We start from the raw sequence: 230,686 nt of genomic DNA, 5'->3' as shown, positions 1-230,686 counted from the left end.
GTAAAGCAGCTGCGGAACTCGCTCGCAAACAGGAACAGGAAGCCGCTGCCGCACAACTTGCGGCCCAACAAAAAGCAGATGCCGATGCGGCCAAAGCTAAGCAGGCAGCAACTGTTACTGTTATGGTAGCTCAAGCAAATCGCGATGTTGAAGCGCCCAGGGCAATTGAGTCTTACACCATAGCTGTAGGCAGTGTAGACGGTTGGCGTGCAGTCGTGGAATATTATCTGACCAATAGCGGTGCCAGCGCGGATGGACTAGGAAAGATCAAGTTGGAACAGATGGCAAGCTACGCCGAACGCCAAGCGAAAGCTACTGGAGAAATGATCACGCATTCTGATGTGACGTACGAACCGAAATACAAAGCCGTTGCTCGAGCCACAAAAAGAAAGGTCGCGTAATGGTATTCGCGATAAAAGTGATTGTTGTGATGGCGGTTTTTCTAGCGATCGGATACCGAGAACGTAAAACGGATAAGAATAAGTAAACATCAGGTGCGAACTGAATGTTCTACCAATAACAGAATTGTATAATTAAAAACCAAATAGAGATGTCGAATAGAACATTAACAGGGTCAATTGCCCTAACAAAATTGCCTCAGGCTGTTATCGTTGACAAAAAGAATAAGGCCGGAGAGATGGTGAAATGTGTTTTGCTTCCAATCGAAGGAAACAGCATGACCGAAAAGGATGGGGCCGTGTACATGGATGTGCGTGTCGTTCTTCGTGAAGAACAAGATCAGTATGGCCAGAATGGATTTATCGCCAAGTCACTTCCCACTGAGGTTTACAAGGCCAATAAGGACAACGAGAAATGGATCAATGATCACCAGCCGATTTTGGGTAACGTGAAAGATTGGTCGCAAGGCAGTAACTCCGCTCCGGCAGAGACGATTGATGACGACGACGACTTGCCGTTTTAATCGCAAAGCATAAGCAGTGAGAGTGGAAGGCAAACCCTTTCACTGCTTCTTTTAATTAATCTCTAACAACCATCCCTGTCGCGTTCATCTGCGGTGGGATAAAAGAATTATACAATGCAAAATCATCAGATTTTTTGCACGCCATCCACGTGGAAGGGGGTAGCGGCATGAAAGTGACTACACCAATTAAGTTACGTCCATATCAGCAGTCTTTTGTAAACAACCTTGCTATTGCTTTGCGTGATCATCGCAGAGTAATTGCGTGCGCGCCTACAGGATCCGGAAAAACCAAGATGTTTATTGAGGTTGCTCGCAAGGCGACTGCCAATGGCCGCGCCGTGGTGATCATCAGTGAGACGTCCAAGATATATGATCAAATCATCAATGAGGCTGGAGGTCACGAGATTGCCAAGGGTGTTAAGCATGTCTCAATTCAGGGAGGTGAGCTTTATATTGCTATGGCGCAAACGCTGACCAGACGGCCGCTCATCCTGCATCAACTTGCTGCGCTTGAATTTCCTCCACTGATCATTGTTGATGAAGCGCACATCGGCACGCCTTCTAACATCATTCGTCAATTGATAGAGGTAAGCAATCCCTACATCCTCGGATTTACTGCTACTCCAGATGGTCGTGTAGCTAAGCACTTGGCTGAGTTATACAACACCTGTGTTACATGCTGCCAAGTCGACGAATTGATCCAGCAGGGCTTTCTGTGCTCGTACCAGCATCTCGCTCGGACTAAAGCAGATACTGATATTCTGGAATTGCGCAATGGTGAGTATACCGAGCAATCACAGGCCGCTGCTTTCTCGACCGCTGCTGTCTACGACGGTATTTTCGATGATCTACGCACCACCCCATTCACCAAGTGCATGATTTTCGTTGCATCAATCAAGCATGCGCGGGAAATGAACCAGCGTCTGCTAGCGGAAGGTTTTGCTTCTGTTGAATATCATAGTCAGCTGGAGAATGGAGCGTATCAGCTTGCAAAATTCACGCAACTAGGCGAGGCCAATATATGTGTTTCAGTGGCTAGCCTTACTAAGGGATTCGACTGCCCATCTGTGGATTTGGTAATCCTTAACCGAGCCACTACCTCGTTGCCACTATATCTTCAAATGATTGGACGTGGGTCACGACCGGTATGGTCTGAAAACGGCACTCAGGTGAAGAGCCACTTTCGTGTTCTTGATTATGGCGGGAACTGGGAACGCCATGGTTTATACTTCGAGGATCGTGATTGGGAAAACATGTGGGAAGTAAAAAAGCGTAGCAAAAAAGGTGAAGGTGTTGCGCCGGTGGCCCTATGTCCGCAGTGTGAATCGATCATACCAACTACGCAGCGCATTTGCCAGTTCTGCGGACACGAACGTCCACTTACCGCAAAAGAATTGGAGCAAGGTGAGCTCGTAGAGGTTACGCGCCATTATACTGATCTGGTTGGTCGTAGAGTAAGTGAGCTTTCGGCTAATGAACTCGCCGTGTATGCAAAAATGAAAAAGAAGCAGCCTTTCGCCGCGCGCGTAGCTCGAGCAAAAGATCAAGAGCGTCAAGGTTTCCTTGAAGCGTTCACCGCTGCTATGGGATACAAGGCCAGCTGGGTTGATCATCAGCGCAAAATGATCGGAGCAAGTAAGGTAGAGTTTGTAGATATAACATTGGTATAGGGATGGCTGTTGAGTTGGCGAATATTTGGGCTGAAATACTGCCATTAATTAAAGATGGCGTTTCTCTGATCGCAGTAAGAGAGAAAGAAGAAAAGGGGAGGCCGGCAAAAACTCCGTACGGATTCTGGAGTGAATACCAGTCGCGTAGAGCAGACGAGTCCGAGTTATGGCAGATTATGGAGAGCCATGATACTAATGCCGTAGCTGCGGTATGTGGGGCGATTTCGGGGAATCTGGAATGTATTGATATCGATAGTAAGTACTATCCAGGTATCGATGCGCAGCTGCTTGCGGACATCAATAAATTCTATCCTCATCTATTCACACGCCTACGCATTCACCGCACGCCAAGTGGAGGGTACCATATCCTGTACCGTATCAAAGATGGTCTTGCCGAGGGCAATCAAAAACTTGCTGGACGGCCTGCAACGGATGCGGAACAGCAGGCGCAACGTGATCGCGGAGCCAAAAGGCCAAGTAAAACTGTAAACTTTCTTGAGACTCGGGGAGAAGGTGGGTATTTCCTATATCCGCCATCGATGGGGTATAGCGTTCATCAATCCAATCCTATTCCTGTTATAAGCTGGGAAGAGCGGTGCAGTTTAATCAACCTATGCAGAACATACGATGAAGTGGTGCGCATCGCACCAATGCCAAAGCCAACCCAATCGCAAGAATCGTATTACACAACAAATCCATTCGAAGATTATAACTATCGGTGTGATCCGTTGGAATTAATGCAATCACAAGGATGGTCCTTTCTTCGCGAAAATCAGAGGTTCATATGGTTTACGCGTCCGGATAAAACAGAGGGTGTTTCAGCCAGCTGGAATAAAGACAAACGTGTCTTCTATATTTTCACCACTTCTACGGACCTAGAAGGAACGCGCGGTTATAATCCTGCGACCTTATTGGCAGAGTTCACCTTCGATGGCGATAAGAAGAAGGCATTCCGCTATTTAATAGATAATGGATTCGGTAAGGTCAAGCGTGCGGTTGAACAGTCAATTATTAAAAAAGCTGCTATCAATGGCACGGCGGCAGTTCCTGCTAACTTCTCACCAGAAGCTCATTTGGAGTTTGCCCAACTTCAACAACAATATCAACAGCAGCACCCACATGGCATATTTTGGGAGTATGATGATAAAGGTAAATTCGTAATTAGCCGACAAGATTTTCTCCACGTAGCTCGAGAGCTGGGCTTTAGAATGTACAAGTCTGAAGCTGTTCAAATTAACGGAAACTTTGTAGAGCGCGTATCACTTGTACAGTTTTTCGATTTAATGAAAGACTATATTCAGGAGGAAGAAGTTGACGTATACACCGATATCTGCAACGCCTATGAAAAGTTTATTCAAGCTTCAGGTAGGTTCATACTTGATTCGCGATTAGAAAAATTCGATGACACTGATTGTGTCCAGGATTCTAGCGACATGTGCTACAAATTCTATAATAACGTTGCGGTGCGGATCACCGCAAGTTCAATTACATCAATCGAGTATGATAAAATCGAGGGATATATTTGGGCAGATAAGATGCTCTCACGGAACTACCAAAAGGACGCTACTGCGAGCGATCTATATGAGCGATATCTAAAAAATGCTACTGGCGTTGGAGACAATGGCCGCGTCAAGGACTACGTTCGTAATATCATTGGCTTTCTATGCCATGACTATAACTCCCCAATTAGCCTGTATGCAATCATCCTTACGGAAATGGTTAATGATCCGCGCAAAGGAGGAGGGAGTGGTAAAAACATATTTGTCAACCTATTAAAGAATTTTATTGGTGTAAGTACAGCGTCTGGAGCTATGATAAAGTGGGATGATAAGTTTTATGCCGTTTGGAATGACGCCTCTAGAATTTACTTTATACCCGATATTCCGCGCAAAATCAATTGGGAATTTATCAAAAGTACAATCGAGGATCCCTATATAAATAAGAAGTACAAAGGCGAGTATTCGGTAAATATTCAGGATTCCCCAAAGGTAGTTTTCAATACAAACTACTCGTATGAAGATAGCGATGGTGGACTTGGTAGACGTTTCCGGCCCGTAGAGTTCACCGATTACTATACTGTAAATGGTGGGGTAGATGTGGTGCACGGTAAACTATTTCCTGACGGTTTCGACAATGCGGAATGGAAAGGTTTTGATGATTTCGTGCTTGGATGCATTAGGTACCATCTTAGTCAGGGATGTAAAATAGAAAAGATTGATCTGTCTAATAATGGATGGGAAAAGAAATTCACGATTCAGTATGGCGAAAAAACTTTAGAGTTTATCAGTGATAATATCACCTCGTGGCTTGCTTCCGATTATGTTGAGGTGTCCAGCTTCCAGAAGTCATACGATGATTATGTGGCTACTGAATTGAAAGAAAAATATAAGTTAAGCCAACGAACTCTGAATAGTGCTGTTCGGGATTTTTGCGATCGGCATGAAATAAATTTTGACCAGTCGGTCGTGAAAAAAATAAATCATACCACTAAAAGGGTGCACGTCTTCCAGGGAGAACTTAAATGCGTGATTGAAACATCTGGGGAGAAGTACCCATTTTAAATAAAATATAAAAAAGTACAAAAATGTTTAAAATTGTTTAAAATTTTAATATATTTGTATCATAACAAAGAGATAGAAGGGGGAGGCAACCCCCAACTATCAAAAATGTATCAATCTCTAACAAAGAATAAATACAATGCAAAGTAAACAAAATCTAACAAAGCAAACAACTCCGGAGGCAAACGGGGTTGTTTTACAAAATGCAGATCTGCTTCCAGAGCTCAATGCTGAAGAAATCCAAATGGTGGTTGCTGACTACCAGAGGGACACCCACACCAAGATTTGTCCGCAATGTGAAGTTGAAGTATCAGCTGACAATCTAGTATATAAGACAGATCATCCTGCTTCATCTGATGAGCCAGAATATGGACATACTGAATGTCCACACTGTGAAACCGACGTCAGCTCATCTGATTTAGAAAAGCCGACTTTTGATTACTGGTTAAAGCTTACCGCATAACCATGCCATCTCCAAAGGTTATTGTTGGTCATCTTCATAGTGAGGGTGGCCGGCAGGATGGCGCGCGTCGTGTTGCAAGGGATTTTGATCGCGGTATTAATAGGTATCAGGAATTAAACAAAAGACGGGCAAAGATCCAGCAGCGCACAATTGGTGAGGAGCTAGATGCCGAGGCAGACGTTCTCGAGTTTATAAAGGGAATCTTGGTGTTTGTGTTGATTGTTGCGGCTGCTGTTACCATTTTCTACTACTTTAGCAAATACACTTCATAGCTATGGACACATATACACAGTGCCCAGAAGCGTTCTGCAAATGCGGGCTAACCATTTTATATGTTTCTGGCAAGCCACACCGAGGGTGTAAACTAAACTGTGTCAAGTATAGATTTTTTATATTAGACACATAACAATGGAAAAAGAGGGATTTGACTTTGAGCGCTTCAAAGAAGAAGCAATGAAAAGCCTGTATGAAGGCAAGAAAATGGGTGGTACTGATGGTGTTTTTGCTCCAATGCTGAAACACCTTCTTGAAAGTATGCTTGAAGGTGAGCTGAATCACCATCTACAAGAAAATAAAGCATCTGGCGAGCTCAATCGTAAAAACGGGAAGACCAAAAAGACGGTACGAAGCCTTCAGTCTGGTCATTTTGAACTGGAGAGTGGCCGTGATCGAAACGGCACTTTTGAGCCTAAGATAATTCCCAAGCGCCAGTTAATCATTACTGATGAACTGGAAGGAAACGTGATTGCCATGTATGCTAGAGGCATGAGCACACGAGATATTTCGGGCTATGTGAAAGAAATGTATGCGATGGACATATCTGCTACGGAAATATCCAACATCACCGACAAGGTCATTCCTGCGATGAACGAATGGCGCAATCGCCCACTTGAATCAGTATATCCCTTTGTTTTTCTGGACTGCATGCATTATAAAGTTAAAGACAACGGCAGTGTTCAAACCCGTGCAGTATACAATATACTTGGGGTAAATCGGGACGGACGAAAAGACCTAATCGGTATTTATCTTTCAGAAAATGAGGGTGCGAAGTTCTGGCTTTCGGTACTGACCGATCTGAAGCAGCGGGGCGTAGAGGATATCCTAGTTGCCTGCATCGACGGCTTAAAGGGTTTTCCCGATGCTATCGAAGCGGTATATCCCAAAACCCAGATCCAACTTTGCATAGTTCATCAGATACGTTCAAGTCTTCGATATGTCCCGGAAAAGGATAAAAAGGCTGTTGTTGCAGATTTAAAACCTATCTATCAGGCCATCAATCAGGATCAAGGCTACGAAAAGCTCTTAGAATTTGATGAAAAATGGGGCAAGAAGTATCCACTTTCGGTAAAGGGGTGGTTGGATAATTGGGGGAATCTTTCTACTTATTTTGAGTATTCACCCGAGATTCGAAGAGCTATTTATACGACAAATGCTATCGAGGCAATGCACCGGCAGGTTAGAAAAATCACGAAAACGAAGGGAGCATTCACCTCGGATCAGGCACTGTTAAAACTAGTTTATCTCACCATTAAGGATATATCCAAGAAATGGACTATGCCTATTCGAAACTGGGGTTTGACAATGCAACAATTACATATTAAATTTGGAGATAGAATTAAGGCCTTCGGCAACTCTTTTTAGGGTTCGCACTCGAGGCTTTCAGCCTCTGAGCACGAACCCTAAAAAGAGTGACGTGACACAGTTCGCTTTACACTCCCGCCACACCTTTTCAATGGCCGTAAATTAGTACGCTTGCCAAGAGCTCCGTGATCAGCGGAGTTTTTGCGTATAGTGGTTTTTGTTGAGTTTGCGGTGAGGGTGTAATAATTAGTAGACAGATTATTGACTCGTTAATTGTTTTTTTATTTGACGGTATTTCGTTATTTTGCAATGTGGAGGAACAAGGATATATAGAGTTGAGGATAGATAACCTTCAAAAAGGACTATCTCCTAAAGATATCGATATTAGCGACGTTAAGTCAATATTGTTTGATATTGAAACTTTCTTGTATCCTACAAAAGAGGATAAGAAAACTAGACCGCACATCTCTTATGACCTCGAAGAAGGTTCCGCTAAGCATAAGTTCTTCTTGCCAATATCGGCTATTATACTCTTTAATGGACTAACATCGGAGATACAAAAGCGGGGCAGCATTGACTTCCTTGATTACAAAAGACAAGAAGTGATCGACCGTTTTCAACGATATGCAATTCAAAAGGGATTGACTATTGAATTTAATTCATCTCTTAGTTCAGATACGACGCTTGTTGTGGGAACAAATACTGACTTTGTATTAGTTTCTCCCAAATTCTATGAAAGTGAATTTTATCTCTATGGAGAGATATATCAAGAAGGAGGGAAGACTCCAAATATTCATATCTCCACGTCTGAGTATGGCAATTTAGCGGTATCAGCTACAAAGGCACAGATAATGCAAGGGGACAAAAAGGCATATAAGCCTTATGGAATCAAGGCAAGCGGAAAAAAAAGCTTGGAGGATGGAAAAGTTTATGATCTGAAACTGCTAGAATTTATTGATTATAAACCAGTGTATAATAAATCCTTGTTAGATAGAGCTATTGAAAGTGCCTCAAATAATCTGAGTAAAATCAAGGATTTGGATAAATGGATAGAGAATTTACGAGCAGATGGTATTTAGACTATGATAAGTACGATAAAGTCAGTTTTGCTTGATAATTCATTTGTTACTAGGCTTCTCAAAAAAGACGATGACTATCATGATCGCGTAGTTCAATACTTCAAATATTTCGCGGATCATGGAATAACAATGTATTTATCTACTATTGTTGTAAGTGAGTATTCAGTAGCCGATGATCCAGCAAATTTATTATCACTAAGTACTTTTCGATTGCTGGAATTTGACTATCATGACGCTAAATTGGCTGGTGAACTACGAAGTTGTCTAAAAGGCGACACTACTGCCAACACGCCTGGCGAAAGAAACATTGTTATAAATGATCTTAAGATTTTTGCGCAGGTTGAAAATAGGGGGATAGATGCCTTCATTACGAAAGACGCTAAGGCACATAAGAAAATGTATACTCCATTAAAAAATGCGGGGAAGATCAGTTTTCAATATCTGGATCTTACGACTCCTTTAAATGAACTTTTAGGTGAACTTTTCTAGTAGGTATATCAAGTCGAAGAACTCGAACTATTTGCTAATATCCAATTTGATGTCAGTCGTGAGATGATTGCAACCTTCCCTAAAGACTTTAAGGTGTAATTTTTTATAGTGTCGCACAGACATGATGTGCCACTGCCACCCACCCTTCCCCAAATATTCATCTATCTATATAAAAAATTATGGTTCTATGCAAGATTTTCTTGAGGTCACTTTGTTATGGTAAACCGTAAAGTACAGTGCGACCTATTTTCCTATATTTGCTGAAATTATGAAGTTATGAAATTAGCAAATTACCTGATGTTGGCGAGTATAGCTTTGTCTATATCCTCGTGTAATTCTGTGTCACAGGACGAATACGAAAAGGTTGAATCCGAAAATGTAAAATTAGCGCTGGAGAACAACAACCTAAAGAAAGAGTTGGATGAATTACTCAATGGTTCAGAGCGTCTTTTGAAAGAAGGGAAGAGTGCATTTGAAAAATCAGAGTTTAATATCGCGAAAGACAAATTAAGCAAACTTGTATCTAAACATCCTATGTCTTCTGAACACCGTGAAGCGACTATTTTGCTTGCTAAAGTAGATGAAGCGATCTCGGCTCAATTGAAAAAAGAGCAGGCCGAGAAATTAGCTAAAGAAAATGCAGAAAAGCAAAGGCTAGCAAATGCTGTCAAAAAGCTTCGAACTTCCAAAGATGATATGAAAGATATCACTTGGTATTATGATAGGTCTACGCCAAAGAGTGCCAATTATAACAGCTTTCATATATATATGGGATCTAAAAATGGTGGAATACCTTGGCTCAGATTATGTATTCAATACACGTCTGATGATTGGCTATTTATCGAGAAATATTTAATAAAGACTGATAACGCTACCCATACAATTTACCCTGGTCGGGAAGTTGAAAGAGACAATGGCTATGGCGATATTTGGGAATGGTATGATTCAGAAATGACTGCTGAATATTATAAGATTATAAAGGACATTATTGCAAGTAAATCAACTCGTTTACGTAGCGAAGGAAAGCAGTACTATAAAGATCGCACGATTACAGCAAAAGAGAAAGAGGGACTCAAAAATGTCCTATATGCATACGAGGCTTTGGGTGGTAAACTTCAGTTTTAAATAATGAAAAGAATAAAAGGAATAGTATTGGTGGTTGTGGGGGTGCTGTGTTTTGGTGAGATGTAGCATTACGGGAAAGCGTAAGCCATACTGATATATAATTTCTTATATTCGCCAAAAATCAAACAAACATTATGAAATACAACCTACAATTTAAAGTACTTACACTTATCGCATTATTATTTGTTGGCTGCTCGAAAAGCGAGGAGACCAGTAGCGTAATTAATCAATCCGAAGTTAAACTAAAATTCGACCAAGAATTTGTTTTCACCGTTTCAAACGCAGCTTCAGTTCAGTGGACTTCAAGCGATCCATTCGTTGGAACGATTGACAATTCTGGAAAGTTCACTGCTGAGCACATTGGCGAGACAACTATAACAGCAAACTTTGGTGGACGTTCAACGATGGCAAAAGTAATAGTTGAACCTTACGTAGCGGGCATTACAGAACCATTATATGGTCAAGCTATTTCTAAAGGTGATGTCAAAGCATTTGAAACACGGAGTCTTACTTGGGAAACCTCCACTAGCTTAGCCTATGCTGGGGGATCTCCAAAAGAAAGTGACCTAATGTATCTATGGCAAGACAGGGGTGTTTGGAATGGGAGTTATATAACTTTTAACACTACATTTAGTGAAGCTGATGCAGATACTTTCTATTCTGAGCGGTATATTAAAGTGTCAATGACTTCCTCGGAATCTAATTATAAAACTCAAGATAATAAAACTATTATCAGGTTGAGGATAAACAAATCAAACGGTCATGACGCGTATTATCACGTCAATTAATGTTAAAGATATCGAAGAAGCATAGAATTTTTATGAAGTAGTGACCGAATAAAATCTTAATCCCATAGCAAAATATTGATTTATGTTACAGAATTTAATTAAAAACAATGCTCTTGTAATAATCATTTGGTTAACTGCTTTTACAGCTAGTGGACAGGAGCTTGACAGTTTGGCAATTATTGAACGATCAAAGGATCTATTCAAAAAAGTTCATGTAGATTTAACATTCAAAGATCCTTATAGCTATGAATTGCTGAAAATTGAAGCAAGTCCTGTTAGCTTAAAGGAGAAACTTGAATTCGACATATCAGTCCTAAAGCGCGTTCGAAACTCATATGAAGTTGATAGCACTTACACTTATTCTGATATTTCAGAAGCGAAAAGTAAACTCGAAAAACAACAAAAAATACTAAAAAAGGGAGAGAAACTGAAAGCTAAAAACCCTGAGAAGTATTTTGAGAAGTATAGCTCAAATATTAGACTATACGAGGATGCGCTTAAAGATGTGGAGAGCTTAAGATCTATGATTACGGATTCAGATAAGCAAATTAGTATTAAAGGAGATATTCTTCGTAATGGTGGTTTAGAGCTTAATAATACCGAGCAATGGCGCATAAGTCTTGACTGTTACGGCGCAAATAGCTACGGAAATAAGGTTTTAGGACAGTATATTTTCAAAGTCAGCACTAGCGGTGCGCTTATCGGAGAGTTTATTAAAACTAATTAAAATATGATAATTTTGGAACGTTTTATTGAATAGTAATATGAGAACAGTAGTCTTTTTGATTGCAATACTTGTCTGTAATGGATTAAGGGCACAAGAAATCACAGATCGTTATAAGATATACGGCGGTCCGTACGTGTCAATAGATGGTGTCCGTCCAATCGGTTACTCAGTTTCTGATGGGGATATCACTGTGGTAATAGAAGAAATAACAACACATTCTATTGAGCTTAAAATTCACAATAAAGGCTCAAAAGTAGCGGAGGTGAATTTTGAAGAAAGCTACTTTGTTTCTGGCGGCGAATCGGGTAAAGCAATACCTGGAGAAACAATGGGGTTTGAGGTAAACCAAATTATACAACCTCGGAAAGTGGCCCCAGATAGCTGGGTGAAAATCGGATTGTACAGTAAGACTTCACATGACCGAAACCAATCTACGCCTATATTCAGCGATTCAAGAGCGAAAATGAAGTTTAATAATGGATCTGAACGTGATCACGTTTATCTCAACATCGTGGTCGACATTATAGAAGGCAAATTCGATCATAAGTTCGATTTTACTGTAGTTTCTAAAGGTGAGTTTAAAAATCTAAGTAAAAAAGGTGATAAAATATTTTGATATAAAAAAATCAAACCTATACTTAGCATATTGCTAATGGAATTACTTAGATACATGGAAATGAGTAGTAAGCACAAGCGATTACAGTAACGATAGCAATTTATTACAAGCCCCTTTTTAGGGGTTTTTTTATGCTTCAAACTATCATAACTACCGCACGTTTTTTTTGGCAAAAGTTACAGGTTTAGCTTCAAGGTTACAGGAAGGTTACAATTAAGGTTGTAACCCCAAACAGACCTTAACACTTATTAAAAACACTTTTTTTTAAGGTTACAGGAGTTACAGCATTTTTAATAGGAATACTCTAAAAAAATAAATGCAACAATGTAATGTTTATAAAACATCAATATTCCTATAGGGTAAACGTTATCACATTAATGTTTTTATAGAGGTTTGTATAAATAGGGGTTTTTCTGTAACCTTTTTTCAATCGTCATATATTCAGGGTTTTAGATCGTTATTTTTCTGTAACCCACATCGCTGTTCCTGTAACACCACAACATTTCATCATTTATTTTGACATGTCACGACATGTTCTTATATTTACACCGTGTATATGTGTTCATGCAGGGTGGCTTTAGGGTCATTCTGCATCTTTTAAGCCACAGCACGTGTAGTTATGACAGAGATCCAATTGCAAACAGCCGCGAATACCTGGTTGTGGAATACCTACCCACAAACAAGACGTAAATTCTTCCATGTTCCTAACGGTGGAAGCAGAAATGCAGTAGAGGGGATGCAACTTAAAGCCTCAGGTGTTGTAGCAGGTATTCCTGATTGTATCCTAATCCACAAAGGTCTAGCCTACGGTTTTGAATTTAAAACTACCACCGGTACCGTATCACCAGCGCAAGCAAAAGTCCATTTAGTTTGGCAGCAGGATGGCACACCGGTATACATCATACGCAGCTTGGAGGAATTCCAGCAAGCCATTACGGCAATACTAGGTCAACCCCAATCACAACAATTAGCAAAGGAGGTAGCGGCATGATCCCAACAACCATCAACCTACAGCAATACCTTCAGCAGTATCATCCAGATATCGCCGAAGAAGTATACTCACGTTTCAAATCGATTCCATGTACGCCTGAGGTAATCCATCAGGTCCACAATCACACCTTGACTATTGCCTCCGAAACATGGCAAGTGCAAATCGTATCAATAGCAGCAGCTTTACTTCTTGTATCTCCTGAGACGATCTATACTGATTGTGGTATTCGACGTAACAGTGGAGTAGCAACTATGCTTGGTAAGCAGATCGGGGTATCACATCAGGTGATCAGCAAGAAGGTGGAAAGAGCTCGTCATTACTACACTCATGTGAACTGGGTACGTGATGCGGTAGATCAAATTGTAAAGGAGGTGAAAGGGAATGGGTAAGTTGACAGCAAAGCAGGAACAATTCTGTCAGGAGTATTTGATTGATTTGAATGCAACGCAGGCAGCGATACGTGCTGGGTATAGTGAAAGAACTTCCCGACAGATAGCTGAACAGAACATGTCAAAACTTGACATTCAAGTTCGTCTAAAGGAATTGCAACAGGTTCGCAGCGAACGCGTGCAGATTGATCAAGATTACGTTCTTACTACTATCGTTGATACGATCGAGCGTTGCAAGCAAGCTGAGCCTGTGATGATCAAGGAAGATGGTGTTTGGGTTGAGTCCGGAGAATATAAATTTGATGCTCAAGCGGTACTGAAAGGCGCGGAGCTCTTGGGTAAGCACCTAGCGATGTGGACTGAAAAGATGAAGCTGGACGCCAACATCAACGGATCGATCAGCCCGGAGAACTGGCTTAAATTACAAGGTGAGTAGCTATGGTTGTTGCAAAGCCTCAATTCCAACCAATGTATACGGACAAGGATCATTTCATTGTCTTGGTTACTGGTGGTCGAGGTTCTGGAAAATCTTTCGAAGTATCCACTTTCATCACCAGGCTAACATTTCAGAAGGGACATAAGATTTTATACAGTCGATACACAATGAAGTCGGCGGACATCTCGGTAATCCCTGAGATACGTGGAAAGATTGAACTGGATGGCGTTTCAAAGCATTTCTCTGTCAAGTCCGAGGATATCATCAACGAATACTCGAAGAGCGAGATCATGTTTCGTGGTATCAAGACCTCTTCTGGAAACCAAACGGCTAATCTGAAATCTATTGAGGGTCTTACTACATTCGTTGGTGATGAGATGGAAGAATGGCAAAGTGAGGATGATTATGATAAGCTGATTCTTTCCATTCGTAAGAAGGGGATACAGAACCGCGTGATCTTGATCATGAACCCATCCAATGATGAGCATTTCGTTTACAAAAAGTACATCCAAGACACTCATCGTATCGAAGTAATCGACGGGGTAGAGGTTCAGATCTCAACTCACCCTAACGTCCTGCACATCCACACAAGCTATCTAGACAACATCGATAATGTCAGTGATACATTTCTGGCTGAGATCGCTGAGATCAAGCAAAAGAGTGAGAAGCAGGCACACTTAGCAGCTATTTCGGAATATCCGGACACTAGTAGCGGAGCATACCACAAAGCTTATCACAAAGCATTTCAGAAGACCAAGTATGCATATGTAGTTATTGGGCGTTGGGCTGATATTGCTGAGGGCGTGATCTTCACAGATTGGGAAGAAGGTGAGTTTGATCAAAGTTTACCTTATCTGTATGGTCAGGATTACGGATTTTCGATTGATCCTACGACGCTAATTAAGGTGGCTATTGACGAGCGTCGCAAGCGCGTGTACGTGCAGGAGAAGTTCTATAGTAAAGCGCAGCTTAAGCTTCAAAACGTCTACAACATGAATACGACCTACATTGATGCTCCGAATGATCTTATTGTAGGTGATAGCGCCGAAGATCGACTGATAGCGGATCTGGCAGCAATGGGATTAAACATTGAGGAATGTGACAAAGGACCTGGAAGTGTGAAAGCTGGTATCGCGGATCTTCAGGATTATACGATCATAGTTAGTCCTGACTCCCCAAACATCAAGCGAGAGCTGAAAACATACGTCTGGAGCGATAAAAAGGCAAATATACCCGTAGACTCCAATAACCATACAATCGATCCTATACGGTACGCAAAGCGCCGCCACAAGAAAGGATTGACCAACATCGACGATTCAATCATAGGAATGTTTGGGTAGCACCAAGCAACCACCACACGCAATATTATGAAGCAGACAAAACAAGCACAAGCACCAGTTCAGCCCCAAATCATCGAAGAGATGGGCAAGAAGGCAGCGCCTACCTATGAGGTGAACCTAGAAATCAATCCAGATGATCACGCTATTCACGATGAGCAGATTCGTAAGAAGAAGGCTATAGTCAAGAAGGTGATGGGCACGGATGGTAAGCCGGTGATGATGGCTGATGGTGTGACGCCGTCAACGCAAACTGCTTACGTTGATCCTGCGCGTTTATCCTTATCGCTCCAGGACATCATTGTAACGCGCCGTGTGGCCTTTATGAACCTGGGCAAGGTAAAGCTGTTCTCTGAGCCGCAAGGGCAGCAAGAGGAGCGCGCGTTCTCGTTACTACAACGCCTTCGTGAAAATAATAAAGTTGCCTTCAAGGAATCGGAACTAGCTAATCTAATGAACCGTGAGCTGCAATCTGCTAAGCTTTGGTACTCTGTTGATACGATGGATGCAAGCCATTGGGGCGGCTACAGTGCAGTCAAGAAGAATTTTAAGGTGCAGATCCTTGCGCCAAGCAAAGGTGATACGCTTCTTCCAGTCTTCGATAATCATGGTGACCTAGTCTACTTTGGTCGTGGCTATGAGATTGAAAAGCAAGCAGGGGAGGAAACAGGCGGCACCGGCGGTGGAGGTGATGATAAGGTTAAATGCCTTGATGTTTACAGCCAGGATAAACTGCACCGCTTTCAGCAAGGTGGTGGATCCGGAGCAGGTGAGGGATGGGCATTGATTGATACGGTTGATCTTCCATATGGAAAGATACCAGTGATCTACTACAGCAAGGACCGTCCAATATGGGCGAACGTGCAACCGCTGATTGAACGTCTCGAAACGGTGATATCCAACTTTGCAGATACCAATGATTACCACGCATCACCAACGCTTATATTCAAAGGAGCAACTGGAGCGCAGGCTCAGGAGAAAGGGGAGAGTGGTAAGGCTGTTTTGCTTACTGGTGAGCATGCTGATGCTAAATACGTAACTTGGGATCAGTCAGTCGATGCGGTTAAGCTCGAGATTGATACGCTGGTCAACTTCATCTACTCACTAACCCAAACTCCAAACATCAGCTTTGAGGAAATGAAGGCTTTAGGGAACCTATCTGGAGTGGCTTTTGATCGCGTGTTTATTGATGCGCATTTGGCTAGTCGGAGGGAAATTGAAGGCGGCTACGGTGAGCTGATCCAACGAGGAATCAATCTGGAGATGGCATTGCTGGCAAGCATGGATACGTCTGTATCTGGCGCTATGCAGACGCTTAGCGTCACATTCGAAGCGCCGCACTTTCAGTTAGAGGATCTAGATGCCGACGTAGGCTTAGCTATTAAAGCGAAAGATGGTGGATTGATCAGCGTTGAGACTGCAATGGGTATCAGTGGACTTGTGACCAATGTTCAGGATGAAATGGATCGAATGAAGGGTGAGGTGACGGCTGCAAGTAAGGATGATAAAAATATTTAAAATAATTATGACATGTCGTGACATGTTATTATATTTGAATATGCAAGGGAAAGCATGCAGCATGCCTGTGAAAGCATGATAGTTCTTTTTACAACCGTTACCCGATAGGGGTGAGCTAATCAAAAAGCAATAAGGGATCGCAAATGCTCGATCATGGATGTGTTACCACGCATCCTATTAACCTGCGACGGTTGTTAATTAATCATGGGGCGTTTCTGCATAGGGCAGGTGGTGGCGGTTCGAAACCGTTGCGCTCCACTTCATAATTTAGGTTAATTGGTTAGTATGGCCGTGGGACTCCCCCCGTTTCTCACGGCTTATTTAAAAACAGGGGACACAATAAAGAGCCATGATCCACGCCATCTATATATACTTTATCATTAATGCATTCTTAGCTGGTGGAGTTTCGGATAATTGGAAGCAATTAATACTTTACTTCTTTTTTGGGTTACCATATGCAATTTGCCTGATTCTATTCGAAAGAGTAATCAAACCTGTATTGGAATCACTAGAATTGATCACACTATATCGCTTGTATTTCACCAAGCACTTTGAAGGTGAAAACCATACTACATGGAAAGAAATCCTATTGGACATTTATCCAAAATCGTCACGCTACCGCAAATGGGTGATTAGGAGGATTGCTAAGAAGTATGGGTGGGATAATTTTTAGTTTCTAAGTATATTCAAGGTAGTTCGCGGTAAATATTATATATTTATTGATATTTGTGTCAGATGCGCAGCTTTGGTGCGGAGTCTCTCAATTTAAAGTTAAATGGCTAGAGCAGATTTAATATTAAAATTAGTTAAAGCAGGTGCCGGTGGAGATAACGCCCTATTTAAAAAGGTAGTAGAATCTTTGATTGCGGAGGAGCGTGGAAAGCAACATAATGTTGTTGCAGCCCAGCTAGAAGATGCTTTACATAGCAAAAATTATCCGCTGCAACGGCAAGTAAACGGTGACCGTAAAGAGTATGAAAAAATTGAAAGCTTTTTATTAAGAACAATCCCTAAAAAAAACTTCTATGACATTATTTTAAACGACGAAAATAGAACTGTAATTTCTGAAATGATTGAAGAGCATCACAGAAGCGAGCTTTTAAGGTCATATAATTTAGAACCAAGAAATCGAGTTCTTTTGGTGGGGCCTCCAGGAAATGGAAAGACTTCTTTGGCCGAAGGCATTGCTGAGCAATTGATGGTGCCGATGTATACTATAAGATATGATGGTATTGTAGGGAGCTATTTGGGCGAAACAGCGAATCGGTTAAAAGTCATGTTTGATTATATAAAAACGCAAGAATGCGTACTTTTTTTTGATGAATTTGACGCGATCGGTAAAGAACGAGGCGACATACATGAAACTGGTGAAATTAAACGAGTTGTTAGTTCCTTGTTACTTCAAATAGATAGTTTGCCTAGCTATGTGGTAGTTATAGCTGCAACAAATCATTCAGAATTATTGGATAGGGCAGTTTGGAGACGATTTCAGATCAAACTACAAATGGATAAGCCCGATAAAAAGATGATTGAGCACTGGATTTTTAATTTTTTACAAAGGTCCAACCTTGATGTGAACCTTATTACATCATCATTAGCATCAAGATTGGTAGGGTTGAGTTTTTCTGAGATTGAAGAATTTATTTTAGATATACAAAGAAAATATATACTTTCACTTCCAGAAGGAAATATTGATCGTATTATCAAAAAATCCATCAACCAAATTAACCATAAGTTTCACATAAGTGATGGCTAAAAAACCGATACTGATCTTTTCAGAACCTGCAATCGCATCTAAAGATGCTCTTCCTTCTGGGCGAACAACTACCCATTATCCCAATAAAAATAGGCAAATTGAAAGGCTTAATAGGGAGATTAATAACCTTGAAACAGTATTAGAAAATCAAACTGCTTTTTTGGCACAAAGTCCTGAGAATCTTGTTTCCGAGATGATTCTAGTGCTAGAGATTGCAGGAACGCTGAATGATTTTTTCGGAGCTGTCAGCAAAACTGAGGGTATGGAATTTTTGTCTGAATTACAGCAGACCTTTAGCGCTGATGACGATTTTTTTACTCTGGACAAATCGGGGGAACGCACTGATAAACCGGTATTATCTCGTTTGTTTCTAACTATGACAAACGAAAGGGCAATTTCAGAGCTACAGCAATACTGGCGTAAATATAAGAATGAAAACAATCAGGAAGAATTTATTCGGGGCACAAGTAAATTTAAAAATCTATTTGACCAACTAAATGATTTGCGACCATATAGTATTGAAGATAGATTAAAAGATACTGGTTTCATCGATTATTTGAATGAGTTTAGATCAAATCAAATAGAGCGTATAAATTTTGAAATTGAACTTGTTTATCACAGAGATGATGCCAGGAATCAGAGAAATTTTGAATTGGTTAGCAGGCTACTTCAGGAAAATGGAGGAGAAACAAAAGCTAGATCTAGATGTGTAATTCCAGAAATATCATACCATGCATTTATCGCCGAAGCGCCATTAAATTGTTTTGATATATTATCTGAGGATACGAATGTTAAATTTTTAAAAGCTCAGCAGATCCTATATTTTCGACCAGTCGGACAAGCTATTTTTTTTCCTAAGCAAGATGCTGATTTACAGGACGTAGAAGATGTAGTTTTTGACGATAGAAATTTTAGACCTGAAGAGCCAATATTAGCACTGTTAGATGGATTACCTTTAGAAAATCATAATAAGATACGAGATCATATTATAGTAGACGATCCCGAAAATTATGCTCAGACGTATATATCTTCTGAACGAAATCATGGTACAGCTATGGCTTCATTAATAATAAATGGAGATTTAAATAGCAATGAAGATCCACTAAATCGACCTATTTATGTACGCCCAATTTTAAGATCTTACGGCGGCATCGAGTGCTTGCCGGAGGACAAACTACCTATTGATATTGTTCATCAAGCTATAAGACGAATTATTGAAGGCGATGGCGAAATTGGTCCAGTTGCTCCCAATGTCCACATTATAAATTTTTCAGTTTGTGATCCTTATCGTCCGTTTAATACAAATATAAGTTCTTGGGCAAAATTGATAGATTGGCTGTCAAACAAATATAATATTTTGTTCATTATCAGCGCTGGAAATTATACTGATGATTTGTATCTAAATATACCTTCTTTAGATTTTGATCAATTGTCCTCTGATGATATTGAAGAGAAAACACTGATGAGTATTGTGGAGAGTAATTTTAATAGAAAAATACTTACTCCCGCTGAATCTATTAATTCAATAACAGTTGGATCAACTTATACTGATGATTTCGAAGGCGATGAATTTGAGCCAAGAAAAAGCGTAATTATCAATAGAAATACCCTGAGCCCATTAAGTAGGATTGGATTTGGCTTCAATGGTTCTATAAAGCCTGATATGTTAATGCCAGGTGGACGACTAGCGTACCGAAAACCTTATCTGCAGAGAGATAGAAACCTGACTAAATTAACCTTTGATTCTAACACATTAGCCAGCCATCCCCCAGGGCATCTATGTGCAATTCCGGGGAATGAAGGAAATTTGAATAAGGCCGGCTACTTGCACGGTACAAGTAATTCTGCAGCGTTAACGAGTAGATTAGCATGCCAGTTATATGAGATGTTAGAGAACTACAACGTTGATCGTCTTAACCCAGTCTTACCCTCAGAGTACTTCACTGTCTTAATAAAATCACTGCTAGTTCATGGTGCAAACTGGCAAGATGCGCAAGTTAAGTTGTCGTCAATACTTCGTGATACTGGTCAAATAGCGCCGAATTCGCTAAAAAAACATATTCATCCATACCTTGGATATGGATCGGTGGACTTTGAAAGAATATTGTACTGTACTGATCATCGAGTAACACTTTTAGGATTTGGTAAACTCACTTGTAGAGAGGATGCTAATGCACATTTATATTCGTTCCCATTACCTCCATCTTTAGCAGGAATTAATATTGAAAAAAAACTGACTATAACTTTAGCGTGGTTAAGTCCTCTTAATTTTAACAGCAGCAATTATAGACAATCTCATTTATTTTTCAATAACTTATCCGAAAATGAGTTAATAGACTTGGAAAGGGAAAATAGTGATTATCGCATGTCCAAGAAAGGCACAGTCCAACATGATATTTTGATTGGCAATCGCGCGGATGCATTTATAGATGGTGATACACTAAGTATTAAAATTAGTTGTAGAAAAGATGCTTCAGGCCTTTCTATTAATACCGAAACTAGATACGGCCTTTGCGTGACTCTGGAAATAAGAGAAAATGTTCATACTGAGATTTACGAAGAGGTTAGAGAGAGAATTAGAGATAGAGTAAGACCGCGCGCCTAACAAGGGACTATTTCAATTAATAATTTTTTTAATTTCTATTCTTTGTATCTAATCCTTTTACGCACGCCCGTACTTCACACAATCCACCACCACCAAATACCCGAAACCAACAGCATAGGAAACTATCCATCGCAGCACATGTTGTCCTATTAAACAGATAGTTCAACTAAAACATGTATAGATATGGTAAGGATTAAGAATAAAATAGGATCAGCAATGTTAGCTGCAATAGAATCATTCGTTAGTGGCATCTCAACTACCATGCAGTTATTAGGTCAGGATAAAAATACACTAGTTGTCGTGAGACTGACAGATCCTTTGAGATATAAAAAGTAGAATAGTAGTACAATTGAATAGTAGTACGTGATTATTGAGCCTTCCTTCGGGGAGGCTTTTTTATTACTCAAGGTGATCCGATATGTCAATCAAATTATCAACGACTGGCTTAAGATTGACCTTTATAACGTGAAGATCATTGATAACCCCGTCCTGTTGAATAACTTCAAGTTGTATATCTGCATTTTTGCTTGTCATAGAAATCGCATGTTCTGATGTTCTTGGTAGTGATTCGTAACCACCAGTCGTAGTGTTTTTAATCATTAGTTTCCGGTCTTGAGAATCATATACGAAAAGGTAAAAAGGTAATACAGTAGGTGAGGTCCGTAAACCACTCTTGTCATTCCAAGATTCTAACTTCCTTAGAATAGCAGTTTGCAATTTGTTCTGTTTGACCATCTCCTTCTTCATGCTTGCGGTGTTAGCACAAAGGACAAAAAAGCAAATTAAAATGGCTACTGATAAGACGAAGGCAAGTAATTCTATCATAATTTTTGGTTTTTTAATAAAGATACAACTCTTTAATCATCCAAAATACGGAAAGCCATAATGCATCTTACCAGTTGCAACCGACCCCCGTTGCAACCCCTAACACTTTAACCCACCATCACCCCTCCATACTTTTGTAATCAGGCGTACACGTATGAGCAGCGCAGCTCTATACGGTTATAACTAAATCACAAAGAAATGGACTTCAAAAAACTAATTAGAGCATTACTTCAAAGCAAATTTGGAGGCGCACAACTCTCAGAGGCTCGTGTGAATGAGCTGATCGAAAAGGTAAAGGACAAGGTAACCACGGAAGAGGAACTGGAAGCAAAGTTGGTTGCATTCAATGAGGCTTATGCATTCACTGAGATTGCAAAAGACGACGACCGGTACCGCACAAAGATTGCGGAATTGGATAAGTTGAAAAAGCCGGCCGACGATCCAGCACCAGTAGATCCTGCTAAGCCAACAACGACCGATGATATGCCCGCATGGGCGAAAGCTTTGATCGAAGGGAATAAGACCGTTACAGAAAAGCTTGCTGCTCTTGAGGGAAACAAGGTCGTTAATGACCGTCGCTCCGCAATCTTAGCTAAGATCAAGGATGCGGACGAATCGTATTCTGGCAAAGTACTTCGCGATTTTGGCAGAATGTCTTTCGCAGACGATGCAGCCTTCAATGAGTACCTGGGCGAGGTAGAAACAGACTTCACCACGCATACCCAAACCGTAGCTGAGAGTAAATTAGGGAATGATGCTCCATTTCGAGGCGTCGGTAAAGACGGCAAAATAACCGAGGCAACTAAGGAAGAGTTGGATTCGGTAATGGGAGAAATTGGATTATAAATAATCAAATGGGAACAGTAATAAATTTAGACAACGACGGTACCATCGTCGACGCTTCCAAGGACACGGTGATTGTCACCAAGAATTTGGAGTCTGTCCGTGGTGGCCGCGCGCTTGATGTCACAGGCTTCGCGCCGAAGGTTATCAATGCAGGTCATGTGATCATCACAGACACCGCGACAAAAAAGATTTTCAAGCCAATGCCAGTAAATCCGGCTGGTGATGCATATTTAGCTTTGCCTGCGGATCATGAGTATGCTCACGTGCAGATCAATACGGTCTTAAAAGCGAAACCTGCCGCTGGTCTGTTAGTGCGAGGTACAGTAAACCACAAAGCGTGTGTCATTGAGCCTACAGCAGAGGCGATGGAGGCTTTAGGGCCATTAATCATTTTCAGAGAGGACTAAGAACTTATGGAAAAATCATTATTTATTCAGTGGGTACAAAAGTTCTTTCCGGGAATTATTGTGCGTACGGTCGAAACATTAAACGATACCAAGCGGCCATTGGCTTACTTGCATACGACAATGTTGCGTCCGGTTTTCTCTGTAACAGGGAAATGGGAGAGCCTATCAGCATCCTTTAGCTTAGTTGCTGCAGATGTGGTGGCCATGGATTCGGAATTACCATTAAAGTCACGTGATCAGATCTCGCAGGCGAGCGGTGACATCCCTAAAATGGGTATCGAGCTTGCATTAAATGAGACTGAACTTACTCAGCTTGATACGTTGATTGCCAATGGCGCAACCAATGGGCAGGTGATTGCGAAGCTATTTGCTGATACGCCGCGTGCTATCGGTGCAATTTACGAGCGTAACGAAGCCATCTTCTTGCAAGGGTTTTCTACCGGTATTACCATCGTAGATGATCCGGAGAATGTCGGTGTTGGTGTTCGCTGTGATTACAAGTACAAGGTTGATCATAAGTTCGGAGCGGAAGCTTTGTATACCGATAAGGTAAATGCGAAGCCATTTGATGACTTCCAACGTATTGTTGACAAAGCCACGGAAGACGGTAATACCATTGTTGCAGTTTACACGGATACGCCAACGATCAACGCTATTGCAGCGACCAACCAAGCTAAGGAGTATTACTCATTTAACCAAAATAGTACTGGCAACAAAGAGATTCCAAACCTTGATTTCGATCAATTGAACTCTCTAGTGAGCAAACGTTTCGGTTTTACCTTCATTAAGGTGGATCGTACTGTTAAAGTGGAGCGTAACGCTAAGCGCACAACGATCAAGCCTTTCGCGGCAGGTGCTATGGTGTTTGTTTCTACTACTACCGTAGGTGAGTTGGTTTACGCACGATTGGCAGAGGAAAACCATAAGCAAGCTGGTGTGGAGTACAGCAAAGCCAATGAGTATATCTTGGTGAGCAAGTTCCGTCAAACAACACCATCCTTGAAAGAGGTGACGCGCGCTCAGGCTCGCGTGGTACCGGTGGTTACGGCCATCGACGAAATCTATTTGTTGGACACTAAAACTATTCAAGCATAATGGCAGAGGATAATACAAAAGCAGGAGCGGAGGCAACTGCTCCTGCGTCTACTGCGCAAGGCGCAAATGAGGCAGCGGCAACAGTAGATGCAAGCAAGTCTAAAGGTAAGGCAAAACCAGCGAAACACACCGTCATCACTCCATTTGCTGATAAAGACAATTTCGGCAAGATGTGGAAGGAAGGTGATGATGTTTCTCATTTCGACGAGGGGCGTTTGGCTAGCTGTGTGAAACGTGGTTTAGTAAAGAAGGGATAGCATATGGCAAGCGTTAAGGAAGTCTTGAAGGCATCGATGGGATATAAGTTCCCGGATGCTACGGTCACATTAATTTTGGAAGAGCACGGTTTGGCGCCAGACGCACCACGTGAATCAAGTAACAACGATCAGACTAAATCTATGGATCTGTCTCGCGCTGCACTTCTTGACTTTCTTATCACGCTACCAAAAGCTGTTCGCGAACTCGATTACCAGATTACTCAGCAGGATGCACAAGCATTAGCAGATATGCGCAGGCGTATCCTAGCCAAATGGGGTATCATTGAGCCCTTAGGTGACTCAGGTTTCGTTGATTTATCAAATACACATTAGAAGATGTATCCAGACCAATATCCAGATAAGCTTGTTAGGCAGGGAGAAACGATCGATCAAGCATTGCCTTGTAGATTCTATCCCAACTCGCGAAGTCGCGGTATGAAGAAGGTAAAAGACGGTAACGAAGTTGATGTGCAATATACGATCGCCATGCCAGAGGAGACGCCAAATCTAGCTATCGGGGAGCTGGTCACCGGATATGATGAAAGAGGACAGGTTATAGTTTGGAACGACACGGTAGCAATATTTCACCATGGACAGTTTCATTGTGTAGCGTATGTATAATCACGAAGGATATGCGGAATGTTTAGACTTGAATTAGATATGACACCTGCGGAACTTGATGCATTGTATCTCGAGCAGATAGAAGAAATGGACCGTCAAACGCTAGATGCATTCAAAAGGGTGCTTGCAAGAGCATTGGAGATTCAGCGCGCTAAGATGCGCCCAGACGATGGTTACGATGATCAGACGGGTCAACTGCGGTCTTCTACTGGAGGCATTATCTATCGTAATGGTGTGATTCTGCATGAGGACTTTCAGTTAGCACCTTATGGCACGGATAAAGCACCGGGAATGGATGCTGGCCGTGAATTGGCATTGCGTGAAGTAAAGCTTGCGCGGAGTAGTGGTGATTCTTCGGGTTGGGGGATTACAATAGTGGCAGGTATGGATTACGCCAGCTGGTTAGAGAATGCTCATGGTAAGTCAGTCGTGAGGGATGCGCTTCGAGAAGTCGAAAAGAGTTTGGATCAAGCGTTCAATGAAATAGAAGTATGAGCAAGCGAGAATTGAAAAGTTCAGTCGATGGGATGGAAGATGTGAAGCTTGTGCTTTTTAGCGTTGGCATTGCAGATATGCTTTCTGGTGAAATTAGACTTCTACAGCGCAAGTTGAACAGCACTAAGGAAGATTGTGTAATCAATACGCTCATCTGGGATGCCGATCAAATTCAAGGCGGCATATTGAATGTCAACTTCCATGTTCCTAATCTTACTGGCCAGCGCGGAGATAATCCGACAGCGATTGATAACACACAACCAAATATACCGCGATTGCATGAACTGGGAAAGGTTGCGGCAGCTGCTCTTGATGGCTTTGAAGGTTTTGACTTTTCATTGAAGCTGCGTGATCCTGGGCAAGTGGATAATCACGGCAATCAGTGGATTTATAATATTCAGGTGGAGTATACCTTTCTACGGAAAGATATCATATAGGCGTGGCGGCATATCGCTAGGGTGGCGACCATTCGCTAGTTAATTAACAGAATTACACGAGGAGGCAACCTCGTTGGTCTCTAACAAAGAATAATATGTTTCCAGTAAAAGGAGTAGAATCTATTGAGTTTGCACCGGTTGGTGCAGATGGCACTTTACCAGCCGCCGGTTGGGTAAAGTTTACCGACATCGAGGATGGATCGGTATCATTCAACGTTCCAGAAGCGACGCTTACCAAAGTTCGTGTTGAGGATAAGGATGGTGTTTGGGCAATTGTCGGCGAAGAAGGAGATGGCGCAAGCGTTACCGGCAAGTCGTTGAACCTTGATCCAAAGATTGCTGATTTGCTTTTCAAAGGTATTGCAAATTCCACGGCTACCAACAAATTCGAAGCGCCAATCAATAGCGCCAATGTAGTCAGTCTTGCTGTGCGTGTTACCTCACGTCCTAGATTAGGTCATAAGATGGTGTTCGTCATTTTGAACGGAGCTGTTGTGGCTCGTATTGAAAACCCATTGACCAAGACTGGTGCTGAGTTCCTGTCATTAGGATTCACAGCAGAAGCAACGGCGGTGAGCGATGCAGATGGCGATCCAGTATCACCTTGGTACTACGAGAAAGTTGCGGTAGCTTAATGAGCTAAGTATTAAAGTTTACATGCCCCTACTTGCCAACGTAATCAAGTAGGGGTTTTTTACATCTGAAAAATGACACAAAGAGAAATTGCAAATACATTTACTGACCAACCTACCAAGATAGGCGTGGTTCGCGTGCCGAAGTGGGGTGTTATTGGCCGCGTGTTGGGATTGTATCGTACGAAAGAATTGTCCATACCTGGACTTCCGCTTGGTAAAGTTCAGCTAATTGCCGCAGAGTTTGACGATATGTTAGGTGGTGAGGAGGTTGAAGGGATGATTCAATCTGACCAGATCAATGTGCTGTTAAAGAGTAATCTACCTAAGCTAACTAAAGTGATTGGTATGGCTGTGAGTCGGGGAGCAAAAATGCCAAGCCGAGACTTACTAGCTGCATTGAGTGAACAATTTACGATGCCTGAATTAGCAGAGGCGATATCGGAAGTCTACCGGAGGTTGGACTTATCGACTTTTTTCGGCATTTTGGCTTTGACCAAAAGTCTGAATCTAAGCGATACCCAGGATCCGCAAGCCCATGGGCAACCATCATCAACACCGCCATCGCTACCAAAGGATGGTCCGAGCATCAGCTAGTCTGGGAGACTTCCTACCAGAACTTACTATTGTACACATTATGCATGCCGTCCGCCACAGGAGATTCCGATGATACGCCAAGCAAACGACGTAGCAGTGATGGTAAAGTGATTGACATGTTTGCCATGTTTGAAAGTAGGGATCAGTAAGGTAGTGGTTGCAACAGGCATCCGTTGCAACCCCCTTTGCTTGCCCTGCCTATCCTGAATAGGGAACTTTGAAATACCCACAAAACTCGGGTATACATGGCTGATTTAAGGTATAGGGTTGTTGTTGATGATGCTGAAGCTCGCAGAAGATTACGTGAGCTTTTGTCGAATACGGGTGTTTCGTCTCAAGCAGGATCTGGCGGCGGAGCAGATGATGCAAAGAAAGCTGCTGCTGGTATAGAGGACGTACGCCGGGCACAAATTAGCCTTAAAGATGCTCAGGAAGCTGCGGTTAATTCGCTAAAAAATCTCCGTCAAGAAAGAGCAAAGGAGTTGAGCGAACTTACAACGCTCAAGCAAATTGAATCTGAGGCCGCTACCGTTTTAGCTGAAAAGAAAGCGAAGACCGAAGCACTAACCCAAGCTCAGCAAAAAGCCAACATCGAACTTCAAAAAAGCCGTAAGGATGCGGTAGAATATAACCTTGCCCTTAAACAACAAGCTGAGGAACGCCGTAAAGCTACCGAGGAAGAGCGAAAGGCTGAAAAGGTTCTTCGTGATGCCCAGAAGGTCCTTAAAGATGCGGAACGCCAACAGGCACAGCTGGAGAAAGCGGCTGCCCGTCGGCGCAAGCAGCTACAACAAGAAAGCAGCGAATACTATCAACTAAATCAAGCCCTTGGCAAAGTTCGCAAGGAAACTAAAGATTTACTTGCTGAGATGTTTCGTCTTGAGCGCCAAGGCAAAAAGAACTCTGCTGCTTATGAGTTTTTACGCCAAAAGGCTGAAGCTCTAACTAAACAAACGCAATACCTCGATAGTGGCATCAAAAAGATCGATGCAACTTTAGGACTTCACCAGAGGCATGTGGGAGACTACGGTCGCGCAATGGAAGAGATGAGCCCTATCATTATGGACATCAACCGTAAGCTTGGGCTGTTCGGCACTTCCATAGATCAATTGGCAGGTAAGCCTGCGGCTATTAAAGAGCTAGGTGCTGCATTTGTCACCATGGGCCGTGGCATCGTTTCCTTCCTACTTTCCCCGATCGGCCTTCTCATCATAGCAGTTACTGCATTATTTAAGTTATTTACTGGCAACAAACAGACGGTAATTGATTTTAACAATGGCTTGCTGAATGTGAGCAAAACTACTGGTTTAGCTGGCGCTGAATTGCAAAGCTTATCTGATGCGATCATTAAGCTTTCCCGTTCACTTAAGACTGTAAGCACTGATAAACTATTAGAATACGCTACTGTTGCTGGTCAGTTAGGTGTTAAGGGATCTGCTAACATTCTTGCATTTACCGAGGCGCTTGCCAAATTGGAAACAGCATCTGATATCAGCGGTGAAGAAGGTGGCGCACAGATCGCTCGTTTGCTAACGCTTGTGGATGGTGGTGTTCAGAATGTAAAAGCCTTTGGTGATGAGATTGTCAATCTAGGTAATAACTTCCCAGCAACTGAGGCAGAGATATTGGCCAATGCTACTCGTATTGCGCAGGCAACAGGTGTGTACAAGATTGGCCGCCAAGAAGTGCTTGCCTACGCAACAGCTACCAAATCAGTCGGTGTAGAGGCCGAGCTTGTTGGATCTACTATGGGTCGTACGCTTGGTATTCTAGAAAAGGTAATTCGTACTGGTAAAGGAGTTGAGACAGTTTTAAAGTTAGTAGGTGGAACTCAGGCTGAACTAGGAGCGAGATTCCGAGCAGATGCAGCAGGCGTACTGACTGATTTTATTGGTGGGCTGAATAAAGTTAAAGGTGGTGCATCTGGAGTTAATCAGGCTCTTTCTGCGATTGGTATTAGTGCCATCAGAGATAGGACAGTGCTTGGCGCACTCGCAACTAATGGTTACGATGTATTAACAAATTCCTTAGAGAAAGTTCGTGATGCCACTGGAGCTATGGATGATGAGTTTGGTACGGCATCTCAGAAGTTGGTGAATCAATCCGCGCGCGTTGGGATCGCTTGGGACAATCTTGTGCTAAGCATCGAGAATGGGCAGGGAGTTATTGGTAAATCATCAATTGCTATTGTAGGATTCTTTGCGGACATCATTGAAGCTATCACACCTGCTGGTTCGGCAACTCAAGCTCTTACCGAGGAATACATCAAGCAGCGTAATGAAGTGGCTGCGACAGAAGGTAAAATAAAGCCGCTTTTAGAACGCTACGATGAATTAAAGCATAGCGGTCACTTAAACACCAAGCAACAGAAAGAATTGAAGGATATCATTCAGCAAATTGCTGCTGTAATGCCGTCGGCAGTATCGGGATGGAACAGTTTGGGAGAAGCCTTGGATATTAATCGATCGAAGGTTTTAGGGCTTACAGAAGCGCACCGTGAGTTACTAAGAGAAATGAACCTGTCAACCACTCGTGAACTGAATCAGCAGTTCGAGCAGCAGGCTAAAATGGCCGATAGAGCATATAAAATTCTAAACAATAACAAATTCGATGAACTTGGATTAGAAAGGCATCGAGAAAGATTTGCCACTGTTAAGAACGAACTACTGAATACAGCTGAAGAACTTCGAAGCATTGGTAACACACTTACTAGCGAGCAGCGTGATGTCCTAGATAGATATGGATTCTTTAATGCTGGTATAGTGGATGCTGAACTACCAGCACGTTTTAAAAAGGTAGATAATACAGTAGTTGGTGATGTTGATGAAGCAGCTCGTAAAAAAGCCGAGGATGCCGCTAAACGAGCTGAAGAGCAGCGCAGACAAGCATTCGAACGCCAGCGTGCGTTGCAGTTGTCTATTGATGCGATTAATGAGCAGGCTTCACGAAATAATCTAACCCGTGATCAGCAGGAGATTGCATCGATTAAAGACAAGTATGCAAAGATTGAGGAAGAGGTTCGAAAATTCTACGATAATCCAAAGAATAAGGATTTCAAAGTTGATATGAGCGGATTGCAGCGCTCAAAGGATTTTGAGGTTTCTGAGGCAGAGACTAGGCAAAACTCTACCACATTAGCCAAGTCACTTGACGCGCAAAAAGCGTTGGTTGATGAATACAATGCATACGCCGAATCAACTTCAATTGAAGCTGCTGAAAAGCGATTTGCCAAGGAACTAGAACTCATCAAAAGCTACCGCCAACGGATCGAACAGGAGCGCGCAAAAATTGGTGCGGCACAAATGACCGCTTCAGCCTTTGGGATGTTCGGTGCTCCGGCAGCATTGACGTTGGCGCAGCAAGAAGCTGATAAGGCTTTAAAGGAGCGAGGCGAGGCGTTTGATAAGGAGGAGGTTCGGCGTCAAGATCAGAAGTTTATCAAACTAATAAATGCTTATCAAACTTTCGAACAGAAGCGAAAAACGGTTTTACGTGAATCAAATGAAGAGATAACAAAGCTTGAGTCTGCTGGAGAAAATGAACGTGCTGAGGTAGCGAGGAAGGAACGTGATAAAGCGTTGGCTGAAATTGGAAAATCCAATTTGATGTCTTTGGAAGAGTTTAAAAAATTGACAGAAGATTTCGAAGACTTATCTGTAAAAGCTGGTAGAAATGCAGCCAAGCAAGCAAAAAAGATGTTCGAAAATTACATACACGGCTCAAAGTTAACTCAAGGAGAGATCAACAACTTACGAAGTTTTTTCACAAAGTTCTTTGTTGAAATAGATGAGGCATTAGACAACAGGATAGTTGCAAACTTTGACGCTTTAGCAGCTTCGATTGGCAGAATATCATCATCGCTTGGCTCTATTGATGATGCTCTAGGTAAGAATTTGCAAAATGTAACGAATCTAGTATCAGGACTTTCAGACGTTAGGGCTGGTCTTGTCGGGATGAAACAGGCCAGTAAAAATGGTGATATAATGTCCGGACTAGCTTCATTTGGTGGAGCGTTTGGAGGGCTGGTCGCGGCCGTCGGCGGAATTTTCAGCAATGTACTTTCCAAGCAAGAAGATAAGTGGCAAGAAAAGCAAGCCATGGAGCAAAAGCAGATGGAAGCTCGGAATCGTGCTCTCGAACATCAGCTAAATCTTCTTAATGACATATACGGTACAGATCGATTGGATAAATACCGCTCAATTTTGAAAGAACTAGATGACCAAGAAAGGGGTATAAGAGATTCTTTGGAAGGACGCGTTCAATATACTGGGGACAGGAAGACTGACGGTTACATCGATCAATATAACGCAGGTAAAATCACAGAGAAAAGCTTAGAAGAAGCCGAAAAACATGCGCGTTGGATGTTTGAAAATTCTAAAAATTCTGGGACTGGACCAAACTATACTTGGTTAAATCAAGCAGAGGAGTACAAAAAAGCTTTAAAAGCTATACGTGAGTCGGCAAAGCTAACAGGCGACGAATCTATTGAGTGGCTTCTTGAGAATGCTAATCTAGACGATGATACTATCAAAAAGCTGATAGAATTAAAAGATAAAACGGAAGAATACAAAAATATTTTAAAGCAATTAAAGGCTGAGTTAACAGGTACATCTATTAGTGCGTTGGCAGACGAAATAGCATCCATGTTCGAAAACGGAACTATAGCCGCAGAAGACTTTGGGAACAATTTCGAGAAGATAATGCAAAAAGCTTTGGTGAATTCTTTCAAGCAAAAACTGATGCAAGAGCAGTTGGAACCATGGTTTGATAGTTTTTACAATATGTTAGAAGGTAGTGATGGATTGCCGACAAAAGAGCAAATTGATAAAAAAAGGCAAGAGTATTTGAAAATCGGAGAAGATAGCCAAAAGAGGTGGGAAGCAATTGAAAAAGCAACGGGAATTGATATGACTGGCCAATCCTCGTCATCTCTCAAATCAGAATCAGTAGCTAGGCAGCTAACTGAAGCAACTGGAGGCGAGATTGTCGGCATGTACCGCGCTGGCTATGATATTGCCAAGCAGCAGCTTAATATTTTGCATAGCCAGCAAGCAACACAAGTCAATCTACTGGCGGTTGCGCAAAATAAATTGATCGCTCTAAATGCTATTCAGGTGAATACCTACAATACCGCCTCAGAAGCACTGAATATCGCTAATAACACTGCTAATATGCTGAATGAGTTAAAAGCCGTCAACCGAAACTTAGGAGGTAAGTATGTCAACTAACCTCAACACCACTCCAGCAACATCGCTTGGCCTGTACTTCCGCAGAGGATCGTTGTACAGCGAATTGCTAAAGCTTCCGAAACCCAAAGAGCGCTTTTACAACGAATGGCCTGATCAGCACGGTAGAGAGTACGACACGACATCTCCGACAGTGTACGAGCCATTAGAGTATAGCATCGCTTGCTATTTGACAGCTGATAGCATCGGTGATCTCCAGCAGAAGCGTTCGGACATTTTGGAGCTAATATCCAAACCAGAAGGTTTCACTCTTTTCAGCCAAACGCTCGGAAGAGGCTTTGCATTGAGATACATCGAGAGCGGTTCATTCAATACGCTAAATCCGATCTGGAGCAAAGGCAAATTGTACTGCGAGTTTACCCTAACGCTAGAAAACAACTTCGCACCTACCGAGCAGCTTTTTCGGTTAGAGGATATCAACAACATCGTATTGACAGAGCAAGGCGAAGAAATATATGTAATGGACTACACAACGCAATTCTAATGAATATTCAAGTATACAGACGTAACGTATCAACAATAGAACTGCCTTTAAATGCTGCTACCTTCACTCGCAAGCTGATGGCTGAGCATGAATTGGTATTCTCATTTGCTACGCCGGTAAATCTTGATTTGCGTGTTGGAGATACGCTCACTTATAAGGGCGAGTTAATGACGCTCAATAATGATCCAGAGCGAACGCTAACACATCTGAAAGAATACAACCTCACATTTCAAGGCCAGCGCCATACACTCGAAAGATTCATTTTAAAGGATGAAGGGAAAGCTACGTTTGATTACTTCGGGGAATTGGATGTGTTTATGTCTATGTTTTTGGAGTACGTCAATAGCGTGGATGCAGGTTGGTCGATAGGTGAGCTGGATGCAACAGAGCCAATATCATTACGTTTTGATAAAGTAGATTGTTACTCCGCGCTTAACGATATTGCTCAAGCATTTGCTTATGAATGGCAGATCAAAGGAAAGGTAATCAGTATCAAAAAGACGATCGGGACAGCTACGACATTATCTTTTAGCTACGGCATGGGTAATGGCCTATACAGCCTTACTAGAAATCTGCTAGAGAATAGCCGTATAATCACAAGAGCATACGCGTACGGTGGCACGCAGAATTTGCCTAAAGATTATCCGTACCAGCAGCTTACCGTTCCTGGTTATTTGGAGGATTCGGCACTCATTCAAAAGTACGGCTTGCGAGAAGGCTATGTTGAAGATTTGGAAATCTATCCAAATCGAACGTCGTCCGCAACCGAGGTTGGTCAAATCAATGAAGGTACGTTTCAGATCATCGATACAGCACTGGATTTTGATTTGAATGGCCTTCGTATAGCCGGAGAGGATGCGTACATCGTTTTTAAATCTGGCATTCTTTCGGGCATGCAGTTTAAAATTCTATCATACAATCCCACTAGGAAATCTATCCGTTACGAAGCCAATAAAGAAAGCAACGGTACTTTGATGCCTAGAGCAGGTTTAGTTGCAGAGGTAGGCGATCAATATACGCTGATTGGCATTCGTATGCCAGAAACATATGTTACGGCAGCACTTGCTAAGCTAGACGAAAAGCGTCAGGAATACTTTGCAGACAATAGCGTGCCGCGCTTGGCTTACGATCTAGATATCGATGTTTTGCATTTGAAACGCCTAGCAGTTGAACCTGGGGAAGGTGATATCATCAACATAAAAGATGCAAGTGAAGGGATCGATGAAGATATCCGCGTGACATCCATTTCATATCCAGCCCATTTTCCGGACGTACTAGAGCAGGGTATGCAGTTTACGTGCGAAGTAGGCAATGATATTACCTACACCCGGGTGCAGAAGATCGAGAAGGATATCAGAGACACGCGGAACGTCGTGACGCAAGTCAGTCGTGAGAGCTGGGAGAATGATCGTCGCAACATATTGGCGTTAAACGAATTTAAGAGCATGGTTTTCGATCCTGATGGCAACTTGGAGAATCCATTGATTCAAGCGATCGCCGGACTCTTTGGTACCGATAGCCAGTATTATGATTTAGTGGATGTGGTGATGGATGTCAATGCCGGCGGTGATCCGAATGCTTTCACAATGACCGGTGGCCGTTTGGTGCATAAGCGATACATTATCGAGGGACTAGGTTACATCTGGCAATTGGCGCCATTCAGCGCGACAGGACTAGATCCATTGAAAGCATATTACCTCGCTGCCAAATGTAGTCGCACATCCCTCACAGGTGAATGGGTGCTGAGTGAGGAACAGATCGCGACGGATGGTGGACTTGGCGACACGCATTGGTACTTCAACCTAGGCGTACTTTCAAGCGTATTAGATGGATCGCGCAGCTTTCGCCCAACCAAGATGTTCACGATGATCAGCGGCGGCAACATTGAGACAGATACCATAACCGCCTACTTCATCAATGTAGTGCGCCTATTCGCTCAGGTGATTACTGTCGGATCTGAAGGCTTTGTCAATGCTGGTATTTCCGGATTATCAGATAAAGAGAATCAGTCAGTGAGATTTTGGGCTGGTGCAGATGCACAAGGGAAAGACACGGCGCCTTACCGTGTGCTCAACAATGGCAGCCTATATTCCACACGTGGCTTTATAGGTGGGTTCGATATTAATCAAGATTCACTTCGTATCGGTAGAGATGATACTTGGGAGGTAAATGAGCAATCCGTATTCATGACACCAAAGTACTTTCTACTTCGAGACAACGGTACTATCAGAGGGCAACGTCGTGAGTTCGCATGGAATCTATACAAGGAAGTTATGGGAGCAAGGAGTTCGGCAGCGGCTTCCATTTTCAATACTATCGCCACTGCGGATGCTCAGTTTCCGTACACAAACATCGCATTGCAGCTCGAGGCTCGAAATGGTAATCATAATTATGCATTAGTAATTGCCAATGGCACTTCAAAGTTCCGCGCGGTATGTCATGATTTTCAAAATATAACAGCGGCAAATCAGACGATTGATGATGGGGTGTCTACGGTTTTTGTAGCAGAAAGCACTATTCCTGTTAGGTTAAACCTACCCACATTTCCCAAGCTAGGATATCAAGTAACAATTAAAAATCTAAGTCCTAACGATTTCGAATTACACTCAACGAATGGATCAATAATTCAACTGGATGGATCACTAACACCATCTAATTTTTTTAGGCGACGAGCAATCAAAACATTCTTTAATAACGGACAATATTGGATCGAAATGTATAGTCAATCAACACAATAAAAATGGCAAAACAAGGCAAAGCATGGCCAGCAGGCTACAAAAAAATACAATCTACCAAGGTTGATAATTTCATGGTTTCAGACAAAGACACTAAGGAGATTGGCTACATCGATCGGAATGAATTGGTCAACAGTATTGAAATAACAGGCGAGCTTATAGACCCTATCGCTCCAGGTACGGCGCAAGCTCCCGCAGTTATTCCAGCAGGACCAGCAGGACAGAAGCGGAAGTTTACACCGGCGCCGGGGTTTTATCAAGGATTTCCAGAGGTGACCAGTGATAAGAGGTGGGAGTTCTATTGGAACGGTACGCCTCCTTGGCAGATGATAGATCTAGGTGCTCTACCCGATAAAACTAAAATCGTTTCTTCTACTGCAAAAATAGATTGGTCGGTCAGTGAACCAGTTGTCTCCGAAAAGGGTAATCTCTTAGTTGCTACAAAGAACACCAATCAGCCACCGGTTGAAGAATCGATGGAATGGCGCGAAGTGGGTGCGGATCGCAGTATGTATGCAAAAAATGAAGATGATTCAATCTACACTCTAACGGACAATGATGGAAATATTTTGCTCAAAATTGATAAAGATGGCATTGTCTCGCTCATGGATTACCCCGATTTGTTACACTATTTTCAGACTCTCTCTCTGGGTGTGGATTCAATTGATGACAAATTAGGAGACTCATTAACCGACGAGGACTATCATTTATTATTGACTGATAATAATGGAAATACCCTAATAAGAATTGATAGCGACGGAAATCCGACTGTTGGTAACATCGACCTTAAGTCCCTTAAAGACATTGTCAATGCATTGGCTTTTAAGACCGACAACGCCCAAGGTGTTGAGGTGGACAATCCCTATACATCGGGGGTTTTATTATCCAATTCCAATTCGACCAAAGAAGCGAGAAATTTATTCTATAATCTAATAGCTATCGGACAAAGTGATAACGTTATAATTGGTCAACAATCCGCTAATACGTTAGGTTTTGGTCGTTCAATAACCGATCCAAGCCAGTCCGATGTAAAGGCTATTGCCGGGCAAATGCCTGCATTGATTGGCTATGATATAGGATGGATTGAACGTCAGAGTGGCAATGTTTGGCTTGATGGGTCAGTAGCCAAGGTTCTCGATGCGATTAAGTACAACTATGATAACGGTCTTATTACTACAATTTCGTGGCACACAAGAAATCCAATTGATATATCGTTAGACCAAAAAAATAGAGATGCCTCGGGTGCAATAGTAGAAGTCGGTAACACCGTTGCTAGAATCCTTACTGACCCCGTTGTGGCTAAGACTTATTTTTCCTGGCTGGATATGATCTGCGAGTTTTTCGATTCATGCGTAGGTTCAGATGAAAAGAAGATTCCGATTCTATTTAGACCATTTCACGAATGCACCGGCGATTGGTTTTGGTGGGGAGTAGGAATGTGTAGTGATGAGGAATACAAGGCGCTTTTCCGTGTTACTTGGGAATATGTAACTAAGACACGCGGCGTTAATAACCTAATTTGGGTGTACAATACCGATAAAGTTTATTCAACTGCTGAATTTGAAGCTCGCTATCCTGGTAATCAATATGTAGATCTTTTGTCATTCGACTTTTACGACTCCGAAAATTATACATCCACTCAATTGGAGAGCTTGCTGACCACTTGTATCTCAGCAATCGCCAACAGTGCCGATAAATTTAACAAGGGATTCTTTTTGGCTGAATGTGGTCTGCGGAAATATACGAGCAACAGTTACTTTACCGATAAGGCTATTAAATTCTTTGATCGCCGTCTGATTAGCGCATCCTTCTGGTGTAACACGGCAGACGTGTATTATTTGCCATACGTAGGAGGAATTGGCGAAAATAACTTTGGAACCATGTTAGCGCAGAATCCTAATATGATCCTAGAAAACTCAGTCAAACAATTAAACTTATACAATTAATCGAAATGGGAATTTTAGTTAAAGCAAATAGAAACTTATTATCAAACAAAGGACTGTTCCAAGACGGGAAATTAGTCTTTGAGTTGTTAAAAAACAACGATACTGGGCGCTTGTATAGCTTGTCGTATCTAGCACTTACTAATGCTGTAATGTCTTTCAAAATTGAAGGTGGTAATTTCTTTAATTCTGCTGGTACATCAAATTTGGGTACCGAGGTGTTCATAACTTCAACAGCTAACACCACAGCCAATAAAGTTTTTTTTAAAATTGACATCGACGGCCAGATCGCAATGGGCGGACAGTTGAGTAGGCTTCTGTCAATGGGTCTTACAGATAACACGTCTTTCTTCAATATTGAAGGCGCTATTACTGATATTACGAAGACCTCTCACATGTTGTTCAACGTAATCCAAATGCCATACTTAGACGCTTTGGTGGCTTCTGTAAATAATCGCGTTGTGTTCAATAACATTACGATCCCTTACGGCAATTCGCTAACCTTCAAAAATAGCAATCTAAAAGTGTTTCGTTGGGATATGTCAAGCGCCCCTTTTTTGGCAAATTACGCCTTTCTTCCGAAGTTGTATGGCCGATTTTCTACCGGTGAAGGCTTGTTAAATCTTATTATCGTAAACGTCCCTTATCTGGATATGTCGTTAGACGGTGGCAATATTAGGGGCTCTTTACAGTACGACATTCGTAATAATACAAATCTAACAGTCAATTGTAATTATGTAGACTTGTCTCAAGCAGCTACAACAAACATCCTTATGGAAGGTAATAAGAAAACTACTATCTCTGGTTCCTTAAACTCCCTGCCAGAGTCATTATCATTCCTCCAGATAGATGCTGACTATACAGGAACTTATAGTAGTAGGAATTGGGGGATGACTATGAACACCTTTTCTTTTAGAGGGTCAGGACTAACGACTGCCATGATTGATCAATTATTGATTGATTTGGCACGCGTAGCAACGTGGACTGGTTCTCGTGTTGTCAGGCTAAAAGGTGCGCGCTCAGCGACTAGCGATACGGCTTTGTCTTCATTACAATCAAAAAATGTAACGGTAAGTTTCTTGTAACACCAACTTAACCCTAATCAAAAAATACGAGGTCGAGTAGTAATGAGAAAGATAAATAGAATAGTCCTGCATACTACTGCAGGTATAAAAGAGGAGGAACTATGAAAACATCAGCAAAGGGCTTAGCCCTAATCAAGAAATACGAGGGATTCTACAGTAAACCTTATCTGGATCCTGTGGGCATCCCAACTATTGGCTATGGAGTAATCCGATATCCAAACGGTAAGCGCGTAACAATGAAGGATCCTGCAATGACCGAGAAGCAAGCAAGTGACATGCTTGCGAAATTACTTGAGCAGACCTACGAGAAGGATGTAAACCGCTTGGTGAAATCTAAATTGAACCAAAACCAGTTCGATGCGCTTGTAAGCTTCACTTATAACCTTGGCGGTACCAATCTTGGTAATTCTACTTTGCTCCGGAAACTCAATGTTAATCCCAATGATCCGACGATCAGATCGGAATTTCCCAAATGGAATAAAGCCGGTGGGCGCGTATTGGCAGGATTGACGCGCAGGCGTAATGAAGAGGCACAATTGTACTTCACTCCAACGGCTGGTAATAGTATTGTGCCAGTGAAGCTAACTACTGCAGATGTGAACTTGCGCCAAGGTGCAGGAACAAATCACACCGCTATCCGTGTGCTACCGCGCGGCACAGAGGTAAATGTATTATCAACTTCCGGCGATTGGAGTGAGGTGTTTATCTGCGAAACAAAGCAAAAGGGTTGGGTTCATTCTCAATATGTAAACTAAATGAAAACAGAAGAGCAAGGCAAACAGCCAACTTTCATGCAGATTGTAAAGCATCCGGTAACCTATGCGCTTATAGTGGTAGTTTCTGTGTTCTGGTATGTGCTTTACTACGTAACTGACCGTAGTGATACGCACACCAAGCAGATGACCGAGATGCAAGACAAACTGTACAAGCAGATGATCGAGGAAGTCCGCAAGCAAGTAACACCTGCAGTAGATAAAGTGAAGGAAGCGGCTATTAAAGTCGATAGCGCAGCAGTAAAGGTAGACAGCGTTGCTCAACAACAGAAAGGGAAAAGCAAATGAAATGGTTAATTCTAATTGCGCTCATCGTCACAGTTGGCGATGAGCCGCAGAGCAGACCAGTACCTACGCAAAGCATTGCCCAGCCTTTGGATGAGCTCGTGCCGTTACTGGATTCGCTGTCTATCAAATTAACAGATGTATCAACTAAGATTGAAAAGTTATGATTAAAGTAATATTAATCGCGTTGGCATGCCTAATGTTATCGAGTTGTGGCATCTTCCGGAAATCCAAGCGATCGGAAAAGACTTTGGATAAAGTGGAGTCTACTAAGGATGTTAAGGTGAGCACAGATGTTAGTGTGAAAGAGACTGGCAAGGTGGAAGAGAATACGCGAGTAGTGAGTTCAAGTGATAGCCAGACGACGGTATATCCGAAGTCGGGTGCCCAGACTACTATTGCTCCAGATGGCACCATCACCACCGAAGCGGATAGCGTAGTTCAGAATACCAAACGGCAAACGGACGAAGCTAGAAATATCGTTGGGGAGGTGACCCGCTCTTTAGATCACAAGAAAGATAGCGTCGAGCAGGAAGGGAAGAAGGAGGAACAGCGAAAGGAAGAGAAGGAAAGTGAAAGCAAACCCAGCTTCTGGGGGATATGGGGAATGTGGATTGGGATTGCGTGTGCAGTGGTTATTGTGATTGGTTTTTTGATGTGGCGATTTCAGGTTTGAAATATTAATTCACTTAATAATTATTAGATGATGTGTATTATATTTGTTAGCCATAAAACATTAAATTATGATACCACTAATTCATTCTATAGATAAGTCGCTGGAAACCGAAAATTGGTTAGGTGCATTATTCGTAGCTTTAACATTGCCTGATATAGCTGGTAAAATAGATAATCCAGATAAGGGTTCTAATTTTCGATATGCTAAATGGTTCGAAACGTATTGTGGTGATAAATATAAAGTAGAAATTGGAGGTGTGACACATGTATTTTTAAGTGGAAATGATTGTTATGCATTGAGATGCTCATATTTACATGAAGGACATTCTAAAATTGACCATCAAAGGGCTAGAGATGTGCTAGATGATTTTCAATTTAACACGCCTGATCCAGCTAAAGGATTTATACATAATAACAAATTTGGAAATAGTCTGCAGCTACAAATCGATACTTTTTGCTTAGACATCCGTGATGGAATAGTACATTGGTTAGAAAGCTTAGATGAAGAGAGTAGAAAGCTTTTAAATGAATCTCTTCATCTACAACCAATCTTCACCTAAAATATGCAATTATTTGGGATTCGTTTTCTATAAATTTGAATTAAAAATTTTTAGCCTTGGCCGCCTCTCTAAACTCCAATAGCCACTTCCATACAGCAGATCTTAATAATTCTCGTTCATAACGTTTGACAATATCAAACTGAACAATCACAAATGTATTGACGTCAACAATAACAGCTCTGGTATTAACTCTGATATTAGGAGAATATTCTTTGTTCATTAATTCATCTTTGAGTTGGTCTGGTGTAATTTCCAAACGGCAATGTTAACATAATACTTTTAGATTTTATGATGCTAATCATATATATTTGCTAATATTATTAGTAAATATATGTCAAGTAAAGAACAGTTCATACCATTGTGGCATCGTAAAGAGCCAGAAGTGATAGAAGTGCCTAGTCACATTCTTGCTACCTATAAGAATGCACACGTAAATGGCTGTTGGATATATGATTCGAAAGACCGTAAATTCTATACGCCATTAGAATTCATTGATCAATGGAAAAAGATCTATTCGGGTTTAGATCACGATAAGCCGAATCCAAAATTAAAGATAATGAATCCAATGGCCGCAGTTCGCCAGCGCGCCCAATGGGTGAAGCGAGCAAGCGAAGAGTTACAAGCCGTACTTGAGAAGCTAGAAAAGTATAATGCTTCGTTTGAGCGGAAAACTAAGTGATGAACTAAATCCCATCTATAATGTCTGACAAGTATTTTCGATTAACTTCCAAGTCATTTTCTAAGTTAATTATACCATCAATTACCTGTGGTACGAATCTATTATATGTAATTTGATATGAAGAATTCGGTATCATCAGGTACAACTTACCATCGTATTTAGTTCTGAGATTTAGTAGATCGCCATCTTGTAGAAGTTCAATATTTACAAAGAGGATCGAGATATTTTGGGATTTGAGAATCTGACGTATGTGCAGCAAATTTATTGCTTTAAAAACTTCAATATCACTCCGACACTCCCTAACAATATTACTAATGCCGCGGATTGTCAACTTTTTTGTTTCGGCAAATAATACTTTCAAAATCAGTGGATTATATCGTTGGTCAAAGGTGAACATTAATATCTATACTTTGGGCAGTAGATATACCTTAATCAATAGCATAAATACGTCAGTTATTTACATCTCTGCTAAACTCGCCTAGACACTCTGCCTTGAACTTAAATAATTCATCATTTATCTCAATAGTAATATCATGATATTGACGATTTTGAGGGGCTTTTTTTATATGTCACCCTGAATTCCTTTTTTCGGAAGTGGCTGTATGATAGTACATAAGTAGTATATTTATATATAAAAAAAGCTACATATGCGCTTCGTAAAATTAAGATCCTATATCCTACGCAGATTGCGTAGTCAGGGTTATAATATTCTCCGGTCTACTTCACTAATAAGTAGTAAGAACCCGTCTTGGTATCCAGATATCGTGGATCTGGAAAAATTCCTACATTTGGATAGTGAGGGTGTGCAAAACCTTAGCGTGTCTTCGAATAAAACACACTTGCTTGTTATTGCTGATGCTTTGGATAATATTCGGGACGAGGATCTGATTGGTGAGGTGTGGGTGTAGAGTGAAACCGTGAAATTACTGATTATAAAATCACGTACCACTTAATTCCAATAAGTCCCGTTCAATCCTAAAATAGCTCCAACCCAAATAGAAATAGCCAACAATAGCGCTCCCAGTCCTATAAGCAACCACTTTGGAAGCATATGCTGCAAGTATCTAGTTGAAAGATAATACAACGCCCCACCAACCGCGCCCGATAAGGGAATGATAACTAGTGGTTTTATGAACCAAAAAAATCCCCAGTCATCATTATGTGGTGTATTGCCGTATATAAAGGGGCTAACTAAGATAATACCAAGGGCCGCCCCAAACATCATCTTAGTTTTGAGATCTGCGGAACTGATCGGAAATATCCTTCTACGTGTCATATTAGCTCATAATTTACACTTTGAATATACGATAAAATTTATCTTATATTAAATGGATGCCGAATATGAATGCGATGTTAACACAGTTTGGGCATCATCATGAATGGATTAAGTAATTGGTTTGACGTATTTGCCCCACTTTAGCGTACTACCTTTTATCGGATCATATTGGCATAGTGTTAGCCGGCTTTATTACTATGAAACGACCTAAAATATTTAGATCATGGAGCAAGCGGCAATACTCGGCGTTTATATGGTTTTTCCTTTTGCCAATGGGGATTTATATTCTCGGAAGGCTTATTATTTTGATTGTATTATTGTTGGATAACCAATAAAGTAATTAGATAGTTAACACCAATCGAACGGTATTAAGTTTTCATTTTACCCACCATGACCCCCAAATGAAACATCGTCTTAGCTCCAAACTTTGCACGTATTGCGACAAGATTTTTTTCAATTGAACTTAGGCTGTGCGGTTTGATGCCTTCAGTATAGAACTCTTCGGCAATCTCTCTTTGAGATTTATAATACTCCCCAAATATTGGACAGCTGATTAAATTCGATAATTTAACAGTTGAAAATGAAAAAAGAGCGTAGAAAATTCAGTCCGGTTTTCAAGACCAAAGTAGTCTTAGAAGCCCTTAAAGAAGTTAGTACCATGCAGGAACTTGCTTCCAAATACAGCCTTCATCCCACACAGATCACCGCTTGGAAACGGGAATTTCTGGAGAAAGCTGACACGGTGTTCGGTTCAGAGAAACCTACACAGAAAGAAGAGTCTAAAGAGAAAGAACTTTATTCCAAGATTGGTGAACTTCAGATCCAAGTTGATTTCTTAAAAAAGGTATTGGGGAAATGAGCATGATTGAAAGGCGCGGACTTGTTTCCCCAGGATATAAACCGCTAAGTATTGTGGGGCAGTGTAAGCTGCTGAATCTTCAGCGTAGCTTCTATTATTTCAAGCCTAAAGGTGAATCCTTGTTGAATCAGTCCATCATGAAGCTAATTGACCGCAAGTTTCTGGACTGTCCATTTTACGGTGTGGAACGGATGACTGCGTATCTCAACAAAGATCTAGGGTATCGTATAAATGCCAAGCGCGTACGGCGTTTATATCGGCTAATGAGCCTTCGGACCATTTACCCAAAGAAGAACCTAAGTAAAGCAAATGCAACACATTACAAATACCCGTACTTACTCAAAGGCTTAAAGATAGAGCGGCCAAGCCAAGTTTGGCAGGCCGACATCACTTATATTCCTATGTTTAGAGGCTTCATGTATATGTTCGCCATTATAGATGTGTATAGTCGAAAGATTGTGGGGTGGAGTATCTCTAATACCATGACGGTGGAATGGTGCAGGGATGTGCTGTTGGAAACAATAGCAGAGCACGGCACTCCTGAAGTATTCAATACCGATCAGGGTTCACAATTTACCAGTCCGATCTTTACCAAAGTCCTCAAGGATAATCGTGTGAGTATATCAATGGATGGAAAAGGAAGAGCGCTGGACAACGTGTTTATCGAAAGGTTCTGGAGGTCATTGAAGCAGGAATACATTTATTTGAACCCACCTAACGGTGGCATGGAGTTATTCCAAGGTGTGAAACGGTATGTCGAATTTTACAATACGGAAAGAAGACATCAGTCTATGGACCATTTTACCCCAAATCAGGTATTCTATCAAAATAATAAAAAAGTGTCGTAAATAAACTTAAGTTTGAACTATTGCTGTCCAGCAAAAAGGGAGTACTATAATTTCCCTTCGCTTAATTTCATGATCAGCAGTTTTTCGAATTTAGTTAGTGTGGGCATGGTGTGAAGGTAGGGAGAAATAAAACACAGAATATTCTAAATTTGCAAAAGAGCACCTACTTGTTATAGCAGATGTTTTGGATAATATAAGTGAAGAGGATTTGATTGGGGAGGTTTGGGTATGAGAAAACACACCAAATCAAAATTTCTAACAAAAACAGATTTAAAACACTAGTAATAGTCTACAATTTTGCTTTCTTCACTAATTGTAAAAACTTCAGGAATTGTCAACTTCAAAATTTCCTTCCCTTGACTGTCCATAGTTTTTGATATTAAAGAGTCGTCTATAACTGCCATAGAATCGATTTCAGATGTAATTAATGGAAATATTACACTTAAATCTTTTTGGTCATCTACTTTTACAACACCACTTAATTGAATTATACCAAACGTGGACCATTTATTTCTAATTTCAAATTCTTGATCATCCAAAGATTCTAAATCAGCTTGCCTAATTTCTGATCGTTCAAGGTGTAACTTACAGTGGCCAACTATTTTTTTGTCAATAACAAAGTCTTTTGCATTTAGTATATCCAATACGTGTAAGACTAGTTTATCTTTGTTAAGAGTCTCGGCGTCTATTGTTACTCCAATTTTATGCTTTAGTGAATCAATAGATTTAACAAAATCTCTTACAATTTCCTCAGCATCAATTTCAGAACCTGGGGCTAGTAGACCAATACACTCACTCACTAAAGTCAGATTCTTTGATGTACAAAAATCTTTATTTAGTTTTCCTTGAAAATTATCAGGCAATAATTTCTTAAAGATATTATACGCCTGGTCTCTACTAATTCCCAATTTTGAATTTACATTTTCATAGATTGGTTTCCTTTTTAACGCAAGAGTTAAAAGTTTTTTGAAGTAATAAGGAAAAATTGTGTCTTCTGATAAAGCAGGAGAATCTTCCATTTGATAATTCGTGAAGAATAACATTCGATAAAACATGTATGAAATTGCATCATGTAGAGTACCTTTTGTTTTCCCCTCAGAGTGGTTTATAAAGTCACCAAGCTCCCTTGTAAATGTTTCATGACCAACATAAAATCTTAAGTTAGTCAGTAAAAGTTCCAGATCTTCGGTTCCATAGTTCCCACTGTTAATTTTATTTACGGCTGATTCGATCTTTAATACAGTTCTTTTATTCATTAGTAATTATAAGGCCATTGGTTTGTAGCTGCCTGCAAAATACATATTTTAAACCGTTAATTACATTGAGCACGACTTGCTAACAGATTATTACAATAATACCAAACAACCGAAAAATTAATTTAATCCGTGTACGCGACCCATGATCGCAGCTCGCGTAGTCAATAAATTCCATTTTAATCTGCAACAGTGGATCTTTGATCCACTCCATCGATGCTGGGTAAGTACGCTTTCCAACTTGCCGACGTTTATCATTGTATTTACTGATATTACATGTTATCACTCATATTACTGATACTAGCCAATTCCTCTGGTCAGTTCATTTTGCTTTGGCGCATCACCACGATATTGTGTGCATTGTAATGGCCGCTGTGAAAAGTCATCACCTTTGCCGATAGCTGCGCCAAATCTCTGACCGTGCATCCGCACAAGCTTGCTACCTCAACATGAGACATGCCCATGCCGTGTAGTAGTTCAAGTGCGGATGCTGCTTCTTTAACTGTCAAAATTTTCCCTTCCTTCTAATTTTCCTACCTTTGAAATTATGATGCACATATATCTTCTTATTGCTTGTATATTCATTTCATCCGCATACAAACAACATAAAAGAGGCAACTAATTTTATGCGATTAGCATATCAAACAAAGTCGGTACAGATAACTTGTATTCTAAGGCTTTCAGGTAAAATAATCCGTCATCGTAGTAGTTCGGGTTTAATTCCGCTGAAACCTCCCTGCTGGTAATTTAGTTAGCACTCTGAAGCTGTTCGTAAATCTTGCGCACCTGACCGATGTTGCGAGCAACTAGTTTCTGTATATCCTCATTGTATTCCGAAGCTTTGTTGTGTAATCCTCGAGATTGGACGATCTGCATTTCCTTCAGTGATAACTCGACAGTCTCAACCGGCACGCCTTTCACGAGCGCGCTAAAGATTAAAGAATCTTGCTTCTTGAAATATTCACCAGTAAAAACGCAGTGATGATGTACGCTACTTTCTTTGACAAATTCCTGAACTGATTCCAACACCTTCACGGTAACATCACCGCTAACGAAACATAGGCCGAAGAAAGCCTGCTTATCTTTTAGGTACTGCGCTTCGTTTTCCTTTGCCCTTGCGATCTTTCTAGCTTCTGATTGGCGCCTATCTATCTCACGCACTTTCCTGACGTAGCGATCATGTTCTTTGGTGAGATTTTTAGGGCAAACGTATTTTGGACTATGGAGATCCTTTCCGCAGCGTGCCAGTAGTCCCAGGTAATCGTAATACATTTGCGCATCCTTGACTTTATACTTATTGCGTATGCAGATTTTGATTGAATCCCAGAATCTATAGGCATAGCCATTACCTCTTTGTATCTCTTGAAAGAACATAGAAGACTGGCCGACTTTGAGCAAAGTCTCGGCACGGTTGTTATTTTCAATACGAGTAAAGAATGTATACGGAGAAACCCAGTGCAAATCGCCTTTAAATCCGAGCTTCTTAAACACAGGCAAAACCTTGTAGCCAGTACATACTTTGTCAACACTGTATTGATAGCTGTAGGCATCTGCATTTCGTCTTACTTCTAAATTACCAGTGAACGAATCATTGAAGCTATTACGCATTTTAGCTACGATATGATGTTTGCCTTCAACATCGAAAAAGTGCTGATAAATTTCATCGATGAAATGGCGAACGGGTTGACCTGCGCGGTGGTGACCGTAGATCTCGACAGTTCTTGATACTTGGATGCCCTCAATCACATCAAGTATCGCCATAAACCTGCGCTGACTGAACTTTCGTTTTCTGGTGACCTCGATGGTAAGCTTTGTATTACAATGCGGACATGCGCAGCGTTTGCGCGTGGTAGTGTCCTCAAAAAATTCTCCGCAATCCATACAGGTGATGCCCTTTTTCGATCGATGGCCAATATGGTCTAATATTTTGCTATAAGCGAATTCTTCTTGCTGTTTACTGATAGGGGGAAGGTTCTTGCTCAATCCCCAAATGCGATGTTGTATTTTCGTTTTTGGTTGCATAGCTAAAATATGGTTAATTGATTTTTAGATATAGTTGGATCATCCTTTTTAATCGGCTTTTTGGCTTTCGCTTGTTGCACCGGCTTTTCCGAAGGTGCTGGCTTTTCAATACTGCGATTGACAATCACTTTACCGCTGATAGGCTTGCCGACTTCGATCTTTTCCTCATCGTAGTAGTGCATGGCCATGCCGAAGATCTCGTCATCTGCAAAGCCCATTTTGCCTGAAGACTTCACGGTATTTAAGATGTAGGTGATGCAGTGCTCGATCTTTTTTTCGGGATTAGCGAAGGACTTGGCGAAATTGCTGTCGGTATTGGCTAGACCAGTTAGGTGACTTTGAATGATGTTCTTGAATGCGTCTGTTACTTGCATGATGCACCTCCCTTAACTAATTCCAAAACATCCTCTGATGCTTCCACTTCTTCAAGCCATGAGACGTAGCCAATGTCAAGAAGATATTCTTGCTGATTTGCTATATCTTCAATTCTGTAGATGTGCTTTACAGAGCAATTGTCTATAAGCACTACTTTTTGCAAACGACGTGGCGTGCTCTTGGTAACGACCGGCATACGCTCAGCGATTGGTACTTCTATGTATATTTTAGGCATTGGTAGAGTCTCCTTTCAGTCTTTGGATTTCTTTATTGGCAATACGTAGCGCTTCCTTCATTTGTCGAAACTTCCCGATGTATGATGCTTTTGAACGCCGTAAGCTTTCGATTTCCAATTGACGATTGTTAGCTAATGTCCTGTAATATTCTAGATCTCGTTCCAACTTTAAACGATCGACGCACATCTTTTCGGTAGCATCCGCTATACGAAGTATGGCACCTAGCTGAATTTGATCAATGTTCAATTGCCCGCCGCGTCCATCTTGATCATCTTGACCCCATCTAGTGCGTGATTCGTCTCTATAATCTTTAAATGCCATTGGTTGCCTCGCTTTCTTTTTTAAGATATGATTGTAGTTTCGGCAGAAAGTTGCTTAGCCAAACATTTACTTCTGGCGTTTCGGTCTCAATGAAATCCCATGGTTCGCATTGTAATTGGGAAATCATATCTTTCCATTCGGTTTGATGCATTGACTTATCCATATAGATTACAGGATCCAAATTCATCATAACATCAATAAAATGATTCTTATCTCTGCATTCATTCTGAATTGAATTAAGTTCAGTTCTCAGCTCTTTGTCGGCTTCAACATTCATCCAGAATTTCCAATCGGTGTAATCGCGGATATGTCGTCGAACATTACGCATAGTCTTTTTCATATCAATAGGTCCATCGCTATCACGTGCGCCAAGTTTTCCTATAAGATATCCGATACTTATCTTTTGAATGAATTTTGATAGGTCATATCCTTCGCCCATTGAACCCCAATAATACGACACGTTATGATCGTAGTCATCATCGGAAATAATGATTTTACCTTTTCCATCGGCATAGTCCTGTAAGACTACATCGCAGGTGCCAATTCGTATGATTCGATTACTCTGCATCTTTTCCTCCTTTCCCCTTCACCAGCTTAGCCAGATAAGGTGATGTGAATAATTCTATTTCCTCTCGTTCAGGTGCTATATCATAGATACCTGGTGCCAATTCGATAGCCGGCGCTTCGATCTGATCGAGCGCTGAAATGGTTTCTTGATTTCTCATGATAGCATTTCGATGAAAAGGGTTAGCATTCTTACGCTATTTATCCGATCGAGGTGATCTTCTTTATTGCTGTGTATAAGCAGTACTTTGGCAAATCCAACAACGCATAACGTGCCTAGCTGAGTTTCTAAGGAATGGTATTGCTCGTTTGTATTCGACCATGCATATCCACGGTCAGTGAAGCCAAGTTCACGAAGTGCGTATGGATGAAAGATATTATTCGCTGCTCTACCAGTAGCTTCTACCGGTCGCGGCTTGATTTGATTTGTGTAATTTGCTGTGTTCATTTCTTAAAGTTTTGAAATGGTCACTCGCAAAATCGGGGAGGTCTAATCGGCGAATAGCGGAATAATCGTTTGAGAACTCATATTCGCACCATCCTGATCTTATAAGCCGTTTGACACCATCTGAAAATCCTTTCGGATCCTTAATAGCCAACTTGCTTATGGCAATCGTTTCGCCAACTTTAATCGTCATCAATTTTTTGAGAACCAGTTTGTCATAGTCAAGCCTCATAACATTTTAATTGTGACGTACTGATGCAAATGTATAAACATGTCGTGACATGTCAAAATAAATTAAGATAATTTTTGTGACGGTAGGGAGGTAGCAACGAAAAAAGCATCACTAAAATTAGTGATGCTTTTAACCAAAGACTTATAAATGACTTACATAAGATAAGTCTTTTTGCCGCAAGTTCCTACTAGATAAGGGCTTACAAACATATTTGATTTATTAAACAGAAAAACTCTCTCCGCAGGCACAGGTGCGTGAAGCATTGGGATTGTGGAATTCAAAGCCTTTGCCACCCAGACCATCGGTGTAATCCAACTCTGTACCGGCCAAATATAAATATGATTTGATGTCCAAACAGATTTTTACGCCGTTATCTTCAAAAAACTGGTCGCCTTTTTTCTCCTCGTTATCGAAATCCAATTTGTAGGAAAGTCCAGAGCAGCCACCACTTTCTACTGCAACGCGAACAAAGTATGAGCCATTGTACTGCTCATCTTGTAAAATTTCGTCAATCCGTGCTTTTGCTTTCTCTGTGACCGTCACCATGGTATACCTTTATTAGTGTTTATACAAATAACCGTAATTTTTAGAAAAAATACAATGCAGTGTCGTTTGATTTGTGTCATTTCATCTTCAAAAGTTTTCTATCACATATCATCAAAACTTATTTTGCTGAACAAGAATACCTTATTGTAATAATTACAACACATTAAACGGAATTAACGATTTTTAATAAATTTTAACCTGCCGATTTCGTAAATTGTCTTCAAGTAGTCAGTAAAAGGATTTATTACTTTAAATAGAGAAAGATATGACAACAACTTTAATTGAGAAAGAAGAGATTGAGAAATACAAATTTGTTCCTGCTGAAGTGGATCGTACTGTAGAATTTGCATCTAAATTATCCGATGCGCTACGTTTGGGGAACGAGTTTAAATCAAAAACAGCCATGACATTTATGACAGAAGATGGTCCAAAACGGGTTGAAACCACCGTATGGTCATTGACGGAAAAATACATTGTATTAAAAGCGAGCGTATTAATTCCTATGCGTTCATTAATTGATATCAGTTACTAACAAATACAAATCCACTAAATCAACACTGATTTTAACATAAAATGCACAAAATACTTGTAGCCCTTGCTACGTTTGGGCTTACGTCTTGCGCATTTGCGCAAACAGATACCACCATGATGCGCGAAATATATCGACAATCGCTCACCAATGGAGAAGCATACGATGATTTACGTTATTTGACAAAAGAAATCGGCCACCGAATTGCTGGTTCGGATCGCGCGGAGAAAGCCGTGAAATGGTCCGAATCTTTGATGAAGACATTACCATTTGACCGCGTCTATTTGCAAAATGTCATCGTACCATACTGGGATCGCGGCACGCCGGAGAAAGCCATCGTGCAAGACAGCAAAGATACCTTGCAAGTATTAGCTTTGGGTGGTTCTGTCGGCACACCGCAAGGTGGATTGGAAGCCGAAGTCCTCGAAATAGAATACTTGTCGGAATTGCAAGATCATGGCGAATCTGTGCAAGGCAAGATAGTTTTTGTCAATAAACCCTGGGACGAATCGTTGGTAGAAACCGGCATGGCGTACGGATTGAATACCGCACAACGTAGTCGCGGTCCAGCCGCCGTTGCAAAATTTGGGGGCGTGGCATATCTATTTCGTTCATTGTCCTCGTCTACGCGTGATGATTTTCCGCATACTGGCGGCACGAGATATGTGGAAGGAATTGATAGCATTCCGGCGATGGCCATTTCCGTCGTGAGTGCCGAGCGTTTACATACCGCGTTGCAGCAAAATCCGAAAGCAAAAGTGTATTTGGAGCAACATTCGGGATGGAAAGATCCTGTGCAAACACATAATGTGATCGCCGAATGGCGAGGTACGGAAAAACCAGATGAAATAATCACTATCGGCGGCCACATCGATTCTTGGGATGTGGGTGAAGGGGCGCACGATAACGGCACCGGCACGATGGGAACATTAGATGCGATTCGTACACTCATGAACTTGGGGTACAAACCCAAACATACGATCCGACTCGTATTCTATATGAATGAGGAAAATGGCGTACACGGTGCAAGTAGATATGGCGAATTAGCGGCTCAAAACAAGGAAAAAATAATAGCGGCAATTGAGAGCGATGCCGGAGGATTTGCACCACGTGGTTTTGATATCAAAGCTTCTCGTGAATCTGTAGACTGGATTCAAGCAACTTGGAAACCCTTGTTCGAGCAGCAATATTGGGTTTCGCGTTTCTTGCAAGGTAGTCCGGGGGTAGATTCTGGTATTTGGGCCGAGCAATTTCCAAATACCGTGATGTTCAACTTCCGTCCAGATCCGCACCGTTATTTTGATTTACACCACACGGCTAAAGATGTCTTTGAAGCGGTGGATCGACGCGAACTCCAATCTGGTGTGGCGGCGATTGCTTCCTTGTTATACCTTGTGGATACACAAATAGATCAATTACCTAAATAGCTTACTGCGATGGTGGAACTCATGAAGGCAATTAAGTTGGACTATACCAACGACTCACCGCAAATGAGTTGGGAAAATGTGCCTTATCCACATCCAACCGCAGAAGGACAAGTGCTTATTCGTGTAAAAGCGGCCGGCATCAATCGTCCAGATATTCTGCAACGTGATCGCCTATACGAACCGCCCGCGGATGCTTCCCCAATTTTAGGATTGGAAGTGGCTGGCGTGATAGAACAGGTTTTTGGCGAAAGCCAATGGCAGCCGGGCGATGAAGTCTGCGCGCTGACGCATGGCGGTGGCTACGCCGAATATGTTTGGGTAGATGAGCGGCATTGTTTGCCAAAGCCCGAAGGTTGGTCTTTTGTAGAAGCGGCTTCCTTGCCAGAAACGTATTTTACTGTGTGGTTCAATGTCTTTATGCAGGGCGAATTGGGTCGCAGCGGCACAGAGACGTTATTGGTACATGCAGGCGCAAGCGGTATTGGCGTAGCGGCCATACAAATGGCCAAAGCGCTTGGTCATCGCGTGATCATCACCGCGCGCAAAGAAGCGCAATTGAACTTGTGCAAAGAAATTGGCGCCGATGCGGCCGTGCTACTGGATGATGAATGGATTGCGAAGGTGAAAGCCTTACGCGGATCCGTACAAGTAGTATTGGATATGTTGGGAGAGAAAACATTTCCCGGAAATATCCAAGTACTAGGCAAGAAGGGAAGATTGGTCTGGATTGCCTTCCTCACGGGTGCTAAGGTCACCGTAACTATTCCTCAAATGATGGAAAAGCAAATCCGTGTGACTGGCAGTTTTCTCCGTCCGCAATCCTTCGATGTAAAGGCCAAAATCGCCGGCGGTTTGCGGAAGCATATTTGGCCACAAATATCCTCTGGGAAAATTAAGCCCATCATCGAAAAAACGTTTCCTATTCAAGACGTACACCAAGCACACGCTTGGTTAGAAAAAGGTGGTCATATCGGTAAGATTGTACTCACATTTTAACTACTAAAATCTTACGTCATTTCTATCTAATGATCTGCGCAAATTTCCCTTCAACCGATAGTAGTTATTTCAAAAATTGTATATTGGCCGCATTCTACCGAATACATGAAAGAAATTTCGAACGATCATCTGAAAAGATTATGGGATCAGGTCTGTCTCCAAGACGATTTGAAATCGTTTGAGCTGTTGTTTTATCAGCTAAATCGCAATTTGCTGATTTTTTGCGATACGATCATTCACAACGAAGCTGCCGCCGAAGAATTAGTTTCCGATCTATTTGTGCATGTTTGGAATAATCGCGCCACGCTAGCGCATGTACTCGCGCCGCGATCTTACCTATATGCCGCCGTCAAAAACAAATCATTAAATTATCTCAAGCAATTTTCACATTTACAATTGCAGGTGGACCTTTCCGACAATGTCAAAGTCATGGATAGCACAGATCCCAATACGTTGCTGGAGCGTAAAGAGTTTTTTGCCAAGATTGATAGTATCATTGCCCGATTACCGACACAGACCTTATTAGTATTTCGATTGGTGAAAGAGGATGGTATGAAATACCATGAAGTGGCCAAGCTCCTCAACATCTCTCCACGCACCGTGCAGACGCACATGCGTTTGGCATTTCAGAAAATATCTGGTCTGTTAAAATCTTTTGTAGATCGCGATAAAGCCCGTTTATCCAATAAGTTTTATTCGTTGGCTGGCCTAATTTCACTTTTTTTCCAGAATTTTTAAATTTCTTCTACGCCTTTTTGTTGGAAATGTTGTCATACGCTTGGAAAGGCTTCCTATGGCCACCTATGATATTCCATGCAACAAGAAAGATTTGAGTATTTAGCCAGCAAACAGTTGGGAGATCAGCTCAGCGAAGAGGAGTCGCAAGAGTTTGATGCGTTGGTACAACAGCATCCGGATCTGCTCAAGCAATATCGGCTGTTACAGCAGTATTGGTTGGACAAACACAGCCAGAATCAACGCGATCGGGAACTCTTTCAAAATGTGTTGCAACGCATCGAGCAGAGCGACTTACCACGCAAACACGGTTTCCAGAAGTTATGGATGCCGGTGGCACTTGTCGCTAGTTTGTTATTGGCCGTAGGCCTGTTTATATTTTATTATGGCGGACCAGAAGAGCATAAATTTGCGGCCGATCGCAAACAGCAGAAAGTCATCTTAGATGATGGTACTGAAGTCATCTTAAATTACAAAAGCACCTTATATTATCCGGATAAATTTGCAGACGAAATCCGAGAGGTAACCGTGGTAGGAGAGGCATTCTTTCGCGTGGCGAAAGAACACGATCGTCCATTCATTGTCCATACCAAAAATGCGATACTGAAAGTACTAGGAACCAGCTTCAATGTCCGTGCATATCCAGATGAAACTACGACGGAAGCCAGTTTGATCGAAGGTGCGTTAGAAGTGACTGCTCAGGACAAACAGGCAACGCCCATTCTCCTAAAACCAGCGGAAAAAGTTGTTATTTCCAATCATCAACCCCAGAAAATAGCTTCACGCGGAAGAATCGCACCTAAAAAATTAAAAATTACCTTTTTCAAACCGACTGACGTGCAAGCGGTAGAGACCACTTGGCTAGAGAATAAGTTGGTGTTTAAAGACCAAACCTTCGCCGAATTGGCCAAAGCGCTGGAACGCAAGTACGATACGCCCATCGAATTTACAGATGCTAGCTTAGCCAAGCTGCGCTTTACGGCGCGATTTGAGCAGGAGAATTTAGAAGAAATTCTCTCTGCCTTGCAGCTGGCAGCCACATTTCAATACCAGATCTATGATAATCGGATCAGCATATCCAAATACTAACCAAGCCTAATCATAATGAGAATTTCTAAACACCCCACATAAAATGATGAAAGCTGCTAGGCAGCTTCCATCGCGTATAATAAAACAAACAAGAATCGGGTCAGCATTTGCCGATGCTGGCCTTTATCCAATTCGTATTAAATTTATGATTTTTTTTCAACACCCAAGTGGTGCTATCAGAAGGCATGGGCTTCGCCAAAAGTTCATGACTAAGCAATTGATTGTGCTTTTTATGGTGCTTCTGCACTTGCAAAGTTATGCCAAGGTGCAGGCGCAAGACAAGATCACCCTGCAACGTCGGGCGATATCTATTACAGAGTTTTTGCAAATTGTAGAAACGAAGACAGACTATCGCTTTGTCTTTAATCAGGAGGTCTTAGCCAGCAAAGGAACGGTTAATGTCAATGCTAAAGACGAATCTGTCACCTCGGTGCTCCAAAAAGTATTGGGCGCCAAAGGAATTTCCTTCACAGAAAAGGAGAGCAACTTAATCGTGATTAACAATCCGGCGGCTCAGCAACGCGTTTCTGGCGAGGTGAAAGATGCCGAAGGCAATGCCTTAGTCGGCGTTAGCGTGCGTATCAAAGGTACCGATCGTGGTGCATCGACCGATCAGAATGGTGGTTACACGTTGGAAGTAACCAACGGGGAAACCTTGACGTTCTCTTACATCGGATTTCAAGGTGCAGAAGTGCGCTACACCGGACAGCAAACGATCCAAACTACGCTCGAGGTTGCTGCCGAAGGATTGGACGAGATTGTCGTAGTCGGTTATGGTACACAACGCAAAGTGAACTTGACAGGTTCGGTTTCTACGGTGAAAGCAGAAGATATCGACCGTCAGGTCGTGGGTCAATCTACGCAGGCCTTACAAGGACTATCTGCAGGTTTAACAGTCACGAACGGCAGTGGACAACCAGGTCGCGATCAAGGAACGTTGAATATCCGGGGTGTAGGTACGCTGAATACAAGTAGTCCTTTAATTCTAGTAGATGGTATTCGCTATGATAATTCCATCAGTTTGAACGATATTGATGCGAGTGACATCGAGAGTATTTCGGTATTGAAAGATGCAGCAGCTGCATCCATTTACGGTGTTCGCGCAGCGAATGGCGTTATCTTGGTAACGACCAAACGCGGCGCACAAGGCGGTACGCAAGTAACGTATGGCAACTATTTTGGTTGGCAAGAGGCGATTCGCACACCAGACTACGTTGGTGCGCAAGATTTTATGCGGTTAGTAAACCAGTTGAATACCAATGTAGGTAATAATGCGGTGTACAACCAAGATCGTATCAATGCTTATAATGATCCGAATCGCGATCCAAATCAATTTCCAGACAACTACTGGTACGGCGATATTCTGACAGGTTCGGGCTTTCAACAAAAGCACAGTATGTCATTAGCTGGTGGCAATGAAAAGAATAAATACCGTTTTTCGGCCAACTACTTTGATCAGGCAGGTTTGGTACGCAATATGGACTTCAATCGGCTAACGGTACGGTTGAATACCGATTTCAAAATCTCCGATAAGTTGAATTTCAACGCGGATATCTCCGGTCGTTTATCTGGTACAGATGAACCACAGGCATCAGACGGTTCGGCTTGGTTCCAGTTTGGTCAAGCATCCAAGATCAATCCTTTAGAATCTGCTAAAGATGAGAATGGTAACTGGCGTGCGCTCCGTGGAGAGCACAATGTATTGCGTTTGCAGGAAGAGGGCGGCATATTTTCGAACAACGACCGTTTGTTTACCACCAATTTTCGGTTAAACTATTTACCGGTGGAAGGATTGACGTTGAGTGCGGTGGCTTCCAACAATTTCCAGAACCAATACCTCACCAATCACACGAAACGTTTCAATTATTCCAACGCTTCATCGCCGATTGGCCGTGATCAAATCACGAAGAATGCAATCGGTTACATAAACCAAAATTACCAAGGTTTGGCGGAGTACACGAAAGTGATTAATGATCATGATTTTAAAGTATTAGGTGGTGCATCTTATCTAGGGCAACGCACCGACGATTTGTTGGGTACGCGCTTTGACATGCCCAATAATAATTTGACGGAGATCGACGCCGGTTCAGAAGCGACGCAGCTAACGAGAGGTACTGCCCGTGAGTACAACTTGGTGTCTTTCTTCGGAAGATTGAATTATGCGTACAAAGGTAAGTACTTAGTAGAAGCCAATATCCGTCGTGATGGTTCATCTCGTTTCTCACAAGGACAACGTTGGGGCTGGTTCCCATCTGCATCCGTAGGCTGGCGCGTTTCTGAAGAAGCCTTTATGCAAGATGTGACCTTCATTCAGGATCTGAAAATCCGTGGATCGTATGGTCGTTTGGGTAATGATGCGATCGGCGATTATCCATATCAGTCGAATTACATCTTACGCAGTTACCCTTTTGGCGGTATCCTCAACCCAAGTACGGGCTTGCAGATTTATCCAAACTCAGGACTTACTTGGGAAACGACAGACATTGCTAACATCGGTTTGGATTTTACGCTATTTAATCGCTTGAATGTAACCTTAGATGTCTTCGATAAGCAAACGAACGATATCTTATTGCAACTACCTATTCCGGAAGCAGTAGGATTGGAAGCGAGTTTCCAAAATGCGGCTTCGGTACGCAACAGAGGTTGGGAACTGACTATGAATTACAATCATCCAGTGAACGAAGATTTTCGCTTCAATGTAGCGTTAAACCTTTCTGACGTGAAAAATGAAATTCTTGATTTGAAAGGAACGGATTTCAACTCCACAGATAATAATGGTCTCAACCTAGGTAACTATGTTGGGCGTCCGATTCTAAGTTATTACGGTTACTTGGTAGACGGAATTTATCAAAATGATGCGCAAGTTGCGAATTCTACTACCTTATCTGGACAAGTTGGTCCGGGTGATTTAATCTATCGTGACATTAATGGCGATGGCGTTTTTGACAATACCAATGACTTTACTTACTTGGGAAGTAATATTCCACGTCTTAACTATGGTCTTACTTTAGGTGCTAATTATAAAGGATTCGATTTCAGTGCATTCTTCCAGGGTGTGGCCAAAGTAGATATCAATACCTTAAACTTAGAAAGAGCGCCAATCAATCAAGATGGTAATTTCCGTTCGAATTGGTTAGATGCTTGGACGCCAGAAAACATGGGTTCTGATTATCCCCGTCTAACGCCATATGCGACCAACTATCAGCCATCTCAGTTTTGGGTGCAAAGCGGTGCATACCTACGTCTAAAGAACGTTACGTTAGGTTATAAACTACCTAAGAGCGTGATCGGTGATTCATTCATCCGTAATCTCCGTGTCTTTGCTGGCGCGCAAAACTTATTCACTCTTACGTCACTTCCAAATGATTTAGATCCAGAGTCGCCAAACGACAACCGATACTATCCGCAGGTGCGTACTATTTCGTTTGGACTTAATGCTAATTTTTAATTGTAGAATCGAATCAACATGATTAGAAAAAATATAACCTATACCTTGGCTGGTTTGCTCCTCATGATGTCTTGCGAAAAGACCTTAGATAAGCAGCCATTGGATTCTTTGGGAAATACCACTTATTGGGCGACCACAGCAGATGCCGAACGTACGGTAAATGATATATACCGTTTTCTGGGTTCAGATGAACGCTTTTTCATGTCTTGCGCCACAGACGACAGTTATTCTTGGAGCAATTGGCCAGTCGATATTCAGTTTGCTGCCAATGGTAGTGCTACGCCAAATACCGACGTCTTTCTGAAAAATTGGCGTTACATGTATCAGATGATTGCTAAGGCAAATGATGTATTGGACAATATTGACAGGGTGCCGAATATGGATGCCGCAGTAAAAGCAGAGCTAACAGGCGAAGCTCGTTTCTTACGCGCTTTTGCCTATCAGCAACTCGCTGGATTGTATGGCGACGTGGTTTTGTATACGACCACACCAACTCCAGAAGATTTTCAAGTGGCCAAAACACCGAAGAACGAGATTGTCGCTTTCGTAGTGAACGAGCTGACGGAGATTGCGGAAAGCTTACCAACGACGCGCGAAACTGCTAAACAGGGTAGAGCGACGCGCGGTGCAGCATTGGCGCTGAAAGCGCGTACTTTATTGTACAATGAGCAATGGGCAGAAGCGGCCGAAGCAGCGGAACAAGTAATGGATTTAGGTGTGTACACGATCGACAACAATTACCTAAGCCTGTTCAATGGGACCAATGAAAATAGTACCGAGATTATTCTTTCTGCACGCTATTTAGAAAATTTGTATACCAATCCCAATGCCACCTGGATCGGTGGGCCGAGTTTAGCAGGCTGGGGACAAATTGTTCCGCTACGCTCTTTGGTAGATTCGTATGAGTGTGTCGACGGACTAACCATCGACGAATCGCCTTTGTACGATCCAGCAACACCATTTGCGAATAGAGATCCACGTTTGGCCTTGACCATTGTTACGCCGGGTACAGTTGTTAATGGTGTTACGATTGATGTGACGAATCCAAATTCACCAGATGCCTTGGGTAAATCCAACGCTTCTTTTTCGGGATATTATTACAAAAAAGCGGTGCCTGCCAATATTTCGGGCGAGTGGGATCGTAGTGCCGGAGCAGATGTGATGATTCTTCGCTACGCGGAAGTGTTGTTGACCTATGCGGAAGCAAAGATCGAGGCCGGACAGATTGATCCTTCGGTTTATACTGCAATCAATCAGGTGCGTCAACGTAATGGCGTCAATATGGTAGCGGCTACGGCGGTTACGCATCCAGATCAACAATCATTACGTGCCCTAGTACGTCGGGAACGCCATGTAGAATTTCCAGTGGAAGATAACCGCTTGTTCGATATTCGTCGTTGGGAGATCGCCGAAACAGTGATGCAAGGCGTAGCGCAAGGGATATTCAATAATTTCGATGCGACACGTGGTGACTTTAACAATTACATCACCGTAGAGCGTCGTACATTCAATGCTGGTCGCGATTACCTATGGCCGATCCCAGCAAATGAGCTAAACTTAAATAAGCTGCTTACGCAAAACAACGGTTGGTAAATCAACCTAGCGATTTAAAGCAATGAAGAGAGCCTCCAAATTTTTGGAGGCTCTCTTTGTTTATATAGTTTAGTAAATTTTGGCGAAGCCTAGGCATGAGGCTGTGGCAATCTAATTTATTAACTCTCTCAACTACATAATTTTTAAAACCCTACAGCTGCGTGATGAAATGAAGGAAAGACGAAACTTTCTCCTTGTACATATCCCTATTCAGCACATAATAATGTGCACCTCGTTTGGAGCCATCTTTATCTTTATCCGACTGTTTCACGAGCAATCCAGTTGATCTCAGTTTTCGCATAAAATTGGGTCTGTCCAACTCCACATTATACACCTGCTCAAAAAGCGAAGCAATCTGTGGGATCGTAAATCGCTCTGGTAGCAGCTCAAACAAGATAGGATGTAAAGCCGCTTTGTAGCGCAAATGCTCTTTAGCGGTTTTTACCATCTCATCGTGATCAAATATTAAAGCGGGCACGCGATCCAAAGATACCCACTCCGCTTTATAGTCTTTGCTTAACTGATTTTCGTACTGTCCAATGTCGATCAGTGCATAATAAGCCACGCTCACGGTGCGAGCAAGGGGATCGCGTCCCGGTTCGCCAAACACCTGAAACTGCTCCATATAAATGTCTTTCAACCCTGTTAAGTGCGTCAAAATACGGGAAGCGGCATCATTGGTGTTCTCGTTTTCTTGAACAAAACCGCCCATCAGACTCCATTTTCCTTTTTCAGGCATCATCCCACGTTCTATGATCAATAGCTTTAGGGATCGGCCATCAAAACCGAAAATAATACAATCTACTGCTAGCAGCAAGCGAGAATGTTCATTATACGCACTCATACAATTTCATAATTTAACAGCAAATGTGCTTAGAAAATCAGACGTCCACAAATAAATGACTGATTTTGTACTATTTTAGCTTGTATGCCAGCTCGCCCCAAAGCAACTCTTTTTCAAAAGATTTCAAGTTGGTATCCTCATCGATGATCACACATTCGATATTGGCAATCTTGGCAAAATCATAAAAATAGTCTGATGTTAAATTTTGGCTGTATACTGTGTGGTGCGCACCGCCAGCATAAATCCAAGCCGAACAACCCGTTTTCATATCTGGTTTTGGTTCCCACAATACGCGTGCAACCGGCAATTTCGGTAGATCCTGATCAAATTCTTTCGCTTCGACCGTGTTCACGACCAAACGGAAGCGATCACCCATATCGACCAAGCTAGCGTTTAATGCGTCGCCACCTTTGGCATTGAAAACCAAACGCGCAGGATCTTCTTTGCCACCAATACCCAGTGGATGTACTTCTAAACTTGGTTTATCGGCTGCTAAAACTGGATCTACTTCTAACATATGCGCCCCTAAAACCATCGAGTTATTAGGATCTAAGTGGTACGTATAATCTTCCATAAAAGCACTTCCGCCTTCCATACCAAAAGACATTACCTTGGCAGCACGAACCAGTGCAGCGGTTTTCCAATCGCCTTCACCAGCATAGCCAAATCCAGCTTCCATCAGACGTTGTGTCGCAATACCTGGCAGCTGTTTCATACCGTGCAAATCTTCAAACGTGTTGGAGAAACCTTTGAAATCGCCTTCCTCCAAAAATTGTTGTAATCCGATTTCGATCTGTGCTGCGTCGCGTACGTTTGCGTAATTCGCCCCACCGACTTTCACATCGGCTGCCATGTGGTAACTGCTTTCGTATTCTGTGATCAGGTGATCGATTTGCGCATCGCTTACGGCATTGATTTTGGCGACTAAATCTCCAACCGCATACGTGTTTACCGAGAAGCCAAACTGTGCTTCTGCGGATACCTTATCGCCGTCGGTTACCGCTACAAAACGCATATTGTCGCCGAATCGCGCAAATTTTGCTCCCTGCCAGTCATTCCAAGCCGATGCTGCGCGCGACCATACGTTAATTTGTTGAATCACCTCTTCATCCTTCCAATAGCCTGTCACTACCTTGCGTGAGATGCCTAATTTAGATACGATATGACCAAACTCCCGATCTCCGTGTGCACTTTGATTTAGATTCATAAAATCCATATCGATCGTAGACCAAGGAATATCGCGGTTGTATTGTGTATGCAAATGCAATAAAGGTTTGTTCAAAATCTTCAGTCCGCGAATCCACATTTTTGCTGGTGAAAAGGTGTGCATCCAAGCAATAATACCCACACAATTGTCAGCATAGTTTGCTGCCGCAATAGTTTCATAGATTTCTTCTGATGATTTGACGATGGGTTTGAATACCACGCGTACCGGGATCTGCTCCGTCTCATCCAAGTGTTTTGCGATTTCCTCCGCATGAGCCGCCGCCAGCTTCAAAGTTTCTTCTCCGTATAGACTTTGGCTGCCGGTTACAAACCATACTTCCAATTCATTTAAGTTGATCATATATCGTATTTATATTTATAAGGTTAATTTTAAATCTAATATCCCACTACCCACTACTCACATCTAATATCTCAATACTAATTACTGTCCATAATAAGAGCCAGCACCATGCTTACGCTCATAATGTTTCTTGATCAATGCATCTTTCATGCGCGCAGCATTGGGTTGTATTTGCTCGGTGAATAAGGCCATCTTTGCTACGTATTCTAACACCGCGCTGTTGTAGACCGCTTTAGCGCCCGTTTTTCCCCAAGTAAAAGGAGCGTGGTTGGCCACCAGAATCATTTCTACCTCTTCGTAATCCAATCCCAACTGCTCAAAGTGATTCAAGATCTGAAAGCCTGTTTCGTATTCGTAATTACCAGCAATCATGGCGTCTTCCATCGGCGGTGCACAGGGAATATCCGTAGTAAGGTGATCGGCATGCGTGGTTCCATACAGTGGAATATCACGTTGACTTTGTGCCCAAGCCGTTGCATACTGCGAATGCGTGTGTACGATACCACCAATTTTTGGCCAATGCTTGTACAACACCGCATGTGTTTTCGTGTCTGATGAAGGTCTTAAATCTCCCGATATGGTATTTCCGTCAAAATCAACAATGACCATGTCATCAGGTCGCAATTGCGGATAATCTACACCACTGGGTTTGATTGCAAAAACCCTTTGATCGTGATCTGCCACGCTGGCATTTCCAAATGTGAATAGCACCAAGCCCAATTCTGGCAAGCGCATATTGGCGGCGTAGGCTTCCTCTTTGATACGGTTGTATTTTGTACTCATATCGTTTAGTTTTTAATGAGTCGTTGCTCTGTGAAATTGCCTAAAGCAATATATTGTGCATAGCGATTGGCATATACATCGGCACGTGAAGGGTCTGGTGAATATTCCATATCAAATCCTTGTCCCATTTGCTGCATCGCATCTTCCACGCGTGGGAAAACACCAGCAACCGTCGCTGCAAACATCGCCGCACCAATAGCACAGGTTTGTTCCGATTGGTGCACACGAATCGGCATGCCGATTACATCGGCCATCATTTGCATGATAAAAGGAGATTTACGCGGAATACCGCCAAGTGCGATAATACCTTTAACCGGGATGCCTTGTTCTACGAATCGATCTACGATCCGTTTCGCACCGAAAGCCGTTGCTTCTACCAATGACCGAAAAATATGTGGCGCATCAGATGCGAGATCCAAGTGTGCAAATGCGCCTTGTAAGGCTTGGTTGGCATCTGGCGTTCGGCGGCCATTAAACCAATCTAACGCCAATTCATCTTCCACGGTTGGAATGATTTCAGCTGCTTTCTGACTCAACACCGTTAATATTTGGTTTTCCAATTGTTCGATCTGCTCCGCAGTTAATAAACCACTATCTGCACCGATGTGCTTTAAAGGCCAAGCCAGTAATTTCTTAAACCAAGCATAAGCATCACCAAAGGCAGATTGACCGGCTTCCAAGCCGGTCATACCCGGAATCACCGAGCCATCAACCTGTCCACAAATCCCTTGTACTAATTTGTCGGTCATCTCCTGTTTTGGAGCAACCAAAATATCGCAAGTCGATGTACCAATGATTTTGCTCAAATAATAAGGTTCGATTTGTCCGCCTACGGCGCCCATATGGCAATCAAACGCGCCGATACCGACAAATACATCGGAAGATAAGCCCAACTTCGTTGCCCAATCAGCACTTAGTTTTCCTGCTGCTTGATTGGCGGTGTAGGTTTCTGCCGGTAATTTTTGCGTGAAGCCATCTAATAATGGATCTAGTGAAGAGAAAAATTCATTTGGCGGAAATCCACCAAACTCTGCCGCCCACAATGATTTGTGTCCGGCCGAGCATACACCACGTTTGATATCAGTTACGTTATTGCCACCGCATAATAAGAACGGAATCCAGTCACAATGCTCTACCCATGATTGCGTAGCGTTGCGCACTTGGCTATCCTCGCGGAAAATGTGCAACAATTTGGACCAAAACCATTCGGAGGAGTAAATCCCACCCACATATTGTAAGTAATCGATATCAAATTGTTTCGCATGTTCGTTGATGGCAGCTGCTTCCTGAATAGAAGTATGATCTTTCCATAATACAAACATGGCGTTTGGATTTTCTGCAAATTCAGGTAACAAAGCCAAAGGCGTTCCCGCGTCATTTACGGCGATGGGAGTAGAGCCCGTGGTATCCACTGAAATTCCTACTACCTGACTAGCTATTTCTGGGCCACTTTGTTGTACACATGCGCGAATCACCGATTCCAGTCCTTCTATATAATCTAAAGGGTGTTGTCTGAACTGACTTTTCTTGGCATCGCAGTACAATCCTTGTTTCCAGCGTGGATATTCAAAGACAGCGGTGGCCATCTCCTTACCATCTGACGTATTGGCTAGTACGGCGCGAACAGAGTCGGTACCAAAGTCGACTCCAATAACATATTTTGTAAGCATCATAATTCGATTTGCTCAAATATTATAAAATATTGTCAAACTGACAATTAAAAATAGATTATTTTTTTGAAATGATCATTTATGCGTTCTTCCGTTCGCCGACTTAACCCTTTACACAGGTAATGTAGCGTATATATGCACTCATAATTCAATGTTAAATTATCATTAAGTGGAGAATTTATTTCTCGTAGCGTATTGTCGGATTGCTTTTTATATCAAGCGACAGGTGCTTAGAGCAAGAATGTATCTACGCGTTAAAATCCGAATAGTATAGGGTAATATCAGCGTGAAGCATCCTAATTATACATCCTAACTTGCCCAACAGCAATAACTATTAAAATACTCGAATTATGAATAGATTCCATTATGTACTTTTTCTACTGTTGCTTAATATAGGATTGGTGTACGGCCAAGAGCAAAAAGCGCTCACGGGGCAGGTCGTTGACGAAGCTGGAAATCCAGTGCAAGGCGCCACCATCTCATTAAGCAATTCACCTGAAAAAATTTCCAGCAATCGAGACGGCCAGTTTTCGCTGCGCTATACGGCTGGAGCTCGAATGACCGTAAACTCCGTCGGACACGTTGAGTTTACACAAACATTGACCGAACAAACCACCTTGACGGTACGCTTACAAACTTCTTCGGAAGAATTAGAGCAAGTTGTTGTCGTAGGTTACGGCACGCAGCGCAAGGGCGAAACGACTGGGTCGGTCGCCAGCGTGAAGTCTGAAAGCTTTAATCAAGGAGCAGTGATCGATGCCGGACAATTGATTCAGGGAAAAGTGGCTGGTTTGCGGATCACCACACCGAGTGGTAATCCAAATGGCAACACACAAATCAATTTACGTGGTCTGAATTCGATTCAAGGCGCGGTTAATCCATTAGTCATTATCGATGGTGTACCGGGAGAATTTAATTCGGTCGCACCAGAAGATATCGAATCGGTCGACGTGATGAAAGATGGTTCAGCCGCAGCAATCTATGGTACACGCGCTACCGGCGGTGTTATCTTTATTACTACGAAGCAAAATCGCTCAACTGATGGTCGGACCAGCATAGATTATAATAATTATGCAAGTTTGCAGACGCTTTTCCGCGTTCCGGATTTGCTAAATGCCGAGGATTACCGCCGTCTAATCGCAGAAGGTAAACCTTATCAAGATTTAGGTCACAGCACCAACTGGATTGATGAGGTGACTCAAAATCCATTCAGCCATAACCACAATTTGACTTTGTTTGGTGGTAATTCCAGAACCAATTTTACGGGCTCAGTAAACTACAGAGATTGGGATGGTGTCTTGCTGAAAAGTGGACAAGAAAGATTGAATGTGCGTGCTGATCTGAATCATGATATGTTCGACGGGAAATTGCGCAGCCGTATGCAAGTGATCAGTAATACCATCACCTCAAAGCAGGGCGGAAGCTCGGATTATATGTGGCGCCAAGCGATGATTCGTAACCCGACGGATCGCATCTTCAACGATCAGGGAAAATGGCAAGAAAGCAATGCGTATATGTATGATAATCCATTGGGAATGATTCACGAATCGGTCAATGATCGGATGTACCGCGAAACTCGCTTGAACGGATCATTAGATTATCGTCCGACAACGGATTTAAGCTTTAAAGCCTTGTTTTCCCGTGTGCAAGACAATGATTTGACCGGGACTTCTACGTCGTTTGATCATATCAATACCACCAAAAATAACTTGAATGGTACGGCTTCGCGCTGGACGCAAGCAGGTGTAGAAAATTTGATGGAACTTACTGCAAACTACAATAAGCAATTTGGTGACCATCGCATTATCGGGCTGGCCGGTTACAGCTGGCAACGCAATCAATTCGAGAATTTCAACGCGTACAACTTCAATTTTCCGACCGACCAATACAGCTACAACCAATTGCAAGCCGGATTGGCCTTGCAAAACGGATTGGCTACGATGTCAAGTTACAAGCAGGAGTCTACTTTGATCGGTTATTTCGCTCGTGCAAACTACAGCTACAAAGAGAAGTATTTGTTGATGGCCAGTATCCGTCGCGAAGGATCTAGTACGTTTGGAGAAAACAACAAATGGGGAAATTTCCCAGCTGTCTCAGTCGGATGGGATATGGCCAAAGAGGATTTTATGGCCGATCAGAAAGTGATCAACCAATGGAAATGGCGCGCAGGTTACGGTGTCACCGGAACGATTGCCGCTTCGCCTTACAACTCGCAGATCAGTTATAATTATACATTGACCGAAGGTGCCTACATCAATGGCAATTGGGTGCCAGGATTTGTACCAGCGCGTAACTTCAACCCGGATTTGCGTTGGGAAAGAAAGAACGAGTTGAACGTAGGAGCTGACTTTAGTCTATTCAACAACCGCGTTTCTGGTTCATTAGATTACTATTCCCGTCAGGTGAAAGATCTATTGTACATGTTCCAAGTGCCGGTACCTCCGTACCTTACTTCGTCGATGTTCTTAAACGCGGGCGAGATGAGCAACAGCGGGTTTGAAGCCTTGGTGAATGTGGATGCCGTAAACAAAGAACGCTTTAAATGGCGTACTACGGTGGTATTTTCGAGCAATAAAAACAAATTGCGCAACCTATCAAACGATCGTTTTGGTGTAACGCAGGAGTTTTTTGATACCGGATATACGGGCGAGCCTATTCAGACATTCACACATCGTGTGCAAGTAGGTAGAAGCATCGGAGACTTTTATGTGTATAAAACAGTAGGAGTAGACGAAGAAGGTAAGTGGTTGGTCGAGAACAATGAAGGCGAGATTATTCCTATTCAGGATGCTACGATCGAAGACCGTCAGTATTACGGCAATGGTATTCCAGACTTCAACTTAGGTTGGAACAACTCCTTTCAATATGGCAACTTGGATATGACCTTAAACTGGCGTGGATCATTTGGTCACCAGATTCTAAACATGTCCAGATTGTATTATGAGAATCCGGTAAATCCAGCTTACAATGCCTTACGCTCTGCGTATGATCCAGTATACGGACGTACGTTGAACAATGATTTGGTATATGTATCGCACTACATCGAAAATGGTGATTTCCTAAAATTGGATAACGTAACTATTGGATACACATTCAATAAACAACTGATCAAAGGTATCAAGTCACTTCGTATCTATGTCTCGGGATTGAATCTAATCACGATTACAGGCTACAAAGGTTTGGATCCAGAGGCGACTAGCTACGAAGGAGAATTCCAATTTGCGCCGGGTATCGAACACCGTGATCGTTATCCTACTACGCGTACGTACACAGCAGGATTGAATGTACGATTTTAAGCAATCGTATCTAAAGCAGACTAAAATATAAATCAAGCGGAAACGCTTAAGAAAAATATAACCATTATGCAAAAGTTTAAAAGTTCATCAATTGCACTTTGGGGAGTGATACTAAGCACTATGGCCGTATCGCCCTCATGTACCGACCTGCATGAACAGGTATATTCTGAAGTATTGGGGAATACGGTAAATCCAACAGAACGTGATCTTCCATTCATATTAGCCCCAACTTATGCTTCCTTTCGTTCTTTGATGTTTGGCTGGCAAGGCTATTTCGACTTGCAAGAAGAAAGTGCCGATCATATCATCACGCCAGTGCGACCAAATGGATGGGACGATGCCGGAACCTATCGCCGCATGCACCAACACACTTGGAATACGGAACAATGGCAGCCTTATAATGCTTGGAATCAAGCGTATGCCACGGTCACCAAAGTGAATATGGTGATCATGCAGATCGAAGACGGATCGCTGGCTTTACCAGAGGCGATCGTACCGAGTGCACTCGCCGAGTTGAAGGCCACACGCGCCATGGCTTACTATTTACTATTGGATAATCATGGCAATGTGCCCATCGTGACCGATTATCGTGATGCCAGCTTGCCGCAACCAAAAACACGACAAGAGGTCTATGATTTTGTCGTGAAGGAATTGACTGATGCCATTCCAAATCTATCTACTGATGTACGCAGCATGTACGGTAGAATAAATGTATGGGTAGCTAAATCTTTGTTAGCTAAAATTTATTTGAACGCGCAAGTATACACGGGCACTCCTCAATGGAATAAAGTGATTACGGAGACCGCGGAGATTATCGCAAGTAACGAATACAGATTGGATGATGTGTATAGCGCTGTATTTTCTGCCACCAATCAAAATTCGCCGGAGATTATTTTCGCTGTGCCTTATGATGAGGTATTCGGACATGGCAATCAGATTCATATGAAAACGTTGGATCCGTTGAGCCGTTTGGTGTATGGCATGGCGGCCGGACCTTGGGGTGGCAACTGTGCTGTGCCGCAGTTTATTAATAGCTACGATACCGATGATACGCGTTTGTACGATACGTGGATTCAAGGAGAGCAATTAGATGCCAATACTGGATTACCGGTAATTACTTACGTGAATCGCGTGCCTGGAATTGGTGGCGACGGCGTGATTGCGCCAGCAAATGCGGGATACCGTATCGGGAAATACAAAGTAAAACAAGGTGCAACTAATAACTTGGACAATGATTATCCCATGTTTCGCTATGCTGATATTTTGATGATGCAAGCGGAAGCTTTGCTACGCTTAGGTAGAGGAGATGAAGCGGCCGTGTTGGTTAGCCAAGTTCGTGCTCGTGCCTTTGCCGATCATCCGGAGAAAGCTACGGTTACCGGAGCGCAACTCCTTCAAGGAAGTAATTATAACTACGGAGTGCAAGCAGTAGATGGTACGGTGAACGCGACGAATGGCGGAGCGGATATTCAATACGGACGCTTTTTGGATGAGCTTGGTTGGGAATTCTCGGCAGAGGCTAGAAGAAGACAGGATATTATCCGATTTGGTGTGTTCCAAACCAAATCGTGGTTTAGTCATCGCCCACATGCCAACGCGCAAAGCAGAACGTTGTTTCCAATTCCGAATGCGGAGATCACCAAAAATCCAAACTTAAAGCAAAACCCCGGATATTAATATAACAGTGTGTGTTACGTTTATCTTGAAGAGATCGTCTTAAAATGACGGTCTCTTTTTTTGTTATTTCTTTCTTTTAAAAATTACAAGATTACCAAATCCGCCACTTCTCACCGAAAACGAGGTCATCAATCAGCAAGCTATTGGATTATTACAGTAAGCGGCTTAACGATAAAAAGCCCAAGTCTAAAAACGGTTGAATTTTGTCCAATCTTGATACCCTACAAAACAATAAAATCTATTACGAAAGATATTTAGAAATATAATTTAACACAAGAGGCTGTCTCAACTAATGTGAGACAGCCTCTTGATCATATATACTATGCTAAAAAGCACCGCAGTGCGGATCGATTTATTAATCAACCAATTTGCCAAGCGCTTCTTTGATGCGGCGCAATGCCTCGCGCAGGTTATCATCAGATGCCGCGTAAGACAAACGAATGTAGTTATCATTACCAAAGGAATCCCCACCGACGGTAGCTACATGACCTACATTTAATAAATACAAAGCAAGATCCGCAGAATTCTTAATCAAATTGCCGTTCGCATCTTTCTTTCCGAAGAATGAACTGATCTCTGGGAAGAAGTAGAATGCACCTTCTGGTAGGTTGGTTTTCACACCTGGAATATCTTGTAATAAATCGAATACCAACTGACGACGGCGAGCGAATGCTTCTTTCATATCGTTCACGCTATCCAAGCCTTTTTCGTAAGCCACAATACCAGCGCGCTGTGCGATTGAGCACGTTCCTGAGGTGGTTTGTCCTTGCAATTTATCGTTTGCTGCCGCAATTTCCTTGCTAGCGGCAATATATCCCAAACGCCATCCAGTCATTGCGAAAGCTTTCGAGAAGCCATTCACCAAGATCACGCGATCTTTGATGGCATCAAACTGTGCAATAGAAGCATGCGCAGTACCAAAATTGATATGCTCATAAATTTCATCCGAGATAATGAAGATATTCGGATATTTTTCAAAAACTTTTGCCAATGCAGCCAATTCATCCTGACTGTATACCGAACCAGTCGGGTTACAAGGGGAGGAGAACATAAATAATTTGCTATTTGGTGTAATAGCAGCTTCCAATTGTGCTGGCGTAATCTTGAAATCAGATTCGATCTCGGTATTAATAAAGACAGATTTACCTTCGGCCAAGGTCACCATTTCTGAATAAGACACCCAATAAGGCGTAGGGATAATAACCTCATCGCCCGGATTAATCAAGGTTAGGATCACATTAGACAATGATTGCTTCGCACCAGTAGAAACGACAATCTGCGAGATATCATAATCCAAATTATTTTCCTTCTTCAGCTTATCAACAATAGCTTGGCGAAGATCCGGATAGCCCGGTACGGGCGAATAACGGGTAAAGTTTTCATCCAATGCCTTCTTTGCGGCTTCCTTCACGTGCTCCGGCGTATTGAAGTCCGGTTCACCCACGCTAAGACTGATCACATTGATACCCTGTGAGGCTAATTCACGACCTAGTTTGGTCATTTTTAAGGTTGCTGACTCAGATAAATTGTTTATCCTGTCTGATAGAAATGAAGTTGTACTCATGGTAATACAAATATATTACATAGTTTGCACTATAGTGCCGACTTCCTTACAAATTTGTCATAATTACTATCTTTGTTGTCCAACGCAATAACAACATGAAATTAAAATTCGACCCCTTTATACTATTCCTATTTCTAGCGATCCTGATTGCTTATATATTTCCAAATCTGGTGCTTATACAAGAAGGACAATTGGTAAAAACGGCAACTTCGGTAGGCGTAGCCTTAATATTCTTCTTTTACGGATTGAAATTGAGCTTTCAGAAAATCAAAGATGGCTTGCAAAATTGGCGTCTACATGTGGCTGTGCAGAGCTACACGTTTCTGCTATTTCCATTGCTCGTACTGGCTTTTCGTCCGTTGGTGCAGACCGCCTTGCAAGAGCAATTTTGGCTATCCTTTTTTTTCTTGGCGGCACTACCATCTACCGTTTCATCTTCGGTCGTAATGGTATCTATTGCCAAAGGCAATATTCCAGCAGCGATCTTTAATGCAAGTATTTCGGGGCTTATCGGCGTGATCGTGACGCCACTGTGGATGCAATTGTTTTTGGATTTTGGCGAGGTAGAAGTATTAGGCGATGTGTATCTCGGTCTGTTCAAAGAGATTATTCTTCCTGTTGTATTAGGCTTGTTGCTACAACGTTATTTCGGCGCCTGGGCTGCCCGATACAATAAAACACTTTCCAGTTTCGACAAAGCAGTCATCTTGCTTATTGTCTATAGCAGCTTTGCAGAATCTTTTGTGAGTGGTATTTTTGATACGATCGATAGTACCTATTTACTAGCCGTGTTTGGCGTTACGGTATGTTTATTCTTTGCGATATGGTTTATTGTGGATCTGATTAATAAGAAAGCATTGAAATTTAATCGAGAAGATCGCATCACCGCGCTTTTCTGCGGCTCGAAGAAATCCTTAACGCATGGCAGTGTCTTCGGAAAATTTCTGTTTATCAACAGTACTTCTGCAGGATTGTACTTCTTGCCGCTTATGATTTTCCATGCTTTTCAGATTCTGGTGGTCACGATCATTGCACAGCGCTATCATAAACAGGTAGAAGAAACCGATTCTCCGTTGATGTAGCATGGAATCGGTTTCTGAATTTTGATAACGACTAATTAGATACTAGACGCAATGGAGTGGCAGCATTTCCCTGCGTACCTAATAAGATCAATGTTCTATGAAATCCTGCTCTTAAATCAATATTTTGCGAAGTAGCCAATACATTACCCGATTGGTCACGCACGGAATAGGTATAGCTTCCAGCAGTAACTGGTACAAATATTTGACTTTCCGTGACAGAAAGCACCGTTTCTTGGTTACGTGGAGCAATCTCTTCGATAATTTGATCGCCTTGATACACTTGTACAACACCCACATTATTGGCTAAATGAAGCAGGCGTACAGCTGCGCCAGCGCCTAGATTTTGCAACACTGAATCTTTCGTAAGAATCACTTTGGGGTTAGCTGCCGTACCATAGGAAAATGTCGAGTAATACGTATATGGCTCGATCTGAAAAGTTGTGTCTACCAAGTTCTGAGCCGCTGCACCACGAAATGAAAATTGTCGGTTGCCAATAGCAATATCGTAGCTCCTGGCAGTAGAATAATCGCCTGTATGAAAATTGTTACGATCTAATGCAAAGGTCAGGCGTGGCTCTTCGGCGAAGGCGTTAACAAGGGTCAATACCGCAAAAGGTTGCCGTACGTCGTTGTCTTTCATACAACTATTAAATAGCACAATAAAGGATAATATGAGTACAGAATTTATCGTTTTTTTCATGTTAGGGTATACTTAGATGCTCTTTTTTGTTTTTTTCTACGTCTAAGTGAACGCTTTACCCGTGATATTTGCTACAAAGCGGCACTTAAATTTTTATTGGCAACTTAATTGCATCATCGTGCTTGGTTCAGCACATCATGCGGAAGTCATTTAAAGTATTTTCAGTATACGGGTAAACTAATTCATGTTAAATTCCGTTATCTTAGTGTATAGACCATTTAATAAAGCCATCGAAATATGACATCAATAAAAAATGAATTGACAGGCGCATGGAAGTTGTTATCTTATATCGAGATATCAACAAGTGGTGCTGATTCATTTTTCCCGCTTGGGAATACCCCAAACGGCATATTAATTTATTCCGCAGATGGGTATATGTCTGTACAAATTGCCGGAACGGATGATAAAGACGAATCTTTATTGGAAGATAGTGTCAAATACTCCGATATCAACTATCGTAATTTTCTAGTTTTCAGCGGATCTTATCATATCGACAATAGGCAAGCCACCGTGATACATGATGTCATTACGTCTGTCACACCAGCGCTGATTGGAAAAACAGTAGAACGTGACGTCACTTTTGAAGCCGATATCTTGTACCTGAAATCTACCAGACCCATTTTGTCAAACGGAAAAATGGTAAACAGCTATATGACTTGGCAACGGATGGACAAACCAGATCTAAGCCAGCGCAAGGATCGCCTAGCTAATAGGAGTAACCGTAAAATTAGCATTCTTTAGACTCAACTTTATTCCCTTCGTTTTACGCATTTTGTTTGCAGAATTATGTACAATAATTCTGTACCTTTGTCACTTCTAAAAGGAACTATGAGTGACGCAATAAAACACGAGTGCGGAATTGCCATGATCCGCTTATTAAAACCCCTCTCTTACTACCAAGAAAAGTATGGAACGCCCTATTATGGCATAAACAAACTCTATCTTTTGATGGAGAAACAACATAATAGAGGTCAGGATGGAGCAGGAATAGCGACGATTAAGTTTGATGTAAAACCGGGTAACCGTTACATCTCACGTTATAGAGCAATGGGATCTACCGCAGTAGCAGATATTTTCGAATATGTGCAGAAGAAATTTGCCGCAGTAAACAAAGCTTATCCCGAGCAATCGAAAGATCCACAATGGCTGAAAGACAATGTGAGCTTTACTGGAGAAGTCCTGTTGGGACATCTGCGCTACGGTACACACGGTAAAAACAGCATCGAGAGCTGCCATCCTTTTCTTCGGCAGAACAACTGGATGACCCGAAATCTAGTCTTAGCAGGTAACTTCAACATGACCAACGTAGATGAGCTACTCCAGCAACTTTACGATCTAGGTCAGCACCCCAAAGAGCAGGCTGATACGGTTACTGTTCTAGAAAAAATCGGTCATTTCTTAGATGAAGAAAACCAAGAATTATTCGATCAGGCCAAGCGAGACGGTTTTTCGAATATCGAAATAAGTGGGCAAATTGGTAAAAATCTGGATGTTTCTAAGATCTTGACCCGTTCGGCAAAGACGTGGGATGGTGGATACACTATTGCCGGTATATTTGGCCATGGTGATGCCTTTGTGATGCGCGATCCAGCAGGTATTCGTCCAGCATTCTATTATCAGGACGAAGAAGTATTGGTGGTAGCGTCGGAACGTCCTGTGATTCAGACGGCATTCAACATTCCATTGGGAAGTGTGCAGGAGATTAAACCTGGCTATGCACTGATTGCTAAAAAAGATGGTACGATTTCTCAGGAGATGTTTCGTGAACCAGAAGTTCAAAAGTCTTGTTCATTCGAGCGGATATATTTCTCTCGTGGTTCTGATGCCGATATCTATAAAGAGCGTAAAGCTTTAGGTAAACTGCTTTGTCCGCAAGTATTGAATGCGGTACAGCACGATATAAAGAATACGGTGTTCAGTTTCATCCCTAATACGGCAGAAGTGTCTTATTATGGTATGATGGAAGGAGTGCAGGAATATGTACGCAGACACCAGAAGGAGGTATTGCTACAACGTGCCGATAAAATCTCTGACGAAGAATTAGACGATATGCTAAGCATTCAGCCTCGCTTTGAGAAGTTGAATGTGAAAGATGCAAAACTTCGGACCTTCATTACGCAAGATGCCGACCGTCAAGACATGGTACAGCACGTTTACGATACCACGTATGGTATTGTACGCGATCACGAAGACACCATTGTTGCGATTGATGACTCCATCGTGCGCGGCACAACATTGAAACAGAGTATCTTAACCATCTTGGATCGTTTGAATCCGAAAAAGATCGTGATTGTGTCTTCAGCGCCACAGATTCGTTATCCGGATTGTTATGGTATTGATATGTCAAGAATGGGGGAGTTTGTTGCCTTCGAAGCAGCAATTTCCTTATTGAAGCAACGTGGCCTAGCACACATTATTGAAGATGTGTACCAAAAATGTCTGGCTTCATTAAGCAAACCAAAAGACGAAGTAGATAACTACGTGAAAGCCATTTACGAACCTTTCGAAGCGCAGGAAGTATCAGACGAGATCGCTCGTATCATTAAGCCACATCACTTAAATGCAGAAGTGGAAGTGATTTTCCAAACATTAGAAAACTTGCATATTGCCTGTCCGGATCACTTGGGAGATTGGTATTTCTCTGGAGATTATCCAACACCTGGCGGAAATAAAGTCGTGAATCGCGCCTTTATGAACTGGATGGAAGGTAAAAATGTACGTGCTTACTTTAGTAGCAACTAAGATAAAAATAGCAACGCTTTCAACTTTAGGGTTGAAAGCGTTTTTTGATTTGTCGGCGACGCGATCGTCTTAGTCGCGATCGTTTTATCGGATAATGTCGTTTAGAAGTGATGTTGTTAAAGATCAGCGCTACTACCAGAAGAATGATAGAGCCGGATAACACAGGACTGAGTACATACAAATAACCCATACTGGATATCTTTGTACCACTCGCTACCGCAATCAACGCTGTAGCTCCGCCCGGCGGATGCAATGTACGTGTAAATTGCATCGCCACAATGGCAAATGAAACAGCCAACGGCGCGGTGATCCAGATAATGTCTGGGAATAGTTTACCCACGGTAACACCCACTAAGGCAGAGACAACATGTCCGCCGACCAGATTGCGAGGCTGTGCGAGTGGACTTTGAATAGCACCGTAGATCAACACACTAGAGGCGCCAAAAGAGCCGATAAGAAAAATACTTTCGAGGTGAGGCAATTGAAACGATTGCAAGAATGCAATGATTCCAATACCAATAAATGCACCGAGAAATGACCAAAATTGTTCCTTAAAATCAACGAGGGTTTCTTTGTAGAAAACGTAGCGATAAACCCTAAAATGCCTATTAATACCTTTCTTCATGCTGCTTGTGATTCGCTGTTCGAAATTACGCATTGGAGAAGCAAATACGTCCTTTTATGATAAAAAAAGCGTTAAAAATATTCCTGATTACCCTTGTTTCGGTATTCGTAATCTTAGTTGCATTGGTAGAGCGGATCGATCGTACACCGGTCAACCAAACGACACATTATCAGGCATGGAAAGCGTTTATTAGCCAAAAAGAATTTGTGGTACAAGACGGTGCTATGCAAGTAGGATGGGCAAAAGTAAATATCACACCATCTGCATCAACACCAATGGCGGGTTATGGCAACCGCTGGGGCAAGCATTATGAAGCCGTGCATGATTCACTCTATGTTCGGGTGATCGCTGTACAAAATCCAAGTACCACGCTTTATTTCCTCTCGGCCGATATGCTGATTATTCCGCCTAACATTACGGATCGTTTGGAAGCACTGCTTCAAAAAGATGGCATTTCATTATCCAATGTGCATCTAAGCGCAACACATACACACCACGGGCAAGGCGGTTGGGGATTGAAGCTCGCTGGCCGTTTGTTTGCTGGAGCATACAATGAAGACACAGAAAGCAGATTAGCCAATCAATTCCGAGAAGCCATTGTCAACGCTACGACAGATGCAATCCCAGCAGAGATCTCTTATGATGAAATCGAGGATACAGATAATATTCGTAATCGACTGCCTGTAGCAGGTGGATCGATCGACCCGTGGATGCGTAACTTAACCTTTCAGCGAGCAGATAGCACACAAGCGCAATTGATAACTTATGGCGCGCACCCGACGGTGTTAAATAGAAAATTTTTACAACTATCGCGCGATTATCCAGGCATGTTGCTTGATTCTATTGAAAATGAGAAAGGGCATTTCGGCATATTTATGGCCGGTGCGGTGGGCAGCATGGGCGCCTTGAGTGATGGCGATTCTGATATTGCTTGGGCCAAAGGCATGGCACATGGTCTGTATTCACGGATTCGTGCTCGGGAAGAAGATCAACAAAGCATTTTAGCTGATCAGATCGTGAGTGATTATATAGAAATACCTATGCCACAGCAAACTGCACGAATCAGTTTACGTTATGCTTTACGTCCTTGGGTGTTTCGCACTTTCTTTGGATCGTATCCAACCTATATCAAAATCACAAAAATAGGCGACGTTTTAATGTTGGGCATGCCGGCCGATTTTTCTGGTGAGATCATGACAGAATTAGATCAGTATGCGCAGCAGCACGGTCTGCATCTCATGATTACTAGTTTCAATGGCGGGTATGTGGGTTACATCACGCCAGACAAATGGTACGACACGGACCTGTACGAAACGACCACTATGTCGTGGAATGGCTTTCATTCGGGTGGTTATTTTACGCAAGTAGCCAAAGATATCATCGATAAACTTGCGCAATAACACGCTTTTCAGCTTTGATGATCTTCTTTCTTATCCGAGTGTCCTAATGATTTATCGGGGTTAATCTCATCGCGGATCAATTGCTTGAGCGCTTTAATTTCGGGAAAACCACCTTCGCGTTTACGATCATAAATCAAACGCTCATCAATCCGTATCTGATATCTACCACTTATGGCACTTGGAATAAGCGTGACACCATGCAAATCGTCAGTGAAAGTCGTCAGTAATTCTTGTGCCATATACGCGGCGCGAAGCATCCATCCACATTTAGGACAATATTCTATTTGTATCGTCGGTTTCATACCGACAAGATAGATTTTTTTGCCAGATATTACCTACATTTAGTCCCATAATACATGCTACCTATGGCTTCAGGTTTTTTTGCAATATTAGACGATATCGGTGCTCTTATGGACGATGTCGCCGTGACTAGTAAGATCGCAACACGTAAAACAGCGGGAATTTTGGGCGACGATCTTGCGGTAAACGCTGAAAAAGCGACCGGCTTTCTGGCTAATCGGGAAATCCCGGTATTATGGGCGATTACCAAGGGTTCTTTTATCAATAAATTGATCATCGTACCAGTGGCTTTATTGCTCAATGCGTTCTTTCCGATTGCTATTCAAGTCATTTTGGTTTTGGGTGGATTTTACTTGGCGTATGAAGGCGTAGAAAAGATCGTAGAATACGTATTGCATCGGCAGAAAACCGGACACGAAGTTGTAGCTGAAGCAAATGTAGACGCGGCCGCCATGGAAAAGGCGAAAGTTCGTTCGGCTATTACTACTGATTTTATTCTTTCTGTAGAAATTGTAATTATTGCCTTGGGTACGGTATTAGATCGTAGCACCACCATTCAGATTGTTACCGTCTCTGTAGTAGCACTCTTGGCAACTGTAGGAGTATATGGTATCGTAGCACTCATCGTACGGATGGACGATGTTGGCTATCACCTGATCAAAAAATCGGACAACAAAGGATTTCGTGCGAAAATCGGAAATTTACTGGTGAAGGCGTTGCCGATTGTCATCAAAACATTGGGCGTTATTGGTACCGTAGCTTTAATCTTAGTTTCTGGTGGCATCTTCGTACACAATGTAGACTTCTTTCACGGTATCTTGCCCAACTTGCCAAGCATGTTAACCGAAGTTTTGATCGGTTTGTTAGCTGGTTTAATAGCATTGTTTGCTGTATTCCTCGGTAAAAAAGTAGTAGGCGCTTTTCGAAAGGATTAATGCTTCACAATTTCCTTCACGATTCCACCCTGAGTCTCGCCAACGGAAATCGACCTACTTTGGCCAAAGAAAGCGCAAGGAAGGGGATATTCAACAAAACCAAAAGTATCCCTAAAATCCAAATAGATACCTCATACTAGAGCAAGGAAATACCTGTAATGCCACCTTCTAAAAAATGGTTCGGCACTAAAAAACTTTTTAACGCGAAGCTGGCCGATAATACACCAAGTATTAGAAAAGTAACATCAAAAATGGTCAATAATGATCCCTGTATTGGGGGAGAAGCAAACATCTATAAACCAAAGCAATTGTTGCTGTAGTTTTGAGATTTATTGGGGTGATAGGCCTGAAGGTCAAATATATTATTATCTTTCACTATCTCGAAACTATTCCCTAAGTTTGAGAAGCAGCACAGGCTGCGTTTCCATCAACTATGATTCGACCCACTTTGTTATGCTTACTTTTCTTTCCGCTGCTATTATGGGCTAATTCGCTGGAGGAAATTCGAAGTAAATTCTCTAAAGTAATAGCTAATAGCGAATTGTGCAAAGGTCTTATCGATGATTTATCGGATAAGAAGGAGCTATCTCCCACGGAGAAAGCCTATTTGGGAGCAACACAGACGATCTGGGCAAATCACACCAAAAGCCCCATCAGCAAATGGAAAACGTTTCAGCGAGGTAAAGATAACCTCGAGGCTGCCGTGAAGAGCTCACCACGTAATGTAGAAATTCGTATGCTGCGCTACTCTGTACAAAGCAACTGCCCAAAATTTCTAAACTATTATGAGCAGATGGAGGAGGATAAGGCTTACATTTTGGAAAACAAAGTGCAGATCAGATCTCCAGCCTTATTGAAGATGTACAATGATCTGTTCAAATCCACCTAGTTCAATTCGGACCGACCTATTGATAGTAAATCTTACAAACTTTTAATCCTACTCAACGTTTTAGGGAAATGCAGCAATCCGCTAAGAATTATCACATCGCCGTTCTGGGAGCTGGCATCTCCGGAGTTACCTTGCTATTAGAAGGGCTAAAACAGCAGCTGTGGCAAGATAAATCTATTCTCCTAATTGGCGATTCCTTATCGAGCACACCGAATAAACGGATCTCGTTCTGGTCAACAACCGCCGATCTTGTGCCCGAATTCCAACACTTAAAATGGAGTAACTTGGCTGTTATTTCGCATACGGGAAGTAAGATACCTTTGGCGTTGGATGAATATGCATACTACAGTTTTGATGCGGCAGCCTACCGGCAGGATGCACTGTCAGAAATCAGTAAATACGATAACGTCACGATTATAGAAGGCCAGGTGCTTCATGTCGAACAAAACGATACGTGCTGTGAAATTCATAGCGATAATGGCCATTATGTGGCTGAATATATTTTTCAGACGATCTATGAGAAACCTACGTTAGAACCACATAGCCATTATTTTTTACAACACTTCACCGGTTGGAAAATCAGCACCGATCAGGTCTTTTGGCAGGCCGATGAAGCCATCATTATGGATTACCGTACCACACAAGAGCATGGTACCTCATTTGTCTATGCATTACCAGCTTCGCAGCATGAAATTTTCGTGGAGTACACTATCTTCTCACAAACATTAATCCCGCGGGCAGAATATGCTGAAAAGCTAGATGTCTATTTGCGAGATGTTTGCAAAGTTACGAAGTACGAAATTTTGGAAGAGGAGCATGGCGTAATTCCGATGACGGATCACCACTTTGCACGACGAGATCGTCGGGTATACTTTTTAGGATCAGCAGGAGGGGATACGCGCGGATCTACGGGTTATACTTTTACGAATGTAAAGCGGACAATAGCCAACATTTTACAATCGATTAAAAATCGGGAATGGCCAAATATCGATTTGCCAACGCAGCATAAAGAACAGTTTTATGATGCGATTTTGCTGCATGTATTAGCCCAAGGAAATTACCCTGGGCATGCATTGTTTTCCGATTTGTTTCGCAAGGCACGTGCTTCGCACGTGTTTCGATTTTTAGATGGTCAGTCCAATTTCCAGAATGACCTTCGAATCATGATGAGCTTACGCAAATGGCCTTTTGTTTTAGGCATGTTGCGCACGCTGCGTCTGATGATAATCAAAAGATAATTAGCTCGCTTCCGCAAAATCCATGTCCTCCGCAGCTTCTTCTTGCAGAATAGCCATTAACAACAAGTAATATCCTTTATCCAACCCTAATTTTGCTGCTTTTGTTTCGATAGTATCCATAGCCTTTATTTTTTGGTGTGTGAATGATATTGTTTTACGATAAGACTATTCCAAACGCGATGCCAAACAAGAGAATTTCAGCCAAGAGAAACGCAATCAGGTATTATGGCTCGCGGCTTTAGCGTATAATGCCCCGCCGATGAGCATTTTACCTACATAGAGGTGCTAATAGCGCTTATGATAGGTGTAACAGGTGTTTTTCGCAATCGCGAACAATGCGAAAACTACCTGCACCGTACTTAGAGTATGTAGTATGAATGAATTTGCGAACTACCCGAAAGAGAGATAAATCGGGTAGTCTATGAGGTGTAGATGAAGTTATTTTCTGTTACTACTATTAGCTGATGGGCAAACTGAAATGAAATGTAGATCCTTCTCCCCAAATACTTTCTGTCCAGATGCGACCATAATGTCGCTGTACGATTTCGGCAGATAAATAAAGACCGATCCCAAATCCAGCAATATTCTCCATGCTTTTACTTTTTACGCGGTAATAGCGGTCAAATAGGTGATCGATATCTTCTGCTTTGATACCCATTCCAAAATCTTGGACACTCACGATAATCATACTATCTGCTACGCGAGTCCGCACAATAACTTTTTTCCCACTTGGCGAATATTTCACCGCATTGCTGACCAAATTGTACAAGACTGAGCTAATCTTTTCCCGATCTGCATTTAGCATCACCGTATTCTCTTCTTCGTAAGTGATTTCATGGCTTTCTGCCACATCTTTAGCCGTATCAATCGTTTCTTCAATCAAGGTGCGTAAGCAAAATTGTTGCGGCTGCAGATGGATTTTTCCAGAATCCAAGCGAGAAACATTTAGAAAACCATTGATCAGGGTATTCATCTTCCTCAGTTGTGCGAAGAGTTTGTCTAATTTATCAGAGGTAAAATCGTCGGCATTTGTTTGCGCTTTGCGTTGCAGGATCTGCACATAACCACTCATCGCCGTTAATGGTGTTTTAAGCTCATGGCTCACCATTGCAATAAAATCATCTTTTCGCTGACTATCAACTTTAGATTCGGTGATATCCAGCAAAGTTCCGATTAGTCCGAGGACCTCACCATGTTCGTCCAATTCGACTTTTCCAGTAGAATGCAACCATTTGCGAGCAGACCCATCTGCAGGTTGCATCTGGTATTCTATACTAAAGCGCCCTTTGCTATCTACCGCATTTTGAATCGCTTCTAAGAACTGCATACGATATTCGGCTACAATAATTGGTATCGTCTGGTCGAATAGTAAAGGTGTGCCTACCGGAATACCATGTAACCGATACGCGATATCCGAAAAGAAAAGATTATTCGTACCCCAATCGGTTCGCCAAGTTCCTAGATTGGCGGCCTCCATCGACAAAAGCAACGTGTCAGACGTTTTCTCTAGCGCTTTTCGCGCATTGATTAAGGTCGTTACATCAGCGGCTACAGCCATAACGCCAGTTATGCGATTATCCGATTGCAGCGCCTCAATGGTCAGATTCAGATACGTGGTTTCTACTACATCATTGCGCTTGATATTCAGTGGAAATTCAGAAGAAATAAACCGTTCGCCCGTTCGGAATACCTGATCTTTGATCTCCTGCATGCCTTGAGCCACCAACTCTGGAATAGCTTCAAACAACGGCTTGCCGATAGTATCTTGCGCACTACGACCCCAGTACTGCAACATGCGATCGTTCGCAATATCGATGATATGGTAAGGGCCCTGATAGATAGCGATGGCCACTGGCGCATTGGTAATAAGCGCCCGCAATTGCTGTTCGGCCTGATTGCGTACGACCATAATCTTGATTTGTGCACGCACTTTGGTTAGCAGTTCTGCTGCCGCAAATGGTTTGACCAAATAATCATCAGCACCAGCTTCCAGACCGTCTATGCGTGCTTCAGCTCCGGCGCGTGCCGAAAGAAAAATAACGGGTAAACGTGCGGTGTGTTTATGACTGCGTATGAGATGAAGTAATTCTTTACCATCCATTACCGGCATCATGATATCACTCAATACCAAGTCGGGCATATTGGCTTGTATACTATTCCAAGCGGTAACACCATTAGTAGCGATATCAACGTGGAAATAAGGTTTGAGCAAGCGTTTGAGGTAGTCACGCATATCGGCATTATCATCCACAACCAGAATGCGGATATTAGTTGTATACGATTGTTCCTCCAAATTTTCTGGAATACCAACCGGCGGCGACTGGAAATCAGTATCATCTTCTTGTTCCAACAAACTGACTGCTTCTTGGATAAATGCACCTTTCAATGCAGACGTATCGGCATCGATGCCCGATTCAGAAACCAAGCCAGCAGGAAGATGCTTTTTACCTAAAGGGATGCGCACCGTAAAGGTCGAACCAACACCTTCGCTGCTTTCGACGCTAATCTCACCACCATGCAACAAAACTAGTTCATGCACTAAAGAAAGCCCGATACCAGATCCTTCATGTGTACGGCCAGCAGTATTCTCCACGCGATGAAAGCGCTCAAACATGTGCGGCAATTCCTTGGCAGGAATTCCCGTACCTGTATCCTTTACTTGCAGAAAAGCTTCATCATCAGCCGCGTAAACGGAGATTTGAATGCTTCCTTCCCAAGTAAATTTGAAGGCATTCGATAGTAAATTCAACACGATTTTCTCCCACATTTGCCGATCTACATAGATCTCGTTGGCAATTGGTGTCGCGTTAACGACTAAGTTCATGCCTGCTTTCTCAATAATCGATCGAAAGCTACTGGCCAAATCTACAGTGAGCTCGCCCAGGTCGACTTTTTGATACACGGCCTGTGTACGGCCTGCTTCTACACGGCTATAATCCAATAAATTATTGACGAGTTTGAGCAAACGTAGTGCATTGCGATGTGCAGATTCTAAAGGCGCTTGCAGGTTCGTAGGCAAAGTATGGTCTTGTAGAACATCTTCTAACGGACCCAACATCAGGGTTAGTGGAGTTCGGAATTCGTGACTTACATTGCTAAAAAACAAGGTTTTAGATCGGTCGATCTCCGCTAACGCTTCGGCACGTTTTAATTCTTGTTCGTAAGCATATACATTGGAAAATGATGTACTGTATGTGTTTTGTAATTGCTCGTAAAAATTACGATAATCACTATCTAGCGCTCTGCGAGCACTTACGCCGGCTATCAGAAAGCAAAATGCTTCTTCTTGTCCGCTAATGCGGATAGGAAGAATAACTGCTGATGAGGGACATTCAGGATAAGGTTGGCATTCGAAATCATCAAAAATAGCCGTCAAATTTTGAACTTCTTCGATCACCCCACTATATCTGCTTTGTTGTAAAGGCCAACTGTTGGTGTCTATGTCGAGATGTAAGCTTTCGGGAGTTAGTTTACCATCGGTTGGTAATCCTGATGAACTGATTAGTTTCACGGTATCTTGTTGACTATCTAATTGATACAACATCAAAAAGGGTAGATCCAGTTCACAGTCTGGTTGCAGCTTGCGTGTCACATCCGCAATATCTTGAATGCTTTTTGCTTCGCCCAATGCAGCACCCAAATCGCGCAATACCTTGGTACGTCGGCCACTTAATATTTTCACGGTTGTTTCAGTGATCGGATGGAAGATCCCGCCAATACCGCCAGATTCGTCTCGAATTGGCGCAAACGAAAACGTCATAAAAGCTTCCTCCAGATAGCCATGGCGATCCAAAAACATGCGCTGATCATTGATATACGTTCCTTCGCCTTGCTCGCCGCGCGTAAAGGCATCACCGACAACCTCTAAAGCGGTTTCCCAACAAATTCTAAAATTTTGCCCCATCGATTCAGGATGCTTTGCACCACAAATCGGCCGGTAGCTGTCATTATAGATTTGAATAGTCTCTGGTCCCCAAGCGATTAGAATTGGAAAGGTAGAAGATAGACACAAACTGACCGAAGTTCGCAAGCTTTGCGGCCAACTTTCTACTGGCCCCAGTGCTGTCTTCGACCAATCCATACTTCGGATAAGTGCACCCATCTCGCCACCTCCAGAGAGGAATTGAGGAATATCTTGCGATTCCATTGTGTTCATGTAGTAAATGTGTGGAATATCCTACCAAAAGGATACTAACCAAGCGGTTCTAAAAATACGTATTTACTTTCTGATTTACCGCAAGTACTGCGCAGTATTATGTGCTGATCAAATCACGAATAGCAGCCGAAGCAATCGCACCGCCAAAGGCAGCTGGCAGGTACGACATTGTGCCGTAGGCCGACTTTTTGTAGTTGGTACCATCCGTATACAATAGAGAAGCTTTATTGGGCAATTCGATCGAAAAAGCAACTTTTACACCCTGACCAATATCATGCTTACGCAATTTCTTGCGGATATGTCTGGCCAACTTGCAATTGTACGAATCACTGATATCGCCGATACGGATTTGGGTAGGATCTACTTTTCCGCCAGCGCCCATGGAGCTGATAAACGGAATATTAGCGGCATAAGCTGATCGGATCAGAAATAATTTTGGCGTGATACTATCAATGGCCTCAATAATGTAATCTGGTTTTAGGTCGAGAAAAAAAGGTATTCTTTCGGGCACAACAAATTCTTCAAAAACTTGCAGTTCCAGTTCAGGATTTATAGCCAGCAAGCGCTCTCGCATGATCTCGGCCTTAGAAACACCATGGTTAGTGGCTAATGCCGGAAGTTGTCTGTTTCTATTGGATGGATCGACGGTATCACCGTCTATAATCGTCATTTTGCCCACACCACTACGACATATAAACTCTGCCGCAAAAGATCCTACACCACCCAATCCAAGTACCATCACATGTGCATTGGTCAAGGTCTTAATGGCGTCGCCGCCAATCAAAGCTTCCGTACGAGAAAGCCACGATACATCTTTCATTCTTATTGTAAATAACTAATTAAATACCTTTTCAAAATTTGCCCAAAGCTGCGCTTGCAATTGATCTAAGCGCAGCTTTCGAACGCGGCAAAAATACATATAAATTTGGGAGATTGGGCTGGTCGAATTGTCTGTCTCCAAGAACATACGATCAAGTGGGATGGTGCTTATCAATTCGTCCTGACGACCATTTAACACACTCGCTCCAAGCGAAAGATAAAAGCCTTGCTGTAGAAGCTGCTCCGCTAGATCCTTGTTCTTGTTAAACCCATGTATGATGATCGGGCGCACGATTTGTGCATTATTTACTAACTGGATCACTTCCTGATAGGCACGTACGCAATGCACGATCACTGGTTTTGAAAATTCGGAGGCCAATCGAAGTTGTGCTGTGAAAATAGATTCCTGCGTTTCCCAATCAATTTCTGTTATCTTATCCAGTCCGCACTCGCCAATAGCCAGAATGGCTGGATTAGTTTGCAACATTTCGCGAAGCGTCACTAACTGAGCTGTCCCACCATCCCGTATATACCAAGGATGTATACCTACCGAGCAGGCTTCATCAATAATATCATCCTGATCTACAATTACATTGCGTACGCGATAAGCAGACGATGACTGTTCATCCGCTTGATGCGTATGGATATCAATAAATGACGATCTATCTTGCACGACGGAAGTCTAAGATTTTACTTGGAACCGTATCTTTTGACAATACGGAGTGCACTAAATTTTGCGCCATCAAAATGGGGTTCGTCGAGCGTCAGCTCGGTAGGATAGGGCGATTGCTTATCAAAAAAATAAATCTTGGTCACACTACCATAATCGTTGGTCGGAAAGAGGTCCGCACATTGCTCATATTGCGCCTTTGCCTGATCTCCAACGGTAACCGCATATATTCGGATAATGCCGCCTTTATTCTGTTCGTTGCGCACAAAGGCTACTTCTTCAAAATCTCCCGGAACGTCTTTTATGTTAGGTTGGCTGTAACTATCGTAGATAAAATAGCCTAATAACAAGACTATAGCGCCTACGAACCAAATTATTTTACGTGACTTCATGTTGTTTGTTTATTGTCGAGTATCTTCTTCATCTCCCGTTTAGTCTTTCGCACCTTGGCTTCTAGCTGACTGCGAAACAAAGCATTGGTAATGCCTTTATTATCCTCAAAGTTAGCCGGGAATTCGGGTAGCGCCAAACTTTCAAGCACCGTGCCGCCATCGAAGGGCATTCGTGCTGTCGCAATGTCCAGTACGCTCTGTCCACCGCGCGCACCATAACTGGTGGAAAGTAAGAATAGATGGGCACCTTGGTAGGGCTTTCGGCCTTTTATTCGGCTTATCCAGTCAATTAGATTTTTGTATCCAGCGGAGTAATTGCCGTTATGCTCCGCAAAAGAAATGATAATCAAATCTGCTGCATCTAAATGTGCCGCAAAATCATGAGCTAGCTGCGGAACACCATTTTTCCTTTCTCGATCTGCCGAATAGATCGGCATTTCAAAATCATGAATATGTACGATTTCGACCTCGTCTTCCTTATAATATTTGGATACGCTGGTGGCGAATTTCTGATTGATGGACTTGGAACTATTCGATGCGCCAAATGCTAAAACTTTCATGGTTAAAAGTACGATTATCTTTGTGAAGACACAACCGCAATAAGCTTATCTTATTAGTTCGCAGCTTCTACAACAACCTTTCCTTCGCGACCTGGAGATCCAGAATAAACCTGACCTTGTGGGATACCACCCATTCGGCCACCACCACTCATGCCGATACGGCTCATCACCAAAGCTACATCCGTTTGCGGATTGACACGGCGGCCACCGGCACTTGCATCTATTTTTAAATGTTGTTTAGCTTTGTGATTTTCTTGTTGTGGTATTAATCCGTTCGGATCGTAATGAACAGTGACATTGCCACCGTCACCATTGGGGTGCGTGCGCGTACCATTCATGGCATCAATTCCTCGTGCTATTACGTACAATGATTGGAATTTGGCAAAATGGATATCAATATCGAAGTTGGACGCATTATTCTTGCTGCCAATTCCTGAAAAGACCACATCTTTTCCAATTTCGGCATAGCCGATTTTCAATTGCACATCCTTCAATCCAAAGAATTGCAGCGATGCACGATCTTTCATAATCAACGTATCGATGTGTACTGTAATAGTGGAATCACGGCCTTTATTGCGAAATGTTTTATTCTTCTTTTTGGATAAAACGAGTTTCCCGATATGCTCCTCAATGCGATTTTCCTCGTCTTTATATTGTGCCGAACCTACTGTGCTGTAAGTGAAACAAGCAGTCAATAACAGGCACCACATCAGCGGTAAACTTAGTAAGCGTTTCATAAGCGTATATATTTATAATTTTAGACCCCACGCTATAGGAATAGGTTTAATGTAAGTTATGACGTCATTACAAAGGGAGACGACACGGCGATCGGCTCTTTATTAAATAACCTGTATAGCTATTTTAGGATAAGGCCGTGTTGGAACCATACTTATAAAGGTGAACTAAACGCCTATATAACGTTAAGGTGATGGCTATCAATAGACACTGCCACACCTTTGAGTTTAGGCTTCGGAAATACGTAACTTCGATGGCGGACTATTGCGCTGCGCTCAAATAACCAACGATCTTGCTTGCCGTTCTGGCAGAAGCACCTGGCTCACCTAACTTTTCACGCAATACATCGTAATTCTCCAGTACGCTGGCACGATGTATGGGATTGGTGATGAATTCGCCGATTTCATCGGCGATATTGCTCGCTGTGCAATCGCCTTGGATAAGCTCCCGGACAGAAAGATAATCGTTAATCAAATTCACCAAAGAGATAAACCGGACCTTAATCAGTTTTCGTGCGATAGCAATACTAATGGGGTTGGCTTTATACACCACCACTTGTGGCACACGCAGAATAGCAGTTTCCAACGTGGCTGTGCCACTAGTCACGACTGCAGCTACCGCATGCTTTAATAAATCATACGTTTGATCGAAGACGATCTTTATGGGCAAATCGCCAATGATATTCCGGTAGTAGGCTTCATTAAAATTCGGAGCTCCAGCGATCACGACCTGATGTGAAGGAAATTTATGATACAGCTCTGCCATTTCAGGCAAGATACGTTCAATCTCCATCTTGCGGCTACCTGGCAGTAATGCAATGATATCTTCGATCGGCGAAAGCCCATTGTCGGCCACAAAACTCGTATTGACTTCGTGTGCTGAAATTGCATCCAGCAATGGATTTCCCACATAATCTGCGACGTAATGATATTCTTTGTAGAAATCGACTTCGAAAGGCAGAATACAGAACATGTGATCCACCACTTTTTTAATCTTATACACCCGTTTCTGATTCCAAGCCCAGATCTTTGGCGAGATGTAATAGCTCGTCGTGATACCATTCTTCTTGGCAAAGTCAGCAATCTTCAGATTAAAGCCTGGAAAATCAATCAGAATCACCGTATCTGGCCGCACACGCAAAAGATCTTCTTTCACAGCTCGCATATTACGTGCAATGGATGATAAGTTAAAAATCACCTCTACGAAGCCCATAAAGGCCATTTGAGAAGTATGAATCAATGCTTTTTGCCCGCTTTCGGCTTCCATCAGCGATCCACCAACGATGGCAAATTCGGCTTCAGGATCTTCCTTTTTTAATGCTTTAATCAGGTTTGCTCCATGCAGATCGCCAGAAGCTTCACCTGCTATGATATAATATTTCATACTAATTTTTACGCTTTTAATAATAGCCTACTTCCACAGAAGTACACTGATTTGTCCGTTACTGCCAGCCAGATACACTCTTTTTCCAGAACGGGATTTTCCGAGCACGTTATAACTATCTGTTGAGATCGTATTCCAATGCTGCCCACCGTCTGTAGAGATATCCGTACCCGAAGTACCTGTTGCGACCAATTTTTGTTTGCTGATATGCATTACCGCCGATCTAAATCCACCGACAGGTTTTGCTGGGCTTATCCAATTATCGCCACCGTCATGTGTGAGGTATACATTATGCTCGTTACATTGATCGTGGAGGTAATCTCCACCCACAATGACACCATTCTTGTCATTCCAAAAGCTCAGCGAAAAAATCCCTTGACTGGTTGCGCCGCTGATGATGGGAGTTAACATTTTGTACATCAGCATCTTTTTTTCGTTTCTGCGAAATACTGCGGCAAATGAGCCACCACTGCCAATCCAAAGATTGTCTCCCTGCAGCTGTAAACCCGTACCGCTCGCGGCAAAACCCACTTCACCCGGTTCTGCAAAAAGCAATAAACTGCCGGAGACATCCGTCCAAGTTTCGCCACGATCGTTTGATTGCAACAATTGAAAAAAACCGTCAATAGGATCGCCTATGGCATAACCACGATCACCGTGAAAATCCATCCCATTCAAGAAAATCTCTGGATCATCATTATGATAAACTTGTGTCCATGATGTTCCTCCATCTACTGTTCGCAGAATAACAGCCGGAGCGCCCGCGCTGACGATAACTGCTTCGTAATTGTTAAATACCGCAATATCTCTAAAATCGGTTTCCTCGTAACCTGCAGGATCAACCCATTCCCACGTTTCTCCCTTATCTAAGGATTTACCGACTGTACCATTAGTCCCGCTGACCCAAATCACGCGTTCTCCATAGGTATCTAGTCCACGAAAACCAGAACTTGACTTTTTGGTCAATGGTTGAATGCTCTGTCCGAAGCTCACTATACTTGCAAAGCAAAATAGTCCTGTAAGAATTGATGAGAATAGTTTCATAAGAAGGTGCGTGTATATTTTTAATTAGGTCAGCTCACTCATCAGCTTATCAAAGGCTGATTGCAATTGTTCCAATTGCTCTTCCAATTGGGTCACACGATCAGTCAAGGTCTCTATTTGCTCATTGGATCCAGATCGGCTAACAGGTTGCTCGGTTTCGTATTCTTCCTCATTAAACTCTGCCAACAGGTGAATATACCTAATTTCTTTTTGTCCAGATCGTTTAGGCGCTATTTTTACAAAAGCAGGTGTGCTGTCTTCTAGTTTACTTAATAATTGCGCGACCTCATCAATAGACTCAAAGTCGTACAAACGACCGGCATTGCTATTAATTTCTCCTGGCGTTAATGGCCCACGAAGTAATAACAAACAAATAATAGCCAACTCCTGTGGCAAAAGCGGATATTGTATCGCCAAATTGTGCTTGTACTTCACCGCTCGACTGCCTCCGCCAACTACCGTAGATACCAAGCCAAGCTTTCTCAAATTATCCAACGTCGTTACCACCGTGTTTTCCTCATATTGCACGACGGGTCTACGCGATGTTTTCTGATTACATGCCGTTACTAATCCATTCAGCGTGAGCGGATAATACTCTGGCGTCGTCTTTGCCTTTTCCAGTAACACGCCTAATACGCGCGCTTCTTCCCCATTTAATATCGGTAGCGGTTTATGTTCTTCCATCTATTAGGTCTTTTATACGATGTGGTAAGTTACATATATTTTCCTTTCGATTGTAGTGTTAAGGAAAACGATATCCGCGCAAAAAATCTCCCACCGTCATGCGTTTCTTACCTTCAATCTGTACTACTTTTAAATCCAAATAGCGGTCGGTACAGGCAAAACGCAAATACGTTTTCTCATCCGTCTCACATTCTCCAGCTGCGATGCTCGGTTTTTCATCCACCAATACGGTTTCATAAATTTTGAGCACCTTATCGTGCAATGTGGTAAATGCTGTTGGGTAAGGGCTCAATCCGCGAATTTGATTGTAAACATCTCTGGCCGGTCTGTTCCAATCGATCAAACAATCCTCCTTGAATATTTTTGGAGCATGCTTCCAATCGGCTCCCACCATCGCATCTTGCGGTGTGGGCGTGAGCGTACCAGCACGCAGTGCATTGACCGTTTCTAACAATAGCGTGGCACCAGCTTGCATCAACGCATCATGTAGATCGCCTGCATTATCTGTTTCGGCAATAGCGACTTCCTTTTGCAATAAAACATTGCCGGTATCGATTTCGTGTTGTAGCAGAAAGGTCGTAACGCCAGAAACTTTTTCACCATTCATCACGGCATGATTGATAGGCGCTGCACCGCGATAATTGGGCAGGAGTGAGGCATGTACATTGACTGTTCCATATACTGGCATATCCCATACTACCTCGGGTAACATTCGGAAAGCGACCACGATTTGCAAATCTGCGTTATATGATTTTAATTCTTCTAGAAAAGCAGGATCGCGCAGTTTCTCGGGTTGCAAAACTGGGATTTGATGCGCTATGGCATATTGTTTCACGGCCGATTCATGCATTTTCTGACCGCGGCCAGCTGGCTTATCGGGTGTAGTTACTACGGCTACTACCTGTTCGCCAGCTTGTATTAGTGTATCAAGAGAGGCTACCGCAAAATCCGGTGTTCCCATAAATATAATTCGCATCGTCCTTGTAAATCTTTTGTAGTTTGTTTGCCATCATTCAAGGATGACATTTTTTATTAACTTTGCGAAGTTACAAAATAAAATTTCAGCTTGAATTTCTCCTATTTTTTAGCCAAAAGGATCACCGTTTTCGGCCATAGAACGTTCTCGAAGATGATTATTCGAGTTACGATCGGTGCGTTGAGCTTGGCCATTCTGGCCATCATAATGGCGGTCGCTATCTTGAAGGGATTCAAGCAAGAGATTACCGACAAACAGCGCGGCTTCTTTGGCGACATTATGATCGTCAAAAACGATGTTTCGACCTCCTACGAGAACACGCCGATCTCGCTGTCCAGCGCCAAACTGGATTCTATACGACAGCTTCCCAATGTAGAAAATGTATATCCTTTTGGAAGCAAAGCGGGCATTATCCATGTGAACCAGGAGGTGGAAGGTGTCTTGATTAAAGGTATTGATGCCAGCTATCGGCAAGATTTTCTATCTCGGATGATCGTAGAAGGAGATACCATCAATTTTGCCGCGGAGGATGCAGATAACCAGATTTTAGTATCCCAACAGACCGCCAATCGCTTGCATTTGGAGGTTGGAGATAGTTTTATTATGTATTTTGTGCAACATCCCGTTCGTAAACGTAAGCTGGAAGTCAAAGGGATATATACCACGCATTCGGAAGAATTGGATAAGATGTATATCATCGGCTCGCTTGATTTGATCAGACGGATTAACGATATGTCTCCAGAAGATGTAGGCGGTTATGAAGTCCGAATCAAAGATTTCACCCAATTGGCACTTACTTCTAGTGTAGTAGAAGATGAACTGCCGATACAAATGGCCACTACGAATGTGGTCGAACAGATGCCTGATGTTTTCAACTGGCTCGAGCTGTTGGACATGAATGATAGCGTAATCTTTGTGCTGATGGTCATCGTAGCATTGATCAATCTAGTATCGGCTTTATTGATCAACATCTTGGAGCGATCAAGCATGATCGGTATTCTGAAGGCACTTGGAATGCGCAATACACAACTGCGCAAAGTATTTTTGTACAATTCTCTATACCTCATCGGTTATGGTTTAGTAATTGGAAATGTGCTGGCTATTTTACTATACTTCTTTCAGCGTAGTACACAATTCTTCAAACTAGATCCAAGCATCTATTATGTATCTTTTGTGCCTGTACAGATTACTTGGTACGAAGTGCTTTCGCTCAATGTCGGTCTGGTAGCGATTGTATTGGTCGTACTGATTATTCCATCCATGTTAATCAGTCGCATTTCGCCCATAAAAACCATTCAGTTCAAATAAGATTTGGAGATTGTGCTTTTTGGTATTGTTTTGGTTGCGTGATGACTATAACGATGTTAAAAATTGTACATTATGGCTGAAAAAATTTCTTTGCACGCGGAAGGATCACTGCAAGTTCCACACCATCCAATCATTCCTTTTATTATTGGCGACGGTATCGGACCGGATATTTGGCATGCTGCCGTACGGGTTTTTGATCAAGCCGTATCGCATGCATATGGTGATGAAAGAGCAGTAGAGTGGAAAGAAGTACTAGCGGGTGAAAAAGCCTTTAATGAAACGGGAAGCTGGCTTCCTGAAGAAACTATTCAGGCATTTCGGGATTATCTGGTAGGGATCAAAGGTCCTTTGACTACGCCAGTTGGTGGTGGTATTCGCTCGCTCAATGTGGCCTTGCGCAAAACATTGGATTTGTACGTTTGTCTTCGTCCGACGAAGTGGTATCCGGGTACACCAACACCCGTATTGCACCCCGAATATATCGATATGGTTATCTTTCGGGAGAATACCGAAGATATTTATGTCGGCGTTGAATATGCTTCAGATTCCGAAGAAAGCAAACGGCTACAAGATTTTTTAAATAATGACCTAAAGCTGGATTATGATTTCCGAGCAAATACGGGTTTGGGCATCAAAGTAGTGTCCGAAGAAGGTACCAAACGCTTAGTACGTGCTGCTATACAATATGCGTTAGACCAGAATCGGCCTTCTGTGACGATTGTGCACAAGGGCAATATCATGAAGTACACCGAAGGCGCATTTAAGAATTGGGCATACCAGTTGGCCGAAGAAGAGTTCGGTGATCAAGTATACACGTGGGATCAATGGGATAGGACGAAAGCAGAAAAAGGGCAGGAGGAAGCGAATAAAGAACAACGCACAGCACAGGAGGCTGGTAAATTAATCGTCAAGGATGTGATCGCCGACAATTTCTTGCAGCAAATCTTGCTTGCTCCACGTGAGTATTCGGTGGTAGCGACGCTGAATCTCAATGGTGATTATGTCTCGGATGCACTGGCAGCTATTGTCGGCGGAATCGGTATCGCACCGGGTGCGAACATCAATTACCAGACTGGACATGCGATCTTCGAAGCCACTCATGGCACAGCACCACGTTTTGCCGATACCGATACGATGAATCCTTCATCAGTGATCTTAAGCGGTGTCATGTTGTTCGAATACCTAGGATGGCACGAAGTGGCCACCACAATTACCAAGGCATTAGCCAAAACCATTAAGGATAAAACGGTAACAATAGATTTTTATAACCAAATGGAGAATGCGACATTGCTAAAGACGAGTGCTTTCGCAGATCAGATCATTGCTAACTTTAAAGCGATTTCTTAAGACTTTCTCTTCCCTTTTTTGCAATTTTGAGCGCCAAAGATTACGGCTTCCTACAATATGTATAATTTTAAGAATGATTACGCAGAGGGTGCGCATCCATCCATTTTAGAACGTTTGATAGAAACCAATCTCGTGCAACAACCGGGATATGGAGAAGATGAATATGGATTGAAGGCCAAAGAATTGCTTAAAGAAAAACTGGGAAACCAATGGGCTAGCATTCACTTTGTCTCCGGAGGTACACAAGCCAACCTATTGGTAATCTCTTCATTATTACGTCCGCATGAGGCGGTTATTAGCGCCACCTCTGGCCATATCTTTGCCAACGAAGCAGGCGCTATTGAAGCGGTTGGCCACAAAGTGATTGCTGTGCCGACAAGGGACGGTAAACTCACAAGCTCCGATATTGAAAAAACGTTGCAAGCTTACCAGCTGAAGCCGCACGTCGTGAAGCCACGCTTGGTGTACATATCTAATACGACGGAGGTAGGCTCCGTGTATTCGAAAACCGAATTACAGAATCTTTACACGCAGTGTAAAGCCAATGATTTGTTGCTTTTCTTGGATGGCGCACGCTTGGGTCATGCCCTGATGGCTGCCGGAAGTGATTTACTGCTGGAAGATGTGGGCAGATTTACGGATGTGTTTTATTTGGGTGCGACTAAAAATGGTGGATTGCTTGGTGAAGCAATTATTTTCAATCATAGTGCCGTTGGTAAGGAGTTCGAATTTGTGATGAAACAAAAGGGTGCGCTGCTCGCTAAAGGTCGTTTGTTGGGTGTACAATTTCTTTGCCTTTTTGAAGGAGATTTGTACATGAAGCTGGCGCAACATGCCAATTTGATAGCGGCCAAGATCGCGCAGGCCATTCAAGACGAGGGATACCAATTTCTATCACTTCCACAATCCAATCAGCTATTCCCGATCTTGCCTACACCGCTTATTGAAAAATTGCTAGAAAAATATCAATTTTATATTTGGCAACAAATAGATGAAAATCAGGCCGTAGTGCGCTTAATCACCTCTTGGGCTACGCCCGAAGTGGTCGTAGAAGACCTAATTCAAGACATCCGATTGTATAAACAGAAAAATGTAGATTCAAACCCTGCTTAATCCTTTTTTATTCTACCGTATTCTTGCTATTTTTGCTTTTTAAGTACATCTAGGGAACAAACGGGATATGCCAGTAAAGATACCAAACAATCTACCAGCCATTGAGCTTCTCAAAGAAGAGAACATCTTTGTGATGAGTGATTTACGTGCCAGCGAGCAAGATATTAGACCGCTGCGTGTTTTGATTCTGAACCTAATGCCCCTGAAGATCAATACGGAAACAGATTTCGTACGATTGCTATCCAACAATCCGTTGCAGGTAGAGGTAGAATTTGTACGACTCGATACGCACACCCCAAAAAACACCTCCGAAGAGCACTTGGAGTTATTTTATAAAGGCTTCGGTGAAGTAACTGAGAATTTTTACGATGGCCTGATCATTACTGGTGCGCCGGTAGAAATGTTGCCTTTTGAGGAAGTGAGTTATTGGAACGAGATGAAGGTGATCTTCGACTGGGCCAAAACGCATGTAACTTCGACCTTGTATATCTGTTGGGCAGCACAGGCTGCTTTGCACCACTTTTATGGCGTAGAAAAAGTACCCTTAGATCACAAGCTTTTTGGCGTATTTAAACACAGTACCACAGAAAATCGCAGTCCCTTGTTTCGCGGATTCGACGATGAATTTTATATTCCACATAGTCGCCATACGACTATCACCAAAGAAGAATTACTGCATCAAGAAGAGATCTCGATATTGGCCGAGTCAGACGAAGCCGGTGTAGCGGTGGTATGCTCTCGTGGCGGTCGAGAATTTTATCTCACCGGCCATTCAGAATATTCACCTTGGGCACTGCACGAAGAATATTTGCGTGATGTAGAGCGTGGCAGTGATATCCAGTTACCAGAAAATTATTATCGGAACAATGATGCGAACAATCCGCCACTTGTACGCTGGAGCGGGCACGCCAATCTATTGTTCAACAACTGGTTGAATTATTTCGTGTATCAAGAAACGCCTTACGATCTCAACGATGTGCCGCATTTGGGCACATTGAATGAGCCTAACGCAACAACCGCTGACAGATAGCTTCTGCTTGCTGAATGGTAAGTCGGCGTGCGCCGACTTTTAGCTTTGCTTTCTTGTAAAACGTGCCGTCCAAAAATATTTCCTGTATCAGAGGGTGAACGTAGTATTTCTTGGCTACAGCGCGCGTATTACCCAATTCTTGTGCGATCTGGTCGATAATGGCATTCAGCAATTTTTGGCTATTTTTCAACTCATATTCAGACTGTATCGCTGCCATTAATCGCACGGCCAATATGGTAGCACCCCAAATCCGAAAACTTTTTACAGAAAGCTGGTGTTCCGTATTCTGACCCTTCAAATAGGCGTTTACATCGCGTCCGCGCAATTTTCTTATTCCCTTGGGTGCCATAGGATCCACATACTGAAACAAGTTTTTGCCGGGAATCTCTGATAAAGAAGCTACGAAGTTATATAGCTTCTTATCTTTCACGACGTGCAGTTGTGATACGCCTTTTTTGCCCACATAGCTAATGGTGACGCCCTCTTTGGATAGCGTCACATGGGATTTTTTCAAAGTAGTAAGGCCATAGGACTTGTTGGCTTTGGTATATCGGGCATTACCGACACGCATGAATGTAAGTTTGATGACTGCCAATGCCAACGCAGCCACTTTATCTTTGCTCCATTCTGGTAATTTCAAGTCTTTATTTATGCGTCGCTGCAGCGTTGGCAAATACGGACCTAATTCCAATACTTTTTGAAATTTGCTATCATTCTGATCCTGTGTCCACTCTTTATGATAAATGTATTGTTTACGATCACGGATATCATAGCCAAAACATTGAATATGGCCTTTCGGGTCTGGGCAAATCCAAACGCGTTTCCATGCAGGAGGGATCACTAAAGCTTGAATCCGCTTCAATGTGCGTTCGTTGGTAATGTACGCACCACGGAGATTCTGGTAACGATAAGATTTACCCACTTTTACTCGTTTGTATCCTTTACAGGTACAGTCTATGTACTTATATGCGCTCTTTGCCGCTTGATCGATGTTTTTCATAGATATATTGTTGTGCTAACCGGATCTATCACCTCCGCGTGATATCCAACAGACAAGTTGGGGCATTTGTTTCTTAACGGCAGAAGATAGTATTGAATATTTTTCTTAGCAAAATTGCCGCATAAAACTTTATTATCAGTGGAAATAAAAGTTTATTATTGTACTACATTAGTCAAACAAAAAGGCTTTTAAGAAGTTTATATACCAATAATGAAAGTAAAAAAGTTTAGTAGTATACCATAATCGTATCAGATCTGCGCATTTATAAATAAATCATAAATGAACTATAACTTAATAAACGATGTAATCCAATTAGTATCGGAGTTCGAAAGCACACGTTTATCGGATAGGAGATATACGAGTGATTTGCACGGATTTAAACATTGGGTAGCAGATAATCGAACCGTACAGCAGCAGCAAATGCCAGCATGGGCTAGCATGGAAAACGGACGATCAGCAGAGAGCGTGATTAGCACCTTGCTGGTACACTTGAGTAGATATGCCAAAAATTACTCGCGCTCCGTGATGTTTAATACCGAGTTTTCGACGCAAGAAGACTATATTTATCTTATCAATCTAAAGGCTTTTGGCGAGATGACCAAAATGGCTTTAATAAAGAAAAACATTCAGGATAAACCTGTCGGTATGCAAATCATCAACCGTTTAATTAAAAATGGTTGGGTGGCACAACAGGATTCTGCAACAGATCGGCGTAGCAAATTGATCTCCATTACAGATACCGGTTTGCACGTATTGAATGCGCAAATGCAAAAAATCAGGCAGGCTACGCAAATTGTGTCTGGAGATCTATTGCCCGAAGAGAAGTTAGAATTGATTCGCTTACTGCAAAAACTAGAAGCGTTTCATCATCCTATATATATGCGCAATGCCCCAGCAGAAAAACTGTTGGATCAAGCGTATCAACAATTAAAATCTACTACAATAACAAAATGAAAAAGAGGATTGCCATTATAGGATCCGGTATCTCAGGATTATCTGCCGCGGCTTACGCTGCTGCGGAAGGTCATACGGTACATGTATTTGAGAAAAATGCTGGTCCGGGAGGTCGTGCGCGTCAATTCCATACCGAGAATGGATATACCTTCGATATGGGACCTAGTTGGTACTGGATGCCCGATATCATTGACAATTTCTTTCAAGACTTTGGCAAGCGCGCCACCGATTATTTTGAGTTGATCTCTCTGGATCCGCAGTTTGAAATGGTTTTCTCGCAAGAGAATGTCGCTATTCCTCGAGATTATGCGCAGATGAAAGCCTTGTTTGATCAAATAGAACCGGGTGCTGGATTACGGCTTGACGAATTTATGGAAGCCGCCAAATACAAATATGAGGTCGGCATGCGGGATTTCGTCAACAAACCTTGCTATAGCTGGTTAGAGTTTATGTCGCCCAAGATTGCAGGCAGTGCTTTGAGACTCGATCTGCTGTCCGGTTTTAGAAAATACGTGAAGAAATACTTTAAGAATCCGAAATTGATTTCCCTAATGGAATTTCCGGTGATCTTTCTTGGTGCATCGCCACGTAAGATTCCTGCGATGTACAGCTTGATGAATTATGGTGGTTACGCCTTAGGCACCTGGTATCCAAAAGGCGGTTTTTACGAGTTAGTAAAAGCCATGAAAGCGGTAGCAGAGGAGCAAGGCGCTGTATTTCATTTTAACCAACCCGTCCAAGCGATACAATGTGCGGATGGCTCGGTGCAGACATTAAGAATAAATGGAAAAGAGCAGGCCTTTGATGCTGTCATTGCATCTTCGGATTATCATCATACCGAAACATTACTAGAGCCATCGCTCCGCAATTACGATGAGAAATACTGGGCTGGTCGTACCTTTGCGCCGTCTTGTTTAATCTATTATTTAGGGTTCAATGAGCGTATTCCAGACCTCAAACATCACACCTTATTTTTTGAAAATGATCTAGATGCACACATCGATTCCATCTACGTGGATAAAGTATGGCCAGAAAAGCCCTTATTCTACGCTTGCTGTCCGTCGCAGACAGATGATGGCGTTGCACCTGAAGGACATGAAAATGTGTTTTTATTAATGCCTTTGGCCATGGGTGTAGCAGATGATGAATCGACGCGAGAGCGCTACCTCTTGGAGATGATGGCACGACTGGAAAAACACACAGGAGCAAGTAACTTGTTGGATAAGATCGATTACAAAAAAAGCTATTGTGTATCTGATTTTAAAGAAGATTATAATGCCTATGGTGGCAATGCCTACGGCTTAGCCAATACCTTATCGCAAACTGCGGTATGGAAGCCTTCCATCAAAAACAAAAAACTGAAAAACTTATTTTATACAGGACAGCTGACTGTGCCAGGCCCTGGTGTACCACCATCTATCATATCTGGAAAAATCGTCGCTTCTGAAGTCAATAAACTTAACACACAATCCTATGAAAAAGCTGTTTGATGAATTAAGCTTCCAGGTAAGCAAAGCGACCACGGAAAAATATAGCACCAGCTTTTCCCTTGGAATTCTGGCTTTAGACAATTGCATTCGTCCGGCTGTATATGCAATCTATGGGTATGTGCGCTTGGCTGATGAGATTGTAGATAGTTTTCATGCCTACGACAAGCATTTGTTACTTCAGCGCTTTAAAGAACAGACTCATCAGGCGCTGGACGAAAAAATTTCTTTAAATCCAATCTTGCAGTCTTTTCAGGAGACAGTGCACCGTTACGATATCGATCGGGCTTTGATCCAACAGTTTCTGCATAGCATGGAAATGGATTTAAATCCGACGGAATACAATACCGAAAAGTATAAAGAGTATATATTAGGATCGGCCGAAGTGGTCGGATTGATGTGTTTGCAGGTATTTGTGGATGGCGATAAGTCCTCTTACGAAGCCCTAAAGCCTTATGCGATGAAATTAGGTTCCGCTTTCCAGAAAGTAAATTTCTTGCGCGATTTGAAAGACGATTATCAAGTACTCGGACGTACATACTTTCCTGATGTGAATATGGCGGTGTTCGATAATGCGATCAAGTCCGCTATTGAGGATGATATACATACCGAGTTTCGAGAGGCATTAGTTGGTATCAAAAAGCTGCCCGTTTCTGCTCGTTTTGGCGTGTACTTGGCTTACAAATATTATCTTTCTTTATTCAAAAAGATCAAACGTTTGCCAGCACAACGCATCATGAATGAGCGAATCCGTATTCCGAATGGACAAAAGGTATCTCTCATGATGCAAAGTTATGTCGCCTACAAAATGGCTATTTTGTAAAATTCGGAAACGCAAAAACCACCAATCATGATCTATAGTATATACCGAGAACAGCACGTAAAAGGAGATATCGAATCGATTTGGCAATTCTTCTCTTCGCCACATAATCTCGAGAAAATAACACCAAAAGATATGGCTTTTGTAGTCAAAAGTGAGATAGAAGATCGCGCTATATACAAAGATCAGATCATCGAATATACGGTTAGTCCGATTTTAGGGATTCCGCTACCATGGCGCACGCGCATTACGGAAGTAGTACCCTTGCAGCGTTTTATTGACTTTCAAGAACGCGGACCGTACAAGTTATGGGAACATACGCACACTTTTACACCGGTAGAGGATGGTGTATTCATCACTGATCATGTGCGTTACGAATTACCATTTGGACCTTTAGGCACATTGGCGCATCAATTGTTTGTTAAAAAGAAATTGAAAAACATATTCGACTATCGGCATCAAGTCCTAGACGAAAAATTTAATCATAATACTGTGCAACTATGAATTTTTTAATCCTGTTGGCCACCTTTCTACTGATGGAAGGAATTACTTGGACGGTACATAAATATGTTATGCATGGTTTTCTGTGGAGATTGCACCGCGACCACCACGACCACAGCACCGAAGGGCATTTAGAGAAAAACGATTATTTCTTCATCATCTTCGCCATACCAGCCATCGCACTTATTTACATAGGGAGTACGCAAGGCTTCAATCATTTGTTCTACATCGGATTGGGCATTACCTTATATGGTTTTGCATACTTCTTTGTTCATGATATTTTTATTCACCAGCGTGTATCATTTCTTCGGAATACGACGAATCCTTATTTGATGGCTATTCGCCGTGCGCACAAACAACATCACAAACACACGGGCAAGGAAGAAGGCGAATGTTTTGGCTTTCTGTGGGTGCCGGTGAAATATTTTCAGATGTATTTTAAAAAAAATCAACAGCATGAACGGTAAATTAAAGACTTATCTCGTATTCATTCTCGCTGTATTCACAGTGGGTTGCAGTTCCACTTATATTCCAAAAACGGCAAGTCCTGTTGGATCGTTTGATGTAGATCGCTACCTCGGTACCTGGTACGAAATAGCTAGACTAGATCATAAATTTGAAAAAGGATTGTCGCACGTGACTGCGACCTATAATGCTAACGAGGATGGTAGCATTAGCGTACTCAATAAGGGATATAATAAAGAAGAGAAAAAATGGAAATCCGCAGAAGGTAAGGCGAAATTTCGTGGTGAATCGACGATAGCCGCTCTAAAAGTTTCCTTCTTTGGTCCATTTTATTCAGGATATAATGTGTTGGCGCTAGACAAAGATTATAAATATGCTTTAGTAGCTGGTAAGGATTTTGATTTCCTGTGGATACTTTCTCGCGAATCTACGATCCCAGAAGAAGTGAAAGTAGATTATCTTCGTTTAGCGCTGGAAGTTGGTTATGATATTGAAAATCTGCTCTGGGTAGATCAAGATCCAGCAACGAAAGGAGCGGATGAAGGATAAGGTTAACATCTTTTGGTTTAGGAGAGATCTGCGATTAGAAGATAATGTAGGTTTATCCAAAGCATTAGCACAGGATCTTCCGGTTGTTCCAATCTTCGTATTCGACCAAGAGATTCTATCTAAATTACCTAATCCTGCAGATATACGTGTAGATTATATTCACCAAGCACTGCAATCATTGCAAGAGAAATTGGCAAAGGTAGGTAGCTCACTGCATGTATATCATGGCAAGGTGCAAGATATCTTTGGGGAGCTACTCCAAAAATTTGATGTGCAAGAGGTATTTTGCAATCAGGATTACGAACCGCAAGCCATCGCTCGAGATACGAATGTAAAGAAATTGCTCGCTAAAGCGGATGTGTCCTTCTCAGCGTTCAAAGATCAGGTCATTTTCGAGAAAAATGAAATTCTGAAAAACGATGGCACTCCATACACCGTATATACACCGTACGCGAAGAAATGGCGCGCTGCACTGGAACGTAAGCATTACACCGCTGCGCCGAGCACGCTACATGGGTTTTTGCAAACGAAGAAACAGTCCATTCCTTCCCTGAATACACTTGGTTTTGAAAAGACGGCGTTGGAATTCGAAACTCCATCGCTGACTCCAGGTATGATCGGCGATTACGATCGGCATCGGGATTTTCCGGCCGAAGATCGTACCACCAGATTGGGCGTAGCCCTTCGATTTGGCACTATATCGGTGCGCGAATGTGTGAAGACCGCATTAAAGAACAATGATATCTGGCTCTCTGAGCTAATTTGGCGTGAGTTTTTTATGCAAATCCTGTATCATTTTCCGCACGTTGTCGATACCAGTTTCAAACCGGCTTATGATCATATTCGCTGGCGCAATAATGAAATGGAGTTTGAGAAATGGTGCAAGGGAGAAACGGGTTATCCGATCGTCGATGCTGGCATGCGCCAGCTGAATGAAACTGGTTTCATGCACAATCGGGTACGTATGGTCACGGCCAGCTTTTTGTGCAAGCACTTGCTGATCGATTGGCGCTGGGGCGAAGCCTATTTTGCTGAGAAATTGCTGGATTACGAACTTTCTTCGAACAATGGAAATTGGCAGTGGGCAGCAGGATGCGGATGCGATGCAGCGCCTTACTTTCGGATCTTCAATCCGGATGCCCAAACCAAGCGGTTTGATAAAGATCTGAAATACATCAAACGTTGGAATCCCCATTATGCAGATCGGCTCGAAACAGCGATGGTAGACCACAAGGAAGCGCGCGAGCGTGCACTAAAAACGTATAAAGAAGCGCTGAACAAAGCAAGATCCTAATAGCGAGGTATGGAAAGAAATAAGGTAGTATTAGTAGATCAAAACGATCAGGAGTTAGGCGAGATGGACAAATTGCTGGCGCATCAGCGCGGCGAGCTACATCGTGCATTTTCCATATTTATCTTTAACAGCCATGGAGAAATGTTGATACATCAACGTGCTGCCGACAAATACCATGGTGGCGGGTTGTGGAGCAATGCCTGCTGCTCACACCCGCAGTTGTACGAAGATTTGGAACAAGCTGCCTTGCAGCGACTTCAATTTGAGATGGGATTAGTCTGTCCGATCAATAAACTTTTTTCCTTCATCTATCACGCCAGAGTCGAAAATGACTTGATTGAACACGAGTTTGACCATGTCTTTGTTGGCCATACCAATGCCACACCGATGCCTAATCCGGCAGAAGTGCAAGATTTTCGATGGATCACACTTGACAACTTGCTACAAGAGGTTCAAGCTTCGCCAAATGCTTTCACTTACTGGTTTAAGTCGGCCTTGGATCAGGTACTCGAAGCACTAGAACACACTAAGTCATTAGCTGCGAACCGCTAAGCATTATTTAGTAGCACTAAGCAAACCGTATATTGGATTTCCGTGTTATAGAGTAGGAGAGGCAATATTTCGCATTGAAATGAAGTTGCCTACTCTATGAGCAAAACAGATTTTTATGAAAATTACGACTATACTACTAGTAGCTTCCAGCTTTCTTTTGACTACAGCTTGCGGCAGCAAACGCATGAATAATGATACCGCACAAGAACAACCAGGTTTGGATGCATCGCGTAATTTGGTCATTTATTATGATAAGGATACCGGCAACGACCAGTTGTTGGAAGCTGTGCAAAGCTTTGGTGCGGAAGTGGTGTATCTGTATGATGCACTAAGTGGCGTGGCGATCAGTATTCCGGACGACAAACCAATGGAAGATGCGATCGGTTATTTCGAGAAAATTGCGGGAGTTACTTCCGTAGATCGCGACGGAATGATGTCCATACAAAATCAGATGGTGAAATAAACCTTATTCACGATCAAATTTCCCAAATTAATTTCCCCAAATGTTTGAATACAATTACATTTGTGAAAATTAAAATTTCGGGTGCCACACATCTATCTTACCTTTCGGACTTTATCTAGCATAAAAGCTTTTAAGCATTCGATGCATAAGCTTATTGTCAGAAGTCGACGTCGCTCCGAATCCAAGTTAAACCTGTCGACCTAATGAATAATTTACTTTACAGAGATAGTACAATAGAAGATCTACCTGCTATTGTTGCCATATACAATTCAACCATTGCATCGCGACTTGTCACAGCCGATGTAGATCCTGTTTCGGTAGAAAGCAAATTGAAATGGTTTCACGATCATACAGCAGATAAGCGTCCGCTGTGGATGATTGAGCGAGAAGACGATGGAGCGTTAGTTGGATGGGCTAGCTTCCAGTCTTTTTATGGAAGACCCGCTTACGATGGCACCGTAGAGATTAGCATTTATCTGCATGAAGCGCATCGAGGACAGGGATTTGGCAACGCAATATTACAACACTGTCTCGACCGAGCACCTAACTTTGGTATCGATGTTTTGTTAGCCTACATTTTCGCGCATAATACACCGAGCATCACCTTATTCAAAAAATTTCAATTTTCCGAATGGGCAAATCTTCCCGATATCGCTGTGCTCGATGGACAGCGACGCAGTCTCAAGATTTTGGGCTTACACCTGTAGTTTTGATTATGTTTAGGAGTCGCTGATTTAAGTCTAACCTTAAAAAACACGATTCGTGATTTTTAAGGTATTTCTTTTGTAATAACGCTTTAAAAAAAGCTGACCGGTAGTCTCTCCAGTGTATTCAATCATACCACCACCAAACACTAATTATCATTTGAGTCGCTACGCGAAATGATATTTAATGAAGGCGGTTCGTAAAGCTGAGCTGGAAGGAGTAAGACCTTGGCGATATGCTGCACCACCGAGACATTAAATTCCTCAAAAGTTATTTTATTAATTTAGACTTACCTAAAAAAAATACAAAACCAGCGAATTTTAAACAATTCGCTGGTTTTGTTATTCTACAGATAAGAAAATGTTACAACATAGTTATCACTAAACTAGTTTGTTCGCAAAATCCAAGTAAGCAGTGAGTACTTTTTGCAAAAACTGACCACTTTCTTCGTTCTGCAGCGTACCATCTTCTCCAAAGATCTCCTGTACATTGGCAATATACACTTCTGGTTGTGCCAGAGTCGGCATATTCAAGTATGCTAATGATTGTCTGAGATGGTGATGTGCACCAAAACCACTTTGATCACTAATTGAAGACGAGATTACTAAGGCTGGCTTGCCATCCCAGGCACTATGACCGTAAGGGCGTGAAGCGACGTCAATAGCATTTTTCAAAACGCCGGGTACCGATCGATTGTATTCTGGCGTGATAAAGATGATCCCATCAAATGATTTGATTTTCTCCCTAAAAGGTGCGTACTCTGTTGGCTCGCTGTTTTCGTCGTAATCTTGATTGTACAGAGACAAGTTTCCAATCTCCACCATTTCTAGTGAAACACCTTCCGGTGCTTGTTCTTGTAAGTAATGACCGATAGCTTTATTGTAAGAACCTTTGCGCAATGATCCTACCACTATTCCAATATTTTGAATTGCCATAATGTTATTCAAGTTGATGTACTATAATCAACACGTGGCGTCCTATTTTAGTTTTTGCTTGGGCATAGTTATTGTCTTCTATGTACTGATTAGTGAACAAGAAAGGACGAAAATGATTAAACCAAGGTATTTTATAAAGGCTTTAGCACTATATAAAGTGTTTAGAACCTATCAATTGAACAGAAAGGATTTGGATAAAGCAGACAGCTTGTCAGCTAATCTAAAAGCTCATGGGGAAGATTTTAAGTTGATGGTTAGCATGGCTAAAGATACATTAAGCGGCAAGCACAAGATGAACAAATGGAACATGTCTATCATTGTAGGTACAGTGTTCTATGTGATCTCTCCGCTGGATGCTGTTCCCGATATTATTCCTGTGCTGGGTTGGCTGGATGACGTAGCTATTTTGAGTTATGCGCTTAGCAAATTGCAAAAAGAAATTGAACGCTATAAAGAACAGCAAGCATTGCAGCCTGCAAAAATATAGCAACTTACTCAGCAAAAAAAAGCCTCTTCTAGATCGCACAGCGATCTAGAAGAGGCTTTTGTCTGTATATCAACCTCAAATAAAGAATAGATTCTTAAGCCGATGGCTGCGATTCGATCCATTTACGTGCATTCACAAATGCTTGTAACCAAGGTGAAACCTCATCTTGGCGACCAGCAGGGTAATTTGCCCAATTCCACTGGAAGATAGAACGCTCAATGTGTGGCATGGTGACCAAATGGCGACCAGTTTCATCACACAACATTGCTGTATTGTAATCCGATCCGTTCGGGTTATGCGGATAAGCCTCATAACCATATTTACCGACAATCTGATATTGGTCTTCTGCCTCCGGTAAATGAAATTTACCTTCACCATGCGAAATCCAAACACCAAGTGTACTACCAGCTAGCGTAGAAAGCATCACCGAGTTGTTTTCTTCGATATGTACGGATACAAAGTTTGACTCGTGTTTACCCGACGTATTATGATGCATTTTACCATGTTCAGCATGTGAAGGATTGATTAACTCCAACTCCATAAACAACTGACAACCATTACATATACCAACTGATAAAGTGTCTGGTCGAGCAAAGAAATTATCTAACGCTTTCTTCGCTTTTTCATTATACAAGAATGCGCCAGCCCAACCTTTAGCAGATCCCAATACATCTGAATTGGAGAACCCACCAACAGCACCGATGAACTGAATATCTTCTAATGTTTCGCGACCGCTAATTAAGTCGGTCATGTGTACATCCTTCACATCAAAACCTGCTAAGAACATTGCATGTGCCATCTCACGTTCGGAGTTAGATCCTTTCTCGCGAATAATAGCTGCTTTTGGTCTTGGTGCAGTAGAATCGATCTTTGGCAACTTGCCATCAAAATTTGTAGGTAATACGAAGTTTAGTGGCTGTTGTTTGTAGTTCGCGTAACGCAACTCAGCAGTGCCATTTTTTGATTGTCTTTGATCCAGAAGGAAAGAAGTTTTGAACCACGTATCTCTTAAGGTCGCGACGCTGAATTCAAATTTATCGCTATGGTTAGCAAATGTAATCTGATCGCCAACTTGCGGCGTTCCGATTTTCACCAACCCAATACCTGCGGTGGCAAATGCCGATTCGAAAGCCACATCATCCGTAGCTTGTAGCACCACAGCGATATTCTCATGGAATAATGTTTTTACGCTATCCTGTTCTCCAAGCGCTGATAAATCATATTGTGCACCTAAATTGATAGAAGAGAACGACAATTCTAATAAGGTCGTTACTAAACCGCCAGAACCAATATCATGGCCTGCGGCGATTAATCCCGAACCGATTGCGTCTTGAATAGTATTGAATGCTTTTTGGAAGAAAGCAGCATCTTTAATATCCGGCACTTCTTGTCCGACTTTATTCAAAATCTGAGCAAAAGAGGAGCCGCCTAATTTCAACTGATCTTGCGATAATGCAACGTAGTAAACGGATCCAGCGTCGGCTTTCAATACCGGCTCTATTACTTTAGTAATATCGGTACAGTTACCTGCTGCCGAAATAATTACCGTTCCCGGTGCAATCACGGATTCACCATTTGGATATTTCTGTTTCATGGAAAGTGAATCCTTTCCAGTCGGAATATTGATGCCCAAAGCAATCGCAAATTCAGAACAAGCTTCTACAGCTTGATACAAACGCGCATCTTCTCCTTCATTGTTACAAGCCCACATCCAGTTAGCAGAAAGGGAAAGACCTTTCATACTCTCTTTGATTGGCGCGAACACAATATTGGACAACGCTTCCGCAATTGCCGTGCGACTCGCTGCAGCTGGATTTACGATGGCGGCTACTGGAGAATGACCGACCGTAGTGGCTATTCCTTCTTTTCCTTTGAAATCCAAGGCCATTACACCAACATTGTTTAAAGGCAATTGCAACTCACCAACACATTGTTGTTTGGCAACGCGTCCACCAACACAACGATCGACTTTATTTGTCAACCAATCTTTGGCCGCTACAGCTTCCAGTTGCAATACCTGATCGAGGTAAGCTGGAATCTGATCAGCACTGTAGTTTAAATCTGCATAATCACGTACAATCGTCTGATCACGCATGATTGTTTTTGGTGAAGAACCAAAGAAATCTTCCAAGGCGTAGTCCATTGGTTTAGCACCCGTGGTTTGCGAAGCAAACGTAAAACGGTGATCTCCGGTCACGTCACCAACGGTATACATCGGTGCACGTTCGCGATCTGCAATGGTTTTTAAACCTGTAATATCTTGTTCACCAATCACCAAGCCCATACGTTCTTGGGATTCATTACCAATAATTTCCTTGGCCGAAAGGGTCGGATCGCCTACTGGCAATTTGTCTAAATCAATCAAGCCACCGGTATCTTCCACTAATTCTGACAAACAGTTTAAGTGGCCGCCAGCACCATGATCGTGTATAGATACGATGGGGTTATGATCCGATTCTACCATGGCACGCACGGCATTCGCAGCGCGTTTTTGCATTTCTGGATTGGAGCGTTGAATAGCATTCAATTCAATTCCTGAACCGAAAGCACCCGTATCTGCTGAGGATACCGCAGCTCCTCCCATTCCAATGCGGTAGTTTTCGCCACCGAGAATGACAATTTTATCGCCGGTTTTTGGCGTATGTTTTTTTGCTTGATCTAATTTTCCATAACCTACACCACCCGCTTGCATAATCACTTTGTCGTAACCTAAGGTACGGCCAGCTTCTTCGTGCTCGAATGTAAGCACTGAACCAGTGATTAATGGTTGGCCGAATTTATTTCCGAAATCAGAAGCGCCATTAGATGCTTTGATCAAGATATCCACCGGACTTTGATACAGCCAAGGGCGTTCTGCAACAGCTTGTTCCCACGGACGATCTTCCAACAAACGAGAATAAGCCGTCATATAAATCGCCGTTCCGGCCAACGGAATCGATCCTTGGCCACCGGCCAAACGATCACGAATTTCGCCACCAGAGCCCGTAGCAGCTCCAGCAAAAGGTTCGACAGTGGTTGGGAAATTGTGTGTTTCTGCTTTCACAGAAAGCACCGAATCAAAGACTTTCTCTTCGTAATAATCTGGTTTATCTGCCGATTTTGGTGCAAACTGCACCAATTGCGGGCCACCGACAAAAGCGACGTTATCTTTATATGCGGAAACAATCGTGTTAGGGTTTGTTTCCGAAGTTTTCTTGATTAACTTAAATAGGGAAGTGGGTTTCTCCTCATCATCTATGATGAAAGTACCGTTAAAAATCTTGTGACGACAATGCTCTGAATTGGCTTGGGAGAAAGCAAAAACTTCGGCATCGGTCAATTTACGATTCAACTTTTCCGACAGGCTATTCAAATATGCTACTTCTTCGCCGTTCAAAGCCAAACCTTCTGACTTATTGTACGCAGCGATATCATCAATATCCAAAATTGGTTCTGGAGCGATGTCAATCGTATACAGATCCTGCTTCAAAGCTGGATACCGTTGCGAAATCATGGGATCAAAGTCCGCAAAATCTGCTGCAACTGGCGTAAACTCTTCAATGCGGATAATGCCTTCGATGCCCATATTCTGGGTGATCTCCACGGCATTGGTACTCCACGGCGTTAGCATAGCGGCCCGTGGACCGACATAGGTTTGTGCTATCTCTGTTTCTTCTAGAATAGAAGCGTTGCCAAAAAGCCAGTTGAGTTTACTAATAGTTTCAGCGGAAAATGCCGTTTGGGCTTGCACCGCATATACGATACCCTGTTGGTTACGAAAGAAATGGATCATTAGAAATACTGCGTAAGAAATTCTTCAAAATCAAACACAAAATTAGCTAATTTTAGTGTAAAACGTACACAGAAATACCGTTGTTAGTAATTTCTGTGTTTATTAACAGTTCATCAATCTATTTCTTGGTCGGCCCACACCAGTTGATCGGTGGCGTATCCAGCACGTACCGCATATTGCACATATTTTTGTCTAATATGTTCAGGCACTTTTTTGTCGCGAGATAGTATCCACATGTAATCTGTATTTTCGCCAAATACCAAGGCATACTTATAATCTTGATCAATATGCATAACATTGTAGCCCGAATAAAATGGTCCGAAAAAAGACACCTTTAAGGCACCGATATGATCTTTACCTAAAAATTTTGCTTTCCCTTTGTTCTCTTTCCATTTCTTTTTGACCGTATCAAAGCCTCGATTCACAACAGTGATCGCACCATCTGGGCATAAATCGTACGTCGCAGTGACCTCTTTTAGGTTTTTCTCCCAGAAAAAATCCAACCGTGCCACCTCGTGCCAAGTGCCCATATATTTCGTTTTATCAAAATCGGCGACGACCGGTACGTTTGAACGTACCGGTTTCAAAATCTGATATGCTGCCGTTCCTATGGCTATAGCAGAAAGTGCTAATAGCGATTGTTTCTTATCCATCCTGTAACATTTTGTATTAAAAACAGTCTAAGATTCCAAAAGTTTCTGCGGAATTGATAATTTTACATACTACAAAAAGCAAAAAGTATTGTACGGGAAGGACGAGGTAAAGAAAACTAAAGAAGCATTTTGGACGGCATATGGGCAATATATGCGCGTTGTGCCTTTCGAGGATAGAGAAAAGCAAAGCTGGATTAATTATAAAACGGGCGTAAAACACCTTTTTTTTCGGATGGAAGCCGATAGTCATTCTGCTCGAATAGCGATAGAGATGGATCATCCCGATGCGGGCATTCGCGCTTTGATATATGCACAATTGGAGCAATACCGCAACCTATTACACGCAGAGCTGGGTGAGGAATGGCAGTGGCTGGCGGATACGCAAAATCAATATGGAAAGGAACTTTCGGTTGTGCAAACGACCATCACGGCCAATATTATGGAAAAGCAAGACTGGCCCACATTGATTTCCTTTTTCAAACCTCGTATTATTGCATTAGATACCTTTTGGTCATCCGCTAAATATGCCTTTGAAATATTCACATAAACAACACACTACATATAACAACATCAACATATGAATCACTTTTTTAAGTCCGTCGTTATTCTGCTATTGGTAAGCACCAGCAACACGGTTTTTGGCTGGGGAATGACTGGTCACCGCGTTATTTCAGAAATTGCGGAAGCACATCTAAGCAAGAAGGCAAAAAAGAACATTTACCAATTGATCGGTAATCAAAAGCTAGCATATTGGTCTAACTGGGCTGACTTTATCAAATCTGACCCTGATCCTGAATTGCAAAAAACTGGTTCATGGCATTTTGTAAACACGACTGGTAACCTTTCTTACGCAGATTTTGTAACAGAGCTGAACCAATCGCCGGAAGACAATCTATACAAAGCTTATAGTGCACTGCGTGCTGATGCAAAAAGCCGTAAGGGAGATTTCGAGAGCAGACAGCAACAACTCTACTTTATCATTCACTTACTAGCTGATGCGCACCAACCGATGCATGTGAGTCGCAAGGAAGATCTTGGCGGCAATAAGATTGATATTACATTTTTCGGTAGAAATGGTAATATTCATCGCGTATGGGACAGTGATTTGGTAGATAATGAAAAATATAGCTACACCGAATACGCTCGGGTGTTGGACTTTGATAAAAACAATTACGCGAAATACACCCAATCCAGTATGGAAGAATGGTTGTACGAATCCCACCAATTAGCCAACCAGATTTATGACGACGTGGCGAAGGATACGAACCTAAGTTACCAATACATATACCGCTATAAGTACACGATGGAGGCTTGCTTGCTAAAAGCAGGATTGCGCTTAGCGAAAGAATTGAATGACATTTACGGTTAGGAATAAATCGTAGATTAGTATAAAACACAAACAACTAAACGATAAGAATACATGAAGAAAACGTTAATCTTCGCTGGGATGATTCTGGCTGCCGGTATGGCCAGCGCGCAGGACAGCCCAGCCATTAATCAAGCTCACATGGACAAGACCGTACGTCCGCAGGACGATTTCTACCAGTTTGTAAACGGTAACTGGATGAAAACAGTAGAAATTCCTTCCGACAGAGCACGTTGGGGAAGTTTTGATGAGCTTCGGGAAAACACCGATGCCAACACCTTGAAACTACTACAGGATGCTTTAGGAAAAGATTTTGCCAAAGGCACAGACGGCCAAAAGATTGCAGATCTATACCGTTCGTATGTCGATATGGATGCGCGTAACAAACACGGTATTGAGCCTGTAAAACAACAACTAGCAGACATTCAAGCGGTTAAAAACCTAAAAAGTTTGTATGATTACTTTGTGAAATATGGCGCTGTTGGCGGCAACCCATTCTTTGGCGGATACGTAGGCACGCACATGAAAAACTCAGCTATCAACACCGTTTACCTTGGTGGTGGTGGCTTAGGTTTAGGTCGTACCTATTACCAGAAAGAAGATGCAAAAAATACCGAAACATTAGCCGATTACCAGCAGTTCATCAATAGCCTGTTTCCAGCTTTTGGACAAAGAACACGGGATCTAAAAGGACCAGGTATTGTGGCATTCGAGAAATCTATTGCTGCAAAATTGAAAACAGTCGAAGAACAACGTGATGCAAATAAGCGTTACAATCCGATTGCCGTACAGGATCTAGGTGGTTTGGTGAAAAATATGGATGTAGCTGCTTATCTGAAAACGATGGGTTTCAAAGCGGATACCGTGATCATTGGGGAGTTGAAATATTACCAAGAATTGGATGAAATCCTAAACGAAAAAAACCTTCCTATCATCAAAGAATACCTAAGCTTCCATGTGATGGATGGCGCTACAGGTTACTTGACCAAAGAGTTAGAAGATTTGTCTTTTGATTTTTATGGCAAGAAATTGCGTGGACAGAAGGAGCAACGTGCTTTAGACAAAAGAGGTTTAGAATTTGTAAATGGTAACGTGGGCGAATTGTTGGGCAAGCTGTATGTAGCCGCTTATTTCCCAGAAGAAGCCAAGCAAACGTGTGAAGAATTAGTAGGATATCTACGCAAATCATTTGATGCGCATATCCGCGGTTTAGCATGGATGTCTCCAGCTACACAGGAGAAAGCATTGGAGAAATTGAACAAATTCACCGTGAAAATTGGATATCCAGACAAATGGAAAGACTATTCTAAGTTGAGTGTGGGCACATCGCTATTTGCCAATATCAACGATATCAAAAAATGGCGTTTTGAGGAAAACCTAGCGAAGCAAGGTAAACCAGTCGATAAAGAAGAGTGGGGCATGTCACCACAAACGGTGAATGCCTACTACAGTCCGTTGAACAACGAGATTGTATTCCCTGCGGCAATTCTTCAACCACCGTTTTACGATTACAAAGCAGATGCTGCCGTTAACTTTGGCGGTATTGGAGCCGTGATTGGTCACGAGTTATCGCATGGTTTTGACGATTCTGGTTCTCAGTATGACGGTGATGGCAACTTAAATAACTGGTGGACAGATCAAGATCGTGAGAAGTTTGAAAAAGCAGCTGACGCCTTGGTGGCACAATTTGAAACGTACGAGCCTGTACCGGGTGTATTTGTAAATGGCCGCTTTACACTAGGTGAGAATATCGGTGACTTAGGCGGTTCTTCTGTTGCTTTTGATGCTTTACAGATGTACTTGAAAGATAAAGGAAACCCAGGACTGATCGATGGTTATACGCAAAACCAACGTTTCTTCTTATCGTGGGCTACGATTTGGCGCACGAAAACTACAGACGAATTTGTAGTGAACCAAGTGAAGACAGATCCGCATTCGCCGGCACAATACCGTGCATTTGCTCCAATCATCAATTTAGATGCCTTCCACGAAGCATTTGACACCAAACCGGGTGATAAGATGTATGTGCCTAAAGAGGATCGCATCGTGATCTGGTAGTACACGCTATTACCAAGTCATCATGAAATAGGTTGACTAATAAGTATTCATTTTATGGTCCTTGTTGATTAAAATCAGCAAGGACTTTTTTGTACTTACTGATTTGCGATAACGTTTGCGTAAATATTCTCTTATCATTTGTCTATCCGTTTAAGGCAATCGCTTATCTTGCAGCTTATAACGTGAACAAGATGACTAATAGACAACTATTGTATCTGTTGAAATAGATGTAAAGCGATGTTGTCATTATAAATATTAATAACCAATACATCTAAAATTACGATACCCTACCTACTACCTATGGGATGGTAACAAGAGCAAGATGGTGCGTGGTCGTATAGTCATTCGACACGCACCATACATGCGACGAGAAGTAACAAAGAATTTAGGATAAAGAAAAGAAGCGCGATGAAGAGATTTTTAGATGACAACTTCCTACTACGTACCCAAACCGCACAAGATCTTTACCATCAAGTAGCCAAGCATTTTCCCATTATTGATTATCACAATCATCTGGTGCCACAGCAAGTGGCAGAGAATAGCAAATTCGACAATATTAGTCAAGTGTGGTTGAATGGCGATCACTACAAGTGGCGCGCTATGCGCACGAATGGCGTTGCAGAGAAATACATTACAGGAGACGCTACGGACAAAGAAAAGTTCTTAAAATGGGCAGAAACTGTACCATATACCTTGCGAAACCCCCTGTACCACTGGACACATCTGGAGTTGCAACGTTATTTCGGTATTAGCGATTTGTTATCTCCTAAAACGGCCGAAAAAATTTACGAAGAAACGGCCGCACAATTACAAACACCAGCTTTCTCGGTACATGGATTGCTGGAGCGCATGCATGTGGAAGTAATCTGTACCACGGACGACCCGACCGATACGTTGGAATATCACCAAAAATTTGCACAGCAAAACGCGAATTTTAAGATGCTTCCAGCCTTCCGGCCAGATAAGGCCATGCAGGTAGACGATATTGCTACTTTCAACAGCTATGTAGATTTGCTAGAATCGGTGACAAATACATCCATTAGCACGTTTTCGAAGTATCTGGATGCGCTGAAACAACGACATGATTACTTTGCAGCGAATGGTTGTAAAGTTTCTGATCATGGTTTAGAGCACATTTACGCCGAGGATTATACAGATCAAGAGATCATTACCATATTTGATAAAATTCGTCAGCATCAATCTATTTCATTATTGGAGAATCACCAATTCAAATCGGCCATGCTCGTGTATTTCGCGCAGTGGGATCACGAAAAGGGATGGGTGCAACAATATCACTTGGGTGCATTGCGCAATAATAATACGCGCATGCTTCGCTTAAGTGGGCCCGATACCGGCTGGGATTCTATGGGTGATTTTAGTCAAGCACGCGCTTTATCAAAGTTTCTAAATCGTTTGGATAAAGAAGATCAACTGACTAAAACGATCATTTACAATTTGAATCCGGCCGACAATGAGTTGATCGCTACGATGGTGGGGAACTTTAACGATGGATCAATTGCTGGGAAAGTGCAGTTTGGTTCCGCATGGTGGTTTTTAGATCAGAAAGACGGCATGACCAAACAAATAAACACCTTATCGAATATGGGGTTGTTGAGTCGCCTGGTGGGTATGCTAACCGATTCGCGAAGTTTCTTATCATTTCCGCGGCACGAATATTTTCGACGATTGCTGTGCGATATTTTGGCGGAAGATGTAGAGCAGGGCGAACTGCCACACGATATGGAATGGATTGGAAAGATCGTTTCGGACATTTGTTACCATAATGCTAAAGATTATTTTAGATTTTAAATGCGTTTGCAGTCGTTTAAAGTGGTATTTTAATATTATTTTGATACAATTGTTAATAAAATGTTATTAATAACATTATTTGATTGTGAAAATCATATATTTGATAAGCCAAGAATGATGAATCGGCATCCCATTTTATTATTGATAAAAGTTATACATCCCTGAGGGAGATGTACACATATCTTAGTTTTTGTTGTAAGCGTTTTCGCTTAGTTTGTGTTGGGTAGCAGCCTTCGGGCTGCTATTTTTTTGTTATACATATAAAAAACTAAGGGTCATCACTTTAGAAAGGATCTGCCACCTCAAAAGCAAGTTTTTCGTACGAATGCGGATGTAAGAATGCGATATATCCGGCATGCAAATGCAGTCGATCGGCTTTGTTGCCATAAAGATCATCGCCTACGATTGGTGTATGTAGACCTAGGCTGTGAGCCGCGTGTACGCGCAGTTGATGCGTACGACCTGTAAGCGGAAAGAAATGTATCCGTGTTTTTCCCTGATCAACTTGCACCACTTGATATTTTGTTTGTGCGGGTTTTCCATGCGTATAGCAGACCATCTGACGCGGACGGTCATCCAGATCTACCCGAAGTGGCAGCGTGATTATGCCTTCATTTTCTGGAATGCAACCATCCAATAGTGCTGTGTACCGTTTGGTAACTTGATGTTTGATAAATTGACCTTGGATAATCTGATGAGCTTCCTTGTGCTTGGCTAAGATGATAATGCCAGAAGTAGACATATCTAATCGATGAATAATAACCGGGCCGGTGATCTCTGGCCGCAAGTCCAAAATCCGGCTGTACACGGAATCCTTGATTTGTATGCCAGGAACAGAAAGTAATTCTGCTGGCTTATTCACGACGATAAGATGCTCATCTTCGAATAGGATGTCTAGTCCAGACGGCGTATTTGGCGTTTGCAACAGCGGATTAGGCTCTACACGCAATCCTTGCATCATGAAATTCAGAATCGGTTCACATTTACCACGACAAGAAGGGTAATAGTGCTCATGTCGTCGCACTTCTTGCGATGGCGATGTGCCCCACCAAAACTCCGCCATACAAATCGGCGTATAATGATGCTGATATGCATACTGAAACAATTTGGGTGCAGCACATTCTCCGGCGCCAGCCGGAGGAATGCCATTGGCTTCTGAGCGAAAGATATCTAAGACATTTCGTGTATCGCCTTCGGCATTTAGAAACTGATATTGGTCAAAAATCTTTTGTTGAAGCGCTGAAGAACGCTGCTTGCGTTCATCTTTGAGCTTAAGCATCGCTTGTTGCCAATGTTGCCCTTTTTCTTGCGCTTCGACCAAGCGTTGTTGACAGGCGCGCTTCACCAGATCGTATTCGTGCTGGTCGCGGTAACTTTGCTTCACCAAATCCGCCAGTATTTCCGCTGTTTCTAGATGGTTTGCATCCAACGCCACTCGAATGCGCTTTCTTTCGCTTTTCAACTGTTTTTGCTTGGCGCGAGCCGCTTGTAAGAGCTGTTCAATCTCCACTTCTAAAGCGGTTAAATCTTCCTTTAACTGTTTCCAAGCATTCGATTGCTCCAAAGCATCAATTTCGCCGTTAATTTCATTGATACGCTGTTCTTCCAGCAAAAAGAATCCTTCTGGTTCCAGCATATCGTATATCGGAGGTACAAAGTAAGCATGTTGATTACTGTTGGCTAATTTGCCCGATACAGCCGCCAGAAAACCAAGTTCACCATCTCCATCTTTTACCACCATCACACCGAACATCTTGCCTATGGCTAATCCAGCAGCGTTCTCCGACAACCCAAAGTTGTGTGCAAAATCTTGTTGCTCCTTCAAATATCCTTTCACCTGTTCCGCAGCGCGTATGCTCAATGGATGGGGATCATAGCTAAATGGGAAAGTGAACAAAACCGGCATCGTGTCGGATGTGGCGGCCAAAGGGTGGAAATACGGTTGCGTTTTTGACATATGATTTCTACAAAATTAGTCAATTGAACCCGATGTAAAAAGGCTGTTTGAAACCGTCTTAATTCGCCAGAACATTTGGTTTACCCGCCTATTTTTATATTTTTGCTGAAATAAGGTTAAACCACCACATTACATGCAAAAATCAAAAATTGCTTTTGTAACACTTATAACCATTGCATTAGCTTCTATCATTACCCTACTTTCGGAATTCGAAATTATCTCTATTTCCACAAACGGGATGATGGCTGTGCGCTGGGTTACCGCTGTTGTACTCATTGGCAACGCCTTTGCTAGGCGCAACTTAACTACTTGGATCTTAACTAGTATGGCACTTGGTGTGTTTATCGGTGTAGACTTTCCCAATGTAGCGCGCGCACTGCAGCCCCTTAGTCAGGGATTCATCAAATTAGTAAAAACGATCGTTGGACCGATCTTGTTTGCCACGCTCGTATACGGTATTGCGGGTCATTCCGACTTGAAACAAGTGGGTCGTATGGCTTGGAAATCCCTATTGTATTTCTTCTGTGCTACGACTTGTGCTATTTTTATCGGATTAGCCGCTATTAATATTACGCAAGCAGGAGTAGGCATCGATGTGGAGAATATGCCACATGAAGAATTGCCGCAATCTACTTCTACGGTGTCTGCCTCCGATTTGGCGGCCTTAGAGCATATCGACGAGTCGGCACATGGTATTTACAAATTCGCCGCCTTTTTCCGAGATACTTTCCCCGAAAATATTGTCAAATCGGTGTATGAGAATAAGGTATTACAGATTGTGGTATTTGCCGTGATATTTGGTATTGGGCTCGCCATGGTGCCAGAAGAAAAACGGAAACCCATGGTCGCTTTTACGGAAAGTCTTTCCGAAGCCATGTTCAAGTTCACCAACCTCATTATGTACTTCGCACCGATCGGTGTGGGCGCCGCAATGGCGTATACTGTTGGTCATTTGGGTGTTGATATTCTCAAGAATCTATTCATGCTGTTGGCCACACTGTATATAGCCTTGATATTCTTTATTTTACTGGTTTTATTTCCGGTAATGATATACCTTAAAATACCTATCAAGCAGTTTTTGTTAGCGATCAAAGAACCAGTATCCATCGCTTTCGCGACGACAAGCTCTGATGCGGCGTTGCCGAAGGCAATGAGCGCCATGGAGCGATTTGGCGTGCCGCGCAAGATTGTATCTTTCGTAATCCCGACTGGATATAGTTTCAATCTCGATGGCACTTCGTTGTATCTTTCCTTGGCCTCCATCTTTGTGGCACAAGCTGCAGGTATGGATTTGAGCTTCGGACAGCAGTTGATGATTGCATTCACCTTGATGATTACCTCGAAGGGCGTAGCTGCTGTACCGCGTGCGTCGTTGATAATTTTGATTGCTACTGCTGATCAATTTGGCTTGCCGACATTCGTGATTGCTGCTATTCTGGGAATTGACGAGCTGATGGACATGGCGCGCACCTCGGTCAATGTGGTTGGAAATTGTTTGGCTACGGTAGTAGTCGCTAAGTGGGAAGGTGAGTTTGATGCCGAAGCACCATTTCGAAAAGATGAGATTGCAGAATAATAAGGCTTATTGGAAGATTTAGCCGTATAATTTAACTAAACAAGATCGGGTCTTACATTTCATGTAAGACCCGATCTTGTTTAGGATATAAAGCCTTTGACATACTGCTTGGTGAGCTCCTTTTGTGGATTTAATAAAATATCTTCGGTCTTTCCAAATTCCACTACTTCGCCTTGGTATACGAATAGAATATAATCCGACACACGCCGTGCTTGTCGTAGAATATGGGTAACCAGCACAATCGTATAATCTTTCTTTAACTCGATCAATAGATTTTCGATGGTCTGTGTAGAGATTGGATCTAGAGCAGAGGTAGATTCATCGCCAAGGATAATCTCCGGTTGTACGGCTAAACCTCTCGCCAGACATAAGCGTTGTTGCTGGCCGATCGATAAGCGCGTAGCTGATGTGCCCAAACGATCTTTTACTTCGTCCCACAAGCCTACATTACGCAGTTGCGTTTCCACAATTTGTTTCAGCTTATTCTTATCGCGTTCGCCGTGAATGCGCGGCCCATACACAATATTATCATAAATGGACATCGGCAATGGAAACGGCTTTTGCGACAGCAAACCCATCTTCTTACGAATATGGGTGACCTCGGCATTCTTGCCATATATATCATCTCCATCAACAAGAACAGATCCGCTTACTGCTACATCTTTACTATCATCTAGCAGGCGGTTCAAGGTTTTCAATAAAGTGGTTTTACCACAACCAGATGGGCCGATTATCGAGGTAATGGAGTTATTGGGGATATCCAAACTCACATTTTTCAAGATCTGCTTTCCCTCTATATGCACGTTCAGATCTTTGATCTGAATCAGGGGTTTCGTCGCTGTTTCTATCACAGTTTGTGTTTCTTTTGCTTTGCTGCTAGTAAGTGAGTGCATAGAACGATGAATAAAATTATAAAAGTCAATACTAATGCAGATGCATACGCTCTGCCTTGTACTTCCGGAATCGGACTGCTTAATTGAAAGAAGATGGCCAAAGGTAATGTAGCGGCCGGTTCGTCAATATATTTCGGCATATTGTCGCTAAATCCCGTGGTGAGCAATACGCCAGCCACGTCACCAATCGCGCGACCAAAAGCGAGTAATATTGCCGTAAAAATGCCTGGTTTGATATATTTGAGTACCACACGTGCGGCTTCCCAGCGCGTAGCGCCCAAAGAGAATGTAACTTGCGTCAGGTCGATCGGCACGGTTTTGAGCAATTCGTCGATCGTGCGTACCACGATCGGAATCGTTAGCAGCGTAATGGTTATGATACCACCTAAAAGTGACGCACGGATTCCCAACCAAATCATGATACTGAACGCAATAGCGCCATAAACGATAGACGGAATCCCAAACAACACATCAAATAACAATTTGGCGCTGCGCGCAATAAAAGAATCCTTGGGCACATAGAGATTGAGATACAACGAAATTGGAATACCAATAAGCGTTGCAATTCCTGTAGATGCTAATGCAAGGTATAAGGAACCAAGAATTGCATTCAAAATGCCGCCACCTTTGCCAATATAGAAACCACCTTGTGGAGATTGTGAAATCATTTCCCAAGACAAATAAGGCAAACCCTTGTACAAGATCGTACCGATGATAAAGAATAACGAACCTGTGATGGTGATCCCAGATAACTGCATCAAGATCTTAGCGATTTTCTCTTTACGTAGCCGGCTTTTGATCAATCGATCGGAGAGTTGCTTAGCCATGATCCTCCAATCTGCTTAATACGATCCGAGAGATCAAGTTAAATCCAAAAATAATAACGAACAACAGGAGTGCGGCAAACATCAGCGCCGAATCATACATCGGAATCGACATCATTTCGCCAAAATTGTTGGCAATGAGTGCGGGAATAGGATAGCCTGCATCAAACCATGACGTCGGAATCTGTGGTACATTGCCACACACCATCAGCACGGCAATGGTTTCGCCAATAGCACGCGATATACCCAATACGATGGCTGCAATGATACCGGGTTTTGCTTTACGCAGATTCACCGACACAATCGTTTCCCACTGTGTGGCGCCTAGCGATAGAGATGCATCTTTCAGCTCTTGTGGTACAGTCTGCATGACTTCGACCATAATACTAATGAGAATCGGGAAAATCATCACTGCCAGTACAATGCCGCCAGCAAACACAGAAAAACCCGTGGTTTCAACACCAAATAGTGGCGCGATATAATTACTGAGAATAGGCACGACAAACAAAATTCCCCACACACCATATAACACCGGTGGAATGGCGGCTAGTACATTCATCAAGGGCAACACCGATTTGCGAAGGCGTTCTGAAGCGAACTCTACCAAATAGATCGATGCCATTACGCATAAAGGAACCGAGATGATAAGCGCAATTAGCGTAACCCACACTGTACCAAGAATAAACGGCAGAAAACCAAAGTTGCCCTTTAATGGTGACCATACGCTACTACTTAAGATCTCCCACAAATTTTCATTCTCTAGCAATGGCCACGCCTTGATCGTCAATCCCGCAGCAATGAGCACAACCACCAATACTTTGGTCACCAGCAAAAATGCCGAGCCATACTGCACCAATTTATCTATCCAAAGTCTATACGTCATCTTCTCAAAAGTTTTTGATTCTCCCTTGCAATAGCATCGTCATTTAATGGCACGTAGCCATTCTCTAATAAATATCCTTGTTGTTCCTTTTCCAATACAAATTGAATAAAAGTCTTTAACAGCACATTGTCGCGTTGTTCGTCGCGAATCACAAACATCAAGTCGCGGGCTGGTGGAGATGGATACCGATTGGCCGCTACAGCTGCCGTGAGCTCAGGCAGCGTATTGTAAAAATCTTCGTCCGGATCAATCTGTCCATTCTTATTGATATCAATAGGAATGACAGCTAGTCCAGCGCTTGTACGCTTCGTTTTTAAGTCAAACAGGTAATTGATATTGTTAAAACCGATGGAATGTGGTCGATCTCTGATCGCTTGCGCAATGCCTGGATCGCCGAAAATTCCAATTCCTTTGAGATCTTCTTGATTGACCCCTAGAAATTTCGCCCAAGTTTCTGCAGCACCTGCCGCATCAGATCGCGTGTATACTTCAATCGGTTCTGCGATAAAACGGGCATCAATATCATTCCAGTTTCGATACTTCTGGGTCACAAAAATATCCACCAGTTCTTGTTGGGTAAATCCACGTTGGGCGATCAGCTCAAAGTTGGGGTGCGCACGATTAATTGTACCGATCACAGCATCTTTTGCCACAAAAATAGGGTAGGCGCCGTTATCGATTTCTTGCTGGTGCAAATCGCGAGAAACTAACCCGATGTCTACCATGTTAGTTAATACATCGGTAATGCCTTTACCTGCGCCGCCGGCCGAAATATTAAATCGTACTTCTGGATGTATGGCTTTAAAATCCTCACTCCACAAAACCGCGATGGGATATAATGCAAAAGCACCTGAGATCGAAATATTACCAATTAACTCTCCTTTATCATTTACGCCACTTTGCGTTTTTGGTGCGCATGAACTTATAAATACCATAAAAACCAAACTAAGTAACTGAGCTACATAGTGTTTGGTGTACACTCTTCTCTTTTTACTCATAACGATAAAAACAAATATATAGTAAATTGGTAGATATTATGGGTTTTGTCTATATTTTTTTTAGATTTGTGGTATGGCAGTTGTAGTACTTATATAACTGTAGAGATAACGTACTGAAATTAAGAAGAGATTATGCAAAGTTTTCGAACAGAACTGGAGAATCCGGTCGTTGAGCAAGAGATCATTGCGTTAGCGCAAAAGATCCGTGATTTTCATCAAGGAACGATTCCTGAAGAGAAGTTTCGCTCTTTGCGACTGGCGCGTGGTGTGTATGGACAGCGGCAGGCAGGCGTGCAGATGGTTCGCATTAAGCTACCTTTTGGCCGGTTAACTTTTCAACAGATATTAAAAATAGCAGACGTGTCCGACGAGTATGCCAGTAAGAATCTGCATCTCACTACACGTCAAGATATACAGATTCATTATGTGAGCTTAGATAAAACGCCAGAACTATGGACGAAGCTAGCCGAAGATGATATTACACTTCGTGAGGCTTGCGGAAATACGGTGCGTAATGTCACAGCATCAGCAACCGCCGGCATTGATCCAAAAGAGCCGTTTGATGTATCGCCTTATGCGCACGCCACCTTTTTGTATTTCTTACGGAATCCAATATGTGCTGAGATGGGTCGAAAAATTAAGATATCTTTCTCGTCTAGCGAGGATGATACGGCCTTCTCTTACATTCACGACTTTGGTTTTATACCAAAAGTTAAGGTGATTGATGGTGAAGAAGTACGTGGTTTTAAAGTCATGATGGGTGGCGGATTAGGTGCACAACCTATTCTTGCGAATGCCATTTTCGACTTTTTGCCATCCGATGAGATCATTCCTTACATGGAAGCGACCTTACGTGTATTTGACCGCCATGGTGAGCGCAACAACCGTAATAAAGCTCGGTTCAAATACTTGATCCAGAAATTGGGATTGGACGAAGTCTTGAGCTTGATAGAAGCCGAGAAGACGGCTATCAAATCTAAAAGATTTGAAATTGATCTTAACGCTATTGCGCAGCCCGAGCCGCCAACAGCCTCGGTCGAGCCGGGTACGCCAGTAGATGCATTGGCTTACGAAATTTGGAAACAGACGAATGTCTTTGCGCAAAAGCAAGAAGGTTATTTCGGCGTATATGTAAAAGTGCTTACCGGCGATATTCCGACCGACAAGGCACGCATATTGGTGGCCGGCATCAGAGATCATATCGCAGATGATATTCGCATCACGCAGGATCAGAACTTATTGTTTAAATACGTTCGCGCGGAATCGCTTCCACATATTTATAATGTCCTGCATGGCTTAGGTTATGCGCGTGCCGGTTACGATAGCACATCAGATGTGACGACCTGTCCGGGTACCGATACCTGTAACTTAGGTATTTCCAATTCGACAGAAATGGCACGTGTCATCGAGCAGTATATTCATGAGTTTCATGCGGATTTTGTTCACGAAAAGAAGCTAAAAATTAAGATTTCTGGCTGTATGAATTCTTGTGGTCAACATGGACTAGCACATATTGGTTTTCATGGCAGTTCTGTGAAGGCCGATGGAAAGGTCGTTCCTGCTGCGCAAGTGATGTTGGGTGGCGGTACGCTGGGTGATGGATTGGGCAGAGTAGCTGAGCGCGTCATTAAAGTACCTACTAAACGTGTCTTACAAGTGGTTGATGTATTATTGATCGACTTTAAAAATAACCGGGAAGCAGAGGAGAAGTTTCATGCATATTACGAGCGGCAGACTAAAGATTACTTTTATCGCTTGCTCAAGCCATTAGCAGATTTGGCGACCTTAACGGCTGATGAATTTGTTGATTGGGGGCATGAAGGAACCTTTTCGACCGCCATCGGTGTGGGTGAATGTGCTGGTGTAGTCATTGACTTAGTGGCAACATTATTATTCGAATCAGAAGAGAAAATAGATTGGGCAAGACAAGCTTTGGAGAAAGGACAGTATGCCGACGCGATCTACCACAGCTACAGTTCATTTGTTGGCACAGCCAAAGCATTACTATTGGACAAAGGCGTAAATGCCAGCACGCAATCACAAGTGATTGCCGAGTTTGAAACCAGATTTGTGGAGGAAGAGTTATTTTCTTTCCCAAACTCTTTCACAGAAAGAGTATTGCAAATCAACAAGTTTGAACCTTCCAAAGAATTTGCGGAAGCCTATTTAACACAAGCCACAGCCTTTTATTTGGAAGGTGTGGAACGAAGAGAAGAACTTCGCGTAGTAAACACCTAATTGAAAACCGGGACGAGAAAGAGAATCGGATGAAAGAAATAAAACCATTTATCACCTTAGTGGGGGCTGGCCCTGGAGATGCTGAGTTGATCACTTTAAAAGGCATTAAGGCCATTCGCGAGGCGGATGTGATTTTGTATGATGCCTTAGTCAATGACGAGCTATTGGATTATGCGAAACCCCACTGCGTGAAAGTATATGTTGGTAAACGCGCAGAAAGACTGTCTACTTCGCAGGATGAGATCAATAAACTATTGGTCGACTATGCTATGAACTACGGTCATGTGGTACGGCTCAAAGGCGGCGATCCATTTGTATTTGGCAGAGGCGGGGAAGAGTTAGATTATGTGCATGCGCATGATATTGAAACGGCTGTAGTACCGGGAATATCGTCCTCGATTTCATTAACAGGATTGCAACAGATTCCATTGACGTATCGCAAAATTGCGGAAAGCTTTTGGGTTATTACGGGCTCTACTTCCGACACGCAATTGTCCGCTGATCTGCGGTTGGCGGTACAAAGCACCGCTACGGTAGTCGTGTTGATGGGTTTTGCAAAATTGCCTCAAATAGTGGCACAATACCAGCAAGAAGGCAAAAATGAATTGCCTATTGCGGTCATACAAAATGGATCTACGCAAGAAGAACGCATCGTGCTAGGAACTGTGGATACGATTGTAGCGCAGGTATCTGCAGCAAGAATCGGTGCACCGGCCATTATTGTACTGGGCGAAGTTGTGGCGAAACATCGTGAATTTGCCGATATGATGAAGCGAGTCCAAACAACGGTTTTATCATCATGAATACCTTATTCCCAATCTATGTAAAGATGCATCAGATCCAAACTTTGGTGGTGGGTGCAGGGCCAGTGGGTTTAGAAAAGCTGCAGGCTATTTTCAATAATTCGCCGGAGGCTAAGGTACGCGTAGTAGCCGAAGTGATTAGTCCGGAATTTAAGGAATTTGTACGTGATCGAAATACTGTAACGATAGCCGAAAGGTTATTTGAGGAAAGCGATTTAGAAGATATTGACGTGGCTTTATTAGCCACGGATAATGCTGCATTGAATAACTGGGTACGAGAATTGGCTTCTAGCAGACACATTTTGTTGAATGTGGCGGATAAACCAAGTTTATGTGATTTCTATTTGGGGTCCGTTGTACAAAAGGGAGACTTGAAGATTGGTATATCTACCAATGGAAAATCACCAACGATCGCTAAGCGCGTGAAAGAACTATTACAAGACCTCATCCCAGAAGAAATTGATGAGACACTTGCACTAATGCAGGAATTGCGTGATGGATTAAAAGGTGATTTACAGCAAAAGATAACCGTGCTGAATGCACATACAAAGGAGTTATTGGAAAAATGATAGCGGAGATAAGAAGAGATATTGTGGGCTTGGATGCAAGAGAGATTTTGGCGTATTTGCAACAGCATTATACTGCAGAAACTATCTTTTCGACTTCATTTGGGATAGAAGACCAAGTGCTGACGCATTTATTGTACGAAGTGCAAAGCCAGATCAATATGTTCACCTTGGATACCGGCAGGCTGTTCCCTGAAACATATTACGTCTGGAATCGGACGCTGGAAACCTATGGTTTTCCGATCCGTCCATACTATCCACAAACCGATCCTGTGGAGCAGATGGTGGCGTTGAAAGGCCCTTCCAGTTTCTACGAAAGCGTCGAAAACCGCAAGGAATGCTGCTACATACGAAAAATAGAACCTTTGCAACGGGCGATTCAAGGTTATAAAATTTGGATCACGGGGATTCGAGCCGATCAATCGGCCAATCGTCACGATATGGAACAAGTGGAGTGGGATGAAACCAATCAGATGATCAAAATTCATCCACTATTTCATTGGACGTTGGAAGAAGTAGAATCGTTTTTGAAAAATAATTTTGTGCCCTACAATCCTTTGCACGACAAAGGGTTTCCTAGCATTGGCTGCCAGCCTTGTACAAGGGCGGTGGCGCCAGGACAGGATTTCAGAGCTGGTCGTTGGTGGTGGGAAGATCAAAGTAAAAAAGAATGTGGTTTACATTCTACGAGTAAATAAGGAAAACAAATGGATTATTTAGATCATTTAGAGGCGGAGGCCATTTATATATTGCGTGAGGTAGCTGGTCAGTTTGAAAATCCTGCCTTGTTATTCTCGGGTGGAAAAGATTCGATTACCCTAGTTCACTTAGCAAAGAAAGCTTTTAGACCAGGAAAATTCCCTTTCCCATTAGTACATATTGATACCGGACATAATTTTCCAGAAACCATCAGCTTTCGAGATCAACTTGTCGCAGAGCTTGGCGAGCAGCTGATCGTAGGCTATGTGCAAGATAGCATCGACCAGGGAAAAGCGGTGGAACAAACCGGGAAGAATGCGAGCAGAAATGCTCTGCAGACGGTCACATTGCTGGACACGATCGAGCAGCATGGATTTGATGCCTGTATCGGTGGTGCTCGCCGTGATGAAGAGAAAGCACGTGCTAAAGAGCGTATATTTTCGGTGCGCGATGAATTTGGACAGTGGGATCCAAAGCGTCAGCGTCCCGAATTGTGGAATATATTGAACGGAAAGATCAATAAAGGAGAAAATGTACGGGTATTCCCAATTTCTAACTGGACTGAGTTAGATGTATGGAACTACATCAAACGGGAAAACATTGATTTGCCATCGATCTATTTTAGCCATCAGCGTGATGTGGTTTTGCGCAATGGACAATGGATGGCGGCAGCTCCGTTTTTGCAAATTGACGAAACGGATATCGTAGATCATAAATCTGTGCGTTTCAGAACAGTAGGGGATATGACCTGTACCGCTTCAGTAGATTCAGAAGCGGTCGCATTGGATGATATTATAGAGGAAATTCGCTCTTCGACAATCAGTGAACGTGGTGCTCGTATAGACGATAAAGTGTCGGAAGCGGCGATGGAAGAGCGTAAAAAACAAGGTTATTTTTAATCCGCGATAGCGGCAAAATGAGCATTCTGCAAAATGGATATATTAAAATTTATAACAGCGGGTTCGGTAGATGATGGAAAAAGCACGTTAATTGGTCGCTTGTTATACGATACCAATTCTGTACTCGACGATCAGCTAGAAGCGATTAAAAAAGCGAACCGCAAAAATAATGATGGCACCGTAGATTTGGCTATTCTAACGGATGGCTTAAAAGCGGAACGGGAGCAAGGCATTACCATCGATGTGGCCTATAAATATTTCCAAACCGAGCGACGCAAATTCATCATTGCAGATGCACCTGGACATATTCAATACACCAGAAATATGGTGACAGGCGCGTCGAATTCTGATCTGATTGTAATCTTGGTAGACGCCCGCAAAGGTGTAATAGAACAAACGAAAAGACATTCTTTCTTAGCGAAATTGTTGTCGATGAAGAAATTGCTGGTCTGCGTTAATAAGATGGACATGGTCGACTACGACCAACAAGTTTACAATAACATTAAAGCGGACTACGAGCAGTTGGCTGCTAGATTGGGTTTGGAAAATGTGGATTATATTCCAGTTTCTGCATTGAAGGGCGACAATATTGTCCATCGATCGGCACGCATGGATTGGTTTGGTGGCGAAGCTTTACTTAATTATTTAGAAAAAGTTGAATTCCCAGAGGCAAAACGTTCAAAAGGTTGGCGTTTTCCAGTACAATGGGTCGTACGGCCGCAAACGGAAGATTTACACGATTATCGTGGTTATGCAGGTCGAGTTTTAGGATCTGGTTTGCGCGTTGGTGAAGAAGTAGTGATTTTACCAAGTGGCGTACAAAGTACGGTAGAACGTATTGAGATCAATCAACAAGCATTCACGGAAGCCGAAGACGGACAATCCGTTATCGTACATTTAAGTACTGATGTGGACATTTCGCGCGGTGATACGATTGTCAGTGCTGCGCATCCAACGCATAGCGAACGCAGTTTTGAAGCCAATATTAGTTGGTTTGACAATAAACCATTGGATACTGCACAATTGTACTTATTACAGCATCATAGTAAAACCGTCAAAATTAAAGTTCCAGAGGTGTTGTACAAATATGATGTGAATACACAGGAACAACATTATGGTTCGGATATTAGGTTGAATGATATTGGCAAGGTTTTCATTAAAGCAGCTGATGAAATTCCATTTGATGTACAGGCGGATTTTCCAGAAAATGGTCGTGCAATTATTATTGATCCACGCACCAATATTACCGTTGGAGCTATCACGATCGAACAGATAGCATAATTCTATAAATATTCATTTTTAGTAGAACAGCACAAGGTAGGCATGCTGTTTAAAACATCTACTTAACATAATATATATTATAATTAAATTGAGTGAATTTTTTATGTACATCTGACTAAGTGAATCTATCAATCCGAACTTTCTGAGTTTAGGTCTCCAATAATCAGCGCTTTTACCATTAATCCAATATCAACTTATCTACCGCTCTAACTTTTTAAAGATCTTTGCCATGGTCTGTTTATCTATCGTGCTCATTTCCAACAAATTTAATGAAACAACCATTTTCTCAGTTGCTGTTTTATAATGCTTGAAGTGAGCGGTTCTTAAATGCGCTTGGTATGCTTCTTCGTTCACATAGATTTCCAATATTTTTATTTGAGTTGGATTTTCCTTTTCGAACATCGGAAAAATTGAAATGACACCAGGTTCCAATCTTACGGAGGCTTCTGCTTCTTCTATCAGAATCGTTTTGTATGCTTCAAGATGACGAGGTTCTATTTCAATTTCTGCAATTCGTATCATCATGTCCTCTTTTGCGGATTCGGGTTGTTTTCGATCACATGACGCAACGATCATAATAATTAATACCAATAGGTACAAAGCACGATTATTTTTCATTTATTAAGCTATGTTTACTACTAATCTAAACAAAACCAATGGCAATTTTGGTACGCAAGATATGAGAATATATATCTTAATCGACGAAATTATTTCCCGAGCAGCTTCAAATACGTTAGAATAATACCACTGTGCTCAGCTTCATGATATATCGCAGCCTGTAATGCTTGAATGTGATCTTTTATTTGAATTCCGAGCGGTAATTCAAATGGATTATACTTAACAAAGATTCCTGATTCTAAATCAGATTCGAGACGATAAACCGTATCAATTAACAAATGCCTAACCTCATTCACATCTGGAATATCTTGCCAATAATGTGGAGATGTTCCAATTTTGAAGTTTTCCATAAACTTGTCGGAGATGTGCATTGGTAATCCACTACGCATATATATATGGCGCTGCTGAGACGTGATGCAATGCCCTACTTGCCAAATGATGTTATTGTTAAAGCCTTTAGGAATTTCAAATAATATTTCCCGATCGGTTGTTTCTAGTAATTGCGCTAATCTCTTTCTGCTGGCTCTTAAAATTTTACAATCGACATGTGCATTATTCATGTAATCCGGTTTAAATATTAGACAACTATAACCTTATCTTTAGGTTATGCAAAATACCCTTTAAGATCGAAAATACAAATTGTAACTTTTTAATTAAAAATACTTTCAGAATCTTTTACGTAAAGTAGATCACTATCGCTTATTTCCGATAACTCTCTCATTCATATCTACAATTTTTCTATTTTAATAAACCTATGATAATTGGATTAAGTACGTGATTTACACCAACAAAATACTCATAATTGAAAATGAGTTATAGATGGCATCTACTTTGACTATGCTACCCCAGTTAGTGTGGCTCACATCACCCCTACTACAATTTATCTAACTCATTTAGACATAGTCGCGCTGCGCTGTTAATCTGAGAAATATCACTAAGACAAACAGCATCAAATGAAAATTGGAATAATTGCACACCTGAAACACCCAATTCGCAAACCATTTATGGGCGGATTAGAGGCATTTACTTACGAGATCACTAGCTTGCTAATGAATAGAGGTCACGATGTGACACTATTTGCTAGTGAACACTCAGATCGTTCGCTACCCTTGCAATCTATTATGAGTGATATGGATTATGATAGAGAGACATTTAGTCGGTTCAGGACGCATGATCTTTCGGAAGATTTTATCTCCACGCATCACGCCTATCTCGAACTTATGCAGGATATTGACAACCAAGGATTTGATCTCATATTCAACAATAGCTTAAATTACGTGCCGATCACCATGTCTACTATAATCAGTACGCCAATGGTGACAGTGTTGCATACTCCACCAATTTTCGAGATGAAACGTGCTATCGGAAGTATAAAGCATCAAAATAAGATGCATTATGTATCCGTATCAGAGTCAAATGCGCAATCTTGGAAGCCTTACATGCCTTCCGGATGTCACGTAATCAATAATGGTATTGATGTCAAAAAATGGACTTTTTCTGCTCAGAATGATCGTGAATATGTCATTTGGTTTGGCCGCATACATCCTGATAAAGGCACACATTATGCGATAGAGGCGGCGCGATTAGCTGGTAAACGTATTAAGATTGCTGGTTCGATAGCAGATCGCCATTACTTTGATACTAATGTAGCGCCCTTGCTTAGTGAAGATGCGGAATGGATAGACCTGTGTACACATGATCAACTTAACCAGCTTATAGGTCAAGCCGAGGTTAGTATTATTACACCTTGTTGGGATGAACCGTTTGGTTTGGTGGTAGCCGAAAGTTTAGCATGTGGCACACCAATTGCCGGATTTGCACGTGGCGCACTACCATATATTCTCAATCATGAAATTGGCGTGTTGACAGCTTCTTGCAATACGCATGAGTTGGCAGAGTGTATCATAAAGGCGAGTACACTTTCAAGGAAAGCCTGTAGAATGCACGCTGAGACGGAATTGGGTATGGAAAAAATGGTGTCTGCCTATGAAGCCTTATTTCATGAAATAATGGACACCAAATACCTGCCTCATGCCATTTAAATATTGCTATTACGTGCACCATCATGGCTCTGGACACGTTATGCGAGCGATTGCCATTGCAAAGGGGCTTTCCGATCAAAACATTACTTTTTTAGGTAGTAACTTACTCCAATATGTTCTGCAAATACCGGAAAATGTGACCTGTATCCATCTCCCCATGGATACAGCAACTGCAGAAGATATCCACTATATTTTAGACCCACTATCTTTTTTACATTATTCGCCATTGCGTGTTTCGGGTTTACTGAATAGAAATGCTTTGATGATCGAATACTTTAGGCGAAACCCAGAAACCATATTATTGGTCGATGTTTCTGTAGAAGTGGCCTTATTAGCGCGCCTTTGCGGTATTCCTACGGTACTTATTAGACAGAATGGCATACGGAATGATACTGCACATCGTCTTGCCTATGAAAGTGCGCAACTTATTATTGCACCATTGCCTTCATCCTTGGATTCGGAAATCGACAATCCAGCTTACCACAAAACTTTATATTCCGGCGGATTTTCTCGCTATACGCATCTAAAAGATCAAGATCAGGCGGGGAAAGAGGTTGCTGTATTTGTTGGCCAAGGTGGTACTCATATCGATTTATTTTTTATTCGCCATTTACGCTCACATCTTTATACGGAGATGCATTTGCACGTTATTGGATCAATATCTTCCGATGTGTCTATTGACGGTGTTACTTTTCATGGAGTTTTGGATCATCCTGCTGCCGTTTTGACTTTTTGCGACGTTGTAATTTGCAACGCTGGGCACAATACGATCATGGAATTGATTGATCTAAACAAATACATTATCTGTATACCAGCTAGTCGTCCCTTTGATGAGCAGTTGCAAAAAGCTTATTATCTCACGCAAGCTGGCTGTGCTATCACGGTATTGGAAGAAGATCTGTATTATACAGATTGGAATAATTGTGTCGAGGAAGCTCGAAACTTAGATAATGTAGCACGTAAACACGTTACCGATGTAAAAGCCATAGACAATATAATTCATCATTTAGAAGAGCTACATAAGAGGTTGATAGGAAATGATTTAACACCACATCTGTATGACTAGTAGAAGTGAAGACATAGCAATACTTACCCTCGTTCATCAACGGACAGAGGCTCTAATCAATATGTTGAATGGCATCGCCATGGGATCCATCTGGCCGAAGGAGGTATTGATCATATTTATGAACGAAGAACCCATGGCATTAGATATCAAATATCCATTTCCCATACGAAGTATTGTATTAGAAACAGATACAGGTCTTAATTTAGGAGCTGCTCGCAATCTTGCGATGAAAGAGTCTTCTACAAATTATAATGTTTTTCTCGATGTAGATTGCATTCCAGATAAAGATTTTCTGGAAACGTACTATACTAATTTTGAGCAAGATTCTGACGTGTTGTACACAGGCCGTGTACGTTACCTGCCAGCTGCCTTTGATCAACAGGAAAATTGGACAAATCGCCTAACAGAAATTAGCACACCAGATCCTGTACGTCAGGTGCTAAAAACGTATACCTACGAATTATTTTGGTCTCTGAACTTTGGATGTTCGAAAAAAATATTTAGTAAAATTGGAGGTTTTGATATGCAATATCTTGGCTATGGTGGCGAGGATACCGACTTTGCTTTTCAGGCAAAGCATCATGAGGTGGAACTCCGTACTATTGACGCATTATCGTTTCATCAATACCACGCTTCCTACCAACCACCTTTGAATCATTTACAAAGCATCTGCCGTAATGCCAATCGTTTCTATTCCAAATGGCAACGATGGCCAATGCAAGGATGGATAGATGCTTTTGTGGCGGCTGGATATGTCAAAAGAGTGGAAGATCATCTTGAAATTAGATCGCTACCATCGGATCAGGATATTATAGATGCGCTGAAGCGCTAAACATCGCATTCGAAGTATAAAAAAGTCCATTCTTTCGAAGAATGGACTTTTTTATACTTGCCAAATCGTTTTATAAAGCATAGAATGATTCTGGTTCTATCGGATCTGGCTTATCCCCTTTGCCCAAAAGATCAAGCGTGTTGATATGAATATTCCGTGCGATTGTGGTCATCGGCGTATCGTGAGCACGATTGCTAAAAGGATCTTGCATATGCGTAGCGGTGCGTTCTAATAAAAAGAAACAGCTCGAACTAACAACTAACAAGGGTAACTCAAATAAGCTAGCGATCTCACCCAAAGAAATGGACAATGTGACTACAAACACATAGATCATAAAATGCAGAAAGAGACGGTACGTAACTGGAAAGACTGTGTTTTTAATTCGTTCAGCCATACCCATTTGATCTGAAAATTTGACAAACGAAGTGTTGATCTGTATATGACTAAATTCGTTAAGATCACCAGTTTTTCGCAGTTCGGCTACCTGCAAAGCGCCCTGTTGCAGCAAGGCCAATGGCACGTTCGTATGTCCATCGAGCGCTTTCATGTCGCTATCATTAATGAGATCGTTGATATTCTTCTTAGGATCTTGCCCGCGTAGATCTTGTCCCAAACTATAACACCAAGCAACATGACGCAAGGCGATTTGCTCAATCACATGCTTTTTCTCTTCCGAAACAAATGATTGTAACTGCAATACGATACTCCGGCTATCATTCACGATAGCTCCCCAAATCTTGCGCGCCTCCCACCATCGATCATACGACTGATTCAGGTTGAAGGATAGTAATACGGATATAGCTGTACCTATAAATGCAGGTATAGAAATATGCATTGGAGGTATATAGTCTATGAATGTGATTGTCAGATATTTGACCAAAGAACCGATAATGATGACGTACAAGAGTTCCAGGCGGATTTTATTAAAAATATACCGCATTGGAATCTTTCTGCTAATTAACATAAATAAGAATTTGTATATTAAAAATGTTTTCTTTTGATAGATGGTAGTAAGGTAGGCAGACTAAACGATTTGAACAAATTTATTCGCTTTCAAACCGTTATACGGCAAATTTTCCAGTACAAACGTATAACCGGCTTGTGGCTGCTCAGCAAGTTCTTGGTCAGAAAGACCCTTCGCCGCGGTGGTAATATACAGATCATTGTATTGTTTTCCACCAAAAACGCAGCTAGTGACCTGCTTTACTGGCAAATCAATCTTTGCTAAAATCTCTCCATTCTCTGGATTACGCCTTGTAACACAACCGCCACCAAAATGCGCCACCCAAATCATTCCTTCGTTATCTAAAGTCATGCCATCAGGAACTCCTTCATGCTCTTCAAACGTTACCACCGTTTGTATGTTGGTGATACCAACTTGTACAATATCATAATTAAACCGCCTGATACTGGCATCATTGCTTTCTACATGATAAAATCTATTTTTCGACTCATCCCAGTCCAACCCATTGGATATGGTGGTGTCATCCAACACTTTTTTGAACGTCAAATCAGGATAAACCACATACATGGCACCTTTTTGCTCCTGCTCCTCTGTATGCATACTCGCAATCCACAGCCGACCACTAGGATCAACTTTACCATCATTATATCGATTTTCGGGCGCATGGGGCTCTGGTTGCACTAAGAATTTTGGTTCGCCTTGCGGCAGCGTAATACTATAAATCCCACTAGACATAGCGGCGAGAAAGCGACCATCTTGACAAGGTACAATGGCTCCAACAGAATCCGTAACAGATGTGATTTTCAACGATTTATCAGACGGATAATAAGAATATATATCTGCGGAAAGTATATCGACAAAATGCAGGCATTCTTGGCGATCGTCCCATACCGGTGATTCGCCTAATTGGCATGGCACCGCGACCGCTGTTTTTAAAGATTTTTCTATCATGTTATTACTAAGTTTTCCACCTCCTTTAAGACGGTTTTTTAAGGCTTTCTGTTTGCCTTCCTATTTGTTTATTTAATTCTAGCGCAGCGCTAATAAGACCTAAATGGGTGAATGCTTGTGGGAAATTACCGAGATGTTCGCCTTTCTTGCTGATTTGCTCTGCAAATAAACCCAGATGATTACCATAACTCAGCATTTTTTCAAAATTTTCCACCGCTTCATCTACTCTACCCATTTTGGCCAGAACTTCGATATACCAAAAAGAACACATTGTGAAAGTACCTTCCTCTCCTTCTAAACCGTCGATTCCTTCGTCATTTAAATAACGATACACCAGCACGTCGATGCGCAATTCTTCATCTAATGCCTTCATCGTATCTTCCCATCGCGGTTCATCTGGCGTAATAAAATGCACCAATGGCATCAGCAATACACTGGCATCCATTCGTTCAGACGTCTTTTTGCCATCCTTGTATTGCACCCATGCCTTGATATCATCATTCCAGAAGTTTTCGTAGATATCTTTGTAGATATCATTGCGCAAACTATGCCAGCGTTCAGCATCGTAAGGAAATGAACGATCTTGCCCGATTTTAATCGCTCTATCAATCGCTACCCAACACATCAGGCGACTATGCAAAAATTCATGTTTTTCGTTCCTGATTTCCCAGATTCCGTGATCTGGTTCATTCCATCTTTTCTCTACCTGCGCAACTTCTTTCACAATGATTTCCCACAATTCGTAGGTGATCGGTTTGTACATTTTATTGTATATATAGATCGTGTCTAGCAACTCGCCATAGATATCCAGTTGCAGTTGGTTATTGGCTTCGTTACCAATCCGCACCGGTTTGCTCTGTCTATATCCTTCCAGGTGAGTCAGGTCTTGCTCTTCCATCTCCGATGTACCGTCTACTCGATACAATAAATGGAGATCCCGATCTTTATCTTGGGTAATAATCCAATCTAAGAATGCTTTGGCTTCATCTTTAAACCCTAGCTTCAAAAAAGCATACATCGAAAATGCGGCATCGCGAATCCATGTGAAACGGTAATCCCAATTGCGATCGCCACCAATTTCTTCTGGTAGACCAAAAGTAATCGCAGCTACGGTAGATCCGTATTGCATGGACGTCATCAACTTCAAGGTGATGGCAGAACGGTGAATAATTTCTTGCCAACGACCTTGATAATTGGACTGCTTTAGCCAGTCACGCCAGTATTTTATGGTAGCAAAATAATTTTCTATTCCATATTCTTTAATGCTTTTGAAATTAGATTGATCACCGTCTTTTGCTGTTTCCAACACAAAAACATTCTTCTTTCCCTCTTCTAACGTGAAGGAAGCATAGGCATCATTCTCGCGCAACGTCATATCGCAGGTCGCAGATAATCTTACGGTAGACTGTCCATTGTCTTTCGTACTGAAATGTATACCATCGTCCTTACGTTCTGCCGTGTGCTTGACTTTGGCATAGCCAAAGCGAGGTTTGCACTGCATCTTGAATTTGATATTTCCCCGAATCGCTTTGACCTTCCGCACAATCGCGTTGAATGTAAAACAGGAATCCTCAATGACGGGCATATAATCAGTGATCTCTACAATCCCATCCTCCGAAAAGAAGCGCGTAATCAATACCGCTGTGCCCGGAATATAGATTTGTTTGACGTTTACATCCTTCATCTCCGGCGTAATACCGAAATAGCCACCTTTGTCTTTATCTAAAAGTGATCCAAAGATGGTTGGAGAATCGAATTTGGGAAAACACATAAAGTCGATGGTGCCATCCAATGCTACCAAGGCAGCAGTATGCATATTACCAATAACGCCATGATCTTCAATAGCGGGATAACCAGAATTTTTTCGCATAACTAATTTTCAACAAGGGATTTTTTTTAACCTGTCAGTTGAAAAACAAAAAGTGAGAATACTTGTTTTTTTTCTAAACAAGTATTTTACAAATGGGAAAACTCGATAATAAGGTAGCCATTATCACCGGATCTGATTCGGGCATAGGGCGTGCCATTGCAGAAGCTTTAGGAGAAGAAGGTGCAAAAGTCATCATCACGTACCGTTCTGATGAGGACAGTGCAAAAGAAACATCCAAGTACCTCGAATCCCAGAATATCGTACATACCGTACATAATCTTGATGTGAGTAAAGAAGAAAGTGTCGACAAAGTCTTTGAAGCAGTCGTCGAGAAATACGGTAAAATCGATATTCTAGTTAACAATGCTGGAGTAAACGGTAGTAATATCAATGTAGTCGATATGGATAATGAGGTATTTGATACGTGTATCAAAACCAATCTTTATGGTCCATTTTACTGCACACGCAAATATTTACGCTTACGTAAATCTTCTCAGAAGGGCGGCAAGATCATTAACGTCAGTTCTATTCACGAAGAGGTTGTGACGGCAGGCAATAGTGACTATAATGCTTCTAAAGGTGGTTTAAAAAACTTTAGTCGTAGTTTGGCGCTAGAATTAGCTGAACAACAGATACAGGTAAACAATATCGCTCCTGGTATGATCTTGACCAGTATGAATCAAGAAGCTATGGACGACGAAAAAGTAAAAGAGGAAAAAGAACAACATATTCCGATGAAGCGTGCCGGCGAAACAAAAGATATCAAAGCAGCAGCTGTTTTCTTGGCATCAGCAGATAGCGACTATGTAACAGGTACAACCCTCACGATTGATGGTGGTTTGAGTATTAACTTAGGGCAAGGAGCATAACAGCTTTGCCGATCACACGATAAGAAGAGGGCGATTATCTATTATCGCTCTCTTCTTTTTTACCCTCTTCAATCAGCTCTTCTACATCCTCTTTCTCTTCTTCATCTAGCTCTTTCACTTCTTTTTGCTGCACCTCACTTTGCAGATTGATGTGAAAAGTGCATCCAATCGGAAAATGATCTGATCCTACCGATGGATAGATAAATAATTTGTCAATAAATACTGCCTTACAATGAAATAACAAGTCTAAAGGAACACGGAATAACCAATACTTGGCATGAAAAGTAGCCAATATACCACGGCCAATGCGGGCATCTATCAATTCACTAGTTTTCTTAAATAAGATAGAAGCTCGCGCCCAAGCCACATTATTAAAATCTCCTACAACCACTACGGGCAGTTCATAGTCGCATACTTTTTTAGCTATGCTCAATAAATCACCATCGCGCTCTTTCGAATTGTCTTCTTCGGTGGGGCTTGGAGGCGGCGGATGCACCGCAAAAAATACGAACCGATGTCCATCTGCTGTTTCGAGCTCTGCCTCTATGCTCGGCAAATCGTCGGCTACGAAATAATGCGTTTCTACACGATGCATTTTGAGCCGTGTGTACAAGTGCATCCCATAGGTGTTTTCCAACGTTACTTTTTGGTAATTAGGATACGCTTGTTCCAGTGGTCGCATCGCTTCTTCCCAAGCGCTATTACTTTCCATCGTCAAGAACACATCGGGGTCTTCCTTTTCGATCAGATCAATAAAACGTTGGAATTCGGTATTGTACTGGTATATATTGCAGGCGATGACACGTACCTTTTCTGATTTTTTGCCATCGAAATCCTTGCTACGCTGGCTTCGCCAAAACTTGGTATATCGGATAAAAATGTATAAGTGAAAACCGATCAATGCAGCTTGAGCTCCCTGTACCGCCCACATCCAACCGTTGGTATGTACGTAGAAAAATGTAACGGGAAACACGATCAGCTGCAAAAACAGTAACTGTAATCGCATAAACTCGGGTACGCGAAATACCCAATGTTGGTTTTGAATAAAGGGCAATGTGCTTAGGACGATCAATAAAATCGATAAAGCTAGTAATGTGGTAAACATCGTATAATTAAATTAACAACTCACAGCAAATAAACCATCTTCATAGATGGCATAACAAAAAGCCCCTTCGGGCACACAACTCGTGTCTAATCCGCTAAAAAGACTAAAGGCAGGTAATATCAATTGCCTATCGGACAATACAAAACATGGAAATCGCATGGTGCTCTTGCGACCAACGGGTACATGAACACCAGGGTGCAAATGCCCGCTGATGGTATGAACGGCAATCGGAAACTGGCGGTCGCCATGCGTAAAATGAATATTTCTGATGGCAAAACCATCTGCTAAAATACGTATTCCAAGATCTTCAAATCCTCGATCCGACAAGCGATCATGATTACCTTTTATCAATAGAAATTCGCAATTTGGACTTTCTACAATAATAGCCCTCAATAGGGCGACTTCCGAATTCATACCTGCATGAAGCAGATCTCCGGTAATCAATACTTTTACGGGCTGATAATGAATAATTAGATTTCGCAGGCGTTCCATATCGCGCGTAGCCACCTGTTGCGGCAGCGCTATACCAGATTTACGAAAATGTGCGGCCTTGCCCACGTGCAGATCCGACAAGATAATTGTTTTTTCGGCGGGCCAATACACCACGCGCTGATTCGTCAGTACCAATGTTTCACCCGCAAAATTAATCTCTTGTTCTTGTATGTTTTTCATCGTCTTTTTCCGAGACTCTTTCCACTTTCCTGCATTCGGCGTATGCGTGTTGCCAAATCTTCGCTAGAAAGTGATTGCCGCATACTGTCTACCTTGATAGGAAAGCTGAGCGGCGTAAACCCGGTGGCAAATCTAAAGATAATCTTGCTGTTATTTATACGTTTGAACGCGCTTTGTAGTCGAGGTTCTTCCAATTGCTGGTTGAATACCTCCGTGTAGGCCTGTCGAAGCAATAGATTTTGTGGATCATGATCTTCCAACACCTGAAAAATAATACCCGATGAGGATTGTAGTGACTTATTATTTTTTTGTGCGCCTGGAAATGTCTGTACAACCATTCCAGATATTACGGCGATATCCCGAAACTTGCGCTTGGCCATCTCGGTCGAGTTTATGCTAGACAAAACATCTTCCATTAAGTTCTCTGTGCTTAATATCGATCGAAGTTGATCCTCACTCAATGTAATCTCGGTGTCGGAGAATAACTCAAAACCATAATCATTCATCGCCATCGAAAAGCTGATGGGAAAATATCGACTAATGCGATAGGCCATCAGTGCCGCCATCACTTCGTGAATCAACCGACCTTCGAAGGGATACATAAACAAATGATAACCTTCCTTAGTTACAATCAATTCGACGAGGAATTCGTCTTCTGCCGGAATATGTGAGAAGCTTTGCTGCCGGGCAAAAAGCGGATGTAAGAAACGTAGCTCTTGCTCTTTGGCCGAGGGATGTACCGAACGCGCTAATTTCTGCCGCAAAAAATGACTAAGATTAGAACTTAAAGGTAGCCGGCCGCCCAGCCAGCTCGGCGTGATGGCTTTTCCAGAGGATAAACGTACGTAGGTGGTCATTTCCTTGATCCTCACTAATTCCAATACGCGACCGGCTAAGATAAATTTATCTCCTGCTTTTAGTTTAGAAATGAAATATTCTTCGATCATACCCACGTAGCCACCAGAAGTAAATCGCACGCGCATCATGGCTTCGCTGACAATCACACCCAAATTCATGCGGTGCAACATCGCAATGCGCCGTTTGGTGACGACCATCAATCCGGCCTCATTTTCCACGACTTTGTGAAACTCTTCGTAATTAGCGCCGATCTGTCCACCGCGCGTGATAAAAAATAAACACCAAGACCATTCATCTTCCGTGAGGTACGAGAAAGCATGCGTGTCTTTCATCGTGGCCATCATTTCTGCTGGGCGAAATCCGCCGCCCAAAGCAATCGTCACCAGAAATTGTACAAGCACATCAAAGGTTTGCACCATCGGATCGCGAGATTCGATAGTATTATTCTTGACCGCTTCCTTCAAGGCTGCTACTTCAATCAATTCCAAAGAATGGGTAGGCACCACATATATTTTCGATACCTCAAAAGGCGAATGCCCACTTCGACCGGCTCGCTGCATAAAACGGGCAACGCCCTTGCTCGAACCAATTTGTATCACCGTGTCGACCGGCTTAAAATCCACGCCCAAATCCAATGAAGAGGTCGAAACGACTGCTTTCAGTTTTCCTGCGCTCAATGCATCTTCGATCCATTCGCGAATCGCGCCATCGATCGATCCATGGTGCAACGCGATCTGGCCTGCGAAATCGGGATATGCTTCTAAAAGCAATTGATACCACATCTCACTTTGGCCGCGCGTATTGGTGAATACGATCGTAGATTTACTGGCCAGAATGATCGGCACCACTTGCTCCACCAACTTGCCACCCATGTGGCCAGCCCAAGGCAATACTTCTACTTCCTCGGGATATACCGGCTGAATATCGATTATTTTCTTTTCGGTTGCTATGATCTTCACTCCTTTCAACGGCGCAGGAATCAGTACTTCCAACGCTTGATCTAAGTTGCCTATCGTGGCAGTAATTCCCCAGATTCGGAGCTTTCCATAATTGTGGCGCAAATAGGCAAGTGCCAATTCGATCATCACACCGCGCTTCGTGCCCAGCAATTCGTGCCACTCATCCACGGCGATACAGCGCAAGGATTTAAAAAACCTGTCTCTGGCTTTTTGTGCCAAGAGCAGGTGCAGACTTTCTGGCGTGACGAGCAATACATCGGGCATCTGCTTACTTTGTTGCTGCTTGCGCTTCACATCGGTATCGCCATTGCGCACATCCACCACCCAATCTAGACCAATCTCGTTAATAGCTTCTTGCATGGCGCGCGCCAAATCCTTCGCCAAACTTCGAATCGGCGTCACCCAGATCAATTTTAATCCAGGGCGGTATTGATTTGGGTGATTCATAAAATCTTGCAATACCGCCAGAAAAACCGAAAACGTTTTTCCAAAACCTGTTGGCGCAACGACCATACCGCTCTTACCACTAGCATAGGCCGCCCATGTTTTTTCCTGAAAACTGAATGGTTGATTTCCCTTATCGGCCATCCAATTCGCGATCATCGTGTAGCCATCTGTCTGACTACTTTTCTTGACGGACATCCTCATGCTATCAGGTACTGGAAGGGATTAGCTTTTTTATTTCTTCGATATGATCAATGTCGGCCACAGTTTTATCTTTGCGCCAGCGCAAAATACGCGGAAAACGTAGCGCCACACCCGATTTGTGCCGATTACTCAAAGCAATTCCTTCGAATGCGATCTCGAAGACCAACTCGGGTTTCACGGTACGTACTGGACCAAATTTCTCGGTAGCATTACGATTCACAAATCGGCTGACTTCTTGTATTTCTTTATCCGTCAAACCCGAATACGCCTTAGCAATCGTCACCAATTCGTCGTCGCGACGTACGGCAAAGGTGTAATCGGTGTAATAAGCACTTCGTCGTCCGCTTCCCTTTTGTGCATAAATTAGCACAGCATCAATGGTCAAGGGATCGACTTTCCATTTCCACCAATCGCCTTTTTTGCGACCGCTATGATAGGGCGAAGCCAAATGTTTGAGCATCAAACCTTCACTATTGCGCGAACGCGCATCTTCGCGAATGGCTGGTAATGCATCCCAATCAGGGCTAGCAATCACTTCCGACAATCGTAAGGGAGTCGCGGGATTGCACGCAACCAATTTTTCTAATTGTGCGCGTCTTTCAGACAATGGCCGATCGCGCCAGTCTACACCATCATACTCCAAAAGATCGTACAGGTAGACCGAAACGGGAATATCGGCGAGCATCTTCTTCGAAATCACCTTTCGGTTCAATCGTTTTTGCAGTTCACTGAAAGGTAACACTTGATCGTCTCGAACGGCAAGCACTTCCCCATCAATCACAAAATTACCTTCCCAACTAGCCAGTGCAGCGACAATTTCAGGAAATTGCTCGGTCACGAGCTCCTCGCCACGCGACCATATAAAGACTTCGCCTTCCCGTTTGATAAACTGCCCACGGATGCCATCCCATTTATATTCGGCCTGCCAATCGAAGCGATCGCCCAAATCGGGCAATGCTTTTTCTAAAGCGTAGGCGAGGCAGAAAGGATATGGTTTAGACAATTCCGTATCGCTATAATGACCTTTCACCAAAAGATCGAAGACCACTTCTTCCCTATTCCAATACCCCATAACACTGTGTGCTACAACACTTTCCTCCATCTCATAAAATCGTGCTAAAGCATTGATGAGTGTTTTGGAAGATACACCGATCCGAAAACTACCGCCTAGTAACTTATTGAAAATGAAACGCTCTTGTGGAGGTAAGGTATTCCAGGCTTGTAATACAAAAGCTTTTTTATCGGCTTCGGATTGTTCTTTCAATAAAAGAATGTCCAACATCCATTCTGACAGGGTGCGCTCAACGCTATGAGATGGCGCCGGCAGTACCAAAGCAATGGTTTCGCCAAGATCACCCACTGCGGAATACGATTCTAAGAAAAGCCATTCGGGAATCTGCGTGACTTCCATTGCCCATAGCTTCATTAAGGTGGTGGTTAATGGTCGTTTTGGTCGCTTACCAGTAAACAAGGCCAAAAACCACAACTTATCTTTCTCCTCGCCATCGCGCAAAAATTGTTGGATAGCATCCAACTTAGCGGTCGTTTTATTAGTGCTATCTAGGGCAAAAATCAGGTCTGCAAATGCTTTCATGATTGAACCTCCTTATTTTCGGGACTTTCATCCTCTTCTTCTTGTCCATATTCGGTAGGCACCACATCTGCCGATATACCAATCTCATTAAGGTATTTCGCAAACACCGCCGTTTGTCCGTGCGTCACGTGTACTTGTTCTGCTCCGGTGGCTTTTACCGCTTCGATCAATCCTTCCCAATCCGCGTGATCGCTAATCGGAAAGCCCGCATCGGCACTGCGCCATCTTCTGGCGCCACGCACTTGCATCCATCCAGAGCAAATGGCGTGCGCCATGTGCGGTATTTTTTTGATTACTTTAGATTCTAATAAGGAGGGCGGTACGATCACGATACCCTGATCCAAATGTTTTACATCTTCTCGCAAATCAACAATTTCATATTTTGGGAGTTGCACACCAATCTGCTCGAAAGCCAGGTTCAATTTACCAATTGAATAATGCACGTATAGCGGACCGGCTTCTTTCAGTGCCTGCATGATGCGCTGCGCTTTCCCCAACGAATAACCGACAAATACAGAAGTTTTTTGCTGCTCTTGATTGTGTTTGACCCATTGTTGTAGTTGCTCATTCTGTGTGGCCACCGGTTGCCAGCGGTAAATTGGCAAACCGAACGTACTTTCGGTGACGAATTCATGGCATTTGACGGTTTCGAATGGAGTTGACAAACCATCCTCTTGGATTTTATAGTCGCCCGAAACGACGAAGACTTTACCTTTATATTCTAAGCGGATCTGTGCAGACCCAATGATATGCCCAGCCGGATGTAATGAAATCTTCACGCCATTGCGCGAAATCGTTTCATTGTATCCAATCCCCTGTACCGAAATATCGGCACTAATTCTAATCTGTAAAATGGGAACCGTATAGTGATGACAGAGATAATTTTTCATGCCCCACTTGGCGTGGTCTGCATGTCCATGCGTGATAATAGCATAATCTACCGGCTTCCACGGATCAATATAAAATTTGCCTGGCTCGCAATAGATTCCTTTATCGGTAAATGTCAACATAGTACAAGAAGCAACATGCTATTGGTGCGTTTTGTTTGCGTCTCTGGTACAGCTGCAGCTTAGATAAATTTCATCTCGGTAGCCCGATGAATGAGGGAAGCGACATTATTGACTTTAAATTTTTGCAGTAGATTGCGTCGGTGACTTTCTACGGTGAGCGGACTGATAAACATATTTTCAGCAATATTGCCCGTGGTCAATCCTTGCGCCAGCAACAAAAGAATCTCCTGTTCACGTCTTGTGACAATAGGCACGGTATGATCAGCCTGCTTCAGCATTTCTTGCATTTCTTTTGCAACGATTTTCTCGCCTCGGCAAACGGCTTGTATGGCGTCTATCAATTCTTCGGCCGATACATTTTTTAGCAGATAACCGGCCGCACCGTGTTGCAGCATACGGGTCGCTACGCTAGCTTCATTGAGATTGCTTATCGCAATAACCTGTATGTTGGGATGTCGTTTTTGTATGATTTGTATCGCTTCGAATCCGTCCATGTTGGGCATATTGATATCTAATAAGACCACATCTACCGATGCTTTTTCTAGGAACAAGATGGCTTCGCGAGCATCCTCAAACGATTGACTTAACTGTATTTCGTCTGCACCGGCCAAGATATACTCAAAGCCGCGTAGTACTAAAGGATGATCGTCTACTACAATTACGTGAATGTGTTCAGACATGTGTATGGAATGTTATGTGAATAGAAACACCTTGGCCTGGTGCGGTATCGATCTCCATTTGGCCATTGAGCATGTCGACCCGATTTTGAATATTCTGTAATCCAATACCACGTGACCTTGCTTCGACTTCTCCTTTGTCAAAACCTCGCCCATTATCCTCAATGGATAAGTAGAACTGCGCATCATCTTTGCTGCATTGGAGCAATACTTGCGAAGCCTGACTATGGCGTACGGTATTGGTCAATAATTCTTGCGCGATACGATATACGCCCGTCAGAAATCGTTGCTCGTAATGGCCAGATAAATTGGAAGCACTAAAATCTACCTTTAGCGCAGCATGTTGCATGCTGCGGCACAGATCACTAAGTGCAGCTTCCAATCCCATCGTGCGCAACGATTCGGGCATCATATTCCGCGCTACGCGCCGCACCTCATCGACAGAATAATCGACTTGATGTATTAATTCTTGCAATGGATCGTCTTGTTTTTTGTAGACGTTTTTGTCATTCGCTGCCGATTGTGATACAATAGCGGATAGCTTAAGCTTGATTCCAGCCAAGATACCGCCCAAGCCGTCGTGCAAATCTCTGGCAATACGACTGCGTTCTTGTTCTTCACCGTGTACCATCGCATTGAAAATCTGTAGCTTTTCGTGCTGGGCATTCAATCGTTTACGATTTCGCATGCTGCTGTAACCAATGAAAACAAACATGAGCAACAAGATTAAGCAGAATAATAAACTGATGATCCAACCTCGTGTGCGTATTAGGGTGATTTGCTGTGCTTGATTTTTTTCCTGTGTGCGTAATAGCTCTCTTTCTTTCTCCGCTGTTTGGTATTTTTTTTCCAACTCCAAGATCCGAGTCTCGTCTGCATCTACTGCTAAAGTATCGACTACGGTTGCGTATTTCTTATACCAAGCTGCAGATGCTTCGTAGTTTTGTAGATCGCTTTCTATGATGGCCAGATTATAATAAAGACGCTGCTTATTGCGCCAGATGGCGGTGTTCTCTACATAAGGTAGTACTTGCATCAGTGCTTGCTTGGCTTCTGGCAAGCGACCAGCATCACGGTAGGCTTCGTATTGATCGAATAATACCGTCGCGGCGAGCGATTCGCTTTTCAGTGCGCGCGCTGAAGCCAAACCTTTATCAAATTGGGCAAAAGCTTTGTCAAATTGTCCTTTTTTCTTCCAATAACTACCATAAACGGTATAATACATTGGTCCGTAAGTCGAATGCGGAATTAACTGGAGTGTTTTTGCAGCTTGCTGTAGCAATACTTCTGCCTGATCGAGATGCTGTTGAAATATAGCGTTGCGTGCCGCATTCACATAAGCCGTCAACCGATGTTCGTCGAGTGCTGCATCGTAACGCAGCAGATCAATCGCTCGCTTATAATAGCGATCTGCTTGCTTGTAGTCCTGCATATTCATCAATGCCATGGCCACATTTTGGTAATTACTACCTAATAATGTGGTGTCACGAATGGCTGTTGCCATAGGAATAACGCGATGAATTAGTGCTTCCACATATTCACGCGCGCGTCCTTCCCGTTGCAATAGCGCACCGTAGCTAGACCATAAGCGGATGCGGTAACGAGTGGCGCGTTCGTTATTGACCTTACTTAGATTTTTTTCTGCGGCCATATACAGTTGTTTGGCCTTGTCTGAGTCGGCATCAAAGTATGTGGAAGCTTTATAAAAGTCGATGACGCCCTGTTGAAATGCTTGCTCCTTGTTTTTGGGAAGCAGCTTTTGTGCCTGATCGATATACAAAAATGCTTGTGCTGTATCGTAATCACCCCAAAAAAAGCTGAGATCTAATAGCGCAAAGGCTTTTTCTTCATTATCTGGCAGCACCTTGATCGTTTGGTATATGCTATCGCCATACTGCTTGATATCCTGCATGGATTGTGCCATCGCAGCATACGCAAACAGCGACAATAACAAGGTTGTAAACCAACGAAAAAAGTGCATAGGATCAGATGAATTCACCAAAAAGGAAAGTTACGGAATTAGCACTAAAATTCATGTGATTAACGCCAAATGACTTGTCCGCCTGCCAATTCTACTTTTGCATCACGCCAAATCACAGGAATTACACCTGGAGAATTAGCAGCTACAGGATCTACATTGTACACTTTACCATCGTTTGGAATGATTTTCAAATCCCACACAAACCCAAATGGACCCGTCTGTCTATAATTTGAACCGACCAAAATGTGATTGCCATCAGGCGAAAATACGCCTTCTGCTTCTTTGAAGTTACTTTCTGTAACTTTTACCGGCTCCGAACCATTCATGTCCATCGTATGCAAATGATTGCCAATACGCACTAGAAGCTGCGTTCCAGCAGCATTTACTTCCAAATCTCCCCAATCATCAAAAGTCATATTTTTAACCAACTGACCCGACGTATAAGGTGGATCTAAACGAATAATGAAGTTTTTGTGCGTGAGTAATAGGCTATTGCCAGGCAGCCAAAGCCGGGTCTCATTGATATCAAATGCCTCGCCATTGATATCGGTTAGACGGGTTACAAATTCCCCATTTCTGCGTACGATGGTAATGCCATCTTCGTCGTCATTAGACGTAATCATGATGTGGCTTTTGTCGTGTGACAAATATCCTTTACAATAAGCATTTAATCCAGGACTATTGTACACGAAGTTTTCTAGCACCGCATTGTCAGACATCTTACTGATGGTAAATCGAATTGGGTAAACGCCCAACGTACTTTCGTCTACGACTGTCAACCTTTCTTGTCCATCTCGAGAAACATCAAAATTGTTGAGTTTTGTATTATTCGGAATAAATGCGCCGCCAGTACCAGAGGGCATGGCGAACCGCAAAATTCCGTCGCTCGCCCAATCATAGTAAATAGTACCTGAAAGACCTTCTAATCCACCGCCATTATCGTCGCCACCAATGTCGTTGTCTTTAGAACAACCACTAAAAATGATTAGTGCAAAAAGGATTATGCCGTACGATTGTACGGATGCAAAATATGATTTCATAAGCTCTAGTATTAAGTGTGCTATCTAAACTTAAATTTCGGACTATATGTTTTGCGCAGCAATCCCCAGAAACCAGTATTTTTGTAGGAAAGCGATTTGCAATGTCAGAAACTGAACGTCCGAAAAAAGTATATACGCCCATGCAAGCCCGTGCTAAAGCAGAGCACTACTGTGCTTTTCAGGAACGGGCACAACAAGAAGTGCGTGACAAGTTGTATAGTTGGGGTTTGCATATGCAGGATGTCGAAGCCACCATCAGTCAGCTCATCGAAGATAACTTCTTGAATGAAGAACGATTTGCCCGCGCTTATTCGCGCGGTAAATTCAAGATGAAAAGCTGGGGCAGAATCAAGATTAAACAGGGCTTAAAACTCAAACAAATATCTGCGCCTTTGATCCGGATAGCGATGACGGAGATCGATGCCAGTGAGTACTTTTCCACGTTAGAATCCCTGATCAATAAAAAGGATCGCCTCATTCGGGAGGAGAATCATTTTAAAAGAAAGCACAAACTTTTTCAATATGCGCTTGGGCGTGGCTATGAATCTAATGTTATAGCTGAAGTGATAGAATCGCGTAGCGAAGGTCATTTGTAGGTTATAAATTAGCGTTTTTTTCTCTTATATTTACAATTATACATACAGATTGTATATTTATCTTTTTGAGTTATTATTATTGTATACAAGTTTATAGTGAATACAGTTGGTGATAACCAATTTAAAAGATATGAAGGTAGAAATTTCGAGTGATGTCATATGTCTCCATTTTGTTATATAGGCAAGCGTAGTTTCGATTCGGCATTGGCGTAATTTGAACATAAAGATCAATTAGAGATAGTTTGGAAAAGTTTTCAGTTAGATCCTGATCTACCAGAAATTCCTGTTGATAATGTAGCTGATTACATGTTAAAAAACAAAGGTATCAGCAAAGAACAAATGGAGGGTATGTCTGGTCATATTACAGATTCGGCTCACCGTGTTGGTTTGGACGATTTTCATCTGGACAAGCTGATTATGGTAAATACCTTCAAGTCGCATCGGCTTATTCAAATGGCCAAAGAAAAGGGCTTTGGCGACCAAGCAGAAGAAGCATTATTCAGCGCTTACTTCATAAGAAGGCAGAAATGTAGTTGATGTAGAAACGCTGAAAGCGATTAGACAATCGGTCGGACTAAGGTTTGAAGATGTAGATGCTGCTCTAACTGATGATAAATATAGCTATCAGGCCAAACAAGAGATGCAAGAAGCACAAAGTATAGGTGTTACAGGTGTACCATTTTTTGTATTTGATTGGAAATATGCGGTTTCGGGCGCATAGCCAACAGAGCCGTTTACCCAAATTCTCGATAAATCGTTCACGAAATGGCGGGCAACCATCCCTACCAATAAATTCGTGGTAACTCAAGGTGATAATTGTGCGACGGATGGTTATGGAGCTTGTTAAACACAATGCCAACGCTAAGCCACATCTTACGATAGGCTTAGTATATTTTTAGACGGCTTCTCGTAGTGCAAATTCTGCTAAAAGCGCTGTGCTGTACTGTTCCCACAATAAAATTTTACTTTCCTTTTGCCGGATTTTAGATGTCGCTAATTCGTGGTTAATTACAGCATTTAAATGCACGAAAATTGAGGTCGGGGATCCATCTCCTTGATAACCTTCTTCTGATAGCATTCCCTGTAAGTAAATACGATAATATTTCACAGCAAATTCTATCGGATTTAATAAAGAGATATTCTTTCCTATCAACTCTCCATAATAGCTACATAAAGCGTGTAAGTATTCTGCAACAATATCTGCATGAGTAGCCGTATTGTATTCGGTATTATATTCAAGCTTTACTAAGTCGAGTACATCTCCAATTCTCTTATTTAGTTTCATAATAACTTAGTTATTGGTATAACCATTACAAATATATCATAATAATAAACATATTTTCATACGTATGCGATTTAATTTTTAAGATAGCATATTTGCAATATTTTTTATTAGAGATACGAATTACAAGTATGAGCAGATTTTTATTAGATCAATATTTGATTAAATAATAAGTAAACACTTCATTTATAGCATTTAAAATTTATGCAGTATACCGCTCTCCGCAGTAATTGTGGTTAGCATACATCGGTTTATATATTCAGCTTGTACTGGATTTACATGGCATTATAGGCTTTAGAAATTACTCTTATATAACAAAAGAAACATAAGGCTCTATACAGACCATCATGTCTAGCGCGATGTACTAGAAATATTTCAGCATAAAATGTGGAGGATCGTAATTTTTAAAAACAGGTCTTTATCGGTATAAACGATACTCCTTACGACGTCGTAAGGAGTATCGTTTAGGAGCAATTATACAAAGATTTCGATCTCCAAAAATTTTATTAAAAGTACTTAACTAGATGATCAATGCAGGTTAGCAAAAAAAGTTTACGATCTAAAAAAACACTTATTTCACTAACCATGTTAGAGAACTAATCATTTTTAGCACCGCTAAATAAAACACTTTGTATTTCACGATCCAATTTATTGGCCGCTTGAATAATCATATCTATCTCTTCATTGAGCGGTGTGTTACCGAGTTCTTTCCAAATTTGCGTAATACTCAAAATGGAAGATAGTGGCCCCCTAAAGCGATGCGATTGTAAATCGTTAATCCATTGCAATTGTTGATCGTTTTGCTCTGAAATATTTTCGACGCTATTTTCAGGAAAAATAGGGAGCGCATGATAAGATACACCTACCAATTCTCCATCCAGACCATAAGACGGGCTAAAGTGACTGTAAGAGTTTACACCACCCCAGCATATACCAGATTTTGTCTGAACAGATATACTTTGCCCTTCTAAAGCGCGATTGAAGTTGTTCACAAAATCAGCCATCGTCACATCGCCGATGTATTCCCTAATGTCATCTCCGACTCGAATTTCACGCTTCAAGTTGTCGTAAATTAATTCAGACAGGAATGGATGACATTTTAGAACGACGAAATTTTTGTCCAACAAAAGTGTCACCATTTTCGTGTTATTAAATAGTGATTCGCGGCGTATGAGATGCTCATCCCATTGATTGAGTTTATCATTGATGGTTGAATTAGCATCATCATGATCTACTAAGACAACTAATTGAGTGGCTAAAGTGTTTAGTAATAGACGTTGTGTATTTGTTATTCTTGTAGGTATGTCGTTATAAACACAAAGATAACCGAACACCTCTCGCCTGCCGTTTAGTAGCGGAATTCCAGCATAAAATTTTATTTGAGGACACGCCTTTCCTAGAGATAAATCACACAGCTGTTTTATCGAGGCCAAATTTTCGATGATCACTAAGTCGCTTCCTTGCTGTAATCTGTATGGTAGTGAATCGTGTATAGGAATCGTACTTAGTTCAAAACCGTGGTTATAGAAATTGTATTGATGTTGATCGTCCAGCAAGGCAATGGTAGCAAATCTGGCTGAACATACGTTAATGGCTGCGGTAACAACATCACGCACCTCTTGTTCGTTGGTAGTTTGAATTGCTGGTATTTGGATAGATGGAATCGCAAGTGCAGGTTGTGGGTTTGGCATGTTATAGTACTCCCTTTTTGCTGGACAGCAATAGTTCAAACTTAAGTTTATTTACGACACTTTTTTATTATTTTGATAGAATACCTGATTTGGGGTAAAATGGTCCATAGACTGATGTCTTCTTTCCGTATTGTAAAATTCGACATACCGTTTCACACCTTGGAATAACTCCATGCCACCGTTAGGTGGGTTCAAATAAATGTATTCCTGCTTCAATGACCTCCAGAACCTTTCGATAAACACGTTGTCCAGCGCTCTTCCTTTTCCATCCATTGATATACTCACACGATTATCCTTGAGGACTTTGGTAAAGATCGGACTGGTAAATTGTGAACCCTGATCGGTATTGAATACTTCAGGAGTGCCGTGCTCTGCTATTGTTTCCAACAGCACATCCCTGCACCATTCCACCGTCATGGTATTAGAGATACTCCACCCCACAATCTTTCGACTATACACATCTATAATGGCGAACATATACATGAAGCCTCTAAACATAGGAATATAAGTGATGTCGGCCTGCCAAACTTGGCTTGGCCGCTCTATCTTTAAGCCTTTGAGTAAGTACGGGTATTTGTAATGTGTTGCATTTGCTTTACTTAGGTTCTTCTTTGGGTAAATGGTCCGAAGGCTCATTAGCCGATATAAACGCCGTACGCGCTTGGCATTTATACGATACCCTAGATCTTTGTTGAGATACGCAGTCATCCGTTCCACACCGTAAAATGGACAGTCCAGAAACTTGCGGTCAATTAGCTTCATGATGGACTGATTCAACAAGGATTCACCTTTAGGCTTGAAATAATAGAAGCTACGCTGAAGATTCAGCAGCTTACACTGCCCCACAATACTTAGCGGTTTATATCCTGGGGAAACAAGTCCGCGCCTTTCAATCATGCTCATTTCCCCAATACCTTTTTTAAGAAATCAACTTGGATCTGAAGTTCACCAATCTTGGAATAAAGTTCTTTCTCTTTAGACTCTTCTTTCTGTGTAGGTTTCTCTGAACCGAACACCGTGTCAGCTTTCTCCAGAAATTCCCGTTTCCAAGCGGTGATCTGTGTGGGATGAAGGCTGTATTTGGAAGCACGTTCCTGCATGGTACTAACTTCTTTAAGGGCTTCTAAGACTACTTTGGTCTTGAAAACCGGACTGAATTTTCTACGCTCTTTTTTCATTTTCAACTGTTAAATTATCGAATTTAATCAGCTGTCCAATATTTGGGGAGTATTATATGTCGTATGTAGTTAGTTTTCGTAATGCAAGTTGCAATTTTTTGACACGTTGCTCTCAAATTTCATCCGCTTCATTCTGATTTTGGCATATTAAAGCAAAATTCTCCTTTAACAAAGGTTTTGTCACATAACTTGTCACTTCTTTTTTAGACAAGCTCCTAAAACTATCCTCAGGCGATACCGAAGAGCTCACGATATATAATTTGGTCTTTTCAAGCAATTGTCGCCCACTCAGCTGATCTACCAATTCCCAACCATTCATTAGAGGCATATTAATATCGACTAATAATATATCAGGAAGTGATTGACCCTGTGCGGATCGAGTGATGTAATAATCGTAAGCTTGTTGTCCGTCAAAAAAAGCAATAAATTCCAAATCTTTACACAACAACGAAAAATTCACCTTACATACATAGTGAAATATTGGATCATCGTCTACAACACATATTACCTTTTTTGATATTTTAACCATAATATGAACTGCGTACTAGAGAATAGAGTCCTTAAAAATTGCAAATAGATTAGTTACTATTTTGTATTCTTTAAAGATTAGAAAATTAAAAAACCTATTTATAATATATTTTTGTTTTTTTTCCACATATTGATCTACCACTAAGCTGCTAGCTAAAGCTATCTCTATCATTTAGATAAAGTAAAAAAAACTGTTGTACCATGATTTAGCTTTGATTCTATCCACACCTCTCCGCCATGAAGTGCGACGATCTTTCGACAAGTTGTTAGGCCAATACCACTGCCCGGATACGTTTCCTCGGAATGAAGCCGTTGGAATAAGGTAAAAATTCTTTCCAAATCTTTATTAGCGATACCAATACCGTTATCGCTAACACTAAGTAACCAGCAATTTTCTTTTTCAACCGATTTTATATGGACCTCGGGTATACCATCTTGCTGATGAAACTTTAATGCATTACTTAATAAGTTTTGAAACAGTTGGTATAAAAAAGTGGTATGACCAGGCACCGTTGGTAGTGAATCATAATTAATAACCGCTTTTGTATCTAAAATCTCTACGCGCAAATCCATTTTGACGAACTCAACGATCTCCTCTAATTTACATGCTTGCTTGGTAGACTTGCAGTCTAGTTTAAGATGATCTAACAAAGATTTTAGCATTTGAATAATACGACCTGCAGAGTTCTCTATCGATTGAAAATAGTATAGATCCTCATTCTGAAGTTTTTTACGAAGAGTTTCTCGCAACAGGCTTGCTACGCTAATTATGGAGTTCGCAGGACTTAATAAATCATGAGATGCAGCGAAAGTAAATTGTTCTACATCTCTCGTTTTACTAAGAAGCTGACGATGAAGTTCCTTCAGCGCGAGCTCGGCATTTCGCTCCTCAGTCAGATCATGGGTTACTTTAGAAAAACCTATTACAACACCATCCATATCGTGAATTGCAGTAATCGTGACGTTACCCCAAAATCTTCGCCCATCTTTACGTAAACGCCAACCTGTAGTATTCGCACTACCTAAGTTTCTAGCACTTTCCAGTAGTGAAAAAGGCAAACCGGCATCACGATCTTCAATCGTGTAAAACACCGAGAAATTTTTTCCCACAATTTCTTCTGCAAAATATCCTTTAATACGCTCCGCTCCACGATTCCAATTCTTTACATTGCCCTCAGAATCCAGCCTAAAGATGGCATAATCCTTGATTTCGCTAACCATGTCCACGACTTGTTTATCATCCATATTGATGTATGGCATAATCCACATTGCAAAACCACAAACATGATCATCGACATCGCGCAATGACGCAATTTCTACCGAAAAAGAAGAACCCTTTTTCTTGTTTTTCAAGTAAAATTGGCGATTGCTACGATCATTTGTAATTAGTTCTTTGACTATTTCTACTTGCTTTTCTTCAGGTAGTTCGCCAGCCCCTATCAATTGCAAAAAATTGACTCCCAATGGATTACTCACGCCTTCTGGGAGAAATTCTTCTGCATGCCCGTTGTAAGAAGTCACAAATCCTGAAGAATCAAGAAAAAACAAAGTATAATCTGAATGTCTTACAGATCCGTGGTACTTGTCGCGGTTTACGATAAAATTATCTCCAAAATGCATACGATATGCTTATTTCTCTTGTTTTGTAGTAAAATCGATGATAATTGTCGGAAAGTTTGTCATTACTTTAATGCTCAGCCGTGCTATGTACAAACATGGAGAATATAGGTGCATATCGTTTTGATCAGCGACTTTTATTGCTTTTTTTACGTGCAATTACCTATTATTTGTTATACCAAAAGCTAATTCAGATTTTTCTATAAAATGTGTACATTTACCCCACAATCCACATATATATGGCGCTTAATTACGTTTGGGTATCATTTTTTCTGATCACCTTTGTCGTGGCACTCATAAAACTCATCGGAGGAGATACCGAAGTTTTCCAACAAATCGTTAATTCACTTTTTGAAAGTGCGGCGAATGGCGCTACCATCAGCATAGGCCTCGTCGGGATGATGACCTTCGCGTTAGGCATCATGAAGATTGGTGAACGTGGCGGCATGATAGATATTTTTGCTCGGATTGTCGGTCCTTTCTTCCATAAGCTATTTCCAGAAATACCTAAGAATCATCCCGCACTAGGATCGATCTTGATGAACTTTTCGGCGAATGCCTTGGGGTTAGATAATGCTGCTACGCCCTTAGGGCTAAAAGCAATGAAAGAATTGCAAGAGCTGAATCCACAAAAGGAAACAGCTTCCAATGCGCAGATTATGTTTATTGTGCTCAATGCCTCCAGCTTGACACTCTTGCCAATATCCATTATGGCTTATCGGCAAGAGGCAGGCGCTGCGCAGCCCTCAGATATCTTTCTTCCAATTTTAATCGCAACCTTCTTTTCTACTTTAGCCGCGCTGATATTGGTCGCTATTTATCAACGTATAAACTTACTAAACAAAACTATACTGGCCTATTTGGGTGGTTTATCTATTTTGGTTTTCGGCACCTTATACTACTTCAATACGCTGAGCCAAGAACAAATCGGTGTATTATCACGTGTAGTAGGAAATGTGACGTTGTTTACCATTTTCGTTTCCTTCATTGCACTGGCATTATTTAGAAAGATCAATGTGTACGATGCATTTATTGAAGGTGCAAAGGAAGGATTTGATGTCGCTGTTAAGATTATCCCCTATTTAGTAGCGATCCTAGTCGGTATTGCCGTATTTCGAGCCTCTGGCACAATGGATTATCTGGTTGATGGTATTGCATTTTTGTTGGCTAGCACAGGGATGGATACGAGTTTTGTGGATGCACTTCCTGTGGCTTTTATGAAACCGCTCAGTGGATCTGGAGCACGTGGGCTAATGGTCGAATTAATGGCAACCAAGGGTGCAGATGATTTTGCTGCACGTGTAGCTTGTGTTATTCAAGGGTCTACAGAGACTACATTTTACGTATTAGCAGTTTACTTTGGTTCAGTAGCGATTAAAAATACACGGCATGCACTGCCGTGTGCTTTACTGGCTGAGCTTGTCGGCATTATCGCCGCAATCGTAGTTTCCTACTTGTTTTTTGGATAAACCTTGCGGAAATAGTATCTTGTAATAATGTACATACGTTCGTGCTTCGCACGAAGACAGAGATAAGTTATATCCCTACTCCATAAAAAATGAAGACAATCGCTCTTGTAGCACATGACGGTAAGAAAGCAGAAATGGTTGCTTTTGTAAAAGATCATAAAGATTCCCTTTCGAAAGCGCATATCGTAGCCACTGGTACGACAGGCACTTATGTAAAACAAACTGGCCTTGAAGTAGAATTAAAGTTGAGCGGTCCAAAAGGTGGCGATGCGCAGATTGCCGCGCTGGCGGCAGAAGGCAAAGTCGATGGTATTATTTTCTTCCGTGACCCTTTAGGAAAGCATCCTCATGAGCCTGATATTCAGATGCTTATGCGTATATGCGATTTATACAATGTACCATTAGCGACCAATCCCGCGACAGGTAGCTTGATCTTGGATGGTTTATTAGCTTCTATTTGATTTAAATGTTAGGAAAAATATAGATCTATAGGTTTATATTTGTGCCAGCAAAACTAGTACATCATGTCTTCAATACAAGAGCAAACGTTGACCAATCCATTTCGTACATTTACGAAAGAAGAATGGAAAAATCTTAACGGCAAACGTTCGCACAATATGGCTGCTGCCGATTTGGATCAACTACGTGCGCTCGGTGAGCCATTAAATATTGCCGAAATTGAGGATATTTATTTCCCTTTGTCTAGCCTTATTGAGTTGCATATACGGCAGTACCGCTCTCTTCATGCACTAAGCAATGATTACTTTCATCGCGAAGAGAAACGCTTACCTTTTATCATCGGAATAGCTGGTTCGGTAGCCGTGGGTAAAAGCACAACTGCCAGAGTATTGCAGAAGGTACTATCCTTATTGCCAGAGAATCCTAAAGTAGACTTGGTCACGACGGACGGTTTTTTGTACCCCAATGCCGAACTGATTGCTAAAGGAATATTGAATCGAAAAGGCTTTCCTGAAAGCTATGATACGCGCCTGTTGCTCAACTTCCTGTCGGAAATGAAGTCTGAGAACCGAACCTACCAACTGCCTTTGTACTCGCACATGGTGTATGATATCGTGCCAGATGAATTTCAGACTATTTCGCAGCCAGACATTTTGATTGTAGAAGGCATCAATGTACTGCAGGTAAACTCACAGAAGCAATCTGGAAACGGGGTTTTCGTTTCCGACTTCTTTGACTTATCCATTTATGTGGATGCCGCCGAAGAGGATATCGTTAGTTGGTATATTGATCGGTTTGAGTCGCTTCGCGCAACCGCTTTTCAAGACAACAGTTCCTACTTTCACAAATACGCGGACATGTCGCCCGAGGAAAGTCAGAAAATGGCTAGTGGAATCTGGAATGAAATAAACAGACCAAATCTACATGAGAATATACTTCCGACACGTTACCGCGCGGATCTCATTCTTACGAAAGATGCGCAGCATTTTGTGAAAGAAGTAAAAGTTAGACGGATTTAGAAGTGGTAGCACTCTGCTCGAACTTCAAAACTTCTTTTAGTATTTCGTTTTCGAGTCGCCGATGTAGTTTATTGCTATTGCTTACCGCATGAAGATCTATACGATACTTCACATAATCTTTACCGATCTCCACCACTTTTAGTTCCATTTCTTCCCCGTCTTGCAGATTGGGGTGCGCCTGTAAACTTTCGCGTAATGACGCTTCCAACAGCTCCACCTCGAGGGCGACATCTAATGGCAACTCAAATTTCACCGCAAATAAACTAGATGGATGCGCTGAATGATTGGTTAACGTAGACGTAAATACCATATTGTTGGGTACCATGACCATATCATCTTCTTCATCTTGAAAAACAATATTAGCTAAAGTGATATCAATAATTCGCCCCTGCTGATTTCCTACACGTATGCGGTCGCCAATGGATAACTGATCAGAAAACATGATGATCAAGCCGCTAATCATATTAGTAATATAATCACGAAATGTAACGGCTATCGCCATCGCAACAATCGTTAAGCTGGTTACGAATTCTAATGGATTGATACCAAAAAAGATCATCATGGCAATGATCGCACAAATCGCATTGGCGACAGCTGTTAGTCTATTCACTCCCAAAACGAAATTACCTCGTACAGCACGATTGGCATTTCGCGCATGGTAAATGGCTATAAAACTATACCGTATAATTGAAAAAATAATACTCGGTATTAAAAAAGTATATGCCGCCAACAGCATCTGCATCGGAAAACTACGAGTCCGCTTAGATTCAGGGTTCAGTGCATAGATTTCCTCAAACTGCACTTGACTCCAAATCAAGATTCCCGCTATCACGATCTTCAAAATGAAAATCAATATCTGCCTAGAGCGACGTTTATTATTCGGATAATCCATATTCATAGTAGGCTAAAGTAGCTAATTTTCCATTTATTTTTATAGCCGCTGTCTTTTTTCCTGCAAAACAAATGCCCATCCGGTTACGGATGGGCATTTGCACTAAAAGTAGCTTTCGTGATGCTACAATACGTGATAATGATGTAATCTATCTAGCTAAAGGCTTTTCGCGATTCATCTCCATCATATCGACTTCATCCATCTTTGAGTCACCGATCAAATGTTGGGAGAAATAGTCGGCCATTTTCCAGAAGAAATATTCCGTCATATCGCCAAAAGCATGCCTCTGGCCAGGCAATAGCAAGAAATCAAAGCGTTTATTGGCTTTGATCAGCGCTTCTGCCATGCGAATTGAATTGGCAGGGTGTACGTTATTATCAATATCGCCTGTGGCGATCAATAATTTACCTTTCAAGTTTTTGGCCAAGACCGAATTGCGGTCAATGTCGTAAGTAAAGGTGGTATCACCTTTTGCAGAGATCTTCTCTCCTACACCGTGGTGGCGCTCGCTCCACCAACGGTTGTAGATGTTGTTTTCGTGGTTGCCAGCTCCAGAAACCGCGACTTTAAAGAAATCAGGATATACCAACATTGCCGCTGTAGACATAAATCCACCGCCCGAGTGACCGGTAATGCCCACTCGGCTCACATCAATAAATGGATGACGATCTGCTAACTGCTCTGCAGCTACTTTTTTGTCTTCCAAACCGTAATCCCGCAAATTGCCATAACCATAGGTATGATACCATTGCGAACGCGCAGGATGTCCACCACGATTACCCACGGTAATCACGATAAAGCCCATTTGCGCCAAGCGATCAATACGATCCATGCTACGACCAAAGGATTTGTTTACCGCTTCGGTTTGTGGACCTGGATACACATATTCTACTAAAGGATAAGTCTTGGTCGAATCAAAATCAAAAGGTTTGTACATCACGCCATACAAATCCGTAATGCCGTCACCAGCTTTTACTTTGAATGGCTCTGGAAATTTGTATCCGGCAGCAAACAAAGCAGACAAATCCGACTTTTCCAGTTTCATGACCAAACGACCATTGGCAGCGTATAGGTTGGATTCTGGTGTGGTATTTACACGCGAAGAATTATTGACAAAGTAATTGCCACTTTCACTCGCTGTGATCTGGTGATCGAAATCGCCTGAGTTTAATAACTTAGGAGTGCCACCATTAAGGCTAACACTGTAGTAATGTAGAAAATAAGGATCTTCCCCATTTTCTTTGCCATTGGCAGTGAATAGAATGCTATTGCCTGCCGACTGATACGCTTGTACCTCGTCTACATTATACGTTCCAGAAGTCAATTGGCGTTGTAGATTTCCTTGGTTATCGTACAGGTACAAATGTCCCCAACCATCGCGTTGCGACCAGTGTACAAACTGCTTTCCATCATTCACCAAATAAGGTTTATGAATATCTTGGTACACATTCGAGCGTTCTTCTACCAAAGTACGTACATTGCCAATGATATCTACGGCCAATACATCTATGCGTTTTAGATCGCGGCTAGCGCGTGAAATATAGAACTCCTCGTTGTTGCCATGCCAATAACCCACATAACGTTTGCCGGTATAACTACTTTTGTCACGGTCTTTGCGCCAAACACCGATGGTCTGATTTTTATAAGCTGCTACGCCTACACGTTTTGGGGATAAGGTTTGTGCATCAAAAATATACAATTCCGTTTCGGTAGAATCCACCTCACCAGGCATCTGGTATTTGTAGGTTTCCAATGTAGGGCGTTTTGCAGCTACATTGTTGATAACCCACAATGGACTTAGATGACGACCATCTTTACGCGTCAACACAAAATGGCGACCATTGGGCGACCAGCTCAAATAAACCGCTTTACGTTTTTCCTCTTCTTCCTTATCGCCACCTGTGGTAATGCTGTACTCGTCGCCACCCCAAGCATAATTCAGCACGCCATCGGTGGTGAATTGATGCTCTACGATGGTACTATCTTTCTCATCTTTTACCGCTTTATCATAATCGGCCTTGCTCATCCAATACAGGTTGAACTTTTTCGCAAAGTACACGCGTGTGGTATCTGGATTGAAGTTAGCCCATGAAAGCGTGCTTTTTTCTTTCGTTAGGTCGCTGATTTCACGCAATGCCCCCGACGCTAGATCATATTCTAAGTGAAATACTTTCTTTTTTATTGTGTCTGATTTGTTTTTCAGCTTCGCGATTTCCTCTTTGCTCTTGATCGTATCTTTTGTGCTTTGCACTTCGAATTGGATGCGTTTTTCATCGTCAGTGAACCGTAGATCTTTCAAATCCAAGTGCTGCCCATCGAATGGATTTCGCACGATACGTGTGATCTTGGCCGCTAGCTCATCATGGTCAAAAAGTAATGATTTACGCTTAGCCGCAGGATCTACCAAATACCAGTTCTTACCAGCTGGTGAGCTGTACTCATACCAGAATCTGTCGGAATGATTAATCCAATTGGGTGATACAGTTGTAGAGTGTATCAATTTCTTTAATTTCTCGGGCGAGAATTTAGCAGCTAACGCATAGTTTGCTTTGTCCTTCGTTTTTTCCTTCTCTTGTGCGAAGGTTGTGGTAACCAAGCAAACTAAACAGGCTATAAAAAGTTGTTTCATTTGGTGAACTTGCTGTTAATTAGTAATAGATGTGGTCGAAATTACTCCATTTCAGTGCATATTCACACTAAAAAATGTAATATTTTAGTGTGAATATGCATAACAGCACCATTTTCTGGTGATATATAGCAAAATTAGGATTGGTGATTAGTACGTACTGCTATAGAAGCTTCATGCGAAGCTCCACTGGTTTTAAAAAGGCAGCTTCTTCCAACTGCTCGGCATCGATCATAATCACTTGATGCCTACTCGTGGATTTTGCTAAAAAAGACTCAATCAATTGCATCATGTATTCGTTGCCACGATGCCGTTGCAACTCACTTTTGTAATCCTCCCAGCTGGTAGATTGGCTTTCCGAAGGAATGTAGCCCATGCCGTAAAACATACCTTTCTCAATCCAAATACAACTTTTCTCCTGCTCATCGCGTCCGCGATCCACAATCAAATAGCTAGATGCGTCCGCCTGTGATAAGGCAATGGCGGCGGCCACTTTCAAATTATATGATTCCTGATCTGGCAGATCTTGGATTCTTCGTACAAGATCATTTACCGTTTGTGGCAGCCGAACTTCTAATGGGAAATGACAAAAGCGAATATCCAGACCGATATCGCTAATCATTTTGCGTAATACGGCCGCTCCTTCACGCAGACTGTAGAAAGATTGAATGCAGGTCTGATGTTTGAGTAATTTGGTCAAGCTGAGATGTTGGTACCCGTCCATTCCAATATAGCTTACCAATCCAAATTTAGGTTCTACTCGCTTCAGTGCGCGATTATATTTTGGCCAAAGCCGATTGATTTCCAGGCATTCTAATAATAAGGCCATGAGCTCCGTGCCGCAGCGCTCATAAGAAATATCATAAATCTCTTGTAAGAAACCCTGCCGTTTTGCTTGGATATTGTGTCCGCTAAAGTGCCCAGCAACTCGTTTTTTAATATTAATAGCTTTGCCAATATAGATGACTTTGCCCGATCGATCGTGAAAATAATATACGCCGGCCGTGAGTGGCAAATTGTCAAAGGTATTTTGTGATAAATTCGCTGGTAAACGTTGCTCCGCACCGTTCTTCCGAAGCATCTGCAAAAATACCGCCTCACTATCCGCAGCTAAAAGCAGATCAAAAAGTGCTACGGTCGCGGCCACATCACCACCTGCACGGTGCCGATCTTGCACGCGAATGTTCAATACATCGCACAAGCGACCTAAACTATATGAAGGTAAACCAGGTTTGATCTTGCGTGCCAAACGAACGGTACATAACTTGGGAGCCTGCCATTGCCATCCGGCTTCGCCGAGTTGATGTTTGATAAATGAATAATCAAAATTGACATTGTGTGCCACGAAGATGCGATCTTTCAGCAACGCATAAATAGTTTCCGCTATTTCGGAGAAAAGTGGCGCGTCAGACACCATTTCGTCTGTAATACCTGTCAGACTAAATATGGCCGGCGGAATAGCTTGTTGTGGATTGACTAAGCTCTCCCACCGTTCGATTACTTCTACGCCATTATGAATGGCAATAGCAACCTCCGTGATCTTACTTCGTTCTGCACTTCCACCCGTCGTCTCAATATCGACAATAGCATACTCCCGCAATTCTTTAGACATGTTTTCCTCGTTGATGCTCAAATATACTAATTTATTTAGTATTTAAAATCACAGATAATGCACTGAGTAATGCGGAAATATATTTTCTGTACCAAACAGCATTGTTGGTTATAATTATTGTAAAAAAAACTGCGAGTAATTTGTATTCCGAAAGCGGTATCCCATAAAGCATAACAGTCTATTAATAGATCACTTCATATTGATTACGAGAAATTAATTAACTTACCATAACTGTATTTAAACCGAGAAATGATGATTAATAATGCCCTTACTCCGGAGCACCACGCTTTTCGCGATAGCTTACGTGCCTTTATCAGAAAAGAAATTACTCCCCATATTGAAGAATGGGAAAAAAAAGGACAAATCGACCGCACCATCTGGAAAAAGATGGGCGAAATGGGTTTTCTGGGACTAAATTTTCCGGAAGAACTGGGAGGATTACAGCTTGACTTTTATTATTCCATGATTTTGTGCGAAGAGCTTTCCAAGTGCTTTTCGGGCGGTTTTACCATATCGGCTTTGGTAATTCAGTACATGTCTGCTCCTTATTTGTGGAAATACGGTTCTGCAGATTTACAAAAACGTTATCTGAAAGGCATTATTAGCGGCGATTTGGTCAGTGCTATTGCGATCACAGAACCTGGTGCTGGGTCGGATGTCAAGAATATACAGACTACAGCAGTGCGCGATGGCGACGATTATATCATCAATGGGTCAAAGACTTTTATCACTAATGGGTATTATGGTGATTTTTTCATTACGGCAGTAAAAACTAATCCAAAAGCAGTTACGAAAGGAATAAGCTTGATCGTGATTGACCGACATGCAGCCGGCGTGTCTGCAAAGAAGATTGAAAAAATGGGTTGGCATGCTTCCGATACGGCCGAATTGCATTTCGATCAGGTTCGCGTGCCCGCAAAAAACTTGGTGGGCAAAGAAAACCATGGCTTCACGTATCTCATGGGCGGTCTGCAATTAGAGCGACTTACAGCGGCTATCCATAGTTTGTCCACCGCAGAATCGGCTTTGAAATATGCGTTGGACTATATACAAAACAGAAGCGCATTCAATCGTAAACTGAAAGATTTTCAAGTATTACGGCACAATATCGCGCAAATGGAAGCCGATATTTTGGTGCAAAAAGCTTTCTTAAAATATTGCTGTGAACTGCAACAGGAGCAGGTTTATGCTGTGAAAGAATGTTCGGTGGCTAAATTACAGGCCAGCGAGTTGGCAAACCGTGTCGTCAGCCAATGCTTGCAATTGTTTGGCGGATATGGTTTTACGGAAGATTATAAAATTGCTCGTCTGTATCGTGATGTCCGTGTAGGAACTATTATTGGTGGTACGTCGGAAATTATGTTGGAGATCATTGCGAAGATGACGATTGACCAAGTAGAATACAATACTTCTGTAAAAAACAACACTCCTCAAACTGCGTAATATGACCATTCCGACTTATCACGATGCGTTTAAAATTGTACAACACGAGGAAGGTATTGTAGAGATTTCTTTAAAACTGCAACCCAGTGAAACGCTTTCATTAGCTCATCTCGTCGCTTTTACAAGCTTGGCCGATGTTTGGCTAAGTCGAGAAGATGTGCGGGCTTTGTGTTACCATCTTACAGCGCATGAATCCAATAAAGATCCTGATTATATGGCTTTGATAGAATCGGCGCAGCAAGCATTCGAGAACAGGAATGACCTTGTAAAATTTGGCCAGCATATTCAAAAAATTCGCACGTACAATAAGCCGTTAATTGGATTAATACAACGCGATTGTCTGCGCAACCATTTTGCGTGGATGCTTTGGGCAGATTATCGTATTGCTATTGGTTCTGCCGGAAAGCTAGGATTCCCAGAAACTGCTTTTGGGGTGCTTCCTGGCTTAGGTATCGTAAGCCGAATGCTGCAGTTGTGGGACGAGGATTTCACATTGCGCATGGCAACGCAACCTACACTTTATACTGTATCAGAAGCATTCGGATTGGGAATTGTTGATGAGCAAGTAGAGAATATAGCTATTGCCTTGGCTAGTATACAAGCTTATTTACCGCAGTCAGAAACAAAGCAGCGACAAGCGAAATCCGCTATTAGGGAACAGCGATCGCAACTTCCACCTCCACGTATCAACCCACTCTTTCCGGGAGCGAGCGCAGCGCAGACACTTATCGCGGCATACAAAACAGGTATTACCGTAGATACACTGCTTCAGCAAGAACAGGATTTATATAATCACGTAATTAGCTCGGATAAGGTGACAGCAATGATCCGAACGAACTATTATGGCATTCGCGTAGCGAAAGAAAAAACCAGATTGATTGCGCAGAAAACCGCACAAGAAATTCAGCATATTGTGGTTATCGGAGCGGGCATGATGGGCTCTGGCATTGCGTACGAAGCGGCACGTGCCGGCTTGCAGGTGACGTTGCTAGATACTGATTTAGGAAAAGCAGATCAAGGAAAAAATTATGCACAAAAGGTAACTAACATGCTCTTGGCGCAAGGAAAAATGCAGCCGAACAAGCAGTCAGATTTGATACAGCGCATCCATACTTCTGAAAATTTTGATGATTTAAGCTCAGCTGATATCCTGATTGAGGCTGTGTTTGAAGATATGAATCTGAAAGCAAAGCTCATTGCAGACATTTCGCCAAATCTAGCAGCACAAACCGTGTTTGCCTCAAATACCACCTCCTTACCGATTGGTCAACTGGCGAAAGCTAGCCAAGATCCAGCGGCCTTTATTGGTTTGCACTTCTTCTCGCCCGTAGATCGAATGCCACTGGTGGAAGTAATCTCAGGCAAAGAAACGGATGAAACGACAAAAAATGCCGCACTGAAAACCATTCATTTACTGAACAAAATACCGATCGTGGTACACGATGGGCCAGGCTTCTATACCTCTCGTATTTTCTTCAATTACCTTTTAGAAGGAATTACTATGGTTCTAGAAGGAATAGCACCATTTACGGTGGAAAATGCGGCGCGGAAAGCGGGATTTCCAGTTGGCCCTTTGTTGGTGTTGGATGAAATTTCATTGCCACTCATGCTGCATGTGTACGATCAACTGCCTACTTTGCATGAAGCACAACAAGCGGCTTACGCTTATCTTAAAGAAATGATTGCTACAGGTAAAATCGGGCGAAAAGGAAATGCAGGTTTTTATCCTTACGGCGAAAGCGGAAAACGCGGTAATCTAGTCGATGAAACTTCGACAAGCCATACAACTGATCTTGATCTACGAATTCTGAGTAAAAGACTGTTGCATGTGGTTGCACTAGATGCATTTCGCTGTTTGTGGGACGGGATTATTGCAAAACCAATAGATGGAGATCTTGGGTCAGTGCTAGGGATTGGTTATGCGCCGCATACAGGTGGTGTATTCGCACACATAGACCAAGTCGGGTTAACGAAGTTCGTGGCGGAATGCGATGAATTTGCAGCGCACGGTGCACAATGGCAAATCCCGAGTGCTTTGCGAGATCTAGCTGCGCAAGATTATAAATTTTACGATGGATTCCAGAGCAACTGGAATCCATCGTAAAATGGAAATTTCCAGATCACTTTATCTTACCGGATAAGGCACGGCTAGCAAATCCGTCAATTCGTTGACGGCTAAATTGTGGAACGTTTCATAATCTAGCGTGCGCTCCAGTAGTTGCGTTTGCTGTTTTCCAGCATATATCCTGTTGAGGTTGATCTTATATTTGGCAAGAAGTTTTGGAATCCCTTCATCGCGACGACGGCGATGGCCAATTGGATATTCGACCACGACTTCTGGCAGCGTGCTGCCATCTTGGAACGTAACTGTTAAGGCATTGGCAATCGCTCTCTTCTCTGGATCGTGATAATCTGCGGTGAATTGTGGATCTTCTACACAGGTCATTTTATCGCGCAAGCGATCAATGCGCGCATCCGACGCAATGGCGTCTTCATAATCCGATGCCGTCAAACGTCCAAAAATCAAAGGAACAGCAATCATGTATTGCATGGCATGATCGCGATCAGCTGGATTATGCAGCGGACCTTTCTTATCAATGATGCGAATAGCTGCCTCATGGGTACGTACCGTAATACTTTTGATGTCATCAATGGTTTTGCCCGCTTCTTTCAACTGTTGATGAAGCGTAATCGCGGCTTCTACCGCCGTTTGGGCATGAAACTCTGCTGGGAAAGAGATTTTAAACAATACATTCTCCATCACATAAGATTCGTACGCGCATTGGAACTGAAACGGCTTTCCTTTAAAAGAAACATCATAAAATCCCCAGGTTGACGCGGTTAACACCGAAGGATAACCCATTTCTCCAGTTTGCGCGATCAAAGCCAATCGCACTGCACGTGAAGTGGCATCGCCAGCAGCCCAAGATTTCCGACTTCCGGTATTGGGTGCATGTCGATAAGTCCGCAAAGACTGCCCGTCTACAAAGGCTAAAGACAAAGCGTTTATAATTTCCTCCTGCGTCAACCCCAACAATCGTCCAGCTACCGCGGTAGAAGCTACTTTTACTAAAAGTACATGATCCAGTCCAACTTTGTTGAACGAGTTTTCCAATGCCAACACTCCTTGTATTTCGTGCGCCATCACCATAGCTTCTAAGACCGCATTCATTTTTAGCGGTGGTTTGCCAGTGGCAACAGCGGTGCGACTAATCCAATCGGCAACGGCCAATATGGCGCCAAGATTATCCGATGGATGTCCCCATTCTGCGGCCAGCCACGTATCGTTAAAATCCAACCAACGGACTAAAGCGCCAATATTAAATGCAGCTTGCACTGGATCAAGTTGAAATGACGTGCCAGGCACTTTTGCGCCGTGGGGCACGATCGTACCCGGAATAATCGGACCGAGCAATTTCGTACAGGCTGGATAACTTAAGGCTTCCAGTCCGCACCCAATCGTATCTAAAAAACAATAATGAGCGGTCTGTAATGCGAGATCACTTTTGATTTCATACGTTAAAACATAGTTAGCAATATCTACCAGTACCTGATCTGGCTGAGGTCTGTCATTGGAAATAGGAGACATAGAGAATAGTTAAATTTTTGTGTTGTTGTTTTTGTTGTTTAAAGCTGAGATTATCCGCGTTTGTCTAAAGACACGTAAGCACGATTTTCTGGCCCGGTATAGTTTGCACTAGGTCTTATGATTTTACCATCTAGACGTTGCTCGATGATGTGCGCTCCCCAGCCTGTTAATCGTGCCAACACAAATAGCGGCGTGAACATATCCGTCGGAACGCCCATTCGGTGATAAGATACGGCGGAAAACCAATCCAAGTTGGGAAACATCTTCTTTTCCGTCCACATCACTGCTTCCAACCGGTCAGCGATTTCATACAATGTCATTTCCTGTACTTCCTCACTCAACGATTTTGCTACTTGCTTAATGACTTCATTACGCGGATCGGAGGTCACATACACCGGATGTCCAAATCCGATAATCACTTCCTTATTGGCTAGCCGTTGGCGAATATCTGCTTCGGCTTCATCCACTGATGTGTAGCTGCTTTGAATCTCAAAAGCGACTTCATTAGCTCCGCCATGTTTTGGTCCACGCAGTGCTCCAATTGCTCCCGCAATGGCGGAATATACATCAGAACCTGTTCCTGCGATCACACGCGCGGTGAATGTAGATGCATTAAACTCATGCTCCGCATACAGATTCAATGATATTTGCATTGCTCGAATCCAGCTATCGCTGGGAGTTTCTCCATGTAGTACATGTAGAAAATGTGCACCTACCGTTTTATCATCCGTCACGACGTTTACCTCTGTGCCATGATACGCAAAATGATACCAATACAATAAGGCGGAACCTAAGCATGCGATCAAACGATCAATGATGTGCTGCGTTTGCTCCAAGGTCGGTTTGGCAGGCTCTGGCTCCAAACTTCCTAAAACAGAAACCGCCGTCCGCATGACGTCCATCGGATGGCTTGTTTTTGGCAAGCGTTGCAATACTTCCTTCAATTCCTGCGGCAAATCCCGTTTGGATTGCAACTCGCTTTGATAAGCGGCCAGTTCCTTTGCGGTCGGTAATTCGCCATAAATTAACAGGTAAGCGACTTCCTCAAAACTGGCTTGATCGGCGAGCTCTAATATATCGTAGCCCCGATAATGCAAGTCATTGCCATTCTTACCTACGGTAGACAGACTCGTATTGCCTGCCGCTACACCCGATAGTGCAACACTTTTCTTGGGTTTAAATGCTTGTCCATTACTTTCCTTCATCCTGCTTTTGATTTAAGTAGTCTTCGTATGCGTAATAATTAATGCTTTGATAGAGCTCTTCTCGTGTTTGCATGCTCGGAACAACGTTGGCCTGGGAACCGTCACGACGAATGGTTTCGAATACATTTAGCGCCGCTTTGTTGGCTGCACGAAAGGCAGAAAGCGGATACAAAACCATATCGACGCCTACTTCGGCTAATTGTTGCGTGGTGAACAAAGGTGTTTGTCCAAACTCGGTGATATTCGCTAATATAGGTATGGATAACGCATCGGCAAATCGCTGATAATCGTGCAAATGGGTCACCGCTTCTGCGAAGATGAAATCAGCACCAGCTTCTTGATAAGCAACTGCTCGCTCAATGGCAGCGTCTACACCTTCCACAGCAAGCGCGTCGGTACGCGCACCGATCACAAATTGCGGATCAGCTTCTTTAGCATCCACAGCAGCTTGTATTCGTTCGACCATTTCCTGCGTAGATACCACTTCTTTTCTTGGGCGATGTCCGCAGCGTTTGGCGGCCACCTGATCTTCCATATGAACGCCTGCCGCTCCAGCTTTCAGCACGCTACGAATCGTGCGCGCAATATTGAAAGCGCTAGCGCCAAATCCAGTATCAATATCTACGAGCAAGGGAAGATCGCATACGGAAGTAATCCGTTCTATATCGGTGAGTACATCTTGCAACGTCGTAATGCCGAGATCAGGAATTCCTAACGAACCAGCTGCCACCCCACCACCAGAAAGATAGATAGCACGAAAACTAGCTTGCTTGGCCAAAAGTGCATGATTCGCATTAATTGTTCCTACAATTTGTAATGGATGTTCTTGCGTGAGCATCTGTCGCAACTGAGCTCCGGCGGAATTTGCCATCATAATAAAGTTGTTAATGTGTACGCGTTTATAATCTGGCTGCACTTGACTTGTGAGAAAAGGGTGAAGCCACTTAAAGATAAACATAATCTTGCAACTACCAAAACGAGCAACCTAACGAACTCTGAAAAACTAAAGGACTGCGGTTGTTTGCGTGATTTATACGTATTACTCGGGTCAAACCACGTGTTTTACACCGGGCAAATAAGCGCTAATCCCTCTCCTGTTGTTGCTGATAAAACTATATAAACATCTGATTATCATAAATTTAAACAAAATATAACATAAAATAACAGCAGATAATGCGTAATTTGCACCTATGGTTAATGAGTTTCGCTGCGAACCCTGTAAGGTAGGGATAGCATGGTATTTGTAACCAAAAGGGAAATACGATTGATGTATAATCATTTCACATTTTAATAAAGGTTCACATGAAGATGCAATTGTCCACCCCAGTAATTAAAATGAATACTTTACAACTTACGATCAAAAAAGCTTTTGACCATAGCGTTAGTTTTTTATCACGCCATTTAGCAAAAGCATTGCCTTTTCAAACAGATGGTATACCCATCATTTCTTTAGGACAAACCATCTCCGATGACGAGGGAAAGTCTTCCAATATTTCAGCGCCTAAACCGAATAATAAATCCAACAACGACGATAATTTGCTTTCTTTTGAAGCTGGCTTAAATGCAATTGATGCAGATTTATATACACCTTTCATGATGCATATAGAGGGCTATAAAAATTGTGAGATTGCGGATTATTTAGACTTAACAGAAAATCAGGTAACCCATACAGTGAATAAGGTGCGTACATTTCTACAAACCCATGATTGCTCCTTAAGCAACTAAACCATCAGAATTTGAGAAGTCTGTAAAATAAGGGAATATACTAATCGATCAATTGATGATTGATCGCAAATCGAATGAGTTCGACGTAATTTTTGGAAGTTGTTTTATCCAATAGCTTTTGGCGATGACCTTCTACCGTTCGCTTGCTAATAAAGAGCTTTTCGGAAATATCTTTGGTCGTGAACCCATTCACTAATAACTGAAGCACATCGTATTCTCGCGAAGATAAATCCAAATCACGCAATATCGCCTCGGGTTGCGGCTTTGCTTGCCTACTGCCAGAGGATTGCAACATACGAATGCTAATTTCGGACGACAAATACTGACCACCTTTACCTACATGCGATAGCGCAAACAACAACTCATCGTAATCTGCATTCTTTAGCATATAAGCTTGCGCTCCAAGAGACATCACTTCTTTTACTTCGCTATCACTATCGATCATGCTGAGAAAGACAACTTTGATATGAGGAAAGCTATTGCTCATAGCACGCATCAATTCCGGACCGCCAATACCGTTCATATTCATATCCGTAAGTAGAATATCTACCTCGGAATTGTTACTAAGCAGCGCAAGTACTTCTTCACCACTCTCTGCCTCCGCGACGATGTTAATATCCGGTTGAGTCTCCAAAAGCAACCGAATCCCATTTCTGACGACTTTGTGGTCATCAGCTAATATAATACGCATCATGTTCTACAATAATACTAAAAATTGATCTAAAAAGCTATAGCATCATTAGCAAGACATGCGCTACACATCGGTATATCTCACATGCAAATTCGACAGATTATTTGCGTTTATCCAATACTTGTTTGACCATCTCTTCGAGATCAAAAATGTTGAATGGCTTAGATAAATACGCCTCTGCCCCTGCTTTCTCGGCCAGAATATGCACTTCATTATTGGCAGAGCAATAAATAACCGGAATATCTTTATACTCTGGATGTTGCTTCAGTAACTGGGTTGCTTTCATGCCGCCAATATCCGGAATCCAGTTATCCATCAAGATCGCGTCTGGTTTAGTTTCTTCGACTCGTTCTATAATATCGTGCGATGTTTCGGACACGGCAACGTTGTATCCAGCATCCGTCAGTATAATATTACAGACATCTAAAATATGTTTATCGTCGTCAAAAATTAATATAGTCTTGTTGTGCATAAAGGTATTTTACTAATTATTTGTCTTATTTGCAAGCGTATTGATGAATTTTGCCATATCCGCTGGCTTGATAATATAATCTGCATCCACTTGCGCCATGGCTTCACGTGGCATTAAATCTACTTCGGCGGTTTCTGGATCTTGTATCAGCACCAAGCCGCCAACGGATTGTACGTATTTTAATCCTTGAACACCATCATGATTCGCGCCAGAAAGCAACATGGCAACCGTCTTTTTTCCAAATATCTCTGCCCCAGACTGAAAAGTGACATCAATAGACGGACGCGAATAATGCAATTTTTCGGAGTAATCGAGCGCTAATTCTATCGACGATTCCAATAGCACATGATAGTCAGCCGGCGCTAAATAAATGGTATTGGATTCTAAAGACATTTTATCATCAATTTCAAAAACTCTCAATTTCGTATGCTTTTTAAAAACCGATTCTAATTGCGAATCTGGAGCGGCTTTGCGATGTACTACGACGATAATGGGGAACCCGAGATCTTCATCCAAATCTGGCAACAGTTCGAAAAGCACTTTGAGACTGCCGGCAGAGCCGCCAATCAATAAAACACCCGTATTCCTGTTATCTATTCTATCCTTCATTTACTAATGCATTTTCCGCCATATTTTGTCGGTTCCAATCTTTTTATACGTGTTTTCCAAGTTTGAAAAACGAATACTTTCTTTGGATCCTAGGGCTAAATAACCCAATTTCTCCAAACTATTGTCGAACAAGTTGAAAACTTTTTGTTGCAGTTCTTTTTCAAAATAAATCAAAACATTGCGGCACATAATGAGTTGAAACTCATTGAAAGATGCATCCGACACCAGATTATGTGTGGAGAATACGACCCTTTCCTTGAGTTTATCATGAAACTTAGCAACATCATAATTCGCCATATAGTAGGACGAAAGCTCTTTTTTACCTCCTGATATAATATAATTTTCTGAATATTGTTTCATTTGGCGGATGGAAAAAACGCCATTTCTGGCTTTCTCCAACACGGTAGGGTTAAGATCCGTTGCATAGATCAAAGAGCGATCGTACAAGTTAGCTTCTTTCAGCATAATGGCCACCGAATACACCTCTTCTCCAGTAGCACAACCTGCAATCCAAATCCGAATGAACGGATAGGTTGCTAATTGTGGTAGCACCTCTTCGCGCAGCGTTTTGTAAAAATGTGGATCGCGATACATCTCCGTCACATTCACCGTGATTTCCTCTACGAATCGTTGCAGGTAATCGGGATAATGCATCAGTTGATAGCGCAATTCTGCAAAACTATACAACTTATCCATCATACAAATACGGCTCACGCGCCTTTTTAACGAAGCTTTGCTATATAGCGTAAAATCGTAGCCGTATTTCTCGGCGATCTCTTCGAAGAGTAAATCGAGTTCGTGATCCCGTAATATGGCTTGCTCCATGGATTATATGATCTTGGATAAGATCAGCAATAATTTATCCAAATCGACTGGCTTAGAGATATAATCATTCGCACCCGCTGCCAAACATTTTTCACGATCGCCGACCATGGCTTGCGCCGTGACCGCAATAATTGGTAACGATTCAAAACCGCGCGTACTGCGGATCATGCGAATCGCCTGATAACCATCTAGATCCGGCATCATCATATCCATCAATACGACAGCAATATCTTCGTTGCTATGCAGCATAGCAATTCCTTCGGCAGCACTTGCACTCGAAACCGAAGTATAGCCCTTTACGCGCAATGTCAATTCTAGTGCATAGATATTACGCGGATCATCGTCGATGATTAAAATCTTGTTCTTATTGTTCATAACTTTTATTGAGCCCTAATTAACCCTCGTACAACCATACCCGTAATAACGACAACAGTTGATCGGCATCGACCGGTTTTGAAATGTAATCCGATGCGCCTGCTTGTATACATTTCTCGCGATCACCTATCATTGCTTTTGCGGTCACCGCAATAATAGGCAAGCGCGAAAATTGCGGTATTTCGCGCACCCGGCGAATACTTTCATAACCATCCATTTCGGGCATCATCATATCCATCAGTATCACTGATATGTCAGGATTTTCTTGCATCTGTTGCAGCGCTTCTTTGCCATCCATGGCCGAATATACCTTCATCTGGTATTGTTCCAAGGATTTGGTAAGTGAGAAAATATTACGCACATCATCATCAGCTATCAATACTTTTTTATCTCGTAGCACATCATTCAAAGCACCCAAGCCCGTTATCTTTGAGCCTGGATCTTGCTGATCGGAGCCAGATACCAAATGCAGAAACAAGCCGACCTCATCCAAAATGCGTTGGTAAGAGTGCGCTGTCTTCAATACGATAGAATCTGCATACTGCTTAATCTTATTCTCTTCCGCGTGCGATAGGTTTTTGCCCGTGAAGATGATGATTGGCAGATTTTCCAGACCCTCTTTGGTTTTGATGGCTTCCAAGGTTTGATATCCAGATTGATCTGGCACACCCATATCCAATATCACACAGTTCACATCCGATGAAGAGAGCGCATCCACACTTTCTTCGACCGAATTTTTGATTTCAGAAGCGATGTTGAAATTGCTTAGATAGTAAGCTAATGCTTGCGCATGTTTGGGATTCTCTTCTACGATCAGCACCTTTTTTGGATAGCGTTCCAAGGCATCTTCAATCTTCTTGAACATACCACCAATCTGCTCCGACAACAATGGTTTACGGATAAAGTCGATCGCACCTTTTAATAAGCTTTCCTTCTTTACTTCCAGTGAAGACATGATGTGCACCGGAATATGCTTAGTAGCGGCATGCCCTTTCAGTTCGCTCATCACTTGCCAACCATCTTTGATCGGCAACTGGATGTCTAATAATACAGCCTTCGGCTGGTAAGTTTTTGCATAGTCAAGAGCTACATCACCGCGAACTGCGACTACGCCCTTGTATTTTTGCTGACGAGTATACTTCAATAATGCTTTGGCAAAATGAACGTCATCTTCCACAATCAGAATCACTTTATCGCCTATTGTAATATGATCGCGATCATCTTCTACATCGGCAGGAATATCTGGCAATGCAAAGGTGTTGGCCGCATCACTCATCAACGATTCGATTTCCTTCACATCGTCCGAGATGCTGCTTAGCAAGTCCTCGGTTACCGGTTTTACTTCTTCTTCATTTCTATCAATCGGAATAATCAAAGTAAAAGTGCTTCCTTGATTTTCAACACTTTCCAAACGAATCTCACCTCCTAATAAGCGGGCAATCTCCCGACTGATGGATAAGCCCAATCCTGTGCCGCCAAACTTGCGTTGCGTCGAGCCATCCGCCTGTTGAAAAGCTTCGAAGATCAGTTGCTGCTTATCAGCAGCAATACCAATTCCGGTATCTTTTATTTCGAACAATACATGATGATGGGCCGCAGGATCTCGGTTGATCGTGAGCGTTATACTGCCTTCAGCCGTGAATTTAATGGCATTAGAAAGCAGATTGCGTAGAATCTGATCCAATCGCTGACGATCTATGTCAATGCTTTTTGGCAACTCCGAATCTAATTCAATATTAAGCTGCAGGGATTTTTCGGTCACAATTGGTAAGAAAAGACTTCTTAAATCATCAACTATGTCACCAATGCGCACCGATTCATATTCGAGTTCCATCTTCCCAGCTTCGATCTTCGACAGGTCGAGAATCTCATCGATCAACGTCAGCAGGCTCGTTCCCGAACTATGAATTACACGAGCGGATTCTGCATGATCATCGTCCAGTTTACCATCCATATTTTCCCCCATCAAGCGAGACAAGAGCAGAATAGAATTGAGTGGCGTACGCAATTCGTGCGACATATTTGCCAAGAACTCTGTTTTGTACTTGGTACTTAGCGCCAATTCTTCGGCCTTTTGCTGTATTTCGACGTTTCGCTCCGCGATCAAAAGATTCTTCTCTTCCAATAGTTTGGATCTTTCCTCCATCTCCTGGTTAGATTGCAAGAGCTCTTCTTGTTGTACCCGTAGCTCTTCTTCCGAAGCTTGTAGCTTTTGAGTTTGCGCTTCCAACTCTACATTCAGATTTTGCATTTCGTTGTGCTGCACTTGCAGCTCTTCGGCTTGCGCTTGGCTTTCTTCTAATAGCGTTTGTACTTGTTTACGGCTTTTTGCCGAGATCAAAGCATTTGCTAATGTAAAACAGGCTTCTGCAAAAAAGTCTAATTTGGTTTTACTCAACGTATCCAACGCGCCAAATTCGATCACACCCAGGCATTTGGAATCTGACAGAATAGGCACCCATAGCACGGCGTGCAATTTCATAATGCCATGAGCAAAATTAACCACATAGTCATGCTGGTCGAGATCTTCTAGTAATTTAGGTTGGCGATCCACAAATACCTGCCCAACCATACCTTCGCCCGGTTTCAGTGTCTTTGGCAGACCATTGTCCAAGCCATAGGTACTTCTCAAAACCAAATCACCATCTTCAAACAGATAACAAGCGCCGTTGACCAATTCGCTGTAGCTTATTAAGTAATTCAAGGCATCATTGGCCAACTCTACGTCTTCCTTATTTCCCGTGAGCACTTCGTGAAACTGTGCCATTCCTGTTTGTTCCCACTCATTGTTGTTGAGTGTATCAAATGAGGTACGAAGCGCAGCGCTCATTTCATTGAGCGAATGCGAAAGACTACCTAATAAGTCATCGTGCTGCTCGTCTATCTTCACACTATAATTACCATGTGCAATCTGGTCGGCCATACGTTGCACACTGGCGAGTCGGCTTTGCAGTTCGCGATCTACATCAGCTAGCTCTTGTTGAAGTCGCTCTCGATCTTGCAGTTCTTTTTGGATGCGGGTATAGAAATAGAAAGTTATCAAAAGTGAGATCAATCCAGCAGCGATAATCAGCATGGTTGTATTGTCCGAAGCGGCGTAGACGCTAGCTGTACGCACCTCCAATAATTGATTTTCTGTATCTACAATACGATCAATCACCGCACGACAGCTATCCATAAATCGCCGACCTTCTTCCAATTGCTCTAAAGTAATCGTTTCGTTTGCTCGTTTGGTACGCACCAAACGCTTTAGAATGCTCAAGCGCGTATCGATCAACTTGTATAAGGTATCTGATCGTTGCACCTGCGCATCATTATCCGCAATCAGGCCTTGCAAGTTTTTGATTGACATCGGCAGCGTAACCATACTTTGATTGTACGGTTCTAGAAAACGCTCATCGTTGGTGAGGATATAACCACGCTGTCCAGTTTCCGCATCTTGAAGATTGGTCCAAACTGTATTAGAAGCATTAATCACCTGATATGTGTGCTCTACGCTCGCTTTATTATCAATTAGATTGGAAATACTGATATAGGAAGCGATGGAACTGGTGACCAGAATGATAAAGGAGACTCCAAAACCTACCTGTAAATTTCGGATAATCTTTTTAGGCATAATATTAATTTGATGGTAAGGTAAAATAAAATGTAGAGCCCTCTCCGACCGTACTATGAAGTCCGTACGTGCCCTGATGCTGACTGATGATTTCTGCACAAATATAGAGCCCAATTCCTAAACCTTGGAAGCGCTCTGAAGACTCTTCTACGCGATAAAATTTGTCGAAGATATTTTTGTGTTTGTGCTCGGGAATACCGATTCCAAAATCGGTGACACTGACTTTGATTTCATCTTTTGACTGCTCCGTTTTGATAATTACACGAGCCGAATTGGGTGAGTACTTGATCGCATTGGTAAGGTAATTGGTCAATACTTGTTCTACCCTGATTTCGTCACCGATCAATTCCTGATCAATAGGATCGCCAACACGTTCCACAGTCAACTCTCCTGTCCCAAAAGTTTGATACATAGTATCGACAACGTTATTGATGATGGGCTCCAAGAGAAAAGGGATTTTATTAATTTTGAGACGACCATTTTCCATCTTCGATATATCCAGCAGATCTACAATCAAGCCATTCAACTTGTTGAGCTGGGTATGTACGCGCTGAATGTAGTTATGAGCATTTTTCTGATCTTGAGGTGCTAATATACGCTCTATTAACTGTACATAAGCTTTGATGCTTGTTAACGGTGTTTTAAGCTCATGACTCGCAATACTCAAAAATTCGTCTTTCTTTTTTTCAATATGTTTTCGATCGTCGATATCGGTAAACGTACCCACCCATTTCACGACGGAGTCGTTCTCTTTGATCGGAATGATGCGTAGTAGATGAAAACGGTAGGTGTTAGATCCGAGTTCACGGATGCGTGTTTCCAATTCAAATGGAGTCGCGGTAAGCAGATGAGGTTGCCACGAATCTAGCAAGTAAGGATCTTCAGGATGTGTTTCTGGGAATAATTTGGACGTAACCGAATAATTGAACCATTTGTTGTTCACAAATTCCACCTCACCGGTGGCATCGGCCATAAAAGCAATTTGCGGCAAGGATTCGAGAATAGATCGTAGATGATCCACACGTTCCTTCAGCATGTATTGCGTACGCTTTCTTTCTTCGATTTCTAATCGAAGTGCTTTCTCCGTACGATTCAGAGCCAACGTCTGCTCGTATAAGCGATAGAAGGTTTTGACCTTGAGGATGAGAATATCTGGATCGACGGGTTTAGTGACGTAATCGATACCGCCAGAAGCGTAACCTTGCGCAATATATTTTTTATCGGTATTTACTGCGGAAAGGAAGATAATTGGAATTTCCTTGGTTTTATTAAACCCGGCTAGCGATTGCGCTACTTCAAAGCCATCCATTCCTGGCATTTGCACATCCAGAATAATTAAAGCATAATCCATCTTCAATACCTTCTTCAAGGCTTCTTCGCCCGAAGTGGCAGAATCTACTTCAAAACCCTTGCTTGTAAGTAATCGCTCTAGCGAATATATATTCTCAATAGTATCGTCAACAATCAGAATCATGTAGGTCTTCTAAGACAAATTTTTACAATAACAGACTATTTACTGCTATTCTAAAATCTTCTAAAAATAGCATTTTTTTGCGACTAGGTATTTGCGATCACCTGATAGCAAATATCGCTCCACTTGAGTGTGTAGCGGGCTTTTCACTTGGTTTTATTTTTTAAGTATATTGTTGTAACTGGGGTGTAACAACATTAACCATGTTGTTTAAAAAAGATCAAGCAGAAGAACAAAAATGGTCTTCTGCTTGATTTGCAACTTTTATGATACACTTAAGAATGCGTTATGGGATTTTCATCACCATCAGCAGCAGCATTCTTCGGATATCCCTCGCCATCTAAATCGTCCGAAAAATCTTCTGGCTGCGCACTTAGTTCCTCATCGACTTCGTCGACTTGAATACTATCTGCACTGACGATCTGATCTAACTCTTCCAACCGCCCGTCTAATTCACTTTGTTTATCCTGATATTCGCTTTGTGCGTAAGGATTTGCCTCGTCATACAGCGCGCCGTCTTCTTGCCCTTCCGGCGCCGCAGTATCGTACGGCAATGGGTGATCGTAATCGGTATCGCCCGACTCGGTGTCCAACTCAAAACTATCTTGTTCTTCGTTATACTTCAATGTTTCTCCGGTAGTTTCCGCTTCATCGCGGATTTCATCTTTATCAAATGGCAACTGCTCTCGCGTATCTTCTTTTTTATTTTGTTCTGACATGGTATGTCCTCCTATATAGATAGTATAATAAATCGTTTTTCTCTATTTATAACAAAGGAGCGCCGATACCGTTTGCCAGAATTGAAAATTTCCCTTCTCTAAAAATTCAATTGCGCCTGTAGGCGAAGGAGATTGCCGGTCTGCAAATTATTTGGAAGTTGCTGATCTTCATAACGACGCGACGACATCGTGTACATGGCTACTAACTCGAAATATTTGGAAGGCTGCCATTCCACACCCAACTCCAATTCTTTCACATCATAGCTACGCGCATCTTGCTCATGCTTTTTCCCACCTTTATATTGTTGCAAACGCGTGAAGGGGATCAATATTTGGTCTTTGAGACGAGTCATGTACGACAATGTCACATAACCACCAGATAAGGATTTGGTATCAATGGCTTGTTGCAATCCATCATATTCTGGACCGCGACCAACATTATACTCTGCTTGAATACCGAAAGGTTGCGGATACAATACAAAAGACGCCGCCACACGCTGATCCAAATAATCGCGATCAGGATCTACGGTTACGCCTTCGCTAATGCGATCTTCTGATATAATGAAGCGACCGGAATAGCCTTGCAATCCTGCTTCTACAATCTGATCACCGACTTCGAAGGGATAACTAAATCTGGAAACTATATGCATACCTTTATTGCCTTCCGGATTATTGGCCGTTTGCCCGTTGTAAACGCCAAAAGCAAAAACGCCATAATCTCCGGAACCTTTCAATCCCCTAGCTACCAAATCGGCAAATAGTTTTCGCTTCTCTTGGGGAGCCCAATAGAAGAATACACCCAAATCCCGTTCGTTGCGCAATGCGCTATTCGTACCATCTGCCCGATCTAGCGGCAATCTATTCTGACTGGATTGCATGTTTTCAAAACCAAACGGCACCTTACTCTGTCCGACACGCAGTCGAAATTCATTCTTGCGATCCAAGCCCAAATCGAAATACGCATCTCTAAGCTGTCCGAAATGCAATCCGCTTTGCGATGAGCTGGCAAAATCAGGTTGCAAATAAAAATAAATTCTCTCATTGAGTTGACCCGAAAAGATTAATCGCACTCGTCGAAGCATAAAGCCACCGCCTTCTCCCCAACTCGCATCACATTGTTCACAACCTAAGTTGGAATTGGTTTCCAGTAAACGGTTATAACGGGCTTGTACATAGCCACGCATATTGATTGCTTGATACCAAGGTTTTTCTTGTGCCATCGCACTTGAAACAGTCATAAGCACTATAAAAGAGATAATTCGAAGTAAATACATTTAAACGTCAGATCAATTTAATGTTAAAAGATGCGTCGAAATTAATTACTTAATACTACCGTAACATCAGCCATTATGTTAATTAATGATATAATAATATTGAGTTTATTATTGCATAATAATCACTTAACATTTTGTTAATACATCGATTCATATTGGCTGTTCAATAGCTAGTGAAACCAAAATTTGAAAATAGTCTAGCAGCTTTGGCAACGTTTTTGGAATTACTTTATTAAACACATCAACTATGAGATATTCCGTATACCTATTTTTTGTCGCTGCCCTTCTATTCGGAGCTTGTAGCTCACAACGTGCTGGCAGGATCGACAACGTAGATCAAATCAGTATGATTACGATTTCAAGAACACCTTGCTTTGGTACCTGTCCAACCTACACGATGCAAATTGATAAAAATTGCGTGGTCACTTTGGACGCTGTAGATCATCTGCCTAAAAAGATAAAAGGCTGGCACAAGGCCAATCTTCCTGAAAAAGAATGGATGGTTTTAGTAAATAACCTGGAGAAAATGAATGTTAAAGACCTACAAGATAATTATGGCAATCGTCAAATAAGCGACCTGCCCTCTGTGAATACAACGGTCACTTTTGCAGATGGGAATACAAAAAAGATAAATGATTATGGTGCTCGCGGTACACAAGAATTAGGCGAATTATACACATACATCGATGCGCTCATTGGCTCATTGGATTGGGAATCGACCGATCAAAACTAACGAAAGCAGCATTTGAATAGCTTAAAGGCATCACTCTCATGAGATGATGCCTTTTTCTTTGCTTATCACTCACAAAAACAAGGTATTGCCAATTGTAAATTTATTGCACTTGGTTAAAAAATCACCTATTTGTACTATGATAATATGTATTTTTAAGAATTATTAGCCCAATTCCATTGATAATCAAACATATACAAAGGCAACCAGATATCTTATGAAACTATTAAAAAGCATTTTACTAACGCTAGCATCCGCTTCTTTGATCGTGCAAGCTATACCTTGCACCAGAGTAGTGTACAAAGGCCCTAATGGGACAATTATCACCGCCAGAAGTATGGATTGGCGTGATGAGATCAGTTTTGAAGAAAACTGATCTTATCATTTTTAGGATTACTACAAGTACAGGGAGCTAAAAGACCCGTTATATTTAGCGATGTTGCCAACAATAACCACCTCCCGAAACTTTTCTCTTGCAGTAGCCACCGGTTTTATTTTTAGCACCACATACAGAGGATGTTGGAGCAGTACTTCCACCCGTATTTTCATTATTATTTCCGGCATTGCCATTGTTCTGCTGCGTACCATATTTAGCCGTACCGGTCGCTTTTTTCGTATTATACGTAATTGACGCACTGCTATAGCCCCTGTCACCAAATACAACCTCGTCATTCTTTAGTACGTACGCTTGTATTGCTTGCTGACTACTAGAAGTTGTATTAACAGAAAGTTTCAATTCAAAATTGATATTTGCGCCAAATGCATAGCTCCATTTACCTTGCTGATGGAAAAGTTTTTTAGTGGTATTGGATTGATCTGTATACACGATTTCACAATTACTACAGTCTACTTCGTAGCTAAAAGAATCTGTTTGCTTTAAAGATTCGTCTTTCTTACTGCAAGACAAGAAAAAACTACAGATAGCTAAAAATAGACAACGTTGCACAAGGTTTGTATTAAATGTATACAGGTAGATCATGAGTTAAATGAATTGAAATTTGGTTTGATAAAATTTTAATCTGCAGCAAACATACAGCTAATCGTATCCATTATATTACGGTTAACCTTACTTGTAAAATTTATAATGTTGTGAGTTGTCGCACGGCTGATTGGTAGTTTTTAATGCATTGCCAAAAGCTTCCGAGGCCCCCATGTTGCTAAATTGATATTCTTCGTGAACTCCGGTAGCAGTTCACAATGTCATCTCGCCATTTTCAGCCACTTATCCGCTGCCTATTGTGAATTCCGAGTGCCGGCACACCCACGTTCAAGTAAGTTCCACTATTCCCGATGGTCATATTTGCACCTTTTACACCAATTGAAGTAGAAATACCGCTTCTACTAAAATTGAGGTGAACACCAAGAATAATCTTAACACATCGTCTAAAATGCCATGCCATACACTTATTGCTTAACGTTAATAATTGACACAAAGAAAAGGCTTCAAATCAGCAACCTTTACGATTTTCCATATTACTACCAATCAAGTATACAGATCGGCAAATTGTCCGCTATAAAGTAGATCCTGTTGGTGGTACAATGTATTAAAGTACAGTAGATGTTAGATAATATCTTATCTTTCAGCAAATGTCTAAGTGTATGCCTTATTTACTTTGTGCTATTACGATGGTTGTTTTCGTGCCCATAATTCTTCTGTCTTACAGATTTCATAAACCCGTTATCGTACACTATATTCTAGGTTTTATCAACATCGGAATCGCGGCACATATGCTTTCTACGGTAGAAGAAGCCAGCAAATCTTCCGATCCACAGGCTGGAATGGGCTTGGGTCTTTATTTCGTGGTGGCATTAGCAGCCTTTGCCATTTTTACAGTGGTCGGCATCGTGATCTTTATCTATCAGATAAAATTTAAATAGCTGGAATTGCACTGATCCTCTAATTGACCAACTATTGATGAATTAACACGGACCTATTCCGTATTATTCACTGACCTGTAGAAGATATACCCGTTTTGTAAAGATCGCGAACGATCTGTGGCCTAAGCTGTTGTATTGGTGTAGATAAACAGATCATCCACTTTATAAATAACATTATGGCTATTGAAACAGGAAACGAAGGACAAGTAACGAAGAAAATTGAGCAGGTAACTTCTAAAGTGCCATCCGCAACATTCTTGATCGCTGCAGTAGCGGCTATGGGCATATCATTAACATTGAAATGCTTATGCAAAGACAAAAATGCTTTATTTGTAGGACAATGGGCAGCACCATTTCTACTACTTGGCGTGTACAACAAAATTGTAAAGACCGAAGGACACGATTAATTAATTTTTGCGGATATAGGTTCGCAAAAAAAATCATGTATTGCACAGATATGCCTCCAAACTTGGAGGCATATTTAGTGTAAAGAACTTCCAACGCATTCCATTTACCAATTTTTACAGACATTTCCAATAAACCAGACGCTAACACCCTATCGAAAAAATCATACGTATTCATTTACAAAAAATAATGAACAAACTATAATAGCGATCTCTAGGTTATACTACAAATTCATCACCTTAGCACATGTTCAAATTTCTTACGTTCCTAAATCACGACACCTTTTTCAGCGATGTTTTTCTTTATGACCTCGATTTCAGCTATGCTATAGAGATCATCTTCCGAACTACCGTAATGTTTTCCATTATCTTAGTATTCTTGCGGTTGACGGGAAAGAAAGGTATTCGCCAGCTAAGCATATTCGAAGTTGCCATTATTATTGCGCTCGGTTCCGCAGCAGGAGATCCGATGATTGATCAAGAGATGGCCATTATCCCCTCTTTGATTGCTTTCATCTCCACATTGATACTATACCGTAGCATTACCTACTTTGCGGCCAAATACAGCAAAGTCGAATCCATCATAGAAGGTAAGCCGATCTACGTGATTGAAGATGGCAAATTCAGCCTAAATGTGAGAGAAGCACAAACGCTGGGTAAAGATGAATTTTTTGCAGAAATGAGAGAATCTAACATATCGCATGTTGGCCAAGTGAAGACTGCCATTCTAGAAACTAATGGCAAATTAAGTATCTTCTATTTCGAAAATGACCAAGTCAAATATGGCCTTCCAATACTACCTAATGAGTACAATAAAAAATCGGTAAAGATTACTATTCAAGATCATTATGCATGCACTACTTGTGGAGAAACGGCTTATCTACAGCATAGTGTAACCTGCAAACGCTGCCAAGGTGAAGAGTGGGTAGCAGCATCCAAGGATTGCCGGGTAACATAGAAAGCTTTAGCGCAAAGCCCTAGGTATTTTATACCTATTGTGTTACAAAGTAATGCAGTAAAAACATAGGATAGGGATTTTATCACTTAATACAATCCGTTATTATACCCGAATTTCAGTATTAGTAAACATCCAATAACGCTGTCTGTCTTATTAATCGTACAGATTATTGGTATGATTACTATTTAACGAAAGGAAAGATATGATACCAGAGCACAAAAAAGGTAAACGGGTGGATTGTTCTTCGTCCGCTACATTTTCCACTATTGAAGAAGCAAAACAGTTTTTTATAGTGGCCAAGGAGCGTCTTTTAGCAATAAACAAATGGAATGAAGTGGCCATTTTGCCCTCTTCCGTATTTCAACTAGCAGACAGCAATGGCACTCACCTAGAACGAGGTGCGCAGGAAGGTGATTTAGTGAAAATTGATATTTTGGGGCCAGGCTTACCTAGTAGCGATGGCTACGATTGGGTTCGCATCGAGCAAATTTCGAATTCGGCGACATCAGAAAGTCAAGAACTTGCCATCACTTTGAGACCAACGACTGATCCGACTCAGCCTGACAACGATATTGCGCATTTCTTCAAAAATATCGCTACCTCCACCATTGTCTTGGAACAGAAGGATAAAGAGGTATCTGCTCAGTATGCCGGTAGAAATGAATTGATTAATGATGAAAATGAAAGCATAGCGGATACCATTAGAAATGCACTAATCGGACTCAGTGCGAAATTAGGAGGCTCTTACCCACAGTGGAAAGCTTTGGTAGCCGGAATAGTCCAGAAGGATTAAGATAGCAATGCCATTTGGAGATTTCTTGAACATATCTCTAAATGGCATTGCTATCCGATATCTTCCCTAATCAAAAAATCCTATCGACACTTTTAAGTGGATAGGACTATAAATGAAGACTATACCTTAATTACTATTTGACGAAATAACGATGCTCAATCACCGTAGTATCTGGTTTTTCATCGTCTTTATTTAGCGCGCTCGTAAGACGGCACTTCCCTGTTACACCGCGATAAACCAATGAACCGCCCAATGCAATACCCGAGAAAGAAGTAAAAGGACTGCGGAATAAGTTTTTGACACCCACACCTAAAATAAATCCGCCAGCGATAACAGATAATATGCGCTCTGTACCTCCAACGTTGCTATCGACACATTCTGCATCCAATCTATCTTTCAACGTTTCCAATGTTTTATTTAAAATACTCATAGCTTTTGAATTTAACTCATTAAATAAACATTCCTGAAGGTAAAAAGTTTGAAAATTTTAACCTGAAAATACGGCTCCGAAAGATTGTAATTTGCGAAGGTCTGGCACCGAATCAAATAGACCATAAACTGCCGAGCCAGATCCCGACATAGAGGCATACAAAGCGCCCGAGTCATAAAAAGCAGATTTCAACTCTTGTATCTGCGGATGATGGCGAAAAAGTCCTTCTTCAAAATCGTTTTTAATATGAAATTTCCACTCTTGCACCGGCAGTTGGATCGCTTCTCGCAGATCTACCTGTGCCGTGCGAATGGATACATTTTGGTACGCTTCGGCGGTTGAGATATAAATCGCCGGCTTTACAACTACGATATGAAACGCAGAAAGATCTAGTGTTATTTCTTCGAAAGTTGTTCCGATTCCGGTCGCATAAACAGGCTCGTTGCGAATAAAAAACGGACAGTCAGCACCCAATTGACTCGCATAAGATTCTAATTGCTGCTGCGTCAAATCCAATTTGTATTGCTCATTTAGCATCATTAAAATCCGACTTGCATCGGCGGAGCCACCGCCCAATCCTGCACCAACGGGAATGCCTTTCAATAAATGAATCTGCACGGGTGGCAAGTCATGATCTGCCGCAAGCAAACGATATGCTTTGGTACACAGGTTATCTTCGCCGACCGGAAAATCATAATTATAAACCTGCATAGACAGCACTTCGGAGGGCAATATCTCGATGCCATCGTATATCTTGACCGGACAGAAAATCGATTCCAGATCGTGGTAACCATCTGGTCTTTTGCCGGTAATATGCAGACCCATATTTATTTTAGCATTGGCAAATTGTAGCATAATTACTTTTTGGATAAATGAATAATTAGCGATCTACTTCCCCTAGAACGATATCAATCGAACCCAATATAGCGATCAAATCGGCAATCAAGACATTCTTGCCCAAGGCAGGCAACACCGAGAGGTTGTTGAAACTTGGCCCGCGCGCTTTTACCCGACGAGGAATATCGCTACGCTCTTGGGTAACGAAGTAAAAACCAAGTTCACCTTTCGGATTTTCGGCACGCACATAGTAATCTTGTGCTTTGAGATTGACTTTCTTGGGTACAAGGGCTCTCGGATCAAACTCAGGAGTTCGCTTGAAATCAGTGATCAATCGGGCAAGACACTGCTCTATGATACGAATTGATTCTCGCACCTCATCTACACGCACTTTGTATCGATCCCAGCAATCACCTTTTTGCCCCATTTTTCCTTCTCCTACCGGAATGTCAAATTCCAATTCGGGGTACACAGAATAACCGTCGACTCTTCGCAAATCCCATTTGATACCCGAGCCGCGCAACATGGGACCACTACAACCATAATTAATAGCTACATCTGCTGGCAATACACCAATATTAGCGGTTCGTGCGATGAAAATTTGATTATTCGTCAGGATTTCGTCCAACTCATCCAATTTGGGTTTGAAATAGTCGACGAATTCGCGGCAACGCTCTTCGAAACCGACAGGCAAATCGTAAAACAGACCGCCAACCCAGATATAATTGTAAAGCATGCGAGAACCAGATGCCCATTCTAACATGGCCATAATATGTTCGCGATCTCGAAAACACCACATAAATGGCGTAAATGCGCCGATATCTATTCCATATGTACCAATGGCAATCAGATGGGAAGCAATGCGATTCAGTTCACATACCAATACGCGGATGTATTCTACGCGCTTCGGTATGGAATGTTCCATGCCGAGCATGCGCTCCACACCCATCACAAATGCATGGCTATTGTTCATGGACGACAAGTAATCCAATCGATCCGTAAACGGAATGCTCTTACCGAAATTCATGGATTCGGCGTGCTTATCAAAGCAGCGGTGTAGGTAGCCGAGATGCGGTATCACTTCTTTGACAATCTCCCCATCAGTAATCAATTCTAAGCGCAAAACACCGTGCGTAGACGGATGTTGCGGCCCCATATTAATGACCATTTCTTGAGATTGAATAGAATCTATCTTCTCTTGATAACGTGCTAAAGCTTCGTTGTATCGACTCATAGTTAATCTTTTACCGGTATACCGTGATAGATTTCTGGATCTTGATAATCTTTGCGAAGGGGGAAGCCTTCCCAATCATCTGGCATCAGAATACGACGCAGATCGGGGTGATCTGTAAAAAAAATCCCCATCAGATCGTATGCTTCACGCTCATGCCACTCTGCTGTGCGCCATACCGAGGATATCGAAGGCAACTCCGGAAGCAAATCGGTAGAACGATCATGATCGCAACGTACTTTCAAGGTGATTCGGCTTTGGTGAGGAATAGATGCCAACTGATATACGACCTCAAAATACGATTCGGGAAAATAATCTACCGCGGCAATATCGGATAGAAAATCGATATAATATGTAGGTTCATTTCGTAAAAATAAGCATACTGCCAGCAAATAATCCGGATGGATATATAATGCAGGCTGCAAACCTTCTAATTGCACAGCTTGCACGGCGTCTGCATGGATTTGCTCCAATAATACGGTACGTAAATGCTCAATCTGTATACTCATGGATATTATGGGGCTAATCGTTGCATTTTCCAAACTTGATTTTCAGTCACATAAGCTATTCGATCATGTAATCGGCTCGCTCTTCCCTGCCAAAATTCAATTTCGACTGGTTGTACCAGATAACCGCCCCAATGCGCAGGCCTTGGTATGGTTAGTTCATCGGAGTATTGCGTATCAATTTTGGCTATGCGTTCCTCTAAAAAAAATCGATCGGGAATAATCTGGCTTTGTGGCGATGCTGCAGCACCAATCTGGCTTCCGCGCGGTCTGGATTTAAAATATTGATCAGATTCTGCGGCTGGGAGTTGTTCGATCTTCCCAACAATACGTACTTGCCGTTGCAATTCTGGCCAAAAGAAAAGTAATGATACAGCAGGATGTTGTGCAATTTGCTGCCCTTTGGCACTGTCGTAATTGGTGAAAAAACTGAACCCTTGTGGTTTGATATCTTTCAATAGCACCACCCTAGATTGCGGCATTTGCCGTTCATCAATAGTAGATAACACCATCGCTGTCGGCTCAATCACTTCCGCACGCAAGGCATCGTCTAGCCACGCAGCAAACTGCTGAATAGGATCAGCGAGTGCATTTTCGTAATCGAATGATCCCTTAACATAATCCTCTCGAAGATCCGCTAATTCTTGTCGTATAATCGCCATCAAAACATATGTTGATATGCACAAACTTAATCAAAAGCACCTTGTTTTACCCACAAGGATGTTAAATTTATTGTCAAAAACTAGGGATTGCTAGACACAATCGATAAATTTGGTGTAGGAAAGGAGGATCATGTATGTTTAGCGAATTCGAACCAAAGCAAGGAAGCTTAATCGTGTCAGAGCCTTTTATGCTCGACCAGAACTTTGAACGTTCTGTCATTTTGTTGTGTGAGCACGATACCGACGATGGTACTGTTGGATTAATTTTAAATCACCGCTCATTCATGGTATTATCCGATATCGTGGATGGCGTAGAGAATCTTAACTTTCCTGTCTACTTGGGAGGGCCAGTAGAACAAAATACACTCTACTTTGTTCATCAGGCGTATGATCGTTTGGAGAGTGGTACACGTGTAGTCGACAACCTATATTGGGGAGGCGATTTTGAGCGGCTCGTAGCGCTGATTAATCGAGGTGAGATATCGACCGAAGAAGTCAAATTGTTTCTTGGCTACTCGGGCTGGAGCCCAGATCAGCTAGAACTCGAAATACAGCAAAACTGTTGGGCTGTACATAATTCGTATAGTACCGATCTAGCCTTCATTATAGATGGCGAAGATCTGTGGAAACATACATTAATCAGTTTAGGGCCGAAATACGCGCATGTTGCTAATTTCCCTAAAAGACCAGAATACAATTAATTGCATATATCAGTATATCTTACTTATGAAAAACATCAAATTTATGATTCCTACAGCGTTAGCTGTGGCCTTAATGACTTCTGCATCATGCAGCGGTACAAATTCAACTTCAGAAAATGCCGATAACGGCAGCGATACTACTTCGTATGCACCCGTCGAAAAAAATAAAGCAAACACCGAATACAAACCTGCCTTTGAAGGACAAACCCGAATCGCAGGTGTGAAAACTAGCACCGCATTTGAAGGTAAAATGATTACGGATGCGCTTACCTCACCTTGGGGTATTGTTGAATTGCCTGATGGCCGCTTACTAGTCGCCGAAAAAGCGGGTAATATGCGCATCGTAGATGCATCAACGGCTAAAGTTAGTGAGCCAATCACTGATTTACCGAAAGTGGATGATAATGGACAGGGTGGTTTATTAGGTTTAACGCTTGATCCAGATTTTGAATCCAATAGAATGGTATATTGGGTATTTGCGGAGCCTGCTGCGAATGGAAATCATACTGCTGTAGCAAAAGGTAAATTGGCTGCCGATGATAGCAAAATCGAAAATGCACAGGTGATTTACCGCGCTTTGCCTACTTACGATGGCAAATTACATTACGGCGGTCGTGTCGCATTTGATAAAGACGGAAACTTATTTGTAAGTACAGGTGAACGTTCTGACTTAGAAACTCGTCCACAATCGCAAGATCTGAAATCTGCACTAGGAAAGATTCTGCGCATTACCACAGAAGGTAAAGCTGTGGCAGGCAATCCTTTTGAAGGAAAAGCGGATGCTTTACCTGAAATCTATTCTTACGGACATCGTAATACACAGGGCTTGGCATTCCATCCTGAAACTGGCGAATTGTGGAATAGCGAATTTGGCCCACGGGGTGGTGATGAGATTAATTTGATCAAACCAGGAAATAACTACGGCTGGCCAGTGATTACTTATGGCTTGGAGTATAGCGGTGATCAAATTGGTACACCGGTTATTCAACAGAATGAAGGCATGGAACAACCGGTTTATTACTGGGATCCAGTATTGTCTCCTAGCGGAATGACTTTCTACAAAGGAAGCAATGTGCCTGAATGGAAAAACAACTTATTCATCAGCGGGCTAAGTTCAACACATATCGCTCGTATCGTGATCAAAGACAATAAAGTTGTTGGCGAAGAACGTTTGCTGGCTAGCGAAGGCCAACGCTTCCGCGATATCACGCAAGGCAAAGGTGGTGCATTGTACACGGTAACGGATAGCGGCCGCTTATACAAAATAGACAAGAAGTAAAAGCTAAGTTATCGCTGGTAAGAAAGGCGATGATTTCTCAGATCCCCATTAAGATCATCTCATTTTGGATGACTTTAATGGGGATTTTTAATGTTGTATACTCAGACTTAACCAAAGTATGAGCAAATAGAACGTATTTCTACGCGATTTTTGAGTTGATAATTGGATCTGCGAGGCTTGCAGCTATCAAACAATCAGGTTGATCAAGAAAATTCTCCGTATTTAATTCCAACATCACGAATATTATATAATTTAGCCTCAGTTTATACATCAACAATATGCAAAAAACAGTATTAATTGCCGGCGCCGTTTTTGGCTTCTTGGCTATAGTTTTCGGTGCTTTTGGCGCGCATGCATTAAAGAAAATCCTATCGGAAGAAAAAATAGCTTCGTTTGAAGTCGGTGTTCGCTATCAGATGTATAGCGCAATTACATTACTTGCTATCGGTTTTGGTCTTGATTTTGATTTGCGCGTAGCGCGGTGGGCATTTTTTGGTATTTTTTACGGAACCTTAGTCTTTTCTGGCAGCATCTACTTACTATCTTTCAAAGAATACTGGAAAGCCGATGGGCTTAAATTTTTAGGGCCTATTACACCGCTTGGTGGCTTACTGCTACTTGTTGGGTGGGCTTGTATTTTTTTAAGTATTATATAAGCCAGAGTTCAGCTGTTTATAAAGTCTGGTACAGCTCCAAGTATCGTGCTATTGCTTGCCGTTTCTCATCTGTAAGATGGAAATCCAATTTATTTTTTAGATAATCTTCGAAATCAAAGTTTGGAAGATTGGGCAAATCGGCAATCACGTCATCCATCTGTGTTAGACCATGAGCTAATGCTTCATTAAATACGGTTTCAAACGCCAAAGGAAGTTCTTTATTCGCAGCCCAAACCGCAAAGGCGAATGGCAAACCCGTAAATTCTTTCCAGCAGGCACCTAAGTCATAAGCATAAGCGTGTACTTGTTTCTGTCCAAAGGTGCGATCACCGATCAATACTTCTGCGTCTGCCTGCCCAGCTAATACCACATCCACCTCCTTACGCCAGAAATATTTTAATAAGATACGAGCCAGACCATTGGAAGTTTTCGATTGCGGGTCAAGTCGTAAAACCTTAACCTCGTTTATAGGAACTTTCGAAAAAACAAAAACGGAATCTACTGCCCCATCGCTACCGATACAATAATCTCCAACGATATGATAGTTGGGAATATCGAGCAACGCTTGAATGGGAATAATGCCCAGGTCGGCCTCACCGCGGATCACTTTTTCGGCACAGGCGCTGGGGTAATCCATCAGCAATTCTGCATCGCTACTAATCGCTGATGAAGTTTGTAATCCTTTTAGAAATGGTAATGTATTGGTGTAGGTTGCGACTGCAATCCGTATATTATCAGGCATCTAATTCTAAATCGTCTAAATGTTTGGTATTGTAGTGATCTACAATGCTATACTTGCCATCTTCGTATTCTACGATGTATAGCGCCGTGTTGGTGTGCGGAAAATCGTCCATCTGGCAAACTTCCATTTCCGTAAGATGGCAAAGCAAAATGCGTAACGCACGTCCGTGCAGACAAACAAGCACCAACTCTTCATCTTCTTGTGCAAGTATGTGCTGCATGGCTTCCTGCTGTCTTTGTACCAACGCATTGGGCGATTCGCCATTCTCGACTGCTACATCCAGTAAATTGTTGCGCCACTGCTCAACGAGCGTTTTAAAACCGGCCATAATCGTCTCATCCTGCTCTCTTCCCTCGTAGATTCCCCAACTGATCTCGTCTAAACCAATCAACTGTTCTGTCGGAATTCCTGCCGTTACAAAAGAGGCGATAGTCTCGTGTGTTCGCACCAACGTAGAGGTGTATACCTTATCGAAAGGCACATGCTTATAAGCTTGAAAGAAAGCTTCTGCTTGCTTTCTTCCCATTTCATTCAGCGGCGAGTTCACACCACGTCCTTGTACAATTCCGCGCAAGTTAAGGTCGGTCTGTCCGTGTCGTATGAAATAAAACGTTTTCTTCAATATTTCTTAATTTACTACCGGTAATGCGTAATAGTTTTTCTTAGGCTCATTATCGAATGTCACGTCTTTAAAATCCGTAACCACATTGTACACGGTATCTCGTTCGACAGGATGACGACCAACATGACGAATAAGTTCTACCAATTCTTGCGTAGACATAGCTGGAGTTTGTTCTTCTGCACCAGCCATACTGTAGATTTTGGTGGTATCATCCAACGTGCCATCAATATCATCCACGCCAAAGCTAAGGGACATCTGTGCGGTATCGCGGGATATCATAGCCCAATAGGCTTTTATGTGCGAAAAATTATCCAAGTAGATTCTGGCAATGGCATAATTACGCAAATCTTCGATCACGGATACTTCGGGAACATGTTCCATCTGGTTGTCCTTATTCCGAAATTTTAGTGGGATAAATGTTTGAAATCCTTGCGTACGATCTTGCAATTGACGTAAGCGTTCCATGTGATCTACACGATGCCAATATTGCTCGATATGTCCGTACAGCATCGTCGCATTGGTGTGCATGCCGAGCTTATGCGCTTGCTCATGAATATCCAACCATTGCTCTGCCGTACATTTATCATGCGCGATCTGTTCGCGGATTTCTGGATGAAAAATCTCTGCACCACCACCAGGCATGGAATCCAAACCGGCTTCTTTCAGGTATTTCATACCTTCGTAATGTGATAGCTTTGCTTTTTTGAAAATATAATAATATTCTACAGGTGTTAATGCTTTGATATGCAAATCAGGACGATGCGCCTTACAGCGCTGGAAAAACTCTGCATAAAATGCTAAGTTTTGCTTAGGAACTACACCACCAGTGATATGTACTTCGGTAACTGGTTCGCCATCGTACTTCTTGACCACATCAAGCATGCCATCCACATCCATCTCCCAACCCTCTTCGCGTTGTTTAATCATCCGAGAATACGAACAAAACTTACAGTCGTACACGCAAACATTGGTCGGTTCTATGTGAAAGTTTCGATTGAAATAGGTGATATCGCCGTGTCGCGCTTCGCGAATGTGATTGGCTAAAACGCCAAGATACGACAACTCGGCATGCTCGTACAGATACACACCTTCGTCGAAGCTAATCCGCTCACTGTCGCGCACTTTAAGAGCTACCGCTTTGAGCTGCGGATCCAAACTTGGGTTATTAATTAAAAAATCTAGTTTCTGCTCTGCGTCCATGCCACTTTCCTAAATATCTAACAGATACAAATGTATCAAAAAATCCCCTAAAAATAGTTGTGCCAACAGCATATTAGGCCGACAACAAGGGCGTCATAACACTGCTAAGACAGTTTTTTATAACTAATGTTTTACCGAAGGGTAGAACTCTTTCATACGGTGCGTATAAATTGCCGTGTTGAGCCTCATCATCTTCTGAAAATATACCGGTTGCGCAGCATCTTTCGAATATAAGGTTAGTTGCCGCTTATTCCCTACTATTCTATCCCACACGGTAGTTGGTCCTCGTTGCAGTGATATGGTAAAGTAATACAAATAAGGTGCAATCCATCGTTTGTAATCTTCCTTGCTTATAATACCATCCGGGTTAAGCAAATCAAAAACATCTCCATTAGCAATACACGTTTGCAATTCTACCGCATTCATCGGCACGCCGTTTCGTACGGTAATCACGTCGTATTGCGGATCTATAAAAATCCACTTTCGGATGTCGGCTACATATACTTCATTAGCAACATGACCACCGCCCCACTTTACTTCGGAAATATCACGCGTCATCAAACTCAATTGGCGTGTCGCGAATCCCAGTGATGCTAAACACTGCTGAGCTACTGTTGCATATTCTACACAACGAAATCGGCGTCCTTTTTTCGCTTCTTGCAAGATATAGGCAGCATCATGGTATTCCGGTACATTAGCGCCATCGTGCTCCCACCGACTCTGTACCCAACTTTGAATAGCCGTAATCTTTTCAAAATCACTTGTACAATCCTGTACGATACTATCCAAATTATAGGTTTCTCGCAAATAGATATAATCTTTGCCCTGTGACAAGTCGGGATAATGAAGCTGTATCGTAGCTGGTTTTTCGTCATCAAATGTTAATCGAAAGATGGTCGAATCTATCTGATCTTTGCCGATCGGGATCAAACCGCCTAATCGTGGCGACATCCAAAATATGAAAAGGATAAATAAACACAGAATGCCCAGCGAAACTTTCCAGACGATACCCCAGATTCTCTTCATCTCAATCGCTTAACTAGAAAACTGTTGCATCTCTATTAAGCGGTTGTATAATCCATTTTTAGCGATCAATTCTAGATGTGTGCCTACCTCACGGATAGATCCACCTTCTAATACAATAATTTTATCCGCATTATGTATCGTACTCAATCTATGTGCAATGACTACTGTGGTGCGGTTTTTCATTAATGCATATAACGCATCTTGCACCAATTTTTCAGACTCTGTATCCAAGGCAGATGTCGCCTCATCCAAGAGCATAATCGGCGGATTTTTTAGCACTGCTCGAGCAATACAAATGCGCTGTCGTTGTCCGCCAGATAATTTAGAACCACGATCACCAATATTAGTATGGTACCCGTCTTCCGTCTTTAAGATAAACTCATGCGCATTGGCTATGCGAGCTGCCGCTTCGACTTGCTCTGCTGTTGCATCTGTATTGGCAAACGCAATGTTGTTAAAGATGGTATCGTTGAATAGCACCGATTCTTGATTAACGACGCCAATCATCGCGCGTAAATCTTCCTGCTTCAAGTCTCGCAAATCCATGCCATCAAAGCGAATGGCACCACTAGTAACATCCATAAACCTTGGTATGAGATCTACCAAGGTTGATTTACCACCACCAGAAGGCCCAACCAAAGCAACTGTGCCACCTTTAGGAATATCTAGATTTATATCGCGTAACACTTCGTGATCACCATACGCAAAATGAACATTTTCAAAGGAAATCCCTTTTTCAAATTCTGTCACTGATTTTGCGCCAGGTGCGTCTTTTACTTCATTCTTCTCGTCGATCAACTCCAAAACACGCTCGCCTGCAGCAATACCATTATGCACGCTACTAAATGCATCTGTAAGTGCTTTTGCTGGGCGCATTACTTGAGAAAATATAGCAATATAGGCGATGAATTCAGAAGCGCCCAACTCACCACTACCACTCAAAACCAAATGGCCTCCATATACTAGAATGACGGCTACCATCACGACGCCTAAAAGCTCGGATACAGGAGAACCCATTTGCTGCCGGCGCACCATCCTACGCATGATATTAGCATAGCGGTGATTTTCCTTATTAAAACGATCTTTAACAAAGAAATTCGCATTGAAGGACTTTATAATTTTTACACCGGAAAGTGCTTCATCCAAATAGGTGATCATATTGGCATACGATTGCTGTGCTTCTGTCGCTTGTGATTTTAGTGTTTTTACAATTCGGGAAATAAAAAATGCAGAAACTGGAATAACCAGTAAAGAGAACAGAGTCAGTTTCACGGAGAACACAAATAGCATAATCATGTAAGCAATCAGCTGCAGCGGTTCTTTGAAAGCTACCTGCAAAGTACCTGTTACCGAAAATTGTACCACTTGCACATCAGATGCAATCTTCGAAATCACATCTCCTTTACGTTGATTAGTAAAATAACCTAAATGCAAACCCATCACGTTATCAAATACAGCCCGCCGCAGATTCAATAAGGTATGAATACGGAGATTCTCCATGATCCGCTGTGAGAAATATCGAAATATATTACTGATTAGCACCGATATAACGATCACGATACACACGTACTTCAATGCTTCGTACGGGCCAAGATCATAATACAACCGGTCAGCATAATAGGTGAACCAACTGCCAATATCCGTTAATTCTGATGGCTTAGTTACCACCTCAGAAGCCGTCATCCCTTCGTCGCCCGTTCCTTTAAATAACACTTGCAACAGCGGCGCTAGTAACGCTAAGTTCAACGTACCAAATACGACCGTAATAAGTGTACAGATGATGTACGGTATAGCATATTTTGCAATGGGATTAGCAAAAGATAATAGTCTAAAATATGTCTTCATTCAGTATTTTAATTGTACAAATGTAGCAAAATTTGACCTACTGCATTCGTTTTATGCGAATAGCAACAACTTTGTGTCATTATTTTGATATTTAACCAAACGAGAAGAATAGTCAAATAACAACTAAATCTTCTGTGCAAGCAATTGTAAAGCTGTCATTAGATTAACGTAAAAAATTAATACATTCGTGCTTCAAGCATAAATATAGAAAGACATTATTATATCAATCAAATGCAGATAGCCGTAGCAAAACGCCTTGAACAGACGCAAGAATACTACTTTTCGAAAAAACTTCGCGAAATAGATGCGCTAAACAAGGCGGGCAAAAACATCATCAACCTGGCAATAGGAAGTCCAGATCTACCACCACACCCAACTGTTGTAGAAGAATTAGTTAAACATGCATCTTCAGACAGCGTACATGGCTATCAAAGTTATAAAGGCAGTCCTATTTTGCGAGAGGCTATTGCAAACTGGTATCAAAAATATTATCAGGTAAATTTAGATGCTGCCACCGAAGTACTGCCATTGATGGGATCGAAAGAAGGCATCATGCATATTTGCATGACGTATTTACAAGCTGGAGATAAGGTCTTGATTCCAAATCCTGGTTACCCCACTTACGCTTCGGCTGTGCGACTTAGCGAAGCTACTGCTGTGCCGTATACTTTATCGGAAACCAACAATTGGTTGCCCGATTTGCAAGCCTTGGAAGCAAATGGTTTGCAAGGAGTGAAAATGATGTGGATCAATTATCCGCATATGCCTACTGGTGCTAAAGCCACTACGACATTTTTCAAAGACATTATTGCTTTTGGCAAAAAGCACAACATTTTGATCTGCCACGATAATCCGTATAGCTTTATACTCAATGAAGAACCCATGAGCATCATGAGCGTGGACGGTGCAATGGATGTGGCAATTGAGCTTAATTCCTTAAGCAAATCAGTAAACATGGCCGGATGGCGTGTCGGTATGATGGTAGCAAAAGCTGATAGAATTGACGAAATTTTACGTTTCAAATCTAATATGGATTCGGGAATGTTTTTCCCGGTACAAGCTGCTGCTGCCAAAGCATTATCATTGGATCAATCGTGGTATGATGAACTGAATACTGTATATCGAAAACGCCGCGAAAAGGTATTTAAAATTATGGATTTACTGGGATGTAGCTACCAGAACGATCAAGTTGGCTTGTTTGTTTGGGCTAAAGTATCGGATCATAATATTGATTCTTACAAATTAACAGACAGCATTTTATATAATGCTAATGTATTCATTACTCCTGGTGGCATATTCGGCGAAGCCGGATCAAAATACGTCCGGATCAGTCTATGTGCAACAGAAGAAACCTTCGACCGAGCGATCGAAAGAATAAAGGTCTTTATCTACAAATAGCTAATAAAATAGTAGCATGCAAAATAATATGAACATCGCGATCATTGGAGTCGGTTTGATTGGTGGGTCAATGGCGATGAGACTTCGAGAAACTCATTTTGCCACACGCATCTTTGGTGTTGATAAAAGCGAGAGCAACCAGAAAAAGGCTCTGCAGCTCGGGTTAGTTGACGAGATGGTTGACTTGGAAACTGCCATAGCAAAATGCAAAGTACTCGTCTTGACGGTACCAGTTGATGCTATTATGCAACTTGCACCTTATATTCTGGACAGAATCGAGCAGCACGTGGTGATCGACATGGGATCTACTAAGATCAATATCCTACAACACATAGAACAACATCCTAATCGTGGCCGTTATATCGCGGCTCACCCGATGGCTGGAACAGAATATTCTGGCCCTGAAGCAGCCATTCGCGATTTGTTTAGAGATAAAGTAATGGTTTATGTAGAAGCATTTAAAACTGATGAGGATGCGTTTGATATCGCTGAAAGTATTAGTGAACAATTGGAAATGCGATCCGTATTTATGAATGCAGAAGAGCATGATATGCACACGGCTTATGTATCGCATATCTCACACATCACCTCTTTTGCTTTGGCATTAACCGTGTTACAAAAAGAAAAATCACAAGGCAGAATCTTTGAATTAGCCGGATCAGGCTTTGAATCAACCGTACGTTTGGCTAAGTCATCTCCGGATATGTGGACGCCCATTTTAAAGCAAAACCGAGAAAACGTCTTAGAGGTTTTAGAAGAGCACATCAAGCAGTTGCAAAAGATTTATAATAATCTGGAGGAGGAAGATTATGAGTCCTTATATAAGCTTATTAAACGATCAAATAAGATCAAACGTATTATACGGTAAGCTGTCGTAATTCTCATGTCCTTGCGAATCCGAGGCACGAGGCTGAAGCGATCTAAAAAAAACAAAAAAGCCTTTGAACAAATTGTTCAAAGGCTTTTTTATGAAATAAGGTATCCTTAGTTCTGCTCAGCAGCAGGAACTACAGAAACGTATGATTTATCATTCGCTTTTTTGCGGAAAACAACTGTTCCAGGAATTAAAGCGTACAATGTATGATCTTTACCGATACCTACGTTAGCATCAGGGTTGTGTTTTGTACCACGCTGACGAACGATGATATTACCAGCGATTGCTTGTTGACCACCAAATATTTTAATACCTAGTCTCTTGCTGTGTGACTCACGGCCGTTCTTGGAACTACCCGCACCTTTTTTGTGTGCCATTTTATTATCTTAATTTATGACTTTAAGTCAGATTAAAAATTCAATTATTATCAAAGTCTTTCCGACTTCTCTCCTTACAAACTAATACCAGTGATCTGGATTTTAGTGAAACTTTGACGGTGACCGTTTTTCTTTTTGTAGCCTTTACGACGTTTTTTCTTGAAAACGATTACTTTATCACCTTTCAAATGAGACAAAATCGTAGCTGAAACTTTAGCACCTGAAATACTAGGTGTACCTACAGTGAATTTACCACCGTCTTCTGCTAACAATATGTTGTCAAATTCAATACTAGCGCCTTCATCTCCCTGCAAACGGTGCACGAAAAGATATTGGTCTTTTGCAACCTTGAATTGCTGTCCTGCTATATTTACTATTGCGTACATTGTTATTTAATTAATTTGTTAATTGTATTTATTGATCGGCAAAGATAAAAATTACGATCTACAAATACAAGCAAATTATTAGAGGAAAATTCAGTGATTTTAGCGTCCTAATAAAGCTAGCTCACGATCTGTATACATTTTAGCACCGTCTAAGTAATCAAAGATTAATTGCTTGGCTTGCTTATCCGACATTTTATGCAAATTATTCATCACAAATGTCTTGTCGTTTTCGACTTCACTATGGTAACCTAAATATTTTGGCGAGTAATATTGAATACAAAGGCGAATAAATCGTAGCTCCACTTCTTGGGGATTTGCTTCTATCAGATCTTCCAACATGCTCTTTGCATTTTTGAAATAGCTCATTTTCTTGATAGGATTTGCGGTATGCTTGGCCATAAACATGTGAAATGCAGCCTCGTAACCTTTCTCAACCGGTGTCTTTGCCGTCTCTTGTAAGTGTTCGTGGTATTTTTCACAGAGCTCTTTATTCTTCACGCCTTGGTTGAAATTTTTTCTGGCACCGTTTAAATCAGCCTTTTGTGCATGGCACAAACACACTTGTGATAGTAGGAAGCAAATAAGATATATACGCATAATTAGTTTATTTTGACACTTATCTGATGGAAGTTACAAAAAACAGACCAACTATTTCAAAAACAAATGTTTAACCTACTAAAATTGATACGTTGACACATACCCATTACAACCAATTTTCGCGCGTATACTTCAGCAAAACACCCAACAGCAGCGCTATTGTAAAACTTAAGAAGGTACCGAGTAAGATATATTCTGTGAATTTTGTGTTCTTGGCATTAGTTAAATCGCCAAAACGAAAGATAGATTTGGCTGCAAGCAGAAATCCTATTCCCGGCAAAAAATTTAGTTGAATAAAAATGACAACCATTAATCGTTCTAAAACACCAATCACCAAACCAGCATCTAGCAATGTATCCATTTTCTTTCCAGTAAACGCTTGCTCTGTATCCCATCTGCTAAAAAATACCCGCATGATTATCGGTGTTACAAATATCAAGACAAGTAAAGTCAGTATGTATAGCAAATTGGTTGGCGACCATAATACCAGCTGTTGAAAATAATCAGGATAGTAAAAAATTATGACTAAGGCAATCATGAGCAAATGCAACATTTGATCAACAGCAAACGCTCTAAATGGCTTGGCAGGCCACCTATCCTCATACCAAATCTTCAAGCTATCGATCGCTAGATGCGTCGCCACAATAAATATGATTCCTTGCCAATGATTCAGTAATGTCTGCGAAAAGATGATTATGAGCGCGAGCGCATGTATAGCAACATGTAACAACAAATACTTGATGTGCACCTTTCTTTTCTCGACCAAAGATTTTGGCTGCAATACAAAATCCCCCAATACATGCGCTAGCAAAAATTGAAGTAGTAGGACTATCATGGTTTCATCAGTTGTTCTGTACAATAATTTACGCTTTCCTGAATTTTTGCAAAGCCTGCTTTCGTGAGCTCCGTACTTAGCTGACTTTGATATTTACGGTTTAATAGTTGGGCAAGTTGTACTTGGTTCTTTTCTGGATTTTCTATGGCTGCCACAAATGATTCCGCCATATTAACGGTCCATCGACCCATAATTTCCGTACATAAGCCCATCAGAATATTGATGATTCTATCCTTTTCGGGCCAAGGACTACTCATCTTAAAAAGATCTCGACGCAGATCGTCGAATGCTTCTCCAGATCGGATATAGGCTTCGCCTGTTGATTCTCTGACTGTGTTGGCGGCTTGATTAACTTCACCAATGCCCAATCCGATACGCACGCGTATACCATCTATAGTTTGTAACCTAGCCATCAATACGACAGCACATACGATTGCTTTCTCCATCGGCATTATTGCCTGAAAGCTATCACCACGATAAATGTCGTAATTTTCTGAGTATATAGATAGTACTAATCGTAGTTGTTCACTCCACAGCTGCCCATCGACCATTCGCGAATTGACAATATCCCCTGTTAGTATGGCATGTTTCATAGCAGTATGTATTGAAATCAAATATAATGAAAATCACTGATCAAAATATCATCAATATTAGTGATATTTTGATTTATCATCAATATTAGTGATATTTTGATTTATTATCAATATTAGTGATAAATTAGGTAATGATAAATAAGAGTGAACATTTGTTCACAAGAGACAAAACCTAACCAAAAAACCATTACCTCATTCAATTGTTAACTATAATGTAAAAAACGCAACACACAAACACATGAGTCTATACAATAATAAATACCAAGCCAAGAACGACTTTTTGATTACCGAAGCACCAACCAATATAAAACCAAAAATCAAAAAGAAAGAAGCGAAGTCTCGTTTGAAGAAAATCCGAAAAGAATTAGCTCATCTACAAGATGTGATGTACGCACACGACCGATACAGTGTATTGATCTGTATACAGGGAATGGACACTTCTGGAAAAGATTCGTTGATTCGAAGAGTTTTCGAAAAATTTAATGCGCGTGGTGTGATCGTACACAGCTTCAAAGTGCCTACATCTCAAGAGTATCAACACGATTATCTGTGGCGCCATTATATCGCCCTACCAGGACGAGGCAAATTCAGTGTATTTAATCGCACACATTACGAGAATGTATTGGTATCGCGCGTACATCAGCACAATTTAGCAGATGAGCACCTGCCTGATGTGGTAGACACAGACCATTTGCCAACTGACTTCTGGTCCAAACGTTTCGAACAGATCAACAACTTCGAAAAGCATTTGGTAGAAAATGGCACCATCATCTTTAAGTATTTCTTACACATCAGTAAGGATGAACAAAAGAACCGCATCTTAAGAAGATTGAATAATGAGGATAAAAACTGGAAGTTTTCACCAAGCGACCTTTCCGAACGAAAGAAATGGGATGAATACATGCAGTATTATGAAGACGCTATCAGAAATACAAGTACAGATAGTGCGCCTTGGTATATCGTTCCATCCGACAACAAATGGGTAGCTCGTTACGTAGTAGCCCAAATTCTGTTAGAAATACTATCGGAACGTAAAGACATCAAATATCCTGAATTACCGGAAAAGATCATGAACAATATCAAATCGTACAAAAAAGAACTAGAAAACGAATAAGCACAAAAGTATATCTTTATAGTGCTGATCTGGAATATTTTACTAAATTTACAGTAATAATAAACCTATCATTATGCAGACAAAAACAGAGTTCCTCATCTGGGACAAGATTGTATGCAGCGCTAAGAAGAGATTTGACAACACCGTATATGTCAATAAATTAAGCGGAATAGATCCAGAGGTCTATGATAAACTGGTGCTACATATTATATTAGGATTCGCTTGCGGAGAGGATCACAGCAGCATATCAACCAACTTGCACAACGAGCTGGAGCATATTGGTGTGCAAGTGCGAGAAGATTCGTTGGACAAGGCGCTTGCCGATAAACACGAAGTATTTAACAGCGAGATTTATGCCGCTTACATCGCATTCAGCATGCTCGAAAACGGAGCAAGCGAGCACGAAGTCTTGGGTTGTGTTACAGATCTTTTGGAAAATCCCGAAACGACCTAAACACAAAGTTTACATTTTATAACGCATAACCGAACATCCAATCGTAGATCGCATCTTGATGGAAAAGATTTTCTACGCTGCCATGTGTACCTCCGGGCACTACAGTTAGCCTAGCATCTGCTTCCGGATTGCACTTCTTAATGGCTTTATATATTTTTTGCGACTCGGAGAGCGGCACAACACGATCACTATTTCCGTGCTGAATCCATAATGGTACTTGTGTGAGTCCACAAGCAAGCGTCAATGTGCCACCACCACAAATGGCCACTGCTGCCGCAATTCTATCTGGATATTTACCGGCCACATCCATGGTACCGTATGCGCCCATGCTCATTCCACAAATATAAATACGATTGGGATCGCCACTATAGCTTTCCAGCACTTCGTCTACGATATTCATCACTTTATCAGCATCCCAACCATTCGAGGTCTGTGGAGCGACCACAATCGCGTCGATTGAACGCCCCTTTTCGATTGCTCGTAACACGCCATAACGCTTCACACGATTTATATCAGAACCAGACAAACTTCTTCCGTGTAAGAAAACTAGAATGGGCAATTTATTGGCTTTAAGATCGGTTTGAGATGGCGTGTTGACCCAATACGAATAACTACCTTTTTTATGAACAGCCTTGAGCTGAGCATGTGCTATGGAGATGGTGACAAAGAAGAACACCAGCAAATAGATAAAACGCATAAATACTGACTGTTGACGATTAATAACGATTTCGAAGATAGCAAAAATAGTCCGACAAAAATAAAATCAGTAATTTTAACGTCTTACACGGAAAGAAGCTTTAACTATGCGCATATTACACACAGCAGATTGGCATTTGGGCAAACGATTAGATTTCTTTTCCCGAATACAAGAACAGCAAGACGTTCTCAATGAAATCTGTGAAATAGCAGATCAAGAAGATGTAGATGTGGTATTGGTAGCTGGCGATCTATTTGACACATTCAGCCCTCCTGTAGATGCGATCGAATTACTATACGGCACACTAAAACGTTTGACGAATAACGGAAAACGTCCAGTAATTGCCATTGCTGGCAACCACGATTCTGCTGATAGAATTGATGCGCCTGATCCATTAGCACGTGCTTGCGGAATTCTATTTGTAGGTTATCCTAATGCGCAACTCAATACATCGGCCACGCCCCAAGGTTTTCGCATAACACATACCGATAAAGGTTTTATAGAATTGCTGCTTCCTCGTTTTAATTATCCATTGCGCATCATTGCTACGCCATATACCAATGAGCTTCGCTTGAAGCAATATCTCGGTGAAGGCGATGATCGTGATATCAAACTGCATGAAATATTAGCAACGCACTGGCAAAATCTTGCCGATACATATTGCGACACGCACGGCGTCAATCTACTGGTCACGCACTTATATATGATGAAGCGCGGTGGCGAAATGCTGGAAGAACCAGAAGGCGAAAAACCATTAAAAATTGGAAATGCAGACTTGATCTACACTGATGCAATTCCATCGCAGATCCAATATACGGCTTTAGGCCATCTACATCGTCATCATCAGCTCGGCACTGCATCGTCGCCAATTATATATTCTGGTAGTCCTCTCGCCTATTCATTCTCCGAAGCAGGGCAAGAAAAGAAAGTCATCATCGTCGATCTCGCCCCCGATGAAGCTACGCAATATACGCCACATCGCTTACATGGCGGACGCACGCTCGTACGCAAACGTTTTGAAGATATTGATATCGCAGTAGATTGGTTGCAAAGCAATCCAAATACCTTGGTAGAATTGACGATGGTGAGCGATACATTTATGACCTCAGCCGCGTTAAAAAGTTTGCAAGAAGCACACGATGGCATCATTCATATCATACCCATCGTGCAAAATCGCACCAACCCGCTTGCGACAGAAAAGCCCATAGCCGACTTGGAGAAGGATGTAAAATCACTTTTTATTGATTATTTTCAAAGTCGCTACGGTCAACAGCCCAATGAGGAATTACTGTCTCTATTTGAAGAAATCAATGGTGAACTAGACACGTCAGAATCTTAACAACCCAAAATTGCTTACATGTTACCTATATATTTAAGTGTTGAAGGATTTTATTCCTATCAAGAAAAGCAGGAAATCGATTTTACGGCTCTTACCGAAGGAGGTTTGTTTGGTATTTTTGGCAGTGTTGGATCTGGAAAATCCTCTATTCTCGAAGCGATTAGTCTCGCCCTATATGGCGATACCGAACGCTTAAACAAGACCGACAAGCGTGGCTACAACATGCTAAATCTCAAATCTACACAGGCAAAAATTGTATTTGATTTCCTTAATTTTGAGGGCAAAAAATTTCGATTTACCGCACAATGGCGACGTAGACCAAACAAATTTGAAGACACCAGCAGCATCGAACGTAGTGCTTATGTATTCGAAAAAGATCGTTGGATTCCGTTAGAATCTGCCGATGGTTCATTAGTCACCAATCTTTCCTACGCTAACTTCCGACGTACCATCATCATTCCGCAAGGTCAATTCAAAGAATTTTTGGAGCTGAAAGGCAAAGAACGTTCGGAGATGCTGAAAGAAATATTTCAACTTAATCGCTACGATCTAGGCCCAAAGGTTTCTACACTGCAAAGTGCGAATAGCCAGAAGCTCGAAAATTTGAGAGGTGCGCTATCCGGTTTTGAAGGCATATCCGCAGCAGTTCTGCAAGAGAAAGAACAGCAATTAAATACAAAAAAAGAGCAGCTCACAAAGTCTAAAACGGAGTTGGATCTGTTGCAAACGCAAGTTCAAATTTTAAAAGAAGCCGCAGAGCGCCACCAAGAATTGGCCAACAAAAAACAGGATCTGAGCACCTTACTGCAGCAAAAGGAAAAAATCGATCAATTGCGCCATGAATTGAAGATATTCGAACAAACGGCCAATCTGTTTCGTGAGCCCATCGCTGCGCGCCACCGTCTTGAAAGAGAAAAGGAAGCAGTAGGCGTACGTGTGGAGCAGCTTCATGAACAGCGTAAGTTGCTCTCGGAAGAGATCGACATACTGCAAGAAAATCTGCGTGTCGTGGAACTGAATTACAAACAGATCAATCGAATGCGTCAGGAACAAATCGACCTGCAAAACCTGATTCACATTCGTAAAAACGAAACGATACTACAGCAAGAGCAGGCCAATCTAAAGAAGGGAGAACCTTTTGTAGAAAAGTCAAAGCAAGAATTGGCAGACAACAATCAGTCACTAGTCGATGCAGAGCAAAAGTTAGAAGATCTAAAATCGAATAGATTTGAAGCTTCCGAACTCCTAGAAATCGAAGCTTGGTACTTAGGTAAAGACAATTTAGATAGTCAAATTCACTCGATTAATCTGCAAAAACAACAATTGCAAGACGAATTGGCAGCAATACAAACGCAATTTGAGAAAAAAGGGTTTACAAAAGCAGATTGGGAGCAAGAAATCAAAGCACAGGAAAATCTGTTACAAGAAGCTATATTGCAATTAAGAGAGCAAGAAACACATTTACAGGTTCAAGTGCGTTTGGGCGACTTTGCACACAGTTTGCAAAATGGTGAACCATGCCCTTTATGTGGTGCACTGGAGCATCCTGAGCCTATGTCTGGCGAGCAAGCCGGCAAGGAACTAGAAAATGTCTTAGCAGAAAAAACCAAACAGACAGCGCAGCAAGTAGCCATTCAACAACTTGCTAATGAGCTTACGCGATTAGCCAATACAACACTCAACAAAACAGAAAGTTTGGCAAAGGTGGAGCATGACCTTAGCGCCTTGCAGTCGCAAATGGCAAATCATAAAGAGACCTTCCGTTGGGATCTGTATTTACCAGAAGACAAATCCTTGTTTAGTGATCAAAAATTGAAAAACAAAAAAACCGAGGAAGCGATTCATAATCTAGAATCAGAAATAAAACAATTTCGCACCGTATCTACGCAGAAGGCGGATGAAGTAGAGAGATTTAAAAAAAGGCTACAAACCATTATCGAGCAGATTGCGGTAGCAAAACGACTTATCACACAATACACGGAACAGCTTCACACGCTAGACGATGCCTTGTATAAAAGCTACAGTGAATCGGATTTGATCAATCTCAAGCAGCAAACAGAGTTAAACATTGCGCGCACAATCGAAGATTATGAGTTGCTGACAGATCGTATCAATCAAAAAAAGAATGCCTTTGCAGATATTGCAGGCCAATACCAACTATCAAAAGAACAGTTTGGCACCTTGCGAGAAACACTGGCCGCCAGTCGGGCAGAGATCGCGCAATTACTTGCCAGCAACCAGTACGATGATCTAGCGCAGGTACAGCAAATTTTGGACAAGGATTTACCAATCTCTCAATTACGTGGCGAAATTCAGGAATTCGACATTCAGCAGCAGGTGTTACAGCGCCAAGTAGAAAACCTGACCATCCGTACGCAGCACGACGATTATACATTGGAAAAGTTTACAGCAACGCGCGATCGTTATGTTGCGCAGCATTCGGCTTACGAAGAAGAATTGTCGGCCTTTGGTGGCTTGGAACGCGAGTTAGGACATTTGACAGTAGAGTTTGCCAAGAAAGAAAAGCTCAATGAGCAGTTTGAAACATTAAGCAAACGAGCAGATCATCTCAAGATCATGGATAATTTATTTCGAGGTAATGGTTTTGTGAATTACATCTCCACCATCCACATGCAGCGTTTGTGTGAAATCGCCAATCATCGTTTTCACCGCTTGACGAAGAACCAACTCAGCCTAAGTGTGAGCGATACGAATGATTTTGAAGTGGTGGACAATCTGAATAATGGGCATCGGAGATCTGTCAAAACCCTGTCGGGTGGTCAAAGTTTCCAAGCATCACTTTGTCTAGCACTTGCATTAGCCGAAAATATCCAGTCGCTAAACAAATCCGACAAAAACTTCTTTTTCATCGATGAAGGATTCGGAACGCAGGATCACGAGAGTATCAATACCGTATTCGACACGTTACAATATTTACATCAGGAAAACCGGGTAGTCGGCATTATATCGCATGTCGAAGAGCTGAAAGAGCGTATGCCCCGATCGGTCACTGTGACCAAAGATTTTGAGCGCGGCAGTATTGTGAATCACAGCTTTTAGGCAAAAAAATATTGATTGCGCTTGCAACCAATATTTAATATTTCTTCGGATAGTCCGTCATGAATTCAAAGTTGTAATCCGGGTGTTGCTTCAAGCTATCAATAAGTACACCTAACTGCTTTTGTGCTTTCGGATGTTGAAACATATCGTCGTGCATCAATAAAACTACATTGTTCGGATACAAGCCCATATTCTTATCCAAGAATTTTTTCATGGCTTTATAAGTCATATCCACAGTTTGTTGCGATTCGCCGGTTTTCCCGTTCAAACGCCATTCTACATCCCATCCGAAAACCTGAAATCCATCTTCGTGTAACATCTCCGCAGTGGTACCACCATTTCGGCCATCCAACCGTTTTACATCACCAAACATCCAGATATTTCTACCGGGTAAACGCGCAACCTTATGCTTCAACCCCAAATCTTCTTGCGCACGCACGAAATCAGTAAAGGCTACTGTCGGATCAGCATAAAAAGTTTGATAGCGATGATTGGCATGTGTATAGCTATGGTTATAAGCTTCTACGAGCGGATTGTCTAAATATTTTTGCAAAGACCTGGTCAGCATCTTACTCATCTTGGCATGTTTACCAATAAGAAACACGCTGCTTTTCACGCCTTTGGCAGTCACAATCGAATCAATTGCTTGACTACCCAGTAACGGCCCATCGTCGAAAGTGAGATAGATATGCTTAGGTTTTTTCTTAAGCTCGCGATAAATAGAGTCTTTCAACATGTTACGCGCTACCTTTGGATCAATTTTATTGATCGAATCAAGCGGTGCAAAATACAACAAACCTTTCTTCAGTGAATCCAACTTATCCATCAGCAGACTGGCCGGCGTAAATGCAGCCTGATCTGGACTTACCGTATCGTAAGCCACCGATGTCAAGACTTTACTGGATGTAGAATTGCATGCGTTTGTTAGAAACGAACCGCCCCAAATGGCAACACCAAAAATCAAATACCTACTGCGCATAATCATAACACCAAGAAAAAACAGATCACCACCATTAGATGATCAAACATGTGATAATTTTAATCGCAAAAATACAAAAAAAGGATGACCGAAATATAATAATAAACAGCTATTTATCGGTTATAGACTAACAGCACCCAACAATCTCTTTCAAATTATTATCTTTGCACAAATTTTTAGGACTTTTATGGCATTACAATGTGGAATCGTCGGTTTACCAAACGTAGGTAAATCTACCTTATTTAACTGCTTATCAAATGCGAAGGCACAAGCTGCCAATTTCCCATTTTGTACGATAGAACCCAATGTGGGTGTAATTACCGTTCCGGATGATCGCTTGAAAACATTGACAGAATTAGTAAATCCGCAACGTGTCGTTCCCAATACGATTGAGATCGTAGACATTGCGGGTCTGGTAAAAGGTGCATCAAAGGGTGAAGGACTAGGCAATCAGTTTTTAGGAAATATTCGCACGACTAATGCCATCATCCATGTTCTTCGTTGTTTTGATGACGGCAATGTGATCCACGTGGATGGATCAGTCGACCCGATTCGTGACAAAGAAATTATCGACACCGAATTGCAGCTAAAAGATTTGGATACAGTGGTAAAACGTATCCAAAAAGTGGAAAAAATGGCGAAAACGGGTGGAGATAAAGACGCGAAGAAAACCTATGAAATTCTTTCCATCATCAAGACACACCTAGAATCTGGTAAATCGGCTCGTACTGCGCCTATACAAGAAGAGGATTTAGAATTCATCGATGAACTGTCGTTACTGACTAGCAAACCCGTATTGTATGTTTGTAATGTGGACGAAGCTTCTGTTAATACCGGCAATGCTTATGTAGAGCGTGTCAAAGAAGCCGTGAAAGATGAGAACGCTAGCGTTTTAGTAATCTCTGCGCAGATTGAGTCCGAAATTGCACAATTGGAAGATTACGAAGAGCGCCAAATGTTCTTAGACGATCTTGGGTTGACGGAGTCAGGTGTCAATAAATTGATCCGTGCAGCATACGATTTATTGGATTTGGCTACTTACTTTACAGCTGGTGTACAGGAAGTACGCGCTTGGACGATCGAAAAAGGGTATACAGCGCCGCAAGCTGCTGGTGTCATTCATACCGATTTCGAGAAAGGATTTATTCGTGCTGAGGTAATCAAATTCGCTGACTTCGTGAGCTTAGGTTCAGAAGCCGCCGTCAAAGAAGCAGGAAAACTTTCTGTAGAAGGCAAGACCTACGTGGTACAGGATGGTGATATCATGCACTTTCGTTTCAACGTATAACCCTCATTTATTACTAATCTAAAATCACTATCTTAGCTATTTGCCAAGCATAGTAAATAAATAATATGGAGACAACATTTGATTTTGAAAAGCCAATAGCAGATTTACAGACTCAAATTGAGAAAGTAAATCAGGTTGCCGAAAAGACGAAAGTGGACATGAGTGCTACTATTCGCGAGCTCGAAGAAAAGTTGGCACAAACTAAAATTGAGGTCTATCAGAACATGACCGGATGGCAAAAGGTCCAAATGTCTCGCCACCCAGGTCGTCCGCAGACATTTGATTATATAGAAATGATCAGTACCGATTTTGTGGAGCTCCACGGAGACCGTACGGTGCGTGATGATAAAGCTATTGTTGGTGGATTTGCCAAGATCAACGGTGAATCTGTCATGATTATTGGTCATCAAAAAGGTAAAAACACCAAAGAACGCCAATTTCGCAACTTTGGAATGGCTAACCCAGAAGGTTATCGCAAAGCTTTACGCTTGATGAAAATGGCGGAAAAATTTGGTAAACCAATTATTACACTAATCGATACGATGGGTGCTTATCCCGGTTTGGAAGCTGAAGAGCGCGGGCAAGGCGAAGCGATTGCACGTAACTTACTCGAAATGTCGGTACTGAAAGTTCCGGTAATCTGTATCGTGATTGGTGAAGGTGCTTCTGGTGGCGCATTAGGTATTGGTATTGGTGATCGTGTATACATGATGCAAAATACGTGGTATTCGGTTATATCACCAGAATCTTGTTCCTCTATTTTGTGGAGAAGCTGGGATCATAAAGAACAAGCGGCAGAAGTATTAAAATTAAGAGCAGAAGATATGTTGCAAAATGGCCTAATCGATGGTATTATCGAAGAGCCCGTTGGTGGAGCACATCAAGATCCCCTAGCAGCGGCAGAAGAGTTAAAATCAAAAATATCGAGTGATCTTGTTACGCTAAAAGCGAAAGATGTAGATACGTTGGTCAACGAACGGATCGACAAATTCAGTAATATGGGTGTTGTAGTTGAGTAAAACCTTTTTAACTTCCACTTGTTCTATAGTTAAGAAACAACAGAATATATTATGGACAAGTTGAAAAAGTTTGAGTTGATGGAAAAGATTTCCAGAGAGCTTGAGGATGTTAGACACAGTCAGCAAGCAGTTTTGGAAAAAATAGGTAAGATTGAAGTCGATAACATTGAACTCGGCGACAAAACAATCGAAGAAAAAATACCTGAAATCTATGAGCGTACTGCGCATAATGCAGAAGCCATTCAGGCCATCTTAGATTCATTCCAACAGAAAACGGAAGAGTTTGGTGATAAAAACAACATTGCGAAACTAAAAGAACAGCAGGAAATCAATAATTTGAAATAATATTAAATTAATCCTGTATAGAGAAAGTCCGATAGATCTATTCCGTCGGACTTTCTTTTTGCTCTGCAAAATGAGATCTGATGAGGGCCGTATAAAATTAAAGGCTATTTGCTTAGAGCAAATAGCCTTTAATTTTACCTAATGGTTTATTGAAACTTAATCTTCCTTCTCTTCAGGATCTACATTTCCATCAGCATTGCCAGCTAATGGTCCTTGTGGCGCATCCAATTCATCTTCATCTTGTGTCTCCTCGATATCAGGATCATCTTCTCTTTGAGTTCCTTCTACATCGTCTTTTTCAGGGGGAAAGTTCGTGTAATTTGCTTTTTCGTTTTCTGCTTTTCCACGTTCTTCCGCCTTCTTTTGCTTGTTATCGTTATCGTTCATAAGTATTTAGATTTAATGTATCTCTATGAATTACAACAGGGTTTTTTGTAAAAAGTTTTAGACAAAAGAGGCGTTTTGGAGTGGAATTTGCCCCGTATTGAAGAAGATATACAAAACGGAATATGATACGAACAGATACAGAGACCATTGACAAGGAGATTCCTAATGTAATACGCCATGAAGTGCTTACAGCACTTTCTCATTATCCAGAATTAAACAATACCCGAATTCGCTTTAAGTTTACAAGAGCCTTAAATGGATCCATCATGGCAGCCAGGCCGCAGGTGAGCACCTTGTTTGGCACGCGCAAAAACCGAACTTATGATGTATTAATGAGTCCGGTTTTTAAATTAAAGCACAGCATAGAACCGCTTCACCAAGTCGACCCAAACGTACTGATTGGATGGATCGGTCATGAGTTGGGTCATATCATGGACTACGAACAGAGAAGTACGATGGGAATCGCGCGATTCGGACTACTGTACTGGCTTTCCAAAACATACATTAGAAAGGCAGAGCGTGTAGCAGACACTTTCGCAGTACATCGAGGCATGGCTTCCTATATTTTGGCAACGAAGGAGTTTATTTTGGGTCATAGTGGATTATCTTCAGCGTATAAAGACAAGATTGCCCGCCTCTATTTATCTCCTGATGATATCGTTGCTTTGGTAGATGACTTGGAAGGAAGCAACCTTCGTGAGAAAGAGCTTATTTTGGAAGAGGAAACGAATATTGCAGAAACTATTGAGCAAGAAGAACAAAAGAGCCGGTAATACCGGCTCTTTATCGTACAATTACAGCTTTGCTAGATGCGCTTCGAAATCTTTAAACTCCTCTTCTTTCATCACCCGTGGAATCTTGGTTTGTCCGCCAAGCTTTTTAAAATTAGCACTCCAATCATGAAAATGTGCAACAGGCACGACCTGCACCTGAACATCGGAGAGTGACTGGTTACGCGCTACTTTATAGTTCTTATTACTATTGCTGAGTTCAGTATCCAAAAATGTGCTCAGATCTGTAGATTCAAAATCCCGATCAGCACCCAAATACCATTTCGAGACATATTTCCCTTCATCAGAAACTGTTGCTACCGTGAACTCCTGAATCTGAATATCAAACTTGTCCTGAACCTTTTGAATTGCTTGATTCATCTGATTAACCGACAATTGTTCGCCAACTACATTTAGAAAATGCTTGGTACGACCGCTAATCGTGATTTCACCAAGCTCCTTATTTGCCACCATCACCGTATCGCCAATCATATAACGCCACGTTCCCGCGACGGTAGAGATCAGGAGTACATACTCCTCCCCTTCCTGTACGTCTTTCAACGCTAAGACTTCCGCATCTTGCCGCACACGACCTTCTTCGTCCATATTTTCTGGTTTGAAAGGTACAAATTCGAAAAAGATGCCATTATCCACAATTAAAGACATGGCATTGGTATCTGGTCTTTTCTGCGTAGCCAAATAGCCTTCTGAAGCCAAATACGTGTCAATGTACGTCACGGGTTTGGAAAACAACTTTTCAAAGCTTTTGCGGTAAGGACCGAAAGCCACGCCACCCGTGGTATATACTTGCAGATTTGGCCAGATATCGTGAATGGTTTCCAACTTATTATAGCGAATGATTTCTTTGAGCATCAGTTCAGCCCAAGAAGGAATCCCGCTAATGGTACCGACATCCCACTTTGGAGCAGCTTTGGCAATACGTTTTACGCGTTGTTCCCAGGTATCGCTAGCGGCTATTTTTTTACCCGGCTTGTAGAATTTGCGAAACCACATCGGCAGGTTCGCTGCTGTGATACCACTAATCTCTCCCGCCAAAAATCCATGATGATCTTTCAGATTGGTGCTACTGCCCAGCATCATGATGTCTTTTTCAAACACTTCTGCCGGCATATCAAAATTTTTCATGCTGAGCACTTGTTGGATACCTGATCTACGAATGGCGTCTACCATATCGTCCGTGACCGGTATAGCCTTACTGTTACTCGTGGTACCACTACTTAGCGCGAAAAAACGCTGCCCTCCAGGCCAAGTGACATTCTCGTGCCCTTCTTCCAAAAAATGCCACCATTCTGCATACAACTTATCGTAATCAAAAATGGGTACTTGTTCTTGAAACATCCGGACTGGATCTTTAGACTGTAGTATTTCTTCAAATCCAAACTGTCTGCCAAACGCCGTTTGCTTTGCTCTAGATAATAAGTCTTTTAGCACCTCTAGTTGCGCCGCTTCTGGGCTGGTGTGTGACGTAATTAAACCGTTTACTTTTATTGCTCTCTTTATAATCTCTCCAATAATTGCCATGAGTATAGCGCTATTTATGTTCTGTAGATAAATGTATTTTCTCGAGAATTCCCGAGATTGTTCTTCCTATATATAACGTCAAATCATGATTATTGTTGACCTTTGTATCACAACAATTAGCTATTTTCTATATCTTAGAAGAGAAAATTATAGCTTTAGAGCGTTTACCATAAATAGTCTAATATGTTCGTAAAATTTCTGGCTTTGGAGTGGAAAAGTCTCTTCCGCTCTGCACATGTCGGACATAGCATCTCGATTAAAATCCTACTTGCTATTTTCGGTATACTGTTGGCCTCAGGCCTTTGGGCTATAGGGCACAACATATACGATATGCTGGACGAAAGCTCGGAAAGCCTATTCCCGATGCAGCAGGTAAACCGCTATTTGCTGTTTTATTTTGTTTCAGAATTGGGTGTACGTTTCTTTATGCAGCAACTACCCATGTTGAACGTGAAGCCCTTCCTTATTCAGCGGATTTCGCGGAGCACGCTCACGCATTATCTACTTACCAAAAGTCTATTTAGCTTCTATAATCTCTTAGCGCCATTATTATTTATTCCATTTGCCGTTGCCTGTTGGTCCGTCGGAGATTATGCTGGGATACAAATGCTGGGTTGGCTTATCGCAGTGCAAGGGACTTCCCTATCATTACATTTCTTCAATTTCTCCTTCCAGCATGCCTTATCGGCCAACTGGCGACTAGTGAGCATACTGATAACATTGGTTGCTTTGTTCCTATTACTGGATTATCTGAACGTAGTTGCTGTTGTAGACCAAGTTACTTCTTACTTCGAGTACGTATTGCTGCATCCGCTCTTGTGCTTGTTGCCAATGTTGTTAATTGCGGCAGCATATCTATGGATTTATCGCTCCTTGCGGCAGCGACTTTATCTGGAAGGTAATACGAATCAAAGCAAACGATCAATAGCTGCACCAGATTTACAGTGGATAGATCAGTTCGGGCGTTATGCACCGCTAATCCGTTTGGATGTTAAATTATTATGGCGGAATAAACGGACTAAAACTATGCTAACGACTGGCCTAATAGGTCTATTATATGGATTGATATTTTATCCCAATCAAAATGCAAATAGTCAAGATATGTTTGTATTTGTAGGGATCTTCATGACCGGGCTTTTCATGTTTAACTTTGGTCAATTTGTTCCAGCTTGGGATAGTTCTTATTATTCGCTGATCAATACGCAGCGTATTGACTTTAAAGATTATATCGGTGCCAAATCAATGTTGTTTTACGGCAGTATAATCCTGACCACGATGTTCACAATTCCTTATGTCTATTTTGGCACAGAGATTTTGATGATAAACATCGTGACCGCTATATATAATGTCGGCATCAATGTGCCGATCATTCTGTATTTTGGCACGTATAACAAGAAACGGGTAGATTTAGACAAGTCTCAATTTTTCAATTATCAGGGTATGGGCGCTACGCAATGGATTATCATGCTACCAGCAATGGTTATTCCAGTAATTCTTTGGTCGATTATCCATGCTTTTGCTAGTTTTGAAGTTACATGTGTACTTTTTGCGGCAGTAGGAATAATTGGATTATGTTTAAGAAATGTTTTTTTAAGAAGGATCGCCAGACGATATCAAGTGCGTAAATACGCTATTTTAGAAGGTTTTAAACAGATAAGTGAGTAATATGACACAGCGCATGATTGACATTATTGACATAAGCAAAACATACAACGGTCAGACGGTTTTACAAATCCCGACTTTACAAATCCACCAAGGAGATTGTATAGGTTTGGTGGGCAATAATGGCGCTGGAAAAACTACGTTGTTCAGCATTCTGCTGGATCTTATTCCGGCTTCCTCAGGTAGCGTACTTCATCAGGGATTAGCCGTGTCGGATTCTGACGAATGGAAAAATTGGACCAGCGCAGATCTGGATGAGAGTTTCTTGATTGGCTATCTTACGCCTGAAGAATTTTTATATTTTATTGCCGAATTACGACAGGTAGAGCGTGTTCAGGTGAACCAGCTATTGGAGCAATATCAAGATTTTTTCAACGGCGAGGTTCTGAATCGGGGCACCTATATTCGCGATTTATCCAAAGGAAATCAAAAGAAAATTGGCATTATCTCGACACTTATTGGCGATCCTCAGGTCATTATCTGGGACGAACCTTTTGCTAATCTGGATCCGAGTACACAAATACGACTAAAACATATCATTAAAGATCTAACTGCTACAGGTGACAAGACTATGCTAATATCCAGTCATGACTTGTCTCACACGGTTGACGTATCCAGCAGAATTATTGCACTGGAACGCGGTAGAATTGTGAAAGATATGGCCAAATCGGAAGAGACATTGCCAGAGCTAGAACAGTTTTTCACGATTTAAGGTATTTTTACAGCGTGAGATTATCAGACGGCACGTACCAATTGCAAGCAATTTCGTTCGATGAACTGAGCGAATTAATGCTGCTACAGCATTATCCCACACCCGATACGGCATTCGCAAAAACAGCGATGTATCAATTGCGCGTTTCAGACATCCGGCTCAACTATGTAGAGTTTATCGCTGCGCAAGATCTGGGGCAAGATCTCAGAATTCGCGTAGGACAAAGTGCTACGGGTATTCGTGTGCGCAGCTCTGCACAGGATTGCGATCAGAGTAGTCTGTCCAAATACGAGTATTTAGCGATTTTCGCTGTTTCTCATATTACGGCATATCGTGTGTTCTTTGCAACAATGTCGAGGCGCGAAATAATGGTGCCATACGCTAAGCCTTATGGCCTCGAGTCAGAATCTGATCTAGATTTGTATTTTGATTTGGTTTATGATAAGGGATCTATCCGCGTACTACCAGCCAATGAAGCCATCCTTGATTTGCAGGATGAAAATGCGGGTGGAATTCCCCTGCCAGCAATTATTGATCGGGAAATAGGTGCCGATACCGCAAAACAAAATATCCTTGTGCTGGGATTACATAAGTTTTATTCACAATTGCGCTTTGACTTGTTAAGCGTAAGTAAGACGCAATCAGGCAAACCCAAGGCGCCTTTTCAATTTCTTGATGCACAAAGTATGTTATGGAAAGAGCAGAGTGCTTCGGCAGTCAAATTTTACTCCGCTTTAGGCACTTTTGTCAACGCATACGAAGAAAGAGATGAAGAGCAAGATCTGGCAGCGTTAATCGCCATACAACGTAATCCCCTATCGCTTCCCGTTTATATTCATGATCGCGCAATTTCTGACAACATAACGGCCAAAAGCATCCAACCGATTAGTTTGGAAATGTTGCAAGCAACGATTGTGCTTAGGGTATTCAAACGGCAACCATTTTACGAACTCAAGGCTACATTACGTTGGCATGAACAGGAGTTGCCAATTAAAACACTTCGGATTAAGCATCGCTATTTCCTACATAAAGATCAAGTCTTTTCGCTGATTGACAATGTGCATATGCTACGCCTGATCGAATATTTTCGCAAGCGCCCAGAGATATTATTGATTCACGAGTCAAAGTACGATGATTTTGAAAAAATCATTTTAGAGCCCTTAGAAGATGCAATTGAGGTCCAATACGCCACCATCCGTGCGGCCACAAAAGAAGAAAAGCAGATCATACAAGAAGATACCCAGAAGATTATCTACCTGGCACAGCGCGGCAGTTTTGTATATCTAACGCCCGTGGTACGCTATGGAGCGATGGAGATTCCTTTGGTGACAAAAAAACAAATCAAAGGATTGGATGCCAATGGCAATGTGTATCTCGTGCAGCGAAATGAAGACTTGGAGAGCAGTTTTAAAGCACTTTTAGCTGCGCAGCATCCGCATTTTGCGGAACAATGGCACGAACGTGATTTCTTCTACCTGCACCACGAAGCATTTGTAGCAAATGATTGGTTTTTGCCCATTTTTGAGCGTCTGCGCCAAGAAGGTATTCGCATTCTAGGTGCTCAAAACCTAAAACTGGACAAGGTCAATATCCATACGGCAAAAGTCGACATCAAAATACTCAGCGGCACCGATTGGTTCAACGCCAAAATTACAGCAACTTATGGCAATCAACAGGCATCGGTAAAGCAATTATACCGAGCCATTCGCAATAAGAATCGCTATGTAACTTTAGACGATGGCACGCGTGGTATTCTACCAAAAGAATGGATCGATAAATTAATTAACTTTTTTGCGCTGGGGACTGTGCAGGAGGAGCACTTGGATATCCCTAAAACCCGCTTTGCTCAATTGCATGATTTAGATGACGAAGTCGAATTGTCACCCGAAACCAGACGAGAAATCAATCTTTACATTCAGCGACTTCACAATCAGAAAGCGTTTCCGGAAATAGAAGTGCATGAGGCACTACAAGCCAAGCTCCGTACCTACCAGATCCAAGGTTTGGCTTGGTTGTCTGCTTTGGATAATTTCAATTTTGGCGGTTGCTTGGCAGATGATATGGGTTTGGGCAAAACGCTGCAAATAATAGCATTGCTACTATCGCAACGCAGTCAAACAGATCAGAAGCGCACGGCACTAGTAATCGTCCCGACGTCGCTCCTCTTCAATTGGGAAAACGAAATTCAAACGTATGCACCTTCCCTTTCCACGCATATGCTGTATGGCAAAGGAAGAGATCTTCCGCTGGCCGAGTGGCCAGACTTTGATGTGTTGATTACTACTTATGGTGTCATGGTTTCGGATATTACCCGCATCAAAAAATTCTCATTCGACAGCATCATCTTAGACGAATCGCAAGCGATTAAAAACCCTTCATCGATACGCTACAAATCTGCCATCCAATTAAAAAGCCGCAATCGTTTTGTATTGACAGGTACTCCAATAGAAAACAGCACATATGATTTGTACGGTCAGCTTTCCTGTGCGTGTCCTGGTTTGCTCGGCAATATGACTTATTTCAGAGATACCTATTCTACGCCAATTGATCGTTTTGACGATCATCAACGCGCAGCAGAATTACAGAAATATACTGCTCCGTTTATCTTACGGCGTACTAAAAAGCAAGTGGCTACTGAGTTACCGGAGAAAACGGAGATGATTGTCTATTGTGAATTAGGTGAAAAACAACGCACCATTTATGATACCTACGAAGCGGAGCTACGGAATTATGTAGCACAGTACGATGAGGATGAATTAGAAAGAAATAGTATGAATGTGCTGGCCGGACTGACGCGTTTGCGACAGATAGCCAATGCGCCTGCCTTACTAAAAGAGGGTTACGAAGAAGCTATTTCTGCTAAGATTGATGCGATGTTGGAACAATTAGATAGTATTATTTCGCAACATAAAGTCGTCATTTTCTCTCAGTTCGTGGGGATGCTGAACTTGATCCGCACTCACTTAGATGATCGTGCCCTTGCGTATTCGTATCTCACCGGAAAAACGGTTGATCGGGCGAATGAAGTGGAGCAGTTTCAAAATAGCGATGATCGGCGCGTATTTTTAGTCAGCCTCAAAGCAGGCGGTGTGGGCTTAAACTTAACGGCGGCAGATTATGTCTTTTTGATGGATCCGTGGTGGAATCCAGCGGTTGAAAACCAAGCAATCGATCGCAGCTATCGGATCGGACAAGAGAAACATGTCATGGCAATACGCTTTATCGCACTAGATACGGTAGAGCAAAAGATGATGAAGCTGCAGCAAAAAAAGCGCGACCTCGCCGGCGTATTGATTTCATCCAATGCTTCGAAATCTCTAAAAATGGGTAAAGATGACTTGTTAAGCCTGATTAGATAAGCATTAGTTTTTTTGCAGATATTCCTGAAACTAATCTTAGGATACGCAAATCGTAAAAACTAAAAACTACCGAGCGATAGGTCTGTTATACGGTTGTAATTTATCATAAAAAAGATATGACAATCGACCTGACTGAACTTGCGTTCAAAATGCCCGCATGGACTTGGAATGTACTCGTCATTATTTTCTCGGTGGTTTTGGGTTTTATGATCCGTGCTGTACTTCTACCTATCGTACGCCAACAGGCAAACAATGGTAGCTCTTATTCTGCCATAAAATCCATTATTAGGCATCTTAATAAAATTTTATCCGTTTTTATTCCACTTTTGGTATTCAATGGATTATTGCCATTCACTCGTTTTACCGTGCAAACGTATGCCTCCGTAGAAAAGATCACAGAAATTATAATCACGCTTGCATTCGCAATTGTGGTTATTCGCTTTATTCGGATTTTTGAAGATTACCTCTATCATCGATTCGATATCAATAAGGAAAACAATCTGCGCGAACGCAAGATCCGTACGCAAATTGAGTTTATCCGCAAACTGCTGATTACACTTATTGTGATTGTCACGATCGCTATCGTGCTGTTGAGTTTTGAGAATATGCGTAAGATTGGAGCCGGATTACTTACTGGTGTGGGTGTGGGTGGTATTATTATTGGTTTTGCGGCGCAAAAATCCTTAGGAAATCTGTTGGCTGGTTTGCAAATCGCATTTACGCAACCCATTCGTATGGACGACGTATTGATTGTAGAAGGCGAATGGGGCAAGGTGGAAGAGATCAACCTCACCTATGTTGTGGTCAACATTTGGGATAAACGACGGCTCGTATTACCCATAAATTACTTCATCGAGAAACCATTTCAAAACTGGACTAGAACCACCGCAGAAATATTGGGAACGGTATTTCTACACGTCGATTTTACGATTCCGGTCGACAAATTACGTGGAAAATTGACCGAACTATTGGAAAGCAACGTACTCTGGGATGGCAAAGTAAATGTATTACAGGTTACCGATTTTAAGGAAAAGACGATGGAATTACGCTGTCTAATGAGCTGCCGAAATTCTGGCCACGCATTTGACCTACGCTGTTATGTGCGTGAGCATATGATTGCCTACATCAACGAGAATTTCCCCGGCGCACTCAGCCAAACACGCATTTCGATGTCTCCGCCCATCACACCAGAAGGTACGAATAGCGCACCGGAGATTGTTTAAAAAAAGTCATATCGTCATAGTGATAAGGTACGACGACCGCCGAAGGCAGCTCCAAAGGAAACCGATTTATTAAAAATTACGTCATTGCGCGGAGGTACGACAAAGCAATCTAATTTGTAGAGAAGACGATCTTCTTTTAAAGATTGCCGCAGCCTCGTGCCTCGGCTTCGCAAAGACGCTAAATTCAAAACAGAAAAATCACAAAAAAAACGGTCTGCAGACTAATCTGCAAACCGTTTTCAACTTATAAATAGCGGTATTATCTTACTGATACAATTTACCAAAGGCTTGCTCCTTCTGAATATCACCTAGCAACTCTTTTGTCGTTTTGAAGATTTTCTCGTACAGCTTAGCACCATGGCTGATACGTTTTACGCCGAGCTCTGTTAAGATTTTATAATCAGGAATGTTTGGCGTGGCAAACACGTTCAATGGCAATTTGATTTCTTGAATGAACTGCTTGATATCTTCTTCCTTCTCTATTACTGGCAAAAAAATACCATCCGCACCTGCATCCGCATAAATTTGTGCTCTTTTGATCGATTCGGCCAACGCGTCAGGATGTTTGGTCGTATACGTATCTGCACGTGCATTGATAAAAATATTTGTCACCGCTTTGATTGCTTTGATCTTATGCGCCAATACCTGTGGATCTTCCATGCCGCGTTTACCATCTTTCACGACGCCATCTTCTAGATTGATCCCGACAACACCCACTTCAACCAATTGCTTGACATGCGCGGCCACCTCTTCCGGATCAGAAGAATAACCGGCTTCAAAATCCACCGATACTGGAATATTTACAGCTTTTACGATACGCTCGACCACAAAAAGGATCTCGTCTACACTGATGTTTTGTCCATCTTCGTAGCCCAATATATTAGCGATAGCGTGGCTAGAACTTCCCAATCCTTGAAAACCTAATTCTTCGGCCACTTTGGCCGTATGTGCATCCCAAACATTTCCTAGTACAAATGGCTTGTCCTGCTCGTGCAGTGCTTTGAATTTTTCTACTGACATATTTGCTTGATTATAATTGTTATGAACTTCGTTCGATTTCTATTCCTTTACGCTTATAAATGTGCCGAGGTCAAGGTACAGCACACTCCTTAAAAACAGGGTATCTGTAAAAATGTTTTAGTATCAAAATTACTATAAATGCAAAAAAGGTGCTCCGAAGAACACCTTTTACAAAATATGTTGCTAGATGATTAAATCATCTCCACACTGCGCTTCACAAAGGAAGTCAACTCTGCTCCAGTCAACAAACCTCTAGAAAGCAATGCCAAGTCAAATGCTTGCTTCGCTAAGCGCGCACCTTCTTCATCCGAACTTTCCAAAATACGCTTCACCAAAGGGTGATTACCATTCACAGTCACTTTGTACTGATCTGGCAATTCGCCGTAAAAGCCCATACCGCCGCCACCAGTTTTGGCCATATCTTTCATACGACGCATAAATTCATCGATGGTTACAGAAACAGGTAGATCTCCAGCACTCAATGCCGCCACTTCAACTTTCATATCCGTACGCGTGATGGCTTTTTCAAATAACTCTGTCGCATGCTTGCTTTCGTCTTCCGTTAAAACTGCTTCGATCTGCTCGTCTTTCTCAATCAATTTCTCGGCAACATCTGCGTCGACACGTTTCAGCTGCACCTTCTCGCCGCCTTTTTGCTCCAAATAAGAAGTGATATGCGTATCTAAAGGACCATCTAAAACCAATACATCGTATCCTTTCGCTTTTGCACCGCTGATAAAACCGTCTTGCTGCGCGGTATCGTGCGTGTACAAATAGATGATGTTACCATCTTTATCTACCTGAATATCTTTGACTTTCTCATAGTATTCTTTGATGGTATAGTGCTCGCCATCGGTATTTTTCAACAAGCAAAATTCATTCGCTTTCTCAGCGAATTTGTCATCGCTCAACATACCGTATTTGATGAAAAGACCGATGTCATTCCATTTTTCTTCGAATCCTTTGCGGTCAGATTTGTAGATCTCCTGCAATTTATCAGCAACCTTCTTCGTAATGTAGGTATTGATCTTCTTTACATTGCCGTCAGCCTGCAAGAAAGAGCGCGATACATTCAACGGAATATCTGGTGAATCGATCACACCGTGTAGCAACATCAAGAATTCTGGAACGATATCTTTCACTTCGTCGGTGATGAATACCTGACGAGAATACAATTTGATATTATTGCGCTGTACTTCTAGGTCATTTTTGATTTTCGGGAAATACAAAATACCCGTCAAGTTGAAAGGGTAATCTACGTTCAAATGAATCCAGAATAATGGCTCATCCATCGCGTACGGGTACAATTCACGGTAGAATGACAAATAATCTTCATCGGTCAATTCCGAAGGAGATTTGGTCCATGCCGGGTTGGTATTGTTGATGACATTATCTACCTCAACGGTTTTGTATTTAGGTTTGCCTTCTTCGTCTTCACCATCTGGCTCGCTGGTAGATTTCGTACCGAAACGAACTGGAACGGGCAAAAACTTAGCGTATTTGTTCAGAATCTCTTCTAAACGGCTCTTGTTCAAAAACTCTTCCGAATCTGCATTTACGTGCAAGATAACATCGGTACCACGCTCCGTACGCGAACCTTCGGAGATCTCATAAGATGTGCTACCATCACAGGTCCAGTGCGCTGGCTCTGATCCTTCTTGATACGATAAAGATTGGATCTCTACGCGGTCGGCAACCATAAAAGCGGAGTAAAAGCCTAAACCAAAGCGACCAATGATCTCATTCGCATCATTCGCTTCCTTGAATTTCTCCATGAACTCGGTCGCTCCTGAGAATGCAATTTGGTTGATGTATTTTTTGATCTCATCTGCCGTCATGCCTAATCCATTGTCGGAGATCGTAATGGTTTTTGCTGTTTCGTCAAATTTGACATCTACCGTCAAATCGCCCACTTCACCGCCAAACTGACCTAGTGAAGATAAGCGCTTAATCTTTTGAGAAGCATCTACGGCATTGGACACCAACTCTCTTAAAAAAATCTCGTTATCAGAATATAAAAATTTCTTGATCACTGGGAAGATGTTTTCCGTGTGGATCGAAATCGTACCTTTTTCTGCCATATCTATAGTTTCTATTGTGTGTTTATCAATTTATGCGCTTCTTATGCGCAATTTTAATTATCGGTTATCACATAACTCCGACACCTGCTCAATATTGAGCTGCCGCAATGATTCACATATACGTTAGCAAGGAATATTCCATTCTAAAAATGTGGCCAATATGACAGCGTTCCGCTGAAAAAATAACAGTCAATGTGTATGTTTGCAGACACAGCCCTTACAAAACGTCATGTCATTGTTCAAAAAACCTCATTTTATGCGTTCCGGTGTAGAACGTTTTAGAGATCTTTTAGAAAAGGAAATCGGTCAACGATGCGAAGTCTATCGCCACCCGTCGAGCAATAAAAAGCTGCCCACTGTATTTGTGCTGATCTTCAAAAATTTCCCAAATGCAGAATACATGACAGCATACAGCTACGGACTTTCAGCGGCGAAAGAAGAAACTGAAAGCGCCGTTGGTCGCGAATTGGTGATTCAGATCAAAAGTAATTTAGACAATTGGGGACATGTGCTTGGTTTCCTGGTCAGCCATTTACGGGGTGACTGCCCATTCGATGTTGGGCAGATTATTCGTTTTGGACAGCCCATTGCAGCAGATTCCACGATGGAGCATTTCTTAGTGCACGACGTATCCAAAGACTTAGGTACATCAACGAACTTCACCTTGAGCAAAAATTATGCTATCTCACTAGTGCAATTGAGTCCTATTTACGGCAATGAATTAAGCTTGATTGATAAAATGGGTTGGTTTTCATTCTATTCCCGTCTACAATCGGTTAAAAGCGATGTAAAGCGAAAACCCATTGGCGCCTATAAATAACCCAATAGTTAATATATCAAGATGAAATGATGCATTTTACTAATCCCAGATTGCTTAATATTATTTGTTTCGGCGGTTGTATGTGTATCCAATCATGGCGCTATTTCGAAGATGTTTCATTCTGAAAAAAAGAACAATTCATTTTTGCCTTTACAATTAGCAATCTGGCACCATGCCCATCGTCATACCATTTGGTCCCCAAATCGGTACGACGCGCACACCACAGCCCGAATCATTATCATTCTCGGTCGGGATTTCACGACTCGTATTCAACTGCAGGTTTAAGGTCGATCCGGCGGGAAATGCACCATCCGTCTGTTTGAAATAAACACTCATTGCCAAATCCGCTTTGCCCCGTTGAAAGATCCCATCAAATAACATGCTTTGTGCCGCATTATCAATTTTTCCGTCTATCTTTTCTTGACTAATGACGAAATAGCTTTCGCTCTCAGCAGCTTCTAGCCGTAAGTCAGATCCATGTATCTTACCTCGGAATTTTAGATTTATCTCTCCTTGATCATCAAAGTCGGCCATAAACACGACCGAAACAGAATCATTTGCAGCCTCGATCACCGCTATACGACCTTCCCCGTTCCATATATAGTCTGTCTCACCGGGCTGCGAACGCACACCTCGTGCCGTACCTTTATACGGCTTACCACCAAAAAGTTCATCAAAATTACCATCCGCAATAGGCGTGGAATCATCTTTCGAACAGCCAACAAATAATAAACTAACTATGAAAATTGTGAATAGCTTTTTCATCTTGCTTTATTTAGTGATAATTAAGAACTAAGTTACAAGTGAGGGTCCCGGATATCAATCCCCGGAAACCAGTATTTTGCCGGCAAACACGGTCGTATAGGGTGGCATGATTAGCCTTAACCGCGTATCAATAATTTCTATTTTTAATCGTACCTTTGTACCCGAATTAGCATACAATAATTTATGGAGTGCAATCTCCTACAACACGTAAAAT

The 230,686-nt window shown here is 42.0% G+C and carries 224 protein-coding genes and 1 pseudogene (1 of these 225 only partly in view); 125 read left to right on the top strand and 100 right to left on the bottom strand.

The features are described from left to right. The 22 genes and pseudogenes from AC3IRT_RS08070 to AC3IRT_RS07965 form a co-directional block, all read left to right on the top strand. Nucleotides 1-401: the end of a hypothetical protein gene (locus tag AC3IRT_RS08070; protein ID WP_489395882.1), read on the top strand. Its footprint begins 763 nt before the window's first position; the window shows 401 of its 1,164 coding nt (coding positions 764-1,164); the start codon falls outside the window, past its left edge; it ends in the stop codon at nt 399-401. A gap of 149 nt (nt 402-550) precedes the next feature. Continuing rightward, nucleotides 551-922, top strand: a complete 372-nt coding sequence (locus AC3IRT_RS08065) for a hypothetical protein (RefSeq protein ID WP_489395881.1) — start codon at nt 551-553, stop codon at nt 920-922. Between the two features lie 167 nt (nt 923-1,089). Continuing rightward, nucleotides 1,090-1,503: pseudogene (locus AC3IRT_RS08060) on the top strand (DEAD/DEAH box helicase); the annotation flags it as partial. 66 nt (nt 1,504-1,569) lie between these two features. Continuing rightward, a complete protein-coding gene (locus AC3IRT_RS08055) occupies nt 1,570-2,592 on the top strand; it encodes a DEAD/DEAH box helicase (RefSeq protein ID WP_489396116.1) in 1,023 nt (340 codons plus the stop codon). A gap of 2 nt (nt 2,593-2,594) precedes the next feature. Beyond that, nucleotides 2,595-5,153: a bifunctional DNA primase/polymerase gene (locus AC3IRT_RS08050; RefSeq protein WP_489395880.1), complete on the top strand. Its 2,559-nt coding sequence runs from the start codon at nt 2,595-2,597 to the stop codon at nt 5,151-5,153. A 136-nt stretch (nt 5,154-5,289) separates the two neighbouring features. Continuing rightward, nucleotides 5,290-5,613, top strand: a complete 324-nt coding sequence (locus AC3IRT_RS08045) for a hypothetical protein (protein WP_489395879.1) — start codon at nt 5,290-5,292, stop codon at nt 5,611-5,613. A gap of 2 nt (nt 5,614-5,615) precedes the next feature. Next, nucleotides 5,616-5,885, top strand: a complete 270-nt coding sequence (locus AC3IRT_RS08040) for a hypothetical protein (RefSeq protein ID WP_489395878.1) — start codon at nt 5,616-5,618, stop codon at nt 5,883-5,885. Nucleotides 5,886-6,021: 136 nt separating this feature from the next. Continuing rightward, complete coding sequence (locus AC3IRT_RS08035) at nt 6,022-7,254, top strand: IS256 family transposase (RefSeq protein WP_489393422.1); 1,233 nt, start codon at nt 6,022-6,024, stop codon at nt 7,252-7,254. Nucleotides 7,255-7,505: 251 nt separating this feature from the next. Continuing rightward, the gene (locus AC3IRT_RS08030) at nt 7,506-8,273 is read left to right on the top strand and encodes a hypothetical protein (protein WP_489395877.1); all 768 of its coding nucleotides are present in this window, start codon (nt 7,506-7,508) and stop codon (nt 8,271-8,273) included. A 3-nt stretch (nt 8,274-8,276) separates the two neighbouring features. Continuing rightward, nucleotides 8,277-8,762 carry a type II toxin-antitoxin system VapC family toxin gene (locus AC3IRT_RS08025; protein ID WP_489395876.1) on the top strand — a complete coding sequence of 162 codons (486 nt, stop codon included), beginning with the start codon at nt 8,277-8,279 and terminating at the stop codon, nt 8,760-8,762. Between the two features lie 276 nt (nt 8,763-9,038). Next, entirely contained in the window at nt 9,039-9,887 is an 849-nt protein-coding gene (locus AC3IRT_RS08020; protein WP_489395875.1) for a hypothetical protein, read from the top strand. A gap of 134 nt (nt 9,888-10,021) precedes the next feature. Continuing rightward, nucleotides 10,022-10,675 carry an Ig-like domain-containing protein gene (locus tag AC3IRT_RS08015; protein ID WP_489395874.1) on the top strand — a complete coding sequence of 218 codons (654 nt, stop codon included), beginning with the start codon at nt 10,022-10,024 and terminating at the stop codon, nt 10,673-10,675. A gap of 82 nt (nt 10,676-10,757) precedes the next feature. Further along, nucleotides 10,758-11,402, top strand: a complete 645-nt coding sequence (locus tag AC3IRT_RS08010) for a hypothetical protein (protein WP_489395873.1) — start codon at nt 10,758-10,760, stop codon at nt 11,400-11,402. A gap of 37 nt (nt 11,403-11,439) precedes the next feature. Continuing rightward, entirely contained in the window at nt 11,440-12,018 is a 579-nt protein-coding gene (locus AC3IRT_RS08005) for a hypothetical protein (protein WP_489395872.1), read from the top strand. Nucleotides 12,019-12,637: 619 nt separating this feature from the next. Then, complete coding sequence (locus AC3IRT_RS08000; protein WP_489395871.1) at nt 12,638-13,009, top strand: VRR-NUC domain-containing protein; 372 nt, start codon at nt 12,638-12,640, stop codon at nt 13,007-13,009. Continuing rightward, the gene (locus AC3IRT_RS07995) at nt 13,006-13,398 is read left to right on the top strand and encodes a hypothetical protein (protein ID WP_489395870.1); all 393 of its coding nucleotides are present in this window, start codon (nt 13,006-13,008) and stop codon (nt 13,396-13,398) included. The genes AC3IRT_RS08000 and AC3IRT_RS07995 overlap by 4 nt, the downstream gene beginning before the upstream one ends. After that, nucleotides 13,391-13,834, top strand: a complete 444-nt coding sequence (locus AC3IRT_RS07990; RefSeq protein WP_489395869.1) for a terminase small subunit — start codon at nt 13,391-13,393, stop codon at nt 13,832-13,834. Before AC3IRT_RS07995 ends, AC3IRT_RS07990 begins: the two co-directional genes overlap by 8 nt. A gap of 32 nt (nt 13,835-13,866) precedes the next feature. Next, nucleotides 13,867-15,174 carry a PBSX family phage terminase large subunit gene (locus AC3IRT_RS07985; RefSeq protein ID WP_489395868.1) on the top strand — a complete coding sequence of 436 codons (1,308 nt, stop codon included), beginning with the start codon at nt 13,867-13,869 and terminating at the stop codon, nt 15,172-15,174. 27 nt (nt 15,175-15,201) lie between these two features. Further along, entirely contained in the window at nt 15,202-16,689 is a 1,488-nt protein-coding gene (locus tag AC3IRT_RS07980; RefSeq protein ID WP_489395867.1) for a phage portal protein, read from the top strand. Between the two features lie 349 nt (nt 16,690-17,038). After that, complete coding sequence (locus AC3IRT_RS07975; RefSeq protein WP_489395866.1) at nt 17,039-17,362, top strand: hypothetical protein; 324 nt, start codon at nt 17,039-17,041, stop codon at nt 17,360-17,362. A gap of 102 nt (nt 17,363-17,464) precedes the next feature. After that, nucleotides 17,465-18,445, top strand: a complete 981-nt coding sequence (locus AC3IRT_RS07970) for an AAA family ATPase (RefSeq protein WP_489395865.1) — start codon at nt 17,465-17,467, stop codon at nt 18,443-18,445. Beyond that, a complete protein-coding gene (locus AC3IRT_RS07965; RefSeq protein WP_489395864.1) occupies nt 18,438-21,050 on the top strand; it encodes a S8 family peptidase in 2,613 nt (870 codons plus the stop codon). The genes AC3IRT_RS07970 and AC3IRT_RS07965 overlap by 8 nt, the downstream gene beginning before the upstream one ends. A gap of 399 nt (nt 21,051-21,449) precedes the next feature. Here AC3IRT_RS07965 and AC3IRT_RS07960 read toward each other — a convergent pair whose 3' ends face one another. Further along, a complete protein-coding gene (locus AC3IRT_RS07960) occupies nt 21,450-21,875 on the bottom strand; it encodes a hypothetical protein (protein ID WP_489395863.1) in 426 nt (141 codons plus the stop codon). A 198-nt stretch (nt 21,876-22,073) separates the two neighbouring features. On the opposite strand from AC3IRT_RS07960, the gene AC3IRT_RS07955 reads away from it, so the two are divergent. The 10 genes from AC3IRT_RS07955 (at nt 22,074) to AC3IRT_RS07910 (ending at nt 27,262) form a co-directional block, all read left to right on the top strand. Further along, nucleotides 22,074-22,721: a hypothetical protein gene (locus AC3IRT_RS07955; protein ID WP_489395862.1), complete on the top strand. Its 648-nt coding sequence runs from the start codon at nt 22,074-22,076 to the stop codon at nt 22,719-22,721. Between the two features lie 8 nt (nt 22,722-22,729). Further along, nucleotides 22,730-23,128, top strand: coding sequence for a hypothetical protein (locus AC3IRT_RS07950; RefSeq protein WP_489395861.1), 399 nt, complete (start codon nt 22,730-22,732; stop codon nt 23,126-23,128). 6 nt (nt 23,129-23,134) lie between these two features. Continuing rightward, nucleotides 23,135-24,223, top strand: coding sequence for a major capsid protein (locus AC3IRT_RS07945; protein WP_489395860.1), 1,089 nt, complete (start codon nt 23,135-23,137; stop codon nt 24,221-24,223). Continuing rightward, nucleotides 24,223-24,480 carry a hypothetical protein gene (locus tag AC3IRT_RS07940; protein WP_489395859.1) on the top strand — a complete coding sequence of 86 codons (258 nt, stop codon included), beginning with the start codon at nt 24,223-24,225 and terminating at the stop codon, nt 24,478-24,480. The genes AC3IRT_RS07945 and AC3IRT_RS07940 overlap by 1 nt, the downstream gene beginning before the upstream one ends. A gap of 3 nt (nt 24,481-24,483) precedes the next feature. Next, a complete protein-coding gene (locus AC3IRT_RS07935) occupies nt 24,484-24,813 on the top strand; it encodes a DUF6706 family protein (RefSeq protein ID WP_489395858.1) in 330 nt (109 codons plus the stop codon). Nucleotides 24,814-24,816: 3 nt separating this feature from the next. Next, the gene (locus tag AC3IRT_RS07930; protein ID WP_489395857.1) at nt 24,817-25,101 is read left to right on the top strand and encodes a hypothetical protein; all 285 of its coding nucleotides are present in this window, start codon (nt 24,817-24,819) and stop codon (nt 25,099-25,101) included. 18 nt (nt 25,102-25,119) lie between these two features. After that, nucleotides 25,120-25,596 carry a hypothetical protein gene (locus AC3IRT_RS07925; protein ID WP_489395856.1) on the top strand — a complete coding sequence of 159 codons (477 nt, stop codon included), beginning with the start codon at nt 25,120-25,122 and terminating at the stop codon, nt 25,594-25,596. Further along, complete coding sequence (locus AC3IRT_RS07920) at nt 25,593-26,033, top strand: hypothetical protein (RefSeq protein WP_489395855.1); 441 nt, start codon at nt 25,593-25,595, stop codon at nt 26,031-26,033. Before AC3IRT_RS07925 ends, AC3IRT_RS07920 begins: the two co-directional genes overlap by 4 nt. Before the next feature lie 95 nt (nt 26,034-26,128). Then, the gene (locus tag AC3IRT_RS07915) at nt 26,129-26,668 is read left to right on the top strand and encodes a hypothetical protein (RefSeq protein WP_489395854.1); all 540 of its coding nucleotides are present in this window, start codon (nt 26,129-26,131) and stop codon (nt 26,666-26,668) included. 72 nt (nt 26,669-26,740) lie between these two features. Beyond that, nucleotides 26,741-27,262 (top strand): hypothetical protein, encoded by a 522-nt coding sequence (locus tag AC3IRT_RS07910; protein ID WP_489395853.1) that lies wholly within the window; start codon nt 26,741-26,743, stop codon nt 27,260-27,262. 38 nt (nt 27,263-27,300) lie between these two features. Here the strand turns inward: AC3IRT_RS07910 and AC3IRT_RS07905 are convergent, their stop codons facing one another. Further along, nucleotides 27,301-27,492 (bottom strand): hypothetical protein, encoded by a 192-nt coding sequence (locus AC3IRT_RS07905; RefSeq protein WP_489395852.1) that lies wholly within the window; start codon nt 27,490-27,492, stop codon nt 27,301-27,303. Nucleotides 27,493-27,507: 15 nt separating this feature from the next. On the opposite strand from AC3IRT_RS07905, the gene AC3IRT_RS07900 reads away from it, so the two are divergent. From AC3IRT_RS07900 to AC3IRT_RS07855, 10 genes are all read left to right on the top strand, one after another. Further along, nucleotides 27,508-32,490 carry a phage tail tape measure protein gene (locus AC3IRT_RS07900; protein WP_489395851.1) on the top strand — a complete coding sequence of 1,661 codons (4,983 nt, stop codon included), beginning with the start codon at nt 27,508-27,510 and terminating at the stop codon, nt 32,488-32,490. Beyond that, nucleotides 32,480-32,992, top strand: coding sequence for a hypothetical protein (locus AC3IRT_RS07895; protein WP_489395850.1), 513 nt, complete (start codon nt 32,480-32,482; stop codon nt 32,990-32,992). The genes AC3IRT_RS07900 and AC3IRT_RS07895 overlap by 11 nt, the downstream gene beginning before the upstream one ends. Continuing rightward, nucleotides 32,992-35,730, top strand: coding sequence for a phage tail family protein (locus tag AC3IRT_RS07890; protein WP_489395849.1), 2,739 nt, complete (start codon nt 32,992-32,994; stop codon nt 35,728-35,730). Before AC3IRT_RS07895 ends, AC3IRT_RS07890 begins: the two co-directional genes overlap by 1 nt. Nucleotides 35,731-35,732: 2 nt before the next feature. Continuing rightward, nucleotides 35,733-37,673, top strand: a complete 1,941-nt coding sequence (locus AC3IRT_RS07885) for a glycoside hydrolase family 26 protein (protein WP_489395848.1) — start codon at nt 35,733-35,735, stop codon at nt 37,671-37,673. Between the two features lie 5 nt (nt 37,674-37,678). Further along, on the top strand, nt 37,679-38,755 hold the full coding sequence (locus AC3IRT_RS07880; RefSeq protein ID WP_489395847.1) for a hypothetical protein: 1,077 nt from the start codon (nt 37,679-37,681) through the stop codon (nt 38,753-38,755). A gap of 101 nt (nt 38,756-38,856) precedes the next feature. After that, nucleotides 38,857-39,510: a glycoside hydrolase family protein gene (locus AC3IRT_RS07875; protein ID WP_489395846.1), complete on the top strand. Its 654-nt coding sequence runs from the start codon at nt 38,857-38,859 to the stop codon at nt 39,508-39,510. Then, on the top strand, nt 39,511-39,816 hold the full coding sequence (locus AC3IRT_RS07870) for a hypothetical protein (protein WP_489395845.1): 306 nt from the start codon (nt 39,511-39,513) through the stop codon (nt 39,814-39,816). Continuing rightward, a complete protein-coding gene (locus AC3IRT_RS07865; protein ID WP_489395844.1) occupies nt 39,813-39,980 on the top strand; it encodes a hypothetical protein in 168 nt (55 codons plus the stop codon). Before AC3IRT_RS07870 ends, AC3IRT_RS07865 begins: the two co-directional genes overlap by 4 nt. After that, complete coding sequence (locus tag AC3IRT_RS07860) at nt 39,977-40,489, top strand: hypothetical protein (protein ID WP_489395843.1); 513 nt, start codon at nt 39,977-39,979, stop codon at nt 40,487-40,489. The genes AC3IRT_RS07865 and AC3IRT_RS07860 overlap by 4 nt, the downstream gene beginning before the upstream one ends. A 67-nt stretch (nt 40,490-40,556) precedes the next feature. After that, nucleotides 40,557-41,048 (top strand): hypothetical protein, encoded by a 492-nt coding sequence (locus AC3IRT_RS07855; RefSeq protein ID WP_489395842.1) that lies wholly within the window; start codon nt 40,557-40,559, stop codon nt 41,046-41,048. A gap of 40 nt (nt 41,049-41,088) precedes the next feature. Here AC3IRT_RS07855 and AC3IRT_RS07850 read toward each other — a convergent pair whose 3' ends face one another. Continuing rightward, nucleotides 41,089-41,304, bottom strand: coding sequence for a DUF6965 family protein (locus tag AC3IRT_RS07850; RefSeq protein ID WP_489395841.1), 216 nt, complete (start codon nt 41,302-41,304; stop codon nt 41,089-41,091). Nucleotides 41,305-41,379: 75 nt separating this feature from the next. Here AC3IRT_RS07850 and AC3IRT_RS07845 point away from each other — a divergent pair, with 75 nt between their 5' ends. Both AC3IRT_RS07845 and AC3IRT_RS07840 read left to right on the top strand, forming a co-directional pair. Further along, the gene (locus tag AC3IRT_RS07845) at nt 41,380-41,727 is read left to right on the top strand and encodes a hypothetical protein (protein WP_489395840.1); all 348 of its coding nucleotides are present in this window, start codon (nt 41,380-41,382) and stop codon (nt 41,725-41,727) included. Nucleotides 41,728-42,374: 647 nt separating this feature from the next. After that, on the top strand, nt 42,375-42,635 hold the full coding sequence (locus AC3IRT_RS07840) for a hypothetical protein (protein ID WP_489395839.1): 261 nt from the start codon (nt 42,375-42,377) through the stop codon (nt 42,633-42,635). Between the two features lie 41 nt (nt 42,636-42,676). On the opposite strand, the gene AC3IRT_RS07835 is transcribed toward AC3IRT_RS07840, so the two are convergent. Beyond that, on the bottom strand, nt 42,677-43,003 hold the full coding sequence (locus tag AC3IRT_RS07835) for a hypothetical protein (protein ID WP_489395838.1): 327 nt from the start codon (nt 43,001-43,003) through the stop codon (nt 42,677-42,679). Between the two features lie 580 nt (nt 43,004-43,583). Between AC3IRT_RS07835 and AC3IRT_RS07830 the strand changes: the two genes are divergently transcribed. Continuing rightward, a complete protein-coding gene (locus tag AC3IRT_RS07830; RefSeq protein WP_489393147.1) occupies nt 43,584-43,862 on the top strand; it encodes a transposase in 279 nt (92 codons plus the stop codon). Next, nucleotides 43,859-44,710, top strand: a complete 852-nt coding sequence (locus tag AC3IRT_RS07825) for an IS3 family transposase (RefSeq protein ID WP_489393126.1) — start codon at nt 43,859-43,861, stop codon at nt 44,708-44,710. The genes AC3IRT_RS07830 and AC3IRT_RS07825 overlap by 4 nt, the downstream gene beginning before the upstream one ends. A 278-nt stretch (nt 44,711-44,988) precedes the next feature. Here AC3IRT_RS07825 and AC3IRT_RS07820 read toward each other — a convergent pair whose 3' ends face one another. From AC3IRT_RS07820 to AC3IRT_RS07775, 10 genes are all read right to left on the bottom strand, one after another. Further along, the gene (locus AC3IRT_RS07820) at nt 44,989-45,966 is read right to left on the bottom strand and encodes a hypothetical protein (RefSeq protein WP_489395837.1); all 978 of its coding nucleotides are present in this window, start codon (nt 45,964-45,966) and stop codon (nt 44,989-44,991) included. A 297-nt stretch (nt 45,967-46,263) separates the two neighbouring features. Beyond that, nucleotides 46,264-46,389 (bottom strand): hypothetical protein, encoded by a 126-nt coding sequence (locus AC3IRT_RS07815; RefSeq protein WP_489395836.1) that lies wholly within the window; start codon nt 46,387-46,389, stop codon nt 46,264-46,266. 321 nt (nt 46,390-46,710) lie between these two features. Then, complete coding sequence (locus AC3IRT_RS07810; RefSeq protein WP_489395835.1) at nt 46,711-47,985, bottom strand: PcfJ domain-containing protein; 1,275 nt, start codon at nt 47,983-47,985, stop codon at nt 46,711-46,713. 2 nt (nt 47,986-47,987) lie between these two features. Continuing rightward, complete coding sequence (locus tag AC3IRT_RS07805) at nt 47,988-48,359, bottom strand: PcfK-like family protein (RefSeq protein ID WP_489395834.1); 372 nt, start codon at nt 48,357-48,359, stop codon at nt 47,988-47,990. Further along, nucleotides 48,350-48,595, bottom strand: coding sequence for a hypothetical protein (locus tag AC3IRT_RS07800; RefSeq protein WP_489395833.1), 246 nt, complete (start codon nt 48,593-48,595; stop codon nt 48,350-48,352). Before AC3IRT_RS07800 ends, AC3IRT_RS07805 begins: the two co-directional genes overlap by 10 nt. Continuing rightward, entirely contained in the window at nt 48,588-48,917 is a 330-nt protein-coding gene (locus AC3IRT_RS07795; protein WP_489395832.1) for a hypothetical protein, read from the bottom strand. Before AC3IRT_RS07795 ends, AC3IRT_RS07800 begins: the two co-directional genes overlap by 8 nt. Then, nucleotides 48,907-49,485 (bottom strand): phiTE_072 family protein, encoded by a 579-nt coding sequence (locus AC3IRT_RS07790; protein WP_489395831.1) that lies wholly within the window; start codon nt 49,483-49,485, stop codon nt 48,907-48,909. Before AC3IRT_RS07790 ends, AC3IRT_RS07795 begins: the two co-directional genes overlap by 11 nt. Beyond that, nucleotides 49,475-49,642 carry a hypothetical protein gene (locus tag AC3IRT_RS07785; protein ID WP_489395830.1) on the bottom strand — a complete coding sequence of 56 codons (168 nt, stop codon included), beginning with the start codon at nt 49,640-49,642 and terminating at the stop codon, nt 49,475-49,477. Before AC3IRT_RS07785 ends, AC3IRT_RS07790 begins: the two co-directional genes overlap by 11 nt. Next, nucleotides 49,639-49,929 carry a hypothetical protein gene (locus AC3IRT_RS07780; RefSeq protein ID WP_489395829.1) on the bottom strand — a complete coding sequence of 97 codons (291 nt, stop codon included), beginning with the start codon at nt 49,927-49,929 and terminating at the stop codon, nt 49,639-49,641. Before AC3IRT_RS07780 ends, AC3IRT_RS07785 begins: the two co-directional genes overlap by 4 nt. Before the next feature lie 448 nt (nt 49,930-50,377). Beyond that, nucleotides 50,378-50,704, bottom strand: a complete 327-nt coding sequence (locus AC3IRT_RS07775) for a HesB/IscA family protein (protein ID WP_489395828.1) — start codon at nt 50,702-50,704, stop codon at nt 50,378-50,380. 265 nt (nt 50,705-50,969) lie between these two features. Here AC3IRT_RS07775 and AC3IRT_RS07770 point away from each other — a divergent pair, with 265 nt between their 5' ends. The 7 genes from AC3IRT_RS07770 (at nt 50,970) to AC3IRT_RS07740 (ending at nt 60,521) form a co-directional block, all read left to right on the top strand. Next, the gene (locus tag AC3IRT_RS07770; protein WP_489395827.1) at nt 50,970-51,236 is read left to right on the top strand and encodes a hypothetical protein; all 267 of its coding nucleotides are present in this window, start codon (nt 50,970-50,972) and stop codon (nt 51,234-51,236) included. A 41-nt stretch (nt 51,237-51,277) separates the two neighbouring features. Then, nucleotides 51,278-52,660 carry a M20/M25/M40 family metallo-hydrolase gene (locus AC3IRT_RS07765; RefSeq protein ID WP_489395826.1) on the top strand — a complete coding sequence of 461 codons (1,383 nt, stop codon included), beginning with the start codon at nt 51,278-51,280 and terminating at the stop codon, nt 52,658-52,660. Between the two features lie 21 nt (nt 52,661-52,681). Then, nucleotides 52,682-53,656 carry an NAD(P)H-quinone oxidoreductase gene (locus AC3IRT_RS07760; RefSeq protein ID WP_489395825.1) on the top strand — a complete coding sequence of 325 codons (975 nt, stop codon included), beginning with the start codon at nt 52,682-52,684 and terminating at the stop codon, nt 53,654-53,656. A gap of 105 nt (nt 53,657-53,761) precedes the next feature. Then, nucleotides 53,762-54,394 carry an RNA polymerase sigma-70 factor gene (locus AC3IRT_RS07755; protein WP_489395824.1) on the top strand — a complete coding sequence of 211 codons (633 nt, stop codon included), beginning with the start codon at nt 53,762-53,764 and terminating at the stop codon, nt 54,392-54,394. Between the two features lie 75 nt (nt 54,395-54,469). Continuing rightward, complete coding sequence (locus AC3IRT_RS07750; RefSeq protein ID WP_489395823.1) at nt 54,470-55,480, top strand: FecR domain-containing protein; 1,011 nt, start codon at nt 54,470-54,472, stop codon at nt 55,478-55,480. A 205-nt stretch (nt 55,481-55,685) separates the two neighbouring features. Next, the gene (locus tag AC3IRT_RS07745; protein ID WP_489395822.1) at nt 55,686-58,928 is read left to right on the top strand and encodes a SusC/RagA family TonB-linked outer membrane protein; all 3,243 of its coding nucleotides are present in this window, start codon (nt 55,686-55,688) and stop codon (nt 58,926-58,928) included. An 18-nt stretch (nt 58,929-58,946) separates the two neighbouring features. After that, nucleotides 58,947-60,521 (top strand): RagB/SusD family nutrient uptake outer membrane protein, encoded by a 1,575-nt coding sequence (locus AC3IRT_RS07740; protein WP_489395821.1) that lies wholly within the window; start codon nt 58,947-58,949, stop codon nt 60,519-60,521. A 151-nt stretch (nt 60,522-60,672) separates the two neighbouring features. Here the strand turns inward: AC3IRT_RS07740 and AC3IRT_RS07735 are convergent, their stop codons facing one another. The 4 genes from AC3IRT_RS07735 to AC3IRT_RS07720 all read right to left on the bottom strand — a co-directional run bounded on the left by AC3IRT_RS07735 (nt 60,673) and on the right by AC3IRT_RS07720 (nt 65,388). Further along, nucleotides 60,673-61,365 (bottom strand): NUDIX hydrolase, encoded by a 693-nt coding sequence (locus AC3IRT_RS07735; RefSeq protein ID WP_489395820.1) that lies wholly within the window; start codon nt 61,363-61,365, stop codon nt 60,673-60,675. A gap of 70 nt (nt 61,366-61,435) precedes the next feature. After that, nucleotides 61,436-62,932 carry an L-arabinose isomerase gene (araA, locus tag AC3IRT_RS07730; protein WP_489395819.1) on the bottom strand — a complete coding sequence of 499 codons (1,497 nt, stop codon included), beginning with the start codon at nt 62,930-62,932 and terminating at the stop codon, nt 61,436-61,438. A gap of 81 nt (nt 62,933-63,013) precedes the next feature. Further along, nucleotides 63,014-63,715 carry an L-ribulose-5-phosphate 4-epimerase gene (locus tag AC3IRT_RS07725; protein WP_489395818.1) on the bottom strand — a complete coding sequence of 234 codons (702 nt, stop codon included), beginning with the start codon at nt 63,713-63,715 and terminating at the stop codon, nt 63,014-63,016. A 5-nt stretch (nt 63,716-63,720) separates the two neighbouring features. Then, nucleotides 63,721-65,388: a ribulokinase gene (locus AC3IRT_RS07720; RefSeq protein WP_489395817.1), complete on the bottom strand. Its 1,668-nt coding sequence runs from the start codon at nt 65,386-65,388 to the stop codon at nt 63,721-63,723. Nucleotides 65,389-65,735: 347 nt separating this feature from the next. On the opposite strand from AC3IRT_RS07720, the gene AC3IRT_RS07715 reads away from it, so the two are divergent. Together AC3IRT_RS07715 and AC3IRT_RS07710 are read left to right on the top strand one after the other, a co-directional pair. Beyond that, nucleotides 65,736-68,681 (top strand): SusC/RagA family TonB-linked outer membrane protein, encoded by a 2,946-nt coding sequence (locus tag AC3IRT_RS07715; protein ID WP_489395816.1) that lies wholly within the window; start codon nt 65,736-65,738, stop codon nt 68,679-68,681. Nucleotides 68,682-68,747: 66 nt separating this feature from the next. Beyond that, the gene (locus AC3IRT_RS07710) at nt 68,748-70,358 is read left to right on the top strand and encodes a RagB/SusD family nutrient uptake outer membrane protein (RefSeq protein WP_489395815.1); all 1,611 of its coding nucleotides are present in this window, start codon (nt 68,748-68,750) and stop codon (nt 70,356-70,358) included. A gap of 355 nt (nt 70,359-70,713) precedes the next feature. On the opposite strand, the gene AC3IRT_RS07705 is transcribed toward AC3IRT_RS07710, so the two are convergent. Continuing rightward, on the bottom strand, nt 70,714-71,859 hold the full coding sequence (locus tag AC3IRT_RS07705) for a pyridoxal phosphate-dependent aminotransferase (protein ID WP_489395814.1): 1,146 nt from the start codon (nt 71,857-71,859) through the stop codon (nt 70,714-70,716). 158 nt (nt 71,860-72,017) lie between these two features. On the opposite strand from AC3IRT_RS07705, the gene AC3IRT_RS07700 reads away from it, so the two are divergent. After that, nucleotides 72,018-73,004 carry a bile acid:sodium symporter family protein gene (locus AC3IRT_RS07700; RefSeq protein WP_489395813.1) on the top strand — a complete coding sequence of 329 codons (987 nt, stop codon included), beginning with the start codon at nt 72,018-72,020 and terminating at the stop codon, nt 73,002-73,004. 31 nt (nt 73,005-73,035) lie between these two features. On the opposite strand, the gene AC3IRT_RS07695 is transcribed toward AC3IRT_RS07700, so the two are convergent. Next, nucleotides 73,036-73,704, bottom strand: coding sequence for a DUF4397 domain-containing protein (locus AC3IRT_RS07695; RefSeq protein ID WP_489395812.1), 669 nt, complete (start codon nt 73,702-73,704; stop codon nt 73,036-73,038). Nucleotides 73,705-73,941: 237 nt separating this feature from the next. Between AC3IRT_RS07695 and AC3IRT_RS07690 the strand changes: the two genes are divergently transcribed. Next, complete coding sequence (locus tag AC3IRT_RS07690; protein ID WP_489395811.1) at nt 73,942-74,445, top strand: lipocalin-like domain-containing protein; 504 nt, start codon at nt 73,942-73,944, stop codon at nt 74,443-74,445. A gap of 87 nt (nt 74,446-74,532) precedes the next feature. Further along, a complete protein-coding gene (locus AC3IRT_RS07685) occupies nt 74,533-76,446 on the top strand; it encodes an amidophosphoribosyltransferase (protein ID WP_489395810.1) in 1,914 nt (637 codons plus the stop codon). 25 nt (nt 76,447-76,471) lie between these two features. Here the strand turns inward: AC3IRT_RS07685 and AC3IRT_RS07680 are convergent, their stop codons facing one another. Then, the gene (locus AC3IRT_RS07680; protein WP_489395809.1) at nt 76,472-77,071 is read right to left on the bottom strand and encodes an HPP family protein; all 600 of its coding nucleotides are present in this window, start codon (nt 77,069-77,071) and stop codon (nt 76,472-76,474) included. A 56-nt stretch (nt 77,072-77,127) separates the two neighbouring features. On the opposite strand from AC3IRT_RS07680, the gene AC3IRT_RS07675 reads away from it, so the two are divergent. After that, nucleotides 77,128-78,471 (top strand): neutral/alkaline non-lysosomal ceramidase N-terminal domain-containing protein, encoded by a 1,344-nt coding sequence (locus AC3IRT_RS07675; RefSeq protein WP_489395808.1) that lies wholly within the window; start codon nt 77,128-77,130, stop codon nt 78,469-78,471. An 8-nt stretch (nt 78,472-78,479) separates the two neighbouring features. Here the strand turns inward: AC3IRT_RS07675 and AC3IRT_RS07670 are convergent, their stop codons facing one another. After that, nucleotides 78,480-78,773, bottom strand: a complete 294-nt coding sequence (locus AC3IRT_RS07670; RefSeq protein ID WP_489395807.1) for an Rdx family protein — start codon at nt 78,771-78,773, stop codon at nt 78,480-78,482. Between the two features lie 63 nt (nt 78,774-78,836). On the opposite strand from AC3IRT_RS07670, the gene AC3IRT_RS07665 reads away from it, so the two are divergent. Beyond that, entirely contained in the window at nt 78,837-79,706 is an 870-nt protein-coding gene (locus tag AC3IRT_RS07665) for a DUF808 domain-containing protein (protein WP_489395806.1), read from the top strand. A 136-nt stretch (nt 79,707-79,842) separates the two neighbouring features. Here the strand turns inward: AC3IRT_RS07665 and AC3IRT_RS07660 are convergent, their stop codons facing one another. Beyond that, nucleotides 79,843-79,998, bottom strand: a complete 156-nt coding sequence (locus AC3IRT_RS07660; RefSeq protein ID WP_489395805.1) for a YitT family protein — start codon at nt 79,996-79,998, stop codon at nt 79,843-79,845. Between the two features lie 141 nt (nt 79,999-80,139). Between AC3IRT_RS07660 and AC3IRT_RS07655 the strand changes: the two genes are divergently transcribed. Both AC3IRT_RS07655 and AC3IRT_RS07650 read left to right on the top strand, forming a co-directional pair. Beyond that, on the top strand, nt 80,140-80,595 hold the full coding sequence (locus AC3IRT_RS07655) for a hypothetical protein (RefSeq protein WP_489395804.1): 456 nt from the start codon (nt 80,140-80,142) through the stop codon (nt 80,593-80,595). A 68-nt stretch (nt 80,596-80,663) separates the two neighbouring features. Beyond that, a complete protein-coding gene (locus AC3IRT_RS07650) occupies nt 80,664-81,833 on the top strand; it encodes a lycopene cyclase family protein (protein WP_489395803.1) in 1,170 nt (389 codons plus the stop codon). 457 nt (nt 81,834-82,290) lie between these two features. Here AC3IRT_RS07650 and AC3IRT_RS07645 read toward each other — a convergent pair whose 3' ends face one another. From AC3IRT_RS07645 to fmt, 10 genes are all read right to left on the bottom strand, one after another. Beyond that, nucleotides 82,291-85,989 carry an ATP-binding protein gene (locus AC3IRT_RS07645; protein ID WP_489395802.1) on the bottom strand — a complete coding sequence of 1,233 codons (3,699 nt, stop codon included), beginning with the start codon at nt 85,987-85,989 and terminating at the stop codon, nt 82,291-82,293. Nucleotides 85,990-86,086: 97 nt separating this feature from the next. Further along, nucleotides 86,087-86,809 (bottom strand): tRNA threonylcarbamoyladenosine dehydratase, encoded by a 723-nt coding sequence (locus AC3IRT_RS07640; protein WP_489395801.1) that lies wholly within the window; start codon nt 86,807-86,809, stop codon nt 86,087-86,089. Nucleotides 86,810-86,824: 15 nt separating this feature from the next. After that, nucleotides 86,825-87,481, bottom strand: coding sequence for a TatD family hydrolase (locus tag AC3IRT_RS07635; RefSeq protein WP_489395800.1), 657 nt, complete (start codon nt 87,479-87,481; stop codon nt 86,825-86,827). Nucleotides 87,482-87,498: 17 nt separating this feature from the next. After that, nucleotides 87,499-87,870 carry a hypothetical protein gene (locus AC3IRT_RS07630; protein ID WP_489395799.1) on the bottom strand — a complete coding sequence of 124 codons (372 nt, stop codon included), beginning with the start codon at nt 87,868-87,870 and terminating at the stop codon, nt 87,499-87,501. Then, the gene (locus AC3IRT_RS07625; RefSeq protein WP_489395798.1) at nt 87,867-88,430 is read right to left on the bottom strand and encodes an NADPH-dependent FMN reductase; all 564 of its coding nucleotides are present in this window, start codon (nt 88,428-88,430) and stop codon (nt 87,867-87,869) included. The genes AC3IRT_RS07630 and AC3IRT_RS07625 overlap by 4 nt, the downstream gene beginning before the upstream one ends. A 53-nt stretch (nt 88,431-88,483) precedes the next feature. Continuing rightward, nucleotides 88,484-89,167 carry a hypothetical protein gene (locus AC3IRT_RS07620; RefSeq protein WP_489395797.1) on the bottom strand — a complete coding sequence of 228 codons (684 nt, stop codon included), beginning with the start codon at nt 89,165-89,167 and terminating at the stop codon, nt 88,484-88,486. Nucleotides 89,168-89,426: 259 nt separating this feature from the next. After that, entirely contained in the window at nt 89,427-90,548 is a 1,122-nt protein-coding gene (lpxB, locus tag AC3IRT_RS07615; protein WP_489395796.1) for a lipid-A-disaccharide synthase, read from the bottom strand. A 27-nt stretch (nt 90,549-90,575) separates the two neighbouring features. Then, nucleotides 90,576-91,592, bottom strand: coding sequence for a YCF48-related protein (locus tag AC3IRT_RS07610; RefSeq protein ID WP_489395795.1), 1,017 nt, complete (start codon nt 91,590-91,592; stop codon nt 90,576-90,578). Between the two features lie 24 nt (nt 91,593-91,616). Then, the gene (locus tag AC3IRT_RS07605) at nt 91,617-92,276 is read right to left on the bottom strand and encodes a YceH family protein (protein WP_489395794.1); all 660 of its coding nucleotides are present in this window, start codon (nt 92,274-92,276) and stop codon (nt 91,617-91,619) included. A 58-nt stretch (nt 92,277-92,334) separates the two neighbouring features. After that, nucleotides 92,335-93,252: a methionyl-tRNA formyltransferase gene (gene fmt, locus AC3IRT_RS07600; protein ID WP_489395793.1), complete on the bottom strand. Its 918-nt coding sequence runs from the start codon at nt 93,250-93,252 to the stop codon at nt 92,335-92,337. Between the two features lie 153 nt (nt 93,253-93,405). Between fmt and AC3IRT_RS07595 the strand changes: the two genes are divergently transcribed. From AC3IRT_RS07595 to metA, 4 genes are all read left to right on the top strand, one after another. Next, nucleotides 93,406-94,560: an ABC transporter permease gene (locus tag AC3IRT_RS07595; RefSeq protein WP_489395792.1), complete on the top strand. Its 1,155-nt coding sequence runs from the start codon at nt 93,406-93,408 to the stop codon at nt 94,558-94,560. 72 nt (nt 94,561-94,632) lie between these two features. Further along, nucleotides 94,633-95,907 (top strand): NADP-dependent isocitrate dehydrogenase, encoded by a 1,275-nt coding sequence (icd, locus tag AC3IRT_RS07590; protein WP_489395791.1) that lies wholly within the window; start codon nt 94,633-94,635, stop codon nt 95,905-95,907. Nucleotides 95,908-95,964: 57 nt separating this feature from the next. Further along, entirely contained in the window at nt 95,965-97,020 is a 1,056-nt protein-coding gene (locus tag AC3IRT_RS07585; protein WP_489395790.1) for a threonine aldolase family protein, read from the top strand. A gap of 67 nt (nt 97,021-97,087) precedes the next feature. Then, on the top strand, nt 97,088-98,050 hold the full coding sequence (gene metA, locus AC3IRT_RS07580; protein WP_489395789.1) for a homoserine O-acetyltransferase MetA: 963 nt from the start codon (nt 97,088-97,090) through the stop codon (nt 98,048-98,050). Here the strand turns inward: metA and AC3IRT_RS07575 are convergent. After that, nucleotides 98,025-99,050, bottom strand: a complete 1,026-nt coding sequence (locus AC3IRT_RS07575; protein WP_489395788.1) for a DNA topoisomerase IB — start codon at nt 99,048-99,050, stop codon at nt 98,025-98,027. The two genes, metA and AC3IRT_RS07575, sit on opposite strands and share 26 nt — an antisense overlap. 279 nt (nt 99,051-99,329) lie before the next feature. Between AC3IRT_RS07575 and AC3IRT_RS07570 the strand changes: the two genes are divergently transcribed. From AC3IRT_RS07570 to AC3IRT_RS07525, 10 genes are all read left to right on the top strand, one after another. After that, the gene (locus AC3IRT_RS07570) at nt 99,330-100,004 is read left to right on the top strand and encodes a MarR family winged helix-turn-helix transcriptional regulator (protein WP_489395787.1); all 675 of its coding nucleotides are present in this window, start codon (nt 99,330-99,332) and stop codon (nt 100,002-100,004) included. After that, a complete protein-coding gene (locus tag AC3IRT_RS07565) occupies nt 100,001-101,494 on the top strand; it encodes a phytoene desaturase family protein (protein WP_489395786.1) in 1,494 nt (497 codons plus the stop codon). The genes AC3IRT_RS07570 and AC3IRT_RS07565 overlap by 4 nt, the downstream gene beginning before the upstream one ends. Then, the gene (locus AC3IRT_RS07560) at nt 101,478-102,314 is read left to right on the top strand and encodes a phytoene/squalene synthase family protein (RefSeq protein WP_489395785.1); all 837 of its coding nucleotides are present in this window, start codon (nt 101,478-101,480) and stop codon (nt 102,312-102,314) included. The genes AC3IRT_RS07565 and AC3IRT_RS07560 overlap by 17 nt, the downstream gene beginning before the upstream one ends. A gap of 27 nt (nt 102,315-102,341) precedes the next feature. Further along, complete coding sequence (locus AC3IRT_RS07555; protein ID WP_489395784.1) at nt 102,342-102,815, top strand: SRPBCC family protein; 474 nt, start codon at nt 102,342-102,344, stop codon at nt 102,813-102,815. Then, on the top strand, nt 102,812-103,279 hold the full coding sequence (locus AC3IRT_RS07550; protein ID WP_489395783.1) for a sterol desaturase family protein: 468 nt from the start codon (nt 102,812-102,814) through the stop codon (nt 103,277-103,279). The genes AC3IRT_RS07555 and AC3IRT_RS07550 overlap by 4 nt, the downstream gene beginning before the upstream one ends. Then, nucleotides 103,269-103,826 (top strand): lipocalin family protein, encoded by a 558-nt coding sequence (locus tag AC3IRT_RS07545; protein WP_489395782.1) that lies wholly within the window; start codon nt 103,269-103,271, stop codon nt 103,824-103,826. The genes AC3IRT_RS07550 and AC3IRT_RS07545 overlap by 11 nt, the downstream gene beginning before the upstream one ends. Next, a complete protein-coding gene (locus AC3IRT_RS07540; protein WP_489395781.1) occupies nt 103,816-105,120 on the top strand; it encodes a cryptochrome/photolyase family protein in 1,305 nt (434 codons plus the stop codon). Before AC3IRT_RS07545 ends, AC3IRT_RS07540 begins: the two co-directional genes overlap by 11 nt. A 9-nt stretch (nt 105,121-105,129) precedes the next feature. Continuing rightward, nucleotides 105,130-105,672: an isopentenyl-diphosphate Delta-isomerase gene (gene idi, locus AC3IRT_RS07535; protein WP_489395780.1), complete on the top strand. Its 543-nt coding sequence runs from the start codon at nt 105,130-105,132 to the stop codon at nt 105,670-105,672. Between the two features lie 115 nt (nt 105,673-105,787). Then, nucleotides 105,788-106,135: a hypothetical protein gene (locus AC3IRT_RS07530; protein ID WP_489395779.1), complete on the top strand. Its 348-nt coding sequence runs from the start codon at nt 105,788-105,790 to the stop codon at nt 106,133-106,135. Between the two features lie 203 nt (nt 106,136-106,338). Next, nucleotides 106,339-106,842, top strand: a complete 504-nt coding sequence (locus tag AC3IRT_RS07525) for a GNAT family N-acetyltransferase (RefSeq protein WP_489395778.1) — start codon at nt 106,339-106,341, stop codon at nt 106,840-106,842. A 378-nt stretch (nt 106,843-107,220) separates the two neighbouring features. Here the strand turns inward: AC3IRT_RS07525 and AC3IRT_RS07520 are convergent, their stop codons facing one another. Further along, nucleotides 107,221-107,775 carry an NADPH-dependent FMN reductase gene (locus AC3IRT_RS07520; protein WP_489395777.1) on the bottom strand — a complete coding sequence of 185 codons (555 nt, stop codon included), beginning with the start codon at nt 107,773-107,775 and terminating at the stop codon, nt 107,221-107,223. Between the two features lie 190 nt (nt 107,776-107,965). On the opposite strand from AC3IRT_RS07520, the gene AC3IRT_RS07515 reads away from it, so the two are divergent. Next, nucleotides 107,966-108,262, top strand: a complete 297-nt coding sequence (locus AC3IRT_RS07515) for a YkvA family protein (RefSeq protein ID WP_489395776.1) — start codon at nt 107,966-107,968, stop codon at nt 108,260-108,262. Nucleotides 108,263-108,356: 94 nt separating this feature from the next. On the opposite strand, the gene purL is transcribed toward AC3IRT_RS07515, so the two are convergent. Both purL and AC3IRT_RS07505 read right to left on the bottom strand, forming a co-directional pair. Next, a complete protein-coding gene (purL, locus tag AC3IRT_RS07510) occupies nt 108,357-112,034 on the bottom strand; it encodes a phosphoribosylformylglycinamidine synthase (RefSeq protein ID WP_489395775.1) in 3,678 nt (1,225 codons plus the stop codon). A gap of 113 nt (nt 112,035-112,147) precedes the next feature. Next, entirely contained in the window at nt 112,148-112,687 is a 540-nt protein-coding gene (locus AC3IRT_RS07505; RefSeq protein ID WP_489395774.1) for a lipocalin family protein, read from the bottom strand. Between the two features lie 88 nt (nt 112,688-112,775). On the opposite strand from AC3IRT_RS07505, the gene AC3IRT_RS07500 reads away from it, so the two are divergent. From AC3IRT_RS07500 to uxaC, 4 genes are all read left to right on the top strand, one after another. Then, complete coding sequence (locus AC3IRT_RS07500) at nt 112,776-113,234, top strand: DUF4268 domain-containing protein (RefSeq protein WP_489395773.1); 459 nt, start codon at nt 112,776-112,778, stop codon at nt 113,232-113,234. 30 nt (nt 113,235-113,264) lie between these two features. After that, a complete protein-coding gene (locus AC3IRT_RS07495) occupies nt 113,265-114,056 on the top strand; it encodes a S1/P1 nuclease (protein WP_489395772.1) in 792 nt (263 codons plus the stop codon). Between the two features lie 51 nt (nt 114,057-114,107). Next, nucleotides 114,108-116,111: a M13 family metallopeptidase gene (locus AC3IRT_RS07490; RefSeq protein ID WP_489395771.1), complete on the top strand. Its 2,004-nt coding sequence runs from the start codon at nt 114,108-114,110 to the stop codon at nt 116,109-116,111. A 408-nt stretch (nt 116,112-116,519) separates the two neighbouring features. Beyond that, nucleotides 116,520-117,920, top strand: coding sequence for a glucuronate isomerase (gene uxaC / locus AC3IRT_RS07485; protein ID WP_489395770.1), 1,401 nt, complete (start codon nt 116,520-116,522; stop codon nt 117,918-117,920). Between the two features lie 283 nt (nt 117,921-118,203). Here uxaC and AC3IRT_RS07480 read toward each other — a convergent pair whose 3' ends face one another. Then, on the bottom strand, nt 118,204-119,877 hold the full coding sequence (locus tag AC3IRT_RS07480; RefSeq protein ID WP_489395769.1) for an RluA family pseudouridine synthase: 1,674 nt from the start codon (nt 119,875-119,877) through the stop codon (nt 118,204-118,206). A 133-nt stretch (nt 119,878-120,010) separates the two neighbouring features. On the opposite strand from AC3IRT_RS07480, the gene AC3IRT_RS07475 reads away from it, so the two are divergent. Next, nucleotides 120,011-121,453 (top strand): dicarboxylate/amino acid:cation symporter, encoded by a 1,443-nt coding sequence (locus AC3IRT_RS07475; protein WP_489395768.1) that lies wholly within the window; start codon nt 120,011-120,013, stop codon nt 121,451-121,453. Between the two features lie 80 nt (nt 121,454-121,533). Here AC3IRT_RS07475 and AC3IRT_RS07470 read toward each other — a convergent pair whose 3' ends face one another. From AC3IRT_RS07470 to AC3IRT_RS07455, 4 genes are read right to left on the bottom strand one after another with little or no spacing between them, the layout of a single operon-like run. Continuing rightward, complete coding sequence (locus tag AC3IRT_RS07470; protein WP_489395767.1) at nt 121,534-122,346, bottom strand: phosphate ABC transporter ATP-binding protein; 813 nt, start codon at nt 122,344-122,346, stop codon at nt 121,534-121,536. Then, nucleotides 122,301-123,173, bottom strand: a complete 873-nt coding sequence (locus AC3IRT_RS07465; RefSeq protein WP_489395766.1) for a PstA family ABC transporter permease — start codon at nt 123,171-123,173, stop codon at nt 122,301-122,303. The genes AC3IRT_RS07470 and AC3IRT_RS07465 overlap by 46 nt, the downstream gene beginning before the upstream one ends. After that, nucleotides 123,166-124,053 (bottom strand): phosphate ABC transporter permease subunit PstC, encoded by an 888-nt coding sequence (gene pstC / locus AC3IRT_RS07460; protein ID WP_489395765.1) that lies wholly within the window; start codon nt 124,051-124,053, stop codon nt 123,166-123,168. The genes AC3IRT_RS07465 and pstC overlap by 8 nt, the downstream gene beginning before the upstream one ends. Further along, nucleotides 124,050-124,988, bottom strand: a complete 939-nt coding sequence (locus tag AC3IRT_RS07455) for a PstS family phosphate ABC transporter substrate-binding protein (protein WP_489395764.1) — start codon at nt 124,986-124,988, stop codon at nt 124,050-124,052. The genes pstC and AC3IRT_RS07455 overlap by 4 nt, the downstream gene beginning before the upstream one ends. Before the next feature lie 195 nt (nt 124,989-125,183). On the opposite strand from AC3IRT_RS07455, the gene AC3IRT_RS07450 reads away from it, so the two are divergent. The 6 genes from AC3IRT_RS07450 to AC3IRT_RS07425 are packed head-to-tail and all read left to right on the top strand — an operon-like array spanning nt 125,184 to nt 131,537. After that, on the top strand, nt 125,184-127,289 hold the full coding sequence (locus tag AC3IRT_RS07450; RefSeq protein ID WP_489395763.1) for a HEPN domain-containing protein: 2,106 nt from the start codon (nt 125,184-125,186) through the stop codon (nt 127,287-127,289). A 29-nt stretch (nt 127,290-127,318) separates the two neighbouring features. Continuing rightward, nucleotides 127,319-128,092 (top strand): uroporphyrinogen-III C-methyltransferase, encoded by a 774-nt coding sequence (gene cobA / locus AC3IRT_RS07445; RefSeq protein WP_489395762.1) that lies wholly within the window; start codon nt 127,319-127,321, stop codon nt 128,090-128,092. Then, nucleotides 128,089-128,661, top strand: coding sequence for a precorrin-2 dehydrogenase/sirohydrochlorin ferrochelatase family protein (locus tag AC3IRT_RS07440; RefSeq protein WP_489395761.1), 573 nt, complete (start codon nt 128,089-128,091; stop codon nt 128,659-128,661). Before cobA ends, AC3IRT_RS07440 begins: the two co-directional genes overlap by 4 nt. Continuing rightward, nucleotides 128,658-129,356 (top strand): phosphoadenylyl-sulfate reductase, encoded by a 699-nt coding sequence (locus AC3IRT_RS07435; RefSeq protein ID WP_489395760.1) that lies wholly within the window; start codon nt 128,658-128,660, stop codon nt 129,354-129,356. The genes AC3IRT_RS07440 and AC3IRT_RS07435 overlap by 4 nt, the downstream gene beginning before the upstream one ends. A gap of 9 nt (nt 129,357-129,365) precedes the next feature. Beyond that, complete coding sequence (gene cysD / locus AC3IRT_RS07430; RefSeq protein WP_489395759.1) at nt 129,366-130,256, top strand: sulfate adenylyltransferase subunit CysD; 891 nt, start codon at nt 129,366-129,368, stop codon at nt 130,254-130,256. Nucleotides 130,257-130,289: 33 nt separating this feature from the next. Beyond that, on the top strand, nt 130,290-131,537 hold the full coding sequence (locus AC3IRT_RS07425) for a sulfate adenylyltransferase subunit 1 (RefSeq protein WP_489395758.1): 1,248 nt from the start codon (nt 130,290-130,292) through the stop codon (nt 131,535-131,537). 198 nt (nt 131,538-131,735) lie between these two features. Here AC3IRT_RS07425 and AC3IRT_RS07420 read toward each other — a convergent pair whose 3' ends face one another. Continuing rightward, entirely contained in the window at nt 131,736-132,155 is a 420-nt protein-coding gene (locus AC3IRT_RS07420) for a putative quinol monooxygenase (RefSeq protein WP_489395757.1), read from the bottom strand. Between the two features lie 89 nt (nt 132,156-132,244). Next, nucleotides 132,245-132,715: a DinB family protein gene (locus tag AC3IRT_RS07415; protein ID WP_489395756.1), complete on the bottom strand. Its 471-nt coding sequence runs from the start codon at nt 132,713-132,715 to the stop codon at nt 132,245-132,247. A gap of 393 nt (nt 132,716-133,108) precedes the next feature. Here AC3IRT_RS07415 and AC3IRT_RS07410 point away from each other — a divergent pair, with 393 nt between their 5' ends. From AC3IRT_RS07410 to AC3IRT_RS07400, 3 genes are read left to right on the top strand one after another with little or no spacing between them, the layout of a single operon-like run. Further along, a complete protein-coding gene (locus tag AC3IRT_RS07410; RefSeq protein ID WP_489395755.1) occupies nt 133,109-134,197 on the top strand; it encodes a glycosyltransferase family 4 protein in 1,089 nt (362 codons plus the stop codon). Next, complete coding sequence (locus AC3IRT_RS07405; RefSeq protein WP_489395754.1) at nt 134,187-135,263, top strand: glycosyltransferase; 1,077 nt, start codon at nt 134,187-134,189, stop codon at nt 135,261-135,263. Before AC3IRT_RS07410 ends, AC3IRT_RS07405 begins: the two co-directional genes overlap by 11 nt. Then, nucleotides 135,256-136,095, top strand: coding sequence for a glycosyltransferase family 2 protein (locus AC3IRT_RS07400; RefSeq protein WP_489395753.1), 840 nt, complete (start codon nt 135,256-135,258; stop codon nt 136,093-136,095). The genes AC3IRT_RS07405 and AC3IRT_RS07400 overlap by 8 nt, the downstream gene beginning before the upstream one ends. Before the next feature lie 70 nt (nt 136,096-136,165). On the opposite strand, the gene AC3IRT_RS07395 is transcribed toward AC3IRT_RS07400, so the two are convergent. Genes AC3IRT_RS07395 through AC3IRT_RS07385 form a run of 3 tightly spaced genes read right to left on the bottom strand, consistent with a single transcriptional unit; the run spans nt 136,166 to nt 139,880 of the window. Next, nucleotides 136,166-137,059, bottom strand: coding sequence for a bestrophin family protein (locus AC3IRT_RS07395; RefSeq protein ID WP_489395752.1), 894 nt, complete (start codon nt 137,057-137,059; stop codon nt 136,166-136,168). 60 nt (nt 137,060-137,119) lie between these two features. After that, nucleotides 137,120-138,010, bottom strand: coding sequence for an SMP-30/gluconolactonase/LRE family protein (locus AC3IRT_RS07390; protein WP_489395751.1), 891 nt, complete (start codon nt 138,008-138,010; stop codon nt 137,120-137,122). A 25-nt stretch (nt 138,011-138,035) separates the two neighbouring features. Then, nucleotides 138,036-139,880 (bottom strand): glycoside hydrolase family 15 protein, encoded by a 1,845-nt coding sequence (locus AC3IRT_RS07385; RefSeq protein WP_489395750.1) that lies wholly within the window; start codon nt 139,878-139,880, stop codon nt 138,036-138,038. Between the two features lie 92 nt (nt 139,881-139,972). On the opposite strand from AC3IRT_RS07385, the gene AC3IRT_RS07380 reads away from it, so the two are divergent. Beyond that, nucleotides 139,973-140,749 carry an SDR family NAD(P)-dependent oxidoreductase gene (locus tag AC3IRT_RS07380; protein ID WP_489395749.1) on the top strand — a complete coding sequence of 259 codons (777 nt, stop codon included), beginning with the start codon at nt 139,973-139,975 and terminating at the stop codon, nt 140,747-140,749. A gap of 34 nt (nt 140,750-140,783) precedes the next feature. Here the strand turns inward: AC3IRT_RS07380 and AC3IRT_RS07375 are convergent, their stop codons facing one another. Genes AC3IRT_RS07375 through AC3IRT_RS07340 form a run of 8 tightly spaced genes read right to left on the bottom strand, consistent with a single transcriptional unit; the run spans nt 140,784 to nt 151,293 of the window. Continuing rightward, on the bottom strand, nt 140,784-141,854 hold the full coding sequence (locus AC3IRT_RS07375; RefSeq protein ID WP_489395748.1) for an endonuclease/exonuclease/phosphatase family protein: 1,071 nt from the start codon (nt 141,852-141,854) through the stop codon (nt 140,784-140,786). 12 nt (nt 141,855-141,866) lie between these two features. Next, nucleotides 141,867-142,526, bottom strand: a complete 660-nt coding sequence (gene pdeM, locus AC3IRT_RS07370) for a ligase-associated DNA damage response endonuclease PdeM (RefSeq protein ID WP_489395747.1) — start codon at nt 142,524-142,526, stop codon at nt 141,867-141,869. Then, the gene (locus AC3IRT_RS07365; RefSeq protein ID WP_489395746.1) at nt 142,523-144,991 is read right to left on the bottom strand and encodes a ligase-associated DNA damage response DEXH box helicase; all 2,469 of its coding nucleotides are present in this window, start codon (nt 144,989-144,991) and stop codon (nt 142,523-142,525) included. The genes pdeM and AC3IRT_RS07365 overlap by 4 nt, the downstream gene beginning before the upstream one ends. Before the next feature lie 4 nt (nt 144,992-144,995). Continuing rightward, the gene (locus AC3IRT_RS07360; RefSeq protein WP_489395745.1) at nt 144,996-146,585 is read right to left on the bottom strand and encodes an ATP-dependent DNA ligase; all 1,590 of its coding nucleotides are present in this window, start codon (nt 146,583-146,585) and stop codon (nt 144,996-144,998) included. After that, a complete protein-coding gene (locus tag AC3IRT_RS07355) occupies nt 146,582-147,595 on the bottom strand; it encodes a ligase-associated DNA damage response exonuclease (protein ID WP_489395744.1) in 1,014 nt (337 codons plus the stop codon). Before AC3IRT_RS07355 ends, AC3IRT_RS07360 begins: the two co-directional genes overlap by 4 nt. A 59-nt stretch (nt 147,596-147,654) precedes the next feature. Next, a complete protein-coding gene (locus tag AC3IRT_RS07350) occupies nt 147,655-148,275 on the bottom strand; it encodes a response regulator (protein WP_489395743.1) in 621 nt (206 codons plus the stop codon). Next, nucleotides 148,268-150,253: a tetratricopeptide repeat-containing sensor histidine kinase gene (locus AC3IRT_RS07345; protein ID WP_489395742.1), complete on the bottom strand. Its 1,986-nt coding sequence runs from the start codon at nt 150,251-150,253 to the stop codon at nt 148,268-148,270. The genes AC3IRT_RS07350 and AC3IRT_RS07345 overlap by 8 nt, the downstream gene beginning before the upstream one ends. A gap of 59 nt (nt 150,254-150,312) precedes the next feature. Then, nucleotides 150,313-151,293: a hypothetical protein gene (locus AC3IRT_RS07340; RefSeq protein WP_489395741.1), complete on the bottom strand. Its 981-nt coding sequence runs from the start codon at nt 151,291-151,293 to the stop codon at nt 150,313-150,315. Between the two features lie 101 nt (nt 151,294-151,394). Here AC3IRT_RS07340 and AC3IRT_RS07335 point away from each other — a divergent pair, with 101 nt between their 5' ends. The 3 genes from AC3IRT_RS07335 (at nt 151,395) to AC3IRT_RS07325 (ending at nt 152,610) form a co-directional block, all read left to right on the top strand. Continuing rightward, nucleotides 151,395-151,889: a regulatory protein RecX gene (locus AC3IRT_RS07335; RefSeq protein ID WP_489395740.1), complete on the top strand. Its 495-nt coding sequence runs from the start codon at nt 151,395-151,397 to the stop codon at nt 151,887-151,889. Nucleotides 151,890-152,126: 237 nt separating this feature from the next. Next, on the top strand, nt 152,127-152,426 hold the full coding sequence (locus AC3IRT_RS07330) for a DsbA family oxidoreductase (protein ID WP_489396115.1): 300 nt from the start codon (nt 152,127-152,129) through the stop codon (nt 152,424-152,426). Between the two features lie 10 nt (nt 152,427-152,436). Next, the gene (locus AC3IRT_RS07325) at nt 152,437-152,610 is read left to right on the top strand and encodes a DsbA family oxidoreductase (RefSeq protein WP_489396114.1); all 174 of its coding nucleotides are present in this window, start codon (nt 152,437-152,439) and stop codon (nt 152,608-152,610) included. Nucleotides 152,611-152,784: 174 nt separating this feature from the next. On the opposite strand, the gene AC3IRT_RS07320 is transcribed toward AC3IRT_RS07325, so the two are convergent. The 6 genes from AC3IRT_RS07320 to AC3IRT_RS07295 all read right to left on the bottom strand — a co-directional run bounded on the left by AC3IRT_RS07320 (nt 152,785) and on the right by AC3IRT_RS07295 (nt 158,188). Continuing rightward, nucleotides 152,785-153,174, bottom strand: coding sequence for a hypothetical protein (locus AC3IRT_RS07320; protein ID WP_489395739.1), 390 nt, complete (start codon nt 153,172-153,174; stop codon nt 152,785-152,787). A gap of 593 nt (nt 153,175-153,767) precedes the next feature. Further along, complete coding sequence (locus AC3IRT_RS07315; protein WP_489395738.1) at nt 153,768-154,862, bottom strand: GAF domain-containing protein; 1,095 nt, start codon at nt 154,860-154,862, stop codon at nt 153,768-153,770. A gap of 51 nt (nt 154,863-154,913) precedes the next feature. Next, nucleotides 154,914-155,765, bottom strand: a complete 852-nt coding sequence (locus AC3IRT_RS07310) for an IS3 family transposase (protein WP_489393126.1) — start codon at nt 155,763-155,765, stop codon at nt 154,914-154,916. Continuing rightward, nucleotides 155,762-156,040: a transposase gene (locus AC3IRT_RS07305; RefSeq protein WP_489393125.1), complete on the bottom strand. Its 279-nt coding sequence runs from the start codon at nt 156,038-156,040 to the stop codon at nt 155,762-155,764. Before AC3IRT_RS07305 ends, AC3IRT_RS07310 begins: the two co-directional genes overlap by 4 nt. A gap of 112 nt (nt 156,041-156,152) precedes the next feature. Next, complete coding sequence (locus tag AC3IRT_RS07300; protein WP_489395737.1) at nt 156,153-156,569, bottom strand: response regulator; 417 nt, start codon at nt 156,567-156,569, stop codon at nt 156,153-156,155. A gap of 167 nt (nt 156,570-156,736) precedes the next feature. Further along, nucleotides 156,737-158,188: a sensor histidine kinase gene (locus AC3IRT_RS07295; RefSeq protein ID WP_489395736.1), complete on the bottom strand. Its 1,452-nt coding sequence runs from the start codon at nt 158,186-158,188 to the stop codon at nt 156,737-156,739. Between the two features lie 236 nt (nt 158,189-158,424). On the opposite strand from AC3IRT_RS07295, the gene AC3IRT_RS07290 reads away from it, so the two are divergent. From AC3IRT_RS07290 to coaA, 3 genes are all read left to right on the top strand, one after another. After that, nucleotides 158,425-159,654, top strand: coding sequence for a nucleoside recognition domain-containing protein (locus tag AC3IRT_RS07290; RefSeq protein WP_489395735.1), 1,230 nt, complete (start codon nt 158,425-158,427; stop codon nt 159,652-159,654). Between the two features lie 89 nt (nt 159,655-159,743). Continuing rightward, nucleotides 159,744-160,115, top strand: a complete 372-nt coding sequence (locus AC3IRT_RS07285; protein ID WP_489395734.1) for a methylglyoxal synthase — start codon at nt 159,744-159,746, stop codon at nt 160,113-160,115. A 63-nt stretch (nt 160,116-160,178) separates the two neighbouring features. Continuing rightward, nucleotides 160,179-161,132, top strand: coding sequence for a type I pantothenate kinase (coaA, locus tag AC3IRT_RS07280; protein WP_489395733.1), 954 nt, complete (start codon nt 160,179-160,181; stop codon nt 161,130-161,132). Here the strand turns inward: coaA and AC3IRT_RS07275 are convergent. From AC3IRT_RS07275 to AC3IRT_RS07265, 3 genes are all read right to left on the bottom strand, one after another. Further along, complete coding sequence (locus AC3IRT_RS07275; RefSeq protein WP_489395732.1) at nt 161,119-162,030, bottom strand: mechanosensitive ion channel family protein; 912 nt, start codon at nt 162,028-162,030, stop codon at nt 161,119-161,121. The genes coaA and AC3IRT_RS07275 overlap by 14 nt on opposite strands. 142 nt (nt 162,031-162,172) lie before the next feature. Next, the gene (locus AC3IRT_RS07270; protein WP_489395731.1) at nt 162,173-164,653 is read right to left on the bottom strand and encodes a S9 family peptidase; all 2,481 of its coding nucleotides are present in this window, start codon (nt 164,651-164,653) and stop codon (nt 162,173-162,175) included. Nucleotides 164,654-164,813: 160 nt separating this feature from the next. Then, on the bottom strand, nt 164,814-166,262 hold the full coding sequence (locus tag AC3IRT_RS07265; RefSeq protein WP_489395730.1) for an exonuclease domain-containing protein: 1,449 nt from the start codon (nt 166,260-166,262) through the stop codon (nt 164,814-164,816). Between the two features lie 249 nt (nt 166,263-166,511). On the opposite strand from AC3IRT_RS07265, the gene AC3IRT_RS07260 reads away from it, so the two are divergent. Both AC3IRT_RS07260 and AC3IRT_RS07255 read left to right on the top strand, forming a co-directional pair. Continuing rightward, nucleotides 166,512-167,705 carry an acyl-CoA dehydrogenase family protein gene (locus tag AC3IRT_RS07260; protein WP_489395729.1) on the top strand — a complete coding sequence of 398 codons (1,194 nt, stop codon included), beginning with the start codon at nt 166,512-166,514 and terminating at the stop codon, nt 167,703-167,705. A gap of 1 nt (nt 167,706) precedes the next feature. Further along, entirely contained in the window at nt 167,707-169,809 is a 2,103-nt protein-coding gene (locus AC3IRT_RS07255) for an FAD-dependent oxidoreductase (RefSeq protein WP_489395728.1), read from the top strand. Between the two features lie 21 nt (nt 169,810-169,830). On the opposite strand, the gene AC3IRT_RS07250 is transcribed toward AC3IRT_RS07255, so the two are convergent. From AC3IRT_RS07250 to prpB, 3 genes are read right to left on the bottom strand one after another with little or no spacing between them, the layout of a single operon-like run. Then, nucleotides 169,831-171,294 carry a bifunctional 2-methylcitrate dehydratase/aconitate hydratase gene (locus tag AC3IRT_RS07250; RefSeq protein WP_489395727.1) on the bottom strand — a complete coding sequence of 488 codons (1,464 nt, stop codon included), beginning with the start codon at nt 171,292-171,294 and terminating at the stop codon, nt 169,831-169,833. 50 nt (nt 171,295-171,344) lie between these two features. Beyond that, the gene (gene prpC, locus AC3IRT_RS07245; RefSeq protein ID WP_489395726.1) at nt 171,345-172,499 is read right to left on the bottom strand and encodes a bifunctional 2-methylcitrate synthase/citrate synthase; all 1,155 of its coding nucleotides are present in this window, start codon (nt 172,497-172,499) and stop codon (nt 171,345-171,347) included. After that, a complete protein-coding gene (prpB, locus tag AC3IRT_RS07240) occupies nt 172,486-173,373 on the bottom strand; it encodes a methylisocitrate lyase (RefSeq protein ID WP_489395725.1) in 888 nt (295 codons plus the stop codon). The genes prpC and prpB overlap by 14 nt, the downstream gene beginning before the upstream one ends. Nucleotides 173,374-173,801: 428 nt before the next feature. Here prpB and AC3IRT_RS07235 point away from each other — a divergent pair, with 428 nt between their 5' ends. Next, a complete protein-coding gene (locus AC3IRT_RS07235; RefSeq protein ID WP_489395724.1) occupies nt 173,802-174,224 on the top strand; it encodes a hypothetical protein in 423 nt (140 codons plus the stop codon). A 40-nt stretch (nt 174,225-174,264) separates the two neighbouring features. Here the strand turns inward: AC3IRT_RS07235 and AC3IRT_RS07230 are convergent, their stop codons facing one another. The 9 genes from AC3IRT_RS07230 to AC3IRT_RS07190 all read right to left on the bottom strand — a co-directional run bounded on the left by AC3IRT_RS07230 (nt 174,265) and on the right by AC3IRT_RS07190 (nt 184,240). After that, complete coding sequence (locus tag AC3IRT_RS07230) at nt 174,265-174,918, bottom strand: response regulator (protein WP_489395723.1); 654 nt, start codon at nt 174,916-174,918, stop codon at nt 174,265-174,267. 97 nt (nt 174,919-175,015) lie between these two features. Further along, the gene (locus AC3IRT_RS07225) at nt 175,016-175,387 is read right to left on the bottom strand and encodes a response regulator (protein ID WP_489395722.1); all 372 of its coding nucleotides are present in this window, start codon (nt 175,385-175,387) and stop codon (nt 175,016-175,018) included. 12 nt (nt 175,388-175,399) lie between these two features. Continuing rightward, nucleotides 175,400-175,996: a chemotaxis protein CheB gene (locus tag AC3IRT_RS07220; RefSeq protein WP_489395721.1), complete on the bottom strand. Its 597-nt coding sequence runs from the start codon at nt 175,994-175,996 to the stop codon at nt 175,400-175,402. A gap of 3 nt (nt 175,997-175,999) precedes the next feature. Beyond that, nucleotides 176,000-176,821, bottom strand: coding sequence for a CheR family methyltransferase (locus AC3IRT_RS07215; RefSeq protein WP_489395720.1), 822 nt, complete (start codon nt 176,819-176,821; stop codon nt 176,000-176,002). 3 nt (nt 176,822-176,824) lie between these two features. Then, nucleotides 176,825-177,196, bottom strand: a complete 372-nt coding sequence (locus tag AC3IRT_RS07210) for a response regulator (protein WP_489395719.1) — start codon at nt 177,194-177,196, stop codon at nt 176,825-176,827. A 19-nt stretch (nt 177,197-177,215) separates the two neighbouring features. Then, nucleotides 177,216-180,812 carry a response regulator gene (locus tag AC3IRT_RS07205; RefSeq protein WP_489395718.1) on the bottom strand — a complete coding sequence of 1,199 codons (3,597 nt, stop codon included), beginning with the start codon at nt 180,810-180,812 and terminating at the stop codon, nt 177,216-177,218. 4 nt (nt 180,813-180,816) lie between these two features. Then, a complete protein-coding gene (locus AC3IRT_RS07200; protein ID WP_489395717.1) occupies nt 180,817-182,286 on the bottom strand; it encodes an ATP-binding response regulator in 1,470 nt (489 codons plus the stop codon). Nucleotides 182,287-182,558: 272 nt separating this feature from the next. Then, the gene (locus AC3IRT_RS07195) at nt 182,559-183,002 is read right to left on the bottom strand and encodes a hypothetical protein (protein WP_489395716.1); all 444 of its coding nucleotides are present in this window, start codon (nt 183,000-183,002) and stop codon (nt 182,559-182,561) included. 98 nt (nt 183,003-183,100) lie between these two features. Further along, a complete protein-coding gene (locus AC3IRT_RS07190) occupies nt 183,101-184,240 on the bottom strand; it encodes a porin (RefSeq protein WP_489395715.1) in 1,140 nt (379 codons plus the stop codon). A 283-nt stretch (nt 184,241-184,523) separates the two neighbouring features. On the opposite strand from AC3IRT_RS07190, the gene AC3IRT_RS07185 reads away from it, so the two are divergent. Both AC3IRT_RS07185 and AC3IRT_RS07180 read left to right on the top strand, forming a co-directional pair. Further along, nucleotides 184,524-185,009 carry a DUF6438 domain-containing protein gene (locus tag AC3IRT_RS07185; RefSeq protein ID WP_489395714.1) on the top strand — a complete coding sequence of 162 codons (486 nt, stop codon included), beginning with the start codon at nt 184,524-184,526 and terminating at the stop codon, nt 185,007-185,009. Between the two features lie 214 nt (nt 185,010-185,223). Continuing rightward, nucleotides 185,224-185,382 (top strand): hypothetical protein, encoded by a 159-nt coding sequence (locus AC3IRT_RS07180; protein ID WP_489395713.1) that lies wholly within the window; start codon nt 185,224-185,226, stop codon nt 185,380-185,382. A 54-nt stretch (nt 185,383-185,436) separates the two neighbouring features. Here the strand turns inward: AC3IRT_RS07180 and AC3IRT_RS07175 are convergent, their stop codons facing one another. Both AC3IRT_RS07175 and AC3IRT_RS07170 read right to left on the bottom strand, forming a co-directional pair. Then, nucleotides 185,437-185,832 (bottom strand): hypothetical protein, encoded by a 396-nt coding sequence (locus AC3IRT_RS07175; protein WP_489395712.1) that lies wholly within the window; start codon nt 185,830-185,832, stop codon nt 185,437-185,439. A gap of 388 nt (nt 185,833-186,220) precedes the next feature. Beyond that, nucleotides 186,221-186,406, bottom strand: a complete 186-nt coding sequence (locus tag AC3IRT_RS07170; RefSeq protein ID WP_489395711.1) for a DUF4236 domain-containing protein — start codon at nt 186,404-186,406, stop codon at nt 186,221-186,223. A 199-nt stretch (nt 186,407-186,605) separates the two neighbouring features. Here AC3IRT_RS07170 and AC3IRT_RS07165 point away from each other — a divergent pair, with 199 nt between their 5' ends. From AC3IRT_RS07165 to AC3IRT_RS07150, 4 genes are all read left to right on the top strand, one after another. Continuing rightward, entirely contained in the window at nt 186,606-186,884 is a 279-nt protein-coding gene (locus AC3IRT_RS07165) for a hypothetical protein (protein ID WP_489395710.1), read from the top strand. A gap of 176 nt (nt 186,885-187,060) precedes the next feature. Beyond that, entirely contained in the window at nt 187,061-187,291 is a 231-nt protein-coding gene (locus tag AC3IRT_RS07160; protein WP_489395709.1) for a hypothetical protein, read from the top strand. Between the two features lie 244 nt (nt 187,292-187,535). Beyond that, nucleotides 187,536-188,246 carry a DUF421 domain-containing protein gene (locus tag AC3IRT_RS07155; RefSeq protein ID WP_489395708.1) on the top strand — a complete coding sequence of 237 codons (711 nt, stop codon included), beginning with the start codon at nt 187,536-187,538 and terminating at the stop codon, nt 188,244-188,246. Between the two features lie 202 nt (nt 188,247-188,448). Beyond that, the gene (locus AC3IRT_RS07150; protein WP_489395707.1) at nt 188,449-189,039 is read left to right on the top strand and encodes a hypothetical protein; all 591 of its coding nucleotides are present in this window, start codon (nt 188,449-188,451) and stop codon (nt 189,037-189,039) included. 133 nt (nt 189,040-189,172) lie between these two features. Here the strand turns inward: AC3IRT_RS07150 and AC3IRT_RS07145 are convergent, their stop codons facing one another. Genes AC3IRT_RS07145 through pdxH form a run of 5 tightly spaced genes read right to left on the bottom strand, consistent with a single transcriptional unit; the run spans nt 189,173 to nt 192,705 of the window. After that, nucleotides 189,173-189,469 (bottom strand): YgaP family membrane protein, encoded by a 297-nt coding sequence (locus AC3IRT_RS07145; RefSeq protein ID WP_489395706.1) that lies wholly within the window; start codon nt 189,467-189,469, stop codon nt 189,173-189,175. A gap of 57 nt (nt 189,470-189,526) precedes the next feature. Next, nucleotides 189,527-190,324, bottom strand: coding sequence for a 4-(cytidine 5'-diphospho)-2-C-methyl-D-erythritol kinase (gene ispE / locus AC3IRT_RS07140; protein WP_489395705.1), 798 nt, complete (start codon nt 190,322-190,324; stop codon nt 189,527-189,529). 25 nt (nt 190,325-190,349) lie between these two features. Then, nucleotides 190,350-191,540 carry an NADH-quinone oxidoreductase subunit D gene (locus AC3IRT_RS07135; RefSeq protein ID WP_489395704.1) on the bottom strand — a complete coding sequence of 397 codons (1,191 nt, stop codon included), beginning with the start codon at nt 191,538-191,540 and terminating at the stop codon, nt 190,350-190,352. A gap of 2 nt (nt 191,541-191,542) precedes the next feature. Beyond that, a complete protein-coding gene (locus AC3IRT_RS07130) occupies nt 191,543-192,046 on the bottom strand; it encodes an NADH-quinone oxidoreductase subunit C (RefSeq protein WP_489395703.1) in 504 nt (167 codons plus the stop codon). A gap of 5 nt (nt 192,047-192,051) precedes the next feature. Next, entirely contained in the window at nt 192,052-192,705 is a 654-nt protein-coding gene (pdxH, locus tag AC3IRT_RS07125) for a pyridoxamine 5'-phosphate oxidase (RefSeq protein WP_489395702.1), read from the bottom strand. 134 nt (nt 192,706-192,839) lie between these two features. On the opposite strand from pdxH, the gene AC3IRT_RS07120 reads away from it, so the two are divergent. The 3 genes from AC3IRT_RS07120 (at nt 192,840) to AC3IRT_RS07110 (ending at nt 195,341) form a co-directional block, all read left to right on the top strand. After that, nucleotides 192,840-193,406 (top strand): YqgE/AlgH family protein, encoded by a 567-nt coding sequence (locus AC3IRT_RS07120; protein WP_489395701.1) that lies wholly within the window; start codon nt 192,840-192,842, stop codon nt 193,404-193,406. Nucleotides 193,407-193,431: 25 nt separating this feature from the next. Then, entirely contained in the window at nt 193,432-194,685 is a 1,254-nt protein-coding gene (locus tag AC3IRT_RS07115) for a PQQ-dependent sugar dehydrogenase (RefSeq protein ID WP_489395700.1), read from the top strand. Nucleotides 194,686-194,963: 278 nt separating this feature from the next. Continuing rightward, the gene (locus tag AC3IRT_RS07110) at nt 194,964-195,341 is read left to right on the top strand and encodes a DUF423 domain-containing protein (protein ID WP_489395699.1); all 378 of its coding nucleotides are present in this window, start codon (nt 194,964-194,966) and stop codon (nt 195,339-195,341) included. A gap of 16 nt (nt 195,342-195,357) precedes the next feature. Here the strand turns inward: AC3IRT_RS07110 and AC3IRT_RS07105 are convergent, their stop codons facing one another. The 5 genes from AC3IRT_RS07105 to AC3IRT_RS07085 form a co-directional block, all read right to left on the bottom strand. Next, a complete protein-coding gene (locus AC3IRT_RS07105; RefSeq protein WP_489395698.1) occupies nt 195,358-196,083 on the bottom strand; it encodes a menaquinone biosynthetic enzyme MqnA/MqnD family protein in 726 nt (241 codons plus the stop codon). Beyond that, nucleotides 196,076-196,705: a histidine phosphatase family protein gene (locus AC3IRT_RS07100; protein WP_489395697.1), complete on the bottom strand. Its 630-nt coding sequence runs from the start codon at nt 196,703-196,705 to the stop codon at nt 196,076-196,078. Before AC3IRT_RS07100 ends, AC3IRT_RS07105 begins: the two co-directional genes overlap by 8 nt. Nucleotides 196,706-196,711: 6 nt before the next feature. After that, complete coding sequence (gene mqnE, locus AC3IRT_RS07095; protein WP_489395696.1) at nt 196,712-197,905, bottom strand: aminofutalosine synthase MqnE; 1,194 nt, start codon at nt 197,903-197,905, stop codon at nt 196,712-196,714. Between the two features lie 123 nt (nt 197,906-198,028). Beyond that, nucleotides 198,029-198,931: a transglutaminase-like domain-containing protein gene (locus AC3IRT_RS07090; RefSeq protein ID WP_489395695.1), complete on the bottom strand. Its 903-nt coding sequence runs from the start codon at nt 198,929-198,931 to the stop codon at nt 198,029-198,031. A gap of 9 nt (nt 198,932-198,940) precedes the next feature. Next, entirely contained in the window at nt 198,941-200,776 is a 1,836-nt protein-coding gene (locus AC3IRT_RS07085) for an ABC transporter ATP-binding protein (RefSeq protein ID WP_489395694.1), read from the bottom strand. Nucleotides 200,777-201,007: 231 nt separating this feature from the next. Between AC3IRT_RS07085 and AC3IRT_RS07080 the strand changes: the two genes are divergently transcribed. Together AC3IRT_RS07080 and AC3IRT_RS07075 are read left to right on the top strand one after the other, a co-directional pair. Further along, a complete protein-coding gene (locus AC3IRT_RS07080) occupies nt 201,008-202,174 on the top strand; it encodes a pyridoxal phosphate-dependent aminotransferase (protein ID WP_489395693.1) in 1,167 nt (388 codons plus the stop codon). A 16-nt stretch (nt 202,175-202,190) separates the two neighbouring features. Continuing rightward, nucleotides 202,191-203,042 (top strand): prephenate dehydrogenase, encoded by an 852-nt coding sequence (locus AC3IRT_RS07075; protein WP_489395692.1) that lies wholly within the window; start codon nt 202,191-202,193, stop codon nt 203,040-203,042. 116 nt (nt 203,043-203,158) lie between these two features. Here the strand turns inward: AC3IRT_RS07075 and rpmA are convergent, their stop codons facing one another. The 5 genes from rpmA to AC3IRT_RS07050 all read right to left on the bottom strand — a co-directional run bounded on the left by rpmA (nt 203,159) and on the right by AC3IRT_RS07050 (nt 205,836). Continuing rightward, the gene (gene rpmA / locus AC3IRT_RS07070; RefSeq protein WP_489395691.1) at nt 203,159-203,425 is read right to left on the bottom strand and encodes a 50S ribosomal protein L27; all 267 of its coding nucleotides are present in this window, start codon (nt 203,423-203,425) and stop codon (nt 203,159-203,161) included. 74 nt (nt 203,426-203,499) lie between these two features. Continuing rightward, complete coding sequence (rplU, locus tag AC3IRT_RS07065) at nt 203,500-203,811, bottom strand: 50S ribosomal protein L21 (RefSeq protein ID WP_066751363.1); 312 nt, start codon at nt 203,809-203,811, stop codon at nt 203,500-203,502. Between the two features lie 99 nt (nt 203,812-203,910). Next, nucleotides 203,911-204,309, bottom strand: a complete 399-nt coding sequence (locus tag AC3IRT_RS07060; protein WP_489395690.1) for a hypothetical protein — start codon at nt 204,307-204,309, stop codon at nt 203,911-203,913. 205 nt (nt 204,310-204,514) lie between these two features. Next, complete coding sequence (locus tag AC3IRT_RS07055; RefSeq protein ID WP_489395689.1) at nt 204,515-205,243, bottom strand: DUF3307 domain-containing protein; 729 nt, start codon at nt 205,241-205,243, stop codon at nt 204,515-204,517. Further along, nucleotides 205,240-205,836, bottom strand: a complete 597-nt coding sequence (locus AC3IRT_RS07050) for a hypothetical protein (RefSeq protein WP_489395688.1) — start codon at nt 205,834-205,836, stop codon at nt 205,240-205,242. Before AC3IRT_RS07050 ends, AC3IRT_RS07055 begins: the two co-directional genes overlap by 4 nt. Nucleotides 205,837-206,074: 238 nt before the next feature. Here AC3IRT_RS07050 and AC3IRT_RS07045 point away from each other — a divergent pair, with 238 nt between their 5' ends. Then, nucleotides 206,075-206,950 (top strand): PPK2 family polyphosphate kinase, encoded by an 876-nt coding sequence (locus AC3IRT_RS07045; protein ID WP_489395687.1) that lies wholly within the window; start codon nt 206,075-206,077, stop codon nt 206,948-206,950. Between the two features lie 73 nt (nt 206,951-207,023). Further along, complete coding sequence (locus tag AC3IRT_RS07040) at nt 207,024-207,404, top strand: hypothetical protein (RefSeq protein ID WP_489395686.1); 381 nt, start codon at nt 207,024-207,026, stop codon at nt 207,402-207,404. A 16-nt stretch (nt 207,405-207,420) separates the two neighbouring features. On the opposite strand, the gene AC3IRT_RS07035 is transcribed toward AC3IRT_RS07040, so the two are convergent. Continuing rightward, nucleotides 207,421-208,101: a carboxylesterase family protein gene (locus AC3IRT_RS07035; RefSeq protein WP_489395685.1), complete on the bottom strand. Its 681-nt coding sequence runs from the start codon at nt 208,099-208,101 to the stop codon at nt 207,421-207,423. Nucleotides 208,102-208,207: 106 nt separating this feature from the next. Between AC3IRT_RS07035 and AC3IRT_RS07030 the strand changes: the two genes are divergently transcribed. Both AC3IRT_RS07030 and AC3IRT_RS07025 read left to right on the top strand, forming a co-directional pair. Next, nucleotides 208,208-209,440, top strand: coding sequence for a metallophosphoesterase family protein (locus AC3IRT_RS07030; protein WP_489395684.1), 1,233 nt, complete (start codon nt 208,208-208,210; stop codon nt 209,438-209,440). 18 nt (nt 209,441-209,458) lie between these two features. After that, nucleotides 209,459-212,500, top strand: coding sequence for an SbcC/MukB-like Walker B domain-containing protein (locus AC3IRT_RS07025; RefSeq protein WP_489395683.1), 3,042 nt, complete (start codon nt 209,459-209,461; stop codon nt 212,498-212,500). Between the two features lie 34 nt (nt 212,501-212,534). Here the strand turns inward: AC3IRT_RS07025 and AC3IRT_RS07020 are convergent, their stop codons facing one another. Then, the gene (locus AC3IRT_RS07020) at nt 212,535-213,485 is read right to left on the bottom strand and encodes a polysaccharide deacetylase family protein (RefSeq protein ID WP_489395682.1); all 951 of its coding nucleotides are present in this window, start codon (nt 213,483-213,485) and stop codon (nt 212,535-212,537) included. 181 nt (nt 213,486-213,666) lie between these two features. Between AC3IRT_RS07020 and ychF the strand changes: the two genes are divergently transcribed. The 3 genes from ychF (at nt 213,667) to AC3IRT_RS07005 (ending at nt 216,131) form a co-directional block, all read left to right on the top strand. After that, complete coding sequence (ychF, locus tag AC3IRT_RS07015; RefSeq protein WP_489395681.1) at nt 213,667-214,767, top strand: redox-regulated ATPase YchF; 1,101 nt, start codon at nt 213,667-213,669, stop codon at nt 214,765-214,767. Nucleotides 214,768-214,832: 65 nt separating this feature from the next. Continuing rightward, nucleotides 214,833-215,786 (top strand): acetyl-CoA carboxylase carboxyltransferase subunit alpha, encoded by a 954-nt coding sequence (locus tag AC3IRT_RS07010; protein WP_489395680.1) that lies wholly within the window; start codon nt 214,833-214,835, stop codon nt 215,784-215,786. Between the two features lie 51 nt (nt 215,787-215,837). After that, nucleotides 215,838-216,131: a hypothetical protein gene (locus tag AC3IRT_RS07005; protein WP_489395679.1), complete on the top strand. Its 294-nt coding sequence runs from the start codon at nt 215,838-215,840 to the stop codon at nt 216,129-216,131. 156 nt (nt 216,132-216,287) lie between these two features. Here the strand turns inward: AC3IRT_RS07005 and AC3IRT_RS07000 are convergent, their stop codons facing one another. Then, nucleotides 216,288-216,518 (bottom strand): hypothetical protein, encoded by a 231-nt coding sequence (locus tag AC3IRT_RS07000; protein ID WP_489395678.1) that lies wholly within the window; start codon nt 216,516-216,518, stop codon nt 216,288-216,290. A 122-nt stretch (nt 216,519-216,640) separates the two neighbouring features. On the opposite strand from AC3IRT_RS07000, the gene AC3IRT_RS06995 reads away from it, so the two are divergent. Further along, the gene (locus AC3IRT_RS06995; protein WP_489395677.1) at nt 216,641-217,291 is read left to right on the top strand and encodes a hypothetical protein; all 651 of its coding nucleotides are present in this window, start codon (nt 216,641-216,643) and stop codon (nt 217,289-217,291) included. A 21-nt stretch (nt 217,292-217,312) separates the two neighbouring features. On the opposite strand, the gene AC3IRT_RS06990 is transcribed toward AC3IRT_RS06995, so the two are convergent. Then, complete coding sequence (locus AC3IRT_RS06990) at nt 217,313-218,830, bottom strand: GH3 family acyl-acid amido synthetase (protein ID WP_489395676.1); 1,518 nt, start codon at nt 218,828-218,830, stop codon at nt 217,313-217,315. A gap of 183 nt (nt 218,831-219,013) precedes the next feature. Between AC3IRT_RS06990 and AC3IRT_RS06985 the strand changes: the two genes are divergently transcribed. From AC3IRT_RS06985 to AC3IRT_RS06970, 4 genes are all read left to right on the top strand, one after another. Further along, complete coding sequence (locus AC3IRT_RS06985; protein ID WP_489395675.1) at nt 219,014-220,495, top strand: DUF5687 family protein; 1,482 nt, start codon at nt 219,014-219,016, stop codon at nt 220,493-220,495. Between the two features lie 13 nt (nt 220,496-220,508). After that, on the top strand, nt 220,509-221,204 hold the full coding sequence (locus AC3IRT_RS06980) for an ABC transporter ATP-binding protein (protein WP_489395674.1): 696 nt from the start codon (nt 220,509-220,511) through the stop codon (nt 221,202-221,204). Nucleotides 221,205-221,218: 14 nt separating this feature from the next. Next, nucleotides 221,219-224,563 carry a DEAD/DEAH box helicase gene (locus AC3IRT_RS06975; protein ID WP_489395673.1) on the top strand — a complete coding sequence of 1,115 codons (3,345 nt, stop codon included), beginning with the start codon at nt 221,219-221,221 and terminating at the stop codon, nt 224,561-224,563. 116 nt (nt 224,564-224,679) lie between these two features. Beyond that, complete coding sequence (locus tag AC3IRT_RS06970) at nt 224,680-225,786, top strand: mechanosensitive ion channel family protein (protein WP_489395672.1); 1,107 nt, start codon at nt 224,680-224,682, stop codon at nt 225,784-225,786. Between the two features lie 264 nt (nt 225,787-226,050). Here AC3IRT_RS06970 and AC3IRT_RS06965 read toward each other — a convergent pair whose 3' ends face one another. Both AC3IRT_RS06965 and htpG read right to left on the bottom strand, forming a co-directional pair. Next, nucleotides 226,051-226,806 carry an isocitrate lyase/PEP mutase family protein gene (locus AC3IRT_RS06965; RefSeq protein WP_489395671.1) on the bottom strand — a complete coding sequence of 252 codons (756 nt, stop codon included), beginning with the start codon at nt 226,804-226,806 and terminating at the stop codon, nt 226,051-226,053. Between the two features lie 191 nt (nt 226,807-226,997). Next, nucleotides 226,998-228,887, bottom strand: coding sequence for a molecular chaperone HtpG (gene htpG, locus AC3IRT_RS06960; RefSeq protein ID WP_489395670.1), 1,890 nt, complete (start codon nt 228,885-228,887; stop codon nt 226,998-227,000). Between the two features lie 229 nt (nt 228,888-229,116). Here htpG and AC3IRT_RS06955 point away from each other — a divergent pair, with 229 nt between their 5' ends. Next, complete coding sequence (locus AC3IRT_RS06955; RefSeq protein WP_489395669.1) at nt 229,117-229,707, top strand: suppressor of fused domain protein; 591 nt, start codon at nt 229,117-229,119, stop codon at nt 229,705-229,707. Between the two features lie 156 nt (nt 229,708-229,863). Here AC3IRT_RS06955 and AC3IRT_RS06950 read toward each other — a convergent pair whose 3' ends face one another. After that, a complete protein-coding gene (locus AC3IRT_RS06950; protein WP_489395668.1) occupies nt 229,864-230,472 on the bottom strand; it encodes a hypothetical protein in 609 nt (202 codons plus the stop codon). Nucleotides 230,473-230,686: the final 214 nt, after the last annotated feature.

The sequence above is a fragment of the Sphingobacterium sp. KH_072 genome (assembly GCF_057837975.1).
This window is presented reverse-complemented; position numbering and strand designations above follow the sequence as displayed.

Coding starts and splice junctions, on each gene's coding strand:
- AC3IRT_RS08065 (WP_489395881.1), top strand. CDS start 551: ATGTCGAATAGAACATTAACAGGGTCAATTGCCCTAACAAAATTGCCT.
- AC3IRT_RS07525 (WP_489395778.1), top strand. CDS start 106,339: ATGAATAATTTACTTTACAGAGATAGTACAATAGAAGATCTACCTGCT.
- AC3IRT_RS07715 (WP_489395816.1), top strand. CDS start 65,736: ATGAATAGATTCCATTATGTACTTTTTCTACTGTTGCTTAATATAGGA.
- AC3IRT_RS07530 (WP_489395779.1), top strand. CDS start 105,788: ATGAAAATTACGACTATACTACTAGTAGCTTCCAGCTTTCTTTTGACT.
- AC3IRT_RS07235 (WP_489395724.1), top strand. CDS start 173,802: ATGAAGATGCAATTGTCCACCCCAGTAATTAAAATGAATACTTTACAA.
- purL (WP_489395775.1), bottom strand. CDS start 112,034: ATGATCCATTTCTTTCGTAACCAACAGGGTATCGTATATGCGGTGCAA.
- AC3IRT_RS07780 (WP_489395829.1), bottom strand. CDS start 49,929: ATGAACACAGCAAATTACACAAATCAAATCAAGCCGCGACCGGTAGAA.
- AC3IRT_RS07840 (WP_489395839.1), top strand. CDS start 42,375: ATGCGCTTCGTAAAATTAAGATCCTATATCCTACGCAGATTGCGTAGT.
- AC3IRT_RS07625 (WP_489395798.1), bottom strand. CDS start 88,430: ATGAAAGTTTTAGCATTTGGCGCATCGAATAGTTCCAAGTCCATCAAT.
- pdeM (WP_489395747.1), bottom strand. CDS start 142,526: ATGAAAAACATACAAGAACAAGAGATTAATTTTGCGGGTGAAACATTG.
- araA (WP_489395819.1), bottom strand. CDS start 62,932: ATGATCAACTTAAATGAATTGGAAGTATGGTTTGTAACCGGCAGCCAA.
- AC3IRT_RS07090 (WP_489395695.1), bottom strand. CDS start 198,931: ATGAAGAGAATCTGGGGTATCGTCTGGAAAGTTTCGCTGGGCATTCTG.
- AC3IRT_RS07135 (WP_489395704.1), bottom strand. CDS start 191,540: ATGAGTCGATACAACGAAGCTTTAGCACGTTATCAAGAGAAGATAGAT.
- AC3IRT_RS06980 (WP_489395674.1), top strand. CDS start 220,509: ATGATTGACATTATTGACATAAGCAAAACATACAACGGTCAGACGGTT.
- AC3IRT_RS07550 (WP_489395783.1), top strand. CDS start 102,812: ATGAATTTTTTAATCCTGTTGGCCACCTTTCTACTGATGGAAGGAATT.
- AC3IRT_RS07900 (WP_489395851.1), top strand. CDS start 27,508: ATGGCTGATTTAAGGTATAGGGTTGTTGTTGATGATGCTGAAGCTCGC.
- AC3IRT_RS07820 (WP_489395837.1), bottom strand. CDS start 45,966: ATGAATAAAAGAACTGTATTAAAGATCGAATCAGCCGTAAATAAAATT.
- AC3IRT_RS07980 (WP_489395867.1), top strand. CDS start 15,202: ATGAAGCAGACAAAACAAGCACAAGCACCAGTTCAGCCCCAAATCATC.
- AC3IRT_RS07395 (WP_489395752.1), bottom strand. CDS start 137,059: ATGTTAATTAGCAGAAAGATTCCAATGCGGTATATTTTTAATAAAATC.
- AC3IRT_RS07005 (WP_489395679.1), top strand. CDS start 215,838: ATGGACAAGTTGAAAAAGTTTGAGTTGATGGAAAAGATTTCCAGAGAG.
- AC3IRT_RS07055 (WP_489395689.1), bottom strand. CDS start 205,243: ATGATAGTCCTACTACTTCAATTTTTGCTAGCGCATGTATTGGGGGAT.
- AC3IRT_RS07650 (WP_489395803.1), top strand. CDS start 80,664: ATGCAGCAATCCGCTAAGAATTATCACATCGCCGTTCTGGGAGCTGGC.
- AC3IRT_RS07805 (WP_489395834.1), bottom strand. CDS start 48,359: ATGCAAGTAACAGACGCATTCAAGAACATCATTCAAAGTCACCTAACT.
- AC3IRT_RS07480 (WP_489395769.1), bottom strand. CDS start 119,877: ATGTCAAAAACGCAACCGTATTTCCACCCTTTGGCCGCCACATCCGAC.
- AC3IRT_RS07870 (WP_489395845.1), top strand. CDS start 39,511: ATGAAAACAGAAGAGCAAGGCAAACAGCCAACTTTCATGCAGATTGTA.
- AC3IRT_RS07305 (WP_489393125.1), bottom strand. CDS start 156,040: ATGAAAAAAGAGCGTAGAAAATTCAGTCCGGTTTTCAAGACCAAAGTA.
- AC3IRT_RS07285 (WP_489395734.1), top strand. CDS start 159,744: ATGAAGACAATCGCTCTTGTAGCACATGACGGTAAGAAAGCAGAAATG.
- AC3IRT_RS07165 (WP_489395710.1), top strand. CDS start 186,606: ATGCCTTATTTACTTTGTGCTATTACGATGGTTGTTTTCGTGCCCATA.
- AC3IRT_RS07830 (WP_489393147.1), top strand. CDS start 43,584: ATGAAAAAAGAGCGTAGAAAATTCAGTCCGGTTTTCAAGACCAAAGTA.
- AC3IRT_RS07230 (WP_489395723.1), bottom strand. CDS start 174,918: ATGATGCGTATTATATTAGCTGATGACCACAAAGTCGTCAGAAATGGG.
- AC3IRT_RS07435 (WP_489395760.1), top strand. CDS start 128,658: ATGATAGCGGAGATAAGAAGAGATATTGTGGGCTTGGATGCAAGAGAG.
- AC3IRT_RS07105 (WP_489395698.1), bottom strand. CDS start 196,083: ATGCCTGATAATATACGGATTGCAGTCGCAACCTACACCAATACATTA.
- AC3IRT_RS07160 (WP_489395709.1), top strand. CDS start 187,061: ATGGCTATTGAAACAGGAAACGAAGGACAAGTAACGAAGAAAATTGAG.
- AC3IRT_RS07575 (WP_489395788.1), bottom strand. CDS start 99,050: ATGAAAAACATCGATCAAGCGGCAAAGAGCGCATATAAGTACATAGAC.
- rpmA (WP_489395691.1), bottom strand. CDS start 203,425: ATGGCACACAAAAAAGGTGCGGGTAGTTCCAAGAACGGCCGTGAGTCA.
- AC3IRT_RS07855 (WP_489395842.1), top strand. CDS start 40,557: ATGATACCACTAATTCATTCTATAGATAAGTCGCTGGAAACCGAAAAT.
- AC3IRT_RS07295 (WP_489395736.1), bottom strand. CDS start 158,188: ATGCATTTTGGAGATAATTTTATCGTAAACCGCGACAAGTACCACGGA.
- AC3IRT_RS07765 (WP_489395826.1), top strand. CDS start 51,278: ATGCACAAAATACTTGTAGCCCTTGCTACGTTTGGGCTTACGTCTTGC.
- AC3IRT_RS07150 (WP_489395707.1), top strand. CDS start 188,449: ATGATACCAGAGCACAAAAAAGGTAAACGGGTGGATTGTTCTTCGTCC.
- AC3IRT_RS07950 (WP_489395861.1), top strand. CDS start 22,730: ATGGGAACAGTAATAAATTTAGACAACGACGGTACCATCGTCGACGCT.
- AC3IRT_RS07215 (WP_489395720.1), bottom strand. CDS start 176,821: ATGGAGCAAGCCATATTACGGGATCACGAACTCGATTTACTCTTCGAA.
- AC3IRT_RS07110 (WP_489395699.1), top strand. CDS start 194,964: ATGCAAAAAACAGTATTAATTGCCGGCGCCGTTTTTGGCTTCTTGGCT.
- AC3IRT_RS07725 (WP_489395818.1), bottom strand. CDS start 63,715: ATGAGTACAAAATACAACCGTATCAAAGAGGAAGCCTACGCCGCCAAT.
- pdxH (WP_489395702.1), bottom strand. CDS start 192,705: ATGGCGATTATACGACAAGAATTAGCGGATCTTCGAGAGGATTATGTT.
- AC3IRT_RS07810 (WP_489395835.1), bottom strand. CDS start 47,985: ATGCAACCAAAAACGAAAATACAACATCGCATTTGGGGATTGAGCAAG.
- AC3IRT_RS07910 (WP_489395853.1), top strand. CDS start 26,741: ATGACACAAAGAGAAATTGCAAATACATTTACTGACCAACCTACCAAG.
- AC3IRT_RS07190 (WP_489395715.1), bottom strand. CDS start 184,240: ATGACTGTTTCAAGTGCGATGGCACAAGAAAAACCTTGGTATCAAGCA.
- AC3IRT_RS08045 (WP_489395879.1), top strand. CDS start 5,290: ATGCAAAGTAAACAAAATCTAACAAAGCAAACAACTCCGGAGGCAAAC.
- AC3IRT_RS07985 (WP_489395868.1), top strand. CDS start 13,867: ATGTATACGGACAAGGATCATTTCATTGTCTTGGTTACTGGTGGTCGA.
- AC3IRT_RS07895 (WP_489395850.1), top strand. CDS start 32,480: ATGTCAACTAACCTCAACACCACTCCAGCAACATCGCTTGGCCTGTAC.
- idi (WP_489395780.1), top strand. CDS start 105,130: ATGGAAAGAAATAAGGTAGTATTAGTAGATCAAAACGATCAGGAGTTA.
- mqnE (WP_489395696.1), bottom strand. CDS start 197,905: ATGGACGCAGAGCAGAAACTAGATTTTTTAATTAATAACCCAAGTTTG.
- AC3IRT_RS07440 (WP_489395761.1), top strand. CDS start 128,089: ATGAATACCTTATTCCCAATCTATGTAAAGATGCATCAGATCCAAACT.
- AC3IRT_RS07860 (WP_489395843.1), top strand. CDS start 39,977: ATGATTAAAGTAATATTAATCGCGTTGGCATGCCTAATGTTATCGAGT.
- AC3IRT_RS07265 (WP_489395730.1), bottom strand. CDS start 166,262: ATGTCTAAAGAATTGCGGGAGTATGCTATTGTCGATATTGAGACGACG.
- AC3IRT_RS07010 (WP_489395680.1), top strand. CDS start 214,833: ATGGAGACAACATTTGATTTTGAAAAGCCAATAGCAGATTTACAGACT.
- AC3IRT_RS07835 (WP_489395838.1), bottom strand. CDS start 43,003: ATGACACGTAGAAGGATATTTCCGATCAGTTCCGCAGATCTCAAAACT.
- AC3IRT_RS07595 (WP_489395792.1), top strand. CDS start 93,406: ATGATTATTCGAGTTACGATCGGTGCGTTGAGCTTGGCCATTCTGGCC.
- AC3IRT_RS07795 (WP_489395832.1), bottom strand. CDS start 48,917: ATGGCATTTAAAGATTATAGAGACGAATCACGCACTAGATGGGGTCAA.
- AC3IRT_RS07315 (WP_489395738.1), bottom strand. CDS start 154,862: ATGCCAAACCCACAACCTGCACTTGCGATTCCATCTATCCAAATACCA.
- icd (WP_489395791.1), top strand. CDS start 94,633: ATGGCTGAAAAAATTTCTTTGCACGCGGAAGGATCACTGCAAGTTCCA.
- AC3IRT_RS07665 (WP_489395806.1), top strand. CDS start 78,837: ATGGCTTCAGGTTTTTTTGCAATATTAGACGATATCGGTGCTCTTATG.
- AC3IRT_RS07310 (WP_489393126.1), bottom strand. CDS start 155,765: ATGAGCATGATTGAAAGGCGCGGACTTGTTTCCCCAGGATATAAACCG.
- AC3IRT_RS07145 (WP_489395706.1), bottom strand. CDS start 189,469: ATGAGTATTTTAAATAAAACATTGGAAACGTTGAAAGATAGATTGGAT.
- AC3IRT_RS07025 (WP_489395683.1), top strand. CDS start 209,459: ATGTTACCTATATATTTAAGTGTTGAAGGATTTTATTCCTATCAAGAA.
- AC3IRT_RS07740 (WP_489395821.1), top strand. CDS start 58,947: ATGATTAGAAAAAATATAACCTATACCTTGGCTGGTTTGCTCCTCATG.
- AC3IRT_RS07680 (WP_489395809.1), bottom strand. CDS start 77,071: ATGAAGAAAGGTATTAATAGGCATTTTAGGGTTTATCGCTACGTTTTC.
- AC3IRT_RS07645 (WP_489395802.1), bottom strand. CDS start 85,989: ATGAACACAATGGAATCGCAAGATATTCCTCAATTCCTCTCTGGAGGT.
- prpC (WP_489395726.1), bottom strand. CDS start 172,499: ATGAAGGAAAGTAATGGACAAGCATTTAAACCCAAGAAAAGTGTTGCA.
- AC3IRT_RS07760 (WP_489395825.1), top strand. CDS start 52,682: ATGAAGGCAATTAAGTTGGACTATACCAACGACTCACCGCAAATGAGT.
- AC3IRT_RS07885 (WP_489395848.1), top strand. CDS start 35,733: ATGGCAAAACAAGGCAAAGCATGGCCAGCAGGCTACAAAAAAATACAA.
- AC3IRT_RS07705 (WP_489395814.1), bottom strand. CDS start 71,859: ATGACCAAACTAGGTCGTGAATTAGCCTCACAGGGTATCAATGTGATC.
- AC3IRT_RS07800 (WP_489395833.1), bottom strand. CDS start 48,595: ATGCCTAAAATATACATAGAAGTACCAATCGCTGAGCGTATGCCGGTC.
- AC3IRT_RS06950 (WP_489395668.1), bottom strand. CDS start 230,472: ATGAAAAAGCTATTCACAATTTTCATAGTTAGTTTATTATTTGTTGGC.
- AC3IRT_RS07475 (WP_489395768.1), top strand. CDS start 120,011: ATGCAAAAATCAAAAATTGCTTTTGTAACACTTATAACCATTGCATTA.
- AC3IRT_RS07545 (WP_489395782.1), top strand. CDS start 103,269: ATGAACGGTAAATTAAAGACTTATCTCGTATTCATTCTCGCTGTATTC.
- prpB (WP_489395725.1), bottom strand. CDS start 173,373: ATGATGGCAAATTCCGCCGGAGCTCAGTTGCGACAGATGCTCACGCAA.
- AC3IRT_RS07200 (WP_489395717.1), bottom strand. CDS start 182,286: ATGATTCTGATTGTTGACGATACTATTGAGAATATATATTCGCTAGAG.
- ychF (WP_489395681.1), top strand. CDS start 213,667: ATGGCATTACAATGTGGAATCGTCGGTTTACCAAACGTAGGTAAATCT.
- AC3IRT_RS07945 (WP_489395860.1), top strand. CDS start 23,135: ATGGAAAAATCATTATTTATTCAGTGGGTACAAAAGTTCTTTCCGGGA.
- AC3IRT_RS07745 (WP_489395822.1), top strand. CDS start 55,686: ATGACTAAGCAATTGATTGTGCTTTTTATGGTGCTTCTGCACTTGCAA.
- pstC (WP_489395765.1), bottom strand. CDS start 124,053: ATGACGTATAGACTTTGGATAGATAAATTGGTGCAGTATGGCTCGGCA.
- AC3IRT_RS07750 (WP_489395823.1), top strand. CDS start 54,470: ATGCAACAAGAAAGATTTGAGTATTTAGCCAGCAAACAGTTGGGAGAT.
- AC3IRT_RS07610 (WP_489395795.1), bottom strand. CDS start 91,592: ATGAAACTATTCTCATCAATTCTTACAGGACTATTTTGCTTTGCAAGT.
- AC3IRT_RS07425 (WP_489395758.1), top strand. CDS start 130,290: ATGGATATATTAAAATTTATAACAGCGGGTTCGGTAGATGATGGAAAA.
- AC3IRT_RS07260 (WP_489395729.1), top strand. CDS start 166,512: ATGATGATTAATAATGCCCTTACTCCGGAGCACCACGCTTTTCGCGAT.
- AC3IRT_RS07490 (WP_489395771.1), top strand. CDS start 114,108: ATGAAGAAAACGTTAATCTTCGCTGGGATGATTCTGGCTGCCGGTATG.
- AC3IRT_RS07170 (WP_489395711.1), bottom strand. CDS start 186,406: ATGGCATGGCATTTTAGACGATGTGTTAAGATTATTCTTGGTGTTCAC.
- AC3IRT_RS07205 (WP_489395718.1), bottom strand. CDS start 180,812: ATGCCTAAAAAGATTATCCGAAATTTACAGGTAGGTTTTGGAGTCTCC.
- AC3IRT_RS07185 (WP_489395714.1), top strand. CDS start 184,524: ATGAGATATTCCGTATACCTATTTTTTGTCGCTGCCCTTCTATTCGGA.
- htpG (WP_489395670.1), bottom strand. CDS start 228,887: ATGGCAGAAAAAGGTACGATTTCGATCCACACGGAAAACATCTTCCCA.
- AC3IRT_RS07915 (WP_489395854.1), top strand. CDS start 26,129: ATGTTTCCAGTAAAAGGAGTAGAATCTATTGAGTTTGCACCGGTTGGT.
- AC3IRT_RS07845 (WP_489395840.1), top strand. CDS start 41,380: ATGTCAAGTAAAGAACAGTTCATACCATTGTGGCATCGTAAAGAGCCA.
- AC3IRT_RS07290 (WP_489395735.1), top strand. CDS start 158,425: ATGGCGCTTAATTACGTTTGGGTATCATTTTTTCTGATCACCTTTGTC.
- AC3IRT_RS07000 (WP_489395678.1), bottom strand. CDS start 216,518: ATGAACGATAACGATAACAAGCAAAAGAAGGCGGAAGAACGTGGAAAA.
- AC3IRT_RS07210 (WP_489395719.1), bottom strand. CDS start 177,196: ATGAACAATAAGAACAAGATTTTAATCATCGACGATGATCCGCGTAAT.
- AC3IRT_RS07965 (WP_489395864.1), top strand. CDS start 18,438: ATGGCTAAAAAACCGATACTGATCTTTTCAGAACCTGCAATCGCATCT.
- AC3IRT_RS07560 (WP_489395785.1), top strand. CDS start 101,478: ATGAAAAAGCTGTTTGATGAATTAAGCTTCCAGGTAAGCAAAGCGACC.
- AC3IRT_RS07075 (WP_489395692.1), top strand. CDS start 202,191: ATGCAAAATAATATGAACATCGCGATCATTGGAGTCGGTTTGATTGGT.
- AC3IRT_RS07385 (WP_489395750.1), bottom strand. CDS start 139,880: ATGCGAAAAAATTCTGGTTATCCCGCTATTGAAGATCATGGCGTTATT.
- AC3IRT_RS07130 (WP_489395703.1), bottom strand. CDS start 192,046: ATGAGTATACAGATTGAGCATTTACGTACCGTATTATTGGAGCAAATC.
- AC3IRT_RS07640 (WP_489395801.1), bottom strand. CDS start 86,809: ATGAAAGATGTATCGTGGCTTTCTCGTACGGAAGCTTTGATTGGCGGC.
- AC3IRT_RS07030 (WP_489395684.1), top strand. CDS start 208,208: ATGCGCATATTACACACAGCAGATTGGCATTTGGGCAAACGATTAGAT.
- AC3IRT_RS07300 (WP_489395737.1), bottom strand. CDS start 156,569: ATGGTTAAAATATCAAAAAAGGTAATATGTGTTGTAGACGATGATCCA.
- AC3IRT_RS07785 (WP_489395830.1), bottom strand. CDS start 49,642: ATGAGAAATCAAGAAACCATTTCAGCGCTCGATCAGATCGAAGCGCCG.
- AC3IRT_RS07415 (WP_489395756.1), bottom strand. CDS start 132,715: ATGAATAATGCACATGTCGATTGTAAAATTTTAAGAGCCAGCAGAAAG.
- AC3IRT_RS07570 (WP_489395787.1), top strand. CDS start 99,330: ATGAACTATAACTTAATAAACGATGTAATCCAATTAGTATCGGAGTTC.
- AC3IRT_RS08050 (WP_489395880.1), top strand. CDS start 2,595: ATGGCTGTTGAGTTGGCGAATATTTGGGCTGAAATACTGCCATTAATT.
- AC3IRT_RS06955 (WP_489395669.1), top strand. CDS start 229,117: ATGTCATTGTTCAAAAAACCTCATTTTATGCGTTCCGGTGTAGAACGT.
- AC3IRT_RS07225 (WP_489395722.1), bottom strand. CDS start 175,387: ATGCACAACAAGACTATATTAATTTTTGACGACGATAAACATATTTTA.
- AC3IRT_RS08040 (WP_489395878.1), top strand. CDS start 5,616: ATGCCATCTCCAAAGGTTATTGTTGGTCATCTTCATAGTGAGGGTGGC.
- AC3IRT_RS07960 (WP_489395863.1), bottom strand. CDS start 21,875: ATGATAGAATTACTTGCCTTCGTCTTATCAGTAGCCATTTTAATTTGC.
- AC3IRT_RS07155 (WP_489395708.1), top strand. CDS start 187,536: ATGTTCAAATTTCTTACGTTCCTAAATCACGACACCTTTTTCAGCGAT.
- lpxB (WP_489395796.1), bottom strand. CDS start 90,548: ATGAAATATTATATCATAGCAGGTGAAGCTTCTGGCGATCTGCATGGA.
- AC3IRT_RS07660 (WP_489395805.1), bottom strand. CDS start 79,998: ATGTTTGCTTCTCCCCCAATACAGGGATCATTATTGACCATTTTTGAT.
- fmt (WP_489395793.1), bottom strand. CDS start 93,252: ATGCGAATTATATTTATGGGAACACCGGATTTTGCGGTAGCCTCTCTT.
- AC3IRT_RS08015 (WP_489395874.1), top strand. CDS start 10,022: ATGAAATACAACCTACAATTTAAAGTACTTACACTTATCGCATTATTA.
- AC3IRT_RS07770 (WP_489395827.1), top strand. CDS start 50,970: ATGACAACAACTTTAATTGAGAAAGAAGAGATTGAGAAATACAAATTT.
- AC3IRT_RS07975 (WP_489395866.1), top strand. CDS start 17,039: ATGATCCACGCCATCTATATATACTTTATCATTAATGCATTCTTAGCT.
- coaA (WP_489395733.1), top strand. CDS start 160,179: ATGTCTTCAATACAAGAGCAAACGTTGACCAATCCATTTCGTACATTT.
- AC3IRT_RS07720 (WP_489395817.1), bottom strand. CDS start 65,388: ATGATGCTTACAAAATATGTTATTGGAGTCGACTTTGGTACCGACTCT.
- AC3IRT_RS08020 (WP_489395875.1), top strand. CDS start 9,039: ATGAAATTAGCAAATTACCTGATGTTGGCGAGTATAGCTTTGTCTATA.
- AC3IRT_RS07085 (WP_489395694.1), bottom strand. CDS start 200,776: ATGAAGACATATTTTAGACTATTATCTTTTGCTAATCCCATTGCAAAA.
- AC3IRT_RS07335 (WP_489395740.1), top strand. CDS start 151,395: ATGTCAGAAACTGAACGTCCGAAAAAAGTATATACGCCCATGCAAGCC.
- AC3IRT_RS07815 (WP_489395836.1), bottom strand. CDS start 46,389: ATGCACGGTCAGAGATTTGGCGCAGCTATCGGCAAAGGTGATGACTTT.
- AC3IRT_RS07115 (WP_489395700.1), top strand. CDS start 193,432: ATGAAAAACATCAAATTTATGATTCCTACAGCGTTAGCTGTGGCCTTA.
- AC3IRT_RS07520 (WP_489395777.1), bottom strand. CDS start 107,775: ATGGCAATTCAAAATATTGGAATAGTGGTAGGATCATTGCGCAAAGGT.
- AC3IRT_RS07940 (WP_489395859.1), top strand. CDS start 24,223: ATGGCAGAGGATAATACAAAAGCAGGAGCGGAGGCAACTGCTCCTGCG.
- AC3IRT_RS07345 (WP_489395742.1), bottom strand. CDS start 150,253: ATGCACTTTTTTCGTTGGTTTACAACCTTGTTATTGTCGCTGTTTGCG.
- AC3IRT_RS07050 (WP_489395688.1), bottom strand. CDS start 205,836: ATGAAACATGCCATACTAACAGGGGATATTGTCAATTCGCGAATGGTC.
- AC3IRT_RS07935 (WP_489395858.1), top strand. CDS start 24,484: ATGGCAAGCGTTAAGGAAGTCTTGAAGGCATCGATGGGATATAAGTTC.
- AC3IRT_RS07275 (WP_489395732.1), bottom strand. CDS start 162,030: ATGAATATGGATTATCCGAATAATAAACGTCGCTCTAGGCAGATATTG.
- AC3IRT_RS07755 (WP_489395824.1), top strand. CDS start 53,762: ATGAAAGAAATTTCGAACGATCATCTGAAAAGATTATGGGATCAGGTC.
- AC3IRT_RS07080 (WP_489395693.1), top strand. CDS start 201,008: ATGCAGATAGCCGTAGCAAAACGCCTTGAACAGACGCAAGAATACTAC.
- AC3IRT_RS07995 (WP_489395870.1), top strand. CDS start 13,006: ATGATCCCAACAACCATCAACCTACAGCAATACCTTCAGCAGTATCAT.
- AC3IRT_RS07350 (WP_489395743.1), bottom strand. CDS start 148,275: ATGTCTGAACACATTCACGTAATTGTAGTAGACGATCATCCTTTAGTA.
- AC3IRT_RS07465 (WP_489395766.1), bottom strand. CDS start 123,173: ATGGCTAAGCAACTCTCCGATCGATTGATCAAAAGCCGGCTACGTAAA.
- AC3IRT_RS07495 (WP_489395772.1), top strand. CDS start 113,265: ATGAATCACTTTTTTAAGTCCGTCGTTATTCTGCTATTGGTAAGCACC.
- AC3IRT_RS07955 (WP_489395862.1), top strand. CDS start 22,074: ATGGACTTCAAAAAACTAATTAGAGCATTACTTCAAAGCAAATTTGGA.
- AC3IRT_RS07375 (WP_489395748.1), bottom strand. CDS start 141,854: ATGTTTACCACATTACTAGCTTTATCGATTTTATTGATCGTCCTAAGC.
- AC3IRT_RS08000 (WP_489395871.1), top strand. CDS start 12,638: ATGACAGAGATCCAATTGCAAACAGCCGCGAATACCTGGTTGTGGAAT.
- cysD (WP_489395759.1), top strand. CDS start 129,366: ATGGATTATTTAGATCATTTAGAGGCGGAGGCCATTTATATATTGCGT.
- metA (WP_489395789.1), top strand. CDS start 97,088: ATGCCAGTAAAGATACCAAACAATCTACCAGCCATTGAGCTTCTCAAA.
- AC3IRT_RS07880 (WP_489395847.1), top strand. CDS start 37,679: ATGGGAATTTTAGTTAAAGCAAATAGAAACTTATTATCAAACAAAGGA.
- AC3IRT_RS07250 (WP_489395727.1), bottom strand. CDS start 171,294: ATGTCTCCTATTTCCAATGACAGACCTCAGCCAGATCAGGTACTGGTA.
- AC3IRT_RS07120 (WP_489395701.1), top strand. CDS start 192,840: ATGTTTAGCGAATTCGAACCAAAGCAAGGAAGCTTAATCGTGTCAGAG.
- AC3IRT_RS07865 (WP_489395844.1), top strand. CDS start 39,813: ATGAAATGGTTAATTCTAATTGCGCTCATCGTCACAGTTGGCGATGAG.
- AC3IRT_RS07655 (WP_489395804.1), top strand. CDS start 80,140: ATGATTCGACCCACTTTGTTATGCTTACTTTTCTTTCCGCTGCTATTA.
- AC3IRT_RS07670 (WP_489395807.1), bottom strand. CDS start 78,773: ATGAAACCGACGATACAAATAGAATATTGTCCTAAATGTGGATGGATG.
- AC3IRT_RS07790 (WP_489395831.1), bottom strand. CDS start 49,485: ATGCAGAGTAATCGAATCATACGAATTGGCACCTGCGATGTAGTCTTA.
- AC3IRT_RS07930 (WP_489395857.1), top strand. CDS start 24,817: ATGTATCCAGACCAATATCCAGATAAGCTTGTTAGGCAGGGAGAAACG.
- AC3IRT_RS07970 (WP_489395865.1), top strand. CDS start 17,465: ATGGCTAGAGCAGATTTAATATTAAAATTAGTTAAAGCAGGTGCCGGT.
- AC3IRT_RS07675 (WP_489395808.1), top strand. CDS start 77,128: ATGATAAAAAAAGCGTTAAAAATATTCCTGATTACCCTTGTTTCGGTA.
- AC3IRT_RS07035 (WP_489395685.1), bottom strand. CDS start 208,101: ATGCGTTTTATCTATTTGCTGGTGTTCTTCTTTGTCACCATCTCCATA.
- AC3IRT_RS07620 (WP_489395797.1), bottom strand. CDS start 89,167: ATGAAACGCTTACTAAGTTTACCGCTGATGTGGTGCCTGTTATTGACT.
- AC3IRT_RS06965 (WP_489395671.1), bottom strand. CDS start 226,806: ATGTCAGTAGAAAAATTCAAAGCACTGCACGAGCAGGACAAGCCATTT.
- AC3IRT_RS07045 (WP_489395687.1), top strand. CDS start 206,075: ATGAGTCTATACAATAATAAATACCAAGCCAAGAACGACTTTTTGATT.
- ispE (WP_489395705.1), bottom strand. CDS start 190,324: ATGCTACAATTTGCCAATGCTAAAATAAATATGGGTCTGCATATTACC.
- AC3IRT_RS07390 (WP_489395751.1), bottom strand. CDS start 138,010: ATGATAGAAAAATCTTTAAAAACAGCGGTCGCGGTGCCATGCCAATTA.
- AC3IRT_RS07775 (WP_489395828.1), bottom strand. CDS start 50,704: ATGGTGACGGTCACAGAGAAAGCAAAAGCACGGATTGACGAAATTTTA.
- AC3IRT_RS07455 (WP_489395764.1), bottom strand. CDS start 124,988: ATGGTATTTATAAGTTCATGCGCACCAAAAACGCAAAGTGGCGTAAAT.
- AC3IRT_RS07920 (WP_489395855.1), top strand. CDS start 25,593: ATGAGCAAGCGAGAATTGAAAAGTTCAGTCGATGGGATGGAAGATGTG.
- AC3IRT_RS07450 (WP_489395763.1), top strand. CDS start 125,184: ATGCAAAGTTTTCGAACAGAACTGGAGAATCCGGTCGTTGAGCAAGAG.
- AC3IRT_RS07180 (WP_489395713.1), top strand. CDS start 185,224: ATGAAACTATTAAAAAGCATTTTACTAACGCTAGCATCCGCTTCTTTG.
- uxaC (WP_489395770.1), top strand. CDS start 116,520: ATGAAGAGATTTTTAGATGACAACTTCCTACTACGTACCCAAACCGCA.
- cobA (WP_489395762.1), top strand. CDS start 127,319: ATGAAAGAAATAAAACCATTTATCACCTTAGTGGGGGCTGGCCCTGGA.
- AC3IRT_RS07695 (WP_489395812.1), bottom strand. CDS start 73,704: ATGAAAAAAACGATAAATTCTGTACTCATATTATCCTTTATTGTGCTA.
- AC3IRT_RS07505 (WP_489395774.1), bottom strand. CDS start 112,687: ATGGATAAGAAACAATCGCTATTAGCACTTTCTGCTATAGCCATAGGA.
- AC3IRT_RS07630 (WP_489395799.1), bottom strand. CDS start 87,870: ATGAAGTCACGTAAAATAATTTGGTTCGTAGGCGCTATAGTCTTGTTA.
- AC3IRT_RS08005 (WP_489395872.1), top strand. CDS start 11,440: ATGAGAACAGTAGTCTTTTTGATTGCAATACTTGTCTGTAATGGATTA.
- AC3IRT_RS07320 (WP_489395739.1), bottom strand. CDS start 153,174: ATGAAACTAAATAAGAGAATTGGAGATGTACTCGACTTAGTAAAGCTT.
- AC3IRT_RS07195 (WP_489395716.1), bottom strand. CDS start 183,002: ATGTCAGAACAAAATAAAAAAGAAGATACGCGAGAGCAGTTGCCATTT.
- AC3IRT_RS06985 (WP_489395675.1), top strand. CDS start 219,014: ATGTTCGTAAAATTTCTGGCTTTGGAGTGGAAAAGTCTCTTCCGCTCT.
- AC3IRT_RS07555 (WP_489395784.1), top strand. CDS start 102,342: ATGATCTATAGTATATACCGAGAACAGCACGTAAAAGGAGATATCGAA.
- AC3IRT_RS06995 (WP_489395677.1), top strand. CDS start 216,641: ATGATACGAACAGATACAGAGACCATTGACAAGGAGATTCCTAATGTA.
- AC3IRT_RS07875 (WP_489395846.1), top strand. CDS start 38,857: ATGAAAACATCAGCAAAGGGCTTAGCCCTAATCAAGAAATACGAGGGA.
- AC3IRT_RS07470 (WP_489395767.1), bottom strand. CDS start 122,346: ATGCACTCACTTACTAGCAGCAAAGCAAAAGAAACACAAACTGTGATA.
- AC3IRT_RS06990 (WP_489395676.1), bottom strand. CDS start 218,830: ATGGCAATTATTGGAGAGATTATAAAGAGAGCAATAAAAGTAAACGGT.
- AC3IRT_RS07690 (WP_489395811.1), top strand. CDS start 73,942: ATGACATCAATAAAAAATGAATTGACAGGCGCATGGAAGTTGTTATCT.
- AC3IRT_RS07605 (WP_489395794.1), bottom strand. CDS start 92,276: ATGGAAGAACATAAACCGCTACCGATATTAAATGGGGAAGAAGCGCGC.
- AC3IRT_RS07410 (WP_489395755.1), top strand. CDS start 133,109: ATGAAAATTGGAATAATTGCACACCTGAAACACCCAATTCGCAAACCA.
- AC3IRT_RS07400 (WP_489395753.1), top strand. CDS start 135,256: ATGACTAGTAGAAGTGAAGACATAGCAATACTTACCCTCGTTCATCAA.
- AC3IRT_RS07340 (WP_489395741.1), bottom strand. CDS start 151,293: ATGAAATCATATTTTGCATCCGTACAATCGTACGGCATAATCCTTTTT.
- AC3IRT_RS07255 (WP_489395728.1), top strand. CDS start 167,707: ATGACCATTCCGACTTATCACGATGCGTTTAAAATTGTACAACACGAG.
- AC3IRT_RS07925 (WP_489395856.1), top strand. CDS start 25,120: ATGTTTAGACTTGAATTAGATATGACACCTGCGGAACTTGATGCATTG.
- AC3IRT_RS07565 (WP_489395786.1), top strand. CDS start 100,001: ATGAAAAAGAGGATTGCCATTATAGGATCCGGTATCTCAGGATTATCT.
- AC3IRT_RS07585 (WP_489395790.1), top strand. CDS start 95,965: ATGTATAATTTTAAGAATGATTACGCAGAGGGTGCGCATCCATCCATT.
- AC3IRT_RS08035 (WP_489393422.1), top strand. CDS start 6,022: ATGGAAAAAGAGGGATTTGACTTTGAGCGCTTCAAAGAAGAAGCAATG.
- AC3IRT_RS07685 (WP_489395810.1), top strand. CDS start 74,533: ATGAGTGACGCAATAAAACACGAGTGCGGAATTGCCATGATCCGCTTA.
- AC3IRT_RS07825 (WP_489393126.1), top strand. CDS start 43,859: ATGAGCATGATTGAAAGGCGCGGACTTGTTTCCCCAGGATATAAACCG.
- AC3IRT_RS07710 (WP_489395815.1), top strand. CDS start 68,748: ATGCAAAAGTTTAAAAGTTCATCAATTGCACTTTGGGGAGTGATACTA.
- AC3IRT_RS06970 (WP_489395672.1), top strand. CDS start 224,680: ATGACAATCGACCTGACTGAACTTGCGTTCAAAATGCCCGCATGGACT.
- AC3IRT_RS07990 (WP_489395869.1), top strand. CDS start 13,391: ATGGGTAAGTTGACAGCAAAGCAGGAACAATTCTGTCAGGAGTATTTG.
- rplU (WP_066751363.1), bottom strand. CDS start 203,811: ATGTACGCAATAGTAAATATAGCAGGACAGCAATTCAAGGTTGCAAAA.
- AC3IRT_RS07355 (WP_489395744.1), bottom strand. CDS start 147,595: ATGTTGACATTTACCGATAAAGGAATCTATTGCGAGCCAGGCAAATTT.
- AC3IRT_RS07405 (WP_489395754.1), top strand. CDS start 134,187: ATGCCATTTAAATATTGCTATTACGTGCACCATCATGGCTCTGGACAC.
- AC3IRT_RS07020 (WP_489395682.1), bottom strand. CDS start 213,485: ATGATTATGCGCAGTAGGTATTTGATTTTTGGTGTTGCCATTTGGGGC.
- AC3IRT_RS07270 (WP_489395731.1), bottom strand. CDS start 164,653: ATGAAACAACTTTTTATAGCCTGTTTAGTTTGCTTGGTTACCACAACC.
- AC3IRT_RS07735 (WP_489395820.1), bottom strand. CDS start 61,365: ATGAGTGCGTATAATGAACATTCTCGCTTGCTGCTAGCAGTAGATTGT.
- AC3IRT_RS08010 (WP_489395873.1), top strand. CDS start 10,758: ATGTTACAGAATTTAATTAAAAACAATGCTCTTGTAATAATCATTTGG.
- AC3IRT_RS07420 (WP_489395757.1), bottom strand. CDS start 132,155: ATGAAAAATAATCGTGCTTTGTACCTATTGGTATTAATTATTATGATC.
- AC3IRT_RS07360 (WP_489395745.1), bottom strand. CDS start 146,585: ATGAAAGCATTTGCAGACCTGATTTTTGCCCTAGATAGCACTAATAAA.
- AC3IRT_RS07890 (WP_489395849.1), top strand. CDS start 32,992: ATGAATATTCAAGTATACAGACGTAACGTATCAACAATAGAACTGCCT.
- AC3IRT_RS07380 (WP_489395749.1), top strand. CDS start 139,973: ATGGGAAAACTCGATAATAAGGTAGCCATTATCACCGGATCTGATTCG.
- AC3IRT_RS07040 (WP_489395686.1), top strand. CDS start 207,024: ATGCAGACAAAAACAGAGTTCCTCATCTGGGACAAGATTGTATGCAGC.
- AC3IRT_RS07220 (WP_489395721.1), bottom strand. CDS start 175,996: ATGAAGGATAGAATAGATAACAGGAATACGGGTGTTTTATTGATTGGC.
- AC3IRT_RS08025 (WP_489395876.1), top strand. CDS start 8,277: ATGATAAGTACGATAAAGTCAGTTTTGCTTGATAATTCATTTGTTACT.
- AC3IRT_RS07365 (WP_489395746.1), bottom strand. CDS start 144,991: ATGAGGATGTCCGTCAAGAAAAGTAGTCAGACAGATGGCTACACGATG.
- AC3IRT_RS07700 (WP_489395813.1), top strand. CDS start 72,018: ATGAAATTAAAATTCGACCCCTTTATACTATTCCTATTTCTAGCGATC.
- AC3IRT_RS07540 (WP_489395781.1), top strand. CDS start 103,816: ATGAAGGATAAGGTTAACATCTTTTGGTTTAGGAGAGATCTGCGATTA.